Origin of the sequence: Brevundimonas sp. (genome assembly GCF_046293315.1) — a bacterium.
Lineage (GTDB): Bacteria > Pseudomonadota > Alphaproteobacteria > Caulobacterales > Caulobacteraceae > Brevundimonas.
Genome location: NZ_JBKBPF010000006.1, coordinates 1 through 196,297 on the forward strand (window position 1 = coordinate 1; position 196,297 = coordinate 196,297).

Annotated in this window: 193 protein-coding genes, 6 tRNA genes and 1 riboswitch; of the genes, 83 read left to right on the forward strand and 116 right to left on the reverse strand. The window is 67.5% G+C overall.

The features are described 5' to 3' along the window. The 3 genes from ACK4SE_RS06790 to ACK4SE_RS06800 all read left to right on the forward strand — a co-directional run. On the forward strand, window positions 1–1,365 hold a 1,365-nt coding region (locus ACK4SE_RS06790), incomplete at its 5' end, for an OB-fold nucleic acid binding domain-containing protein (protein ID WP_409690317.1). Window positions 1,366–1,544: 179 nt separating this feature from the next. Further along, window positions 1,545–2,099 carry a methyltransferase domain-containing protein gene (locus ACK4SE_RS06795; protein WP_409690772.1) on the forward strand — a complete coding sequence of 185 codons (555 nt, stop codon included), beginning with the start codon at window positions 1,545–1,547 and terminating at the stop codon, window positions 2,097–2,099. 123 nt (window positions 2,100–2,222) lie between these two features. Next, window positions 2,223–2,429 carry a hypothetical protein gene (locus ACK4SE_RS06800; RefSeq protein WP_409690320.1) on the forward strand — a complete coding sequence of 69 codons (207 nt, stop codon included), beginning with the start codon at window positions 2,223–2,225 and terminating at the stop codon, window positions 2,427–2,429. 7 nt (window positions 2,430–2,436) lie between these two features. On the opposite strand, the gene ACK4SE_RS06805 is transcribed toward ACK4SE_RS06800, so the two are convergent. The 3 genes from ACK4SE_RS06805 to lipA all read right to left on the reverse strand — a co-directional run bounded on the left by ACK4SE_RS06805 (window position 2,437) and on the right by lipA (window position 4,611). Beyond that, complete coding sequence (locus ACK4SE_RS06805) at window positions 2,437–3,111, reverse strand: glutathione peroxidase (RefSeq protein ID WP_409690322.1); 675 nt, start codon at window positions 3,109–3,111, stop codon at window positions 2,437–2,439. Between the two features lie 74 nt (window positions 3,112–3,185). Then, window positions 3,186–3,635 (reverse strand): type II toxin-antitoxin system RatA family toxin, encoded by a 450-nt coding sequence (locus tag ACK4SE_RS06810; RefSeq protein ID WP_409690325.1) that lies wholly within the window; start codon window positions 3,633–3,635, stop codon window positions 3,186–3,188. Window positions 3,636–3,648: 13 nt separating this feature from the next. Next, window positions 3,649–4,611 (reverse strand): lipoyl synthase, encoded by a 963-nt coding sequence (gene lipA / locus ACK4SE_RS06815; protein ID WP_409690327.1) that lies wholly within the window; start codon window positions 4,609–4,611, stop codon window positions 3,649–3,651. Between the two features lie 227 nt (window positions 4,612–4,838). Between lipA and ACK4SE_RS06820 the strand changes: the two genes are divergently transcribed. Next, window positions 4,839–6,356, forward strand: a complete 1,518-nt coding sequence (locus tag ACK4SE_RS06820; protein WP_409690775.1) for an AMP-binding protein — start codon at window positions 4,839–4,841, stop codon at window positions 6,354–6,356. Window positions 6,357–6,424: 68 nt separating this feature from the next. After that, window positions 6,425–6,820: a DoxX family protein gene (locus tag ACK4SE_RS06825; protein ID WP_409690329.1), complete on the forward strand. Its 396-nt coding sequence runs from the start codon at window positions 6,425–6,427 to the stop codon at window positions 6,818–6,820. Here ACK4SE_RS06825 and ygiD read toward each other — a convergent pair. From ygiD to ACK4SE_RS06845, 4 genes are all read right to left on the reverse strand, one after another. After that, window positions 6,817–7,590 carry a 4,5-DOPA dioxygenase extradiol gene (gene ygiD / locus ACK4SE_RS06830; protein WP_409690332.1) on the reverse strand — a complete coding sequence of 258 codons (774 nt, stop codon included), beginning with the start codon at window positions 7,588–7,590 and terminating at the stop codon, window positions 6,817–6,819. The genes ACK4SE_RS06825 and ygiD overlap by 4 nt on opposite strands. A 5-nt stretch (window positions 7,591–7,595) precedes the next feature. Next, entirely contained in the window at window positions 7,596–8,198 is a 603-nt protein-coding gene (wrbA, locus tag ACK4SE_RS06835; protein ID WP_409690335.1) for an NAD(P)H:quinone oxidoreductase, read from the reverse strand. Window positions 8,199–8,304: 106 nt separating this feature from the next. Then, window positions 8,305–8,733, reverse strand: coding sequence for a hypothetical protein (locus tag ACK4SE_RS06840; protein ID WP_409690338.1), 429 nt, complete (start codon window positions 8,731–8,733; stop codon window positions 8,305–8,307). A gap of 217 nt (window positions 8,734–8,950) precedes the next feature. Next, on the reverse strand, window positions 8,951–9,847 hold the full coding sequence (locus tag ACK4SE_RS06845; protein ID WP_409690341.1) for a D-alanyl-D-alanine carboxypeptidase family protein: 897 nt from the start codon (window positions 9,845–9,847) through the stop codon (window positions 8,951–8,953). A 54-nt stretch (window positions 9,848–9,901) separates the two neighbouring features. Here ACK4SE_RS06845 and ACK4SE_RS06850 point away from each other — a divergent pair, with 54 nt between their 5' ends. Further along, a complete protein-coding gene (locus ACK4SE_RS06850; protein ID WP_409690343.1) occupies window positions 9,902–11,308 on the forward strand; it encodes an MFS transporter in 1,407 nt (468 codons plus the stop codon). Between the two features lie 9 nt (window positions 11,309–11,317). After that, entirely contained in the window at window positions 11,318–12,115 is a 798-nt protein-coding gene (gene mazG / locus ACK4SE_RS06855; RefSeq protein WP_409690346.1) for a nucleoside triphosphate pyrophosphohydrolase, read from the forward strand. Window positions 12,116–12,254: 139 nt separating this feature from the next. Here the strand turns inward: mazG and tpiA are convergent, their stop codons facing one another. Next, window positions 12,255–13,004: a triose-phosphate isomerase gene (tpiA, locus tag ACK4SE_RS06860; protein ID WP_409690349.1), complete on the reverse strand. Its 750-nt coding sequence runs from the start codon at window positions 13,002–13,004 to the stop codon at window positions 12,255–12,257. Window positions 13,005–13,125: 121 nt separating this feature from the next. Here tpiA and ACK4SE_RS06865 point away from each other — a divergent pair, with 121 nt between their 5' ends. Next, entirely contained in the window at window positions 13,126–15,054 is a 1,929-nt protein-coding gene (locus ACK4SE_RS06865; RefSeq protein ID WP_409690351.1) for a SurA N-terminal domain-containing protein, read from the forward strand. Next, on the forward strand, window positions 15,051–16,547 hold the full coding sequence (gene trpE / locus ACK4SE_RS06870) for an anthranilate synthase component I (RefSeq protein WP_409690354.1): 1,497 nt from the start codon (window positions 15,051–15,053) through the stop codon (window positions 16,545–16,547). The genes ACK4SE_RS06865 and trpE overlap by 4 nt, the downstream gene beginning before the upstream one ends. Here trpE and ACK4SE_RS06875 read toward each other — a convergent pair whose 3' ends face one another. Then, window positions 16,548–17,243, reverse strand: a complete 696-nt coding sequence (locus tag ACK4SE_RS06875) for a hypothetical protein (protein WP_409690357.1) — start codon at window positions 17,241–17,243, stop codon at window positions 16,548–16,550. A gap of 31 nt (window positions 17,244–17,274) precedes the next feature. After that, window positions 17,275–17,469, reverse strand: a complete 195-nt coding sequence (locus tag ACK4SE_RS06880) for a hypothetical protein (RefSeq protein ID WP_409690360.1) — start codon at window positions 17,467–17,469, stop codon at window positions 17,275–17,277. A gap of 115 nt (window positions 17,470–17,584) precedes the next feature. Between ACK4SE_RS06880 and ACK4SE_RS06885 the strand changes: the two genes are divergently transcribed. From ACK4SE_RS06885 to lexA, 4 genes are all read left to right on the forward strand, one after another. Further along, window positions 17,585–18,175, forward strand: a complete 591-nt coding sequence (locus ACK4SE_RS06885; RefSeq protein WP_409690362.1) for an anthranilate synthase component II — start codon at window positions 17,585–17,587, stop codon at window positions 18,173–18,175. A 3-nt stretch (window positions 18,176–18,178) separates the two neighbouring features. Further along, entirely contained in the window at window positions 18,179–19,207 is a 1,029-nt protein-coding gene (trpD, locus tag ACK4SE_RS06890; RefSeq protein WP_409690365.1) for an anthranilate phosphoribosyltransferase, read from the forward strand. Further along, complete coding sequence (trpC, locus tag ACK4SE_RS06895) at window positions 19,204–19,998, forward strand: indole-3-glycerol phosphate synthase TrpC (RefSeq protein ID WP_409690367.1); 795 nt, start codon at window positions 19,204–19,206, stop codon at window positions 19,996–19,998. Before trpD ends, trpC begins: the two co-directional genes overlap by 4 nt. Window positions 19,999–20,089: 91 nt before the next feature. Further along, a complete protein-coding gene (gene lexA, locus ACK4SE_RS06900) occupies window positions 20,090–20,785 on the forward strand; it encodes a transcriptional repressor LexA (protein WP_409690370.1) in 696 nt (231 codons plus the stop codon). A 179-nt stretch (window positions 20,786–20,964) separates the two neighbouring features. On the opposite strand, the gene dnaE is transcribed toward lexA, so the two are convergent. Beyond that, window positions 20,965–24,420 (reverse strand): DNA polymerase III subunit alpha, encoded by a 3,456-nt coding sequence (gene dnaE, locus ACK4SE_RS06905; RefSeq protein ID WP_409690372.1) that lies wholly within the window; start codon window positions 24,418–24,420, stop codon window positions 20,965–20,967. 282 nt (window positions 24,421–24,702) lie between these two features. On the opposite strand from dnaE, the gene ACK4SE_RS06910 reads away from it, so the two are divergent. After that, window positions 24,703–24,819 carry a hypothetical protein gene (locus ACK4SE_RS06910; protein WP_409690375.1) on the forward strand — a complete coding sequence of 39 codons (117 nt, stop codon included), beginning with the start codon at window positions 24,703–24,705 and terminating at the stop codon, window positions 24,817–24,819. A 4-nt stretch (window positions 24,820–24,823) separates the two neighbouring features. Here the strand turns inward: ACK4SE_RS06910 and ACK4SE_RS06915 are convergent, their stop codons facing one another. The 28 genes from ACK4SE_RS06915 to ACK4SE_RS07050 all read right to left on the reverse strand — a co-directional run bounded on the left by ACK4SE_RS06915 (window position 24,824) and on the right by ACK4SE_RS07050 (window position 49,664). Next, window positions 24,824–25,525, reverse strand: coding sequence for an ABC transporter ATP-binding protein (locus ACK4SE_RS06915; RefSeq protein ID WP_409690378.1), 702 nt, complete (start codon window positions 25,523–25,525; stop codon window positions 24,824–24,826). Then, window positions 25,518–26,816, reverse strand: coding sequence for a lipoprotein-releasing ABC transporter permease subunit (locus ACK4SE_RS06920; RefSeq protein ID WP_409690381.1), 1,299 nt, complete (start codon window positions 26,814–26,816; stop codon window positions 25,518–25,520). Before ACK4SE_RS06920 ends, ACK4SE_RS06915 begins: the two co-directional genes overlap by 8 nt. Further along, complete coding sequence (gene proS, locus ACK4SE_RS06925; protein WP_409690384.1) at window positions 26,813–28,129, reverse strand: proline--tRNA ligase; 1,317 nt, start codon at window positions 28,127–28,129, stop codon at window positions 26,813–26,815. The genes ACK4SE_RS06920 and proS overlap by 4 nt, the downstream gene beginning before the upstream one ends. A gap of 92 nt (window positions 28,130–28,221) precedes the next feature. Beyond that, window positions 28,222–28,479, reverse strand: coding sequence for a DUF1467 family protein (locus ACK4SE_RS06930; protein ID WP_409690386.1), 258 nt, complete (start codon window positions 28,477–28,479; stop codon window positions 28,222–28,224). Then, the gene (gene mce, locus ACK4SE_RS06935) at window positions 28,476–28,901 is read right to left on the reverse strand and encodes a methylmalonyl-CoA epimerase (protein ID WP_409690389.1); all 426 of its coding nucleotides are present in this window, start codon (window positions 28,899–28,901) and stop codon (window positions 28,476–28,478) included. The genes ACK4SE_RS06930 and mce overlap by 4 nt, the downstream gene beginning before the upstream one ends. Window positions 28,902–28,939: 38 nt before the next feature. Then, the gene (locus tag ACK4SE_RS06940; protein WP_409690391.1) at window positions 28,940–29,458 is read right to left on the reverse strand and encodes a hypothetical protein; all 519 of its coding nucleotides are present in this window, start codon (window positions 29,456–29,458) and stop codon (window positions 28,940–28,942) included. A 54-nt stretch (window positions 29,459–29,512) separates the two neighbouring features. Further along, window positions 29,513–30,439 carry a hypothetical protein gene (locus tag ACK4SE_RS06945; RefSeq protein WP_409690394.1) on the reverse strand — a complete coding sequence of 309 codons (927 nt, stop codon included), beginning with the start codon at window positions 30,437–30,439 and terminating at the stop codon, window positions 29,513–29,515. A gap of 28 nt (window positions 30,440–30,467) precedes the next feature. Beyond that, the gene (locus ACK4SE_RS06950; RefSeq protein ID WP_409690397.1) at window positions 30,468–32,141 is read right to left on the reverse strand and encodes a ribonuclease J; all 1,674 of its coding nucleotides are present in this window, start codon (window positions 32,139–32,141) and stop codon (window positions 30,468–30,470) included. Next, on the reverse strand, window positions 32,138–32,920 hold the full coding sequence (locus ACK4SE_RS06955; protein ID WP_409690777.1) for a type III pantothenate kinase: 783 nt from the start codon (window positions 32,918–32,920) through the stop codon (window positions 32,138–32,140). The genes ACK4SE_RS06950 and ACK4SE_RS06955 overlap by 4 nt, the downstream gene beginning before the upstream one ends. Continuing rightward, entirely contained in the window at window positions 32,917–33,669 is a 753-nt protein-coding gene (locus tag ACK4SE_RS06960; RefSeq protein WP_409690399.1) for a biotin--[acetyl-CoA-carboxylase] ligase, read from the reverse strand. Before ACK4SE_RS06960 ends, ACK4SE_RS06955 begins: the two co-directional genes overlap by 4 nt. Continuing rightward, window positions 33,670–35,115: an NADH-quinone oxidoreductase subunit NuoN gene (gene nuoN / locus ACK4SE_RS06965; protein WP_409690401.1), complete on the reverse strand. Its 1,446-nt coding sequence runs from the start codon at window positions 35,113–35,115 to the stop codon at window positions 33,670–33,672. It abuts the gene before it with no gap. A gap of 7 nt (window positions 35,116–35,122) precedes the next feature. Further along, window positions 35,123–36,607: an NADH-quinone oxidoreductase subunit M gene (locus ACK4SE_RS06970; RefSeq protein WP_409690404.1), complete on the reverse strand. Its 1,485-nt coding sequence runs from the start codon at window positions 36,605–36,607 to the stop codon at window positions 35,123–35,125. Window positions 36,608–36,611: 4 nt separating this feature from the next. After that, window positions 36,612–38,720 carry an NADH-quinone oxidoreductase subunit L gene (nuoL, locus tag ACK4SE_RS06975; protein WP_409690779.1) on the reverse strand — a complete coding sequence of 703 codons (2,109 nt, stop codon included), beginning with the start codon at window positions 38,718–38,720 and terminating at the stop codon, window positions 36,612–36,614. A 10-nt stretch (window positions 38,721–38,730) separates the two neighbouring features. Further along, window positions 38,731–39,036, reverse strand: coding sequence for an NADH-quinone oxidoreductase subunit NuoK (gene nuoK / locus ACK4SE_RS06980; protein WP_292103229.1), 306 nt, complete (start codon window positions 39,034–39,036; stop codon window positions 38,731–38,733). Then, window positions 39,033–39,653: an NADH-quinone oxidoreductase subunit J gene (locus ACK4SE_RS06985; protein ID WP_409690407.1), complete on the reverse strand. Its 621-nt coding sequence runs from the start codon at window positions 39,651–39,653 to the stop codon at window positions 39,033–39,035. The genes nuoK and ACK4SE_RS06985 overlap by 4 nt, the downstream gene beginning before the upstream one ends. A 123-nt stretch (window positions 39,654–39,776) precedes the next feature. After that, window positions 39,777–40,268, reverse strand: coding sequence for an NADH-quinone oxidoreductase subunit NuoI (gene nuoI / locus ACK4SE_RS06990; RefSeq protein WP_409690410.1), 492 nt, complete (start codon window positions 40,266–40,268; stop codon window positions 39,777–39,779). Beyond that, entirely contained in the window at window positions 40,268–40,480 is a 213-nt protein-coding gene (locus ACK4SE_RS06995) for a hypothetical protein (RefSeq protein WP_409690412.1), read from the reverse strand. The genes nuoI and ACK4SE_RS06995 overlap by 1 nt, the downstream gene beginning before the upstream one ends. Then, entirely contained in the window at window positions 40,477–40,704 is a 228-nt protein-coding gene (locus tag ACK4SE_RS07000; protein WP_409690415.1) for a hypothetical protein, read from the reverse strand. Before ACK4SE_RS07000 ends, ACK4SE_RS06995 begins: the two co-directional genes overlap by 4 nt. Further along, a complete protein-coding gene (gene nuoH, locus ACK4SE_RS07005; protein ID WP_409690418.1) occupies window positions 40,704–41,783 on the reverse strand; it encodes an NADH-quinone oxidoreductase subunit NuoH in 1,080 nt (359 codons plus the stop codon). The genes ACK4SE_RS07000 and nuoH overlap by 1 nt, the downstream gene beginning before the upstream one ends. 3 nt (window positions 41,784–41,786) lie before the next feature. Continuing rightward, window positions 41,787–43,832 (reverse strand): NADH-quinone oxidoreductase subunit NuoG, encoded by a 2,046-nt coding sequence (gene nuoG / locus ACK4SE_RS07010; RefSeq protein ID WP_409690421.1) that lies wholly within the window; start codon window positions 43,830–43,832, stop codon window positions 41,787–41,789. Next, a complete protein-coding gene (locus tag ACK4SE_RS07015; RefSeq protein ID WP_409690424.1) occupies window positions 43,832–44,224 on the reverse strand; it encodes a hypothetical protein in 393 nt (130 codons plus the stop codon). Before ACK4SE_RS07015 ends, nuoG begins: the two co-directional genes overlap by 1 nt. 300 nt (window positions 44,225–44,524) lie before the next feature. After that, window positions 44,525–45,838 (reverse strand): NADH-quinone oxidoreductase subunit NuoF, encoded by a 1,314-nt coding sequence (nuoF, locus tag ACK4SE_RS07020; protein ID WP_409690427.1) that lies wholly within the window; start codon window positions 45,836–45,838, stop codon window positions 44,525–44,527. A gap of 3 nt (window positions 45,839–45,841) precedes the next feature. Continuing rightward, window positions 45,842–46,111, reverse strand: coding sequence for a hypothetical protein (locus ACK4SE_RS07025; protein WP_409690782.1), 270 nt, complete (start codon window positions 46,109–46,111; stop codon window positions 45,842–45,844). After that, window positions 46,111–46,779, reverse strand: coding sequence for an NADH-quinone oxidoreductase subunit NuoE (nuoE, locus tag ACK4SE_RS07030; RefSeq protein ID WP_409690430.1), 669 nt, complete (start codon window positions 46,777–46,779; stop codon window positions 46,111–46,113). Before nuoE ends, ACK4SE_RS07025 begins: the two co-directional genes overlap by 1 nt. Then, window positions 46,776–47,951 (reverse strand): NADH-quinone oxidoreductase subunit D, encoded by a 1,176-nt coding sequence (locus tag ACK4SE_RS07035; protein ID WP_409690784.1) that lies wholly within the window; start codon window positions 47,949–47,951, stop codon window positions 46,776–46,778. The genes nuoE and ACK4SE_RS07035 overlap by 4 nt, the downstream gene beginning before the upstream one ends. Before the next feature lie 101 nt (window positions 47,952–48,052). Beyond that, window positions 48,053–48,709, reverse strand: a complete 657-nt coding sequence (locus ACK4SE_RS07040; RefSeq protein WP_409690432.1) for an NADH-quinone oxidoreductase subunit C — start codon at window positions 48,707–48,709, stop codon at window positions 48,053–48,055. Then, the gene (locus tag ACK4SE_RS07045; protein WP_409690434.1) at window positions 48,706–49,317 is read right to left on the reverse strand and encodes a NuoB/complex I 20 kDa subunit family protein; all 612 of its coding nucleotides are present in this window, start codon (window positions 49,315–49,317) and stop codon (window positions 48,706–48,708) included. Before ACK4SE_RS07045 ends, ACK4SE_RS07040 begins: the two co-directional genes overlap by 4 nt. Beyond that, entirely contained in the window at window positions 49,287–49,664 is a 378-nt protein-coding gene (locus ACK4SE_RS07050; RefSeq protein ID WP_409690437.1) for an NADH-quinone oxidoreductase subunit A, read from the reverse strand. The genes ACK4SE_RS07045 and ACK4SE_RS07050 overlap by 31 nt, the downstream gene beginning before the upstream one ends. Window positions 49,665–49,861: 197 nt before the next feature. On the opposite strand from ACK4SE_RS07050, the gene ACK4SE_RS07055 reads away from it, so the two are divergent. Further along, window positions 49,862–51,454, forward strand: a complete 1,593-nt coding sequence (locus tag ACK4SE_RS07055) for an AbgT family transporter (RefSeq protein ID WP_409690440.1) — start codon at window positions 49,862–49,864, stop codon at window positions 51,452–51,454. A gap of 89 nt (window positions 51,455–51,543) precedes the next feature. Continuing rightward, a tRNA-Asp gene (locus ACK4SE_RS07060) sits at window positions 51,544–51,620 on the forward strand. Window positions 51,621–51,765: 145 nt separating this feature from the next. Here ACK4SE_RS07060 and ACK4SE_RS07065 read toward each other — a convergent pair. Next, the gene (locus tag ACK4SE_RS07065) at window positions 51,766–53,001 is read right to left on the reverse strand and encodes a glycosyltransferase (protein ID WP_409690442.1); all 1,236 of its coding nucleotides are present in this window, start codon (window positions 52,999–53,001) and stop codon (window positions 51,766–51,768) included. 250 nt (window positions 53,002–53,251) lie between these two features. On the opposite strand from ACK4SE_RS07065, the gene ACK4SE_RS07070 reads away from it, so the two are divergent. Then, the gene (locus tag ACK4SE_RS07070) at window positions 53,252–56,440 is read left to right on the forward strand and encodes an autotransporter domain-containing protein (RefSeq protein ID WP_409690445.1); all 3,189 of its coding nucleotides are present in this window, start codon (window positions 53,252–53,254) and stop codon (window positions 56,438–56,440) included. A 52-nt stretch (window positions 56,441–56,492) separates the two neighbouring features. Here ACK4SE_RS07070 and thiS read toward each other — a convergent pair whose 3' ends face one another. Further along, window positions 56,493–56,690: a sulfur carrier protein ThiS gene (gene thiS, locus ACK4SE_RS07075; protein WP_409690447.1), complete on the reverse strand. Its 198-nt coding sequence runs from the start codon at window positions 56,688–56,690 to the stop codon at window positions 56,493–56,495. 89 nt (window positions 56,691–56,779) lie between these two features. Between thiS and aroQ the strand changes: the two genes are divergently transcribed. From aroQ to aat, 4 genes are read left to right on the forward strand one after another with little or no spacing between them, the layout of a single operon-like run. Then, entirely contained in the window at window positions 56,780–57,244 is a 465-nt protein-coding gene (gene aroQ / locus ACK4SE_RS07080) for a type II 3-dehydroquinate dehydratase (protein ID WP_409690450.1), read from the forward strand. Window positions 57,245–57,271: 27 nt separating this feature from the next. Beyond that, a complete protein-coding gene (gene accB / locus ACK4SE_RS07085) occupies window positions 57,272–57,781 on the forward strand; it encodes an acetyl-CoA carboxylase biotin carboxyl carrier protein (protein ID WP_409690453.1) in 510 nt (169 codons plus the stop codon). A gap of 3 nt (window positions 57,782–57,784) precedes the next feature. Continuing rightward, window positions 57,785–59,137, forward strand: coding sequence for an acetyl-CoA carboxylase biotin carboxylase subunit (accC, locus tag ACK4SE_RS07090; protein ID WP_409690455.1), 1,353 nt, complete (start codon window positions 57,785–57,787; stop codon window positions 59,135–59,137). Window positions 59,138–59,145: 8 nt separating this feature from the next. After that, window positions 59,146–59,808: a leucyl/phenylalanyl-tRNA--protein transferase gene (gene aat, locus ACK4SE_RS07095; RefSeq protein ID WP_409690458.1), complete on the forward strand. Its 663-nt coding sequence runs from the start codon at window positions 59,146–59,148 to the stop codon at window positions 59,806–59,808. Here aat and ACK4SE_RS07100 read toward each other — a convergent pair. Both ACK4SE_RS07100 and ACK4SE_RS07105 read right to left on the reverse strand, forming a co-directional pair. Further along, entirely contained in the window at window positions 59,775–60,467 is a 693-nt protein-coding gene (locus tag ACK4SE_RS07100) for a DUF2155 domain-containing protein (RefSeq protein WP_409690461.1), read from the reverse strand. The genes aat and ACK4SE_RS07100 overlap by 34 nt on opposite strands. After that, window positions 60,464–60,859, reverse strand: a complete 396-nt coding sequence (locus tag ACK4SE_RS07105; RefSeq protein WP_409690786.1) for an NADH:ubiquinone oxidoreductase subunit NDUFA12 — start codon at window positions 60,857–60,859, stop codon at window positions 60,464–60,466. Before ACK4SE_RS07105 ends, ACK4SE_RS07100 begins: the two co-directional genes overlap by 4 nt. A 213-nt stretch (window positions 60,860–61,072) precedes the next feature. Between ACK4SE_RS07105 and ACK4SE_RS07110 the strand changes: the two genes are divergently transcribed. From ACK4SE_RS07110 to ACK4SE_RS07120, 3 genes are all read left to right on the forward strand, one after another. Then, entirely contained in the window at window positions 61,073–63,865 is a 2,793-nt protein-coding gene (locus ACK4SE_RS07110; RefSeq protein WP_409690463.1) for a TSCPD domain-containing protein, read from the forward strand. Between the two features lie 45 nt (window positions 63,866–63,910). After that, complete coding sequence (locus ACK4SE_RS07115; RefSeq protein ID WP_409690466.1) at window positions 63,911–64,393, forward strand: pentapeptide repeat-containing protein; 483 nt, start codon at window positions 63,911–63,913, stop codon at window positions 64,391–64,393. A gap of 75 nt (window positions 64,394–64,468) precedes the next feature. Then, window positions 64,469–65,356, forward strand: a complete 888-nt coding sequence (locus ACK4SE_RS07120; RefSeq protein WP_409690788.1) for a pentapeptide repeat-containing protein — start codon at window positions 64,469–64,471, stop codon at window positions 65,354–65,356. Window positions 65,357–65,358: 2 nt separating this feature from the next. On the opposite strand, the gene aspS is transcribed toward ACK4SE_RS07120, so the two are convergent. After that, window positions 65,359–67,140 (reverse strand): aspartate--tRNA ligase, encoded by a 1,782-nt coding sequence (gene aspS / locus ACK4SE_RS07125; RefSeq protein ID WP_409690469.1) that lies wholly within the window; start codon window positions 67,138–67,140, stop codon window positions 65,359–65,361. 207 nt (window positions 67,141–67,347) lie between these two features. On the opposite strand from aspS, the gene ACK4SE_RS07130 reads away from it, so the two are divergent. Both ACK4SE_RS07130 and ACK4SE_RS07135 read left to right on the forward strand, forming a co-directional pair. Beyond that, window positions 67,348–68,016: a chromosomal replication initiator DnaA gene (locus ACK4SE_RS07130; RefSeq protein WP_409690472.1), complete on the forward strand. Its 669-nt coding sequence runs from the start codon at window positions 67,348–67,350 to the stop codon at window positions 68,014–68,016. Window positions 68,017–68,119: 103 nt separating this feature from the next. After that, entirely contained in the window at window positions 68,120–68,404 is a 285-nt protein-coding gene (locus ACK4SE_RS07135; protein WP_409690474.1) for a hypothetical protein, read from the forward strand. Between the two features lie 79 nt (window positions 68,405–68,483). Here the strand turns inward: ACK4SE_RS07135 and clpX are convergent, their stop codons facing one another. Continuing rightward, window positions 68,484–69,752 (reverse strand): ATP-dependent Clp protease ATP-binding subunit ClpX, encoded by a 1,269-nt coding sequence (gene clpX, locus ACK4SE_RS07140; protein WP_409690476.1) that lies wholly within the window; start codon window positions 69,750–69,752, stop codon window positions 68,484–68,486. A gap of 197 nt (window positions 69,753–69,949) precedes the next feature. Here clpX and ACK4SE_RS07145 point away from each other — a divergent pair, with 197 nt between their 5' ends. After that, window positions 69,950–70,600, forward strand: a complete 651-nt coding sequence (locus ACK4SE_RS07145; RefSeq protein WP_409690479.1) for an HAD-IB family hydrolase — start codon at window positions 69,950–69,952, stop codon at window positions 70,598–70,600. On the opposite strand, the gene ACK4SE_RS07150 is transcribed toward ACK4SE_RS07145, so the two are convergent. Next, window positions 70,597–71,238 carry an ATP-dependent Clp protease proteolytic subunit gene (locus ACK4SE_RS07150; protein WP_292104510.1) on the reverse strand — a complete coding sequence of 214 codons (642 nt, stop codon included), beginning with the start codon at window positions 71,236–71,238 and terminating at the stop codon, window positions 70,597–70,599. The genes ACK4SE_RS07145 and ACK4SE_RS07150 overlap by 4 nt on opposite strands. A 177-nt stretch (window positions 71,239–71,415) precedes the next feature. Next, window positions 71,416–72,756 (reverse strand): trigger factor, encoded by a 1,341-nt coding sequence (tig, locus tag ACK4SE_RS07155; RefSeq protein WP_409690481.1) that lies wholly within the window; start codon window positions 72,754–72,756, stop codon window positions 71,416–71,418. A gap of 175 nt (window positions 72,757–72,931) precedes the next feature. Here tig and ACK4SE_RS07160 point away from each other — a divergent pair, with 175 nt between their 5' ends. After that, window positions 72,932–73,624 (forward strand): MBL fold metallo-hydrolase, encoded by a 693-nt coding sequence (locus ACK4SE_RS07160; RefSeq protein ID WP_409690484.1) that lies wholly within the window; start codon window positions 72,932–72,934, stop codon window positions 73,622–73,624. On the opposite strand, the gene ACK4SE_RS07165 is transcribed toward ACK4SE_RS07160, so the two are convergent. Continuing rightward, on the reverse strand, window positions 73,621–73,890 hold the full coding sequence (locus ACK4SE_RS07165) for a hypothetical protein (RefSeq protein WP_409690487.1): 270 nt from the start codon (window positions 73,888–73,890) through the stop codon (window positions 73,621–73,623). The two genes, ACK4SE_RS07160 and ACK4SE_RS07165, sit on opposite strands and share 4 nt — an antisense overlap. Window positions 73,891–74,011: 121 nt before the next feature. On the opposite strand from ACK4SE_RS07165, the gene ACK4SE_RS07170 reads away from it, so the two are divergent. Continuing rightward, the gene (locus ACK4SE_RS07170) at window positions 74,012–74,170 is read left to right on the forward strand and encodes a hypothetical protein (protein ID WP_409690490.1); all 159 of its coding nucleotides are present in this window, start codon (window positions 74,012–74,014) and stop codon (window positions 74,168–74,170) included. Between the two features lie 104 nt (window positions 74,171–74,274). After that, window positions 74,275–74,496, forward strand: coding sequence for a general stress protein (locus ACK4SE_RS07175; RefSeq protein WP_409690493.1), 222 nt, complete (start codon window positions 74,275–74,277; stop codon window positions 74,494–74,496). Between the two features lie 20 nt (window positions 74,497–74,516). On the opposite strand, the gene egtB is transcribed toward ACK4SE_RS07175, so the two are convergent. Next, window positions 74,517–76,664 (reverse strand): ergothioneine biosynthesis protein EgtB, encoded by a 2,148-nt coding sequence (gene egtB, locus ACK4SE_RS07180; RefSeq protein ID WP_409690496.1) that lies wholly within the window; start codon window positions 76,662–76,664, stop codon window positions 74,517–74,519. 178 nt (window positions 76,665–76,842) lie between these two features. Between egtB and ACK4SE_RS07185 the strand changes: the two genes are divergently transcribed. Next, entirely contained in the window at window positions 76,843–77,415 is a 573-nt protein-coding gene (locus tag ACK4SE_RS07185) for a sigma-70 family RNA polymerase sigma factor (RefSeq protein ID WP_409690499.1), read from the forward strand. A 10-nt stretch (window positions 77,416–77,425) separates the two neighbouring features. On the opposite strand, the gene ACK4SE_RS07190 is transcribed toward ACK4SE_RS07185, so the two are convergent. The 5 genes from ACK4SE_RS07190 to ACK4SE_RS07210 form a co-directional block, all read right to left on the reverse strand. Further along, window positions 77,426–77,554, reverse strand: a complete 129-nt coding sequence (locus ACK4SE_RS07190) for a hypothetical protein (RefSeq protein WP_409690502.1) — start codon at window positions 77,552–77,554, stop codon at window positions 77,426–77,428. A 122-nt stretch (window positions 77,555–77,676) separates the two neighbouring features. After that, the gene (locus ACK4SE_RS07195; RefSeq protein WP_409690505.1) at window positions 77,677–78,879 is read right to left on the reverse strand and encodes an acyl-CoA dehydrogenase family protein; all 1,203 of its coding nucleotides are present in this window, start codon (window positions 78,877–78,879) and stop codon (window positions 77,677–77,679) included. A 177-nt stretch (window positions 78,880–79,056) separates the two neighbouring features. Further along, complete coding sequence (locus ACK4SE_RS07200) at window positions 79,057–79,362, reverse strand: SCP2 sterol-binding domain-containing protein (protein WP_409690507.1); 306 nt, start codon at window positions 79,360–79,362, stop codon at window positions 79,057–79,059. 100 nt (window positions 79,363–79,462) lie between these two features. Further along, window positions 79,463–80,851, reverse strand: a complete 1,389-nt coding sequence (locus ACK4SE_RS07205; protein ID WP_409690510.1) for a UdgX family uracil-DNA binding protein — start codon at window positions 80,849–80,851, stop codon at window positions 79,463–79,465. After that, window positions 80,851–82,062 (reverse strand): putative DNA modification/repair radical SAM protein, encoded by a 1,212-nt coding sequence (locus ACK4SE_RS07210; protein ID WP_409690513.1) that lies wholly within the window; start codon window positions 82,060–82,062, stop codon window positions 80,851–80,853. The genes ACK4SE_RS07205 and ACK4SE_RS07210 overlap by 1 nt, the downstream gene beginning before the upstream one ends. Before the next feature lie 214 nt (window positions 82,063–82,276). Here ACK4SE_RS07210 and ACK4SE_RS07215 point away from each other — a divergent pair, with 214 nt between their 5' ends. Next, window positions 82,277–83,569 carry a dicarboxylate/amino acid:cation symporter gene (locus ACK4SE_RS07215; protein WP_409690516.1) on the forward strand — a complete coding sequence of 431 codons (1,293 nt, stop codon included), beginning with the start codon at window positions 82,277–82,279 and terminating at the stop codon, window positions 83,567–83,569. A gap of 16 nt (window positions 83,570–83,585) precedes the next feature. On the opposite strand, the gene ACK4SE_RS07220 is transcribed toward ACK4SE_RS07215, so the two are convergent. Both ACK4SE_RS07220 and ACK4SE_RS07225 read right to left on the reverse strand, forming a co-directional pair. Further along, window positions 83,586–84,062: a hypothetical protein gene (locus ACK4SE_RS07220; protein ID WP_409690519.1), complete on the reverse strand. Its 477-nt coding sequence runs from the start codon at window positions 84,060–84,062 to the stop codon at window positions 83,586–83,588. A 93-nt stretch (window positions 84,063–84,155) separates the two neighbouring features. Then, window positions 84,156–84,247: transfer RNA gene (locus ACK4SE_RS07225), tRNA-Ser, on the reverse strand. 100 nt (window positions 84,248–84,347) lie between these two features. Between ACK4SE_RS07225 and ACK4SE_RS07230 the strand changes: the two genes are divergently transcribed. Genes ACK4SE_RS07230 through ACK4SE_RS07250 form a run of 5 tightly spaced genes read left to right on the forward strand, consistent with a single transcriptional unit; the run spans window position 84,348 to window position 89,989 of the window. Further along, window positions 84,348–85,925: an exopolysaccharide biosynthesis polyprenyl glycosylphosphotransferase gene (locus ACK4SE_RS07230; RefSeq protein ID WP_409690521.1), complete on the forward strand. Its 1,578-nt coding sequence runs from the start codon at window positions 84,348–84,350 to the stop codon at window positions 85,923–85,925. Beyond that, the gene (locus ACK4SE_RS07235; RefSeq protein ID WP_409690524.1) at window positions 85,925–87,376 is read left to right on the forward strand and encodes a polysaccharide biosynthesis C-terminal domain-containing protein; all 1,452 of its coding nucleotides are present in this window, start codon (window positions 85,925–85,927) and stop codon (window positions 87,374–87,376) included. Before ACK4SE_RS07230 ends, ACK4SE_RS07235 begins: the two co-directional genes overlap by 1 nt. Then, the gene (locus ACK4SE_RS07240; protein WP_409690527.1) at window positions 87,373–88,302 is read left to right on the forward strand and encodes a glycosyltransferase family 2 protein; all 930 of its coding nucleotides are present in this window, start codon (window positions 87,373–87,375) and stop codon (window positions 88,300–88,302) included. The genes ACK4SE_RS07235 and ACK4SE_RS07240 overlap by 4 nt, the downstream gene beginning before the upstream one ends. Then, window positions 88,302–89,054, forward strand: coding sequence for a polysaccharide deacetylase family protein (locus ACK4SE_RS07245; RefSeq protein WP_409690530.1), 753 nt, complete (start codon window positions 88,302–88,304; stop codon window positions 89,052–89,054). The genes ACK4SE_RS07240 and ACK4SE_RS07245 overlap by 1 nt, the downstream gene beginning before the upstream one ends. Further along, window positions 89,051–89,989, forward strand: coding sequence for a glycosyltransferase (locus tag ACK4SE_RS07250; protein WP_409690533.1), 939 nt, complete (start codon window positions 89,051–89,053; stop codon window positions 89,987–89,989). The genes ACK4SE_RS07245 and ACK4SE_RS07250 overlap by 4 nt, the downstream gene beginning before the upstream one ends. A 731-nt stretch (window positions 89,990–90,720) precedes the next feature. On the opposite strand, the gene ACK4SE_RS07255 is transcribed toward ACK4SE_RS07250, so the two are convergent. Both ACK4SE_RS07255 and ACK4SE_RS07260 read right to left on the reverse strand, forming a co-directional pair. Continuing rightward, entirely contained in the window at window positions 90,721–91,422 is a 702-nt protein-coding gene (locus ACK4SE_RS07255; RefSeq protein WP_409690536.1) for a hfsB, read from the reverse strand. Window positions 91,423–91,609: 187 nt separating this feature from the next. Further along, window positions 91,610–93,067 (reverse strand): GumC family protein, encoded by a 1,458-nt coding sequence (locus ACK4SE_RS07260; RefSeq protein WP_409690538.1) that lies wholly within the window; start codon window positions 93,065–93,067, stop codon window positions 91,610–91,612. A gap of 115 nt (window positions 93,068–93,182) precedes the next feature. Here ACK4SE_RS07260 and ACK4SE_RS07265 point away from each other — a divergent pair, with 115 nt between their 5' ends. Then, the gene (locus tag ACK4SE_RS07265; protein ID WP_409690541.1) at window positions 93,183–93,899 is read left to right on the forward strand and encodes a polysaccharide biosynthesis/export family protein; all 717 of its coding nucleotides are present in this window, start codon (window positions 93,183–93,185) and stop codon (window positions 93,897–93,899) included. Window positions 93,900–93,923: 24 nt separating this feature from the next. On the opposite strand, the gene ACK4SE_RS07270 is transcribed toward ACK4SE_RS07265, so the two are convergent. Both ACK4SE_RS07270 and ACK4SE_RS07275 read right to left on the reverse strand, forming a co-directional pair. Beyond that, entirely contained in the window at window positions 93,924–94,232 is a 309-nt protein-coding gene (locus ACK4SE_RS07270) for an SEL1-like repeat protein (RefSeq protein ID WP_409690542.1), read from the reverse strand. Between the two features lie 172 nt (window positions 94,233–94,404). Then, complete coding sequence (locus tag ACK4SE_RS07275) at window positions 94,405–95,124, reverse strand: glutathione S-transferase family protein (RefSeq protein ID WP_409690544.1); 720 nt, start codon at window positions 95,122–95,124, stop codon at window positions 94,405–94,407. A gap of 179 nt (window positions 95,125–95,303) precedes the next feature. Here ACK4SE_RS07275 and ACK4SE_RS07280 point away from each other — a divergent pair, with 179 nt between their 5' ends. The 3 genes from ACK4SE_RS07280 to ACK4SE_RS07290 all read left to right on the forward strand — a co-directional run bounded on the left by ACK4SE_RS07280 (window position 95,304) and on the right by ACK4SE_RS07290 (window position 97,607). Further along, a complete protein-coding gene (locus ACK4SE_RS07280; protein ID WP_409690546.1) occupies window positions 95,304–95,870 on the forward strand; it encodes an RcnB family protein in 567 nt (188 codons plus the stop codon). Between the two features lie 161 nt (window positions 95,871–96,031). Continuing rightward, window positions 96,032–96,994, forward strand: a complete 963-nt coding sequence (locus ACK4SE_RS07285) for an RcnB family protein (protein WP_409690548.1) — start codon at window positions 96,032–96,034, stop codon at window positions 96,992–96,994. Window positions 96,995–97,358: 364 nt separating this feature from the next. Continuing rightward, window positions 97,359–97,607: a hypothetical protein gene (locus tag ACK4SE_RS07290; RefSeq protein WP_409690551.1), complete on the forward strand. Its 249-nt coding sequence runs from the start codon at window positions 97,359–97,361 to the stop codon at window positions 97,605–97,607. A 91-nt stretch (window positions 97,608–97,698) separates the two neighbouring features. Here the strand turns inward: ACK4SE_RS07290 and recO are convergent, their stop codons facing one another. The 6 genes from recO to ACK4SE_RS07320 form a co-directional block, all read right to left on the reverse strand. Further along, window positions 97,699–98,430 (reverse strand): DNA repair protein RecO, encoded by a 732-nt coding sequence (gene recO, locus ACK4SE_RS07295; protein WP_409690554.1) that lies wholly within the window; start codon window positions 98,428–98,430, stop codon window positions 97,699–97,701. Between the two features lie 15 nt (window positions 98,431–98,445). After that, on the reverse strand, window positions 98,446–98,799 hold the full coding sequence (locus ACK4SE_RS07300; protein WP_409690556.1) for a GFA family protein: 354 nt from the start codon (window positions 98,797–98,799) through the stop codon (window positions 98,446–98,448). A 144-nt stretch (window positions 98,800–98,943) separates the two neighbouring features. Next, window positions 98,944–99,879, reverse strand: coding sequence for an N-acetyl-gamma-glutamyl-phosphate reductase (gene argC / locus ACK4SE_RS07305; RefSeq protein ID WP_409690558.1), 936 nt, complete (start codon window positions 99,877–99,879; stop codon window positions 98,944–98,946). 73 nt (window positions 99,880–99,952) lie between these two features. Continuing rightward, window positions 99,953–100,447 (reverse strand): 30S ribosomal protein S9, encoded by a 495-nt coding sequence (rpsI, locus tag ACK4SE_RS07310; protein WP_409690562.1) that lies wholly within the window; start codon window positions 100,445–100,447, stop codon window positions 99,953–99,955. After that, a complete protein-coding gene (gene rplM, locus ACK4SE_RS07315; protein WP_409690790.1) occupies window positions 100,447–100,920 on the reverse strand; it encodes a 50S ribosomal protein L13 in 474 nt (157 codons plus the stop codon). Before rplM ends, rpsI begins: the two co-directional genes overlap by 1 nt. Window positions 100,921–101,102: 182 nt before the next feature. Next, complete coding sequence (locus ACK4SE_RS07320; protein ID WP_409690564.1) at window positions 101,103–102,146, reverse strand: COX15/CtaA family protein; 1,044 nt, start codon at window positions 102,144–102,146, stop codon at window positions 101,103–101,105. A 137-nt stretch (window positions 102,147–102,283) separates the two neighbouring features. Between ACK4SE_RS07320 and ACK4SE_RS07325 the strand changes: the two genes are divergently transcribed. Both ACK4SE_RS07325 and ACK4SE_RS07330 read left to right on the forward strand, forming a co-directional pair. Continuing rightward, window positions 102,284–102,535, forward strand: a complete 252-nt coding sequence (locus ACK4SE_RS07325; RefSeq protein ID WP_409690567.1) for a transglycosylase — start codon at window positions 102,284–102,286, stop codon at window positions 102,533–102,535. Continuing rightward, a complete protein-coding gene (locus ACK4SE_RS07330) occupies window positions 102,532–102,735 on the forward strand; it encodes a DUF2842 domain-containing protein (protein WP_409690569.1) in 204 nt (67 codons plus the stop codon). The genes ACK4SE_RS07325 and ACK4SE_RS07330 overlap by 4 nt, the downstream gene beginning before the upstream one ends. A gap of 106 nt (window positions 102,736–102,841) precedes the next feature. Here ACK4SE_RS07330 and ACK4SE_RS07335 read toward each other — a convergent pair whose 3' ends face one another. Beyond that, window positions 102,842–103,051: a hypothetical protein gene (locus ACK4SE_RS07335; RefSeq protein ID WP_409690572.1), complete on the reverse strand. Its 210-nt coding sequence runs from the start codon at window positions 103,049–103,051 to the stop codon at window positions 102,842–102,844. A 337-nt stretch (window positions 103,052–103,388) separates the two neighbouring features. Between ACK4SE_RS07335 and ACK4SE_RS07340 the strand changes: the two genes are divergently transcribed. Continuing rightward, window positions 103,389–103,910 (forward strand): ferritin-like domain-containing protein, encoded by a 522-nt coding sequence (locus ACK4SE_RS07340; protein ID WP_409690573.1) that lies wholly within the window; start codon window positions 103,389–103,391, stop codon window positions 103,908–103,910. A 64-nt stretch (window positions 103,911–103,974) separates the two neighbouring features. Here the strand turns inward: ACK4SE_RS07340 and ACK4SE_RS07345 are convergent, their stop codons facing one another. Then, the gene (locus tag ACK4SE_RS07345) at window positions 103,975–104,187 is read right to left on the reverse strand and encodes a hypothetical protein (RefSeq protein WP_409690576.1); all 213 of its coding nucleotides are present in this window, start codon (window positions 104,185–104,187) and stop codon (window positions 103,975–103,977) included. Window positions 104,188–104,435: 248 nt separating this feature from the next. Here ACK4SE_RS07345 and ACK4SE_RS07350 point away from each other — a divergent pair, with 248 nt between their 5' ends. Then, window positions 104,436–104,603: a hypothetical protein gene (locus ACK4SE_RS07350; RefSeq protein WP_409690578.1), complete on the forward strand. Its 168-nt coding sequence runs from the start codon at window positions 104,436–104,438 to the stop codon at window positions 104,601–104,603. After that, complete coding sequence (locus ACK4SE_RS07355) at window positions 104,600–105,007, forward strand: hypothetical protein (RefSeq protein WP_409690580.1); 408 nt, start codon at window positions 104,600–104,602, stop codon at window positions 105,005–105,007. The genes ACK4SE_RS07350 and ACK4SE_RS07355 overlap by 4 nt, the downstream gene beginning before the upstream one ends. A 225-nt stretch (window positions 105,008–105,232) precedes the next feature. Here ACK4SE_RS07355 and ACK4SE_RS07360 read toward each other — a convergent pair whose 3' ends face one another. Continuing rightward, window positions 105,233–105,994: a Crp/Fnr family transcriptional regulator gene (locus ACK4SE_RS07360; RefSeq protein ID WP_409690583.1), complete on the reverse strand. Its 762-nt coding sequence runs from the start codon at window positions 105,992–105,994 to the stop codon at window positions 105,233–105,235. A 212-nt stretch (window positions 105,995–106,206) separates the two neighbouring features. Between ACK4SE_RS07360 and galE the strand changes: the two genes are divergently transcribed. The 4 genes from galE to glf all read left to right on the forward strand — a co-directional run bounded on the left by galE (window position 106,207) and on the right by glf (window position 110,952). After that, window positions 106,207–107,238 (forward strand): UDP-glucose 4-epimerase GalE, encoded by a 1,032-nt coding sequence (galE, locus tag ACK4SE_RS07365; protein ID WP_409690586.1) that lies wholly within the window; start codon window positions 106,207–106,209, stop codon window positions 107,236–107,238. Next, window positions 107,235–108,539: a family 1 glycosylhydrolase gene (locus ACK4SE_RS07370; RefSeq protein ID WP_409690589.1), complete on the forward strand. Its 1,305-nt coding sequence runs from the start codon at window positions 107,235–107,237 to the stop codon at window positions 108,537–108,539. Before galE ends, ACK4SE_RS07370 begins: the two co-directional genes overlap by 4 nt. Window positions 108,540–108,629: 90 nt before the next feature. Continuing rightward, window positions 108,630–109,298 carry a hypothetical protein gene (locus tag ACK4SE_RS07375; protein ID WP_409690592.1) on the forward strand — a complete coding sequence of 223 codons (669 nt, stop codon included), beginning with the start codon at window positions 108,630–108,632 and terminating at the stop codon, window positions 109,296–109,298. A gap of 82 nt (window positions 109,299–109,380) precedes the next feature. After that, window positions 109,381–110,952, forward strand: coding sequence for a UDP-galactopyranose mutase (glf, locus tag ACK4SE_RS07380; RefSeq protein ID WP_409690792.1), 1,572 nt, complete (start codon window positions 109,381–109,383; stop codon window positions 110,950–110,952). 6 nt (window positions 110,953–110,958) lie between these two features. On the opposite strand, the gene ACK4SE_RS07385 is transcribed toward glf, so the two are convergent. The 9 genes from ACK4SE_RS07385 to fabG form a co-directional block, all read right to left on the reverse strand. Then, window positions 110,959–111,034, reverse strand: a tRNA-Val gene (locus ACK4SE_RS07385). Window positions 111,035–111,095: 61 nt separating this feature from the next. After that, the gene (locus tag ACK4SE_RS07390; protein ID WP_409690595.1) at window positions 111,096–111,371 is read right to left on the reverse strand and encodes an HU family DNA-binding protein; all 276 of its coding nucleotides are present in this window, start codon (window positions 111,369–111,371) and stop codon (window positions 111,096–111,098) included. 171 nt (window positions 111,372–111,542) lie between these two features. Further along, complete coding sequence (lon, locus tag ACK4SE_RS07395; protein ID WP_409690598.1) at window positions 111,543–113,939, reverse strand: endopeptidase La; 2,397 nt, start codon at window positions 113,937–113,939, stop codon at window positions 111,543–111,545. Window positions 113,940–114,114: 175 nt separating this feature from the next. Then, entirely contained in the window at window positions 114,115–114,756 is a 642-nt protein-coding gene (gene gmk, locus ACK4SE_RS07400) for a guanylate kinase (protein WP_409690600.1), read from the reverse strand. Further along, on the reverse strand, window positions 114,746–115,609 hold the full coding sequence (locus tag ACK4SE_RS07405; protein WP_409690795.1) for a YicC/YloC family endoribonuclease: 864 nt from the start codon (window positions 115,607–115,609) through the stop codon (window positions 114,746–114,748). Before ACK4SE_RS07405 ends, gmk begins: the two co-directional genes overlap by 11 nt. Window positions 115,610–115,623: 14 nt before the next feature. After that, entirely contained in the window at window positions 115,624–116,739 is a 1,116-nt protein-coding gene (gene mltG, locus ACK4SE_RS07410; RefSeq protein ID WP_409690603.1) for an endolytic transglycosylase MltG, read from the reverse strand. 1 nt (window position 116,740) lies between these two features. Then, a complete protein-coding gene (fabF, locus tag ACK4SE_RS07415; RefSeq protein WP_409690606.1) occupies window positions 116,741–118,021 on the reverse strand; it encodes a beta-ketoacyl-ACP synthase II in 1,281 nt (426 codons plus the stop codon). A 122-nt stretch (window positions 118,022–118,143) separates the two neighbouring features. Further along, window positions 118,144–118,383 (reverse strand): acyl carrier protein, encoded by a 240-nt coding sequence (locus ACK4SE_RS07420; protein ID WP_021697838.1) that lies wholly within the window; start codon window positions 118,381–118,383, stop codon window positions 118,144–118,146. A gap of 191 nt (window positions 118,384–118,574) precedes the next feature. Further along, entirely contained in the window at window positions 118,575–119,315 is a 741-nt protein-coding gene (gene fabG / locus ACK4SE_RS07425; RefSeq protein ID WP_409690609.1) for a 3-oxoacyl-[acyl-carrier-protein] reductase, read from the reverse strand. A 105-nt stretch (window positions 119,316–119,420) separates the two neighbouring features. Here fabG and ACK4SE_RS07430 point away from each other — a divergent pair, with 105 nt between their 5' ends. Beyond that, a complete protein-coding gene (locus ACK4SE_RS07430; protein ID WP_409690612.1) occupies window positions 119,421–120,686 on the forward strand; it encodes a serine hydrolase domain-containing protein in 1,266 nt (421 codons plus the stop codon). Here the strand turns inward: ACK4SE_RS07430 and fabD are convergent, their stop codons facing one another. From fabD to ACK4SE_RS07445, 3 genes are all read right to left on the reverse strand, one after another. Beyond that, complete coding sequence (gene fabD, locus ACK4SE_RS07435) at window positions 120,687–121,631, reverse strand: ACP S-malonyltransferase (protein WP_409690614.1); 945 nt, start codon at window positions 121,629–121,631, stop codon at window positions 120,687–120,689. A 131-nt stretch (window positions 121,632–121,762) separates the two neighbouring features. Next, window positions 121,763–125,209, reverse strand: a complete 3,447-nt coding sequence (mfd, locus tag ACK4SE_RS07440; protein WP_409690617.1) for a transcription-repair coupling factor — start codon at window positions 125,207–125,209, stop codon at window positions 121,763–121,765. Continuing rightward, window positions 125,209–125,520, reverse strand: a complete 312-nt coding sequence (locus ACK4SE_RS07445; protein ID WP_409690620.1) for a succinate dehydrogenase assembly factor 2 — start codon at window positions 125,518–125,520, stop codon at window positions 125,209–125,211. The genes mfd and ACK4SE_RS07445 overlap by 1 nt, the downstream gene beginning before the upstream one ends. Window positions 125,521–125,601: 81 nt before the next feature. Between ACK4SE_RS07445 and recG the strand changes: the two genes are divergently transcribed. Beyond that, window positions 125,602–127,665, forward strand: coding sequence for an ATP-dependent DNA helicase RecG (recG, locus tag ACK4SE_RS07450; protein ID WP_409690622.1), 2,064 nt, complete (start codon window positions 125,602–125,604; stop codon window positions 127,663–127,665). On the opposite strand, the gene ACK4SE_RS07455 is transcribed toward recG, so the two are convergent. Both ACK4SE_RS07455 and kdsA read right to left on the reverse strand, forming a co-directional pair. Continuing rightward, complete coding sequence (locus ACK4SE_RS07455; RefSeq protein ID WP_409690625.1) at window positions 127,611–128,735, reverse strand: DUF3089 domain-containing protein; 1,125 nt, start codon at window positions 128,733–128,735, stop codon at window positions 127,611–127,613. The two genes, recG and ACK4SE_RS07455, sit on opposite strands and share 55 nt — an antisense overlap. A gap of 30 nt (window positions 128,736–128,765) precedes the next feature. Beyond that, complete coding sequence (gene kdsA, locus ACK4SE_RS07460; RefSeq protein WP_409690628.1) at window positions 128,766–129,629, reverse strand: 3-deoxy-8-phosphooctulonate synthase; 864 nt, start codon at window positions 129,627–129,629, stop codon at window positions 128,766–128,768. 171 nt (window positions 129,630–129,800) lie between these two features. On the opposite strand from kdsA, the gene ACK4SE_RS07465 reads away from it, so the two are divergent. From ACK4SE_RS07465 to ACK4SE_RS07480, 4 genes are read left to right on the forward strand one after another with little or no spacing between them, the layout of a single operon-like run. Continuing rightward, entirely contained in the window at window positions 129,801–130,796 is a 996-nt protein-coding gene (locus tag ACK4SE_RS07465; RefSeq protein ID WP_409690630.1) for an SIS domain-containing protein, read from the forward strand. Window positions 130,797–130,817: 21 nt separating this feature from the next. After that, window positions 130,818–131,531 (forward strand): TylF/MycF/NovP-related O-methyltransferase, encoded by a 714-nt coding sequence (locus tag ACK4SE_RS07470; RefSeq protein WP_409690632.1) that lies wholly within the window; start codon window positions 130,818–130,820, stop codon window positions 131,529–131,531. Between the two features lie 12 nt (window positions 131,532–131,543). Further along, a complete protein-coding gene (locus ACK4SE_RS07475) occupies window positions 131,544–132,857 on the forward strand; it encodes a cytidylyltransferase domain-containing protein (RefSeq protein ID WP_409690635.1) in 1,314 nt (437 codons plus the stop codon). A 28-nt stretch (window positions 132,858–132,885) separates the two neighbouring features. Continuing rightward, a complete protein-coding gene (locus ACK4SE_RS07480) occupies window positions 132,886–134,340 on the forward strand; it encodes a glycosyltransferase 61 family protein (RefSeq protein WP_409690639.1) in 1,455 nt (484 codons plus the stop codon). Window positions 134,341–134,420: 80 nt separating this feature from the next. Here ACK4SE_RS07480 and ACK4SE_RS07485 read toward each other — a convergent pair whose 3' ends face one another. The 6 genes from ACK4SE_RS07485 to cysE form a co-directional block, all read right to left on the reverse strand. Then, on the reverse strand, window positions 134,421–135,422 hold the full coding sequence (locus ACK4SE_RS07485; RefSeq protein ID WP_409690641.1) for a DUF2272 domain-containing protein: 1,002 nt from the start codon (window positions 135,420–135,422) through the stop codon (window positions 134,421–134,423). Next, complete coding sequence (locus tag ACK4SE_RS07490; RefSeq protein ID WP_409690644.1) at window positions 135,407–137,212, reverse strand: aminopeptidase P family protein; 1,806 nt, start codon at window positions 137,210–137,212, stop codon at window positions 135,407–135,409. Before ACK4SE_RS07490 ends, ACK4SE_RS07485 begins: the two co-directional genes overlap by 16 nt. A gap of 34 nt (window positions 137,213–137,246) precedes the next feature. Continuing rightward, a complete protein-coding gene (locus tag ACK4SE_RS07495) occupies window positions 137,247–138,116 on the reverse strand; it encodes a 50S ribosomal protein L11 methyltransferase (RefSeq protein ID WP_409690646.1) in 870 nt (289 codons plus the stop codon). A gap of 60 nt (window positions 138,117–138,176) precedes the next feature. Then, on the reverse strand, window positions 138,177–138,746 hold the full coding sequence (locus ACK4SE_RS07500; RefSeq protein ID WP_409690649.1) for a hypothetical protein: 570 nt from the start codon (window positions 138,744–138,746) through the stop codon (window positions 138,177–138,179). Window positions 138,747–138,824: 78 nt separating this feature from the next. Then, window positions 138,825–139,037, reverse strand: a complete 213-nt coding sequence (locus tag ACK4SE_RS07505) for a DUF3126 family protein (RefSeq protein ID WP_021697123.1) — start codon at window positions 139,035–139,037, stop codon at window positions 138,825–138,827. Between the two features lie 77 nt (window positions 139,038–139,114). Then, entirely contained in the window at window positions 139,115–139,939 is an 825-nt protein-coding gene (gene cysE, locus ACK4SE_RS07510) for a serine O-acetyltransferase (RefSeq protein ID WP_409690651.1), read from the reverse strand. Between the two features lie 137 nt (window positions 139,940–140,076). On the opposite strand from cysE, the gene ACK4SE_RS07515 reads away from it, so the two are divergent. Then, a complete protein-coding gene (locus tag ACK4SE_RS07515; RefSeq protein WP_409690654.1) occupies window positions 140,077–140,670 on the forward strand; it encodes a nitroreductase in 594 nt (197 codons plus the stop codon). Here the strand turns inward: ACK4SE_RS07515 and ACK4SE_RS07520 are convergent. Continuing rightward, the gene (locus ACK4SE_RS07520) at window positions 140,654–141,064 is read right to left on the reverse strand and encodes an NUDIX hydrolase (protein ID WP_409690656.1); all 411 of its coding nucleotides are present in this window, start codon (window positions 141,062–141,064) and stop codon (window positions 140,654–140,656) included. The two genes, ACK4SE_RS07515 and ACK4SE_RS07520, sit on opposite strands and share 17 nt — an antisense overlap. Before the next feature lie 72 nt (window positions 141,065–141,136). Here ACK4SE_RS07520 and ACK4SE_RS07525 point away from each other — a divergent pair, with 72 nt between their 5' ends. From ACK4SE_RS07525 to ACK4SE_RS07540, 4 genes are all read left to right on the forward strand, one after another. Next, window positions 141,137–142,543, forward strand: a complete 1,407-nt coding sequence (locus ACK4SE_RS07525) for an FAD-binding oxidoreductase (RefSeq protein WP_409690659.1) — start codon at window positions 141,137–141,139, stop codon at window positions 142,541–142,543. Between the two features lie 64 nt (window positions 142,544–142,607). Continuing rightward, complete coding sequence (yaaA, locus tag ACK4SE_RS07530; RefSeq protein WP_409690798.1) at window positions 142,608–143,381, forward strand: peroxide stress protein YaaA; 774 nt, start codon at window positions 142,608–142,610, stop codon at window positions 143,379–143,381. A gap of 84 nt (window positions 143,382–143,465) precedes the next feature. Continuing rightward, on the forward strand, window positions 143,466–144,326 hold the full coding sequence (locus tag ACK4SE_RS07535; RefSeq protein ID WP_409690661.1) for a 3-hydroxybutyrate dehydrogenase: 861 nt from the start codon (window positions 143,466–143,468) through the stop codon (window positions 144,324–144,326). A 19-nt stretch (window positions 144,327–144,345) separates the two neighbouring features. Continuing rightward, on the forward strand, window positions 144,346–145,407 hold the full coding sequence (locus ACK4SE_RS07540) for a patatin-like phospholipase family protein (protein WP_409690663.1): 1,062 nt from the start codon (window positions 144,346–144,348) through the stop codon (window positions 145,405–145,407). Here the strand turns inward: ACK4SE_RS07540 and tatC are convergent. The 3 genes from tatC to tatA are packed head-to-tail and all read right to left on the reverse strand — an operon-like array spanning window position 145,404 to window position 147,120. Then, window positions 145,404–146,279: a twin-arginine translocase subunit TatC gene (gene tatC, locus ACK4SE_RS07545; RefSeq protein ID WP_409690665.1), complete on the reverse strand. Its 876-nt coding sequence runs from the start codon at window positions 146,277–146,279 to the stop codon at window positions 145,404–145,406. The genes ACK4SE_RS07540 and tatC overlap by 4 nt on opposite strands. Then, window positions 146,276–146,875, reverse strand: a complete 600-nt coding sequence (gene tatB, locus ACK4SE_RS07550) for a Sec-independent protein translocase protein TatB (protein ID WP_409690668.1) — start codon at window positions 146,873–146,875, stop codon at window positions 146,276–146,278. Before tatB ends, tatC begins: the two co-directional genes overlap by 4 nt. A gap of 26 nt (window positions 146,876–146,901) precedes the next feature. Continuing rightward, on the reverse strand, window positions 146,902–147,120 hold the full coding sequence (gene tatA, locus ACK4SE_RS07555) for a twin-arginine translocase TatA/TatE family subunit (protein ID WP_409690671.1): 219 nt from the start codon (window positions 147,118–147,120) through the stop codon (window positions 146,902–146,904). A 192-nt stretch (window positions 147,121–147,312) separates the two neighbouring features. Here tatA and ACK4SE_RS07560 point away from each other — a divergent pair, with 192 nt between their 5' ends. After that, a complete protein-coding gene (locus ACK4SE_RS07560) occupies window positions 147,313–148,596 on the forward strand; it encodes an NAD(P)/FAD-dependent oxidoreductase (RefSeq protein WP_409690674.1) in 1,284 nt (427 codons plus the stop codon). A 3-nt stretch (window positions 148,597–148,599) separates the two neighbouring features. Here ACK4SE_RS07560 and ACK4SE_RS07565 read toward each other — a convergent pair whose 3' ends face one another. Both ACK4SE_RS07565 and ACK4SE_RS07570 read right to left on the reverse strand, forming a co-directional pair. Continuing rightward, window positions 148,600–149,802 carry an exo-beta-N-acetylmuramidase NamZ domain-containing protein gene (locus ACK4SE_RS07565; RefSeq protein WP_409690676.1) on the reverse strand — a complete coding sequence of 401 codons (1,203 nt, stop codon included), beginning with the start codon at window positions 149,800–149,802 and terminating at the stop codon, window positions 148,600–148,602. Then, window positions 149,799–150,371 carry a DOMON-like domain-containing protein gene (locus ACK4SE_RS07570; protein ID WP_409690679.1) on the reverse strand — a complete coding sequence of 191 codons (573 nt, stop codon included), beginning with the start codon at window positions 150,369–150,371 and terminating at the stop codon, window positions 149,799–149,801. Before ACK4SE_RS07570 ends, ACK4SE_RS07565 begins: the two co-directional genes overlap by 4 nt. 154 nt (window positions 150,372–150,525) lie before the next feature. Here ACK4SE_RS07570 and tyrS point away from each other — a divergent pair, with 154 nt between their 5' ends. The 5 genes from tyrS to ACK4SE_RS07595 all read left to right on the forward strand — a co-directional run bounded on the left by tyrS (window position 150,526) and on the right by ACK4SE_RS07595 (window position 154,650). Beyond that, a complete protein-coding gene (gene tyrS / locus ACK4SE_RS07575; RefSeq protein ID WP_409690681.1) occupies window positions 150,526–151,821 on the forward strand; it encodes a tyrosine--tRNA ligase in 1,296 nt (431 codons plus the stop codon). A gap of 51 nt (window positions 151,822–151,872) precedes the next feature. Next, window positions 151,873–152,229: a GIY-YIG nuclease family protein gene (locus ACK4SE_RS07580; protein WP_409690684.1), complete on the forward strand. Its 357-nt coding sequence runs from the start codon at window positions 151,873–151,875 to the stop codon at window positions 152,227–152,229. Further along, the gene (bcp, locus tag ACK4SE_RS07585) at window positions 152,219–152,686 is read left to right on the forward strand and encodes a thioredoxin-dependent thiol peroxidase (RefSeq protein WP_409690686.1); all 468 of its coding nucleotides are present in this window, start codon (window positions 152,219–152,221) and stop codon (window positions 152,684–152,686) included. The genes ACK4SE_RS07580 and bcp overlap by 11 nt, the downstream gene beginning before the upstream one ends. Window positions 152,687–152,909: 223 nt before the next feature. Further along, the gene (locus ACK4SE_RS07590; protein ID WP_409690689.1) at window positions 152,910–154,064 is read left to right on the forward strand and encodes a peptidoglycan DD-metalloendopeptidase family protein; all 1,155 of its coding nucleotides are present in this window, start codon (window positions 152,910–152,912) and stop codon (window positions 154,062–154,064) included. Beyond that, window positions 154,048–154,650 (forward strand): polymer-forming cytoskeletal protein, encoded by a 603-nt coding sequence (locus tag ACK4SE_RS07595; RefSeq protein ID WP_409690691.1) that lies wholly within the window; start codon window positions 154,048–154,050, stop codon window positions 154,648–154,650. Before ACK4SE_RS07590 ends, ACK4SE_RS07595 begins: the two co-directional genes overlap by 17 nt. Window positions 154,651–154,841: 191 nt before the next feature. On the opposite strand, the gene prfB is transcribed toward ACK4SE_RS07595, so the two are convergent. The 3 genes from prfB to ACK4SE_RS07610 all read right to left on the reverse strand — a co-directional run bounded on the left by prfB (window position 154,842) and on the right by ACK4SE_RS07610 (window position 159,795). Then, window positions 154,842–155,967 (reverse strand): peptide chain release factor 2 gene (gene prfB / locus ACK4SE_RS07600; RefSeq protein WP_409690694.1). Its coding sequence is split into 2 segments (ribosomal slippage): window positions 154,842–155,897 and window positions 155,899–155,967, totalling 1,125 coding nucleotides; the frame shifts between segments, so codons are not numbered across the junction. Between the two features lie 74 nt (window positions 155,968–156,041). Continuing rightward, window positions 156,042–158,483, reverse strand: a complete 2,442-nt coding sequence (locus ACK4SE_RS07605; protein ID WP_409690697.1) for a penicillin-binding protein 1A — start codon at window positions 158,481–158,483, stop codon at window positions 156,042–156,044. A gap of 73 nt (window positions 158,484–158,556) precedes the next feature. Continuing rightward, window positions 158,557–159,795: an N-acetylmuramoyl-L-alanine amidase gene (locus ACK4SE_RS07610; protein WP_409690700.1), complete on the reverse strand. Its 1,239-nt coding sequence runs from the start codon at window positions 159,793–159,795 to the stop codon at window positions 158,557–158,559. Between the two features lie 443 nt (window positions 159,796–160,238). Here ACK4SE_RS07610 and ACK4SE_RS07615 point away from each other — a divergent pair, with 443 nt between their 5' ends. Genes ACK4SE_RS07615 through ACK4SE_RS07625 form a run of 3 tightly spaced genes read left to right on the forward strand, consistent with a single transcriptional unit; the run spans window position 160,239 to window position 165,121 of the window. Then, entirely contained in the window at window positions 160,239–162,803 is a 2,565-nt protein-coding gene (locus ACK4SE_RS07615) for an Rne/Rng family ribonuclease (RefSeq protein ID WP_409690701.1), read from the forward strand. 55 nt (window positions 162,804–162,858) lie between these two features. After that, window positions 162,859–164,304, forward strand: a complete 1,446-nt coding sequence (locus ACK4SE_RS07620) for a M48 family metalloprotease (protein WP_409690703.1) — start codon at window positions 162,859–162,861, stop codon at window positions 164,302–164,304. A gap of 16 nt (window positions 164,305–164,320) precedes the next feature. Continuing rightward, window positions 164,321–165,121 (forward strand): DsbA family protein, encoded by an 801-nt coding sequence (locus tag ACK4SE_RS07625; protein ID WP_409690706.1) that lies wholly within the window; start codon window positions 164,321–164,323, stop codon window positions 165,119–165,121. Between the two features lie 46 nt (window positions 165,122–165,167). On the opposite strand, the gene ACK4SE_RS07630 is transcribed toward ACK4SE_RS07625, so the two are convergent. The 4 genes from ACK4SE_RS07630 to petA all read right to left on the reverse strand — a co-directional run bounded on the left by ACK4SE_RS07630 (window position 165,168) and on the right by petA (window position 168,713). Continuing rightward, complete coding sequence (locus tag ACK4SE_RS07630; protein ID WP_409690708.1) at window positions 165,168–165,881, reverse strand: TMEM175 family protein; 714 nt, start codon at window positions 165,879–165,881, stop codon at window positions 165,168–165,170. An 80-nt stretch (window positions 165,882–165,961) separates the two neighbouring features. Beyond that, window positions 165,962–166,813, reverse strand: a complete 852-nt coding sequence (locus ACK4SE_RS07635; protein WP_409690801.1) for a cytochrome c1 — start codon at window positions 166,811–166,813, stop codon at window positions 165,962–165,964. 35 nt (window positions 166,814–166,848) lie between these two features. Next, on the reverse strand, window positions 166,849–168,150 hold the full coding sequence (locus ACK4SE_RS07640; protein ID WP_409690710.1) for a cytochrome b: 1,302 nt from the start codon (window positions 168,148–168,150) through the stop codon (window positions 166,849–166,851). Between the two features lie 20 nt (window positions 168,151–168,170). Then, a complete protein-coding gene (petA, locus tag ACK4SE_RS07645) occupies window positions 168,171–168,713 on the reverse strand; it encodes a ubiquinol-cytochrome c reductase iron-sulfur subunit (RefSeq protein ID WP_409690713.1) in 543 nt (180 codons plus the stop codon). 193 nt (window positions 168,714–168,906) lie between these two features. On the opposite strand from petA, the gene ACK4SE_RS07650 reads away from it, so the two are divergent. From ACK4SE_RS07650 to ACK4SE_RS07660, 3 genes are all read left to right on the forward strand, one after another. Further along, a complete protein-coding gene (locus ACK4SE_RS07650) occupies window positions 168,907–169,371 on the forward strand; it encodes a tRNA (cytidine(34)-2'-O)-methyltransferase (protein ID WP_409690716.1) in 465 nt (154 codons plus the stop codon). Between the two features lie 156 nt (window positions 169,372–169,527). Beyond that, entirely contained in the window at window positions 169,528–170,982 is a 1,455-nt protein-coding gene (locus ACK4SE_RS07655) for a cryptochrome/photolyase family protein (RefSeq protein WP_409690719.1), read from the forward strand. A 12-nt stretch (window positions 170,983–170,994) separates the two neighbouring features. Further along, window positions 170,995–172,212, forward strand: coding sequence for a class I SAM-dependent methyltransferase (locus ACK4SE_RS07660; RefSeq protein WP_409690722.1), 1,218 nt, complete (start codon window positions 170,995–170,997; stop codon window positions 172,210–172,212). Window positions 172,213–172,216: 4 nt separating this feature from the next. Here the strand turns inward: ACK4SE_RS07660 and ACK4SE_RS07665 are convergent, their stop codons facing one another. Then, entirely contained in the window at window positions 172,217–173,788 is a 1,572-nt protein-coding gene (locus ACK4SE_RS07665) for a cryptochrome/photolyase family protein (protein ID WP_409690725.1), read from the reverse strand. Between ACK4SE_RS07665 and sseA the strand changes: the two genes are divergently transcribed. Beyond that, window positions 173,787–174,614 carry a 3-mercaptopyruvate sulfurtransferase gene (gene sseA, locus ACK4SE_RS07670; RefSeq protein ID WP_409690728.1) on the forward strand — a complete coding sequence of 276 codons (828 nt, stop codon included), beginning with the start codon at window positions 173,787–173,789 and terminating at the stop codon, window positions 174,612–174,614. The two genes, ACK4SE_RS07665 and sseA, sit on opposite strands and share 2 nt — an antisense overlap. A 6-nt stretch (window positions 174,615–174,620) precedes the next feature. Here sseA and ACK4SE_RS07675 read toward each other — a convergent pair whose 3' ends face one another. Continuing rightward, window positions 174,621–175,718, reverse strand: coding sequence for an amino acid ABC transporter substrate-binding protein (locus ACK4SE_RS07675; RefSeq protein ID WP_409690731.1), 1,098 nt, complete (start codon window positions 175,716–175,718; stop codon window positions 174,621–174,623). A gap of 98 nt (window positions 175,719–175,816) precedes the next feature. Between ACK4SE_RS07675 and metC the strand changes: the two genes are divergently transcribed. After that, complete coding sequence (metC, locus tag ACK4SE_RS07680; RefSeq protein WP_409690733.1) at window positions 175,817–176,986, forward strand: cystathionine beta-lyase; 1,170 nt, start codon at window positions 175,817–175,819, stop codon at window positions 176,984–176,986. Window positions 176,987–177,058: 72 nt separating this feature from the next. Next, window positions 177,059–177,835: a hypothetical protein gene (locus ACK4SE_RS07685; protein ID WP_409690735.1), complete on the forward strand. Its 777-nt coding sequence runs from the start codon at window positions 177,059–177,061 to the stop codon at window positions 177,833–177,835. 18 nt (window positions 177,836–177,853) lie between these two features. On the opposite strand, the gene ACK4SE_RS07690 is transcribed toward ACK4SE_RS07685, so the two are convergent. After that, a complete protein-coding gene (locus ACK4SE_RS07690; protein WP_409690737.1) occupies window positions 177,854–178,972 on the reverse strand; it encodes a hypothetical protein in 1,119 nt (372 codons plus the stop codon). A 201-nt stretch (window positions 178,973–179,173) separates the two neighbouring features. Here ACK4SE_RS07690 and ACK4SE_RS07695 point away from each other — a divergent pair, with 201 nt between their 5' ends. After that, window positions 179,174–180,196 carry a GSCFA domain-containing protein gene (locus tag ACK4SE_RS07695; RefSeq protein WP_409690740.1) on the forward strand — a complete coding sequence of 341 codons (1,023 nt, stop codon included), beginning with the start codon at window positions 179,174–179,176 and terminating at the stop codon, window positions 180,194–180,196. Between the two features lie 26 nt (window positions 180,197–180,222). Here the strand turns inward: ACK4SE_RS07695 and ACK4SE_RS07700 are convergent. The 3 genes from ACK4SE_RS07700 to ACK4SE_RS07710 form a co-directional block, all read right to left on the reverse strand. Then, window positions 180,223–180,299 (reverse strand) — tRNA-Arg (locus tag ACK4SE_RS07700). 82 nt (window positions 180,300–180,381) lie between these two features. Then, window positions 180,382–180,687, reverse strand: a complete 306-nt coding sequence (locus tag ACK4SE_RS07705; protein WP_409690742.1) for an ETC complex I subunit — start codon at window positions 180,685–180,687, stop codon at window positions 180,382–180,384. A 71-nt stretch (window positions 180,688–180,758) separates the two neighbouring features. Then, the gene (locus tag ACK4SE_RS07710) at window positions 180,759–181,964 is read right to left on the reverse strand and encodes a potassium/proton antiporter (protein WP_409690745.1); all 1,206 of its coding nucleotides are present in this window, start codon (window positions 181,962–181,964) and stop codon (window positions 180,759–180,761) included. 95 nt (window positions 181,965–182,059) lie between these two features. Next, a riboswitch (yybP-ykoY riboswitch) is annotated at window positions 182,060–182,220 on the forward strand. A 4-nt stretch (window positions 182,221–182,224) separates the two neighbouring features. Here ACK4SE_RS07710 and ACK4SE_RS07715 point away from each other — a divergent pair. Further along, complete coding sequence (locus ACK4SE_RS07715; protein WP_409690748.1) at window positions 182,225–182,788, forward strand: manganese efflux pump MntP family protein; 564 nt, start codon at window positions 182,225–182,227, stop codon at window positions 182,786–182,788. Here ACK4SE_RS07715 and ACK4SE_RS07720 read toward each other — a convergent pair. Further along, entirely contained in the window at window positions 182,754–184,829 is a 2,076-nt protein-coding gene (locus ACK4SE_RS07720) for an ATP-binding protein (protein ID WP_409690750.1), read from the reverse strand. The two genes, ACK4SE_RS07715 and ACK4SE_RS07720, sit on opposite strands and share 35 nt — an antisense overlap. A 516-nt stretch (window positions 184,830–185,345) precedes the next feature. On the opposite strand from ACK4SE_RS07720, the gene ACK4SE_RS07725 reads away from it, so the two are divergent. Continuing rightward, complete coding sequence (locus ACK4SE_RS07725) at window positions 185,346–185,729, forward strand: hypothetical protein (protein ID WP_409690753.1); 384 nt, start codon at window positions 185,346–185,348, stop codon at window positions 185,727–185,729. A 41-nt stretch (window positions 185,730–185,770) separates the two neighbouring features. Here the strand turns inward: ACK4SE_RS07725 and ACK4SE_RS07730 are convergent. The 6 genes from ACK4SE_RS07730 to ACK4SE_RS07755 all read right to left on the reverse strand — a co-directional run bounded on the left by ACK4SE_RS07730 (window position 185,771) and on the right by ACK4SE_RS07755 (window position 189,696). Then, a tRNA-Pro gene (locus tag ACK4SE_RS07730) sits at window positions 185,771–185,847 on the reverse strand. 69 nt (window positions 185,848–185,916) lie between these two features. Beyond that, window positions 185,917–186,393: a DUF192 domain-containing protein gene (locus ACK4SE_RS07735; RefSeq protein ID WP_409690756.1), complete on the reverse strand. Its 477-nt coding sequence runs from the start codon at window positions 186,391–186,393 to the stop codon at window positions 185,917–185,919. 76 nt (window positions 186,394–186,469) lie between these two features. Next, window positions 186,470–187,048 (reverse strand): cold-shock protein, encoded by a 579-nt coding sequence (locus tag ACK4SE_RS07740; RefSeq protein ID WP_409690759.1) that lies wholly within the window; start codon window positions 187,046–187,048, stop codon window positions 186,470–186,472. 171 nt (window positions 187,049–187,219) lie between these two features. Then, window positions 187,220–187,294, reverse strand: a tRNA-Glu gene (locus ACK4SE_RS07745). A 57-nt stretch (window positions 187,295–187,351) separates the two neighbouring features. Further along, window positions 187,352–189,175 (reverse strand): single-stranded-DNA-specific exonuclease RecJ, encoded by a 1,824-nt coding sequence (recJ, locus tag ACK4SE_RS07750; protein ID WP_409690804.1) that lies wholly within the window; start codon window positions 189,173–189,175, stop codon window positions 187,352–187,354. Window positions 189,176–189,252: 77 nt separating this feature from the next. After that, window positions 189,253–189,696 carry a hypothetical protein gene (locus ACK4SE_RS07755; RefSeq protein WP_409690762.1) on the reverse strand — a complete coding sequence of 148 codons (444 nt, stop codon included), beginning with the start codon at window positions 189,694–189,696 and terminating at the stop codon, window positions 189,253–189,255. Window positions 189,697–189,759: 63 nt separating this feature from the next. Between ACK4SE_RS07755 and phaC the strand changes: the two genes are divergently transcribed. Then, window positions 189,760–191,709 (forward strand): class I poly(R)-hydroxyalkanoic acid synthase, encoded by a 1,950-nt coding sequence (gene phaC / locus ACK4SE_RS07760; RefSeq protein ID WP_409690806.1) that lies wholly within the window; start codon window positions 189,760–189,762, stop codon window positions 191,707–191,709. Beyond that, the gene (locus ACK4SE_RS07765; RefSeq protein WP_409690764.1) at window positions 191,706–192,083 is read left to right on the forward strand and encodes a hypothetical protein; all 378 of its coding nucleotides are present in this window, start codon (window positions 191,706–191,708) and stop codon (window positions 192,081–192,083) included. Before phaC ends, ACK4SE_RS07765 begins: the two co-directional genes overlap by 4 nt. 16 nt (window positions 192,084–192,099) lie before the next feature. Here ACK4SE_RS07765 and ACK4SE_RS07770 read toward each other — a convergent pair whose 3' ends face one another. Further along, complete coding sequence (locus ACK4SE_RS07770; RefSeq protein ID WP_409690765.1) at window positions 192,100–194,238, reverse strand: ComEC/Rec2 family competence protein; 2,139 nt, start codon at window positions 194,236–194,238, stop codon at window positions 192,100–192,102. Between ACK4SE_RS07770 and gltX the strand changes: the two genes are divergently transcribed. Further along, window positions 194,237–195,649 carry a glutamate--tRNA ligase gene (gltX, locus tag ACK4SE_RS07775; RefSeq protein WP_409690767.1) on the forward strand — a complete coding sequence of 471 codons (1,413 nt, stop codon included), beginning with the start codon at window positions 194,237–194,239 and terminating at the stop codon, window positions 195,647–195,649. The genes ACK4SE_RS07770 and gltX overlap by 2 nt on opposite strands. A gap of 67 nt (window positions 195,650–195,716) precedes the next feature. Then, a partial coding sequence (locus ACK4SE_RS07780) for a citrate/2-methylcitrate synthase (RefSeq protein ID WP_409690769.1) occupies window positions 195,717–196,297 on the forward strand: 581 nt, incomplete at its 3' end.

The window sequence follows — 196,297 nt, forward strand, 5'->3', positions numbered from 1 at the left end:
ATGGTCCATCCCTATCTGCGCCGCCGCAAGGGTCAGGAAGACGTGGTCTACGCCAGCCCGGCGCCGCCCCATGACCCGGACGAGCTGAAGACCATTTTGCACCGGACCCTGGGCGTGCCCCTGTTTCAGGAACAGGCCATGAAGGTGGCCATGGTCGCCGCCGAGTTCAGCGACCGCGAGGCCAACGGCCTGCGAAAGGCCATGGGCACCTTCCGGGGCGACGGGACCCTGCACACCTATGAGGACCGCATGGTCGGGCGGATGATCGCGCGCGGCTATGATCCCGACTTCGCCCGGCGCTGCTTCGAACAGATCAAGGGTTTCGGCTCATACGGCTTTCCGGAAAGCCACGCCGCCAGCTTCGCCCGGCTGGTCTATGTGTCCAGCTACATCAAGTGCCGGCACCCCGCCGCCTTTGCCGCCGCCCTGCTGAACAGCCAGCCCATGGGCTTCTACGCCCCGGCCCAGATCGTGCGCGACGCCCGCGAGCACGGGGTCGAGGTGCGGGTGATCGATGTGAACCATTCGCTGTGGGACAATACCCTGGAGGGCCCGGCCGAGGCCCTGTGCCTGCGTCTGGGCCTGCGCCAGATCGACGGCTTCCGGAAGGAGTGGGCCCAAGCCCTGGCCACCGCACGCACCCGCCCGTTCGACGGCGTCGAGGGCCTGATGCGCCGCGCCCGGCTGCCCGTGGCGGCGCTGCGCAAGCTGGCCGACGCCGACGCCTTCCGCTCCATGGGTCTGGACCGGCGCGAGGCCCTGTGGGCGGTGCGCCGCCTGCCCGACGACGACGCCCTGCCTCTGTTCGCCGCCGCCGGCGCAAGGGAGCTGGGCGAGGAGCCGGGCGCCGCCCTGCCCGTGATGGCCCTCAGCGAACACGTGGCCGCCGACTACCAGACCACGCGTCTGTCCCTGAAGGCCCACCCCATGGCCGTCCTGCGCCCGGTGTTCGCGGAGGAAGGGTTCCTCACCTGCGCCCAGGTGGAGGCGAAGCGGTCCGGCTCGCGGGTGCGCACCGCCGGCATCGTGCTGGTGCGTCAGAGGCCCGGCAACGGCAAGGCCATCTTCATCACCCTGGAGGACGAGACCGGCGTCACCAATCTGGTCCTGTGGGTGCGCACCTTCGAGACCTATCGCCGCGTGGTCATGGGCGCGCGCCTGCTGGGCGTGGAGGGCGTGGTGGAAAAGAGCGTCGAGGGCGTGGTCCACCTGATGGCCGATCGCCTCTACGACCGCTCCGCCGACCTCAACCGTCTGTCGCCGGACCATGAGCCGGTGCTGCAGCTCTCCGGCGCGGACGAGTTCGTCCATCCCCAGCACCCTCGCGACCTGCGCATGCTGCCCGGCTCAAGGGATTTCCACTGACGCCGCCCTGCCCGCTCCTGCCCTGCCCGGCTATTGTCCCGGCGAGGATCAGGGCCCACCATTCGTCCGTCTGTCCAAGGGAGGCCGCAATCCTGTTCGCTGACCCCGAAAAGCCGCAGGGCCGCGTCGCCCCGTCCAGCCTGCATGAGGGCCGCATCCAGGCTGTCGTCGACGCCCTGATTCGATGTAGCGCACGGCGGGTCGCCGATCTGGGCTGCGGGCCCGGGCCGCTGTTCGAGCGGCTGATTCAGGAGGACCGGTTCGAGGCCCTTACGGGGGTTGAGTTGCGCCTCGGCGATCTGGACACCCTGAAGACGAGGGTTGCACCCATCGACACCCGGACCGAGCTGCGTTTTGTTCACGGGTCTTTCCTGGACTCCGCTCTGGACCTCACGGGGCACGACACCTTCGTCATGCTCGAGACGCTGGAGCATATCGAGCCCGACGCCCTGTCGCAGGTGGAGCGCGCCTTTTTCGTGCTCCGACAGCCGCGCACGGTGATCATCACAACGCCCAACGCCGACTACAATCCCGTGCTGGGTCTGAAGCCGGGACGTCGGCGGCATTGGGATCACCGGTTCGAGTGGGGCCGTGAACGCTTCCGGCACTGGGCGACCGGAGTGGCCGGCCGCAACGACTGTACGGTCCGTTTCGATGACGTCGGGCCGTGCGCGTCCGGGCTGGGTGCGCCGACGCAGATGGCGACCTTCGAGCGTCGCGCGCCCGGGCGCTGACTCTGCCTCATCAAGCGCACCCAAGGCGGGCTCTCCGTTGACACCGCCGCCACCTTGCTCGAAGCACAGTCGTGATCGGCGAAGCCAGCAACACTTCGCCGGGACTGGAAACGAGGAGACGTCATGGCCGTGAAGTGGTTCTACACCCCGGCCGGCGACCCGGCCTTCTACCAGTCGGATGAGTACGTCTGGGACACACAGGCCAAAACCTGCCTGTACTGGGAGGCCAACGGCTGGTGGTTCCGCATGGAGGACAGCGCGCCCGCCTACTTCCTGAAGGGACCGTGGGTCTACAACCTCATGGGCGAGCAGGCCTTCTACACCGGCTAGCTCCGCCTCAGGCCGACAGGGCCCCCTCCACCGCCTGACGAATCTCGTCGGCTGTGGGTGTGGTGGTCGACGGGAAGGTCGCGATCAGACGGCCCTGACGGTCGATCAGCAGCTTGTGGAAATTCCACGCGGGCACGGCCGACCGGCCCATCTCGGCCCGCGCCCACTGATAGAACGGGTGGGCGTCATCGCCGGTCACGCGGGTGCGGCCCGCCATGGGGAAGGTGACACCGAAGTTCAGGGTGCAGAACTCGCGGATCTCCTCGGCGTCCTCCAGCTCCTGATTCAGGAAGTCGCCCGACGGCACCCCGACCACGACAAAGCCTTGCGACCCATATTCCTCGTAAAGGGTCTGAAGCCCCTCGTACTGGGGCGTGAAGCCGCATTTTGAGGCGGTGTTGACCACCAGCACCACGTCACCCTGGAACGCCGTCATGGGCAGGCTGGGCGTCGACAGGCCGTCGAAGGCGAAGCGGTACGCCGTGCCCTCGGGGGCCTGTTCCACCGGCGACGCGGCGGCGAACAGGGCCTGATGCTCGGCGACAGCGGCGTTGACGGCCTCGGTCGGGGCCAGGTTCTGCTCTTCCGTCTGGGCGGTTTCGGCGCCGGCGGCGGGTTCGGCCCGGTCACAGGCGGCCAGAACAGCGATCAGGGCGATACCCGTCAGTGAGATGCGCGACATGTTGGACCCTCCATCCTCAAGCGTGAGGATAAGCCCAAATACGCGCCGCGCCCAGAGCTGGACGCCTGACGGGATCAGCCGCCGTACAGGGTCCGCGCTCGCGCCTCGAAGCAGCGGATCAGGGCGTTCACCGCCCGGTCGAAATTGGCGCTCAGCATCATGTCCAGCATGCGCGACTTGAAGGCGAAGTCGATCATGAACTCCAGCCGCGCGCCGTCGGGGTGCGGATGGAACTCCCACCGGTTCTTAAGGTGTTTGAAAGGCCCGCGGATCAGGCCCACCTCGACCACATTGCGGTTGGCGTCGCGCCGGACCCAGGTGGAGAATTTCTCGCGCAGCACGGCGAAGCCCACCCCCGCCTCGGCGTCCAGCAGGGTCACGCCGGGCCCCTCCTCCCGCTCGTTCCACACGCGCATGGCGGTGACCCACGGCACGAACGCGGGATAGGCGCGCACGTCGGCGACCAGATCCAGCAACTGGTCGGGCGTGTAGGGCAGGATGCGGGTGACGCGGTGAACAGCCAAGCGGAACGGCGCCTCAGCGGCCCAGTTGGGCCATGCGCGCGGCCCTCAGCCGGGCGAAGTCGTCGCCGGCGTGGTGCGAGCTGCGGGTCAGGGGCGAGGACGACACCATCAGGAAGCCCTTGGCCCGGGCAATGGCCTCATAGGCCTTGAACTCGTCCGGCGTGACGAAGCGATCGATGGGGGCGTGCTTGCGGGTCGGCTGCAGATACTGGCCGATGGTGATGAAGTCGACGCCGGCCGAGCGCATGTCGTCCATCACCTGCATGACCTCTTCGCGGGTCTCGCCCAGGCCGACCATGATGCCGGACTTGGTGAACTGGTTGGGGTCGCGCTCCTTGACCATCTGCAGCAGGCGCAGGGAGTGGAAGTAGCGGGCTCCGGGCCGGATCTTCAGATACAGCCGCGGCACGGTCTCGAGGTTGTGGTTGAAGACGTCGGGCGTGGCATCGATCATCACCTCGGCCGCCCCGTCCTTGCGCAGGAAATCGGGCGTCAGGATCTCGATGGTGGTGTTCGGCGCCTGCAGGCGGATCTGGCGCACCACCTCGGCGAAATGGGCCGCGCCGCCGTCGGCCACGTCATCGCGGTCCACCGACGTGATGACCACATGGTTCAGGCCCAGTTGGGCCACGGCCAGACCGACCTTGCCCGGCTCTTCCGGATCCAGCGGCTGCGGCAGGCCCGTCTTGACGTTGCAGAAGGCGCAGGCCCGCGTGCAGGTGTCGCCCATGATCATGAGGGTGGCGTGCTTCTGGCTCCAGCACTCGCCGATGTTCGGGCAGGCCGCCTCCTCACACACGGTGACGAGGCCCTTGTCCTTCACGATGGCCCTGGTCGCATTGTACTGGCCCGAGCCGGGCGCCTTGACGCGCAGCCAGTCGGGCTTGCGCAGCACAGGGCTTTCCGGCCGGTTCTGCTTTTCCGGGTGGCGAAGCTCGGACGGCTTCCGGGCCAGGGTGTCGATCAGCGTCACCATCGGCGTGACGGAACTCCTTGCAACGAAGGCGCTATGTCGGGCTTTCGGCCCTTAAAGGCAAGGCCCGCCCCGGTCACGAAGCCTTTCACGTCCCCGGATGTTACAGACCTTTTCAACGGTGTGACCCGCCTCTAGTTTACGCTGCGAAAAGACAGAGGGCCGCCACAGGCCTCCAGGGAGACGCACGCTTGCCGGTACTGTTTGATGAGAAGGCTGTTCGCCAGTCCATGTTCGACGCCCTGATCGGGGCGCGCGAGCAGTTCGGCGACAAGGAGATCATCGAGGATCAGGACAGGAAGCCCCTGACCTACACCGGCCTGATCCGGGCGGCCTTCGTGCTGGGCCGCAAGATCGCGGCCATCACCGGGCCCGGCGAGCGGGTGGCGATCATGCTGCCGTCCAGCATGGGCATGGTGGTGACCTTCTTCGGTCTGCACGCCTTTGGCCGGACCCCGGTGATGCTGAACTTCACCTCCGGGGTGAGCAATCTGAAGGCCGCCTGCGCCACCGCCGGCGTCAAGAAGATCCTGACCGCCCGTCGCTTCATCGAACAGGCCAAGCTGGACAGCCTGGTCACGGCGCTGGAACCGGTGGCCGAGATCGTCTGGCTGGACGACATCCGCCAGACCGTGGGACTTCAGGACAAACTGTTCGGCCTGATGGCCGGCCTCTTCCCCCGCCGCTTCCGCGCCGAGACCAGCCCCGACGATCCGGGCGTGATCCTGTTCACCTCGGGCAGCTTCGGCGCGCCCAAGGGCGTGGTGCTGACCCAGGCCAATCTGGTGGCCAACGCCCTGCAGATCGCCTCGCACATCCAGCTCGACCCGGATTGGGTGTTCTTCAACCCCCTGCCCACCTTCCACTGCTTCGGCCTGACCGGCGGGGTGATCCTGCCCATGTTGCAGGGCCTGAAGTCCTTCCAGTACCCCTCCCCGCTTCACGCCAAGCAGATCACCGACCTGCTGCCCCAGGTGAACGCCTCGGTGCTGATGACCACCGACACCTTCCTGAACCAGTATGCGCGGGTGGCCGGACCGGACGACTTCTCGACGGTCCAGTTCGTGGTCGCCGGCGCCGAGCGGGTGCGCGACGAGACCCGGGAGATGTTCAACCAGCGCTTCGGCGGGCTGGAGTTGCTGGAGGGCTACGGCGCCACCGAGGCTGCACCCGTCGTCGCTGTGAACCGGCCCGGGACCAACCGTTTCGGCACCGTGGGCCAGATCCTGCCCGGGATGGAATGGCGGCTCGAGCCCGTCGAGGGCATCGATCAGGGCGGCCGGCTGTTCCTGCGCGGACCCAATGTTATGGCCGGCTATCTGTCGCCCAACGATCCGGAGGGCCTGGAGGCGCTGCCCGACGGCTGGCACGACACCGGTGACATCGTGGATCTCGACGCCGAGGGCTTTGTCACCATCCTCGGCCGGGTCAAGCGCTTCGCCAAGATCGGCGGCGAGATGGTCAGCCTGACCGCCGTCGAGGGCATCGCCGACGCCGTCTGGCCCGAGGGTCGCCACGCGGTTGTCTCGATCCCCGACAGCCGCAAGGGCGAGCGTCTGGTTCTGGTCACTGACCGCGAGGACGCCGAGGTGGCGCCCCTGGCCGAATGGGCGCGCAGTAACGGCGCGCCCGAGCTGGCGGTGCCCAAGCGCATCGTCAAGGTCGTCGAGCTTCCGGTGCTGGGCACCGGCAAGACCGACTATGTGGCCATCCAGAAGATGGCGGAGGCTCAGCCGAAGGCGGCCTGAACCTTCCAGTTGATCTGAAACCGGCTTGGGCCCAGGCTCCCCCTATCGATCAAGCTTGGGAGGGTTTCATGTTCGACAGATTTTCCGCGTTTCGACCGCAGTTGCTCAGCGTTCTTCGCATCATGTCGGGCCTGCTGCTGCTGCAGCACGGCACGGCCAAGGTGCTCGGGTTCCCCGTTGTCGAAGGCGTGCCCCCGCCGGGCTTCAGTCTCGCGGGCCTGTCCGGTCCGCTGGAGCTGATCTTCGGCGTTCTGCTGGTGCTGGGCCTGTTCACCCGCCCCGTCGCCTTCCTCGCCGCCGGCTTCTGCGCCGTGGGCTACTGGGTGGTGCACGGAACGGGCAATGTCTTCCCGATCCTGAACGGCGGCGAGACCATCGCGCTGTATTGCTTCGTGTTCCTGTATCTCGCGGCGGCGGGCGCCGGTCCCTGGAGCGTCGATGCGGTCATGAGCAGGCGCGCCTAGACCGAAATCAGGCTCTGGCCGATCCGGACACCCGTCATCGAGATCGAGCCGCCCTCGATCCGGTCGTTGAAGAAGGCGACCGGATCGTCGGGCCGCGCCTGGGCCGCCACATAGAGCAGCGGCAGGAAATGCTCGTCCGTGGGCACGCTCAACTGTGCGTCTTCCGCCAGGTTCACCCAGTCGACCAGACGGTCGTGGTCGCCCGCGACCAGAGCCGCCTTGACCGCTTCGTTGAAGTTGACAGCCCAGTCGTAGGGTTCCCCGCCGTCGCGCTTCCAGGTCCTCAGATTGTGCACAAAGTCGCCCGAGCCCGCGATGATGACGCCCTCGTCCCGCAGGGGATTGAGGCGCCTGGCCAGCTCCAGATGACCGCGCGCGTCCAGATCCCGGTTCAGGGACAGTTGCACGATCGGCACGTCCGCGTCGGGCCAGACGTGGGCCAGCACGGACCAGGTCCCGTGATCCAGTCCCCACTCGTGCGTCTGCGCCGCTCCGGTCAGGGCCGACACCCGCGCCGCCAGTGCGGGCGACCCCGGGGCGGGATACTGCATCTCATGCAGCGCGCGCGGGAAGGCGCCGAAATCATGAATGGTTTTCGGTCGCTCCTGCGCCGTGACCGCCAGCCCGCGCGTCTCCCAGTGAGCGGACACCATCACGACGCCGCGCGGCTTGCCGACAGCGCGGCCCACGTCGCCCCAGGCGTCCGCGAAGGGACCGCCGAGGGCGTTCATGGGAGAACCATGTCCAAAGAAGACGGCGGGCTGGGTCATGATCGTCAGCCGTGCAGCTTCTTCGCCGTCTCGGCCACATAGCGGCCCTGCCAGCGGGCGCCTTCCAGCTCGTTGTCGCTGGGCATGCGCGAGCCGTCGCCGCCGGTGATGGTGGTGGCCCCATAGGGGCTCCCGCCGGTCACTTCGTCGATACGCAGCTGGCCCTGCCAGGCGTAGGGCAGACCCGCCACCACCATGCCATGGTGCAGCAGCGTCTGGATCATGCCGATCAGGGTGGTTTCCTGGCCGCCGTGCTGCGAGGCGGTCGAGGTGAAGGCCGAGCCGACCTTGCCCGCGAACGCGCCGCTGGCCCACAGGCCGCCGGTCTGGTCGAGGAAATTGCGCAGCTGCGACGCGGCCGTGCCGAAGCGGGTGCCGGCGCCGATGATGATGGCGTCATAGCCGCTCAGCTCGTCGATGGTGGCGATGGGTGCGGCCTGGTCCAGCTTGTAGCCGGACTTCTTCGCCAGCTCTTCGGGCACCAGTTCCGGAACCCGCTTGATGTCGACCTGGGCGCCCTCGACCTGGCGCGCCCCTTCGGCGACGGCCTCGGCCATCTTCTCGATGTGGCCGTAGGTGGAGTGGTAGAGGACGAGAATCTTGGGCATGGGAAGCTCCGTGACTGAATGACCGCGGCCCGGTACTGCAACCGGTCCAGTTGCTGATCTGGGCGCCCGTCCCGCGGGTTTCAAGCTGCTCCGTCAGAAAAGATGGTCAGGCGCCGGTCAGGCCGCAGGGAAACGGCGCGACCGCCCGATAGAACGCCGCGTCCCCCGGAACCACCCCGCCCCGGCTGAGGCGAAAGGCGTGCTCCACCGCCGAGGCCTGCTGCTCGATGTTCAGCCCGCCCCACGTGCAGGCTTCCAGCGGATAGGTGTAGGCGGCCCGGTCGTCGCCCGCCTTCAGCTTCGCCAGCAGCAGGTTCACGCACTGTTGCGCCTGCCACACGTGCACCAGTTCATGAATGAAGGTGGCCTGGATCGTCACCGGTGCGGCCGCCATGTCGTGGGGCAGCACCCGGCGCGGCCAGACGATCCAGTCGCGCCCGAACCATCCGCCCGCCACGAAGGCGCGCGGAAACGGCGAGGCCAGGATGCGGACCGGGTCGAGCGCCAGGGCGTCGCCGAATACTTCAACGGCCAAATCCCTTTCGCCCGCAGTGAGAGGCCGGGTCACCATCGTCCCTCTCCCATTGGGAGAGGGCTGCGCGCACGGGTGCGCCAGCATCCGTGCCTCGCGCGCAGGGTGAGGGTCGGCTCTCTACTGACTGGCCGGACGGCCCTCATCCCCCGCGCGAGGATCGTCGCGCTACGCACGCCGATGCGCGGGTTCCCCCTTCTCCCAATGGGAGAAGGACGGATCATGGCCCGACCCATTCCCAGTGCCACGGCTCATACACATAGGGCACGAAGCCGAACCGGCGGGCGTTGGCCACCAGCCAGCGATAGGTGGCCCCCCGGGTCTGGTGCAGCCGATTGTAGGCGTCGGTGGAATCCACGCCGTAGCCATGGGCGTGGCCCACATACAGGTCGATCGCTGTGCCCGTCCGGTGCGGCGAACAGACCGCGCGGCGCAGCCCGTCGCAGTTGCGCTCGGCGGCGCAGCGCGCCGCGTCGGCGGCGGGGTCGCGCAGGCCCGAGAAGATCTGCAGCAGCTCGGGATCAGCCGCGATCTCCGGAACCTCGGCCCGGGCGGCGGCGGCCATGCGGCGGTAGGCCTCCAGCACGTCCCGGCGCAGCATGCGGGTGATGCGGTCGGCGTGCTCTTCCTCGGGCAGCAGATAGGCCCAGGTGTTGATGGGCGGCGGCTCGGGGCATTCGCCGGCGACCCGCGCCATGACGAACGGCCGCCGCTCCTGCCACACGCCGCGAAACACCTGAAACGTGGCCGCGTCGAACACCCCGGTGGGCGCCAGGGCGTAGCGGGTCTGGAACGCCGCCAGGGCCGAGGCGAAGCCGGGCGAACCGGGCGAACACGGGGTCGCCAGCTCCTGCTGGAGCAGCGGCGCATAGGTCTCCCACCCTGTCTCAACGGCCGCGAACGGCGCCCATTCCAGGCCCAGCACCGACTGACCGTTGGCCACGGCCGCGTCGCTGAACGCGTCCAGCTCGACCCAGCAGGGATCGTCCGGCGACTGCGCGCGGGCGGTCGTCGCCAGCCCGAAGGCGATCAGCAGGGTCACGATCAGGCGCAAGGAAATCATGACCGCACATTCGATCAGCCCGCGCGCGCCCGCAAGCCGCTTGCCGAGGATCATCCGCAGCGCTCAGATGCCGGAGACCGCGACTCAGCGGCCGTCTCAGGCTCGTCCATGACCCAGCCCGCCGCCTCGTCTGCTGCCTCATCGCCCACGCCCACGCCCGCGCCGCGCCGCAGCAACGGCGTGCTCGCCGCCTTCTCGGCCGCCTGCCTGCCCTACGCGGCGCTGGGCCTGCCGGTCTATGTGACCCTGCCGGAGTTCTACGCCAGCCATGTGGGCGTCGATCTGGGTCTGGTGGGCATCATCTTCCTCGTCATCCGCATGGCCGACATCTTTGTCGACCCGGCGCTGGGCATGGTCATCGACCGCACCCACAGTCGCTTCGGGCGCTACCGCCTGTGGATGGGGCTGGCCGCGCCGGTGCTGATGCTGGCGGTGGCCATGCTGTTCATGGTGCGGCCGGGCGCCGGCGCCGGCCATTTGGCCCTGTGGCTGATCGTCATGTCGCTGGGCTTTTCGGTCAGCATCCTGTCGCAGATCAGCTGGGCCTCGGCCCTGTCGTCCGACTACGACCAGCGCTCGCGCATCTACGGCTGGTGGCAGACCGCCAACATCGTCGGCGTTCTGACCGTGCTGCTGATCCCGGTGCTGGTCCAGTCCATGGGCTGGGGCGACTACGCCGCCGCCGTGCGCTGGCAGGGGTGGTTCATCGTCATCGCCCTGCCCGTAACCCTGGCCATCACCTTCGCCTTCACCCCCGAGCCGCCCCCCGGCCCGCCCGCCGACAAGGCCTCGCGCTTCGCCTATCTCAGCCTGTTCAAGCTGCCCGTGATGCAACGCCTGCTGGGCGCCGACCTGATGCTGGGCATTGCGCGCGGCGTCGTGGGGGCGCTGTTCTTCTACTTTTTCGAAGCGGTGCAAGGGTTCGAGCGGGCCCAGACCTCGATCCTGCTGCTGGTCTATTTCGTGGCCGGCCTGATCGGCGCCCCGGTCTGGAGCGCGCTGGCGGTGCGGCTGGGCAAGCACGCCGCCCTGATCCTGGCCTGCGTCTATTTCGCCGTGACCCTGCTGCTGGCCAGCTTTGGTGCGCCGGTTCTGGCCACGGCGCTCGGCGTCGCGCCCCTGATCATGGCGGCGATCATGGTGGCGCTGGTGGGCCTCGCCTTCGCCTCCGGCGACCTCCTGCTGCGGGCCATGATGGCCGACGTGGCTGATCAGGTGCAACTGGAGCAGGGCGCGGACCGCACCGGCCTGCTGTTCTCGATCCTTACAGCCACCTCCAAGCTCGGCTATGCGGTGTCGGTGCTGACCTTCACCGGCCTGCAGTTCGCCGGCTTCAACCCTGCGCTGGTTGAGAACAACAGTCCCGCGGCCCTGATGTGGCTTCAGGTCATGTTCGCGGGTCTGCCGGCCCTGTGCCTGATCCTCGGCGCCTGGGCGCTCTACCGCTATCCCCTCACCCAGGCCCGCCACGCCGAAATCCGCGCCGCTCTGGATGCGGCCAGCGCAGCCCGATAAGCCCCCGCCATGACCGCACCCCGCCCCATCGACCGCCTGATCCAGATCATGGAGCGCCTGCGCGATCCCGACGGCGGCTGTCCGTGGGATGTGGCCCAGACCTTCGCCACCATCGCCCCCTACACCATCGAGGAAGCCTATGAGGTGGCCGACGCCATCGAGCGCGGCGACCTGGACGAGTTGAAGGGCGAGCTGGGCGACCTGCTGTTCCAGGTGGTGTTCCACGCCCGCATGGCCGAGGAACAGGGTCTGTTCGCCTTCGACGATGTGGCCGTCGCCATGGCCGACAAGCTGGAGCGTCGCCATCCCCACGTCTTCGGCGACGAGGCGGCCAGAACGGATGCCGTTTCCCAGAAGGCGCGCTGGGAAGACATCAAGGCCGGGGAACGGGTGGCCAAGGCCCAGCACGGGGTGCTGGACGACGTGCCGGTGGGCCTGCCCGCCCTCGCCCGCGCCGCCAAACTGACGAAGCGCGCGGGCCGCGTCGGCTTCGACTGGCCCTCCACCGACGAGGTTTTCGACAAGCTGCACGAGGAAGTGGCCGAGCTGCGCGCCGAGATCGCAGCGGGCGATCTCGACAAGGCCCGCGAGGAGATGGGCGACCTGCTGTTCGTGGTGGCCAATCTGGCGCGCAAGCTGGAGGTGGAGCCCGAGGACGCCCTGCGCGGCGCCAACGCCAAATTCATCCGCCGCTTCGCCTTCATCGAGGCCGAACTGGCGAAGGACGGCCGCACGCCGGACCAGTCGAATCTGGCGGAAATGGACGCCCTGTGGAACGCGGCCAAGGCGGCGGAAAAGGCGGGCTAAGGTCTATTTGCGCCCACGCCCTTCCGGCGGCCCTATAATGAGGCCGATATCAGGAAACCTCGGAGCCCATTTCGGACAATTCGGACAATTCGGACACTGTTTTTTCGGCCCGGATGTCTGAAATCCTCGGCCGATCCGATCAGGCCGCCCGGATGATTCCCAGGAAATCCGGGGCCTTCAGGGAGGCCCCGCCCACCAGCGCCCCGCCCACCTCGGGGGTGCGCAGGATTTCGGCGGCGTTCGACGGCTTCACCGAGCCTCCGTACAGGATCGGCGCCGCGCGGGCTGTTTCGCCCAGTTGCGCGACCATCGCCGTCCGCACGGCCCGGTGGACCGCCTCGATCTGCTCAAGCGTGGGGGTCAGGCCGGTCCCGATGGCCCAGACCGGCTCATAGGCGACAGCAAAAGTTTTATTAATCAATGACTTGGGAAGCGATCCGGCAACCTGCGCCTGAACCACCGCCACGGCCTGTCCGGCCTCGCGCTGTTCCAGGGTCTCGCCGACGCAGATGATCGGCTCCAGCCCGGCCGCCAGCGCCGCCTCCACCTTGGCCGCCACGTCTGCGTCGGTCTCGCCGTGCTGGGCGCGCCGCTCCGAATGGCCCAGAATCGCCAGTCCCGCCCCGGCATCCGCCAGCATCCCGGCCGAGACGTCCCCGGTGAAGGCGCCCGATGCCTCGCCATGGCAGTTCTGCCCGCCCACCTCGACGACCGAGCCCTCCACAGTCCGCGCCAGCCGCTCGATCAGGGTCGCGGGCGGGCACAGGGCCACGCGCACGGCGGCGGGTTCGCTCGTCAGAGCCTCGGCCAGCGCCTTGGCCTCATCCAGGGACGCGCCGGTCCCGTTCATCTTCCAGTTTCCGGCGATCAGCCGTCGCATTTCGGTCATGAGGGCTGTTTAGGCGGGCCATAAGGCCAAGCCAAGGGGCTGCCCGCTTGCGGGACCGCCGCCCCCTCCCCTATACGGCCAGTCTGCGCACTCCTGCGCTTCGCGATCCAGGGCCCGCCGCATGATCTCCTCGTTCCGCAAGCTCTCGAAGTCGTGGGTCGCTCCCATCATCGTGGGCCTGATCGCCCTCAGCTTCGTGATCGTCGGCACGACCGACTTCCTGGGCGGGGGCGCCCGGACGGGTCCTGTGATCAAGGCCGGATCGCGCGAGGTGAGCCAGGCGGACTACCGCCGCATCGTTGATCAACAGTTGCAGAACTATCGCGAGCAGTCGGGCCAGTCCCTGACCATGGAGGATCTGGTCGCCCAAGGCGGCCACATCCAGATTCTGGACGGCCTCGCCGAAACCGAAGGCTTCTTCGCCTGGACCTGGCGCGCGGGCCTGCGCCCCGGCGCCGAGCTGATTGCCGAACAGATCCGCGAGTTCCCCGTGTTCTTCAACCAGATTACCGGCGCGTTCGATCGGACCCAGTACGCCCAGGCCCTGGCCGAACAGAACCTGACCGAGGCCCAGTTCGAGCAGGAGATCCGCGACCAGCTGGCCGCCAACCACTACGGCGCAGCCCTCTACGCCGGCATGCGTCTGCCGCGCATCTACGGCGCGGCACTGGCGGCCCAGGCTCTGCACACCCGGGATGGCAGCTGGTTCGTGGTCACTTCCGCCATGGCCGGCGAGACGCCCGCTCCTACCGAAGAACAGCTTCAGGCCTTCCTGACCGAAAACGCTGACCGGCTGCGCCAGCCGGAGTTCCGCAGCATCTCGCTGGTCGTCTTCGGCCCCGCCCCGGACGCCGCCCCGCCCGCCGTAACCGATGCGCAGATCCAGGAGCGCTTCGAGTTCCGTCGTGAGTCCCTGTCGCAGGCTGAGACCCGCACCTTCACCACCCTGACCGCCCGCGACGCCGAAACTGCGGCTTCGGTCGCTGCCGCCCTGCGCGCCGGACAGAGCGTGGCCCAGGTGGCCGGGGCCAACGACATCCAGCCGGTGGAGTACGACAACCGCCCCCGCTCGGCCGTCACCGACGCGGCCGTCGCCGCCGCCGCCTTCGGCCTGCAGGCCGGGCAGGTTTCCGACCCCGTCGCCAGCGGCCTGGGGCAGACCGTCATCCAGGTCCGGTCGGTGACGCCCGGCCAGGCGGCCACCCTGGAAAACAGCCGCGAGGCCATCGTCGCCGAGCTGCGCGAGGAAGCCGTGCGCGGCGCCACCTACAACTCGGTGGAGCGCTTCGAACAGTCCCGTCAGGACGGCGGCTCGCTGGCCGAGGCGGTGGAAGCCGCCGGCGCCCGCATCATCGATCTGCCGCCCTTCACCGAAGACGGCAGGCTGCCCAACGGCCAGCCGCTGAACGCCCCACAACCGGTTCTTCGCAACGCCTTCACCCTTGAGGAAGGCGGCGAGAGCGATGTCATCGACGCCGGCCAGGGCCAGTATTTCGTGGTTCGCGTCAACGATGTCCGCCCGGCTGCCATGCCCGAGCTCGATGATGTGCGCGACATGCTGACCCAGGGCTGGATGCAGCGGGAAACCAGCCGCCGGCTGGCCGCCCTCACCGATCAGCTGGCGGGTCGGATCCGCGGCGGTGAAGCCATCGCCGATGTGGCTGCTTCGGTGAACGCCCCGATGACCACGCGCACCGGTCTGCAACAGACCGAAGAGGTGCAGACGCAGGTCGGCCAGGGCGTGCTGAGGGGCCTGTTCAGCCAGGGCGTCGATCAGGTCTTCTCCGGTCAGCAGGACGCGCAGAGCTTTGTCATCGGCCGCGTGGACCGGGTCCGCGCCCCGGTCGCGACCCTGGCCGCGCCGATCGCCGAGCAGGCCCGCCCCCGCCTGACCATGCAGCTGGCCGAGGCGCTGGGGCAAGACTCTCGCGCCGCCGCGGGTCGTACTGTCGAGGCCCGCACCTGGCCTGAGCGCGCCTTGAACGCCCTGGGCATCAATCCGTCGCAGGCGCCCGCAGCGCCTGCCGAGCCCGCCGCCGGGGAAGAATGAGTCAGGGCGCCGCTTCGCCCTCGCCCGAGGACTTCGCACAAGGCTGGGGCGAAGGCCGGGCGCAGGTGGTGGTCCGCCGCCTGATCGACGATCTGGAGACCCCCGTCTCGGCCTGCCTCAAGCTGGGCCGGGGCGAGCCTTACGCCTTCCTGTTCGAGTCGGTGGAGGGCGGCGCCTGGCGCGGCCGCTATTCCATCCTGGCCCTGGCGCCCGATCTGGTCTGGCGTTGTCGCGGCGACAAGGCCGAGGTCGCCCGCGGCGACGATATCGCGGCGGACCGCTTCACGGCCGAACCGGACGGCGCCGTGGCCTCCATGAAGCGTCTGGTGGACGAGGCGCGCATCCCTCTGCCCGAAGGCTTGCCGCCCATGGCCGCGGGCGTGTTCGGGGTCTTCGGCTATGATCTGGTGCGCCTGTTCGAGCCCATCGGCGAGGCCAATCCCGACCCGCTGGACCTGCCCGACGCCGTCCTGACCCGCCCCTCCATCGTGGCCATCTTCGACGGCGTGGCCCAGGAGATCATCCTCGCCACCCCCGCCTGGCAGGATGGCGGCGACGCCGGGACCGCCTACACCGCCGCCGTGGCCCGACTGGACGCCGTGGTCGAGCGCCTTAACCAGCCCACCCCGCGTCCCGCCCCCGGCGCGCCCGATCCTGTGGTCTTTGAGGCCTCCGAGACCGAAGCCGGCTTCGCCGCCATCGTCGGCCGGGCCAAGGACTACATCGCCGCGGGCGACATCTTCCAGGTGGTGCCCAGCCAGCGGTTAAGCGCGCCGTTCGCCCGGGAGTCCTTCGCCTTCTACCGCTCCCTGCGCCGCACCAACCCGTCGCCCTTCCTGTTTCACATGAACTTTGGCGACTTCCAGCTGGCGGGTTCCAGCCCCGAGATCCTGGTGCGCCTGCGCGACGGCGAACTGACCATCCGCCCGTTGGCCGGCACACGCCCGCGCGGCAAGACGCCGGAAGAGGATCAGGCGCTGGAGGCCGAACTGCTGGCCGATCCCAAGGAGCGGGCCGAGCATCTGATGCTTGTGGATCTGGGCCGCAATGACGTGGGCCGTGTGGCCGAGCCTGCCTCGGTCAAGGTGACGAAGAGCTTCTTCGTGGAGCGCTACAGCCACGTCATGCATCTGGTCTCCAACGTCACGGGCAAGGCCCGGCCGGACCTGCATCCGGTGGACATCCTGCTGGCCGCCCTGCCCGCCGGCACCCTGTCCGGCGCGCCCAAGGTGCGGGCCATGGAGATCATCGATGAGCTGGAGCCGGTCAAGCGCGGTGTCGGCTATGCGGGGGCGGCGGGCTATATCTCGTCAGGCGGAGAGATCGACGCCTGCATCGTCCTGCGCACCGCTCTGTTCAAGGACGGCATGATGCACGTTCAGGCCGGCGCCGGCGTGGTCGCCGACAGCGACCCGAAGGCCGAGTACCAGGAGACCCTGCACAAGTCCCGCGCCCTCAAGGCCGCAGCTGAGGAAGCCTGGCGCTTTGGCTGATCAGTAGAACGGCTCGGGGCCTGCGTCGGGATAGGGCGGCCGGGGCTGCGGCGACGGGACAGGCGGCGGTCCGGCGCGCGGCGCCTCGAACGGCGGCGGCTCGAACCGCGGCGATTCGGCGTAGGGCCCGGGGTAGGACGGGTATCCCGATGTGTCCGGATACGGAGCGGACCGGTGCGGCGCGCGCGGCGCCTCGCGCTCTACGATCACGCCGCCAGTGATGTAGGTCTCCTCGGTCATCATCTCGCGGCTCTCGTAGCTGGAGCCGCCGCGGACCGAATGGCGCCGATCGCCCCATGAATAGCCGTCCGGGTACCCCTGGACGCGCGCTCCCTGGCCATAGGCCTCATACTCGTAGCCGTACCGGTCATCGTAACCCGGCGGCGGGCCTTGGGGCGCAGGGCCTCGATAGTCCTGCCCGGATCCGTGATCGCCGGGACCGGGGCCATAGGAGCCATACGCCGGTCCGGATCCGTGATCGCCGGGACCGGGGCCATAGGAGCCATACGCCGGTCCGGGCGCATAGACCGGTCCGGTACGGCCGAAGCCCTGCGGACCGCTGCGATAGCGGTAATCCGTCCCCGGAGCCGGCACGTGCAGCAGATAGGGTGCCTCGGCGACCGGATAGGCGTGCGGACGCGGCGCGCAGGCGGCGGCCAGAACGACGACGGCTGAGAGTGTCAGAATGGTGCGCATGGATGCCGCTCCAGCAAGCGCCGGGCCAGACTCAGTCAAAGCCGCGCATCACGCCCGGCGAGGACGGATCCACTTCAAACCCTGGCCCCACGATCACCGCCCCGGCCATCATCAGGGCGGACACGGCCGCCAGCAGGGCCGCGCCCAGCGCGCCGATGGCCGGATCGCGGACCGGAGGCGGTCCCAGCAGGTCACGCGCACGTTCGATGGCGTCGGCCTCGGTCATGGCCCTTCTCCGCTTGTTGCCCGCAGAGACTAGGACGCACCCGTTAGCTTTCCCTTTCCGGGACAGGAGCATTCTCCTTGGCGAGGCGACGCACCCGGCCTAGAACAGCCGGATCATGATCCTGGTCGTCGATAACTACGACAGCTTCACCTACAACCTGGTCCACTATCTGGCGGAACTGGGCGCGCCCACGCACGTCATCCGCAATGACGACATGAGCGCCGACGAGGCGCTGGCGCTGAACCCTGACGCTGTACTGCTGTCCCCCGGCCCCTGCGCGCCGGATCAGGCAGGCATCTGCCTGGACGTGCTGACTCGCGCCCCTGAAAGCCTTCCCATCTTCGGCGTCTGTCTCGGCCATCAGGCCATGGGCCAGGCGTTCGGCGGCAAGGTGATCCGGGCCAAGACGCTGATGCACGGCAAGACCTCGCCCATCCGCCATGAGGGCGCGAGCGTGTTCCGGGGCCTTCCCGATCCCTTCACCGCCACCCGCTATCACAGCCTGGCGGTTGAGCGCGAAAGTCTGCCCGACGTGCTGGAGGTCACCGCCTGGACCGCCGACGGCGAGATCATGGGGCTGGCGCACCGCACCCGCCCGATCCACGGGGTCCAGTTTCACCCTGAATCCATCGCCACCGAGCGCGGGCACGACCTGCTGGCCAACTTCCTCGACATCGCCGGCGTGCGCCGTCTGGCCGCCGCCTGAGCCATGTCGGACGCCTTCAAGCCCATCCTGTCCAAACTGGCTGACGGCCGCGCCCTGACGGCGGAAGAGGCCCGGGCATTCTTCGCCGCCTGCCTGCGCGGCGAGCCCACCCCCGCCCAGATGGCCGCCGCCGTCACCGCCCTGCGCCTGCGCGGCGAGACGGTGGAGGAGATCGCCGCCTTCGCCACGGAAATGCGCGCCGCCGCCCTGAAGCTGGACCTGCCCTATGAGGTGATCGACACCTGCGGCACCGGCGGATCGGGCCTGCACACCTTCAACATCTCCACTGCCTCGGCCCTCGTGCTGGCCGGTGCGGGGCTGAAGGTGGCCAAGCACGGCAATCGGGCGGTCAGCTCCAAATCCGGCTCATCCGACGTGCTGGCAGCGCTGGGCGTCAACCTCGCCGCTTCGCCTACCCAGCAGCGCCGCGCTCTGGATGAAGCGGGCATCGCCTTCCTGTTCGCCCCAGCCCACCACAGCGCCATGAAGCACGTGGCGCCGGTGCGCGCCGACATCGGCTTCCGCACGGTTTTCAACCTCTTGGGCCCGCTTTCGAACCCAGCGACGGCAAGGCGGCAGGTCATGGGCGTCTATGATCCGCGCCTGCTGGAGCCGCTGGCCGAGGTGCTGGGCCGTCTGGGCGCGGTGCGCGCCTGGACCGTGCATGGGCAGGGTCTGGACGAACTGACCACCACGGGGCCCACCGAGATCGCCGAATGGCGGGACGGGACCGTGCGCCGCTTCACCGTCACCGCCGCCGACGCCGGCCTGCCCGAAGCCGACATGAGCGACCTGATGGGCGGCGACGGCCCCCACAACGCTCGCGCCCTGACCTCCTTGCTGGAGGGCGCTGCCGGTCCCTACCGCGACATCGTGCTGCTGAACGCCGCCGCAGCCCTTGTCGTCAGCGACCGGGCCGAGGACCTGGCGCAGGGCGCAGCCCTGGCCGCCGCCGCCATCTACGACGGACGCGCCCGCGCCGCCCTCGACGCTCTGGTGCGCATCACCAACGAGGAAGAGGCCGCCGCGTGACCGACGTTCTGAACCGCATCGCCGCCTACAAGCGCGAGGACGTGGCGGCGCGCAAGGCCGCCCGTTCCCAGGCCGGCATCGAGGCGCTGGCCGCGGCCGCCTCGCCCCCGCGCGGCTTTCGTCAGGCGCTGGAGGACAAGGCTGCGCCCGACCGTCCGGCCCTGATCGCCGAGATCAAGAAGGCCAGCCCGTCAAAAGGCCTGATCCGTCCGGACTTCGACCCGCCAGCGCTGGCGAAAGCGTACGAAGCCGGCGGCGCGGCCTGCCTGTCGGTGCTGACCGACGGCCCCAGTTTTCAGGGAGACGACGCCTATCTGGGCGCCGCCCGCGAGGCCACCCCCCTTCCCTGTCTGCGCAAGGACTTTCTGGTCGACCCGTGGCAGGTGGCCGAGAGTCGGGCGCTCGGCGCCGATTGTATCCTCGTCATCCTGGCCATGATCGACGACACCCTTGCCGCCGAACTCATGGCCGAGGCGACGCGCTTCGGCATGGACGTCCTGGTCGAAACCCACGACGAAGCCGAAATGGCGAGAGCCTGCGGGCTGAAGGCCGATCTGGTGGGGATCAACAACCGCTCGCTGCGGACCTTCGAGGTCGATCTGGAAACGACCGAGCGGCTGGCCTTGCTGCGCCCGTCCAACGCCCTGCTGGTGGCCGAAAGCGGCATCTTCACGTCTGCCGACGTGGCCCGCGTGGCCAACGCCCGGGCCCGCGCCATTCTCGTGGGCGAGAGCCTGATGCGTCAGGACGACGTCACGGCCGCGACGAAAGCGTTGCTGTCGGTAAGTTGACATTAACGAAGAACACTTACAGAACATCGGCATCAGTTCACGGCTTGTTCCCGGAGTGATTCCCGGAGCCGGCCTGCGGGGAAAGTCGCCGATGCTCACGCGCAAGCAGCACGAACTCCTGATGTTCATTCATGAACGCATCAAGGAGACGGGCGTCTCGCCCTCGTTCGACGAGATGAAGGAGGCGCTGGATCTGGCGTCCAAGTCCGGCATTCACCGGCTGATCACGGCGCTGGAGGAGCGTGGCTTCATCCGCCGTCTCGCGCACCGCGCGAGGGCGCTGGAAGTGCTCAAGATGCCGGAACAGGCCACCGCCTCGGCCCCGTCACGCGGCCGCGCCGCCTTCACGCCACAGGTGATCGAAGGCGCCGGCCGCCCCGCGGCCATCCAGCCCGCCAATGACACCCGCGAACTGCCCTTGCTGGGCAAGATCGCCGCCGGCACGCCCATCGCCGCCATCCAGCACGAGCGCGACCGCCTGATGGTGCCCGAAAGCATGCTCGGCGCCGGGGAGCACTATGTGCTGGAGATCGAGGGCGACTCCATGATCGAGGCCGGCATCCTCGACGGCGACCTGGTGGTCATCAAGCGCGTCGACACGGCCAGCTCCGGCGAGATCGTCGTGGCTCTGGTGGAAGGCGAGGAAGCCACCCTCAAGCGCCTGAGAAAGAAGGGCGCCTCCATCGCCCTGGAGCCCGCCAACCGCGCCTACGAAACCCGTATCTTCGGCCCCGACCAGGTCGAGGTCCAGGGCAAGCTGGTCGGCCTCATGCGCCGGTATCACTAATCCTCCCCCATCGGGGGAGGGGGACCATCCGAAGGATGGTGGAGGGGGTGCTTCCGCATCCCCTTTTTTGTTGGTTGATGAACGGATCGGCTGGCGCGTGCCGCCGTCAGGACTGGTGAAGCGGAACGACCCCCTCCACCGCTTCGCGGTCCCCCTCCCCCATGGGGGGAGGATTGGCCTTACGCATCCTCCAGCATCACCACGCCCGGCGCCGACTTCAGCGCCCCGCGCAGCGAGGCGTCCAGCCGGTAACGGCCGGGCAGCTTCATATCCACCTCGGTGCGGCCTTCCAGCGAGGCGACCAGAACCACCTCCCCGCCCCGGTCGCTGACCGCGCGGTCCAGCCGCGAGCGCAGGGCCTCCAGCTCGGAGGCGCGCGGCGACACATGGATGCGCAGGCCCACGACCGCCTGTTCCATGGCCGTGTCGATCGGGCTGGCGGAATCGCCGAAGAAGCGCACCTCCCCGTCCGCCGCCTTGGCCCGCACCCGCACCAGCACTGCGGCGCCGGGCTCCAGCACCTCGCGGCAGTTGCGCAGCTGTTCGGGCGGGAACAGGCATTCGAACTCGCCGGTGGGGTCCGAGAAGGTGACGAAGGCGAACTTTTCCCCCGTCCGGGCGCTGGCGCGCTCCTGACGGCGGCGCACCACTCCGGCCATGTTGAACGCCTCGTGCCCCGCCTCGGCCAGACCCAGGGCCTCGGCTACGAAGGTCACGCGCTTGCGGCGCTTCAGCACCTCGGCCATGTCCTCCAGCGGGTGGCCGGACAGGTAGAAGCCGACGGCCGACAACTCCTCGTCCAGCTTCTCCGGACCCACCCACGGCTCCACCGCCGCCAGACGCGGCCGCGCGGCGCCCGCCTGATCCCCGCCGAACAGGCTGACCTGCGACGAGGCGCGCTCGGCGGCGACGCTCTGGCAATATGCCATCAGCTTGTCGGCCTGATCAAACAGCTGCCGCCGGTTCGGGTGGATGGTGTCGAAGGCGCCCGACCGCGCAAGGTTCTCCAAGGCCCGCTTGTTGACGCTGCGCGGATCGACTCGCTCGAGGAAGTCGAAGATGTCGGCGAACGGCCCGCCTTCGTCCCGCACGGCCTGCACGTGGCGCATGGCCTCCAGCCCCACATTGCGGATGGCGCCCAGGGCATAGAGCACCGCGCCCTTGCCCTCGTCGTCGAAGGCCACGTCGAAATCGGCCGACGAGGCGTTGATATCCGGCGAGCGGATCGGCACCTCGAAGCGGCGCGCGTCCTGATAGAACACCGCCAGCTTGTCGGTGTTGGAGATATCCAGGCTCATGGAGGCGGCGAAGAACTCCACCGGATGGTTGGCCTTCAGCCAGCCGGTCTGGAACGAGATCATGGCGTAGGCGGCGGCGTGCGACTTGTTGAAGCCATAGCCGGCGAACTTGGCCACCAGATCGAAGATGCCGCCTGACTGCTCCTCCGGGACTCCCTTTTCCGACGCGCCCTTGGCGAAGCGCGCCCGCTGGAAGTCCATCTCCTCCTTCTTCTTCTTGCCCATAGCCCGACGCAGCAGGTCGGCCTCGCCCAGGCTGTATCCGGCCAGAATCTGGGCGATCTTCATCACCTGCTCCTGGTAGATGATGACGCCGTAGGTCTCGGTCAGCACCTCGGTCAGGCTGGGGTGCAGATAATCCACCTCGGCCCGCCCGAATTTGCGGTCGATATAGGTGTCGATCATCTCCATCGGGCCCGGCCGATACAGGGAGATCAGGGCGGTGATCTCCTCGATGGAGCCGCAGCGCATCTTGCGCAGGGTGTCGCGCATGCCTTGGGATTCCAGCTGGAACACCCCCACCGTCTGACCCGAGGCCATCAGCTCATAGGTGCGGGCGTCGTCCAGCGGCAGGCGGCTCCAGTCCTGCGCCGCGCCCCGCCGCTCCAGATATCCCCGCGCCCGGTCCAGCACGGTCAGGGTCTTCAGGCCGAGGAAGTCGAACTTCACCAGACCCGCAGGCTCGACCCACTTCATGTTGAACTGGGTGGCGGGAATGTCCGACCGCGGATCCTGATACAGCGGCACCAGCTGGGTCAGCGGCCGGTCGGCGATGACCACGCCCGCCGCGTGGGTCGAGGCGTTGCGGTACAAGCCTTCCAGCTCCAGCGCCGTGTCCAGCAGGTGGCGCACCGACGCCTCGGCGGCGCGCGCCTCCTTCAGGCGCGGCTCGATCTCGATGGCCTGGGCCAGGGTCACCGGGTTGGCGGGGTTGGCCGGCACCATCTTGGCCAGCCGATCCACCTGCCCCAGCGGCATCTGCAGCACCCGGCCCACGTCGCGCAGCACGGCCCGCGCCTGCAGGGTGCCGAAGGTGATGATCTGGGCCACCCGGTCGGCGCCGTAGTGCTGCTGGACGTAGGTGATGACCTCTTCGCGCCGCTCCTGACAGAAGTCGATGTCGAAGTCGGGCATGGACACCCGCTCGGGGTTCAGGAACCGCTCGAACAGCAGGCCGAAGCGGATAGGGTCAAGGTCGGTGATGGTCAGCGACCAGGCCACCAGCGACCCGGCGCCCGAACCCCGGCCCGGCCCCACGGGGATGCCGTGGGCCTTGGCCCATTTGATGAAGTCCGACACGATCAGGAAGTAGCCGGGGAAGCCCATCTGCTGGATGATGGACACTTCCCACTCCAGCCGCGTCCAGTATTCCTCTTCCGGCGCCGCCAGCGTCAGGCCGTCCAGCCGCGCCTTCAGCCCCTCGCGCGCCTGGTAGGCCAGTTCATCAGCCTCGTTGCGCCCCGCGCCGGTGTCGAACCGGGGAAGGATCGGTGCGCGGGTCGACACCAGAAACGCACAGCGCCGCGCGATCTCGATGGTGTTGTCGCAGGCCTCCGGCAGATCGGCGAACAGGGCCCGCATGTCGGCGGCGGGCTTGAACCAGTGCTGGCCGGTGACGCGGCGGCGGTCGTCCTGACCAACGAAGGCGCCGTCGGCGATGCACATCAGGGCGTCGTGGGACTTCGCCTGCCGCGCCTCTGCGTAATGGACGTCGTTGGTGGCCACCAGCGGCACGTCGCTGTCATAGGCCCAGCGCACCAGCCCCGGCTCGGCGGCCTTTTCGGCGTCCATGCCGTGGCGCTGAAGCTCCACATAGAAGCGGTCGCCGAAGGTCGCCTTCATGGCGTCGAGCGCGGCGCGCGCCTCGGCTGTCCTGCCCCCCGCGAACAGGCAGTCCACCGGTCCGTCCGGCCCGCCGGACAGAAGGATCAGACCCTCGGCGTGCTGCTCAACCAGCGACCACGGCACACCCGGCTCGGCCAGCTCCATGGAGCCCAGATACGCCGCCGACGAAAGGGCGCACAGGTTCAGCCAGCCGGCCTCGTTCTGGGCGATGAGGACGACTGTGGGCGTCTTGGCCCAGCGCTGGCTCATCCGCCCGCCGATCTCCAGCACCGGCAGCGCGCAGGCGATGATCGGCTGAACTCCGGCGTCGCGCGCCGCCTGGCTGAACTCCAGCGCCCCGAACAGGTTGGCTCGGTCCGCAACGCCCACGGCGGGCATGCCCTGCCCGGCCGCCAGCTGGCCCACCTTGCCAGCCTTGATCGCGCCTTCCAGCAGCGAATAGGCCGACTTGACCCGAAGATGAATGAACCCGTTACCGGCCTCGTGCGCCACGCCTTGCTCCGAAACTCATGGGCCGGGGCGGCGTCACGTCACCAGAAAAGCGACCTGCCAGACCACCCAGACGACCCCGGCGCACGATGCCAGAGACAGCGATTCCCGAACCAGACGCGTCATGCCTTATCCCCAGAAGTGATGTTCTGGCTATGTTCTATGTTCTGTTTTTGTTTCGGTCAATCACGGATTTTCCCCGGGCAGCCCCACCGACCTGATGTATAATGCCGCCAACGCCCTTCCCCGCCCTTCCGGCGGTCCCCGGCGCACGGAGAGCCCGCCATGGCCAAGGGTCAGAAACGCAGCACCAAGGAAATCCGCAAACCCAAGGCGGAGAAGACCAAGCCCCCGATCACCGTCGGCGCCTCGCCCTTCACCACGCCCCCCGGCAAGAAGTAGCGCTTCAGTAGGCCTGGCTCTGCGCCGGGCGCTCTTCCAGATGCCCGTCGCGCAGGGCGAAGACCCGGTCCATGTGGCCGGCCAGCTCCATGTTGTGGGTGGCGATCAGGGCGGCGACGCCCGTGGTCTTGGCCAGTTCGCGCAGGGATTCGAACACCGCCTGGCTGGTGGCCGGGTCCAGGTTGCCGGTGGGCTCGTCGGCCAGCAGCAGGCGCGGCTGGTTGGCCAGCGCCCGGGCCACGGCGACCCGCTGCTGCTCGCCGCCCGACAGCTGGGCCGGCTGGTGGGTCAGTCGTTCGCCCAGACCCAGGGCCGTCAGCAGCTCTGAGGCCCGCACCCGCGCGGCGGCGTGCGACACCCCGTTGATGCGCATGGGCAGGGCCACGTTGTCGCCCGCGTCGAACTCGGGCAGCAGGTGGTGGAACTGGTAGACGAAACCCACCTTGGCCAGGCGAATGCGGGTGCGCGCCCGCTCCGGCAAGGCGCCCACGTCCTGACCGTCGATCATCACCTGGCCATCGGTGGGCCGCTCCAGCAGGCCGGCGGCGTGCAGCAGCGACGACTTGCCCGAGCCCGAGGGCCCGATCAGGCCGACCACCTCGCCCGGAAACACGTCCAGATCGACGCCTTTCAACACCTGCAGCCCGCCTTGCGCGGTGTCATAGGTGCGGGTCACGCCCCGCAGGGACAGCACGGGGCTACTCATAGCGAAGGGCCTCAACAGGATCGATGCGCGAGGCGTTCCACGACGGCGGCAGGCTGGCCACGCAGGACATCAGCAGCGACCACACCGTGACCCAGAACACGTCCGTCGGATCCACCAGCGCCGGAACCCCGTCCAGCATATAGACGTCGGCCGGGAACAGCTGGACCCCCAGAATCCACTCGAGGAAGCTCTGGATGGCCCCGATGTTCCAGCAGAACAGCAGCCCCAGGACGAGGCCCGCCAGCGTCCCCGCGACGCCGATGGTGGCTCCGGCCATGAAGAAGATGCGCAGGATCGACGAGGGGCTGGCGCCGATGGTGCGCAGGATGGCGATGTCGCGGCCCTTGTTCTTCACCAGCATGACGATGCCGGAAATGATGTTCATGGCGGCAATCGCCACCACGAGGCCCAGGATGATGCCCATCGCCACACGCTCGATCTTCAGGGCGCTCCAGAAGGCCGCCATGGTGTTGCGCCAGTCGCTGACCATCGCACCCTGCCCCGCCGCCTCGGCCACCGGCTGGACATAGCGGGCCACCTGATCAGGCTGATCCACCTTGAGTTCGATAACGTCCCACAGGCCTTCCTTGCCGAAGAACAGCTGCGCCTGCTCCAGGGGCATGAACACGAAGGCGCGATCATAGTCGGCCGCGCCAGACTGGAAGATACCCCCCACCACATAGGTCTTGGACGTCCCCAGATCGCCGAAGGCGGTGGCCCCGCCCTGCGGCGAAATCAGGGTCATCAGGTCGCCGATGCGCAGGCCCATCTGGTCCGCCAGCGCTTGGCCGATCAGGATGTTGTCGCCGCCGTACGCGCCTTGACCGAAGCGGGCGCGGGCCTCCTCGTCCAGGCTCTGATAGACGAAGCTCATGGAGTCGAGATTGTCGGCCGAGATGCCCCGCACCACCCCGCCGGTCGTGCGGCCGTGGGCGGTGAACATGGCCGGGGACTCGGTCAGGGGCGTGACGCTGACCACCCCGGGCACGGCGCGGATGCGGTCGATGGCCTCATTGCGATCCGGCGCCTGCAGCACCTGGCCATGCACATACATATGCCCGTTGAACGACAGCATCCGGTTCAACAGCTCTGTGCGGAAGCCGGACATGATGCTCATGACGCTGATCAGCACCGCCACGGCCAGCATGATGCCGATGAAGCTGATCACGGCGATCAGCGCCACCCCGCCCTCCTTGCGCTTGGCGCGCAGGTAGCGAAGGGCCAGACCGATCTCCCAGGCGCTGAACGCCCCGGCGGGCTTGGCGGGCTTCCCGGCGGTCGCGTCGGTCATGCGGTCAGCTTCTGAAGAGCCGCATCCAGCGACAGGGTCTCGCGTTCGCCCGTGGCGCGGCGCTTCAGCTCCACCACCCCGTCGGCCAGGCCCTTGGGCCCGATGATCAGCTGCCACGGCAGACCGATCAGATCGGCGGTGGCGAATTTGCCCCCCGGCCGGTCGTCGCGGTCATCGTACAGCACCGTCTTGCCGGCCGCCTTCAGCTTCGCCCAGGCGTCCTCGCAGGCAGCCGAAACCGCCTCGTCATTGGGCCGCAGGTTAATGACGCCAACGTCGAACGGGGCCACGGCCTCGGGCCAGATGATGCCGGCCTCGTCGTGGCTGGCCTCGATGATGGCGCCGATCAGGCGCGAGACGCCGACGCCGTAGCTGCCCATGTGCACGGGCAGGTCCTTGCCGTCCGGCCCGGCCACGATGGCCTTCATGGGCTTGGAATACTTGGTCCCGAAATAGAAGATGTGGCCCACCTCGATGCCGCGCGCGGTGAGGCGATCGCCCTCGCCCACCTCGGCATCGAAACGGTCCGCCTCGTGCATCTCGTCGGTGGCGGCATAAAGCGCAGTTCGCTGATCAACGATTGACTGAAGGTCGTCCCAGTCCACGTCCGGGCCGGGCGCCGGCATGTCCACCAGACGGCGGTCGCAGAACACCTGGCTTTCGCCCGTGTCGGCCAGGATGATGAACTCGTGGCTCAGGTCGCCGCCGATGGGCCCCGTGTCGGCGCGCATGGGAACGGCCTTCAGGCCCAGCCGCGCGAAGGTGTTCAGATAGGCCACGAACATGCGGTTGTAGGAGCGCCGCGCCGCCGCCTCGTCCACGTCGAAGGAATAGGCATCCTTCATCAGGAACTCGCGCCCGCGCATAACGCCGAACCGGGGCCGCTGCTCGTCGCGGAACTTCCACTGGATGTTGAACAGGTTCAGCGGCAGGTCGCGATAGCTCTTCACGAACCCGCGGAAGATGTCGGTGACCACCTCCTCGGCCGTGGGCCCGTACAGCATGTCGCGCTTGTGCCGGTCGACGATGCGCAGCATCTCGGGGCCATAGGCGTCATAACGGCCGGACTCGCGCCACAGGTCGGCCAGCTGGATCGTCGGCATCAGGATCTCGACGGCGCCCGCCCGCTCCTGCTCCTCGCGCACGATCTGCTCGATCTTCTTGAGCACCCGCAGGCCCAGCGGCAGCCAGGCGTAGATTCCAGCCGCCTCCTGCCGGATCAGTCCGGCGCGCAGCATCAGCCGGTGCGAGACGATCTGGGCCTCGGAGGGCGTCTCCTTGAGGGTGGGCAGGAAGTAGCGCGAAAGACGCATCGGGAATCCGTTTGAAACTGAGCCTTACGCCTTTAGCCGGGGCGCCGGGGGATAGGCAATCAAAGTCGACTCGGTTCCGTCCCTGGGGACAATCAACGCGGGCCCGGTATCTCCGGAAGGGGCAGAATGCCCGTGAAGATGATCACCATGATCACAACCCAGACGATGGCCGAAATCCAGGTCGTTGTGATGAACTTCTTCTTCAGGTTCGGATTGACCGGCGCCCCCCAGTCGCCGCCGTCGGTCTGACGTTCGCGAGGCCCCTGGCTCATGCCCAGCGGCAGAACGGCGAACAGCACGGTCCACCAGACTACGAAATAGATGGCGATGGCCGTGGTTGGTCCGATCATCGGTGCGGCTCCTTCGAGGTTTCCATCAGCTCCACCAGCACCCCGCCCATGTCTTTCGGATGCACGAAGATGATGGGCGTGCCATGGGCGCCGATGCGCGGTTCACCGGTGCCCAGAATGGTCGCCCCCCTGGCGCGCAGGGCGTCGCGGGCGGCGATGATGTCCTCGACCTCGTAGCAGACGTGGTGCTGGCCGCCCCTGGGGGTCTTCGCCAGAAAGCCGTGGATCGGCGACTCATCGCCCAGCGGCTCGATCAGTTCGATCTGGCTGTTGGGCAGGTCGATGAAGCAGACCCGCACCCCCTGCGCTGGCAGGTCGAACGGTTCCCCCGCACGCGTGGCCCCCAGCACGTCCCGATACATGGCCACTGAGGATTCGATAGAGGGCGTGGCCACCCCCACATGGTTCAGTCGTCCGATCATGGCCTTGGCTTAGCCGGTTTGGCGGGCCGGGGCGAGGCTCAGCACGCGGGCTGCGACGACGCATCCTCGCCCGCATCCGCACCTGCGAGATCCAGCAGGTTCCAGTCGTTCTGGACGCTGCGCACGTCTGTGATCCGCCATTCGCCATTCTCGCGGCGACACAGGTCATAGGCCATGGAAACCGGCCGCCCGGCGCGGTTAAAGCGCGCCACGATGGCCGACCCCTCGGGGCCGGATGCGGTCTCCTCGACCACCAGATCCGTGATGACCCCGTCCTGGGCGTCGAGGCGATAGTCGAAGCCGATCCCCTCCTCGCCCGACAGCCCGTCCACCAGCGCTTCGGCGAAGTACAGCCGCACGTGGGGGCCGGCGGTGGGGATGGTCGGCTCCATGTACAGGGCCCGCACCAGCCCCTCGGGCGTCAGGGCCTCTGGCGCGGCCGCCGGCACTGGATCGGCCGCGGGGACGGCCTCATTGGCCTCGATCCGTTCGGGCCGGTCACAGGCGGCGACGGCCAGAAACCCGGCAAGAAGCGCGATGCGAACCCTGGCGCTCATGATAATCTCCCTCTGGAGGTTCAGGCTGGGCGCAAAGCCCGCCCCTGTCCACCGTCAAACGCAGTCCGCACCGAGCCCGGGCGCCCGTAGGGCCAGAAGCGCGCCAGACCGTTCCGCGCGGGTCATAACGTCCGCGTCCTCCAGCAGACACCCTATGACCGTGTTGGAGTTCGGCGCCAGCACACCATAGGTGACCTGAGCCTCCTCAAGCCGCTCCACTGCCGTCTCCAGACGCTCCAGAGCATCACTCGCCACCTCATCGGAGATGCGAATCATCAGATGGATGGCCTGCCCTGAAGCCGGGAAATCATAGGCGTCCATATCGTAGGCCTGAAGCGTCGCGCGCAGGTGATCGGGATTGTCGACGTCGTCTCCCAGCTTGTCGTTGACGCTGGCCGAAAAGGCCCTGGCCTCACCGTGCTCGGGCACCACCAGAATGTAGGCGTGCCTGGGAAAGAACATGAAGTGCGCGAGATGCCGGGTGACATAGACCATGGGCGCCTCGTCCGGTCCTATGGCGCGCAGTCCAACGTAGACTCCGGTCGGAAACACCCTCGCGTCCAGCCCGCCGTTGACGGTCAGCATGCGCTGAACCATCACGTGCTCCAGCACGAACTGCTCGCGCCGAACCTGAGCTTCAAAGTAGGTGCGAATAGCGGTCGCGTCGGGATCGGCGCCCAGGACGTCGCCGTACAGGGCGGTGAAGGCGTGATCCGGCGCCTGGTCGCCGTCCAGCGGACTGTAGAACAGCGCCTCCGCCTCCCACAGCGCCTGACGGACCGGGCCACCGGGGCGATCTATGGAAAACCACAAGGCCAGGTTCACCAGGGCGAAGAGCAGCAACAGCCCGACCGCCGCCTGAATGGCGATAACCGCCCAGCGCCGCCAGCCATGCAGCGGATGGCGGGCATGCCGCACCCGCTCCAGCGCGCGCTGGCCCTGCTCACGACAGCGAACAGGGATCTGGCGAAAGTCCGGCATGGGGCGCTCCGCGCAGGCTCAGCGAAGCCTACAGCCGCAGGACGATGGTTTCCACGATGGGGCGGCGGTCCCAGATCTGCTGACTGGCCTTCTTCAGCGCGCGGGCCACGGCCTGTTCGACCACCAGCTCGTCCTGAAGCGCCTCGCCCTTGAGGCCGCGCACCACGTCCTCGACCCGTTCGGCCAGGCCATCCAGCGCATCGCCCAGCGGCGTGCCCTCATCGCCCGGCAAGCCGATGCCGCGCACGTCGATGTCGCTGACGATGCGGCCGCCCTTGTCCAGCACGAAGCTGACCACCAGCACGCCGTTGCCTGCGGCGTGGCGGCGTTCGCGGATCGCTTCGCCCGCCTCGGTCACCAGCATGCCGCCGTCCACATAAAGGCGGCCGGAGGGGACCTCGTCGATAATCGCGGCCGGACCGGGGGCCAGACGCACCAGATCGCCGTTGCGGGGCGTCACTGCCTCGGGGACCCCCATGTCCTTGGCCAGGTTGGCGTGTTCCATCAGATGGCGGCGCATGCCGTGGGTGGGCACCGCGATGCGCGGGCGTACCCAGTCGTACATCTGTCTCAGCTCATCGCGGCACGGGTGGCCGGACACGTGGATGCCGGGGTGGTCCTTCTCGGTGTAGAGCCGCACGCCCCGGTCCGCGAGACGGTCCTGCAGATCGCCGATGGCCAGTTCGTTGCCGGGGATGACCCGTGACGAGAAGATGCAGTGGTCGCCCGACCCCAGCTTGATCAGGGGGTGGGTGCCGTCCGCGACGCGCGACAGGGCCGCGCGCGCCTCGCCCTGGCTGCCGGTGCACAGGTACAGGATTTCCTCGGCCGGCCAGACGCGGGCCTCGTCGTCCGTCAGAAAGGGCGGCAGGTCGCCCAGCAGGCCCACGTGCTTGGCCGCTGCGGTGATGCGGTGCATCGACCGCCCGGCCAGCACCACGCGCCGGCCCGCCGCCTTGGCGGCCATCGCGACGCTGTGGACCCGCGCCACATTGGAGGCGAAACAGCCCACGGCCACGCGTCCGCGCAGGGGCTTGATCAGCTCGGCCAGCGCCCCGGCCACATCCCCTTCCGAACCCGCCACGCCGTCGACGAAGACATTGGTGGAATCGCCCACCATGGCCAGCACGCCTGCGTCACCCAGACGGTTCAGGGCCGTGCCGTCCGTGCGTGCGCCGACGACGGGGGTGTCATCAATCTTCCAGTCGCCGGTGTGCAGCACCGTGCCCAGCGGGGTCTTGATGGCGATGCCGTTCGGCTCGGCGATGGAGTGCGTCATGGTGACGAATTCGCACTCGAACGGCCCCAGATTGATCGTACCGCCCAGCGGCACCTCGTGCAGCTTGGCTTCCTGCAACAGGTTCTGCTCGCGCAGCTTGTCGCGGATCAGATAGGCCGTGAACGGCGTGGCGTAGAGCGGCGCCTGGATGCGCGGCCACAGCCAGCCCAGGGCGCCGATGTGGTCCTCATGGGCATGGGTCAGCAGGATGCCGAGAATCTTCTCGCCCTTCAGGGCTTCGGGATCGGGCACGATGATGTCGACGCCGGGCGTCGACAGGTCGCCGAAGGTCACGCCCACATCGACGATGATCCACTTGCGGTCATGCGCCGGGCCGAAGCCGTAGGCGTTGAGGTTCATGCCGATCTCTCCGGAACCGCCGAGCGGCAGGAAGACCAGTTCGTCTTGATTTGATTTTTTCATGTCGTTTTCAGATGGGCGTTGCGACGCCAGATTTCCAGAAGGCCGCGGATGGTCAGATCCGCGTCGAAGTGATCGATGCTGTCGGTTGCGCCTTCGAACAGGCTGGCTACGCCGCCGGTTCCGATGACGGTCATGGGTTTCGCCCATTCGGCCTTCATGCGCGCCACCATGCCCTCGATCAGCGAGACATAGCCCCAGAACACGCCGGACTGCATGTTGGACACGGTGTCCTTGCCGATGACCCGGTCAGGCTTCTGGATGGCGATGCGCGGCAGCATGGCCGCCGCCTCGTGCAGGGCCTGAAGGCTGAGGTTGATGCCCGGCGCGATCACCCCGCCCTCGAACGCGCCGTCGGCGGCGATGACGTCGAAGGTGGTGGCGGTGCCGGAGTCGATGACGATCAGGTCGCCGGAATATTTCAAATGGGCCCCGATGGCGTTGACCAGCCGGTCGGCCCCCGCCTCGCTGGGCTTGGTGATGCGCACCGGAATGCCCAGCTCCACATTGTCCCCGATCACCAGCGGCTCGACGCCCAGATAGCGGCGCGACAGGTTCTTCAGGTTGAAGATCGACTGGGGCACCACGCTGGAGATGATGCAGCCGTCCAGCACCGCGATCTTCAGGTCGCGCATGGACAGCAGCTGGCTCAGCCAGACAGCGTATTCGTCGGCGGTGCGGGTGGACTCGGTGGCCGTGCGCCACTGGGCGATCCATTCGGTCCCGTCATGCACCGCGAACAGGGTGTTGGTGTTGCCTTGCTCGATGGCCAGAAGCATCAGGCCGCCTCCCCGAAGAACACGTCGCCCGCCGAAATGCGCCGCAGTTCGCCCGAGGGCAAGCGCAGGCGCAGCGCCCCGTCCGGCTCGACGCCCTCGGCCCGGCCGCTGACCGTCTCATGGCCCAGTCGCGCGGTGCAGGGCCCATCCAGCCCCGGCGTCCGCGCCGCCCAGGCGTCCAGCACCGGCTGGAAGCCCATGCTCGTCCAGCGCTCCATCCACACGGCGAAGGCGTCCGCCAGATGCTCCGCGGCCCGTTCGATGGACGGCGGCGCCGCCACGTCCCCGCGCAGGTGGTCGGCCAGCGCCGTGGCGGGCCGCTCGGTGTCGCCCGGTGCATGGACCAGATTGACCCCGATGCCGACCGCCAGCCACAGGCCGCCGCTGTCGTGAGCGCCGGATTCCAGCAGGATGCCGCTGGCTTTCTTTCCGTCCAGCATCACGTCATTGGGCCATTTGATGCTAACCAGGGCCGGCGGCGCATAAACGTCCAGCAGGTCCGCCGCGGCCAGGGCCGCCACGAAGGTCAGTTGCGCCGCCTCGGCGGGCGGGCGGTGAACCACGGTCAGCAGGGTCGCAGCCAGATTGCCGGTCTCGCTGGACCAGACCCGGCCGCGCCGTCCCCGGCCCGCCGACTGGCGCCGCGCCACGATCCACAGCGGCCCGGTCTCGCCGCGCTCGGCCATGCGCCGGGCCTCGGCGTTGGTGGAGTCCGCTTCGTCGAGGATCAGGCGCGGGGCGGCCTCGGCCAATCAGCCGGCCCCGAAGCTGGTGGCGGCGTTGCGGGCCAGCGGCTCGAGCCAGGTCAGGGCAATCAGCACCAGCGGGAACGAGAAGGCCGCAGCGGCCCAGCCGATCCACTGGGCGTCCCTTGGCGACGGATCCACCGCCCCCTCGCCTTCCGGCGGCGCGTCGAACCACATCACCTTGATGATGCGCAGGTAGTAGAAGGCCGCCACGACCGAGGCCACAAGACCCAGCGCCGCCACGATCCAGTAACCCGCCTGCAGCGCCGCGCCGAACACATAGAACTTGCCCCAGAACCCGGCGAAGGGCGGCATGCCCAGCACCGACAGGGACAGCACCGTGATGGCGATGGTGGTGACCGGCTTGTCCTTGCGCAGGCCCGCCAGGTCGGCGATGCGGCGGATCGGACGACCGCTGCGCGACAGGGCCATCAGCAGGGCGAAGAAGCCCAGGGTGTCGACCATGTAGAAGGTCATGAACAGCAGCAGGGCCTGCAGCCCCGCCTGCGTCCCCGCCGTGATGGCCAGCAGCGCATAGCCGATGTTGGCGATGGACGAATAGGCCAGCAGCCGCGGGATGTCCCGCTGGGCCAGACCGCCGAAGGCGCCCACGGCGAACGAGATCAGCGAGATGATCACCAGCACCTGGGCCCACTGGTCGTGGGCGCCGCCGAAGCCTTCGGACAGGGCGCGGGCGAACAGCACCATGGCCGCGAACTTGGGCGCCGTGGCGAAGAAGGCCACGACCGGGGTGGGCGCGCCCTCATAGACGTCGGGCGTCCACATGTGGAACGGTGCGGCCGACACCTTGAAGGCCAGGCCGCAGATCAGGAACACAAGGCCGAAGATCAGGCCGGGCCCGGCGCCGCCCGCAGCCACCGCCGCGATCTCGTCGAAGCGCATGGAGCCGGTGAAGCCGTAGATCAGGCTGGAGCCATACAGCAGCAGGCCCGACGACAGGGCGCCCAGCACGAAATACTTCAGGCCCGCCTCCGACGCCCGGCCGTCGTCCCGGTGGAAGGCGGCCAGCACGTACAGGGCCAGCGATTGCAGCTCGACGCCCACGTACAGCGACATCAGGTCGCCCGCCGACACCATCATGCCCATGCCCACCGCCGACAGCACGATCAGCACCGGGTACTCGAACCGGGCGATGCCGTTGCGGCGCGTCCAGCCGTCGCCCAGCACCACGGCCAGGGCGCTGGCCAGATAGATGGCCACCTTGGCGTAGACCGACATGGTGTCCGAGACGAACGCCCCGTTGAAGACCATGCCCAGCGGCGCATTGGCGGCGACGCCGGCAGCGCCGATCAGCAGGGCGACGGCCAGCAGACTGACCACCCGGCCCAGCTTCTCGCCGCCATAGGCGCCGAGCATCAGCAGGACCATCGACCCGACGGCCAGAATGGCTTCGGGAGCGGCGATGTGAAGGGCGAGATTGATGTCGAACATGGTCGTCTTATCCGCCGATCGAGGTCTGATAGGCGGTCGTCACCGCGCTGACCGAAGCCTGGGTGATGTCCAGCACGGCGGCGGGATACACGCCCAGCCAGATCGTGCCGATGATGAGGGGCACAAAGACCAGCAACTCGCGCCGGTCGATGTCGGTGATGGCCTTCAGGGCCGGATTGGTGATCTCGCCGAACATGACGTTGCGGTACAGCGTCAGCGCATAGACCGCCGACAGGATCACGCCCGAGGCCGCGGCGAACACCGCCCAGGTGGAGACCTGATAGGCGCCGACCATGGTCAGCACCTCACCGATGAAGCCCGAGGTGCCGGGCAGGCCCACATTGGCCATAGTGAACATCAGGAAGATGGCCGCGAACCACGGCATGCGCGATGTCAGGCCGCCGTAGAAGGCGATCTCGCGGGTGTGCATCCGGTCATAGACCACGCCCACGCACAGGAAGAGGGCCGAGGAGATCAGCCCGTGGCTGATCATCTGGAACACCGCACCCTGCACTCCCTGATCGTTGCCGGCGAAGATGCCCATGGTCACGAAGCCCATGTGGGCCACAGACGAATAGGCGATCAGCTTCTTGATGTCCGTCTGACGGAAAGCCACCAGCGAGGTGTAGATGATGGCGATCACGGATAGCACCATCACCAGCGGGGTGAAGTACTCGGACGCATCCGGGAACATGGGCAGATTGAAGCGGATGAAGCCGTAGCCGCCCAGCTTAAGCAGGATGCCCGCAAGGATCACAGACCCCGCCGTCGGCGCCTGCACGTGGGCGTCGGGCAACCAGGTGTGCACCGGCCACATGGGCATCTTCACCGCGAACGAGGCGAAGAAGGCCAGCCACAGGAAGGTCTGCACCCCGACCGGCCAGTCATAGGCGGTCAGCTCGGGAATGCTGGAGGTGCCGGCCGTGGTCGCCATGTACAGCATGGCCGCCAGCATCAGCACCGATCCCAGCAGGGTGTAGAGGAACAGCTTGTAGGCCGCATAGATGCGGTTCGCCCCACCCCACACCCCGATGATGATGAACATCGGCACCAGGGTGCCTTCGAAGAAGATGTAGAACAGGAACAGATCCAGCGCCGTGAACACGCCGATCAGCAGCGTCTCCAGGATAAGGAAGGCGATCATGTACTCCGCCACCCGCTCCTTGATGGAGGACCAGCTGGCGATGATGCAGATGGGCAGCAGGAACGCGCTCAGCAGCACGAACAGGATCGAGATCCCGTCCACACCCAGGTGATAGCTGGCCCCGGCGAACCAGGGGACCATCTCCACGAACTGATAGGCGGGGTTCGACGGATCGAACCCGGCCACCAGCACGACCGAGACGGCCAGCACGGCCAGGCTGGCGATCAGGGCGATCCAGCGGGCCGGACCGGCGGCGGCTTCCTCGGACCTGGCCATGACGCGCGCGATCAGCACGGCCAGGGCGCCGACCAACGGCAGGAAGGTGACGATGCTCAGGATGTAGGGCACGGGCTCAGGCTCCCCACGTCGCGATGGCGAAGGCGAGAAGACCCGCCACACCCAGCAGCATCACGAACGCATAGTGATAGACATAGCCGGACTGGACCCTGGCCAGCCGGGCGGCCGATTTCAGCGAGGCCCATGCCGCGCCGTTCGGGCCGAGGCCGTCGATGATCTTCACGTCCCCCACCTTCCAGAAGAAGTCCCCGATGGCCCGGGCGCTCTTGACGAAGATCACGTCGTACAGCTCGTCGAAGAACCACTTGTTGTAGAAGAAGGTGTGCAGGATGTTGCCCCGCTCGGCCATGCGTCGGGCCATGCCTTCCTTCATCACATAGACCCAGAACGCCACGAAGGTGCCCAGCAGGGTCAGCACCACGGGGGCCCACAGCACCCAGCGCGGCACATAGTGACTGTCGTGCAGCACGTGGTTGGCTTCGGCGGTGAAGATCGCCCCACGCCAGAACTCGGCCTCGTGGTGGCCCACGAAGTTGTCGTAGAACACAAAGCCAGCCGCCACCGCGCCGATCGACAGCAGGATCAGCGGGATCAGCATGGTCCACGGGCTCTCGTGCGGCTTCAACGGGCCATGGTGGCCGTGGTCGTCGTGATGAGCGTCATGGTGCGCATCCGTATGCGCGGCCACGGCGTCGTCCATCAGCGGCTCGGTGTGGGTTTCCTTCTGGGCGTCCGTCGCGTGGTCGTCATGATGATGCTCGACCGGCGCGTGCGCGTCCTTCCACACAGGCTTGTTGTGGAAGGTCATGAAGATCAGACGCCACGAATAGTAGGCCGTCAGCCCGGCCGCGAACAGGCCGATGAAGAAGACGAACAGGCCCGCGGGACTGTAGTCCGCCGAGGCGAAGGCGCTCTCAAGGATCGAGTCCTTGGAATAGAAGCCGGCGAAGCCCCACTTCAGCTCGGGAATGCCGAGGCCGGTGATGGCGATGGTGCCGATCATCATCGCGCCGTAGGTGATGGGCAGCAGCCTGGCCAGCCCGCCCATGTTCCGCATGTCCTGCTCGTGGTGCATGCCATGGATCACCGAGCCCGCGCCCAGGAACAGCAGCGCCTTGAAGAAGGCGTGGGTGAACAGGTGGAACATGGCGGCCTGATAGGCGCCGACGCCCGCCGCGAAGAACATGTAACCCAGCTGCGAACAGGTCGAATAGGCGATGACCCGCTTGATGTCGTTCTGCGCCAGACCGACGGTGGCGGCGAACAGGGCGGTGATGCCGCCGATGATGGCCACGATCAGCGACGCGGTCGGCGCGTACTCATAGATCGGCGACAGCAGGCAGACCATGTAGACGCCGGCCGTCACCATGGTGGCGGCGTGGATCAGCGCCGACACGGGCGTCGGGCCCTCCATGGCGTCGGGCAGCCAGGTGTGCAGGAAGAACTGGGCCGACTTGCCCATGGCGCCGATGAACAGCAGGAACGCCGCCAGATCCAGCGCCGACCAGCGCTGGCCGATGAAGTCCCAGCCCGCGCCCGACTGGGCCGCGATCAGCGGGAACAGCTCGGCGAACTTGATGGTGCCGAACATCCAGAACACGGTGATGATGCCCAGCACGAAGCCGAAGTCGCCCACCCGGTTGACGACGAAGGCCTTGATGGCGGCGGCGCTGGCGGTCGGCTTCTTGTACCAGAACCCGATCAGCAGATAGGACGCCAGCCCCACGCCTTCCCAGCCGAAGAACAGCTGCATGAAGTCGGCGGCCGTCACCAGCGCCAGCATCATGAAGGTGAACAGGGACAGATAGGCGAAGAAGCGCGGCCGGGAGTCGTCCTCGGCCATGTAACCCCAGGAATACAGGTGCACCAGCGACGATACCGAGGTCACCACCACCAGCATCACCGCCGACAGGGCGTCCACCCGCACCGACCAGGTCGACTGGAAATCGCCCACATTGATGAAGGGGAACAGCTCAACCGTGAAGGCCTCCATGTGCCCCCAGGTGTGCTGGCCGAACACCACCCAGGCGATGATGCACGACACGAATAGCAGGCCTGTGGTCACCGCCTGTGAGGCGATGTTGCCGATGCGGCGGCCGAAGAAGCCGGCGATGACTGCGCCCAGCAGCGGGGCGAAGACGCCGATTGTGACGAGGGTCTCGATGGTCACGCGGTCAGCCCTTCATCATGGACGCGTCATCCACGGCGATATCGCCGCGGTTGCGGAAGAAGGTCACCAGGATGGCTAGGCCGATGGCCGCCTCAGCGGCGGCGACGGTCAGGATGAACATGGCCATGATCTGCCCTGAGATGTCGTTCAGATAGGCCGAGAAGGCGACGAAATTGATGTTCACCGACAGCAGGATCAGCTCGATCGACATCAGGATGATGATGATGTTCTTGCGGTTCACGAAGATGCCGAACACCCCGATGGTGAACAGGATCGCGGCGACCGCCAGATAGTGCGGCAGACCGATCATTTCAGATCCTCCAGGGTGACGCCCTTGCCGCTCTCGACCTGGACGTTGGCGTAGGCGTCGGACTGGCGCCGGTTGACCTGGCGACCGATGTCCTGACGCTTGATGTTGGGCTTGTAGCGCAGGGTCAGGACGATGGCGCCGATCATGGCCACCAGCAGCACCAGACCCGCCGCCTGGAAGATGTAGACGTACTCGGTGTAGAGCACCCGCCCGATGGCCTCGACGTTCGACACGTCCGTGGCCGGGATCAACTCGGCGCCGCGCGCCGCGCCGCCCTGGGCCGCCGCCACCGCCACCACGATCATCTCGGCCAGCAGGATCAGGCCCACGATGGCCGCCAGCGGGAAGTATTTCGCATAGCCCTCGCGCAGCTGCACGAAGTCCACGTCCAGCATCATGACGACGAACAGGAACAGCACCGCCACGGCGCCGACGTAGACGACCACCAGCAGCATGGCCAGGAACTCGGCCCCCAGCATCACGAACAACCCGGCGGCCGAGAAGAAGGTGGTGATCAGCCACAGCACCGAATGCACGGGATTCCTGGCCGTAACGACCAGCAACGCCGACACCACGCTTACCGTAGCCAGCAGATAGAAGGCGATCGCCTGTATCATCGGCGGGACCAAGCCCCTCTCAAAAACCGTACGGAGTCCGGGACGCCCCGAAGTCCTTGTGAAATCCCCTGCCCGCCCCCGAAGGCGACGCGGCAGACCTGATGCCTGGAATCGGCGCCCCTCTTATCGGTAGGGGGCGTCCAGTTCCAGATTCTTCGCGATCACCCGCTCCCAACGATCCCCGTTGGCCAGCAGGCGGTCCTTGTCGAAATACAGCTCCTCGCGCGTCTCTGTGGCGTATTCGCTGTTCGGCCCCTCCACGATGGCGTCCACCGGGCAGGCCTCCTGGCACAGGCCGCAGTAGATGCACTTCACCATGTCGATGTCATAGCGCGTGGTGCGGCGGCTGCCGTCCGAGCGCGGCTCGGACTCGATGGTGATAGCCTGGGCCGGGCAGATGGCCTCGCACAGCTTGCACGCGATGCAGCGTTCCTCGCCGCTGGGATAGCGGCGCAGGGCGTGCTCGCCCCGGAAGCGCGGCGACTGCGGCCCGCGCTCGAACGGATAGTTCACCGTCGCCTTGGGCCTCATCATGTACTTGAGCGACAGGCCGACGGCGCCGATCACGTCGATCAGCAGCGCGCCCTTCACCGCCTGTCCGATACGGTTCAACATCACTCGGTCTCTCTCAGGTCGGCGCACTCGCGGGCGAAGCGCTCGCTGTCGGGGTTCATGGTGCGGCAGCGCTCCACGCGCTGGGCATGGGCGCGCTCGATGCCGTCCTGGCGGCGCTCCCACTGATAGACGGACGTAGGCTCCGCCTCATAGGGCGCGCACGAGGCCAGCAGGCCCGCCGCGATCAGTCCCGTGACGATCCGCATGCTCATCTGGGCACCCCGTCACGACATTGGCGGTCGTCGCGCTTCACGCCCGTCTCGCCCATCTGACAGCGGCGCAGGCGTTCGGCCTCGGCGCCCGCGCGGGCTTCCTGGCGTTCCAGCGCCACCTCGGCCGGAATAGGCGCGGGCGTCAACAGGGGCCCGAACACCACGGGCCCGCAGCCGGTCAGCAGCACCGCACAGACGACAGTCACGGGCAGACCGGTGCGCATCAGATCGCGCCCCCGAACACCCGCCACGCGGCCACCAGCACCACGGCTGCCAGCGAATAGGGCAGGAACACCTTCCAGCCCAGGCGCATCAGCTGGTCGTAGCGGTAGCGGGGCACGAAGGCCTTCACCATGGCGATCATGGCGAACCAGAACACCGTCTTGAAGAGGAAGACCCCGAAGTAGAACAGGTTCGCCAGGAACTGCGGCGCGCCGTCCAGGAAGGGCGTCGGGAAGCCCGGGTTCCACCCGCCGAAGAACAGCAGGGTGATCATGGCGCACATCAGCACGATGTTGGCGTACTCGCCGATCATGAACAGCAGGTACGGCGTGGACGAGTATTCCACCTGATACCCGGCCACCAGTTCGGACTCCGCCTCGGGCAGGTCGAAGGGCGGGCGGTTGGTCTCGGCCAGCGCCGAGATGAAGAACACGATCGACATGGGGAACATGAGGATCAGCAGCGGCAGGTTGGCGAGGCCGCCGCCGAAGGCGTGCCAGTTCCAGATCCAGCCGGCCTGATTGTCCACGATGGTGGTCAGGTTCATGCTGCCGGCCAGCAGGATCACCGTGACGATGATCAGGCCCAGCGACACTTCATAGCTGACCATCTGGGCCGCCGAGCGCAGCGAGCCCAGGAACGGGTACTTCGAGTTGGAGGCCCAGCCGCCCATGATGATGCCGTAGACGCCCAGCGACGACACGGCGAACAGGTAAAGCACGCCCACGTTCAGGTCCGACACCACCCATCCGGGGGCGAACGGGATCACGGCCCAGGCGATGAAGGCCAGGACGAAAGTCAGCAGCGGCGCCAGCAGGAACACGATCTTGTCCGCGCCCGCCGGAACCACGATCTCCTTCAGCACGAACTTGAAGAAGTCGGCGAAGGACTGCAGCAAGCCGAACGGCCCCACCACATTGGGCCCCTTGCGCATCTGCACGCCCGCCCAGATCTTGCGGTCGGCCAGCAGCAGGAACGCCAGCGAGATCAGGATCCCGACGGTGACCAGCAGGATCCCGCCCGCGGTCATCAGGGTCCAGCCAACCGGCGTGCTCCAGAACGATGTCGTGGTCGCTTCCATCACTTACTCCGCCGCCATCAGCTGGGGCGCCGAACGCTGGGCCGACAGTTCGGCCATGGTCTCGGACGCGCGCGCGATCGGGTTGGTCAGATACGGGTCCTTCAGGGCCGGGGCGAACACCATGTCGCCCAGCTCGCCCCTGGCGCCCAGCTTGTCGACGGCGAACACCCGCGCCGGGGCCAGATAGTCCACCCGGCCGAAGGTCGGATGATCGGCCATCAGCACGGCCCGCAGCTGGTTCAGGCTGTCATACGGCAGGGTCTGGCCCAAGCGCTCCGACAGGGCCCGCAGGATGGCCCAGTCTTCCTTGGCCTCGCCCTTGGGGAACACGACCCGCTCGGTCATCTGCACCCGGCCCTCGGTATTCACATAAAGGCCCGACTTCTCGGTATAGGCCGCGCCCGGCAGGATCACGTCCGCCCCGTGGGCGCCCGCGTCGCCGTGGCTGCCCAGATAGATCTTGAAGGCCCTGGACTGCGACGCGTCGATCTCGTCGGCGCCCAGCAGGAACAGCACGTCCACCGCGCCCTTCTGCACCATCTCCACCGCCGACAGGCCGCCTTGGCCGGGCGTGAAGCCCATATCCAGACCGCCCACCCGCGCCGCCGCATTATGCAGCACGTTGAAGCCGTTCCAGCCGTCCGCAACCACACCAACCTTGGCCGCCAACTTGCCCAGCGCGCCCAGAACCGCCGGACCCGTCTCGCCGGTCAGGGCGGCGGAGCCGACGATGATCGCCGGACGCTCGGCCCTGGTCAGAAGGTCCATGGCCGCCTTGGGCAGCTTGCCGACCGTCTTGGTCCCGGCGCCCAGATACTGATAGCCGTAGGTCAGCTCGGCCTGCTCGCCGATCACCATCACCTCGGTGCGGCCCGCCAGCCAGCCCTTGCGGATGCGGGCGTTCAGCAGGGGCGCCTCGACGCGCGGATTGACGCCCACCATCAGGATGGCGTCGGCGTTCTCGATGCCCGCCAGACCGCTGTTGAACAGCCAGCCCTCGCGCTCGGTCCCGCCCAGCGCCGCGCCGTCCTGGCGGCAGTCGGTGTTGGCCGACCCCAGCGCCCGGAACAGGTCCAGCGTCGCCTTCATCGACTCCGCGTCCTGCAGGTCACCGGCGATGGCGCCGATCTTCTCGGGCTTGGCCGCCTTCAGCTTGCCGGCCACGACGCCCAGCGCCTCGTCCCAGGTGGCGGGGCGCAGCTTGCCGCCCTCACGCACCCACGGGCGGTCCAGACGGCGCTTCGTCAGCCCGTCCACCACATAGCGGCTGCGGTCAGACAGCCATTCCTCGTTGATGCCCTCGTGCACCCGCGGCAGCACGCGCATGACCTCGGAGCCCCGGCTGTCGGCGCGGATGTTGGAGCCCAGGGCGTCCATGACGTCGATGGTTTCGGTCTTCTTCAACTCCCACGGGCGGTAGTGGTACTGCCACGGCCGGTGCGTCAGGGCGCCCACGGGGCACAGGTCGTTGACGTTGCCCGACAGTTCGGAGTCCACCGACTTTTCCAGATAGGTGGTGATCTCGGCGCTCTCGCCGCGAGAGATCATGCCGATGTCCGGCACGCCCGCCACCTCGGTGATGAATCGCACACAGCGCGTGCACTGGATGCAGCGCGTCATGAAGGTCTTGATGGTCGGACCCATGTGCTTTTCTTCGACCGCGCGCTTGTTCTCGGCATAGCGCGAGGCGTCCCGGCCGAAATACATCGACTGGTCCTGCAGGTCGCATTCCCCGCCCTGGTCGCAGATCGGGCAATCCAGCGGGTGGTTGATCAGCAGGAACTCCATCACCCCCTTGCGGGCCTTCTCGACCATGGGGGTGTTGGTGAAGATCTCCTGCCCGTCGGCAGCCGGCAGGGCGCACGAGGCCTGCGGCTTGGGCGGCCCCGGCTTCACCTCGACCAGACACATGCGGCAGTTGCCGGCGATGGACAGCCGCTCATGATAGCAGAAGCGCGGAATCTCCTGCCCCGCCTTCTCGGCGACCTGGAGCACGGTCATGCCGGGCTCGAACTCGACTTCTACGCCGTTGACCTTGGCGACGGGCATCAGCGGGCCTCTTCTTCAACATTCACAGACACCTGGGTCTGCGAACTCGTCCCATCCGGGAGGGTCTGGATGATCGTGATCCGGTCGGTCTCGCGCACATAGCGGACGATCGGATCGGCAAGTCCGGTGCGCCAAACCTGAGCCGCGGGGTCCGGCAGTCCTGTCAGGCGCCACACCACCACATCCCCCTCGACGCGGCACTGGGCCTGGGCGCGGCCCCCGTCCACCGGCGCGCGCCAGGACAGGTTCACGGCCTCGCCTTCGTCCAGCGTCTCGACGCCGTCCACATCGATCAGAGCCACCGGCAGTTCGTTCACCGTGGCGATGGCCGCGCGGCACACGTCGCGCAGCCCCGCCTGATCCAGGGGCTCGGGCGAGGCCTGGGTCACCACGGTCGGCTCGGCCGCCGTCTCCGGAGCCGAAGCAGGCTCCTCAGCCTGACCGCAGGCGGCGAGCGTCAGGGCGGCGGCGACAACCGCGATCCTTCTCCCGATGGGAGAAGGGGGAACCCGCGCACTGGACCGCGCAGCGGGCGGGTCCTGGCGCGGGGGATGAGGGTCGGATGCTTCAGAAGCAACCACCGGACCCTCACCCTGCGCGCGAAGAAGCGAGCCGCTGTCGCAGCTCCCTGCGCGCAGCCCTCTCCCATCGGGAGAGGGACGCCTTGATCTGGAAACGCGAAGTCCCATCCCCTACTCCGCCGCGATCGAATGGCCGGCGTAGGCGCCGCGCGCGTTGCGATAGCTGCTGATGCGGTCCTCGATCTCGTGGCGGAAGTGCCGGATCAGGCCCTGCACCGGCCATGCCGCGGCGTCGCCCAGGGCGCAGATGGTGTGCCCTTCCACCTGACCGGCCACGTCCAGCAGCAGGTCGATTTCCGACGGATCGGCATCGCCCACGGACATGCGCTCCAGCACCCGCCACATCCAGCCGGTGCCCTCGCGGCAAGGCGTGCACTGGCCGCAGCTCTCGTGCTTGTAGAAATAGGCGATGCGGGCGATGGCCTTCACCAGATCGGTGGACTGGTCCATCACGATCACCGCCGCCGTGCCCAGACCCGAGCGCATGTCGCGCAGGCTGTCGAAGTCCATCAGGGCCGATTCCGCCATCTCGCGGGTGATCATCGGCACAGACGACCCGCCGGGGATGATGGCCTTAAGGTTGTCCCAGCCGCCCCGCACGCCGCCGCAGTGATCCTCGATCAGCTGGCGCAGCGGAATGGACATGGCCTCTTCCACATTGCATGGGCGGTTCACGTGGCCCGAGATCGACATGATCTTGGTGCCGGTGTTGTTCGGACGGCCGAAGCCCGCGAACCATTCGGCCCCGCGGCGCAGGATCGTGCCCACGACCGCAATGGACTCCACATTGTTCACCGTGGTGGGACAGCCATAAAGGCCCGCACCCGCCGGGAACGGCGGCTTCAGCCGCGGCTGGCCCTTCTTGCCCTCGAGCGACTCCAGCAGAGCCGTCTCCTCGCCGCAGATATAGGCGCCGGCGCCGTGGTGGATATAGACGTCGAAATCCCAGCCGTGGACGTTGTTCTTGCCGATCAGGCGGGCGTCATAGGCCTGCTTGACCGCCGCCTCCATGCGCTCGCGCTCCAGCACATATTCGCCGCGCAGATAGATGTAGCAGGCGTGCGCCTGCATGGCGAAGCTGGCGATCAGGCACCCTTCGATCAGCAGGTGCGGATCGTGGCGCATGATCTCCCGGTCCTTGCAGGTGCCCGGTTCGGATTCGTCGGCGTTGACCACCAGATAGTGCGGCCGGTCCTTCACTTCCTTGGGCATGAAGGACCACTTCAGCCCGGTCGGGAAACCGGCGCCGCCCCGGCCGCGCAGGCCCGAGTTCTTGACGTTGGTGATGACCCAGTCGCGGCCCAGCGCCAGCATGTCCGCCGTCGCGTTCCACGCACCGCGCGTCTTCGCCCCATCCAGCGTCCAGTCATGGAAGCCGTACAGGTTGGTGAAGATGCGGTCCTTGTCTTCGAGAATGCCGACCATGTCTTACAGTCCCTGCGCCATGCGGCGCTTGTGGTGGCGCGTCCGAAGGAACGTCGCGGTCAGAAACAGAACCCAGCCGATGGCCAGGGCGCCGTAGCCCCAGACCTGGGCGCTCTCGGTCAGGCCGGCCCAACCGCGGGTGGAGCCCCACAGCACGAAGGCGCCGATCACGATGAACACCAGCCCGCCCCAACGGTACGGCCGCGCCACGCCATTCAGCTCGTCGCGATAGGCCTTGCGGCCCTGGGCGCTGTCCAGATCCACCCTGTCCATCACGCCGGCTCCTTCGCCGGCTCGCTGTTGGGCACCTTCTTGATGGGTCTGGCCGCCGACCCGTCGTACAGCTTGGGATCGTTCAGGGTCGTGGCCCCGCCCTCGGGCTCCGACGAGGTGCGGCCCACATAGGAGCCGGCCTTGGGCGCCTTGCCCGCGGCGAAGTCGTCGATGATCTGGGCCAAAATCTCCGGCGTCAGGTCTTCGAAATAGTAGTCGTTGATCTGGGCCATGGGCGCGTTGGCGCAGGCGCCCAGGCACTCCACTTCCTGCCAGGTGAAGCGGCCGTCGGCCGACAGATGGTCCTTGGCCCCGATCTTCTCGCGGCAGGTGGCCATCAGCTCATTGGCCCCGCGCAGCATGCACGGCGTGGTGCCGCACACCTGGATCAGGGCGGTCCGGCCCACCGGTTCCAGCTGGAACATGGTGTAGAAGGTCGCCACCTCCAGCACCCGGATGTAGGGCATGGCCAGCAGCTCGGCGATGGCGCGCAGGGCGGGCTCGGAGACCCAGCCTTCCTGCTTCTGCACCAGCCACAGGATCGGGATCACCGCCGAAGCCTTCCGCTCCGCCGGATATTTGCTCATCCACCAATCGGCCTTCTTCTTCGTGTCCTTCGAAAAGGCGAACGAGGCCGGTTGTTCTTTTGCCAGACGTCGGACGCTCATCGGTCCACCTCTCCGAACACGATGTCGAGCGAACCCAGAATGGCGGACACGTCGGCCAGCATGTGGCCGCGGTTCATCCAGTCCATGGCCTGCAGGTGCTTGAAGCCGGGCGCCACGATCTTGCAGCGGTACGGCTTGTTGGTGCCGTCGGACACCAGATAGACGGCGAACTCGCCCTTGGGGGCCTCGACCGCCGCATAGACCTCGCCGGCCGGCGTATGGAAGCCCTCGGTGTACAGCTTGAAGTGATGGATCAGCGCTTCCATCGAGCGCTTCATCTCACCCCGGCGCGGCGGCACGACCTTGTTGTTCTCGGTCATCACCGGGCCGCGGAAATTGCGCAGCTTGTGGATGCACTGCTCCATGATCCGCACCGACTGCTTCATCTCCTCGATGCGGCAGAGGTATCGATCCCAGCAGTCGCCGTTCTTGCCCACGACGATGTCGAATTCCATCTCGGCGTAGCATTCGTACGGCTGGGACTTGCGCAGGTCCCACGGAATGTCCGAGCCGCGCAGCAGCACGCCCGAGAAGCCCCACGCCAGGGCCTCATCCTTGGACACCACGCCGATGTCCACGTTGCGCTGCTTGAAGATGCGGTTCTCGGTGACCAGGCTCTCGATGTCCTTCAGGGCCGCCGGGAAGGCCTCGCACCACTTCGAGATGTCGTTGATCAGGTCGTCGGGCAGGTCCTGGTGAACGCCGCCGGGACGAAAATAGTTGGCGTGCAGGCGCGAGCCCGAGGCGCGCTCATAGAACACCATCAGCTGTTCGCGCTGCTCGAAGCCCCACAGCGGCGGGGTCAGGGCGCCCACGTCCATGGCCTGGGTGGTGATGTTCAGCAGGTGGCTGAGGATCCGGCCGATTTCCGAGTACAGCACCCGGATCAGCTGGGCCCGGTATGGCACCTCGATGTCCACCAGCTTCTCGATGGCCAGGCAGAACGCGTGCTCCTGGTTCATCGGCGCCACATAGTCGAGGCGGTCGAAGTACGGGATGTTCTGAAGGTAGGTCCGCGCCTCCATCAGCTTTTCCGTGCCCCGGTGCAGCAGGCCGATGTGCGGGTCCACCCGCGTCACCACCTCCCCGTCCAGATCCAGCACCAGACGCAGCACCCCGTGCGCGGCCGGGTGCTGAGGCCCGAAATTGATGGTGAACTTGCGGTCGTCCATGTCCTTCACCGGCGCGGCGAAGGCGACAGCGCCGGTTTCCAGCGCCGTCTCGTCTCGCGCGTCCAGGTCGGCCTTGCGCACCGTGTCGTGACCGTCAGCCATTACGCCTTGCCTCCGCTGGGCTTGCCGGCCGAGCCGATCGCCTTCTCGTCGCCCGGCAGCACCGGCGCGGCATACTCGGCGCCTTCCCACGGCGACAGGAAGTCGAAATTCCGGAACTCCTGCTGCAGACGCACGGGTTCATAGACCACCCGCTTCTGCGCCTCGTCGTAGCGGACCTCCACATAGCCGGTCATGGGGAAGTCCTTGCGCAGGGGATAGCCCTGGAAACCGTAGTCGGTCAGCAGCCGGCGCAGGTCCGGGTGGCCCGAGAACAGCATGCCGTACATGTCGAACGCCTCGCGCTCGAACCAGTCCGCCACCGGATAGACGCCGGTGATGCTGGGCACGGGCGCGCGCTCGTCGGTCATGACCCGCACGCGCACCCGCAGGTTCTTCGTCAGCGACAGCAGGTGATAGACCACGTCGAAGCGCTCGACCCGCTCGGGATAGTCCACCCCGGCCAGATCGGTCATCTGCTGGAACTCGAACTGGTCGCGCAGCGTCGTCATCACCGCCACGATGTCGTCGCGGCGCGCCTCAATGGTCAGTTCGCCGAACGCCACGCTCCAGCCGGTCACGGCCTTGCCGCTCGCCTTCTGAATGGCGCGGCCCAGTGTGCCGAGCGCCTTGTCCGCCTTGCTCATCACATCGGTCATCGGTCGATCGTCCCGGTGCGGCGAATTTTCTTCTGCAGCTGCAGCAGCCCGTACAGCAGCGCCTCCGCCGTCGGCGGGCACCCCGGCACATAGACGTCCACAGGTACAACGCGGTCACAACCGCGAACAACACTGTAACTATAGTGGTAGTACCCGCCGCCGTTGGCGCACGAACCCATCGAAAGCACGTAACGCGGATCCGGCATCTGGTCGTAAACCTTGCGCAAAGCCGGAGCCATCTTGTTGGTCAGGGTGCCGGCCACGATCATCAGGTCCGACTGACGCGGGCTGGCGCGCGGAGCCATGCCGAAGCGCTCCATGTCATAGCGCGGCATGGACGCCTGCATCATCTCCACGGCGCAGCACGCCAGGCCGAAGGTCATCCACATCAGGCTGCCGGTGCGAGCCCAGGTGATGACGTCGTCCAGCGGCGCGGTGATGAAGCCGCGCTGGTCCAGCTCATCGCTGACCTGCTCGAAGAAGCGATCATGTTTCTTGGGATCGTATCCCTCGACCGTCGAGCGGGCGCCGTCGCCGTATGCGGGCGGCAACACCAGGCCCGAGGCCGTCTTTGCGGTCACTGCCATTCCAGGGCCCCCTTCTTCCATTCGTAAAGGAACCCGATGGCCAGCACGCCCAGGAACACAATCATCGACCAGAAGGCGAACACCATGTGCTCGCCGGGCATGCCCATCATCGCCACCGCCCAGGGGAACAGGAAGGCGATTTCGAGATCAAAGATGATGAACAGGATCGACACCAGATAGAACCGCACGTCGAACTTCATCCGCGCATCGTCGAAGGCGTTGAAGCCGCACTCATAGGCGGACAGCTTTTCCGTGTCGGGATTCTTGGGCGCCAGCACCCAGGCGGCGAGCATGAACCCGAGCCCAAGCACCGTCGCGATCCCGAAGAAGACCACGATCGGCAGATATTCCAGAAGAAATTCGTTCATCGAGACCACGCCTGGTTCGCCGGGGGAGGCGGCGGATTCGGGCGTCTTCTAGACCCAAGACGCCAGCGGTTCAAACCCATGTCGCATAAGGATTTTATTGAGAACGGTTCGCAACCTTGAGGGTTGATTTTTCACCTTAACGCCTCTCCCTTTGGGTCGAACAGGCCTGACAGGCTGAAGATCGGGAAAATGGGCGCATGGGCATCGGCAACTGGCTGCTGAACGGCATCGAGAAAGCGGGCAACAAGCTGCCCGACCCGGTGTTCATCTTTGTGTGGCTCATCGCCATCCTGATGGGCGTCAGCGTGTTTGCCGCCTATTCGGGCTGGGCTGCGGTCAATCCCATCACCGCCGAACCCATCATCGCGGAAAATCTGCTGTCATCGGACAACCTCCGCCGACTGCTGGTGGAGATGCCGCGAACCCTGACCGGCTTCGCCCCCCTGGGCTATGTGCTGGTGGTCATGCTGGGCGCAGGGGTGGCCGAACGTACGGGCCTCTTCTCCGCCGCCATGCGCGCGGGCGTGCGTCGGGCGCCGACCGCGCTCCTGACCCCCATCGTCATCTTCATCGCCATCCTGAGCAGCCACGCAGTGGATGCGGGCTATGTGGTCCTGGTGCCCCTGGCCGGCGTGCTCTACGCGGCGGCGGGCCGTCACCCCATCGTCGGTATTTCCGCCGCCTTCGCGGGGGTTTCCGCCGCCTTCTCGTCCAACATCGTGCCGGGCCAGCTGGACGTGCTGCTGCTGGGCATCACCGAGACGGCCGCCCATCTGATTGATCCCTCCTGGCAGATGAACCCGGCCGGCAACTGGTTCTTCATCATCGCCATGACCTTCATGTTCGTGCCGCTGGGCTGGTGGGTGACGGACAAGATCATCGAACCCCGTCTGGGCAAGTGGACGCCCTCCGCCGATTCACCGATCAAGCTGGAAGAAGGCGAACTGGGCCCGCGCGAGCGCAAGGGCCTGATCTGGGCTGGCCTCGTGCTGCTGCTGGTCATCGCCGCCTGGGCGGCCATGCTGCTGGCCCCCGGCGCGCCGCTCTATGATCCTGAAGGTGCGGACCCCGCCGCGCGCATGGCGCCCTTCTTCAACTCTCTTGTGGCGGCCTTCTTCACCCTCTTCATCGCCACCGGCGCCGCCTACGGCGTCGCTGCGGGCACGGTGACGACGCACCGCGACATCGTGCGGATGACTTCCCAGGCCATGGCCGACATGGCGCCCTATGTGGTGCTGGCCTTCGTGGCGGCCCACTTCGTGGCCATGTTCAACTGGTCGAACCTCGGGGCGATCATGGCCATCGGCGGCGCCGAGGTCATCAGCCAGTCCGGCCTGAACACCTTCGGCCTGCTGGTCGCCCTGGTCCTGGTGAGCGGCTTCATCAATTTGTTCGTGGGATCCGCTGCCGCCAAGTGGGCCATGCTGGCCCCGGTGCTGGTGCCCATGCTGATGCTGCTGGGAATCAGCCCCGAAATGACGACGGCCGCCTACCGCATGGGCGATTCGGTCACCAACATCATCACGCCCCTGATGGTCTATTTCCCGCTTGTGCTGGCCTTCTGCCAACGGTGGGACAAGGACTTCGGTCTGGGCAGCCTGATGGCGCTCATGGTGCCCTACTCTCTCGTCTTCATGATCTTCGGCACCCTGATGACCGGCGCCTGGGCGGCCATGGCCCTGCCGCTGGGCCCGGGCGTGGGTGTCCACTACGACATCCCGACCCCGGCCGAGGCGTCGCAGGTCGTCAATCCGATGGGTCCGGCGGCGCCGGAATCCGACGCACGGTAATTTCGTGACTCATGCCGCTTGACGGCGCGAGGGGCGCCGCCTAAACGACGCCCCTCGCCGCGACGCACTGCTTCGCGCCGAGGGAATACGCGGGTGTAGCTCAGTTGGTTAGAGTGCCGGCCTGTCACGCCGGAGGTCGCGGGTTCGAGCCCCGTCACTCGCGCCATTCCTTCTCTCGAGGGAATGGCGCTTTTCGTTTCCCCCACAGTCAGCCGTAAATCACGCCTTTCTCCGCGCCAGGCCGGCGCGTGGCAAGGCGTGGCGAGGGCTTTCTCGCGTTCTGCGAATTCCTGCGTTTGAGTCTGACCGTCCTAGTGGACCGGATAGGCCTGCTTCGGCTGCACGAAGGCCGGCTGGCCGCTGACGTCGCCATAGACCATGCACAGGTCCTCGAAGACCCGCCCCCAGGAAAACCGTTCGACCGCCCGCAGCCGCGCCGCCTGGCCGATGGCCTCGACGTCGCGCGCGAAAAGGGCCTCTACGGCGGCTGCAAAAGCGACCGGCTCGGCGGCCTCGGCCAGTTCGCCGACTTCGCGGTCCACCGTCTCCGCCACGCCGCCGGCGTTCACCCCCACCACAGGGCGGCCACAGGCCATGGCCTCCAGCACGATCAGGCCGAATGGCTCGCGGTCGTTGGCGTGAACGAAGGCGTCGCAGCTGGCCACGATCCGCGCCACGGCTCGGGGATCTGTTTCGTAGGGCAGCGAGATCACTCGATCCTCGCGGGGCAGGCCCATGCCCGCGCCCACCAGCACCAGATGATACGGCGCGCCCAGCTTCTGGACCGCCCGGATCAGGACATCGATGTTCTTCTCCCGTGCCGGCCGCCCGGCGAACACCAGCAGCCGCGCGTCGGAATTAAGGCCCAACTGCTTCAGCAGGCCGGCCCGGTCGGCGCGCTCCGGTCGGAAGGTATCGATCTCGACCCCCAGGGGCTGGACCACGATATTGGCCACCCTCGCCTCTTCGAGCCGCCGGGCGATGTAGCGACTGGGCGAAACGACCCGGTCAAACTGGCAGAACAGCTTCGACCAGCGCTTCTCCACGGGCTTCTTCGCCCATTCGCCGAAATGCAGTGCCGCCAGGGCGGCGGGGTCCGAGTGACAGAATCCGATCACCGGACAGCCGGCCCGCTGCCCGGCCTCCAGCGCCGCCTGTCCCGGGGTATAGGGGTCGCCCGCCTCGATCAGGTGGGGGTTGGTGGCCGCCACCCATGCGCTCCAGCGCTTGATGGATGTGGGCCAGCGATAGCCGTCGCCGAACGGCAGCTTGGGCGCCTGCAGGGTCACCAGACCCGCCCTGGCGTGATAACGCGCGCCTGGCACGACAAGCGTGTGCGCCACTTCTGGCCGATTGGCCTCAAGCCAGCCCTTCTTGGCCAGCAGGTAACGCTTCACCCCGCCGGAACGGGGCGCATAGAGCATGGTCGTGTCGACCATCCGGATCCTGGAATCAGACGAAGAGCCCTTCACGGTGCTGAAGGTGTTCGCGACCTTCTCGTCCCGGCCGGGAATCAGCTGAACTTCGCTTTCCTGGACGTCGATCATTTCCTGCTCCGCCTTGACGACGAGGCTTAACGCCAAGCGTGAATGATGGATGCGTGCGCCTGGCTGTGACGATGGTCAAGCTTTCTTGGGGCCATTAATGCGTCGCATGGCTTTGCACGTCGGCCCCATCACCTCTATGAGGGATCGGCCTTGCAATCGCCTCAAATTCGAGAAATTTGAGGCGTGTCGTTCCGTCCCGACCTCGGGGCCAGATGTATTTGGGCGCGCGCCGCCAAGGGGTTCCTGATCCATGCGTAAATTGCTCGCGACCGCCGTCGCGCTCGCCCCTCTGGCCATCGCCGCCGGAGCCGTCCAGGCCGACACCACGATCTCGAACTCGCGCACCACGCCGATTCTGACCGCCAACGCCAATAATGGTGCGGCAGATAATGTGATCATCGCAAACGGTGGATCGATCCGCGTTACGTCCGGCGTCGCGGCGACGTTGAACTCTGACCACGACATCACGATCAACCAGGGCGGTTCGATCGTGATGGAAAACGCCGCCAATGGCGCGACGGCCATCCTGGCCCAGGGTGGAAGGGCGGGATCCATCGTCGTGGGCGGCAGTATCTCGATAACCGAGGACTACGAGGCCAAAGACACCGACAATGATGGGGACCTCGACGGACCATTCGCCACAGGCGAGAATCGCTATGGCATTCGCGTCACAGGCGCGCAGGCGCTTGATGGCGATCTGACCCTTAGCCGCCAGGGCTCGATCCGGGTCGAGGGCAACAACTCTTATGGCATTTCCAATGAAGGCGGCCTCACCGGCGATCTGGTTTCGCGCGGCTCAATCTCCATCCTTGGAGATGACTCCTATGCCGTGCGCAGCACCGGCGACGTTGCCGGCGACGTCTGGGTTGGGGGCAGCATCAGTGTCCAGGGCGAGAACTCTGTCGGCCTTTCTCTGGAAGGCGACATCGACGGGGCTGTCCGGATCGACGGAACGATCGTAGCGACGGGCTTCCGTTACACGGCCCGACCGACCAACCAGGAGGCTCTGGAGGGGCTGGACCCCGATGACTTGCTGGCTGGCGGACCCGCCGTACGTATCGCCAGCGACGTCAGCGGCGGCGTGCTCCTGGCCACTGTCGCCCCGCCGGTGGAAGACGACGACGACGACGACGAGGAAAACCCGGATACCGACGGCGACGGCGTGCCCGACGCCGAGCAGACAACCGCCAGCATAACCGTTTTTGGCTCTGCGCCCGCGCTGGAGATCGGTTCCGCGACCCGGGATGTAACGCTCGGCGTGGTCGGCGACGGTGACATGGCCTACGGCTTTATCAACCGTGGAGGAATAACCGCCAACGGGCTTTATGACGGGTTTGAGGCCACCGGCATCCTCATTGGGGTGGACGGCGGCCAGGCGGTTACGATCGACGGCGGCTTCCGCAATGAAGGCGGGGTCAGTGCGCAGTCCCGTGAAGCCAGCGCGACCGCGGTACGCTTCGCCGACGGATCTGGAACGCCGACGGTCTATAACTCTGGCACGCTCAGCGCCGTAGCTGTCAGCGAGGGCGCCGATGAGGCGACAGCCCTGCTCGTTGAATCGGGAGCTACCCTGCCGTCACTTTATAACGCCGGTCGGATTCAGGCCGGGTTCACCGGCCTGACGGGAGACGCTGTTGCGATCCGGGACCTCAGCGGTTCTCTCACCTCGATCGACAACATTGGCATCATCCAGGCCGTGACAGCCGGGGTCGCCGATGATGATGGCGTATTGCAGAACCCGGGCGGCGACCAGATAGCCATCGACGTCAGCGCGAATACGACGGGCTTCACCCTCAGGCAGCTCGTGCTTGACACCGATCCTGACGATCCACCCGCCAGCGGCATCACCGAGCCGATCATCGCCGGAAATATCCTGCTCGGGTCGGGCGCCGACACGCTGGACATCCGCGACGGATTTGTTTTCGGCGACATCGATTTCGGAGCTGGAGCGGACACCCTTCTGATCAGCGGCGACGCGGAGGTCCGCGGAGCCCTGTCGGGAACCGGCGGGCTGCTGTCGATCAATGTGGCCAGCGGGTTGCTGGATGCTCGACAGGCTTCGATGCTGGATATCAGCAACCTGTCGGTCGGCGCCGAAGGCGACCTGATCGTCACTATCGATCCCACGGCGGGCACCTCGGGTGGTTTCAATGTCTCGGGGACCGCAACGCTCGCCGATGGTGCAGGCCTTGGTGCACGGTTCACCTCGCTTGTGGATGATCCATCGCGCTATGTGGTGATCGAAGCCGGTGTCCTGGACATCGGCAACCTCGACGAAACCTCGCTTGAAGAGAACTCTCCATTCCTTTTTGTCGTCGAGGCTGGCGCTGACCAGGCCGCCGGGCAGGTCTATCTGGATGTCCGCCGTCGTACGGCGGATGAGATCGGCATGATCGCCTCCGAAACCGCTGCCTATGACGCGGTGTATGACGCGCTTCGGGACGACGAAGAGCTGCGCGAAGCCTTCCTGAACCAGAACAGCCGCGAAACCCTGCTGGGGCTGTACGAGCAGATGCTGCCCGATCACTCGGGCGGCGCCCTGATCTCCCTGGCCACCGGCGTCGATGCGGTGACCCGCGCCCTCTCCGGCCGCAACAACAGCGCGGCTCGCGGAGAAACCAGCGCCTGGCTCCAGGAGATTAATTTCTACGCCGACAAGGAAACAGGCGACGCCTACGGCTTCAAGTCCGAGGGCTTCGGCTTTGCCGGCGGCGTCGAGCGGGGAACAAGCTTCGGCGCTATCGGGGTCTCCACTGCCTTCACCTCGTCTGACCTCGAGGATCCGGCGGCTGCAGCCGAGGAGCGCCTGTCCGCCAGCCTGATCGAGTTGGGCCTGTACTGGCGCGCGCAAGGCGGCAACTGGACCACCTGGGCCCGCGCGGCCGGCGGCTACGCCTCGTTCGAGTCGGTGCGCCAGTTCGTCGGCGAGGGCATCCTTCGCCGTGCCGACGCCGACTGGAATGGCTACACGGTCACGGCTGCGGCCGGCGCGTCCTACGAGCGCAATTTCGGCCGTTACAGCCTGCGCCCCGAAGTGATTGTCGAGTACTTCGGCCTCAATGAGGACGGCTTCGAGGAAACGGGGGGCGGCGACGGCTTCGACCTCGCCGTCGAGGACCGCGAAGGCCACATCTTCTCCTCCACCGCGGCCCTGAACTTCGGCATGGGCTTTGGCGAGAACCAGTGGCTCCGCCCGGAGATTCGCGTCGGATGGCGCCAGATCATCTCTCACGACGGCGGCATCACCACGGCCCGATTCCTGAGCGGCGGCTCGCCGTTCGACCTGGCGGCCGACAGCCTGGAAGGCGGGGGCCCCATCGTCGGCCTGCGACTGAACGTTGGCAACGATCTTGGCATGCTGGCCATCGAGGCGGATGCGGAGTTCCTGGACGATTACGTCCGCTACGCCCTGTTGCTGCGGGCGAGCTTCCGGTTCTGATCAGGCCCGAAGGCCGACGGCGGCCGAGTTCGGAATCCCGGCAGGCGGGGGGTCAGCCCCCGCCCACCAGCTGGACGATCTCGATCCGGTCGCCGTCCGCCAGCGCCGTTTCGGGGTGCAGGGACCGGGGCACGATCTCCAGGTTTCGCTCGACGGCCACGTTTTTCGGGTTCAGGCCGAGCATCTCGACCAAATCCAGAATGGTCCCCGCCTCAACCTCGCGGGGTTCGCCGTTGACTTCGATACGCATGACGTCAGGTCAGCCTCTTCTGCGGCGGCACTTTGCCCCAGCCGCGCGTTCGGTTAAAAGGCCGCCCGGAATCGCGAGCGGCGGAGCCCATGGCCCGATCTGACATCATCTACGTGCTGAACGGGCCCAACCTCAACCTGCTGGGGCAGCGCGAGCCGGAAATCTATGGACGTCAGACTCTGTCCGACATCGAGGCCCTGTGCCGGGCCGCCGCGCCGGACGCTGAAATCGTCTTTCACCAGTCCAACCATGAGGGCGAACTGGTGGACTGGATTCACCAGGCGCGCGGCAAGGCCTCGGCGCTCGTGATCAACCCGGCCGCCTTTACCCACACTTCGGTGGCCCTGCTGGATGCCCTCAAGACCTTGGACATTCCGGTCATTGAGTGCCATTTGAGCAATCCTGCGGCGCGGGAGGAGTTCCGGCGCCATTCCTATGTTTCGCTGGCCGCGACCGGCGTCATTTCGGGCCTTGGCCCGCACGGCTACGAGCTGGCGGTCAGGTCCGCCTTGCGGCTGGCGCAGGAACGCGCCGGCGGTTCGGCTCGTTCTTAAAGACTCACACGAAGGCTTATCGACCTCATGGCTGACAGCAAGACCGACAAGAAATTGCCGAACGACCCGGCGGGCGAGATCGACACGGCGCTGGTGCGCCAGCTGGCCGACATCCTCAACGACACCGAGCTGACCGAGATCGAGGTGGAGCGCGGCGATCTGAAGATTCGCGTGGCCCGCGAGCTGACCGTGGCCGCCGCCCCGGTCCAGTACGCCGCTGCCCCGGTTCACGCGGCTCCGGCCCCGGCCGCCGCCCCCGTCTCCATGCCGTCGGACCCGGCCACCATCGTCGCGCGCAAGGGCGAAGAGGTGAAGTCGCCCATGGTCGGCACCGCCTATCTGAAGCCCTCTCCGGAGGCCCCGCCCTTCGTGCAGGCGGGCGACAAGGTCAAGAAGGGCCAGACCCTGCTGATCGTCGAGGCCATGAAGACCATGAACCCGATCTCCGCGCCCCGCGACGGGGTGGTGGTCGACATCATGGTCGGCGACGCCCAGCCGGTGGAATTCGGCGAAGCCCTCGTCCTGCTCGAGGAGTAGGGCATGTTCACCAAGGTCCTGATCGCGAACCGGGGCGAAATCGCCCTGCGGATCCATCGTGCCTGCAAGGAGATGGGAATCTCCACCGTGGCGGTGCACTCCGAGGCGGACCGGGGCGCCATGTGGGTGCGTCTGGCCGACGAGAGCGTCTGTATCGGCCCGGCCCCAGCGGCCAGGTCCTATCTGAATATCCCCTCGATCATCGCCGCGGCCGAGATCACCGGCGCCCAGGCCATCCACCCCGGCTATGGCTTCCTGTCGGAGAACGCCCGCTTCGCCGAGATCGTCGAAGCCCACGGCATGACCTTCATCGGGCCGCGCCCCGATCACATCCGCATCATGGGCGACAAGATCACCGCCAAGCAGACGGTGCTGGAGGCGGGTATCCCCTGCGTGCCCGGCTCGGACGGTGAAGTGGAAACCGTCGAGGCGGCCATCGAGGCGTCAAAGGCCATCGGCTTCCCGCTTATCGTCAAGGCGGCTGCGGGCGGCGGCGGACGCGGCATGAAGGTGGCACTGACTGCCGACGACCTGGTCGAGGCCGTCCAGACCGCCCAATCGGAGGCCCTGGCCGCCTTCGGCAACGGCGCGGTCTACATGGAGCGCTACCTCCAGAAGCCCCGCCACATCGAGATCCAGGTCATCGCCGACAGCCACGGCAACGTGGTCCATCTGGGCGAGCGCGACTGCTCCCTGCAGCGACGTCACCAGAAGGTGCTGGAGGAGGCGCCCTCCCCGGCCCTGACGGCGAAGGAGCGCGCCGCCATCGGCGAGACGGTCAACAAGGCCATCGGCAAGATCGGCTATCTGGGCGTCGGCACCATCGAGTTCCTGTGGGAGGACGGCGAGTTCTTCTTCATCGAGATGAACACCCGCCTGCAAGTTGAGCATCCGGTTACGGAAATGATCACCGGGGTCGACCTGGTGCGCGAGCAGATCCGCATCGCCGCCGGCTTGCCGCTCAGCTTCACCCAGGACGAGGTCACCTTCGACGGCCACGCCATCGAGGTGCGCATCAACGCCGAGAATTCCGAGACCTTCACCCCGTCGCCGGGTCTGGTGAAAGATTTCCACGCCCCGGGCGGCCTGGGTGTGCGGCTGGATAGCGCCCTCTACGCCGGCTATACGATCCCGCCCTACTATGACAGCCTGATCGGCAAGCTGATCGTGCACGGCCGCGACCGCGCCGAATGCGTGGCCCGTCTGAAGCGCAGCCTCAATGAGATGGTCGTTGGCGGCATCGACACCACCATTCCCCTGTTCCAGAAGCTGTTGAACGAGCCCGACATCCTGTCTGGCGACTACGACATCCACTGGCTGGAGAACTGGGCCAGGCGCCAGAAGGGCGAGGGCTGATCGGGGCCATGCCCCCTTTCGGACCGGACGAGCTTCTGGCCGCCTATGCCGCCGGCGTTTTTCCCATGGCGGACAGCCGCAACGACCCGGAAATCTATCTGGTCGAGCCGCAACTGCGGGCCGTCCTGCCGCCGGACTGTTTCCGCCTGTCGGCGCGGATGGCGCGCACCGTGCGGAATGATCGTTTCGCCGTCACCGTCAGCACCGACTTCGAGGCGGTGCTCGACGCTTGCGCGGCGCCCGGGCCGGGCCGCGAGGACACCTGGATCAACGCCGCAATCCGCCAGCTCTACCTGACCCTGCACGCGCGTGGCGCGGCGCACAGCGTAGAGTGCCGCATCGACGGTGAACTGGTCGGCGGCCTCTACGGCGTGACCCTGGGCGGCGCCTTTTTCGGCGAAAGCATGTTCAGCCGGGTGACCGACGCGTCAAAGGTCGCGCTCGTCCATCTGGTGGCGCGGATGAAAAAGGGCGGATGGCGGCTGCTGGACGCCCAGTTCATGACCGACCACCTGTCGCAGTTCGGTTTCGTGGAAACGCCGCAGGCCGCCTATCTGCGGGCGCTCAGGGACATTCTGGATGTGACGCCCGATCTCGCCGCCCTCATGGCGCCGTTGACCGGCGCGCAAGCCGTCGACTACGCCCGGCAGCCCACGACCCAGGCGTCATAATTGGGGTGCTGCAACGGATTGACCGCCGGAGCCGAGGCGAACATCCAGCCCCTGAACACCTGTCGCGCCTGCGTCGGCTGGTTGGTGCCGCTGGGCTGGGAGCGGATCTCCAGGTAGGCAGCGGCCTCGACCTGCGGGTCGTCGTCGGCATTTACCTCGCAGGCCCGCGCCGTGAAGATCAGGCTATTGCGAAAGCGGACGGGCGGTCCCCCCACACGCACCTCGAAGCGCATGGTCTCGGCCGTGGTCTTGTCCAGCGCCTGGATAATGGCCACGGGGCGACGCTCCCGGGCGGGCGGCTCCCCCGGTTCTTCCAGCGTCTCCGGACCGCCGGTGTCGGCTTCGGCGAGTTCCGTATCCGGCGTTTCGTCTTCCTCGACCGCCTCGGCCTGTTCCACAGGTGCGGCGGGACGGGGCTGGGCCTGGATCAAGGCGCCCGGCGGCGCCCGATTCAGGGCCTCGGTGGCGCGACGGGCGGCGTCCTGCTCCTGCTGCTGCCGGATCAGGATATCCGCCACGGGATCGGACGATGCCGGTTGCTCAGACTGGGGAGCCGGCTGGGCGTCCTGCGGCTGCTGTTCGGTCTGGGCCACGCCGATTCCGGCGGCCGCCAGTCCGATGGCCACGACGCCCGCCAGAAGTCTGCCGCGACGGGTCATCCCTCGGGCGTCCAGGGCTGGTAGTCGCCCGTGGCCGCGGGGCGGCGGCCCTCCGACGCCAGCGAGCCCTTGGGACGCCAGGCCATGGGCGTTCCGGTCAGGTTGGGCAGGTGCGGGCGCTCCCACGACCGGCGCGGCAAGCCGCCCTCGGCCGGCGGCTCGTCGAAGGTGTAGCGCAGCCACCCGTGCCAGTCGGGCGCGACCTTGGTCGCCTCGGCGTAGCCGTCGTAGATCACCCAGCGGCGCTTGCGGCCGTCGTAGCTGGTGGTGTCCCGGGACTGGTAATAGCGGTTGCCGAACTCGTCCGTGCCCACCAGCTCTCCGCGCTTGGCGACGGTGAACAGGGTGCCGATGGTGGCCCCGTTCCACCAGGTGAAGGTCTTGGCCAGCAGGTTCAGCACTTGGGACGCTTTCGTGATGGGAGACGGGGCGGCGACGCACCCCTTGAACGGCCGCGAATATAGAAACCGCGCCGCCCCGCGTCCAGCATTCCGATCGTGGCCGGTATTCGCAATATGTTGTGGGTAAGCGGCCGCGAGTAACCACATTTATTGTCGTGCCCACGGTGATGGCCGTAATCTCCGGCCATGGCCGCGGAGACATCAATGCGCTTTTCATCCCGGTTCGCTGATTCCGCCGCCGCCGTAGCTTTGGAGCCGCGCACCGTGGAGCGGCCAGACCGCGTCCAGACCGTCGTGGCGCCCGCCGGCTGGTCCTCCGCCCGCGTCGAGGCCTGGCTGGACTGGGCCGAGACATTGCCCGGGGACCTGCCCAATCTCGCCCCCGAAGCCCTGACCGCGCCCCTGCATCCTGGACTGCTGGATGGCGGACCCGGCCGCTGGGCGGTTCGCCTGGCCGCCTGGGGCCACGCCCTGGGCCTGTTCGAGAGCGTCGGCGTCGCGCGAGGCTTCGCTGAGGAACTGATCGGCGCCGTGCAGATGGGGCTCGCCGCCCCGGGCGCCACAGCACCCGGCGGTCACCGCATCCATCCGGTCGCCGACGACGAAGGCCTGGTGACGGCGGACCGCTACGTGATCGACCTGGCCGATCCCGCCGCCGCCGCACGACTGAGCCGCCATGCCGGCGAGGCTCAGACCCGGCGGCTCAGCCAGGACGCGATGGACGCCCTGCGCCGCAAGCTTGGCGCGGTCGCCGACGCCGTGGACCGCTGCGAGGGCCCCGACCTGGATTGCGCCGACCCCCGACACAATCCCGCTCTGGCCCGGGCCGCGCACGCAGCCCGCGCGGCCGGCGCACGGGACGCCGACATCCTTCTGGCGGCGCGCGGACGCCTGCCGGAGATCGGCCTCATCGAAGCGCCCGCCCCTCGCCCGGTCGTCGCCCTTTCCGACCGCGCCCTCGCCGCGTCCGGGGCCCCCGAGACCCGTCCCGCCGTCGAGGCGGCGCTGGTTTCCGGTCGCGTCACGCTGGCGTTCGACCCCCGTGACGCCGCCGCGCTCGACGGCGCCCTTGCGGCGCCCACGGCCGCCATCAACCTCGCGGCCGCATACGATCCTGTGGCCCTAGAGCCCCTGGCGCGCCTCATGACCACGGCGCTGGAGATCGAGGCGGCCTGCGGCTTCACCGGCGCAGCCGACGACGCCGCGTGGCGCTTCGGCGTCCGTCAGATCACCCTGGGGCTTGCGGGTGTGGGCGAAGCCCTCATGGCTCAGGGGCTGGCGACCGGCGGCGAACCCGGTCACGCCTGGATCGCCGGTCGTGCGGCTCTTGTCCATGCCTCGGCCATGGCCGCCTCAGCGGACATGGCGGCCCGGATCCGCGCCTGCCCCGACTGGCCCGATCACGCCGAGGAGACGCTTGCCCTCACGACGGCGCGCGCGGAGGCGGCCGCGGCACTCGGCGTCGACGGCGAGCCGGCCGCCAGGCTGTACGATCACGCCCTGAAAATCGCGCGCAAGCACGGCCTTCGCCACGCGCTCATTGGTCTGGTCTGCGACGACCCCGAACTGGCGCTCCGGCTCGGCGCGCATCTGGAGCACGCGGCGCCCCACCGTATCCTCATCGAGACCGCCGAGGGCGAAACCTCCCACGCGCTGTCGCCCCATGCGGCCACGGCCATAGCGAGGCTGGGTGGCGACGTCGAGGCTGCCGAGCGTCAACTGCTGGGGCGGCGCGCCCTGGTGGAGGCGCCGGGCCTGGACCATGCTGCCCTGCGGGCGTTCGGCTTCACGGATCTTGAGCTTCAGGCTGTAGAGACCGCCCTCGCGACGGTTCACCGGCTCGAGGACGCCTTCCTTCCTGTGCTGGACGCGGGCTTCCTGCATGACGTGCTTGGGATCACCGCCCAGGACCGCGAAAACCCGGGCTTCGACCTCCTTGCCCATCTGGGCGTCAGCGACGAGGACCGGGCCTGCGCCGCCGCCTACGCCTTCGGCCATTCCGACCTGACGGACTGGAACGAAGCGTCGCCTGACCTGCGCGCCGTTCTCGGTGTCGACCCGGCGGCCGTCGCCGCCGCCGTCTCGCCGTTCAGCGACCTGCCGGACCTGACGCCGGAGCGTCTGGACTGGGACGCGACCAGCGAACAGGCCATGCGGGCCGTGTCGCGCCGGGCCTTGGCCGGGGCGCGCGCCATCCGCCTCGTCGCGGACCCCGCCCCGCCCGGCGATCTCCTCGACCTGCCTCCAGCTGACACGCCCGGGCTCCGCCCGCCCCAGTCTGACAACGTCGAGCGCCATGTTTCGGAGCGGGTCGTCGAGAAGGTGGTCGAACGCGACCGCACCCGCCGCAAGCTGCCCGACCGCCGCAAGGGTTACATCCAGAAAGCCGCCGTAGGCGGCCACAAGGTCTACATCCACACCGGGGAATACGACGACGGGGAGCTGGGCGAGATCTTCATCGACATGCACAAGGAAGGCGCCGCCTTCCGCAGCCTGATGAACAATTTCGCCATCGCCATCTCTATCGGCCTGCAATACGGCGTCCCACTGGACGAGTTCGTGGACGCCTTCGTCTTCACCCGTTTCGAGCCTGCGGGCCGCGTCACCGGCAACGACTCCATCAAGTCGGCGACCTCCATTCTGGACTACATTTTCCGCGAACTGGCGGTGAGCTATCTGGACCGCTCCGAGCTGGCTAACGCTGACCCGGACGCCCTGAACGCCGATGGCCTCGGCGGGGGCGAAGGCGGCGACGCGGAAGCCGTCCCCGCCGCCCGATTCATCTCCAAGGGCTTTGCCCGGGGCGCCGCGCCTGACAATCTGGTGGTCCTGCCATTCGGGCAGAAGAAGGACGCGACTCAGGCGCCCTCCGCCCCTGCCGAGCCCTTGGCCGCAGCCTGCCCGTCGTGCGGGGATTTCGCCCTCCAGCGCAAGGGGCCGGGCTATGAATGCGATTCCTGCGGGGCCGCGCCACAGCTGAATGAAACGGGGCGTTAGGCCCTGATCTTGCATGATGGCAGCCGTCATTCGCGGAGTCCCGTCATGAGAATTGTCATCGCCGCCCTCGCTGTCCTGGCGCTCGCCTCGCCGGCTGCGGCGCAAAACGCCGGCCAGGTCGGCCGTGCGGTGTCCGGCTCCAGCTGCCCGGGGTGCAATCTGTTCCAGGCGGACTTCAACGGACTGGAGCGATCCGGACTGGATTTCAGCCGGGCGCGCCTGCGTCAGGCCGACCTCAGCCTGACCATCCTGAACGGCGCGCGATTTTCCAACGCGGACCTCCGGGACATCGAAGCCTACGGCGGGGTGTTCGCCTCGGCCAGCTTCGCGGGTGCTGATCTGACCAACGCCAGCCTCGTCGGCACGCACCTGCGCGGCGCCAATTTCGCGGGCGCGACCCTGACCGGCGCGAATCTGTCAGGGGCCGACCTGGGCGGCGCGCGCGGTCTGACCCAGACCCAGCTGGACCGCGCGTGTGGCGACGCCACGACCGCTCTTCCCGCCGGCCTTCACATTCCGCCTTGCTGAGGACGCGCGCAGGGCGCGGACGTTACCGCGATTTAAGTGGTTCCTCATGCACTTAAGCGGCATGGATTAGGCGTGATGAAACCCGCCGCCCGCACTTTTCGCCGTTTCGCCGTCGCCTTCGCGGGCGTCGCTGCGGCCATGGCTGCAACCGGCGCCGCCGCCGAGATAACCCTTCAGGATCGCGACGTGGCCCGCCTGGTCTCGCTGGGCGGGGCTTGCCGGGGCTGCGAGCTGTCGGGTCGCGACCTGGGCGGCGCCAGCTTCACCGGCGCGAATTTTTCCGGCTCGGCCCTGGTGGGCGCCAATCTGCGCGGCGCCCAGCTCGTGGGCTCCAATTTCAGCGGCGCAGACTTCACTCGCGCCGACCTGCGCGGCGTGACTATCGTCGGCGCCAACTTCACGGGCGCGGCGTTCGACAACGCTAACCTGGCCGGCGCCACCGCCCAGGGGGCCCTGTTCACCGGCGCCAGTCTCAACAACGCGAGTCTGACCGATGGGGAACTGGTGGGCGTGAATTTCCGGGGCGCGGAACTGGCCGGCGCGCGGCTACGCGGCAGCGAGCTGTTCGGCGCGGACTTCAGCCACGCCGAGGCCCCCCGCGCCGATTTCAGCAACACCCAGTTGACCGCCGCCAATTTCCGCGGCGGCGATTTCCGCAACGCCAGCTTCCGGGACGCCAACCTCAGCGCCGCACAGCTGGGCGACGGCGATTTCGCGGGCGCGGACTTTTCCGGCGCCGACCTGTCCCGCGCCGATATCCGGGGATCGGACCTGTCCCGCGTTCGCAACCTGACACAGGGTCAGGTGAACGACGCATGCGCCGACACCTCCACCAGATTGCCGTCGCGCCTGAGCAACGCCGCCGGCTGCTCGGGGACCCGGCGCCATGTCCGCATGCCCGTGCCGCCGCGCCCGCCCGTGGCTCCGGCGCCCCGACACATCATCGGTTACGGCGCCGACTAGCGTCAGACCTTGATGGGCGGAGCCCGGCGGATGTGCAGCTCCTTGAGCTGACGCTCCTCGACCTCGGACGGCGCGTTCATCAGCAGATCCTGCCCCTGCTGGTTCAGCGGGAAGGCGATGACCTCGCGGATGGCGCTCTCGCCCGCCAGCAGCATGACGATGCGGTCGATGCCCGGCGCCAGACCGCCATGCGGGGGCGCGCCGTAGCGGAAGGCGTTCAGCATGCCGCCGAACTCCGCCTCGACCACCTCGGGGCCATAGCCCGCGATCTCGAAGGCCTTCAGCATGATCTCCGGCTTGTGGTTCCGGATTGCGCCCGAGCACAGCTCATAGCCGTTGCAGACGATATCGTACTGGTAGGCCAGGATATCCAGCGGGTCCTTGCTCTCCAGCGCCTCCAGCTCGCCCTGCGGCATGGAGAAGGGGTTGTGGCTGAAGTCGACCTTCTTCTCTTCCTCGGACCACTCGAACATGGGGAAGTCCACGATCCAGCAGAAGCGGAACGCGTCGTCCTTGACCAGGTTCAGGTCCAGACCCAGCTTGATCCGGGCATTGCCTGCGAACTTGTGGAAGGCGGCGGGATCGCCGGCGGCGAAGAACACCGCATCGCCCTGCCCCAGACCCAGCGCTGTCATCAGGACGTCGGTGGCGTCGCCGCCCAGGTTCTTGGCGATGGGACCGCCCCAGGCGCCCTGATCCTCGGACCAGAACACATAGCCCAGCCCCGGCTGGCCCTCGCCCTGCGCCCACGAGTTCATGCGGTCGCAGAAGGCGCGCGAGCCGCCGCCGGGCGCCGGGATGGCCCAGACCGCGTTCTTGGCGTCGGCCGCGAGGATCTTGTTGAACAGGCCGAACCCGCCGTCGCGGAAGTGATCGGACACGTCCTGCATCTCGATGGGGTTGCGCAGGTCCGGCTTGTCGGTGCCGTACTTGGCGATGGACTCGCGATAGGGGATGCGCACGAACGGATAGGGATCGACCTCCTTGCCGTTGGAAAACTCCTCGAACACGCCATGCATGACGGGCTCGATCGTCGCGAAAACATCCTCTTGCGTGACGAAGCTCATCTCCACGTCGAGCTGGTAGAACTCCAGCGACCGGTCGGCCCGCAGGTCCTCGTCCCGGAAGCAGGGCGCGATCTGGAAATAGCGATCGAAGCCCGACACCATCAGCAACTGCTTGAACTGCTGCGGCGCCTGCGGCAGCGCATAGAACTTCGACGGATGCAGCCGGCTGGGCACCAGGAAGTCCCGCGCGCCCTCGGGCGACGAAGCGGTCAGGATCGGCGTCTGGAACTCCAGGAAGCCCTGCCCCACCATGCGCTGACGGATCGAATGGATCACCTTCGACCGCAGCACGATGTTGCGGTGAAGGGTCTCGCGGCGCAGGTCCAGATAGCGGTGCTTCAGCCGGATTTCCTCGGGATACTCGGGCTCTCCGAACACCGGCAGAGGCAGCTCGGCGGCCTCGGACAGCACCTGCACCGCCTTGACCTGCACCTCGATCTCGCCGGTAGGCAGGTTGGCGTTCGCGGTTTCCGGTGTGCGGTTCACCACCTCCCCGTCGACGGAGATGACGCTCTCGGCCCGCAGCCGCTCCACCGCCTCGAAGCCCGGCGTGGCGGGGTGCAGCACCAGCTGCGTCAGGCCATAATGGTCGCGCAGGTCGATGAACAGCAGGCCGCCGTGGTCGCGCTTTCTGTGCACCCAGCCGGACAGACGGACGGTGGAGCCCGCGTCAGTCGCGCGAAGGGCGCCGCAGGTGTGGGAGCGATAGGCGTGCATGGTGGTATCCGGGGCCGAAAATCAGCAGAAAAGGAAGGCGCGGAAGGGCGCATTATCCCCCCGGAAAGTCAAGGTGGGCCCATGTTCCGCCACGGCATTTCAAGGGACTGGGGCTATGAAATCATCCACAGACCGCTGACGATCCTCCACCACCCCGTCGGGTTGTGTTCTGGCGCGGCGGCGGGGCCGTTCTGATATAGGGCGGGGATGACCGCCGACCGGACCGATCAGCTGAAACTGGAACTGGAGCGCGACACGCCGTTCCGGGCGGATGATTTCGTCGTGTCCGACTGCAACCGCGCGGCCGCCCTGACCCTGGCAGGGTGGCCCGACGCGGCTGCCGGACTAGGCGGGGGCGTGCTGTCCCTGTGCGGACCGGCCGGATCGGGCAAGAGCCATCTGGCCGCCGTGTGGGCCGAACGGGTGGGCGCGGTGCCCCTGCACGGCGCCGAGGCCGCCCTCGTCGATCCCATGGAGCTGGAAGGCCGCCCTGTCCTGCTGGACCGCGCACCCGAGGCCGATGACGAGACCCTGTTCCACCTGCTGAACCTGGCGCAATCGCGCGGCGGGGCCTTGCTTCTGGTGTCGCGGAAGTCGCCCGCCCTCTGGCCGGTCACGCTGCCGGATCTGCACTCCCGCCTGAACGCCATCCGCAACGTGGCGCTTGAGGAGCCCGACGAGGCCGTGCTGGCCGCCATGCTGGAGCGTGCCTTTGATCGCCGCAGCATCCGTCCCCATCCGGACGTGATCCCCTATCTGGTGCGCCGCATCGAGCGCTCGGCCCAGTCGGCCGAGACCGTCGTGGATCGCCTCGACGCCCTGCACCGGCCGGTCACCCGCCGCCTCGCAGCCCAGATCGTCGACACGCTGACCTGAGCCGGGAAGCCCGTCGGCGCCCGGGAACCCGGAGGAGCGCCGCGCCACGGTGCAACTGAACCTCAGCTTGACCGTTGACGAGGCTCAATCGAGGAGGATTGCCATGCGTTTGATGATCGTCGCCGCGAGCGTCGCGGTTCTGGGCCTTGCGGCCTGCAATCAGCAAGAAGAAGCCCCGGCCATGGACGAGACCGTCGCGGCCGAGGATGTGGCGGTGGACACCGCTGCGACCGAGCCTGCGCCGCAAGGCGCGCCGGTCGTGGACTCCGCCATGCAGGACACCGCCGTTCCCGCCCCGGCCAGCGGGCCCGGTCCGGTGACCGACGACGTCCGCGCGGACGCCCAGACCGAGGCGGAATCCACCAATCTTCACCCGCGCACCGAATAGGCGCACCATTCTGGCAGGCACAAAAAAGGGCGGGTCTCGCGAGAGGCCCGCCCTTTGATTGTCTGTGGTCGAGCCGCGATCAGGCGGCGCCGTCCTGCTGCTTCTTTGGCTTTTCGGCGTAGATCAGCAGCGGCTGAGCGCGGCCCTCGACCACCTCGGCGTTGACCACCACCTCTTCCACACCCTCATAGGTGGGCAGTTCGAACATGGTCTCGAGCAGGATGCCCTCCATGATCGAGCGCAGGCCCCGGGCGCCGGTCTTGCGCGTAATGGCTTTCTTGGCGATCGCCGTCAGGGCGTCGTCGGTGAAGGTCAGGCCCACATTCTCCATCTCGAACAGACGGCCGTACTGCTTGATCAGGGCGTTCTTGGGCTCGGTCAGGATGGTGACCAGCGCCGTTTCGTCCAGATCTTCCAGCGTCGCCAGCACCGGCAGACGGCCGATGAACTCGGGGATCAGGCCGAAGCGCATCAGATCGTCGGGCTCGACCTCCTTGAGGATGTCGCCCATGCGGCGCTCGTCGATTTCCTTGACCTTGGCGCCGAAGCCGATGGAGGCCCCCACGCCGCGCGCCGAAATGACCTTCTCAAGGCCCGCGAAAGCGCCGCCGACGATGAACAGGATGTTGGCCGTGTCCACCTGCAGGAACTCCTGCTGCGGGTGCTTGCGGCCGCCCTGGGGCGGCACGGAGGCCACGGTGCCCTCCATGATCTTCAGCAGGGCCTGCTGCACGCCCTCCCCGCTTACGTCGCGGGTGATGGAAGGGTTGTCGGACTTGCGGCTGATCTTGTCGATTTCGTCGATGTAGACGATGCCGCGCTGGGCCCGCTCGACGTTGTAGTCGGACGCCTGCAGCAGCTTCAGGATGATGTTCTCCACGTCCTCGCCCACATAACCGGCTTCGGTCAGGGTGGTGGCGTCGGCCATGGTGAAGGGCACGTCGATGATGCGCGCCAGCGTCTGGGCCAGCAGCGTCTTGCCCGAGCCCGTAGGCCCGATCAGCATGATGTTGGACTTGGCCAGTTCCACGTCGTTGTTCTTCGTGGCGTGGTTCAGGCGCTTGTAGTGGTTGTGGACGGCGACGCTCAGCACCTTCTTGGCGTGGCTCTGGCCGATCACGTAATCGTCAAGGACTTCGCGGATTTCCTTGGGCGTGGGCACGCCGTCCTTGGACTTCACGAAGGCGATCTTGTGCTCTTCACGGATGATATCCATGCAGAGCTCGACGCACTCATCGCAGATGAACACGGTCGGTCCGGCGATGAGTTTACGCACCTCATGCTGGCTCTTCCCGCAGAAGGAGCAGTAAAGGGTGCTCTTGGCGTCGCCACTGGCGGCTTTGGTCATCGGCCTTCTCACTCTCGCGTCCCGAAACGGTCCGGGCGCGCCTCCTTCCGTCACGATTCGCAAATCCTGCGCCGGAAGGTCTTCAAAAAATGACAATCACCCATCCGAAGGCCCATCACAACCCCGACGAGGCGAACCGGCGCCGGGTTTTCACGGGATGGACGAAGCGGGGGAAAGGTCGTTACGGTCATTCCCAGATGGGAAATCTCGCACCACTTCGCCAGCCCCTGATCACGGGTCCCGCGCCGGGCCAGCCTGTTGTCGCCTTCGATTTCGACGGGACCATGACCGTGAAGGACAGTTTCACCGATTTCCTGCGCTGGCGCGTGGGCACGGTCGGCTATCTGTTCGGCATGGTCCGACTGGCCCCGGCCGCCCTGTCCTATCTGCGTACGAAGGACCGGGGCGCCATCAAGGCCGCAGCGGTTGCGGAATTCCTCGACGGCGTGGATCGAAAGACCCTGAAGGGCCTGGCCGAGACCTTCGCCGGGCAGGCCTGGGGCCGGCTGATGCGTCCCGACGCCCTGGCTTGCTGGAACGACTGGGGCGCAAAGGGCGCGCACCGGGTCATCGTCACCGCCTCGCCCGAGATCACTGTGGCCCCCTTCGCCCACCGCCTGGGCGCCGAGGCCCTGCTGGGCACCCGGCTGGCCTTCGATCACGACGACCGCATCACCGGCGCCTTCGTCGGCGAAAACTGCCGGGGCCCCGAGAAGGTCACACGGCTCAAGGCCGCCTATGGCGAAGAGGTCCGTCTGACCGCCGCCTACGGCGACACCTCGGGCGATACCGAAATGCTGGCCATCGCTGACCAGCCCGGCTTTCAGGTGTTCACGGCCAAGCCCTAGCTCTTCTTGGGTTCTTCGGCCGCCGCTTCCTCGCGCTGCTCATAGACGTGGTCCACCAGACCCCAGTCCTTGGCTTCCTGGGCGCTCATGAAGTGGTCGCGGTCCAGGGTGCGTTCGACTTCTTCATAGGTCCGGCCGGTGTGCTGAACGTAGATTTCGTTCAGGCGGCGCTTGGTCTTGATGATGTCCTCGGCGTGGCGCTCGATGTCCGAGGCCTGGCCGCGGAAGCCGCCAGAGGGCTGGTGCACCATGATGCGGGCGTTGGGCAGCGACACCCGCTGGCCCGCCGCACCCGCCGTAAGGATCAGCGAACCGGCCGAGGCCGCCATGCCCATGCACACCGTCGAAACCGGCGACTTGATGTACTGCATGGTGTCGTAGATCGCGAGCGCCGACGTGACGATGCCGCCGGGGCTGTTGATGTACATGGAGATTTCCTTCTTGGGGTTCTCGGACTCCAGGAAGAGAAGCTGGGCGCAGATCAAACTGGCCATGCCGTCATCGAACGGACCGGTCAGGAAGATGATGCGCTCGCGCAGCAGGCGCGAGAAAATGTCGAAGGCCCGTTCACCCCGGCTGGATTGCTCCACCACCATGGGGACGAGGTTGCTCTGGATGTAGTCGATCGGATCGCGCATGAAGGCCTTCTCGAAGCTGCGTGCGTGCGCGACTCGGGCGCCGCGCATCGTTGCATCCTGATATCGCGTTCCGGGGCGGCCGTTGCAAGGTGGGCGTCGCCCGTCACGGCGCCTGCGACGAAAAAGGCCCCGAACCGATCCGGTCCGGGGCCTCAGAAAGCGGGTTTCAGCCCGGTCCTATTCCTCGTCGTCCTTCAGCAGCTCTTCCTTGCTGATGGGCTCATCCTTGACCTCGGCCTGGTCGAAGATCAGGTCGCAGACCTTTTCCTCATAGATTGGGGCGCGCATGCCCGCCGCGGCGTTGGGGTTCTGGCGATAGAAGTTCAGCACCGCCTGCTCCTGGCCCGGATAGTTGCGGGCCTCGGCGAGGATGGCGTTGTTCAGTTCCTGGTCCGTCACGGTGACGTTATTCTCGCGGCCGATCTCGGCCAGAACCAGGCCCAGACGCACGCGGCGCTCGGCGATCTTGCGGTACTCTTCCTTGAGCTTCTTGTCCGACTTCTTGGCGTCCGCCTCGGTCAGACGACCGGCTTCCTTGTCGGCCTCCACCTGTTGCCAGATGCCGTCGAACTCGGCCTCGACCATCTTGGGCGGCAGGTCGAAGGAGTGCTTCTCGTCCAGCTGGTCCAGAAGGGCGCGCTTCAGCTTGAAGCGGGCGGCGCCCTTGTATTGCTGGTTCAGGTTGTCGCGCAGCAGCTCCTTGAGCTTGTCCAGCGATTCCAGGCCCAGACGCTTGGCGAAGTCGTCATCGACCTTGCTGTCCTTGGGGGCCTTCAGCGCCTTGACCGTGACGTCGAAGGTCGCGGCCTTGCCGGCCAGATGGGCGGCTTGATACTGCTCGGGGAAGGTGACCTCGATGGTCTTCTCCTCGCCGACCTTGGCGCCGGTCAGCTGCTCCTCGAAGCCGGGGATGAAACGGTTGGAGCCGATGATCAGGTCGGCGTCCTCGGCCGAACCGCCCTCGAACGCCTCGCCGTCGATCTTGCCGACGAAATCGATGGTCAGCTGGTCGCCTTCGGCGGCCTTGGGAGCCTTGCCGCCCTTGTCCTCATAGGTCTTGGCCTGGCCGGCCAGTTCCTTCAGCGCCTCGTCCAGATCGGAATCGGCCGCCTCATAGACCGGGCGGGTCAGCTTCAGCGACTTGGGATCTACCGGCTTGAACTCCGGCATGACTTCCAGCGCCATCTCGTAGGAAAGATCTTCCTGGCCCGCGACCACCTTGTCCATGTCGGACACCAGCTTCATCTCGGCAGGAGCGGCCGGACGCAGCTTGGCGTCGTCCAAGGCCTTCTGGCTGGACTGGTTCAGGGCGTCATTGACGATCTCGCCCATCAGGTCGCGGCCGTAGGTCTTGCGCACGTGCGACACCGGCACCTTGCCGGGACGGAAGCCCTTCAGCTTCATCTGCGGGGCGACTTCGGCCGCCTTGGCGTCCAGCTTGGCGTTCAGCTCGGAAGCGGGGATGGTCACCGCGATCACGCGGCTGAGACCTTCGGCGGACTTTTCGACAACTTGCATGGACGTGTCTGACGCTCTGTGGCGGCGCTGTGAAAACGAGCGCGCGCGGATGGAAAATGCGAAAAGGGCCGCCCCGTGCGGAAGCGGCTCCTCGAAGCCCGCCCTTATGTCGGCAAGGGCGGTTCAGGTCAACGACCGGGTTTCGTTTGGCGCCGTGCGTGGCTATCTGAAAGTCATGACCCAGCCCGCTTCTCCCCCCACGTCGCCAATCGGCGTCTTCATCGCCCCCGTCACCCCGCTGCAGCAGAACTGCACCGTCGTCTGGTGCACCGCCACCAGCAAGGCGGCGGTGATCGATCCGGGCGGCGGCGTGGACATCATCCTGGCCGAGGTCAAACAGCGCGGCCTGATCCTGGATCAGATCTGGATCACCCACGGCCACATCGACCATGCGGGCGGGGCGGCGGAGATGAAGGAGAAATCCGGCGTCTGCATCGAGGGCCCCCACCCCGAGGATCTGTTCCTGATCGAGGGCCTCGCCGCCCAGGGTCAGATGTACGGCATGCCCGAGGCCCGGTCCTTCGAGACGGACCGCTGGCTGGACGAGGGTGATGTGATGACGCTCGGTGAAACCACGTGGGAGGTCCGCCACTGCCCCGGGCACACGCCGGGCCATGTGATCTTCTTCAACCGGGCGGCGCGGTTTGCCCAGGTGGGCGATGTATTATTCAAGGGCTCTATCGGCCGCACGGACTTCCCGCGCGGCGACCACCAGACCCTGCTGAATTCGGTGGTGACCAAGCTATGGCCGCTGGGAGACGATGTCACCTTCGCCCCCGGCCACGGGCCGGTCTCGACGCTCGGAGAGGAGCGTCGGACCAACCCGTTTGTCTCGGACGCGGCGCTGCAACGCGCCGGACGCGCTTAGCGGCGCAGAAGCATTCCCAGCACGACGCCGACGCCGACGGCGCCGAGGCTGCTGCGCACGGGATGGGCGCGAATGGTTTCGCCTGCGCGCTGCGTGCGGTCTTCCGCCCAGCTGCGGCCTTCACGAAGGCGACGCTCTACCCGCGCCGTCATGGGCGCACGACCTTCAACGGTGTCCGGCTGCGCCGACGTCAGGTCGGGGCGCGGCGCAAGGTCGGTGTCATAGGCGTTGGTGGTGGTGTCGTTCTGGTTGAACGTATCGGTCATGGAAATCTCCTGGAGGTCGGGATGGGACGCCCCATCAACCCGAAGCCGGCGCCGCCGGTTCCAGCTTGGCGGTGAACATGCACGATCGCGGCGCGTTGCTCTCCGGACAAAGGAGATCATCATGACCTACATCGAACCCACGCCTCCGGGCGGACCGTCCCCCGAGATCGAACCCGGCAATGTTCCCGGCCCGGAGATTGATCCCGCAGATACGCCCACCGAAATGCCCCCGCTCGAGCCGGGCGGCGGCGAGGATGGGGACTCCCGGCCTCACGACTGACGACCCGCGAATTACGATCCGCAAGCGGAACCATGGCGGGGGCCCGGGGTTCAGTTTTCAACAGCAAAGCACGCCTGACAGGCGAACCGAAAGGAGCCCCCGACATGGCTGAAGGACAGACCCCGCGCGCGTCCGGCGTATCCAAGCGCGGCTTCGCGTCCATGGATCCCGAACGTCAGCGCGAAATCGCCCGCAAGGGCGGCGCCAGCGTCCCCAGCGAGAAGCGCAGCTTCTCCCAGGACCGCAGCCTGGCCGCACAGGCCGGCCGCAAGGGCGGTGAGGCGTCTCACGGCGCCCGCAAGCCCGAGAAGAACGCCCAGGGCTGATCCGGCTCTGCCGCTGACGATCAGGCCCCGAGCAGCACCAGCGCAACGCTGGGCTCGGGGCCGACGTACAGATCCCGCACCCTCCATCCTGCAGACTCCGCCAGCGCCGTCACCCGGTCCGGCGTGAATTTGCGCGAGTTCTCGGTGTGAATGGTTTCGCCCTCGCGGAACCGGAACTTGCACCCCGCTGCCGTCACGACCTGATCGCGGCGTGCACGCAGATGCATCTCGATACGCGACTCGTCTTCATTCCAGAGCGCCAGATGCTCAAAGGCCGACAGATCGAAGCCCGCGTCCGCCTCGGTGTTCGCCCGCTCCAGAAGATTGAGATTGAACGCCGCCGTCACCCCGGCTGAATCGTCATAGGCGGCGATCAGCACCGCAGGGTCCTTGACCAGATCCACGCCCAGGATGAACAAGGCGCCCTCCCCCAGCATGGCGCGCGCGTCCGTCAGGAACGCTCGCGCCTCCTCCGGGTCCAGATTGCCGATGGTCGAGCCCGGGAAGAAGCCGACGCGACACCCCCCCGGCAGGCCGTCCGGCAGCGCCGCCGGATGCAGGAAGTCGCCCTCCACGGGTCGGACATCCAGCCTGGGATAACGCGCCCGGATCCGGACGGCCGCCGCCTCCAGCGCCGTCTGGCTGATGTCGATGGGCACATAGGCGGCCACGCCGGAAGCGGCGTCCAGCAGCACCTCGGTCTTCTCGCTGGCCCCGCTGCCGAATTCTACCAGCACCGCGTCCTCGCCGATGGCCTCGGCCAGCCGTGGTGAGACCTCTTCCAGCAGGGCCGCTTCCTGCCGGGTCGGATAGTATTCCGGCAGGCGGGTGATGTCCTCGAACAGGCGCGAACCGGCCGCGTCATAGAACCACTTCGGCGACATGGCCTTGGGCGAGGCGGACAGCCCCTCGATCAAGGCCCGGGCGAACGGCTCCAGATCATCGGTCCCTTGCGAGCGTCGCGCGGGCGCGTCCTCGGCCAGTCTCAGTCCCATAAGTTGCCACCTCTGGTGCGGATAGAAAAAGTTGCGGTAGGTCGCCCGCGAATGCTCCGCCGCCGTGGCCCAGGAGCCGCCGCGCGCCACCATCTGGTTGGCCATGAACTTGCCGTTGTACTCGGCCGCCGTGCCCCCCGTGGCGCGAAAGCCGGGATAGGGCAGGTAGGCGCTGCCGGTCCATTGCCAGACCTGATCGAAGGCGTTGTCCAGCGCCCCCTGCCCCGCCGCGTGCTCCCACTCGAACTCGGTGGGCAGACGCTTGCCGGACCAGCGGGCGAAGGCGTCGGCCTCGTAGAAGCTGACGTGGCGCACCGGGGCGTGGGAATCAATGGCCTGAGGGCCCGCCAGGGTGAAGACCCGCCAGTCGTCCCCCTCGCCGCGCCAGTAATCGGGCGCGGTCCAGCCGTGGGCCTGAACCGCCACCCACCCGTCGGCCAGCCAAAGCTCGGGCCGGCGATAACCGCCGTCGGCCATGAAGCCCAGCCAGTCGCCATTGGTCACCAGCGACCGGGCGATCCGGTACGGCGCCAGCATGACCGGGTGCGCCGGCCCCTCATTGTCGAAGGCGAAGCCCGCACCGTCGTGGCCCGCGCTGACGAGCCCGCCGTCGAAATCCGTCCATCCCCGATCCGCGCTTGCCGCCTGCGGTCCGTCCGGCTCGGCAGCGTAGGCCGCCGGCTCCAGCGGCGAGCAGGACATCAGATGCAGCAGGTCGGTCAGGAACAGCTCCTGATGTTGCTGGTCGTGATTCAGGCCCAGGTCGAACAGATAACGCTCGTGCGGATCCGCCAGCCCCTCGCCCAGAAAGGCGATCATGCGACGGTCGATCTCGCGGCGATAGGCCAGCACCTCGTCCAGCGACGGGCGCGTCATCAGGCCCCGGCTCGGCCGCGCCACCCTCGCCCCCAGCGCCTCATAGTAGGAGTTGAACAGCCGCCCGAAACGCTCGTCCACCGGCTGATAACCGGGCCGTCGGGCCAGCAGCATCACCTCGAAGAACCAGCTGGTGTGGGCCAGGTGCCACTTGCCCGGGCTGGCGTCGGCCATGGACTGGGCGCCCAGGTCCTCGGCGGACAATCCGGCGGCCAGATCGGTCATGCGCGAACGCACGGCGCGGTAGCGATCCGTGTCCTGACGGGATGCGCCGTCGATCCTGCTGGCGATGGTCATGGCGTGACGCCCCCCATGTGCTGAACGTCCATTCGCCCTTCCGCCTGAAGTCTAACTCCCCGGCTTCAGGCGCGTTCCCCAAATGTGCCGAGCGGCCGGAACACTCTGTTTGGCCTCGCGTTCTCAGCATCGTCCGCCGGATGTGGCGGTCCTCGTTCCTGTCCGCAAGGTTGCGCCCATGTCCGCTCGCGCGTCTGTTGTTGATTCGCGCCCTGAAGAGGACGCTGAGACTGACACCGGCATCGCTGAGCCCGCGGCGTGGCGCGAACAGGTCATCGCCTTGATCCCGTCCCTGCGCGCCTTCGCCTGGTCCCTGTCACGCGACCCGTCCGACGCCGACGACATGGTGCAGGAGACCCTGACCAAGGCGTGGACCCATCGCGACAAGTTCCAGCCCGGCACCAATCTGCGCGCCTGGCTTTTCACCATCCTGCGCAACAGCTGGTACACCGCACTCTCCAAGCACCGTCGCGAGACGGCGGACGAGGACGGCAAGATGGCCGCCACCCTGACCAGCCAGCCGTCCCAGGAATGGTCCGTGGAGTTGCACCAGCTTCAGGCCGCCCTGAACCGTTTGCCGCCGGAGCACCGCGAGGCGCTGATCATGGTCGGCGCGGCAGGCCTGTCCTACGAAGAGGCCGCCGAGATCGCGGGCTGCGCCCTGGGCACCATCAAGAGCAGGGTCAACCGGGCGCGCAACCGTCTGGCGCAGATCATGGGCATAGACCGCGAGATGGAAGACGCCGCCTAGCTGCGCCCGCCTAGTTTCTTTTGTCGCCCTTTGCCGACGGCGCGCCGCTGAGCCGCCGGGCATGGTCTTCCAGAAACACGGGCGTCCCCTCGGCTTCGATTCGGCGGACAGCCGCCTTCAGCACCGCGTCGGCGCGCATGGGCGCGGTTTTCCCGCGCTTTTCCGAGTCTTTGGCCAAACCGTCCCCCGACGCGCTGCAATGGCCAAGCCTGACACGATCCGCCGCCCGTGTCGCGGACAGATGAGGGAACGACGGTCCGCCTATTTCACAGCGTGCCTGGCGTATTCCAGCCGCGCGATGGTGCGGTTGTGGACCTCGTCCGGGCCGTCGGCGATGCGCAGGGTGCGGACCATGGCGTACATGGCCGCCAGATCGGTGTCGCCCGACACGCCCGCCCCGCCGAACGCCTGTATGGCGTCATCGATGACCTGCAGCGCCATCTTCGGCGCCGCCACCTTGATCTGGGCGATTTCGGATCGGGCGTTCTTGACCCCTACCTCGTCCATCATCCAGGCGGCCTTCATAACCAGCAGGCGGCACATCTCGATATTGGTGCGCGCCTCGCCCACCCGTTGCTCCCACACCGAATGCTCGGCGATGGTCTTGCGGAAGGCGGTGCGGGTCAGAAGCCGGCCGACCATCAGCTCCAGCGCCGCCTCCGCACAGCCGATGGTCCGCATGCAGTGGTGGATGCGGCCCGGCCCCAGCCGCCCCTGGGCGATCTCGAAGCCCCGGCCCTCGCCCGCGATCAGGTTCTCGGCCGGAACGCGCACGTTCTCCAGCACCACCTCGGCGTGGCCGATGGGAACCTCGTCATAGCCGAACACCGTCAGCATCCGCTCCACCCGGAAACCGGGCGTGTCCGCCGGTACGATGACCATGGACTGCTGGGCGTGGGTGGAGGCGTCCGGATCCGTCTTGCCCATGACGATGGTCACGGCCAGATTCGGGTGCGCCATGTTGGTGGACCACCACTTGCGCCCGTTGACCACATAGTGATCGCCGTCCCGCTCGATGCGGGTCTGGATGTTGGTGGCGTCCGACGAGGCCACTTCCGGCTCGGTCATCAGGAAGGCCGAGCGGATCTCGCCGGCCAGCAGGGGCTTCAGCCAGCGATCCTGCTGGGCCGCGTCCCCGAACATGTGCAGCACTTCCATGTTGCCGGTGTCGGGGGCGTTGCAGTTGAACACCTCCGCCGACCACAGCGCCCGGCCCATGATCTCGGCCAGCGGCGCATACTCCATATTGGTCAGGCCCGCGCCGTCCTCGCCGGGCAGGAACAGGTTCCACAACCCCTCCGCCCTCGCCTCGGCCTTGAGCCGCTCCATGGTGTGCGGCTGGGTCTTGGGCTCGGCCCGCACCTCGGCCCAGTAGTCGGCGGCGGCGGGCAGGACGCGCGCGTCCATGAAGCGCTTCAGGCGATCCTGCCAGTCAAGCGCGCGGTCGGAATGCTGGAAATGCATGAGGTCAGGCTCCGTTATCTCCCTCCCCCTGCGGGGGAGGGTCGTCAGCGCGGAGCGATGACGGGGTGGGGACGCCTCAAGCGAAAAAGCGCGGGCCTTTCGCCGAGCCCTCCCCACCCGGTCGCTTCGCGACCGCCCTCCCCGTACGGGGAGGGAGAATGTTCTGGCGCTTAAGCCTTAGCGCTTCAGCAGCGGGGCCAGCTTCTGGGCGATCATCATGTCGCCGGCGATCTTCAGCTTGCCCTGCATGAAGGCCATCATGGGATCCAGCTTGCCTTCCGACAGGGCCATGAAGTCATCCCAGCTGATGGTCACGACGGCGTCGGCGGGCTTGTCCTCATTGGTCACGGTGTTCGGGACCGAGGCGCCGTCGATGTAGATCTGGCCGGTGTCGCCCAGGTCGATCTTGACGGTCTTGCCCAGACCCGAGTTCTCGCCGACGGCGCTGCGGATATGTTCGGTAACGGAAGCCAGATCGGCCATGGTCGTCTCCCTTGTTCTAGGTTTGATGCGATGGGTAGCCCCCGGCGCGGCGGGCCACAAGATCACCTAGCGTCAAGACCGCAACAGTTTCGTGAGGCGCTCACCCCGCCAGCGTCCGGGCCAGACGCAGGTCGTCGACGAACTGAGCGTGGGCCGCCGCCTTCACTGCGGGGTCCGGGACCCGCAGCAGATAGGACGGGTGGTAGGTGATCACCCCGCGGCGATTGTCGAAGCGGGCCTCTCCCCGGCATCGGATGATCGGCTGCGGCTTCCCGGTCAGGGCCAGGGCCGCCGTGGCGCCCAGGGCCACGATCACGCGGGGCCGCACCAGCTCCAGTTCCTTGTCCAGCCACCATCGATAGTGCTTCACCTCCCCCGCCGTGGGCGACTTGTGCAGCCGCCGCTTGCCGTCCTGCACGAACTTGAAATGCTTGACCGCATTGGTGACGTACAGGTCCGCCCGATCCAGTCCGGCCTCGGCCAGCGCCCGGTCCAGCAACTGCCCCGCCGGCCCCACGAAGGGCCGTCCCTGCACATCCTCCTGATCCCCCGGCTGCTCGCCCACCAGAGCGATGGCGGGGGTCAGCGGCCCCTCCCCCCGCACCGCCCGCACGCCCCCGCTGACAAACGGGTCCGCCGCCGCGATGATGCGGTTCAGCGCCTCCAGCGTCGTCGGCTTCTGGTCCGCCATGGCGGCCACCGCCTTCTCGGGGTTGCGCTTGAGAGGCGTCGACGCCTCCCGCTCGATCATCTCGCGCACCCGCGCCGGCGCGCCCCGGATCAGCTCGGGGATCGACGCGGCCTCGGGCAGGTTGCGCCAGTATCGGCGCGGCATCTCCGACGCCATCATGCGCGGATTGACCCGCGCCGGATTGAAGGTGCTCTCGTAATAGGCGCGCCAGCCGTCCTCGAACGGGTCGCCGTCGGGCGCATCCTCCCGCCGCGCGGGCGGACCGAAGCTCAGCGCCGCCCCGTCCCAGCAAACCGACCCCAGCGGCGTCAGGATCGACCAGCGCATGGAGCGAAACCGGTCCACGAAGAACGGCGCCGCCGACTCCAGCACGAAATGCTCCGGCTCGAACCAGGCGGCGAACCGCTCGCCCCCCTCCCCCTCAATGCGGCGAAAGCGGACAAAGGCGTGCATCTTGTGGATCTCGCGCCGCACCGCCTTGTCCATCTGCTCCAGCCGGTGGACCAGCGGATCGCTGGCGATCTCGGCCAGCGCCCGCTCACCCCGGTGGATGCGCCAGACCAGCTGGTACAACAGGGCGAACCGCTGCGGGTCCGCGTGGCGCACGCACGACTGGATCAGCGCCCCGGCCCGGCGCGGCAGGATCAGCGGCGGGCCGTCCGGCGGCGCCTGGCCGAACAGGGCGCTCCCGCTCCAGTCCACCGCCTCTGGCTTCGCCTCCGCCGCCACCAGCCCGCGCGCCGCCCGGCGAAATCCGTCCAGATCAGCGCCCGGCGCCAGGGCCACCGCCCAGTCCATCAGAACAGGCTCAGCTGCCGCGCCGGCGGCGTCAGCATCTCGCGCAGGTCCGCCCGGTCGGTCAGCTTCAGGGGGCTGTGGTCCGAGGCGATCAGGAAGGGCCGCGCCCGCTTCAGCGCCGGCGACAGCCGCGCCAGATCCGCCATGCCCAGCCGCGTGTGCCGCCGCGCCTTCAGAATGCGGTCCACCGCCCGAACCCCCAGCCCCGGCACCCGCAATAGCAACTCCCGATCCGCCGTGTTCACATCGGCGGGAAAGCGGTCCCGGTTCTTCAGCGCCCAGGCCAGCTTGGGATCGATCTCCAGATCCAGCATGCCGCCGTCCCCGCCCTCGGCTACTTCGAGCGGCGTGAAGCCATAGAACCGCAGCAGCCAGTCCGCCTGATACAGCCGGTTCTCCCGCTGCAGCGGCGGCGCCTTGATGGGCAGGGCGGCGCTGGCCTCCGGAATGGGACTGAAGGCCGAATAATAGACCCGCTTGAGCCCGTAATCCCCGTACATGCGCGCCGAGGACTGCAGCACGTCCGCATCCGTCGCCGCATCGGCGCCCACGATCACCTGGGTGCTTTGTCCGGCGGGCGAGAACCGCCGCCGCTCCGCCTTCGCCTCCGTGATCCGCTCGCGCATCTGGCCCATGGCCTGGCGGATGGTCCCGCTGTCCTTTTCCGGCGCAAACGCCTTCAGCCCCGCATCGGTGGGCAGCTCCACATTGATGGACAGCCGGTCCGCCCACAGCCCCGCCTGTTCGATCAGCCAGGGACTGGCCTCCGGTATGGTCTTCAGATGGATGTAGCCGGCGAATCCGTGGTCCTGACGCAGCGATTTGGCCACCCGCACCAGTTCCTCCATGGTGTGGTCCGGCGAGCGGATAATGCCCGACGACAGGAACAGCCCCTCGATGTAGTTCCGGCGATAGAACTCGACCGTCAGCCGCACCACCTCCTCCACCGTGAACCGCGCGCGGGGCGTGTTGGAGGAGCGCCGGTTGATGCAATAGGCGCAGTCGAACAGGCAGTAGTTGGTCAGCAGCACCTTGAGCAGCGAGACGCAGCGCCCGTCCGGCGTATAGGCGTGGCAGATGCCGGCCCCTGTGGTGGACCCCAGCCCGCCGGGCGGCGCCTTGCGCTTCTTCGCCCCCGACGACGCGCACGAGGCGTCGTACTTGGCGGCGTCAGCCAGAATTCTGAGTTTTTTCGAGAGCTTCTCGTCCATGCGGGGACAATGGCACGCGTTCTTCCTTTGTTCCAGTCGCCACACAGTCCGTCTTGCGTTCGGGCGGTCACATCTGCTTCATGACCGCATTGGATGCGTTCGGGGGCCGTCGTCCTTGCTGACGCCGGTGCATCCGTGAAGGCCGCGCAGCCGCCGGAGGGCTGAGGCGCGCCGCCCTTCTCCTCACCATGGTTTCAAGACTCAGGACGACTGCATGACCCTGGACAGCGACTCCGTTGACGAACGTCCGCGCAGCCTTGCACACCGCTACTGGTTCGGGGTCGTGCTGTGGAAGCGCATCCTGCTGGCGCTGGTCCTGGGCGTCATCGTCGGCCTGATCTGGGGCGAAGGCGCCGGCCAGATCCGCTGGCTGGGCGACCTGTTCGTGCGTCTGATCCAGATGGTCGTGGCGCCGCTGGTGTTTGTCACCATCGTCTCCGGCGTGATCAGCCTCAGCGACCCCAAACGTCTAGGCTCCATCGGGGTGAAGGCGGTGTCGCTTTACGTGCTCACCAGCCTGACGGCCATCACGGTCGGCATAACCCTGGCGCTCCTCATCCAGCCCGGCGCCGGTGTGGACTTCTCGGACGCGATTCCCCGCGAAGGTCTTGAGGCGGCCCAGCCGTTCGCGGGCATGATCGAGATGATCGTGCCGACCAATCCCATCGCGGCCCTGGCCTCGGGCCAGATTCTGGCGGTGATCTTCTTCGCCCTGCTTCTGGGCGCGGCCATTCTGGTTTCCGGCGAGGCGGGCAAGCCGCTGGCCGACGTGTTCAACTCCGCGTCCGAAGCCATGCTCAAGCTGGTCGGCTTCATCATGGAAGTGGCGCCCTTCGGCGTCTTCGCCCTGATCGCCTGGGTCATGGGCACCACGGGCCTGTCCGCCTTCGTCAATGTGGCCCTGCTGGCCCTGTGCGTCGTGGTCGGCTGTATGGTCCAGATCCTTGTTTTCCATGGGGGGATCATCAAGCTGTTCGCCCGGCTTCCGGCCTGGCCGTTCTTCCGCGACGTGACCGACGCGGGGCTGGTGGCCTTCTCCACCTCCTCGTCCTCGGCCACCCTGCCGGTGACCATGGCGGTGGCCGAGCAGAATCTGGGCATCAAGAAGCCGGTCTTCTCCACCGTCCTGCCGCTGGGCATGACCGTGTCCATGGACGGCACCGCCCTGTACATCGGCATCCTCGCCGTCTTCGCCGCCCAGGCCTTCGGCATCACCCTCAGCGCGTCCGACTACGCCCTGATCGTGATCACGACCCTGCTGGTGTCCATCGGCACCGCCCCCGTCCCCTCGGCCTCGCTGTTCATGCTGGCGGCGGTGCTTCAGGGGATCGGCGTCGATCCGATGCAGACCGCCCTGCTGGTGGGCTTCGTCCTGCCGTTCGACCGCATCCTCGACATGACCCGCACCGTGACCAACGTCATCAGCGACCTGGCCGTCGCCACCGTCGTCGGCAAGTGGGAGAACGAGATCGACGTCGAGGCCTACATCGCCCCGCCGGTGAAGTAGCGGCGCGGCGGCGGGTCTACGCTCGTCGCCCGCCCCGCACCGCCAGCGCCACCACGGCCACGCCGGCCGCAACGATCAGCGCGTCCTCGATCAGGCCGCTGCGGGTCTGCCCGATCCGCCGGATGCCCGCCTTGCGCCCCGCCAGGGTGGCGTAGGCCAGCGGCACGGCTGTCCCGACCGCCAGCCCGGCCCCCAGCCGCTCATGGCCGCGCGGCGCCAGGGCCGCCCCGGCGATGCCGGCGCTCATCACCCGCGCCAGCAGGCCCAGAAACACCGTCCGGTCCGGCGCCGAGCGCATCTTGTCGCCCAGCAGCTCGCCAACGCCCATGAACAGGGCCCCGCCCTTGAACAGCGGATGATCCAGCAACAACAGCCGCCCCGGCGTCCTGCGCCGCATCAGCCGCGCGCCGGCGATGGCGGCCATGGGCGTCATGGACCGCGCACTGGCGACCGCGCCGATGAGGACGGAGGGGAGCAGGTTGAGAGGGTTCATGCTGCGTCAACAGCGAAGGGCGAAGGAAGTTCACCGGAATCGCTGGCGGGGCCCGGAGGGCCCGTCCTGCGCAGCGTGCAGCGCGAAGCAGGATGGCGGAGACGGAGGGATTCGAACCCTCGGTACCCCTTACAGGGTACGACGATTTAGCAAACCGTTGCCTTCAGCCACTCGGCCACGTCTCCGGTTCGGCTCCGATAGCGGCTCGTGCGCGCCGACGCAATCCGGGTTTGCGACGTTAACGCGAAATCCACGGCGGAATGGTTTTCTGACGGCCTGACCAGAATGGCCGCCATGCTCTCGACCCAGACCAGACCCGACGACGCGCCCGCTGCGGACGCGCCCGCAACCCTCGACGCCGCCGGTCTTCAGGCCCTGGCCTCCGGGGCCGTGGCGCGTGGCGCGGGCAAGGCGTCAGACGCCCGCGCCCGGCGCGGCCCCTTCCGGCCCGAGGTCTGGCTGAACGCGCGCCAGCGCCACGCCTCGCGCCTCGCCGCCCACTGGTTCCGCGCCATCGACGGTCTCGCGGTGATCGCCCTGACCCTGTTATGCGCTGCGGTGGTCAGCCCCTCCGGCCTGCTGGGCGCACCTCTGTCAGCCATCATGCCCTTCGTCATCGGCGCCGTCGTCCTGCTGGCGGCGTTGAAGGGGTCCGGCGTCTATGGCTTCTCCCGCAACCGGCGGCTGGTGGTGCACATGGGGCTGGTCAGCGCCTCGGCGGCCGGCGCCGGGCTGGTCGCCGTGCTGCTCGCGGTCCTCCTCGCGCCCGCCCTCACCGGGGCCGTTCTGGTGTGGAGCGGCCTCAATCTCATCGTCCTGTACGGCCTGCACATGGTCTGGTGCGAGCGGGTCCGGGGCTGGCGCGCCGACGGGACCCTGACCCCCAATGTGGTGGTGGTCGGCGCCACCAAACACGCCGAAAAGCTGATCCGCGAGGCCCTGCAACGCCGCGACCTGAACGTGCTGGGGGTGTTCGATGACCGGCTGGCCCGCTCGCCCGACAGCGTCGAGGGCGTGCCGGTGCTGGGCGACACCGAGGCCCTGCTGACCCACCGCATGACCCCCTATGTGGATCACATCGTGCTGGCCGTGGATCCCGCCGCCCGCGAGCGGGTGCGCGACCTGATGCGCCGCCTCGGCGGTCTGCCCAACGAGGTCACCCTGCTGGTGGACCCGAAGGCGGCCGAAGACCGCAACGCCGCGCTGGAGAAGCTGGCCCGCGCGCCCCTGGCCTCGCTCAGCAACCCCGACCCGGACCGCGCCGCCTTCAACAAGCGGTTGCAGGACCTGATCATCGGCGGGCTGATGCTGATCGGCCTGATGCCGGTGTTCGCCGTCGTCGCCCTGATGGTGCGGCTGGACAGCCCCGGCCCGATCCTGTTCCGCCAGCGCCGCCACGGCTTCAACAACGAAGAGATCGTGGTGTGGAAATTCCGCAGCATGCGCCACGAGGCCGCCGACGCCACCGCCTCGCGCCAGGTCACCGCCGACGACGACCGCATCACCCGCGTGGGCCGGTTCCTGCGCGCCACCAGCCTCGATGAGCTGCCCCAGCTCATCAATGTGCTGAAGGGCGAGATGTCGCTGGTCGGCCCCCGCCCCCACGCCATCGGCATGAAGACCGGCCAGATCGAATCCGCCCGCCTCGTGGCCGAATACGCCCACCGCCACCGCATCAAGCCCGGCATGACCGGCTGGGCCGCCATCAAGGGCTCGCGCGGCCCCCTGCACACCGCCGCCGAGGTGCGCCGTCGGGTGCAGCTGGACGTGGACTATGTGGAGCGCCAGTCGTTCTGGCTGGACCTGTGGATCATGGCCGTCACCGTGCCCGTGCTGCTGGGCGACCGGGTCGCGGTGCGCTGATGTTCTGGCGCGGCGTCTGGGGCTATCTGCCCGCCAACATCGTGCAGGGCGTGGTGGGCTTTCTGGCCATCGTGGTCTTCACCCGCCTGCTCAGCCCAGAGGATTTCGGCCGCTACGCCCTGGCCTATTCGGTGTTCACCCTGGCCCATGTGGCGGTGTTCACCTGGCTTGAGGCGGCCATGGCCCGCTACTGGGCCGCCGAGACCCCCGAAACCGGCCTCGCCGACCATTTCGCCAGCCTGTACCGCGCCGCCTTCTGGCTGTCCGCCGCCTTCATTCCGCTGGTCATCCTCGGCGTCATGCTGTGGCCGGTGGAGCCCGCCTTCCGCCTGGCCCTCGGCGTCGCCCTGATCGGCGTGCCGGTCCGCTGTTTCGCCAAGCTGGCGCAGGAGCGGTTCCGCGCCTCGGGCGAGGTGTCAAAGGCCGCCGGCCTCGACATGGCCACCGTCATCGGCGGCTTCCTGATCGGCGTCATCTTCGCCCTTGCCGGTCTCGGCGGCGCGGCGCCCCTGCTGGGCCTGCTCCTCGCCCCCCTGTTCGCCCTGCCCTTCATCCTGCCCGGCGAGCTGAAGCACGCCCGGGGCGGACGGCCCGACCCGGCCCGGCTCAGGCGCTACGCCACATTCGGCTATCCCATCGCCGCGTCGCTGATCCTGTCGCTGGTGCTGGCCTCCACCGACCGCTTCCTGCTGGCCGTGTTCATGGACGCAGCGGCGGTGGGCGCCTATCACGCCGGCTATTCCATCGCCAACCGCACCCTCGACGTCATGTTCATCTGGCTCGGCGCCGCCGGCGCGCCCGCCATGGTCATGGCGCTGGAGCGGGGCGGTCGCGAGGCCCTTCAGACCGCCGCGCGGGAGCAGGCGGGCCTGTTCGTCCTGATGGGCCTGCCCGCCGCCGTCGGCGTCATGCTGGTGGCCCAGCCGCTGGCCGAGGTGCTGATCGGCCAGGACCTGCGCTCCGCCGCCGCCCTCATCACCCCCTGGATCGCCCTCGGCGCGGCCCTCTCAGGCGTGACGGTCTATTATTTCAATCAGGTCTTCACCCTCGGCCACCGCACCGACCGCATGCTGCTGACCATGGCGGTCCCCGCCCTCGCCAACGTCATCCTCAACCTGATGCTGATCCCCCGCTTCGGCGTGCTGGGCGCGGCCTGGGCCACGGCGGCCAGCTTCGCCCTGGGCCTTGCCGCCTCCATCCTCATCGGCCGCACGGTCATGCGCCTGCCCATCCCGTGGGAGGCCCTGATCCGCTGCGGCGTGGCCTGCGCCGTCATGGCCGGCGTGGTGTCCCTGATCCCGGCCGTGGGCGGCCCGGTGGAGCTGATCGCCAAGGCGGCCATCGGCGGCGCGGTCTACGCCGTCGTCGCCCTGACCCTCAACGCCGCCGGGGTGCGTGACACCGGCCGCCGCCTCCTCACCGCCTGGAGAACCCGGGGAGCCGAAGCATGAGCCGCACCGTCGCCAACGCCCGCTGGCGGGGCAAGCGCCCGGCCCTGTCGGTGCTGATCCCGTTCTACCGGGACGACCCCTGCGACCTGCTGCGCGACCTCAACGATGAGGCCGGCCAGCTCGGCCGCTCGGTGGAGGTCATTGTCCTGTCCGACGGCGGCGGCGACGCCGATCTGGTCGCCCGGATCGAGGCCGTCATCAAGACCATGGCCCTGCCCGCCCGCCTGATCGATCTGAAAAGGAACGAGGGCCGTTCCAAAGGCCGCAACCGTCTTGCCGCCGCCGCCCGGGGCGGCAGTTTCCTCTTTCTGGACAGCGACATGCGGCCGGATCATCGCCGCTTTCTTCAGGTCTGGGCCGATCTGGCGGCCAGCGAGGATCCGCCCGTCGCCTTCGGCGGCTTCTCCCTGCTGCAGGCCCCGGACGAGCCGCGCTTCGCCGTCCACCGTGCCCTCGCGGCCCGGTCCGAATGCGTCCCGTATCAGGAGCGCGCCCGCCAGCCCGAGAAGTACGTCTACACCTCCAACCTGCTGGTCCGCCGCGACGTGTTTGCGGCCGAGGCCTTCGACAGCGCCTTCACCGGCTGGGGCTGGGAGGACGTGGAGTGGGCCATGCGCGTGTCGCGCCGCTTCCGCGTGGTCCATCTGGACAACCCGGCCACCCACATGGGTCTGGACACCGCCGGGGCCCTGGCCGCCAAATACGAACAGTCCGCGCCCAATTTCGCCCGCGTGGTCGCCCGCCACCCTGACATCGTCTCCACCTATCCCAGCTACAAGGCCGCCCGCCTGCTCAAGCGCGCCCCGGGCATGGGCCTGGCCCGGCCCTTGCTGAAGACCGTGGCGATGACCGACTGGCTGCCCGCCGGCCCGCGCGCCTTCTCGCTGCGGCTCTACCGGGCCGCCCTCTATGCGGAGGCCGTCTGATGCAGCAAACCCAGGCCCAGCCCTACAACGCCGACTCCAGCCTGTTTGGCAAGGTGCGCCGCCGCGTCGTGCGCCTCATGCACCGTCGCCCAGCCCGCCTGTCCCACACTGGCTCCGTGGTCAGCTTCACCTTCGACGATGTGCCGATTTCGGGCGCCGAGACGGGCGCAGCCATTCTCGAGAAAGCCGGAGCGCACGGCACCTACTATGTCTGCGCCGGCCTGTTCGATCAGCCGGGCGACATGGGCCGCTACGCCAATACCGCAGAGATCGCCCGTCTGGCCGACGCCGGCCACGAGATCGCCTGCCACACCTGGTCCCATCTGGACTGCGGCCTGTCGGGTGAAGCCGCCATCGGCGCCGACGCCGACCGCAACGCCGAAGCCCTGACCGCCTTCGGCGCACCGCCCCGCCATTTCGCCTATCCCTATGGCGAGGTCTCGCCCCAGGCCAAGGCGGCGCTGAAAGGCCGCTACGGCTCCCTGCGCGCCGTCCACTCGGGCATCGTCAGGAACGGCTCCGACCTGAACCAGCTGCCCGCCGTGGGCATCGAGGGTCCGGACGGCGAGGCCGAGGCCATGCGCTGGATCGACCGCGCGGTGGATCAGGGCGCCTGGGTCATCCTCTACACCCACGATGTGCGCGACAATCCGTCGAAATACGGCTGCACCCCCGCCGCGCTGGCGCGCATCGTAGCCCACGCCCGGGCGCGCGGCGCGGCCATCCGGACGGTGGGCGAGGTGCTGTCATGACCCACGACGTGGCCGTCATCGTCCCCACCCTGCGCCGCCCCGACAGTCTGGAGCGCGCGCTGCGCTCCCTGTTCGCGCAAGCGCGGGTGGCCGACCGGGTGTGCGAGATCGTCATCGCCGACAACGACCCCGAGGGCTCCGCCCGCGACCGGGTCGAGGCCCTGCGCGCCCACAGCCCCTGGCCTTTGGTCTATATCCACGTGCCCACGCCCGGCGTGGCCACCGCGCGCAACGCCGCCCTGCGCGCGACCGACGCCTCCCTGATCGCCTTCCTCGACGACGACGAGGCCGCGGCCCCCGACTGGCTCGCGCGCATCATCGTGGCCCACGAGGCCTCCGGCGCCGACGTCACCTTCAGCCCCATCCACGGCCGCGCCGAGGGCGCGCCGGTCTGGCTCAAGCCCTATCTGGAGCGGTTCTTCGGCCGCGAGGGCCCGGCCAGAAGCGGCCTGATCGATCACGCCTACGGCTGCGGGGCCTCCCTGATGACCCGCGCCACGGCCCTGCCCGGCGCCGCGCCCTTCGACGTTTCGGCGGATCAGTCCGGCGGCGAGGACGACGCCCTGTTCGCGGGTCTGGCCGCGCGCGGCGGCCGCTTCGGCTGGGCCGCCGACGCCTGTGTCGAGGAGTTCGCCCCGCCCCACCGCGCCACCCTGCGCTACGCCCTGACCCGCGCCTTCGCCTACGGCCAGGGGCCGTCCCAGACCGCGGCCAGGGAGAAGAACTGGCCCGCCGTCGCCCGCTGGATGATCGTCGGCGCCGCCCAGGCCGCCGTGTTCGGCGCCACCGCCCTGGTCATGACCCTGATCGGCCACTCCCGCCGCGCCTTCTGGATGGACCGCGCCGCCCGCGGCCTCGGCAAGCTCGCCTGGATGCCCGGCCTCGAGCCCCGGTTCTACGGCGCCAGCGAACTCAAACGCCTCAACCGGGCCTGACCACTTTCCTTCTCCCAATGGGAGAAGGGGGGAACCCGCGCACGGATGCGCCAGCATCCGTCCTTGCGCGGGAGGATGAGGGGCGAGCGGATCAGAAGGCCACCACCCAACCCTCACCCTGCGCGCAAAGAAGCGGTCTGCTCCGCATCCCGCTGCTCGCAGGCCTCTCCCAACGGGAGAGGGGCCGATAATCCCGCATTTCCCGCGCCCACTCCCTTGCTGCACAAGGGACCAGCGCGCCAAACACCCTTATTTCGCCAGCCTGCTTTCCGGTGCCCCTACAATGCCTCTCCATCGGCCCCGAGCCGCGACAAGGAAGGGAGACGCCACATTGCACTCGAAATTCGACGACCACTGTTTTCGCTGAACAATTCCGCCCGAATGAGACTCTCATTGCACTCTTTTTTTCGTCCCGGAGTCTCACGCGGGCCCCGACAACGGCCCTCCTTGTCATCCCGGAAGCGCCGCAGGCGCTATCCGGGACGGGACGGCCAATCGTCCTCCAGGAGGCCCGGACGGCGCAACGCGACGATCCGGACCAAGGGCTGGAAAACCACCACCAGTCGCCCGGCCCAGCCCTGCGGGTGTCCGGGCGGGAGATCATGGACTGCGGCCCGTCCCGGCTCTCCGCTTCGCTTCGGCCGGGATGACAAGTGCAAGGTCACGACTGTTTTTCTTGAATAATTCCGCCGCCGTTGCACTCCAATTGCACTCTTTTTCGGCTCGGCAGTCTAACCCAGCACCTTCTTCAGGAACCCGGGCGGCTGGTAGGTGGAGCGGTTCATGACCACCCCGGCGATGCGGCCGCCGACCGCCTCGATCTCGTCGCGCAGGGCGATGGGCTCCGACGCCCGGGTGGTCTCGGCGGCGACCACCAGAACGGTGGCGTCCACATAGGGGGCGAGGTTCACGGCCATGTCCGAGCGGTCGGCGGACGGGGCGTCCACCACCACGGTCTCGGCGTGCTTGCGCAGGGCGTCCCAGTAGGCGGCGTCATGCAGGGCCTCGACCCGCTGGCCGGACTTCAGCACCTCGCCCCGGAACCGGGTGATCCACAGCCGGCCGCCCAGACACGGCTGGGCGATCAGCAGCCGGGCCGGCGCCACCGGGCGTCCGTCCTTGGCCGTCAGCCGCGGGGACACGGTGAAGAAGCACGACCCGTCGGGCGAGGCGTAGGCGGTCTTGCCCAGCTTGCCGAAGCGGTCCGGCTGGGCGCCCACGGCCTCCAGTTGCTGCTGGGCGTTGAGGTCGGCGTCAACCAGCCAGACCGGGCGGCGGGCCCGCACGGCGGCCAGGCGGGCGAACTCGCGCGCCACGGTGGAGGTCCCCTCCCCGTGGTTGGCGGCCACGAACTGGATGACGCGGCCGCGATGGCCCGACGCCGGACCCAGCGCCGCCCAAAGTCCCGCCATTTCCGCAGTGAGGTCGACCATCGAATCGTTACGCGCACCTGTTTGGCCGAAGCTATCACAACCCCCGACCGAAATCGGCCTGGTTGGACGCAGTCCAACCAGGCTCAGATTTCGGTCCAATTTAAACTGGGAGCCTGATTCACGGCATCGGCGGAATCGCGAAGCGATTCCACCTCAACCGATCAGGCTCTCAGGGGAACGGATGAACTCAGCGGGCCTTCATGGGGGCCACCGCCAGCACCGGCAGCTCCAGCGTCCGCCCCGCCGACGCCGGCGTGGTGAAGCCGGGCCTCAGGAAGATGCGGATCAGCCCGACGCACAGGGCCGTGAAGCCGGCGAACAGGATCACCAGCAGCATGCCGGGCATGCGCAGGCTGGTCCCGCGCGTGGGCGGCGAGGCGCGCTCCACGATGCGGATGTTGTCGGCCCCGCTCTGGGCCAGCGAGGTGGCCGCGCGGCTCTGGCTTTCGCGCAGGGCGAACTCGCGGATGTTGCTGGTCAGCACCTCCCGGTCCGCCGACAGGGTGGCGTTGCGGGATTCCAGCTCGGTCAGGCGGGACTGGCGGTTGCGCAGGTCGTTCAGCTGGGCCTCCAGCACCGAGCGGCGCCCGATCAGCGAGTCGCGCTCGGCGGTTAGCTGGATCCGCTCGGTGTCCAGCGACACCCAGATGGGGTTCGGCCCGGTCTGCACCTCGCGCGGCCCCACGGCGGTGCCGGTGTTCACGAAGGCCTGCATCTGGGCGATGCGCTCCTCGATGTCGCGCACCGGCTGGGCGTCGGGCTGATAGCGGGCCAGCAGGTTTTCCCGTTCGGTCCGCAGCAGCAGCACCTGATCCTGGGCCGCCACGTTCAGCTGCTGGTTCAGCACGATCTCGGCCGGCACCGAGCCCAGCTCCAGCCTCAGCCGGGCCAGCCGGTTCGACACCTGGGCCAGTTGGGCGTCCACCCCCAGCCGCTCGGCGAAGACGGTCTGGTAGGACGCGCCCAGGCTCGCGCGCGCCGTGTTGAAGTCGCCGATGGCATTGGTGCGCAGGAAGGCTTCATAGGCGCTGTCGGCGTCCATCAGCTCGTCCTCGAACACCTCCCGCTGCTCCTGCAGAGCCGGCGTCATGCGGTCCTGGAACACCTCGCGGCGATAGATCAGGTACTGGTCCAGCATGCCGTTGAGCACCGCCGCCGCCGTGTCCGCGTCGCGCGCCTCATAGCTCAGCTGGATGACTCCGCTGAGCGGCGCCGTGGAGACGTTCAGGTCGCGGATCATGGTGCGCAGCGCGCTCCGCTCCGCCGCCTCGGCGCTGGCCGCCCGGGACGCCGCCCGCTCGCCCAGCACGGTCTCCACGCCGACAGCCTGAATGACCCGGCGTTTCAGCTCGCTGCTGTTCAGGATCGCCGCCTCGGCCTGGGCGATCTCGTTGACCTGGGGCACATTGGTGCTGTTGCGCTCGGTCCCCACGGTCGGCTGATAGACGTACTCCTGCCCCACCGTGGCGACGATCCCGGCCCGGGCCGTGTAGGTCTTGTTGACCGTGGTCAGGATCAGGATCAGGCCCAGGATGCAGATCGCCAGAAACACGGCGACCATGATCCAAAGCTCGCGGAACAGCAGGGCCGCCAGGTCCAGCAACCCATAGCGCGGGCGGGTCGACAGATAGGCGGACGTGCGCATGAACGGCGAATCCCAGCAAACAGGGTTAACAGGTCCACAGTTCGCCGTTCCGCGTTAACCATCGGTTACGATTGGGGGGCCAGCCTGACGCCCGAAGCCGCCGCACGAGTCGTTGATGTCCATGGATCGCCGCCATCTTCTGATCGCCCTGGCCTCCACCGGCGCCCTGGCGGGCTGTTCCGGCGGCGCGGGTCTGGGTCGCTCTGCGCAGACGCCCGACTTCCCCGACATCGCCTTTGCCGACTGGACCGACGCCGAGCCGGAGTATCTGATCTATCCCGGCGATGAACTGGACATCCAGACGCCCACGGCGCCCGAGCTGAACCGCGCGGTGCGCGTGGGCCCCGACGGTCGCATCTCCATGCCGCTGGTGGGGCAGGTGATGGCGGCCGACCGCTCCCTGCCCGAACTGGAGTCGGCGCTGGCCACGGCCTACGCCAGCCAGCTGCGTCATCCGATGGTGGAGGTCACCCTCACCCAGGCCGGGCCGCTCAAGGTGTGGGTGGACGGCGAGGTCCGGACCCCCGGCGTCTATGACATGCCCGGCGACATCGAGGCCTGGCAGGCCGTGATCATGGCCGGCGGCTTCCTGCCTACGGCGCGGCGGTCACAGGTGGCGCTGATCCGGCGGGGACCGGGCAATGTGCGCATGATGCGGGTGGTGGACCTCAGCGGACCGCGCACCACGGCCGTGGCCCTGCGGCGGTCCGACATCCTGTACGTGCCCCGCACCACCCTCGCGGAGCTCGCGGTGTTCTTCAGCCAGATCCGCGACAGCCTGCCGGTCAGCTTCAGCTATTCGATCAACAATCGCGCCTACACGCAGTTCTGATCGACCCAAGCCTCAGGCGCAGCCTCAAGCGGCCAGGCTGACCACGCCCTGATCGATCCAGCGCCGGGCGGCGCGCTGGGCCTCCGCCAGATCCTCGCGCTCCATCTCCGCCGACAGCTCCTTGCGGTAGATGCGGGCTTCCTGAGAGCCCTTCATGGCGGCGAGGTTGAAGATCATGTGGGCGCTGACCAGATCGACGGGCGCGCCGCCCTGCCCGGTCGAATACATCACACCCAGCCGGAACAGGGCGTCGCCGTCCATGTCCGGAGTGGGCAGCGGCAGACCGCCGTCCACGTGGGCTTCACAGTCGTGCGCGAGTTCTTGCGCGATCATCACCGTATCTCCTTGCGGGAGCCGTTCTGGCTCCGTGCTGTGACACGATCAAAGACCGACGCTATTGAAGTTAAAGTTAACGCCGAAAAGGCCCGCAAACTCTTTTCAGTAAAGGAGTTCTGAATACTGCCGGGCCGATTCAGACCTCATCAATCCGGTTGAAAGGTCTCGTTTACCGGGCCCGCTGGCCGAACAGCATCTTGCGGGCCTGCTCGGCCTGTTTTCCGGACGCGCCCAGGTCGCCGCGCAGCTCGTTTCCGACCGCCCTGCCCGCCTGGACCGCAGGCCGCGCGCCGACACGCTCCATCCAGGCCTTCAGGTGCGGAAAGGCCTCCAGATCCTGTCCCTGTGGCCCGGGCAGGATCCACGGCCAGATAGCCATGTCGGCGATGGAATAGTCCCCGGCCACATAGTCCCGATCAGCCAGCCGCTTGTTCAGCACGCCATACAGGCGGTTGGTCTCGTCGGTGTAGCGACGGACCCCGTAGGCGATCTGGCGCTGGTCCTTGATCAACGCCGGGGCGTACTGGCGGAAATGATGGGTCTGGCCCGCCATGGGCCCCAGCCCGCCCACCTGCCAGAACAGCCACTGATCCACATCGGCCCGGGCCCTGATGTCCGTCGGATAGAACTGGCCGCTCTTGTTCGCCAGATACTGCAGGATCGCCCCGGACTCGAAGATCGACAGCGGCTTGCCGTCCGGCCCTGCGGGATCGACCAGGGCCGGCATCCGGTTGTTGGGGCTGATCGCGAGGAACTCGGGCGTGAACTGCTCGCCCGCGCCGATGTTCACCGGCTTGACCTCATAGGGCAGGCCCATCTCCTCAAGAGCGATGGAGACCTTCCAGCCGTTGGGCGTGGGCCAGTACCAGAGTTCCAGGGGCTTGGTCATGATGATCCTTTCCAGCGTCACGGTTCGATCTGGGAAGGGTGAGGCGGCCTCGCAACAGGCGCGCGGAATTAACCTGAACCGTCCGTTCAGGGTGAATTCATGTGGATGGCGAGACCTTGGCGACACAGTTCAACGGCCGCTCACGCGAATTCCGTCGCGGCCCCTTCGAGAGGATCGCCATGAAAACCCTCGCCAAGGCCGCCGCCGTCGCCATCGGCCTGATCACCGTTTCCGCCCCCCTCGCCGCCGAGGCCCAGTCCCGACAGGACCGCCGGGAGTGGCGTCAGGACCATCGGGAGGATCGACGGGATAACCGCCGTGACAATCGTCAGGACCGCCGCGAGTGGCGCGACGACCGTCGCGATGATCGCCGCGACTGGCGTCAGGACAACCGCCATGACCGCCGGGACTTCCGTCAGGACCGCCGCGCCGATCGCTGGGACCGGGGCAATCCCAACTGGTGGCGCGGCCGCCCCGAGTTCCGCAGCTACAGCGGCCCCCGTCGCGGCTACTATTTCGCCCCCAGCTATGGCTACTACCGGGTCGAGCCGCGCTACTACGGCTACCGCTGGCAGCGAGGCCATTCCCTGCCCTACGCCTACCGCAGCTACCATGTGCGGGATCCCTATTTCTACGGACTGAGGCCCGCGCCGCGCGGCTATCGCTGGGTGCACGCCAACAACGACATCGTCCTGATCGCCCTCGCCACCGGCCTGATCGCCGACATCGTGCTTAACGTTTACTGATCATCCCACCTCATCGAGAGGAGCCCCGCCACCCGGCGGGGCTTTTTCGTTTCGAAACAGGCACAAGGGCGATAACTGACAACCACGTTCAGTTAAGGTTCATGGCGAACGGCCCAGTCTTCAGTCAAAGCCGCCACCCTGGCGGATCGAGGATGAACAGCATGAAACGCTTCATCGTGGCCACGGCGATCGCGTCGCTCGTCGTGCCGATCATGGCCAGCGCTAGCGAAGCTTTCGCCCAGGAGCGCCGCACTCGGGGTGCGGACGCCAGTCAGGACCAGAGACGGAGTGTCAACCCCGAGCGGCGCGAGACGCGACAGGAACGCCGAAACGATCGCCAGGATCGCACGGAGACACCCGCGCGCCCGGATCGCAGCGAACGGCCGTCCCGGCCTGATCGCCCTCAGACCGACAGCAGACCGACACCGCCCCACACCGGCGGCGCCCGACCGGACAGTCCTCAAGATCGCCCGGATCGGCGGGGTGACCGTCCGGATCGCCCGGACCGTCCCCGGACCGATAGCCGACCGACGCCCCCCCAGACCAGCGGCCCGCGTCCTGATCGGCGCGAGGATCGCGGTGACCGGCGGCAGGATCGCCGCCCCAACCCCAACGCACGCCCCGACGTCCGCCCGGACCGTCGCGACGATCGGCCGGACGGGCGCCGGGACCGGCGCGACGACAACCGTGACAATCGCTGGGACCGTCGTGACGATCGCCGGGATGACCGGCGTGAAGCCCGTCGCGACCGCAACGACTACCGCGAGTTCCGCCAACGCTGGAACCGCGATCAGTGGCGGCGGGACTGGCAGCGTCGCCAACACCACAATTGGTGGCGCGACCACACCTGGTTCCGCGGCTACTCGGGCCTGAGGGTCGGCTTCTATTATGCGCCCGCCTACGGCTACTATCAGGTGCCGCGCCAGCACTGGGGCCGCCGCTGGTCCGAGGGCGACTATCTGCCCAGCGTGTTCTGGCGCTACCAGGTGAACGACTATCGCTTCTACGGGCTCGGCTATCCGCCGGTCGGCACCCGGTGGGTCCACGTGGACAACCACATCTATCTGATCGACCAGATCGACGGCTACATTATCGAGGTGATCTACGACGCCTGGAACTGGTAGGTCAGGGCAGACAAAAAGAGCCCCGGTGAATCCCTCCGCCGGGGCTCTTTCGCGCGGGCTTACCAACTTAACGCTGTAAATATGAAAATTGGGCGGTTTCTGGGCGGGCCGAGCCAGCGGCCTTTTTTGCTTCACACTTGCGTTTTCGACCCGCGACAATCAATCACGGCAGCGTTACCGAATGTAACCTTCGCGTGATAACCAAAGTAGATTCCTGAGTATTCGCTGAAACCGTCATAGTTAGGCCTGACCCATATTTCGCCGGATTCAGCTTTGATCGTGGGCGGGTCAAAGGGCTGAAACGGCGACGTCGAGACTCTTGCTCATCGACTGTCGTCGGCCTGCAAACCTGAAGGACCTCGACATGAAGACCATTCTGCTGACCTCCGCCGCCTCCCTGCTGATCGCCGGCGCCGCCCTCGCCCAGGATGCGGATACGACCCAGGCGCCGCCCCCTGCCGAGGAGCAAGCCGTCGAAGAAGCCGCCCCGGATGCCGAAGCTTCGGCCGAAGAGAGCAGCGACGCCGCAGACGATCTGCTGAACGAGGACGCCGGGGACGAAACCGCCGAGGCCGACAGCGAGCCCGAGGAAGACGCAGAACCCGAGGCCTGATCCCGACACCAGACATGACGAGGCCCCGACGGAGCGATCCGCCGGGGCCTCGCAAATTCTGCGGCCGTGACGTCGGCGTCACAACGGCGCGCTACAGCCGCCCCGCCTCGGCCAGCTTGTCCAGCATCCACACCCGGGCGGGCGGCAGGGGCTTGTTGAAGGGGTGAAACACGAAGGTCTCCAGAAAGCGGCCGGTCAGGTCCAGCCCGGCCTTCACGTCCCCCTCGCTGAGGCCCGCCTGCGCCCCCAGCATGAAGGGCGGGAGACGCAATAGCTTGTCCGCATAGGGCGCACCGGCCGCGCGGCTGACCGCCCGGCCCGTGCGCGGGCTGACCCAGATCAGGTCGTCGGCCGAGCCGGTCGAGGCGCACTTTGACAGGTCCAGGCCGAAGCCCAGCTCCTCCAGCAGCCCGGCCTCGAAGCGCACGAACACGGCGGGCCAGATGTCGGGAAAGGCGAAGGACGCCATCAGGGCCTCTAAGGCCAGGAACGCCCCCGGATGGGGCTCGCGCTCGGGCAGCGAGCCCTGCGCCACCGCCGCCGCCGCGTTCAGCCCGGTCAGCGCCAGCGGATCGTCAAACAGGGACGCCGGTCCCTCGCCCACCGGCTCAAGCTTCGCCGACCCCAGATGCTCGGAGGTCCGCGCCCGGTAGTCGGCGACCACCCGGGCCCCCGGCTGGAGGAACGGCTTCATGCGCCGCGACGCCCCGCCCGCCACATAGGCCGCATGGCGCCCGTGCAGCTCGGTCAGCAGCTCGACCACCACGCCGGTGTCCCCGTGCGCGCGGGCCGACAGCACAAAGGCGTCGTCCTGGAATTCCATGTCAGATCAATGGGCTCAGAAGTTGCGCCCGTCCACCCGCTCGGCGGTCCATGACCAGGGTTCGATGTCGGTCAGGGTCCGTACATTGACCGCCGCCGTCTCGCTCCCGTCCGGCCCCGTCCCGAACCCGAACGGCTGCACCCCGCAGGTCTTGCAGAACATGTGCGCGATGTTGTGCCGGTTGAAGCGGTACTCCCCCAGCTGGTCCTCACCGCTCTTCAGGGTGAAGGCCGCCTTCGGCGCGAACGCCAGCACGAAGCCCTTTCGGTAGCAGTACGAGCAGTTGCATTCGATCAGCCCGTCCAGCGACGTCTCGACCGCATAGGTCACCGCGCCGCAATGGCACGAGCCCTCGTGAACCTCAGCCATATGAACCTCCGTCATCCTCGGGCTTGTCCCGCGGGCCCACTCCAGAAACAAGCACGAACGGCGGGAGGTTAGCAAGCCAGGCGACCGCCCCTTCATGCAGACGCGGACAATTGGGTCCTCGGGACAAGCCCGAGGATGACGGGGTCATTGAAGGCCCGCCGCCTCGTCCAGCCCCAGCATCAGGTTCAGGTTCTGCACCGCCGCCCCCGAGGCGCCCTTGCCGAGATTGTCCAGCAGGGCGACCAGCCGCGCCTGGGCGCCGCTCCGGTCGCCGAACACGTGCAGCCGCAGGCGGTTGGTGCCGTTCAGGCCCTCCGGCTCGATGCCGATCATGGCCTCGGTCGTCTCCAGGTCCGCCACCTCCACGAACCGGGCCCCGGCATAGGCCTCCAGCAGCGCCCCGTGCAGGCGCTCGATGGACGGCGTCTCGGGCAGGGCCGAGAGGTGCAACGGCACCTCCACCAGCATGCCCTGGCGATAGTTCCCCACCGCCGGCGCGAACAGCACCGGCCGGCTCAGCCCCGCATGCCGCGTCATCTCCGGCACATGCTTGTGGGTCAGGGTCAGGCCGTAGGCGCGGTGGGCCGTGGCCGCCCCCTCCCCTTCGAACTCGGCGATCATGGCCTTGCCGCCGCCGGAATAGCCGCTGACCGCATTGACGCTGACGGGATGATCCACCGGGACCAGCCCGGCCCTCACCAGCGGCCGCATCAGGGCGATGAAGCCGGTGGGATAGCAGCCGGGGTTCGACACCCGCGTGGATCCCGCCACCGCCGCCCGCTGCTCCGCGTCCATCTCCGGAAAGCCATAGGTCCAGCCCAACGCCGTCCGGTGCGCCGTGGAGGCGTCGATCACCTTCACCGCCGGATTGTCGATCATGGCCACGGCTTCCTTAGCCGCATCATCGGGCAGGCATAGGATTACCGCGTCGGCCCCGTTCAGCGCCTCGCGCCGCGCCGCCACGTCCCGCCGACGCTCGCCCAGCAGCAGCAGCTCAAGATCCGCGCGCGCCTCCAGCCGCTCCCGGATCTCCAGCCCCGTGGTCCCGGCCTCGCCGTCGATGAAGATGGTGTGGGTCATGATTGATCCAGCAAAGAAAAAGGGCGCCCCGGGTCTCCCCGAAGCGCCCCAAAATCCAAACCGCGTGAACGGCTTAGCGCTTCGAGAACTGGAAGCTGCGGCGGGCCTTGGCGCGGCCGTACTTCTTGCGCTCGACCACGCGGCTGTCGCGGGTCAGCAGGCCGTGGGGCTTCAGCACCTTGCGCAGGTCGGGCTCGTAATAGGTCAGAGCCTTGGAGATGGCGTGGCGGATGGCGCCGGCCTGGCCGGACAGGCCCGAGCCCTCGACCGTGGCGATCACGTCGAACTGGCCTTCACGGTCGGTCAGCTGCATGGGCTGGACGATCATCATGCGCAGCACGGGGCGGGCGAAGTACACTTCCTGCTCGCGGCCGTTGATGGTGATCTTGCCCGAGCCGGGCTTGATCCACACGCGGGCGATGGCGTTCTTGCGCTTGCCGGTGGCGTAGGCGCGGCCCTGGGCGTCGATCTGGGGCTCGCGGATGATGGCCTCTTCCGCGGCGGTTCCCATGCCCTTCAGGGCGTCAAAGCCGGTGGCGGCCGTCGTTTCGTTGGTCACGTCGGTCATTACTGGCTCCGGGTGTTCTTGGGCGAGGCCGACTTGAAGTCGATCGTCGCGGGCGACTGGGCCTGATGGGTGTGCTCGGCGCCGGCGAACAGGCGAAGGTGCGTCATCTGCTTGCGGGCAAGGGGGCTTTCCTTGGGCAGCATGCGCTCGACGGCCTTTTCCAGCACGCGCTCGGGGAAGCGTCCGCCCAGGACCTTTTCGGGGGTCGTGGACTTGATGCCGCCGGGGTGGCCGGTGTGGCGATAGTAGACCTTGTCGGTCGACTTCTTGCCGGTGAACACCACCTTGTCGACGTTGGTCACGACGACATAGTCGCCGCAGTCAACGTGCGGGGTGTAGTCCGGGCGGTGCTTGCCGCGCAGGCGGTTGGCGATGAAGGTCGCGAGACGGCCCACAACGACGCCCTCGGCGTCGATATGGATCCACTTCTTCTCGACCTCGGCCGGCTTCAGGGAAGCCGTGGTGGTCTTCAACATGATCAGGTGTCCTGAGGCGAAATCGGGTCGCGGACGCAGATCGTGGGACCGACGCCGCTCGGAAGCGGGGTCAATAGAGGGGTGCGTGACATCCGTCAACGGCGTTATTCGACGCCAATTCGATCTATGCTTCTGATTTAGCAGCACTTTTCAAATACGGTATTAAAATACCCAGTCGATCAACCGAACATTCGCGGCTGGGAGCGCCGAACCAGCCACAGATTGACCGTCGCCGCGCCCAACGCCAGCGCGGCGCCCGCCTGGTGCAGCACGCCCAGGGACAGCGGCACGGCATGCACCAGGGTGGCGATCCCCAGCACCGCCTGGGCCCATACCAGCGCCAGCAGCACCCAGGCCGAGGCCCCGGCCCCCTGCGCCAGCTTCGCCCGGATCACTTGCACCGCATAGACCGTGGTCAGCGCCAGCAGCGCATAGGCCATGATCCGGTGATTGAACTGGACCAGCGCCTGGTCGTGCAGGAAGGCCAGCGCCCCCTGCCCCCAGTTCACCGGCGCGATGACCATGCCGTTCATCAGCGGCCAGTCCGTATAGACCATGCCCGCCTTGGACCCGGCCACCAGCCCGCCCAGCAGGCTCTGGAGGAACACCACGCCCAGCACCGCGGCGGCGAACCGGCTCCACCCGGCGGGCGAGCGCGTGCGGTCCTCGCCGAACCAGGCCTCCAGCCCCGTCCAGATCAGGCCCATGAAGATGACGAAGGCCAGACCGAGGTGAACCGTGAGACGCTCGGGCGCCACATCGACCCGCTCACTGAGCCCGGAGGACACCATCCACCAGCCGATCAGCCCCTGCAGCCCGCCCAGCCCAAGCAGCACCACGCAGCGCAGCACCAGACGGCCGGGAACCATCTTGAGGGCGAGAAACACGAGGAACGGCAGGGCGAAGGCCACGCCGATCAGGCGGCCAAGCTGGCGGTGGATCCACTCCCACCAGAAGATGCCCTTGAACTCGCCCAGGGTCATGCCGGCGTTGACCTGCTGGTATTGAGGGATTTCCCGATACAGCGCGAAGGCCTCGTTCCAGTCCGCCTCGTTGAGCGGCGGGACCGCGCCCATGATGGGCTTCCATTCCGTGATCGACAGGCCCGAGCCCGTCAGGCGGGTGATCCCGCCCACGACGACCATGGCGAACACCAAGGCGGCCACGCAGAACAGCCAGAGCGCCACCGGACGCGAGCGATCCCATGCGGAAAAACGGTTCATTGGACGGCCGTCGTTCACTAAAAGAGCCAAAGACCGGACCGAGCGGCCCGATGTTTCCCCTATGCCCATGGAATGGCGTAAGGACCAGTCGCAAATCGGCACAGCGACAAGCGGTCGCCGCCACCACGGAGCGAGACGTGCAGTATCTGGACATCATCCTGGCCGTCGCGGGCGCCCTGGCCCTTGGCTGGGTCGCCGACCTGCTGACCGGCGGACGCGGCATCGCCCGCTGCCTGCTCGCGTCCGTGACCGGCGCGGCATGCGGCTGGTTCCTGGCGGTGCGGGTGTTCGGCGTCCACGCCATGGGCGAGCTGGGCTGGACCCTCTGGGCCATGGCGGGATCGGTGATCGTGCTGCTGGTGTATTTTCTGACCCGGAACAAGCGATGACCGCCCTGCCTGCCCGCACCCGCCGGATCATCGCCGCCTTCGCGACCCTTGCGTTCCTGGCCTTCTACATCTGGCTGGCGACCGTGGTGGCTGACGCGCTGCCGGACAGCTTCTGGATCGACCTGATCTTCTATCCCGTGGCCGGCACCCTGTGGGGCGTGCCCCTGATCCCGCTGCTGAGGTGGGCCGAGCGCGGATAAACCATCCATAGGCCGCCTGCTCCCGGACAGGTCCCTGCTCGCCGTCCGGGCGGCGCCAACGCAGCCGCGACCAGATCACGTCTGCATCGGGGTCACCTTCAGCCGGTCACTCCGCGTTGTTCGACACGGGCCGCTCGTCGGGTGGCGGCGCCTCGTCAGCGGGCGTGCCGCCCGTCTGTCCCGTGGGATTGGTGGTCGGCGGCAGCACCTCCGGCGGCGCCGTCGGGGGCGCATTGTCTTCCTCCACCGTCGCTTCCATGCCGTCCTGCCGGATCCCGTCGCCGATGCGGTCCCAAGCCAGCCACATCACGATCATGAGCCCACCGCCAGGAGCAGGATGATGATGGCGGCGCGACCCGTGCGGTCTGACCGGGCCATCAGGCGGCGGCCTCCGGAGCCGGAACCGCACGCGAGGGCCCCGTGCCGGTCGCGTTCATTTCACCGGGATCACGCGAGCCGTTGTCCCAAGACATCCAGAGAAGCATGGCCGCAGCGAGAGGCGTCCGCTCTCGGGCCCTCCCCCCTCAGCCATGATCCCCGGGCAAGGCGGCCGACGGCCCTGTGGTCGCTGAGGGCTGCTGCGTCGGATATCGGACACAGGAGCCTTGGCCGCGCTGGGAGGTTGCATCGACACCCCCAACGAGGAGAACCCCATGACCAAGACGACTGACGATGTCCTGCGCGCCGTGTTCATTACAGGACTGAAGAACGCCCACGCCGTGGAGCATCAGGCGCTTGCGCTGATGGATCGCCAACTGGACCGACTGAAGCACTATGAAGATGTCGAGGCCCGGCTTCGCGAGCATCGCGGCGAAACCGAGACCCAGATCGAACGCCTGGAAGCCATCCTGGGTCAGTTCGACGAAGATCCCTCGGGCCTCAAGGACGCGGCCATGAGCCTGTCCGGCAATCTGGCGGCCTTGGGTCACGCCTTCGCCGATGACGAGATTCTCAAGAACGCCTTCGCCAATTTCGCTTTCGAGAACTTCGAGGTGGCCAGCTACAAGTCCCTCATCGTGCTGGCCAGGAACGGCGGCTTCTCATCCGCCCTGGACCCGCTGGCCGAAACCCTCGGCGAGGAAGAAGCCATGGCGGCGTGGGTCGATGACAACCTCACGAGCCTCACCGAAAAATACGTGGCGCTGAAGGCCGCCGGCGAGAACGCGAGCCGATAGGAGAGCCGGATTGCGACCCGGGGCCAACTGGCTCGGGGTTGCGGCGCCCCGCAGTCTCGACCTGTCAGGCTCCGAACCATGACGCCGCCCCGGCGATAACCAGCGCTACGACCACGAGCAGGGCGGCCAGATACCAGACGCGGGGCGTAAGCCGCAGGCCGGGTCCGCTGCGGTCCGGCGTCATCCGCGTGGGCGGCTGAGGCGCGACCTGGGGCGATGCCGGCTCCCCGCCGGCCTCGGAGTCCGTGGAGCCCGAGGTCAACGCCGGGTCGAACACGGGGGTCGCTCCGTTCCGGCCTGACCGGCGGCTTTCGACATCACGAGATTGGGGATAGGGCATCTGGGTCAGTCCTGGACAGGGAGGGTGGGCGCCGCTGCGCCGCTACCCCCCAATCCCTGGCGCACAGGCCGGGTTCGTTTGGCGCCCCTATGTTAAGTTCCCGACACCGCGGCTTCCAGGCCGCGATCAGCGGCCGTGCGGAACACCCGCTCTCCCAGCCCGGTTACCCGGGAAAGGAGACCACCATGACCGACACCGCAGACGAACATCCCATCGCGCTGGCCCCCACGGACCCGGCGCCCGATCCGCAGACAGACGACGACACGGAAGCCGAGATCGCAGCGGACGACGCCGGGGCCTCGGCCATGGCCGAGCGAGCCGGCAAGGCGCAACAGGAGGGGGCAGACTCATGACGCCTCGCACCCCGGCGCCGACGCAACCCTATACGGCCGGCGAACAGATGGACCGTCCTGTGGATCCGTCCGCCCGGGCTGCGATGGATCGCGACGCGGCCGACATCGCGATGCGGTCCCGTCGTCACGCCTTTGCGGGCTCGGCTGCAGGCGTGGGGAGCGTCGCCTTTGACGATCCCGGGGCCTACGACGTGACTGATCCGGGGGCGTGCCCCGAACGTCGACTGAACCCCGATCCCGCCGCCCATCCCCATGCCGAAGCTCATCCCGACGCCGAAGCCGCTCGGATACGCGCCGGCGGGCTGGCGCCCGGGGAAGATGCTCCGGGCGAGGACGATCCCGGAGCGAGGATGGCTGAGACGGACTCCTTCAAGCGCCCGGGCAAGGCTCAGGAGCCTGTCTGAACTCGTACAGAAAAATGGGCTGGCCCGGCCTCTGGGAGAGCCAGAGTGCGCCGGAAAGAAGAATGGCCCCGCCGGAACGAGCCAGCGGGGCCTGACGAACCTCAAGGCCCGTCAGTTTGATCCACCGGACTGAAACAACCGGATCGCCAGTGTGTTTCCGCGGGTCCAGACGACAGACTGGAACCGACCGACCCACCGCCGCTGGCAACCACCGAAGGAGTCGGATCAGGCCGCGCCTGCGACGCGCGACGCTGGCGACGCTTCAGGCCCCGCGGGCGCAAGGCAGGCGCACGCACTCCTCTGCAGGATTTCTGGACGCAGGATACGGACGCGACCCCGCACAAAGCGCACCGCCCCCTGATCCTGCAGCGCCTTTCCGGCGGCGTTCACGCTCGTCCGCTGAATGCCGAGCATGGCCGCCAGCTCGGCCTGGGTGATCTGGATGTCGGCGCCCGTCGCCGCCTCGTGCAGTTGCAGCAACCAACGGGCCAGGCGCGCCGGGGCCAGGTGCAGCGCATTGCAGGCGATGTCTCCATCTTGCAGGCTCTGTTCGGCCAGCATCTGATCGATCAGCAGTCGATCGGCCCGGGCCCGACCGATGATCTCCACCAGGTCAGGTCCGCGCAGCGATAGCACAGCCCCCGGAACGAGGACGCGTCGGTCCCTGCGCGCACCGCCGTCGGCCAAGGCCTCGGCGTTGACGATGGAGCCGGGCCCCGCCAGCCTGAGGCAGACCCCGCTGCCATCTCTCCGGAAAAGTCCGACAGCGCCGGTCAGGACGAACTGGACGCCGCACCCCTCGCTCAGCCGCTCCCCGGCGCGAACCTCCTGCAGATGGCCTCGGCGATAGACCGCCAGCCGGACCTCCAGCGGCAGGCTGGCCAGAACAGGGTGACGACCTTGCTCAACCGCCGTCGGCACGATGCGGGGCTCCGGCGTCGGCGCTTCGCGGGCCGGTCGACCGAACTGCTCACGGGCCCATGACATGTATTGGGGTTCATCAACGCTGCTCATGGAGCCTCCAGCGTCCATTCTGGGGTTCCCGAGCGGCGGCGCACTCACATAGGTTAAGAACCGGCCTGGTCAGACCCGACGGACGCCGGGGGGCCGGGGGGCCGGGCCGCGCCGCTACGTCCAGTACCTGACACAGGAACGCGCCGCCTCCGCACCGGTTGGCCCCGGTTGGTCAGGAGAAGCTCATGAGTGGTACACGACGTGTCCTGGTGACGGGCGGCGCGGGATACATCGGATCCCACACGGCCAAGGCTCTCGCTCGTGCGGGGCATATTCCCATCGTCCTGGATGATCTCAGCAACGGGCACGCCGAAGCTGTGCGCTGGGGGCCGCTGGTGATTGGAGACGTCAGGGATGTCGAGGCCGTACGGCGGTGCATCCACGACCATGCCGTCGACAGTGTGATCCATTTCGCCGGTCTCATTGAGGTCGGCCGCTCGGTCCGCGAGCCCGACGCTTTCTGGGACTACAATCTGAACGGTGTGGCGGCGGTGCTGCAGGCGATGCGCGCCTCGGGCGTGAGCCGGCTGGTCTTCTCCTCGACCGCAGCTGTGTACGGCCAGCCCGAAAACGGATCGCTGGAGCCGCTGGGAGAAACCCTCCCCCTGCTGCCGATCAACCCCTATGGAGACACGAAGCTGGCGGCCGAAAGGCTGATCGCCGCCTACGCGCGGGCCTACGGCATCCAGGCTACCGCGCTGCGCTATTTCAATGCCTGCGGAGCTGATCCGGAGGGCGACCTCGGCGAAGCCCATGATCCCGAAAGCCATCTGATCCCGCTGGCGATCGAGGCGGCCCTGGGCCTGGGTCCCGCCCTGACGGTGTTCGGCGGCGACTTCCCCACCCCCGACGGATCCTGCGTCCGCGACTATGTGCACGTCTCCGATCTGGCGCGCGCTCACGTGCTGGCGCTTGAAGCGGATCCCGGCCCTGACGGGTTCGCCGCCATGAACCTGGGAACAGGGCGCGGCTATTCCGTGCTTGAGGTCATCGCTGCGGTCAGTCGAACCGTCGGCCGCGCGACGCCGCATGCGATGGGCGCTCGCCGGTCCGGCGATCCCGCCAGTCTGGTGGCGGATCCGGGACGCGCGCAGCGCGGGCTGCGTTGGCGGCCCCGCTACACGGATCTCGATGAGATTGTGGCCACCGCCGCTGCATGGCGACGCCGCCCCGCCTTCGGGCCGGGTCTGGCCGACGTCCTGAGCGAGGTGGCGTGAACGCACTGGAACTCTGGGGCGGTCACGAATGCACGGTCAATCGTGTGGGCGACGTCTGGCGCGACCAGACGGTCTTGTCCGGCCATCAGGACCGGCTGGACGACCTGGACCTCTTCGCCGATCTGGGCCTCAAGGCGATCCGCTTTCCGGTGCTGTGGGAGCGGACCGAAACCGCGCCGGGGCGCTTCGACTGGGGCTGGGCTGACCAGCGACTTCAACGGTTGAAAGACCTGGGCCTGCGCCCGGTCCTCGGCCTGCTGCACCATGGGGCGGGTCCGTCCTGGACGAACCTGCTGGACCCCGCCTTCGCCGAAGGACTGGCGCGCTTCGCGGCCGCCGTCGCCACCCGCTATCCGTGGGTGGACGACTGGACGCCCGTCAATGAGCCTTTGACGACCGCGCGGTTCAGCGCCCTCTACGGCCACTGGCATCCCCACGCCCGCGACGAAGGCGCGTTCTGGCTGGCGCTGATCAATCAGGTGGACGCCACCCGGCTGGCCATGGAGGCCATCCGCGCGGTCAATCCGGCGGCGCGATTGATCCAGACCGAGGATTTCGGCCACACGTGGAGCACACCGCCCTGTGAGGGCCAGGCCCGCCACGAGAACGAGCGACGCCTCGCCACATGGGACCTTCTGATCGGCCGGGTCGTACCCGGACATCCACTCTGGCCGGATCTGGAGCGGTCCGGTCTCGCCGACCGGGCGAAGGCGATCGCCGACGCCCCCTGCCCGCCCGACGTTCTGGGGCTCAATCACTACGTGACCAGCGACCGTCTGCTCGATCATCGGCTCCATCGTTACCCGGCCGGGACCCGGGGTGGCAACGGCAGGATCGCCTACGCCGACGTGGAGGCCGTGCGGGTGGTGGACGACTATCCTTGCGGGTGGGCGCGCAGTCTGGAGACGCTCTGGAAGCGATACGAACTACCCATCGCCATCACCGAATGCCACCTGGGCTGCGACACGGATTCGCAGCGGCGCTGGCTGTCCATGTGCTGGGAGGCCGCCTCACGGGCGCGCAGCCGCGGGGTCGATGTGCGCGCGGTCACCGTCTGGGCCCTGCTGGGCAGTCACGATTGGGACAGTCTCGTGACGGAGCCGAAAAACCACTACGAAGCCGGCGCCTTCGATGTGTCCTCCGGCGCCCCCCGGCCAACAGCCCTGGCTGATCTCGTGCGCACCCTCGCGGACGGCGACCCGGCTCCTCGACACCGCTCGTCCGGGTGGTGGGAGGAGCCCCGACGGATCCTGTATCCGCCGTTCCCGAAGCCCCGCGCAATGTCCGAAGTCCAACTTTAGGCCTTGTAGAAACCCTTGGCTTTCAGGCCGGAGAAACCATCGCTTGTTCCGTAGGTTGGCCATACCCGCCCCTCGCTCAAGGACCCCACCATGGATCGGCGACCACCCCACCCCATCTGCGCAGATGTGATCGCGCTTCCACACGGACGGGAGGAGGCGATCGTATGCCTTTCGCATCTGCGATGGGATTTCGTGTTCCAGCGACCCCAGCACCTGATGGGCCGGTTCGCCCAGACCCGGACGGTGCTCTATTTCGAGGAGCCCCTGCCCTCCGAGCCCGGAGCGCCGTCCTCCGTCGATGTCAGCGTCTGCGGCAAAAGCGGAGTCATTGTTGCGACGCCGCGCCTCGCGCTCGACCTGGACGACCACGTCAAGACCGCCGCGCTCGCACAGATGCTCGTGGACACGCTGGCCGCCCAGCACATCCAGCGGCCCGTGCTCTGGTTCTATACGCCGATGATGCTGCCCCTCACGCGGGGGCTCGACGCCGCCGCCGTGGTCTATGACTGCATGGACGAGCTGGCGAACTTCAAATTTGCGCCCCCTGAACTCAGAGCGCTGGAAAAAGACCTGTTCCGCGCTGCGGATGTGGTTTTCACCGGGGGCTACAGCCTGTTCGAGGCCAAACAGGACCAGCACAGCGACATTCACCCGTTTCCCTCCAGCGTGGACCGCCCGCACTTCGCCGCGGGGCGGCCCCCGGGCGCGGGGCGCGGGCCCCCGGCGCGCGAGACTTGGCTTTTATGGCGTCATAGATGAACGGCTGGACCTCGACCTGATCGCGTTTCTGGCCGATCAGCGCCCTGACTGGGACATCGAGATCGTCGGCCCGGTCGCGAAGATCACGCCTGAGAGCCTGCCCCGTCGTGCCAACCTGTCGTGGCCCGGCCCCCGCACCTATGACGAGTTGCCTGAGTGTCTGGCCGGGTGGGACGTGGCGCTGATGCCGTTCGCCATAAATGACTCCACGCAATTCATCAGCCCCACCAAGACGCCGGAGTACCTCTGCGCAGGGCGGCCGGTGGTTTCGACGCCAATCCGGGACGTCATTCGCCATTACGGAGACCTGGAGGCGGTGCGCGTCGCCGCGACCCCGGAGGCCTTCGTCGAGGCCTGCGACGCCGCTTTGGCGCTGGCCAGGGGCGACGATGACGGATGGCTGGCCGAAGCCGACCAAAGCCTCGCGTCCCTGTCCTGGGACCAGACCCATCTGCGCATGTCCGCCCTGCTGGACACGGCGGTGCGCCGCCGCCTCTCGCCCCCCAAACCCGCGGCGCCTCCGGCGCGCCGTGTCCAGTATGACGCGCTTGTGGTCGGCGCCGGGTTCGCGGGATCCGTTATGGCCGAGCGGCTGGCGTCACAGGGCAAGACGGTGCTGCTGATCGACCGCCGCCGGCACATCGCCGGCAATGCCTTTGACCGACTGGACGACGCCGGCGTGCTGATCCACCAGTACGGACCGCACATCTTTCACACCAATTCCGCAGACATCTTTGACTACCTGTCGCGGTTCACCGCGTGGCGCCCCTACGAGCATCGCGTGCTCGCGCAGGTCGGCGACAAGCTCGTCCCCATGCCCATCAATCGCACCACGCTGAACGCACTCTACGACCTGGACCTGCGGTCGGACGAAGCCGCCGAGGCCTATCTGGCTTCCCGCGCCGAACCTGTGGAGCGGATCCGAACTTCGAAGGATGTGGTGGTCAACGCCATCGGGCGAGAGCTCTATGAAACCTTCTTCCAAGGCTACACGCGCAAGCAGTGGGGGCTGGATCCCTCAGAACTGGACAAGTCGGTGACGGCCCGCGTACCGACCCGGGTCAACACGGACGATCGCTATTTCACCGACGCCTTCCAGGCGATGCCGCTGGATGGCTACACGCGAATGTTCGAGAACATGCTCGATCACAAGAACATCCAGATCGAGACAGGCGTGGAGTATCGCGACGTGGTCGAGGATGTGGCCCACCGGCGACTGGTCTTCACCGGTCCTATCGATGAGTTCTTCGACCACCGCTACGGCCGGCTTCCCTACCGGTCGCTGCGGTTCCAGCATGAGACGCTGGATCAGGAGTGGTTTCAGTCGGTCGCCACCGTCAATCACCCCGCGGAAAGCACGCCCTACACGCGGGTCACCGAGTACAAGCACCTCACCGGCCAGCAACACGCGCGCACGAGCATCACCTACGAGCACCCCACTGCGGAGGGTGACCCCTATTACCCCATCCCCCGGGCGGAAAACCAAACGCTGTTCAAGCGGTACGAGGCGCTGGCGACCAGCCGGCCGGAGGTCTCGTTCGTGGGTCGGCTGGCGACCTACCGCTACTACAACATGGATCAGGTAACCGGGCAGGCCCTGGCCGCGTGGCGGCGCCTCGGCGCGGACAGCAAGCCCGCGGCGCTGTCCGTCTGACGGGGTTGGTGGGCGGCGACGGGTTCGAACCGCCGACCCTCTCGGTGTAAACGAGATGCTCTTCCAGCTGAGCTAGCCGCCCTCAATTGAACAGGGCGCGAACCACACGGCCCGCGCCCTGATCGAACAACGCATGAACCGGATTAGCCGTTCAGGGCGCTCTTCAGACCTTCGCCGACGCGGAAGCGCGCGGTCTTGGAAGCGGCGCGTTGAACGGTCTCGCCGGTGCGCGGGTTGCGCGCCAGGCCGGCCTTGCGCTCGGTCGCCACAAAGCTGCCGAAACCGACCAGACGCACGTCTTCGCCGGACTTCAGCGAGTTGGTCACGCTCTCGGTGAACACGTCCAGGGCCTTCTTGGCCTGGTCGCGCGTGATCCCGGCGCCATCGGAAATGGCGGCGATGAGTTCAGCTTTCGTCATTACAGTTTTCTCCAGCCCTATATGGGGCGCAGCTGCCGTCCAGAAGACGACTCGGCCTCGGCCCTACCCTTCCGACTAAAGGCCAGCTTTTCCCTCGCGTCAAAAGGGAAACCGTCCGGAGTCCCTTTAAATTGGGGGTTTATGTCCCATTTCGACAGGAATCCGCACTGATCAGTGGGCGATCGCAGTCTCCGCGCCGGTCCCCGCAGGCGGCGCAGGCGGGAGGGGCTCGGTTTCCTCGTCCCACTCCACCGGCGTCAGGCTGCCCGTCAGGGCCCATTTCAGCGCCTCGTCGGCCGTGGAGACCGGCACGATCTCCAACGCCTGTTTGACGTTTTCCGGCACGTCGGCGAGGTCCTTTTCGTTCTCCTGCGGGATCAGCACGGTCTTCACGCCGGAACGCAGAGCGGCCAGCAGCTTCTCCTTCAGGCCGCCGATGGCGGTGACCCGCCCGCGCAGGGTGATCTCGCCGGTCATGGCGATGTCCTTGCGGATCGGAATACCGGTCAGGACCGAGACCATGGCCACGGTCATAGCCACGCCCGCCGAGGGGCCGTCCTTGGGCGTAGCGCCGTCCGGCACGTGCACGTGGATGTCGGTCTTCTCGAACACCGGCGGCTTGACCCCGAAGGCCAAGGCCCTGGCGCGCACATAGCTGGCGGCGGCCGAGATGGATTCCTTCATCACGTCCTTCAGGTTGCCGGTCACGGTCATGCGGCCGCGGCCCGGCATCTTGATGGCCTCGATGGTCAGGATGTCCCCGCCGAACTCGGTCCAGGCCAGACCCGTAACGATGCCGACCTGGTCTTCCTCGTCCGTCTCGCCGTGACGATATCTGCGGACGCCGGCGTACTCGGCCAGCTTGGCGTCATCCACGGTGATGGAAAGGACATCGCCGCGCGCCATCTCGCGCACGGCCTTGCGGGCCAGCCCGCCGAGGGCCCGCTCCAGCGAGCGCACGCCCGCCTCGCGGGTGTAGTAGCGGATGGTGTCGCGGATGGTGTCTTCCGGCACGATCCACTCGCCGTCCTTCAGGCCGTGGTCCTTGGCCAGCTTGGGCAGCAGGTGGCGCTTGGCGATCTCGACCTTCTCGTCCTCGGTATAGCCGGCGACGCGGATGATCTCCATCCGGTCCATCAGCGGCTGGGGCATGTTGAGGCTGTTGGCCGTGGTCACGAACATGACATTCGACAGGTCGTAGTCCACCTCCAGATAGTGGTCACCGAAGGTCGAATTCTGCGCCGGGTCCAGCACCTCCAGCAGGGCCGAGGACGGATCCCCGCGCCAGTCGGCGCCCAGCTTGTCGATCTCGTCCAGCAGTACGAAGGCGTTGGTGGTCTTGGCCTTCTTCATGGACTGGATGATCTTGCCGGGCATGGAGCCGATGTAGGTGCGGCGGTGACCGCGGATTTCGGCCTCGTCCCGCACGCCGCCCAGCGACATGCGCACATACTCACGCCCCGTCGCCTTGGCGATGGAGGCGGCCAGCGAGGTCTTGCCCACGCCGGGAGGGCCCACCAGGCAAAGAATCGGGCCCTTCAGGCTGTTGGTGCGGGCCTGGACGGCCAGGTACTCGATGATCCGTTCCTTGACCTTTTCCAGACCGTAGTGGTCCTCCTCAAGAATGGTCTCGGCCTTGGCAAGGTCGATGGGCTTGGTGCGGGCCTTGCCCCACGGGATCGACAGCAGCCAGTCCAGATAGTTGCGAACCACGGTGGATTCCGCCGACATGGGCGACATGTTGCGCAGCTTCTTGACCTCAGCCTCGGCCTTGGCGCGCGCCTCCTTGGTCAGCTTGGTCTTGCGGATGCGCGTCTCGATCTCGAGGATCTCGTCGCGCTGATCGTCGGTTTCGCCCAGCTCGCGCTGGATCGCCTTCATCTGCTCGTTCAGATAGTACTCGCGCTGGGTCTTCTCCATCTGGCGCTTGACGCGCGAGCGGATTTTCTTCTCCACCTGCAGGACGCTGATCTCGCCCTCCATGAGGCCGTAGACCTTCTCCAGCCGGCGCGGGACGCTGATGGTCTCCAGCAGGCTCTGCTTGTCGGAAATCTTCACCGACAGGTGCGCGGCCACGGAGTCCGCCAGTTTGGACGGCTCGGTGATCTGGGGAATGGAGCTGAGCGCCTCGGGCGGGATCTTCTTGTTCAGCTTCACGTAGTTGTCGAACTGCTCGACCACGGCGCGGATCAGGGCCTCGGCCTCATCGGCGTCGCCGTCCTCATCGTCGATCTCGACGGCGCTGGCCTCGTAGAACTCCTCACGCTCGGTGAAGGACGTGAGGCGGGCGCGAGACTTGCCCTCCACCAGCACCTTCACGGTGCCGTCGGGCAGCTTCAGCAGTTGCAAGACGGTGGCCAGGACCCCGATGGGATAGATGGCGTCGGCCGCCGGATCGTCGTCCACCGAGTTCTTCTGGGTGGCAAGCAGGATCTGTTTCTCGCCCTTCATGATCTCGTCGAGCGCACGAACGGATTTCTCGCGGCCCACGAACAGGGGCACGACCATGTGCGGAAAGACGACGATGTCCCGAAGCGGCAGAACGGGGAGAATCTTGGACTCGGACATGATGCTCACTGCTTTCAGGGCCCTCGATCATCTCGGACCCACGACCCGGACATTCGGGCCGCCCGCCGATTCCGACGGTGTTCGGATGAGTATGTGGCGTCAAACGCGGCCGGTTCAAGCGTGACGGCCATCCGGCCACAGGACCGTAAGCGCGATCGAACGCTTGATCAGCCCTTCAGACCACTTCGCGCAGCAGGGCGGACTTGTAGTCTGTAACCCAAAGGTTGCGGAAACGGCGGCTGCGTTCGGCGTGATAGATGTGGGCCAGCTCGGCGTAGGAGCGGTCGAAATCATCGTTGACGAAGACGTAGTCGAAGACGTCGCAGTGCTCGATCTCCCCCTTCGCATTCTTGATGCGCCGTTCGATGACCTCGGGCGCGTCCTGAGACCGGGTGATCAGGCGACGACGCAGCTCCTCGAGGCTCGGCGGCAGGATGAAGACTCGCACTGCGTCCTCGGGGCATTTCCGGGCCACTTGTTCCGCACCCTGCCAGTCGATGTCGAACAGGACGTCCCGGCCCTCGGCGAGAGCCCGGTCGATAGGCGCCCGGGGCGAGCCATAGCGCTGGCCGTGCACATCGGCCCATTCCAGAAACGCGTCCTGATCCACCAGCCGCTGGAATTCGTCGTGGCTGACGAAATTGTAGTCGCGGCCGTCCACCTCACCGGGGCGGATGGGCCGGGTGGTCATGGAGATGGACAGCTCCAGCCCGCCGTGGTCGGCCATCAGGCGACGGCACAGCGACGTCTTGCCGGCCCCCGAGGGGCTGGCGACGATCAGCAGGACGCCGCGGCGAGGGGTTTGATTATTCGACATTCTGGACCTGCTCACGCAACTGTTCGATGGCGGCCTTGAGGTCAAGGCCCACGGCGGTCAGCCGCGTGGTGGCGGACTTGGAGCACAGGGTGTTCGCCTCGCGCATGAACTCCTGCATCAGGAAGTCCAGCTTGCGGCCCACCGCCCCGCCTTTCGACAGGGTGCGGGCCGAATCGAGGTGAGCGGTCAGGCGGTCCAGTTCCTCGCGCACGTCGGCCCGGGCGGCCAGGGCGGCAACTTCCAGCACGATACGGTCAGCCATATCCGGCGCGTCGGGCGCCAGATCGTTCATGCGACGGGTGAAGCGCTCGCGGATGGCGTCGGTCTGGGCCGCGGCCTCGGATTCGGCCTGACCGACCAGACCCTCGATGCGTTCGATCAGGCCGGTGACGACCGGGGACAGGCGCTCGCCCTCCGCGGCGCGAGAGGCGGACAGGGCGTCCAGCGCCTGATCGATGCTGACGACCATGGCCGCCTCGAGGGCGGCGCGGGTCTCGGGGTCGGCGTCCTCCTGCGGCGCCTCCATGACCCCGCGCAGGGCCAGCAGGCCGTCGGCCGAGGCCGGGGCGAAGCCGCGTCCGGCCAGACGTTCCGCCATGGCCGTGTACTGCTCCAGCACCGCCTCGTTCAACACCAGGGACTGATCGCTCTCGGCCCGGCGGGCCTGCACCCCCAGGGTAATCTGGCCGCGCTGGAACCGGGCCTGCGCCGCCTCGCGCGTGGCCCTTTCGAGACCGTCGAAGCCCGGCGGGCCGCGAAAGCGAACTTCCAGATTGCGCCCGTTGACCGAGCGCGCCTCGACCGCCCAAGTCCAGCCCTGGTGAGCGCCCTCGGCCCGGCCGAAGCCGGTCATGCTGGCCAAGGCGGTCACGGCGCCGTCTCCGGCAGACGAATGGGCGCGCCCTGCCCCGCCACGGCGTCCGGCGCTTCCTCAGGCGACACCACCTCGGCGGGTTCAGCGGCGCGCTGGGCCTCGATGGCGCGCCAGCGGGCAACGTTGCGCAGATGCTCATCATAGGTGCGGGCGAAGGCGTGGCCGCCCGTGCCGTCCGCGACGAAGAACAGATACTCGGTCTCCGGCGGGTTCATGACCGCCGCCAGGGCCTCGCGACCCGGATTGGCGATGGGCGTCGGCGGCAGCCCGTCGATCCGGTAGGTGTTGTAGGGCGTCACCCGATCCAGCTCGGAACGACGAATCCCGCGGCCCAGCGGACGGCCGCCGTTGACGCCGTAGACGATAGTGGGGTCGCTCTCCAGCCGCATGCCGCGGCGCAGGCGGCTGATGAACACCGCCGCCACCTGCGGCCGCTCCTCGGCCAGACCGGTCTCCTTCTCGACGATGGAGGCGAGGATCACGGCTTCTTCGGGCGTGTTGATGGGCAGGTTCGGCGCGCGTCCGGCCCACAGTTCGGCCAGCACCTCGTCGTGGGCCTGCTGCATGCGGCGCACGACCTCGGCGCGGGTTTCGCCGCGGGTGACTTCATAGGTCTCGGGCAACAACGAGCCTTCGGGAGGAATGGCGATCTCGCCGGTCAGCACCTCCTCGGCGTTGAGGATGTCCCAGGCCTGGGCGGAGGATCGGCCTTCGGGAAGGGTCACGAAATGGCGCACCACCTCGCCGGACACCAGCTTGTCGATGACGCCCGACAGGGACAGACGCGATTCGATCTCGTACTCGCCCGCGCGCAGCCGACGGTCGGCTCCGCTCAGGCTGGCGGCGGCGCGGAACATGTCTGGCGAGCGGATCACCCCGGCCTCGTGCAGGGCCTCGCCGATTTCCGAGACCCCGGCGCCGGAGCGCAGAACCACGGTGGTGGTCTCGCCGCCCTCCGCACGCGGGCCTGGGCCCCAGTAGACGCTCCAGACCCACACCAGACCGGCGATGGCCACCAGACTGAGCGTGGCCGTGGCGCCGATCAGGCCGGCGACGAGGCCGCCCTTCTTCTGTTCCGGCGTTTCCCCCCGCCGACGGAACAGGGCCATCTCAGGACACCGACTTGAGGATCAGACAGGCGTTGGTGCCGCCGAAGCCGAAGCTGTTGGACACGGCCACGTCGATCTTTCGCGCCTTGGCCTTGTCCTTGACCATGTCGATGGCCGTCTCGTGCTCGGGATCGTCCAGATTGATGGTGGGCGGCGCAATCTGGTCACGGATGGCGAGGGCGCAGAACGCCGCCTCTACCGCCCCGGCGGCGCCCAGCAGGTGGCCGATCATGGACTTGGTGGAGGACAGGGACACGTTCCTGGCATGGTCGCCCAGCAGCCGCTCGATAGCCTTCAGTTCGATCCAGTCGGCCATGGTCGAGGTGCCGTGGGTGTTGACGTAGTCGATGTCCGACGGCTGCATCCCGGCGCGCTTCAGCGCCATCTTCATGGCCCGCTGACCGCCCTCCCCGTCCTCGGACGGGGCGGTGATATGATAGGCGTCGCCGCTCATGCCGTAGCCGGCCACCTCGGCGTAGATCTTCGCGCCGCGCGCCTTGGCGTGCTCGTACTCTTCCAGCACCAGAACGCCCGCGCCCTCGCCCATGACGAAGCCGTCGTGATCGCGGTCGTAGGGTCGGCTGCCCTTTTCGGGCGTTTCGTTGAAGCTGGTGGTCAGGGCGCGGCAGGCCAGGAAGCCGGCGATGCCAACCGGCACGATGGCGCTTTCCGCGCCGCCGGCAACCATCACGTCTGCATCGCCCAGGGCGATCATGCGCGCCGCGTCGCCGATGGCGTGGGCGCCGGTGGCGCAGGCGGTGACGACGGAGTGGTTCGGCCCTTTCAGGCCGTGGCGGATCGACACCTGGCCGGACGCCAGATTGATCAGGGCCGAGGGGATGAAGAACGGGCTGACCCGACGGGGGCCCTGTTCCTTCAGCACCAGGGCGGTGTCGGCGATGGGTTTCAGCCCGCCGATGCCCGAGCCGATCATGACGCCGGTGGCTTCCTGATCCTCGGCCGATTCGGGCTTCCAGTTCGCGTCAGCCAGGGCCTCGTCGGCGGCGGCGATGGCGAACAGGATGAAGTCGTCGACCCGTTTGCGGTCCTTGGCCGACATGATCTGGTCGGCGTCGAAGCTGCCGGCAACGCCGGGTCCGCCGCCGCCGCGTCCGTCCACGCCCGGCACTTCGCAGGCGATGGTGCAGCCGTAGCCCTCGGTGTCGAACAGCGTGATCTGTCCGGCTCCGGACTTGCCGTCCAGGATGTTTTTCCAGCTGTGCTCGACGCCCCAGCCGAGGGGGGTGACGAGGCCGATGCCCGTGATCACGACGCGGCGCATGGTCAGCTCCTTAAACTCAAATCAGGCCGTGGCCCCGAACGGAGCCTGAAACAGTAACGGCCGCCGGCGGTCCCGCAAGAGGACAGGCCGGCGGCCGCGAAACCGTCAGAACGGGGCCGAAATCAGCCCGCGGTCTTCTCGTCGATGAACTTCACCGCGTCGCCGACCGTCTGGATGTGCTCGGCGGCGTCGTCGGGGATCTCGATGTCGAATTCTTCTTCAAAGGCCATCACCAGCTCGACGTTGTCGAGCGAGTCGGCGCCCAGGTCGTCGATGAAGCTGGCCTTTTCGGTCACCTTGTCCGGATCGGCGTCCAGGTGGTCGATGACGATCTTGCGGACGCGTTCGAGAGTGTCGGACATGAATCTGATGCCTTCCTAGATACGCCTGTGTGGCGGTCTTTATGGTCGCGCTCCGTTGTCACGAAGCCGCTGGTTTCGCAAGTCCCATAGCCCACGGAACCGCTGGCTGGTAGCGCGAATTGATGTTTAGCACGCCGGTAACGGGAGGAAACAGCCCGTCATGACATGAATGTGAGCCGAGGCGTCCCGCCTCAGATCATGGCCATGCCGCCGTTCACGTTCAGGGTCTGGCCGGTGACATAGGCGCCTTCGTCCGAGGCCAGATAGACGGCCGCCGCCGCGATCTCGTCGCCCGTGCCCAGCCGACCGGCGGGGATGCGGGTCAGGATGGCGTCGCGCTGCTGTTCGGTCAGGTCGTCGGTCATGGGGCTGGCGATGAAGCCCGGCGCGATGCAGTTCACGGTGATGCCGCGCGAGCCCACTTCCTGGGCCAGGGCCTTGGAGAAGCCGATCATGCCCGCCTTGGACGCGGCGTAGTTGGTCTGGCCGGGATTGCCTGTCACCCCGACCACCGAGGCCATGCCGATGATGCGGCCCGAGCGACGCTTCATCATGCCCTTCACGGCCGCGCGCGCCAACCGGAAATAGCTTTCCAGATTGACCTTGATGACCGCGTCCCAGTCCTCGTCCTTCATGCGCATGAGAAGGCCGTCTTTCGTGATGCCCGCATTGGCCACCAGAATGTCCAGCGGCGCGCCGGCCGCCGCTTCCGCCCGCGCCACCAGGCCGTCCACAGAATCGGGATCCGACAGGTTGGCGGCGGCGGCGAAGGCGCGCTCACCCAGCTCGCCAGCCAGCTCGGCCAGCACCGACTCGCGCGTGCCCGACAGCACCACGCTGGCGCCCTGCGCATGCAGCGCCCGGGCCACCGCCCCGCCGATGCCGCCCGTCGCGCCCGTGACCAGCGCCGTCTTGCCCGAAAGATTGAACATGAGTGTCTCCTGGGAATCCTGTGGCCGCCGTCCTAGCCCGATGCGCTCGACATCGCCAGTTTTCCAGTGGAAGCTCTGGCGGATAGAGATAGCGGGAGGCTCGCCATGACCATCCATCTGAACCGGCGTCATCTGATGCTGTCCGGCGCGGGTCTGGCGCTGGCGGGGTGCGCGGGCGGGATCACGCCGGCTGAGGCGGCGCGGCTTCTTCCCTCCACCCAGGCGGCCATGGACCGCCATGTGGCGGCCGGGCACGTCCCGGGCATCAGCGTCGGCGTGCGCCTGCCCGAGGGACAGAACGTGTTCCTCGAGGCCGGCTCGCTGGACTTCGACGGCGCGACGCCGGCAGACGAAGACACCCTGTGGCGCATCTATTCCATGACCAAGCCGATCACGGGGGCGGCCGCCGCCCTGCTGATCGAGGACGGCTTGCTGACCCTGGACACACCGGTGACCTGGCTCATTCCCGAGTTCGCCAATCTGACCGTCCTGACCAACAGGACTCTCAGTCCGGAGTTTCCTCCTCCCGTCACGCGCACCATGACCGTCCGTCACCTGCTGACCCACACGGCGGGCTTCACCTATCACTTCATCGGCGACCACCCGGTAGCCACAGCTTACAGTCGGGCCGGAATTTTTCCTTTCACGGGCTACAATCTGTCGCCGCGCGACATCGACGGACCCAAGGTGCGCGATCTTGATGATCTGGCCCGGGCCCTGGCGCCCATTCCGCTGACGTATGAACCCGGGACGGAATACCGCTATTCCATCTCACTAGACGTGCTGGGGTTGGTCATTCAGCGGGCTTCGGGCAGGAGCTTCCCCGACTTCGTCCAGCGCCGCCTGTTCGATCCCATTGGCATGGACGATACGGTCTGGCGGTTGCGCGGCGCAGCCGACCGTCGCCGGTTTGCGGCGCTCTACAACTACGCAGACGGCGGACGAGAGGTGGTCGACCCGGTCGCCACGACCGCCTACGCCGAACCCGTCACCCTGTTCGCTGGCGGCGCGGGGCTGGTGTCGTCAACGCGCGATTATCTGGCCTTCCTGACCACCATCCTCGACGACGGGCGCGCCGGCCGGGTGCGCGTCATGGCGCCCGAAACCGCACGGATGATCCGCACCGACATCCTGCCCGAGGGCGTGAACCCCGAAAACGGCGCCTTCCGCGTCGGCTTCGGCGGGGGCGTGGGCTTGCCGGACAGCGACACGGCGGGCGAGTTCGGCTGGGGCGGCGCGGCGGGCACGCAGGGCTGGCTGGACCCCATGCGCCGCACCGCCGGGACCATCATGCTGCAGCAGTTCGGCCAGTCGGCCCCGGTGGCAGGCGACATCCGCGCGGCGATTGCGACAGACATCGCGGCGGCCTGATCACAGCGACCGGGCGAACGCTTCCAGCTCTTCCGGCCCGGTCAGGGCGACGCTCTCGGCGTCCGGCGCGATGCGTTTGGCCATGCCGGTCAGGACCTTGCCAGATCCGACCTCGGCGAACCGCAGAACGCCGCCTTCGGTGGCCATCCACTCCATGGATTCGCGCCAGCGCACGCGGCCGGTGACTTGCTCCACCAGCAGACGGCGGATGACTTCCGGGTCTGTCTCAGGGCTGGCGGTGACGTTGGCCACCACCGGAACCGAGGGCGCGATGATCTTCGCGTCGGCCAGAGCGTCGGCCATGGCTTCTGCGGCCGGCTGCATCAGTGGGCAGTGGAACGGCGCCGAGACGTTCAGCGGAATGGCGCGCGCGCCCAGCTCCTTGGCCTTTTCGATAGCCCGGTCCACGGCCGCCTTCTCGCCGGAGATCACCACATTGCCGTTGTTGTTGTCGTTTGCCACGACGCAAACGCCCAGCGCGGAGCCGGCCTTCGCCGCCTCTTCCGCCAGGGCCAGGTCGGACTTGGGTCCGATCAGCGAGGCCATGGCCCCCTTGCCCACCGGCACGGCCTTCTGCATCGACTGGCCGCGCAGCTTCAGCAGACGCGCGGTGTCCGCCACCGACAGGGCGCCGGCCGCCGCCAGAGCCGAATACTCGCCCAGCGAATGGCCCGCGACAAAGGCGGCGCGCGACACGTCCACCCCGAACTCCACCTTCAGCACCCGGATCACCGCCAGCGACACGGCCATCAGGGCCGGCTGGGCGTTTTCGGTCAGGGTCAGCTGATCCTCGGGGCCCTCGCGCATGATCATGCTGAGCTTCTGGCCCAGCGCGTCGTCCACTTCCTGAAACACCTCGCGGGCGGCGGGAAAGGCGTCGGCCAGTTGCGCGCCCATGCCCACGCTCTGGCTGCCCTGACCGGGGAAAAGAAGGGCCAGATTCATGATCGTCTCCTCGTGATTTCGGCGCGAGGGTTAGGTCATGGTCGCCGTGCGGGCAAGCGGTGACATGCAGAGTCAGTTGAAGCCCATATGGTCCTGAGCGGGGCGCCGGACAGCGGGGCCGCGCGAAGATCCTAACCCGCCGCGACCTTGGCCAGGGCCGCCGTCATGCGTTCGGCGGCCTTCAGGCGTTCTTCCGCTGTGGGCCAATCGCCCTTGACGACGATCTTCTGGTCGGGACGGATCCTCCACGCGGCGGGGTTCTTCTGGATGATCCCGACAAGGCCGCCCGGGTTGGGGAAGGTGTCGTTCCTCAGGGTCAGCACGGCGCCCATGGGGCCCATGTCGATCTTGGCGATGTTGGCCGTGCGGCAGTTGGCCTTGATCTCCACGATGCGCAGCAGCTGCGCCGCCTCGTCCGGCAGCGGGCCGAAGCGGTCGATCAGTTCGGCGGCCAGGGCTTCGCGGTCGGTGGATTGCTCGGCGTCTGACAGACGGCGATACAGGCTGAGACGGACATTCAGGTCCGGCACATAACTCTCTGGAATCAGGACGGCGGCGCCCACGTTGATCTGGGGCGACCAACCGCGGTCGGGGGCCTGTTCGCCCTTCTCGCGCAGTTCGGCGACCGCGTCCTCCAGCATCTGCTGGTACAGCTCGACGCCCACCTCACGGATATGGCCCGACTGTTCGTCGCCCAGCAGATTGCCGCCGCCGCGCTGGTCCAGATCGTGGCTGGCCAGCTGGAAGCCCGCCCCCAGATTGTCCAGCGACTGAAGCACCTGCAGCCGTCGCTCGGCCGACAGGGTCATGGGCTTCTTCGGGTCCGTGGTCAGATAGGCGAAGGCCCGCGCCTTGGACCGGCCGACCCGGCCCCGGATCTGATACAGCTGGGCCAGGCCGAACATGTCGGCGCGGTGCACGATCAGGGTGTTGGCCGTGGGGATGTCGAGGCCTGATTCCACGATGGTGGTGGACACCAGCACGTCATAGGACCCGTCGTAGAAGGCGCCCATGACCTCCTCCAGCTGGGTCGGCGCCAGCTGACCGTGGCCCACCACGAACTTCACCTCGGGAACGTGCTCACGCAGGAATTTCTCGATGTCGGGCAGGTCCGACAGGCGCGGCGCGATGTAATAAGCCTGACCGCCGCGATATTTCTCGCGCAGCAGGGCCTCGCGCACCATCACCGGGTCCCACGGCGCCACATAGGTGCGCACCGCCAGACGGTCGACCGGCGGGGTGGCGATGATCGACATCTCGCGGATGCCGGTCAGGGCCATCTGCAGGGTGCGCGGGATAGGCGTCGCGGTCAGGGTCAGCAGGTGCACGTCCGCGCGCAGGTTCTTGAGCTTCTCCTTGTGCTTGACGCCGAAGTGCTGCTCCTCGTCGACGATCACCAGGCCCAGGTTCTTGAAACCGACCTGTTCGGACAGCACCGCGTGGGTGCCCACGATGATCTCCACCGAGCCGTCCTTCAGGCCCGCGCGCGTCTCGTTGGCCTCCTTGCCCGGGACCATGCGCGACAGCTGGCGCACCGTGACCGGCCAGCCGGCGAAGCGGTCGGTGAAGGTCTTGTAGTGCTGGCGCGACAGCAGGGTCGTGGGGCAGACCACGGCCACCTGCATCCCGCTCATGGCCGCCACGAAGGCGGCGCGCAGGGCCACTTCGGTCTTGCCGAAGCCCACGTCTCCGCAGATCAGCCGGTCCATGGGCTGGCCCTTGCCCAGATCCTCCAGCACGTCGCCGATGGCGTTCAGCTGATCGTCCGTCTCCTCGTAGGGGAAGCGGGCGCAGAACTCGTCGAACAGGCCCGAAGGCGGGGTCACGGCATCGGTGGTGCGCAGGGCGCGCTTGGCCGCCAGGGCGATCAGACCCTCGGCCATGTCGCGCAGCCGCTCCTTGGCCTTGGCCTTGCGACCCTGCCATGCGGCTCCGCCCAGTCGGTCCAACTGGACCCCGTCGGAATCGGTCCCGTAGCGGGTCAGCAGATCGATGTTCTCGACCGGCAGATACAGCTTGGACTCGCCCGCATAGAGCAGTTCCAGACAGTCGTGGGGCGCTTCCTGAATTTCGAGGGTCTTCAGGCCCTCATAGCGGCCGATGCCGTGATCCAGGTGCACCACCAGATCGCCGGTGGTCAGGGCCGAGGCCTCGGCCAGGAAATTTGACGCACGGCGCTTGCGGCGCGGCCGCGCCAGACGGTCGCCCAGGATGTCGGTCTCGGAAATCACCGCCAGGTCGTCGGTGATGAAGCCGGTGTCCACCGGCAACACCGCGCGCAGGTACAGCCCCTCGGGCGCCGCCTTCACATCGCGCCAGTCGCGTACGGCGACGATGTGATCCAGCCCGTGGTCGGTCAGCATGGAGGACAACCGGTCCGACGACCCCTCGGTCCACGAGGCGAACAGGACGCGCTGGCCCTGCCCTTTCAGGCGTTTGGCGTGGTCGGCCACGGCGGCGAACAGATTGACGCTGTCCTGCGCCCGCTCGGCGGCGAAGTTGCGTCCCAGGCGGCCGCCCGCTTCCTCGCCGTCGCGCTGGAACGGGCTGAACCGCCGCACCGGCCGGGGGGCCAGGGCCCCGCGCCAGTCCTCGTCGTCCAGATACAGCCGGTCCAGCGGCAGGGCCCGATAAGCCGAGCCGCCTCTGCCCTGCGACGCCTCGCGCCGGGACTCATAAGCGTCGCGCGCCAGGGTCAGGCGCTCGCCCCTGGCATCCTCCACATGGTGGTCAAGGAAGACAGGTGAACCCTCTGGCAGATAATCAAAAAAGGTCTCCATCCGCTCGTAGAACAGCGGCAGGAAATGCTCGGCGCCCTGACGCCGCGCGCCCGCGCTGACGGCGGCGTAGAGCGGGTCGTCACCCGCTGCTCCGAACATGTTCAGATAGCCCTGGCGGAACCGCGACACGGAATCGGCGTCCAGCAGCACCTCGGACACCGGCGACAGCTCCACCGTCGTCAGTTGCTGGGTGGAGCGCTGGGTGCCCGGATCGAAGGACCGGATCGACTCCAGCTCTTGCCCGAACATGTCCAGACGCACCGGCTCGTCGAAGCCGGGCGGGAACACGTCGATGACGCCGCCCCGGATGGCGAACTCGCCGCGCTCCGACACCGTGGAAGCACGCACATAGCCGTTGACGGCGAAATAGGCTTCCAGCGCCGTCGTATCCAGTTCCCGGCCCACGCGGGTCTCGAAGGCGGCGGCCGTGGTGGCCTCGCGCGGCGGGGTGCGCTGGGTCACCGCCCCGACCGTGGCGACGATCAGCAGCGGGGTCCGGTCCCCGGGGTCGCGCCGCGCCAGCCGGGTCAGGGCAGCCATCCGCTGGGCCGACACCGCCGGCGTCGGGCTCATCCGGTCATAGGGCAGGCAGTCCCAGGCCGGATACTCAAGCACATCAACGTCATGGGCGAAGAACCGGAATGCCTGAACAAAGGCGCCCGCCCGCGCATAGTCCCGCGCCACGAACAGGGCCGCGCCGCCGGTCTCCGCCAGATGCTCGGCCAGCAGGCGGGCGTCCAGCCCCTCGGGCGTGCCCGAAAGCTCGCGATCGTCGACGGCGATGATCGAACCGTCCATCAGCCGATGCCCTTCTGGACCGCGACGGCCACATGCTCGGTCATGAAGGCGCGGATGTCAGCCAGAACCGGTGTGTCGAACTCGTCCGGGGCCGGTTCGCGCTCGATGATCCAGCCGTAGAGCGGCTGATCCTCATTGGCCATCAGGGCCTCAAGCACATCCAGCTGCGCGTCCGAATAGTCGACAGCGATGCGGTCCACGAACGGGCCCAGCACCATGTCCGCCTCACGGAAGCCCCGCCGCCAGGCGCGGAAGCTCAGGCGTCTCAGGCGCTCTTCACGCGGTAGCGGACGTGCGAATTCCTCGGCCACGGTGCATTCCGTTCCGTCAAATTAATCGGGAAGTTCACATAGCGTTCCACACGGCCCGACGCCACCAGCTATGCTGCAGAAATGCGGCCCGAGATTCTCTTTCCCCTGTTCGCCGAGGTCACCACCCTGAAGGGCGTGGGCGCCAAGGTCGCGCCCCAGATCGGCAAGGTGGCCGGTCCGCTGGTGCGCGATCTGCTGTTCCTGGCCCCCACCGGCCTCGTGCATCGCCGCGCCATCACGGCGGATCAGGCCCTCGAGGGCGAGGTGGCGATTCTGGACGTGGTCATCGACCGCCACATCCGCCCCCACAAAATCGGCGCCCCGTGGAAGGTCCGGGCCTCGGACTCCACCGGCTTCGTGCACCTGATCTGGTTCCGCGGCGGCCCGCATCTGGAGCGGCTCGTCCCGCCGGGCGAGCGGCGCGTCATCAGCGGCAAGGTCGAGATCTTCAACAACGAGATCCAGATCGCCCACCCCGACGTCGTCAAGGTCGAAGCCGCAGGCGACATTCCGCTGGCCGAGACGGTCTATCCCTCCACCGAGGGCCTGGCGCGCCGCATCGTTCGCCGTCTCGCGCTGGAGGCGCTCAACACCGCGCCCGAACTGCCCGAATGGCAGGACCCGGCCTGGATTGAGCGCAAACGCTGGCCCGGCTGGCGCGCGGCGCTGGAGACCCTGCACAACCCCCGGACCGAGGCCGACCTGTCGCCGGACGCCGCCCCGCGCCTTCGCCTGGCCTATGACGAACTGCTGGCGCATCAGCTGGCCCTGGCCCGTAGACGCCAGTCGCGTCAGACGGTGGGGGCCCCGGTCATTGCGCCCGGTCCGGCGTCTGAACAGGTGCTTGCCGCCCTGCCCTTCGAGCTGACCGGCGCCCAGAAACAGGCGGTGGTCGAGATCCGCGCCGATCTGGCCTCGGGCGAACAGATGGGGCGGCTGCTGCAGGGCGACGTGGGCTCGGGCAAGACGGCCGTGGCCGCCATCGCCATGGCCGACGCGGCGGCCAGCGGCCGGCAATCCGCCCTGATGGCGCCCACGGAAATCCTGGCCCGACAGCATCACCAGCGGCTGGCCCCCATGCTGGACAACGCCGGGGTGCGCGCCGTCCTGCTGACCGGGCGCGACACGGCGGCGGAGCGACGGCCCAAGCTGGCGGCCCTGGCCTCGGGCGAGGCCCAGGTCGCCATCGGCACCCACGCCCTTTTCCAGGACGCCGTGGCGTTCCACGACCTGGCCCTGGCCGTCATCGACGAACAGCACCGCTTCGGCGTCAATGAGCGCCAGCGGTTGCAGGCCAAGGGCCGCGACGGCGTGCACCTGCTGACCATGTCTGCCACCCCCATCCCCCGCACGCTGGAACTGACCCAGTACGGCGATCTGGACGTGTCGCGCCTGCGCGAGAAGCCGCCCGGCCGCACGCCGGTGACCACCGCGGTCCTGCCGCTGGCGCGCATTGACGAGGTGGCGAACCGGCTCAAGGCCGCTGTGGCCGAGGGGGCGCAGGCCTACTGGATCTGTCCGCTGGTGGCCGAATCCGAGGCCATTGACCTGGCGGCAGCCGAGGCGCGGGCCGTGGAGTTGCGCGCCCATCTGGGCCTGAACGTGGGCCTGGCCCACGGCCAGATGAACGGCGCCGACCGCGAAAGCGTCATGACCGCCTTTTCCGAGGGCCACGTGCCGGTGCTGGTGGCCACCACGGTGGTGGAGGTGGGCGTCGATGTACCCAACGCCACCATCATGGTCATCGAACACGCGGACCGCTTCGGTCTGGCCCAGTTGCACCAGCTGCGCGGTCGCGTGGGCCGCGGTTCGAAGCAAAGCGCCTGCATCCTGCTGTACGGCGATCTGGGCGTGGTGGCGCGCGAGCGGCTGGACGTGCTGCGCCGCTCGGAGGACGGCTTCGAGATCGCGGAGGAGGATTTCCGCCTGCGCGGCGGTGGCGACCCGCTGGGCCTGAAACAGAGTGGCTTTCCCGCCTACCGCTTCGCCGATCCCATGCGGCACCGCGAACTGATCCTGGCGGCGTACGACGACGCCCGCCTGATCCTGAACCGAGACCCAGACTTGGCCAGCGAACGCGGTTATGCGGTTCAGGTGCTGGAGGCGCTGTTCGACTGGCGGGCCGACCGACCGGCTGCGGACTGATCCCACGCCTGCAGACGACGCTCCACGTCGGCTTCAAGATCGGCATAGAAAAGGTTGTATGACGGCGCTTTTCTGCGATCAGCCCAGGATCCTGTCGGGCCGAAAACGTCGGATGCCGGACGGGAGTAACGCAGCACGCCATCCTGGCATTGGGCCGAGACCTGCCGGTTCAGGAAGGCGGGCCGAACCCCCCATTCGAGATCCGTGGCGTTGGCGCCGCCCAGATGCTCGCGCTGTTCTGCCCGGCGGTCCGTGCGCACCCCGAGAACCGGATTGACGCACAGGTAGGGCCGGTCTCCCAGCAGCTCGAGCGTACCCTGATCGGTCCAGCCCATGGCCCGTCGATCCAGCCGCCTAAGCGTCTCATCGTCCATCTCGCGGACCTGCACCCAGGCAAAGACGCAGCCCGTTTCCGCCCGATCGCGGCACGCCGGCAAAGCGGCGCCCGTGCCGTACTCATCGGCGGGAACGGTCGCGTCCATGAGGTAGGCGGCCACCAGACGCCCGTGCAGCGCGGTGTCCGGAGCAACTCGCTCGCGCAGCAGTCGCGCAGCCAGTTCGCCCCCCTGCTCCACCCCCGCGACAATGATGGGCCCTTCGGGATTGCGGGCCAGCCAGGCGTCGAATGCGGCCAGAATGTCCTGATAGGCAAAGACCCTCGCTTCGCGCGCATCCTCGCGGATGGTCAGACGAGTATAGAGGCTGGCCTGCCGGTAGCGGGGCGCGCTGACAAGGCCCGACCGCGAGAAGAGGGCTGCGTGATTGGGCAGAACCGATCGCCACAGCCACCTCTCGGACTCGGGCTGATCGATGGGCGCGTTCCAGTGATCTCCGCCATCGTAGGTGGTGGAATGAATGAAGAAAATCGCCGCGCCGCCTTCGTTCCCCGCATCTCTGAGCGCCCAGGCGGACACGTCGGCGTAGTCCGTCGCCGGCGGAGGATCGTAAGTCTGGAACGGCACCTCGGGGTCCAGGCCGGACCGCAGGATGTCGCCACGCCACACCAGAATGGCGATGACAACCAGCGCCACCAGCGCGATCAGCGTCCCGCCGATAATGCGGCGGATCACCAAGCCGGAGGCCTTCGCGCCCAAGACGACCTACGCCGCCTTGCGCGCCGCCTGGCGCTTGGCCAGGTCGTCGAAGGCGATCAGATCAGCGGCGAGCGCCTCGAACTGGTCCAGCGGCACCATGTTGGGGCCGTCCGAGGGCGCGTTGTCGGGGTCCTGGTGCGTCTCCATGAATACGGCGTCCACGCCCACCGCGACGGCGGCGCGGGCCAGAACCGGCACGAATTCGCGCTGGCCGCCCGAGGACGTGCCCTGACCGCCCGGCTGCTGCACGCTGTGGGTGGCGTCGAACACCACGGGACAGCCAATCTCGCGCAGGATCGGCAGGGCGCGCATGTCCGACACCAGCGTGTTGTAACCGAAGCTGGCGCCGCGCTCGCAGGCCATGACGTTGGGATTACCCGCGCCCGTCACCTTGGCGATGACGTTCTTCATGTCCCAGGGGGCGAGGAACTGACCCTTCTTGATGTTGATGGCCTTGCCGGTCTGGGCCGCGGCGATCAGCAGGTCGGTCTGGCGCGACAGGAAGGCCGGGATCTGCAGCACATCAACGACCTCACCCGCGATGCGGCAGTGCTCTTCGGTGTGCACGTCGGTCAGCACCGGCAGGCCCAGGGTCTCGCGGATCTCGGCGAAGATGGGCAGCGAGCCTTCCAGTCCAAACCCGCGCGCCGCGTTGGCCGAGGTACGGTTCGCCTTGTCGAAGCTGGTCTTGTAGATGATCCCCACATCCAGCCGCTCGCCAATCTCCTTGAGCGCGGCTGCCATCTCCAGGGCGTGCTGCCGGCTTTCCAACTGGCACGGTCCAGCGATGAACACGATGCGTCCGCCACCGCCGATGCGCACGGGACGCGACAGCCCCTCGGAGAGTTCGATCACGGCGTTGGGGTTCATGGTGTTCCTCGAGATGGGGGCGGTGCGCCGACGTACGGCGGGCCCCACTTGGTATCATGCGACCCATTTTGCAACAGACGGCGGCGCGCGCCAATGCCCTGCGGGCTTTCGCCTTGCGGCATCGTGGACAGCTATTTAATGTTCCTCCCCGTTCGAGGGCAGCGGTTCGCAATGGCCGCTGCCCTTTTCATGTTGAAGAAACGCGGTTCAGACAGGCGCCTTGTGATCAGCCAATATTTTTCGTCCGTGATCAGAGCCGAGGGAGAAGCGCTGTCTGCGCTTTCTATCGATCCGGTTCAGGTGGAACGGGCGGTCAACCTGCTCCTGAACACCGATTATCCGATCATCCTGACGGGCGTCGGCAAATCAGGACTGGTCGCGCGAAAAATCGCCGCGACCATGTCCAGCCTGGATACGCCATCGATCTTCCTTGACCCCACGAGCGCCGCTCATGGCGATCTTGGACTTGTCCGAGCCGGCGCGGTGGTCGTCGCGCTATCCAACGGGGGCGGGTCCCAGGAGCTTGTTTCTCTTCTGCCCGCCCTCAAGGCGCGCGACGCCAGGATCATAGCCGTTATCGGAAACGCCGACTCGCCCTTGGGCCGTTCTGCTGCCGCCGTGCTCTGTTACGGAAAGGTGGGCGAGGCGGATAACCTCGGTCTGGCCCCAACGACGAGCACGACCTTGCAGATTGCCATCGGCGACGCCCTCGCCGTGGCCACATCGGCGTCCCGGGGTGTCACGGCCGAGGGCTTCTCCGAAAACCACCCCGCGGGCCTTCTTGGGCGCCGGCTGGCAAAGGTAGCCCATGTGATGCGCAAGGGAGACGATCTTCCGACCATTTCTCTCGATTCGGATTTCGCCGAGGTCGTGGATGTCATTACCGCCAAGCGTATCGGCCTGGCGTGTGTCGTCGATAGCGAGGGTCGTCTTCTGGGTATCGTTTCCGATGGCGACATCCGCAACGCCCTTCGACGTTCGGAAGACCCTCGGGCGACCAAGGCGAGAGGCCTGATGCAGCGCAGCCCGGAAACGGTGGCCCCGGGGATGCGGGTCGGTGATGTGCTTGAGGGGGATCGCGGCCTCGCGAGGCACCTGTCGCTTCCCGTTGTCTCGGATGGCAATCGCCTTGAGGGCGTGCTTGTTGCTATCGATCTGCTCGGATAGGCCGACACTGGCGGAGACAACATGGCGAACTACAAGATCAATGACACCCTCGACATCTACGAGGCCGAGAACACCTACTTCCTGAAGGCGCCCCATCACCGCATCGGCAAATTTCTTGCGCATTACGAGCTGTACAAGAGAATCCTGACGCTTCCGGGCGATGTTCTGGAGTTGGGTGTCTACAAGGGCGCCTCGCTGATGCGCTTCCTGGCTTTCCGGGAGACGCTGGAGAACCAGCACTCCCGAAAGGTGCTGGGTTTTGATGCGTTCGGAAAATTTCCGGTCGCCGAGGGCGAAAACCAGGCGGACCAGCAGTTCATCGAGAAATTCGAGGGTGCGGGCGGACAGGGCATCTCGCGCGAAGATCTGGATGGAGCCATTCAGGCCAAAACCACCGGCAATGTCGAACTGATCCCCGGTGATGTTTTCGAGACTCTTCCGGCCTATCTGGCGCGACGACCCGAACTCCGGATCGCGATCCTCCATCTCGACATGGACGTCTACAAACCGACGCAGTTCGCCCTCTCGCTTCTGGCGGAGCGCGTGGTGCCCGGTGGTCTGATCGTGTTTGACGACTACAACGCCGTCGGCGGCGCCACGATCGCTGCTGACGAATTCGCCAGACAGACCGGATTGGCCCTGGAGAAGCTGCCGCACTATAGCGTGCCAGCCTTTTTCACCATCCCCAGTGGGGGTTTTCAAGCTCGGGGTGAACGCGCCTCCGGGGCTGAGTGATTTGAGCGTGTCATGAAAATCGCCGCTTTCGTCCCCGCCAAGGGCACCAGTTCCAGGGTGCCGAGCAAGAACATGGCGATCCTGGACGGGGAACACCTGTTCAAGCGCAAATTGCGCCAACTCCTTCGGTCTGAACGCATCACCGACGTTTATCTGGACACCGAGTCGTCCGACATCCGGGCGGCGGCGGCGGACCTGCCGATCAAGCTCATCGACAGGGACGAAAGCTTCGCAACCAATGCGACTGACGGCCACGAATTATTCCAGCACTCGGTCAGAAAGATCGGCCCCGCTGACTTCTACGTCCAGGCTCTGTGCACCGCGCCGTTCATTGATCACCGCACCGTCGACCGGGCGCTCCAGGCCCTGATCGACAGCCCCGAGCACGACAGTCTCATAGCGGTGCGCAGCCACAAGATGTATGAATGGATCGAGGGTCAGCCCGCATACGGACGAGGCCGCGTCCCAAACAGCGTTGATCTGCCGGACCGCACGCTTGAAGCCATGTCGCTCTATATCGTTCGCGGGGAGGCCGCCGGGGGTGATAGAATCCTGCGGTTTGGCGAGCGCCCCCTGATGTTCGAAGTTACGCCGGAAGAAGACATCGACATCAACTACCCGGCCGACATGGAACTGGCGGAGTTGATCTGCGCCGGTTACCGCGAGCGAATGAATCAGCGCCTGCGCGCCTTGCTGCATAACGCCTCGTCGCCGGCTTTCGCAGACACTTGCAAGGATTTGGGAATCCGCGCCGTGCTGCCGCCGAATATTCGCCAGATCACCGGCGGAGCCATCCTGGGCCGCGCCAAGACCCTGAAACTCAAGCCGGTCAGCGAGGGCGCAGCCACGTCGGACGAATGGAAAGGCATTTATCGGGCGCTGGATTCGTATCAGTTCGTGCGGCGGGGGGACATCATCGTGGTGTCCAACGACGTGCCCGACAAAGCCTATTTCGGTGATCTGAACGCGATGATCGCGACGCGAGCCGGCGCCGCGGGTGCGATCATCGACGGCTATACCCGGGACGTGAAAGCCGTGTCCAAGCTGGGCCTGTCTGTGTTCGCCCGAAGCGCGTACTGCGACGATATCAAGTACGAAGGCACCACGGAAAGCATGAACATGCCCGTCGAAATCGGCGGCGTGGCCGTGCGCAACAACGACTACATCTTTGCTGACGGCGATGGTGTCGTGGTTATTCCCCAGGAGCGCTGGGACGAAGTGGAGACCATCGTCTGGAATACGATCGAAAACGAGGCGCGGATCCGGGTCTCGGTCGCGCGTGGTCTGGACCTGAACGATGTGCTGAACCGCTACGGCGCGTTCTGAGCCTTGGACAATTACAGAGGTTAAGAGCTTGTCGCTGCTACTCGCTAAAGGGCTGCACAAGGCGTTTCAGGCGCTTGTGAAGGACATGGAAGCAGGGGTTCGTGACTGGACCGCTTTATCCATCGTCCCGGGAACGACAAACCACGCCGCGACCCTGCAGATGCTGGGGGAGCAGCGCCTTGCGGAAGTGGTCCGCCAGTTCGCACGCTTCCCGGGCCACAACCTCAGTGTTCTGAAAATCCTGACCCGAAAAAAGGTCGAGTTTCTGGACCCATTATCCGGAAAGATCACGATTTCGACCAAGTCTCTGATTTTCCGAAAATACAGTTATCTGTTCTTTACTGGGCCGTCGGGTCCCGGCTTCATCATGTGCATCGGGTCGAAACCCTATGCCCTGTTCTACCTAGCCAAGAAAATTTGGGTCGATATCAGAAATCACAACGAGGACCACTATGCGGTCCTGTCCCGCTGCCACACCACCGCCGCCAAGCTTGAGCGTGGGTTTTATCGCTACCTGTCGGAACCCGGCGCTCGTGAGGTTGGCTGCATCGTGGGCGACGAACGGCCCACGCACTTCATCCGCGAATCGATGGGAGGTCTTCAGCACTACATCGAAAAGGGAAAGATGGATGCGTTCTGGGAGGCGCTGGACTATCTCATCGTGCCGATCGATAACTCATTCATCCTGACCGATGAGTTGTTCGATCCGCCACCTCACGTGAAGGTCATCTACACCAACATGAGCGACCTGAATCGGGTCGTGATGGCCAAGAACCTGTTCGTTTACAGGCTGATGCGGTCCGGCAGCCACATGACTGATTCCCTCCGAACCCGACTGGTCAGCTACGCCGAAAAAGCGTCACCAGCAGAAGATTGGCCGGAGGTCTCAAAACTGACCGGTCGAGAGGGCTACAGGACCGTCTGGTTCAGCGTCGAAATCGAAAAGGGACGGCTTAAGAACCAGGAGGCGGTATTTTCCGAGCTTCTGCTCGCTCTTCAGGACCATTTCGGATCGCGGGTTCAGTTGATTATCGACGGCTGGTCACCTTCTCCGATAGCGCTAAACACAAAAGACTATAGAATTATTTCAACCATACGCGCATTCTACAGAAGAGCGATGAAGAAGTGTGGCGTTCAGTTCAGCGTAATAGAATCGTTCAGCATGAGCTACCGCGAAAAGATCAAACTGGCGGCCAAGATTGATTTTTTCGTTACGATGCATGGATCGGCAGCAATTGTGCCGAGTCTGATCAAGCAAAAGCCGGGCATCACCTATCACAGCGCCTGGGGCATGACGATCGATCACGAAGTCTGGGTACCCACACTTTATAGAACCAGGACACACGATCAAGCAGGCCATCCAGCAGTGGGCCACTGGGCGCCATTTGACGTTGATATCCCCGCTTTCCGTGACACCCTGGATCGATTGATTGGCGACCTCTCCCTGGCCCAAACGCCAGTGCTCGCCCCTCCCGGCGACTGAGTTCGCGACGTCAACGAACCCGCGGCGGCTTCCAGGCCATTAGCAGGTCAGATCCGACTCGTTGTCTCGATTTTCCGCCCTTAAGGCGCATGGGCGCTGAGAGCGCGGATGGTCGGCGTCACGTCCAGCGCGTCCGTGGCGATGGCAGGCGCCCGCAGCTTCAGGTGGGCGAACATGGTGCGCGCGCCGTCCAGATCGTCCTCGGCCAGCGGGCGCAGGTAATCGCCATCCCGCACGCCGGGAAGGATGGTCAGGGTGACGCTGTTCATGACGTTGCCGCCGATCATGTGGAACAGAGCGGCTTCCACATCGACCCGCACAACGATATCGCAGTGAAGCGGGGCGTACTCGCCGCTCTCGCGACGTCGGTCAGCCAGCGACCGATAGCTCGCTGAACCGCGAGCGTTGCAAAGCAGGTCGCCGGGCTGGATTTCAGCCTCGCCCGCGTCGTGCGCCACAAAGGCGGCGTCCGGCGCCTGACCGTCCCGCGCCTGTATGGCCTGATCGATATAGACCCGGTGCGAGATGTCGCGCGCGAACTGACTCATATCGCCCAGCCCGCCTTCGCACATGACCCAGCTGATGAAGGCGGCGGACCACGGCTGGACCCAGTCGATGGGGCGGTCGGTCCGGCGCCATTCCCGGTTCTGATCGCCGATGACCTCGGCGCCGTCGGGGGTGGCCGACCAGTAGCCGGCGACCGTGGCGGTGACCCGGTCACGGTCCTCCCAGTCGCCGAAACGCAGCATATGGCGCACCTGTCTCGGCGCCGGGCGGCGAGGGTTGAGGGCATCCGGCACAACGCCGTCCGGCAAGCGCCCCGCTTCCACCGGACGCGCGTCCAGGGTCTGGAAGCCGAAGAAGGCCCACTCCTGCACCGCCACATCGACGATGCGGCGCCGGGCCCAGTCGGTGGGGCCGACGCGGCAGCCGGACTGTATGACGCGCATGGCGCCCGGCTCGCCCGATACGCGCTCAGGCGGCGGGATAACGTCGAGGACGTCGCGGGACAGGCGGGCGGTCTGGGCCTGAACCGGCGCGACCAGTCCGAGTGCGACCAGCGCGATTACAGCGGCGCGCACGCGGCCTCCAGCCAGGCGCGGACATCTCCGCCCACCTGCGGGCCGATCTTGTCGAGCACCTCGGCGTGATAGGCGTCCATGTAGGTGCGCTCGTCCGGCGTCAGCAGACCCACCTCGATCAGGCGCCGGTCGATGGGCGCGAAGGTCAGGACCTCGAAGCCGTGCATGGGCCGCTCACCGCCCTCGATGGGCGTGGCGGGCGTGACCACCTGCAGGTTCTCGATGCGGATGCCCCAGTGGCCGGGCTTGTAGTAGCCGGGCTCGTTGGAAACGATCATGCCCTCCAGAAGCGGCTGGGTGTTCGCCGCCTTGGCGATGCGCTGAGGCCCCTCGTGGACACCCAGATAGCTGCCGACGCCGTGACCCGTGCCATGGTCATAGTCGAGGCCCGCCATCCACATGGGCAGACGCGCAAGGGCGTCCAGTTGATGACCCGTGGTTCCTGCGGGGAAACGCACGACGGTCATGGCGATGTGGCCCTTCAGGACGCGGGTGAAGCGGTCCTTCTGCTCGGCGGTGGGGTTGCCGATGGCCATGGTGCGGGTGATGTCGGTGGTGCCGTCCAGATATTGGCCGCCGCCATCCACCAGCAGCAAGCTGCCCGTCTCGATGCGGCGGATGGTGCTGGTCACCGGCTTGTAATGCGGCAGGGCGCCGTTGGGGCCCGCGCCGGCGATGGTGTCGAAGCTGAGGTCTTTCAGCGCGCCGGTGGCCTCGCGGAAGCTTTCCAGCTTTTCGACGATGGCCCGTTCGTCGGGCAACGTCTGCTGCGCCTCGGTGTCGACCCAGTGCAGGAAGTTGGCGATGGCGGCGCCGTCGCGGATGTGGGCCTGACGCGAGCCCTCGATCTCCACCGCGTTCTTGGCTGCGCGCGGCAGGGCGCAGGGATCGGCGGCGCGGACCACGGTCGCGCCTGCGGCCTCCAGTTGGTCGAAATACCAGGCCGACGATTGCGCCGGATCGATCAGGACGCGCCTGCCCTTCAGATCGGCGACGGCGGCGGGCAGGTCATCGGGCTTCTCGAGAGAGACCTGATTGCCAAGCCACGACGGCAAATCGCCGGTGACCTTGGCCGGGTCGAGGAACAGGCGCGCGCTTCCGTCGGCGCTGAGGATCGCCTGGGCCAGCGGCAGGGGCGTGCGGATCACGTCGCCGCCGCGGATGTTGAACAGCCAGGCGATGGACGACGGCGCGGTCAGGACAGCGGCGTCAGCGCCCGCGTCATCCAGCCCCTGCCCCACCCGCGCACGTTTCGAGGCGCTGGTCTCGCCGGCGTAGGCTTCGGGATGCGGGACCACGGGCGCCTGAGGCTGGGCGGGGCGCTCGGCCCACGCGACGTCAACAGGATTGATCGGGACTGGCTTCAGTTCGGCGCCGGCCTTGTTTACGGCGCGTCTGAGAACGGCCAAAGCGTCGGGGCTGTGCAGGCGCGGATCATAGCCAATCACGGCGCCCTTGGGCGCCCTGGCGAGATAGGTCGGGACGTCGTCGGGATAGGACAGGATGTCGAACTGGTCGGCGTCCACCTGGGCGCGGACCTGAACCGTGTAGCGGCCGTCGGCGAACACCGCCGCGCGGTCGGTCATGACCACGCCTGCCCCGGCCGAGCCGGTGAAGCCGGACACCCAGGCCAGCCGGTCGTTGGCGGCAGGGAGATATTCGTTCTGATGCTCGTCCTCATGCGGAACGAGGAAGCCGTCGAGTCCCTGGGCCTTCAATTGTTCGCGGACCAGCGGCAGGTGTCTGGCGCCGAAGGACGGCTCGGTGGTTTCGTCGAATGTCTGTCTCATGGGCGAATGACTTACGCCCATCATTCCGTCGCTTCTACCCCACCCGCCTCAACACCAGCGCGCTCCAGGCGTCGCGATGGATGCGCCGCTCCAGGCGAAAGCCGCGCGACAGATAGGCGGCGGAGACGCGCCGCTCCTGGGTGCGCAGCAGTCCCGACAGGATGGCCACGCCGCCCAGCTTCAGCGACGTCTTGATGTCCTGCGACAAGGACACCAGCGGCGGGGCGAGGATGTTGGCGAACACCAGATCATAGGGACCATGGCCGCGCACGGTTTGGTCGTTCAGACCCGAGGCATGGACGAAGCGAGCCGGGGCGGCGTTCAGTTTGGCGTTCTCGTTGGCGATCCGTACGGACGGCTTGTCGATGTCGGTGCCCAGCGCGACGGTGCTGCCGGTCTTCGCCGCTGCGATGGCCAGCACCCCGGTGCCGGCGCCCACGTCCAGCACCCGCTCGAACCGCTCGCGTTTGAGCAGTTCGTCGAAGGCGACCAGACAGCCGACCGTGGTGCCGTGGTGGCCGGTGCCGAATGCGGCGCCCGCGTCGATCATCAGATTGACGGTGTTGACCGGCACCCGGCCCTGATCGTGGGCGCCGTAGACGAAGAAGCGCCCCGCCCGCACCGGCGGCAAGCCCGACAGTGACATGGCCAGCCAGTCGGCGTCGGCCAGCTTCTCGATCGCCACGCGCAGCTCCCCCTGCGCCCGCAGACGCGCGGCGATTCCGGCCGCTTCCTCGGTGGACGTCGGAAAGGCGTCGATGCGCCATATGCCCTTGTCCTCGTCCTCTTCGAGGATCGAGTAGGTCGCCCCCTCCAGCAACGGATCGGCGTCGATGGCGGCGGCGGCGGCCTCGGCGGCTTTTCGCGCGCCACGCGCAATTATTTGAACGGCGGACTCGGACATTTCTCAAACATCGGTATGGTGTGGAATCGTAGACAGGAGCACGCCCCCTGCGTGCTCGTATCACCGAGGGGTCGGGGAATACATGGCCAAGAGTCCAACCACGTCGAAAACCACCGCCGCGAAAAAACCCGCGACGGCCAAGTCAACGACGGCGAAATCCACCGCAGCGAAACCCGCTGCAAAGGCTGCGGCGCCCAAGGCCGCCGTCAAGCCGAAGACCACGGCCGCCAAGGCTCCGGTGAAGGCCACGGCGACCAAGGCGACCGCCGCGCCGAAGACCGCCGCCAGGAAGCCGGCCGTCAAGACGACGGCACCGAAGACAGCCGCTCCCAGGACGGGGGCTGTGAAGACGCCGGTTACGGCGGCGAAGAAGCCCGCCGCCCGCACGTCGGCCGCCAAGCCCAAGACCACCGCTGCGACTCGCGCGACAGCGAACCGGTCCACGGCGCCGCGTCGCACGACCACAACCGCCACACGTCCAGTGGCCGCGGCTGCGCCCAAGGCCGCTCCGGCGCCCGCAGCCGCGCCCGCTCCGGCCGCTTCCGCGCCCGCCGCTTCGACTTCGTCGTCGCGCAGCGCTCCGGCCAAAAAGGGCATTCTCGCCCGCATCGGCGACGCGATCTTCGGCAAGAAGTAGGTCGCGCCTGAAACGACAAAGCCCCGGACGGTCTGACCGTCCGGGGCTTTTTCGTGCCTTGCCTGCGGCGGTTACGCCGGGGGCAGATCCTCGGCCAGGATGGCCATCTCGAACATGAACGAGCCGTCGTCGTCCTCGTCCTTGAAGACCACGCCGATGAACTCGTCATCCACATAGACCTCGGCGGAGTCGTTCTGCTTGGGGCGGGCCTTCAGGTTGATGCCGCCGGTGTTGAAGGTGCGCTTCAGATGGGTCTCGATGCGCTTGATGTCGGTGTCGTTCACGGTGGAGCGGCCTCTATGATTTGAAGGCGCGGACCCTATTGAAGCCTGCGCCGCTTTTCAAACGCACTGAACAGAAATCAGATCACGAAGTCATAGGCGATGTCGGCCAGGGTGTGGTCCATGGTGCGCGCGGGCTGTTCGCCGGTGGGGCAATTGACCAGACGCGCGGGCACCCCGGCGGCGGTGCAGTGCGCGGGCACCGGCTTCAGAACCACCGAGCCCGAGGCGATCTTGGCGTACTCGCCGATGGCGATGTTGCCCAGCACCTTGGCCCCGGCGCCCAGCAGGACGCCGCGTCCGATCTTGGGGTGGCGGTCGCCGCGCTCAGCGCCCGTCCCCCCAAGGGTCACGGCGTGCAGCATGGAGACCTCGTCGCCGACAACCGCCGTCTCGCCGATGACGATTCCGGTGCCATGGTCGAAGAACAGACCGGCCCCCAATTGCGCCGCCGGATGGATGTCCACCTGGAACAGCTCGGACATGCGGCTCTGGAAATGAAAGGCCAGGGTCTCGCGGCCCTGGGTCCACAGCCAGTGCGAGACGCGGTGCGCCTGAATGGCCTGGAAGCCCTTGAAGTAGAGGAACGGCTGCAGCAGCGACTTGATGGCGGGATCGCGCTCCTCCACCGCCTGCAGGTCGGCGCCGGCAGCCGCGACGATGGCGGGATCGGCGGCGAACGCCTGGGCGCAGACCTCCCGCACGCTCATGGGACCCAGCTCGGCATCGCCCAGCTTGCGCGCGATCTGATAGCTGAGGGCGCCGGCCAGATCGTCGTGGGACAGGACCGTGGCGTTCATCAGGGACGACAGGCGCGGTTCGTCGCGCGCCGCCTGTTCGGCCGCCTCGCGCAGTTGCCGCCACCGAGACGGCGTATCGCTGACCAATTCCAGTGGCTGCGCCATGAGGATTCCTTTCGCGCGGGCCCGAGCTGCTGGAACTTAGGCCTGCGATGCAGCCGGCAAAAGCCCGGCCCTGCAAATTGAGACCGGCTCGCAGATAGGGTCTGGCGCGACGGGGCCGGCAGGCCTAGCTATCGATCATGAGCCCTTACGCCCCCGTCGGCGCGCCCCTGCCCGCCCCCGAACCGTCCGAAGCCTATCTGAAGCGCCTGTCGAACCGGCGTTCGACTCCCGCCCAGACCATCGGCGCGCCGGGACCGAGCGAGGACCAGCTCGCGCGAATCATCTCGGTGGCGGCGCGCACGCCGGACCATGGCAAGCTGGCCCCTTGGCGGTTCGTGATCCTGGGCGGGGCGGCCAAGGCGCGGATCGCGGCCGAACTGGAGCCGATGGCGCCGGACCCCAAGAGCGTCGCCGTGCTCGCCAAGCTGCGGGCCTCGCCGGTCTGCGTCATGGTGGTGGCCACGCCGGTGCAGGGCCACAAGATTCCGACATGGGAACAGGAACTGTCGGCGGGCGCCGTGTGCATGAACCTGCTGCACGCCGCCGATGCGCTCGGTTTCGGCGCCAACTGGATCACCGACTGGTACGGCTATGAGGCCGCCGCCACAGCCCTGTTCGGCGTGCAGTCGGGCGAGCGCATCGCCGGCTTCATCCATCTGGGGACGCCCGCCGCCCCGCCGTTGGAACGTGACAGGCCTGACCTGTCGGCCCTGGTCAGCCGCCTGGACTGAGGGACTCGCGCGCGGCCGTGTGGATGACGCGCCGCGTCTCCTCCCACGCCACCAGGTCATCCACCGCCGACAGTGGATGAAACGCCGCCTCGGCTGCGTCGTCGCCGGCCACCGGATGGCCGCCCGTCCATTCGGCGCGGTAGTCGATCATCACATAGTGCCGGTCGTGATCAGGGAAGACGCCGTCCACCACCGCCAGCAGGCCGGTGATGACCGCATCGACACCGGTCTCTTCCTTCAGTTCGCGCAGGGCCGCGTCCAGAACCCGCTCGCCGGGCTCGATCCGGCCGCCGGGCAGGCTCCATTCCCCCAGACGGGGCTCGGTGCCACGCCGGATCAGCAGCACCTGGTCGCCCTTGAGGCACACGACGCCGACGACGGGCACAGGGGTCATTCAGCAATCCTCACGCGGTCGATCACGCATTCTGGCTTTCCTGATCCATGCGGGTTTGAGACAAGCGTGTCCATGCCCGCACCCTCCCCCGCCGTCCTCGACGAACTGAAAGCGATCCTCGGCCCCAAAGGCTGGACCCAGGATGCAGACCTGATCGCACCGCGCGTGGTCGAGTGGCGCGGCGCCTGGGAGGGCAACACCCCGATCCTGCTGACCCCCACCTCCACCGAAGAGGTGGCCCGGGCCGTGGCGGTCTGTGCGCGCGCGGGCGTGGCCATCACGCCCCAGGGCGGCAACACCGGGCTGGTGGGCGGCCAGATCCCGTATGGCGAGGTGCTGATCTCCCTGAACCGCATGCGGTCGGTGCGTCAGGTGCTGCCGCTGGAAGATGTGATGGTGGTGGAGGCCGGACTGACGCTGAAGGAGGCGCAGGACGCGGCGACGGGAGCCGACCGCTTTTTTCCGCTGAGCCTTGCGGCCGAAGGCACGGCGACGGTGGGCGGGGTCATCTCCACCAACGCCGGCGGCACGGCGGTGCTGCGCTACGGCGTGGCGCGCGATCTGGTGCTGGGGCTGGAGGCGGTGCTGCCCAACGGCGAAATCTTCCACGGGCTCAAGCGGCTGCGCAAGGACAACACCGGCTATGACCTCAAGCACCTGCTGATCGGGGCCGAGGGGACGCTGGGCATCGTGACGGCGGCGGCGCTGAAGCTGTTTCCCGTCATGCGGTCCCGGGCCACGGCGGTGGTGGGGCTGAAGGCGCCCGCCGCCGCGCTGGAACTTCTGGCCGTGGCCAAAGCCGAGACCGGCGGGGGCGTCGAGGCCTTCGAACTGATGAACCGGCAGGGCGTCGAGATCTGCCTCGCCCACATCCCCGACACCCGCGATCCTCTGGATACGCCGAGCCCGTGGGCGGTGCTGATCGAACTGGCAGCGGGCGAACCGGGCGCCGCCGAGCGGGGCATGGAGCGCATACTGGAGGACGCCTTCGAGCGGGGCCTGATCTCGGACGCGGCCATGGCCCAGAACGCGGCGCAGGCGGCGCAGTTCTGGCGGCTGCGCGAGGAGATGTCGGCAGCCCAGAAGGCGGCGGGCGGCGGGTGGAAGCATGACGTCTCCCTGCCCCTGACCGCCCTGCCGGAATTCGTCGAGCGCGCCCACGCGGCCCTGAACGCCCAGTTCGCGGGCATCCGGCTGGTGACCTTCGGGCATCTGGGCGACGGCAACCTGCACTACAACGTGGTGCCGCCGGTGGGCGAAGACCCGAAAGCCTTCGCCGCGCGCAAGGACGAGGGTGCGCGAATCGTCCATGACATCGTCGGCGAACTCGAGGGCTCCATCTCCGCCGAACATGGGCTGGGGCGGCTGAAGACCGACGAGGCGCTGCGCTACAAGGACCCCGTTCAGGTGGCCGCCATGCAAGCGGTTCGCGCCGCCCTCGATCCACAGCGGATCATGAATCCGTCGGTGCTTTTCTGAGCGTCAAGGTTTCAATCGTCACCCGCACCGCCTATCTGCCCCGAAACCTCCGGAGGCCGTGCTTTTGCTTTTTGTCCTGTCGCCCGCCAAGCGTCTGAACTATTCCGAAGCCCCGACGGCGATCCAGCCGACCCGACCGCGCTTCGACACCGACATCGCCGAACTGGCCAAGGTCACGCGCAAGCTGACGCGCGCGGACCTGCGCCGCCTGATGGATATTTCCAAGCCTCTGGCCGACCTCAACCACGAACGCTTCCAGGCCTTTGACCAGGACAGCGACGAAGGCGCCTTGCCTGCCGCGTTCGCCTTCGCCGGGGATGTCTATGAGGGGCTGAAGGCCCGCGAACTGGACGACAAGGCCCTGGCCTGGACGCAGGAACACCTGCGTATCCTGTCGGGTCTGTACGGCCTGCTGCGGCCGCTGGACGCCATCCAGCCCTATCGTCTGGAGATGGGCACGCGGCTGGGCACCAGGCGCGGCGCGAACCTGTACGACTTCTGGGGTGATCGCATCGCCAAACGCCTGAACGCTGACGCCGAGGGCCAGAGCGACCCCTCGCTGGTGAACCTGGCCAGTCAGGAGTATTTCGGCGCGGTGGACGCGCGGGCCCTGAAGCTGCCCGTCGTGACGCCCCAGTTCCGGGAACTGCGCGACGGCGAGAGCCGGATCATATCGTTCTTCGCCAAGAAGGCGCGGGGCCTGATGGCGCGCTGGGCCATCGACAACCGGGTCGAACGGGCAGCCGACCTGAAGGGCTTCGACCTTGACGGCTATGGATTCGACAAGGCGGCCTCGAGCGAAAACGAGTGGATATTCATCAGATCGGGAAAATCCTGACGCCCTGTCGCCACCGGCGCAGACTGCCGCTAGATTGATCTCAAGAACCGGCGGGCGACTCGCCGGGAGGATGGAAGACCCCGCATGTTCCAGTGGCTGAAAGGCATCTCCGGCTCCGACACGGCGAAGGATGCCCCGCGTCCGTTCAACGCCGACGTCAACGACCTGAAGGGTCAGGCAGCGGTGATCTCAGGCTCCACGTCCGGCATCGGCCTGGCGCTGGCCCGTGCGGTGGCGTCGCGGGGCGGCGATGTCGTGCTGAATGGTTTGGGCGACCCGGCCGAGATCGAGCGCACCCGCTCGGGCATGGAAGCCGCCTACGGTGTCAAGGTCCGCTACCACGCCGCCGACATGCGCAACGGCAGCGAGGTGGCCGACATGGTCGCCTTCGCCAGGCACGACCTGGGCCGGCTGGATATTCTGGTGAACAACGCCGGCGTCCAGCACGTGGAGGCCATCGACAAATTCCCCGCCGACAAGTGGGAGCAGATCATCGCCATCAACCTGTCGTCGGCTTTCTATGCGACCCGGGCGGCGGTGCCGATCATGAAGGCGCAGGGGCGTGGGCGGATCATCAATGTGGCCTCGGCCCACGGTCTGGTGGCCAGCCCCTACAAGTCCGCCTATGTGGCCGCCAAGCACGGCGTCATCGGTCTGACCAAGACCGTGGCGCTGGAGCTGGCCGAACAGAACATCACCTGCAACGCCATCTGCCCGGGCTTCGTGGAAACCCCGATCGTCGAAAAGCAGATCGCCGATCAGGCCCGCACCCGGGGTATTCCCCGGGAAAAGGTGCTGGCCGAGGTGATCCTGAAGTCCCAGCCGACGCGGCGGTTCGTGACCACCGACGAGCTGGCGGGCATCTTCCTGTATCTGGTCAGCGATCTGGGCGCCTCGGCCAACGGGGCCAGCTTCTCCATCGACGGCGGCTGGACCGCCCAGTGACCCCATCGGAGGGACAGGCTTGCTGAAGCGGAAGAAACCCTCCGATCCGAACCGGCTCCGGCCCGTCTGTCTGGCGCTTCAGGGCGGCGGCTCCCACGGCGCGTTCCAGTGGGGCGTGCTGGACAGGTTGCTGGAGGACGGGCGGCTGGAGATCAAGGCGGTGACCGCCGCCTCGGCCGGGGCCATGAACGGGGCGGCGCTGATTTCGGGCATGGCGGCGAACGGCCGTGACGGCGCCCGCGAGGCCCTGGACAAGCTCTGGCGCGAGATGAACCAGTCCGGCGGCCGCAACGTCTTCGGCGACAGCGGCGTGTGGAACGCCATGACCAACCCCGGCTGGCTGAAGGAGACGCCCTTCTGGCGCTCGTTCAAGGCCATGGCCATGTCGTCCAGCCCCTATGAGTTCAATCCCTTCAACCTGAACCCGCTGAAGCGCGTCATCGACGCCTCGATCGATTTCGACGCCGTGCGGGCCTCGCCGATCAAGCTGTTCGTGTCGGCAACGGCGGTGAAGCACGGGCGGGCGCGCATCTTCACCTCGGCCGAGATGAGCGACGCGGTCCTGATGGCCACGGCCTGCCTGCCCCACCTGTTCCAGGCGGTGACCATCGACGACGAGCCCTATTGGGACGGCGGCTATCTGGCCAATCCGGCGCTGTGGCCGCTGTTCTATGACGACACCCCCGACGACATCCTGCTCCTGCCCCTCAACCCGTTCGAGCGGGACGATACGCCCAAGGCGCCCGGCGAGATCATGGACCGCATGAACGAGATCGCCTTCAACGCGCCCCTCACCGCCGAACTGCGGGCCGTGGCCTTCGTGCAGGAACTGATTGAGGAAGGTCAGCTGACCGAGACGGCGCGGGGTCGCTATCGCCACATGCTGCTGCACGCCGTGTCGGCGGACGGACATCTGGACGACCTGTCGCTGGGGTCCAAGTTCAACACCGAATGGACCTTCCTGCTGGACCTGAAGGCGCGGGGGCGCGAGGCGGCCGACCATTGGCTCGAGAACTGCCTGCCCTCCGTCGGCGAGCGGTCCAGCATGGACATGAAGCGGTTTCTCTCGCTCCAGGCCTAGGCTGCTGCGGCCTCGTCCTCGCGGCGGCGGCGCGTCTCGATCAGGCGCACGCACCAGATCGAGATTTCGTAGAGAATGATCAGCGGGATCGCCAGCATGCTCTGGCTGACGGGATCCGGCGGCGTCACGAAGGCGGCCACCACGAAGATGGCGACCACGGCGTATTTCCGCCCCTTGGACAGCGCCTCGGCGCTGACGATCCCGGCCAGACCCAGCAGGGTCATGACCACCGGCAACTGGAAGCACAGGCCGAAGGCCAGCAGCAGGGCCGTGACCAGGTTCAGATAGTCCGACACCCGCGTCATCAGAGCCACTGACACCTCGGCCGTGGCGATCTGCTGGCTCAGCGAGAACCACATGACGAAGGGCAGCATGATGAAATAGACCATCCCGGTCCCGATCAGGAACAGGACGGGCGCGGCCAGCAGGAACGGCAGAAACGCCTTGCGCTCGTTGCGGTACAGCCCCGGCGCCACGAAGCCGTAGACCTGCCAGGCCAGGATCGGGAAGGTGATGACGATAGCGCCGAAGGCCGCCAGCTTGATCTTGGTGATCAGGAACTCGAGCGGCGCGGTGGAGATCAGGCCCACGGCCGATCCACCCTCGGGCAAGGGCATGATCCCGGCTGTGGCAAGGATCAGGTCAATCGGCGACACGCCGTCCCCGCCCGACGCTTCGTAAAGGGCGGACGCGGCCGCGAACGGCTTGACCAGAAACACATACAGCGGCCCGGCAAAGGCGAAGCACAGGATGAAGCCGAGGATGAAGGCGGCGACGCACACCAGCAGGCGGCTGCGCAGCTCGGTCAGGTGCTCCAGCAACGGCGCGCGCGAGGATTCGATGTCGGCTTCGTCGTCCTCGGGGCGGCTCACGATCCGGCCCCCGGGGTCTTCCTGGCGGCCGGCTTGCGGCGCGGGGTGGTCTTGGCGGGAGCCGCAGCGGCGGCCTTTTCGGGCGTAGCTTTAGCAGTCGTCGTTTTCGGTCTGGCCTTCGTCGCTGCCTTGGCTTTCGGCTTCGCGGCGGGTGGCTTGGCGGCGCTGGACGTCTTCGGCTTGGCAGTCGTGGCCTTGGGCGCGGGCTTGGCGGGCTCAGCCGCAACCGGCGCCGGAATGGCCGGGGGCGCAGGCTGGGCCGGGGGATCGGAGGCGCCGTAGCTGGTGGGCACCACCGGCTTGTTCAGGTCGTCGGTGATCTGGCGGAAGGTGGCTTCGGTCTCGGCGCCGAGGGGCTTGGCCAGTTGCCCGGTGCGCAGGGCCTCGACCTCCTTGCGCAGGTCGTCCAGCTCGGACTGGCGCGCCATCTCGTCAAAGCTGGCGCGGAAATCGGCGGCCATGCCGCGCGCCTTGCCCATGAACTGACCCACCCGCCGCATCAGGAGCGGCAGGTCTTTCGGCCCCACCACGATGAGCGCGATGATGCCGATCAGCAGGAGTTCGGTGGCGCCGATGCCGGGGCCCAAGCCGCCCATGAATCAAGCCCTCTGCGCGGACGCGGTCAGCGTTGGGCTTCGTCTTTTTCGGCCTCGGTGCGCGGCAAGGCGCCGGCCGGGGTCTCGTTGGTCTTCTTGTCATCGTCGCCACCGGACAGACCGTCCTTGAAGGCGCGAATGCCCTTGGCGGCGTCGCCCATCAGGCCCGACAATTTGCCACGGCCGCCGAAGAGCAGCAGCGCGATGACCGCGATAATGAGGATTTGCCAGATGCCGGGCTGCATGAGGTCTCGTCTCTGATTCGAAAGCGGAGGCGGTATGCCGACGCGAACTACAGGCGACCATATAGGGCATCGCCCGGGTGCAAGCCAAGAAGTCCGTGATCCGGGCGCGGCATATTATCCCGGCCCGGCTCGCACGAAGCGGGACGCCGTGCGTTAAAGGAGCTGGAGACGAGCAGGACAGCGGGGACCGGCATGCATGTGGATTTCGTAATCGTCGGGGGCGGCGCCGGAGGGCTTCTTCTCGCCTCGCGGCTGGGCCGCGGGCTGGGGCGCAGGGAGGGACGGCGGCGGGTGCTGCTGATCGACCGGACGCCGCTGCATATCTGGAAACCCAGTCTGCACGAGATCGCCGCCGGGACCCTGGACGCCCATCAGGAGGGGCTGTCGTACCCCATGCTGGCCCGGCGTAACTCCTTCAAGTTCAGCCTGGGCGACATGACGGGGCTGGATGTGGAGGGCAAGCGCCTGACGCTGGCGGAGATGCGCGACCCGGATGGCAAGGTGATCGTGCCTGAGCGGGTCGTGGGATTCGAGCGGCTGGTGCTGGCCACCGGCAGCGGCTCGAACCTGTTCGGCACGCCGGGCGCGGCCGAGCATGCCCGTCTGCTGGAGGACACCGACGATGCGCGCGACTTCCAGAAGCGGTTGACCACGGCGTTCATGGCCACGGCCTTTTCCGACGAGCGGGTGCTGAGGGTCGCCATCGTCGGCGCCGGCGCGACGGGGGTGGAGCTGTCGGCCGAGCTGCTGGAGGCCCACGAAGCCTTTCAAGAGGCCCTGGCCCACGACCAGCAGTTCCGGCTCGAGGTCACGATTGTCGAAATGGCGCCGCGCATCCTGGGGGGGCTGCCCGAGCGCGTCGCCAGCCAGGCCATGGCCGCCCTTGCGGGCAAGGGCGTGCGGGTCATGATCGACACCAAGGTGGAGCGGGTGCGCGCCGATGGGCTGGACACCTCACAGGGCGAGGTTCCGGCTGACCTGATCGTGTGGGCCGCCGGGGTCAAGGCGGACGAGCGGAACGCCACCTTCGGCCTGAAGACCGGCAAGCTGAACCAGTTCGTCACCGACGATCGCCTGCGCACCTCGGCGCCCGGGATCTGGGCCATGGGCGACTGCGCCGAGACGCCGGGCGCGAACGGCCGCCCTATCCCCGCCCGCGCCCAGGCGGCGGCCCAGCAGGCGGACTATCTGAGCGAAGCGCTGCTGGCGGATGCGCAGGGACGATCCGAGGGCAAAGGCTTCGTCTATCGCGACCGCGGCTCGCTGGTGGCGCTGGGCGACGACGAGGCGGCGGGGTCGCTGATGGGCGGGCTGCTGGGGGACCGGTTCTTCGTCGAGGGACTGACGGCGCGCTGGGCCTATATGTCGCTGCATCTGGACCATCACCGCCGCATTCTGGGACCGGTGCGGACAGCCGTATTGGCGCTGGCCCGGCTGATGCACAACCGCATTTCGGGCCGGCTCAAGCTGCACTGAGGCTCAGTACAAAAGGAAAGGCTGTCTTTCCTCAATCCACGCCGCTTCGTCCGGCAGGGTCAGGGCGTCCAGATCGGCGGGTGTGGCGGCGGCGTCATCGACCCATTCGCGCAGGGCGGGTCCACCGTTGATGACGTCGATGGGCAGCTTGCCGAAGGCGTACTCATACGGGAAGTCGCGCCACAGGTCGTAGTCGGGATACAGCCGCCGGATGGCCTTGAAGCCCAGCGCCTGAACCCGCCAGGGCCGGAAGGCGGCGTGGTCGTAGTGCGGTCCGTCCACGTGGATCTGGACGCCGCTGCACAGCTTGCCCACGTGCTTGTGGAAAGTGGGTTCGAACCACATGTCGCGCAGCACACAACCGCCCAGCCACTGCGGGGCCAGGGCCTGCATCTCGGCGATCACGGCGCGGGCGTCGATGTCGGGGGCGCCGAAAAGCTCCAGCGGGCGCGTGGTGCCCCGACCTTCGGACAGGGTCGCGCCTTCCAGCATCACCGTGCCGGCATAGGCGCGCGCCATGGACAGGTTGGGCGCATTGGGACTGGGGTTGACCCAGGCGCGCTCCAACAGCGGCCAACCGTGACCGGGCGCCTGATCCGGAGACCAGATTTCCATCTCGATAACATGGTAATCCACGTCGATCTTGAAGTGATGGATGAACCATTGGCCCAGCTCGCCCATGGTCAGGCCGTGGCGCATGGGTATGGGACCAGCGCCGACGAAGCTCTCCCAGCCGGGACGGAGCGTCAGCCCCTCCACCGGCCGGCCCGCCGGATTGGGGCGGTCCAGAACCCACACGGACTTGCCATGTTTCTGCGCCGCTTCAAGCACATAGAGCAATGTGGTGACGTAGGTATAGATGCGGCAACCCAGATCCTGAAGGTCGATCAGGATGACGTCGAAGGTCTCCATCCACTCGTCCTTCGGACGACGGACCTCGCCATAGAGGCTGAACACCGGCACGCCGTGGACCGGGTCGCGGTAATCCGGGCTCTCCATCATGTTGTCCTGAAGGTCGCCCTTCATGCCGTGCTGCGGCCCGAACAGGGCGGTCAGGGTGACGTCGTCACAGGCCGCCAGGGCGTCCACCGCATGGGTCAGGTCCGCCGTCACCGAGGCCGGGTGCGCCAGCAGCGCCACGCGCCGCCCCTTCAGGTCGAGGCGCAGCTCAGGATCGGACAGCAGACGGTCGAGGCCGAATGTCATGCGGAAGTCTCGGGCAGGGTCAGGACGAATGAGTCGGGATGATGAAAGTCGGGCTTTTCCGCCGGATGCGCCAGCGCCCAGTAGCTGATCGCCCCGTCCAGGGTCTCGAGCACGGCCGCCAGACCGATCCGGCCGTCCGCATCGGCCGGCAGAACCACATCGGCGGTGAGAACGACAGTCTCGGCCGTCTGACGCGTCACGATCAGCGGCGCCGGCTGCTCAAGCGACGCCATGCCTGCGCGATAGCCATCGAACCCGTAGGCCGCCCAGGCGCCGGAGGGCGACAGATTGTACTCCGCATAGCCGGCGCCCCGCCCCGCGAATGCCTCGAAGCAGGTTGTGCGCCACAGGCCGTCGGTCCGCTCCCGTGCCGTGGGATCGGGCAGCCGGAGGGCGGCGACCGGACCCGTCACCCGATACTCAAGGCTGACGACGCCGTCCCTGCGGCGCGCCTGGACGTGAATCTGCAGTCCGGCGGACGGCGTCGACGGATGCGGGATCAGCGCGATCACGGTTTCGGACTCCGCGCCGGAAAAAACAGTGTCCGAATTGTCCGAAATCCGGCGCATGATCCGCTCCCCCACGACCCGGGCCGCACACGGCGCGGGCCCAGACTGCGCACTTTAACACGCCCCGAAAACCGGCGGTGAAAGTCATGACCTTCAACGATGCGCACGCGTCGTGCTACAGCCCCTGCTCCCATACGCTCAAGCCGCTTTGACCATGACCGATCACGTCTTCAAGTCCGACTTTCTCCGCACCATGCAGGCGCGGGGCTACATCCATCAGGTCACCCATCCGGCCGAGCTGGATGCGGCCGCGGCCTCGGGCGTGGTTACGGGTTACATCGGCTTTGACGCCACGGCCCCCAGCCTGCACGTGGGGCACCTGATCCAGATCATGCTGCTGCGCCGTCTGCAGCAGGCCGGCCACAAGCCCATCGTGCTGATGGGCGGCGGGACCACCAAGGTGGGCGACCCCAGTTTCAAGGACACCCAGCGCCCCCTGCTGACCGACGAGCGGATCGCCGAGAACATCGCCGGCATCCGGGGCGTGTTCGAGAAATTCCTGACCTTCGGCGACGGCCCGACCGATGCGATCATGCTGGACAACGATGAGTGGCTGTCGAAGCTGGGCTATCTGGAGTTCCTGCGCGAATACGGCACGCACTTCACCGTCAACCGCATGCTGAGCTTCGATTCCGTCAAGCTGCGGCTGGAGCGGGAGCAGCCGCTGACGTTCCTCGAGTTCAACTACATGCTGATGCAGGCGACGGACTTCCTGGAGCTGAACCGGCGGGCGAAGTGCGTGCTGCAGATGGGCGGCTCGGACCAGTGGGGCAACATCGTCAACGGGGTCGAACTGATCCGGCGGGTGGACCAGAAGCCGGCCTTCGGCCTGACCACCCCCCTGCTTTCTACCGCCTCGGGCCAGAAGATGGGCAAGACCGTGGGCGGCGCCGTGTGGCTGAACGCCGACCAGCTCAGCCCCTATGACTACTGGCAGTACTGGCGCAACACCGAGGACGGCGACGTGGGCCGCTTCATGCGCCTGTTCACCGACCTGTCCGACGACGAGATCGCCGGCTGGGAATCGCTGGAGGGCGCCGAGATCAATGAGGCGAAGAAGGCCCTGGCCGACGCCGCGACCACCATGCTGCATGGCGCCGAGGCGGCGCTGAAAGCACGCAGCACGTCAGAAGAGGCCTTCGAGAGGGGTCACGCGACAACAGACCTGCCGACCCAGGAATTCGTCTGGGCTGGAACGCCGGAGGAACAGGAACGGAATGGTGGTCCCTTCCAGAAGCGACAGGCGGAAGCCCTTCTCAAGGCTTCCGAGCTGTCCCCTTCGATTGGACAGGCTCGGAAGAAAATTCAAAATGAGGGTGTGTGGATCAATGACAGCCTCATCAAGGACCCCGGCCAGTTTTTCGACCTTAATGACGTTGATTCCGGCGTGGGGGCATTCAAGGTGAAGCTTGGCAAGCGTGGACAGATCGTACTCGTGAAACCCATCTAACTTCCGCTCATCCCCGCGCACGCGGGGACCCAGATCGGAGCAGGCTGGATCGTGGCCTTCTACACCTGCATCTTGGCCAGCCGCAGAAACGGCACCCTCTACACCGGCTCGACCGACGGTCTCATCGCTCGCGTCAGCCAACACAAGGCGAAGACGTTCCAGGGGTTCACGGCGCAGTACGGCGTGGATCAGCTGGTCTGGTTCGAGGTTCATGACTCCCGCGACGGCGCTTTCCGCCGTGAGCGGCAAATCAAGAAATGGAAGCGGCGCTGGAAGGTGCAGATGATAGAAGAGAACAATCCTGACTGGCGTGACCTGTATGATGAGGTGCGCCTCGGCGATCTCAAGGATGCGTCGGACTGGGTCCCCGCGTGCGCGGGGATGAGCGGAGTAAAAAATGACGGATAACCTCGAAGGTTCAGAAGCCCCCGAATTCGATATGGCCACGGACGGCGGCGGCCGGGTCAGCCTGGAGGGGCTGAGGGGCCAGTGGGCGGTGCTGTACTTCTATCCCAAGGCGGACACGCCCGGCTGCACCAACCAAAGCAAGGACTTCTCGGCCATGAAGACCGCCTTCGGGCGCGTCAACGCGGTGGTGGTCGGGATATCAAAGGATCCCGTCAAGAAGCTGGACCGGTTCAAGGACAAGCACGAGTTGAACGTCACCCTGGCCTCGGATGAGGGCGGCGACGTGTGCGAGCGCTACGGCGTCTGGGGCGAAAAGACCCTGTACGGCCGCAAGTTCATGGGCATCGAGCGCACCACCTTCCTGATTGACCCGGAAGGCCAGGTGCGGCGTGTCTGGCGCAAGGTGAAAGTCCCGGGCCACGCCCAGGCCGTCCTCGACGCGGTGAACGCAACTTAATCCCGTTCTTTCACAGCGACGTTACGTTGTCCGTTCATAATGGTTGACAGATCGTTGTTTGGCGAATGTCTTCCGCTCAATACACGCGGCAGGCGAAGTTAACCTCGGTCAGCATCGCCGAAGGTGAATCCCGACGCCCCGAGGCGGTCTATGACGTGAACTCCCTTGCGTGGGGTCAAGTGTTCACCGATAACCACGGCCTGACGTTGGGGGACGTTAACCGATGATTAAGACTTTCGCTTCTCGCCTTTCCGAGCTTGTCGAGCGAATCTTCCCGGAACGGCACCTTTATCTCAGGTGCGATGGGGAGACCCGGGGCTATGTGCTGACCACGGGTCGGCAGATGCTGATGGCCGGCGCAGTGACGGTGCTGGGCGGCTGGATGGTGGTCTCCACGGGCGGCTTCATGATCGGCGCCCTGGCCGAGAGCCGGGCCGAGGCAGAGATCGCCCGCACGCGCGCCGCCTCCGAACGGGTCAACGCCGATCTTCAGGCGCGGCTGGAAAGCGCCGTCATGCGCATGTCCGCCACCACGGGTTCCCTGGAAGAAACTGCCCAGATGGTCGAGCGGCGTCACGCCGCCCTGACCCAGGTCATGGGCATGTTCAACGGCATCGCCGGGGCCGAGGAAGTTCTGGCCCCTGCCCGTCCGCTGGATCCCGACGCCAATTCGCCGATCCGGCGCATCGCTTCCGTCCAGACGGACCAGGAGCGCCTGATCGCCCGCGCCGAGGACTTCGCCCAGAACAGAGCCGAACGGCTGCGTCTGGCGTTCCGGCTGGCGGGTCTGAACCCCTCGGCCTACGCCGCCACGAACACGGCCCTCGGCGGGCCGCTGGTTGAGGCGCGAGACCCTCGCGCCCTGGCCGCCGTGCTGGACGTGGACGAGGCCTTCGCCGTCCGTATCCGCAACGCCGCGACGGGACTGTCGGACATGCGCAGTCTGGCGGACTCCGCCGAACGCCTGCCCTTCAACCGCCCGGTCGGCGCGGCGCGCACCTCGTCCGGTTTCGGCGTGCGCTTTGACCCCTTCAACGGCCGCCCCGCCCTGCATCAGGGGCAGGACTTCGCCGCGCCCGCCAATACGCCCATTCTGGCCACCGCACCGGGCGTCGTCTCGTTCGCGGGCGTGCGCGGCGGCTACGGCCGCACGGTCGAGATCGACCATGGCGGCGGGTTCAAGACCCGCTACGCCCATCTCAACACCATCGCCGTCCAGTCGGGTCAACGGGTCGCCGTCGGAAACCGGATCGGCGGCATGGGCACCACCGGGCGCTCCACGGGCGTGCATCTGCATTACGAAGTGTGGATGGACGGCCGACCCCAGAATCCCGCCCGCTTCATGAGAGCCGGAGAGCAAATTGTTCAACAAGACTAAGCCCGACGCCAAGCCCCTGCGTTCCGCGGAGCCGATCCCGCCGCTGCCGGATCTGCCCTCTAAGCGACCGACGCAGGCCGCGCCCCAACCGTCCGCGTCGATGCCGTCGCAGGTGCCCACGGGCAAGGGTCTGTCCACCCTGTCCGCCGACCTGACCTTCGAAGGCAATGTCTCCGGCGCCGGCGACCTGCAGGTGGATGGCACGGTCAAGGGCGACCTGCGCGTCGGCCGCCTCATCGTCGGCGAAACCGGCGCCGTCGAGGGCAATGTCTCGGCGGACTATGTAGAGGTGCGCGGCCGCATCGTCGGCGGCTTGAACGGCAAGCAGATCAAGCTGCTGGGCACGGCCTATGTGGACGGCGACATCACCCACGAGCAACTGTCCATCGACGTGGGGGCCTATTTCCAGGGCCGCTGCATCCAGGGCCGGCGCGACGCTGCGCCTGCCGCCGCGCCGGCGCCCGCTGCATCGTCGTCCACCACGCCCTCGGCGCCGGCTGTCGCGTCAGCACCGCTCCAGAACCCGGCCCCCGCCGCTTCGGGCGACGCCACCATCCAGCCGTTCCAGGCCAAGACCCCGGCCTGAGTCGGGAACTCTTCTCCCGTCGGGAGAAGGGGGAACACGGGCGCCGGAGCGCTTCAGCGCTCCGGTCCTCGCGCGGGAGATGAGGGTCGTGCGTTCAAGAATGCCCGCCATGCGACCCTCACCCTGCGCGCGCAGACGCGGTCTGTTTCGCATCCCGCTGCGCGCAGCCCTCTCCCACAGGAAGAGGCTTATCAGTCCTCGGCCGCCTCGCCCCGCTTGTCGCCCACGCGCGCGGCCAGCGCCGCGCCCATGAAGGCGTCCAGATCACCGTTCAGCACCCCGTCGGTGTCGGACGTCTCGACGTTGGTGCGCAGATCCTTGACCATCTGATAGGGCTGCAGGACGTAGCTGCGGATCTGGTGACCCCAGCCGATGTCGGTCCGGGCGTCGGCAAGGGCCTGGGCGGCGGCCTCGCGCTTCTGCAGCTCCAGCTCGTACAGACGCGCGCGCAGCATCTTCCAAGCCTGCTCGCGGTTCTGGTGCTGTGAGCGCCCGGCCTGGCACGCCACCACGGTGTTGGTGGGAACGTGGGTCAGGCGCACGGCGGAATCCGTCTTGTTGATGTGCTGCCCGCCGGCGCCGGAGGCCCGGTAGGTGTCGGTGCGCACGTCGGACGGGTTGATGTCGATCTCGATGGTGTCGTCCACCACCGGCGAGACGCCGATGGACGCGAAGGACGTGTGCCGCTTGGCCGCCGAGTCGAAGGGGCTGATGCGCACCAGACGGTGCACGCCGGACTCCGACTTCAGCCAGCCATAGGCGTTGGGGCCGGAGATATGGATGGTGGCCGATTTGACGCCCGCCTGTTCCCCGTCGGTCTCTTCCTGGATCTCGACGTCATAGCCGCGCGCTTTCGCCCAGCGGCTGTACATGCGCAGCAGCATGCCGGCCCAGTCATTGGACTCGGTGCCCCCGGCCCCGGAGTTGACCTCCAGATAGGCGTCGTTGCCGTCGGCCTCCCCGGACAGCAGCGCCTCCAGCTCGGCGCGGGCGGCGCGGTCCTTGATGGTCTTGAGGCTGGCGCGGGCGTCCTCGAGCGTGGCTTCGTCGCCCTCCTCGTCCGCCATCTCGGACAGCATCACGGCCTCTTCCAGACCGGTCTCCATCTCGCGCACGGCATTGATCTGGGCTTCCAGCCGCGAGCGGTCGCGGCTGAGGGCCTGGGCCTGATCAGGGTTGTCCCACAGGGTGGGGTCCTCGACGCGGGCGTTCAGCTCATCGAGTTTTCGAAGGGCAGGTTCCCAGTCAAAGACGCCTCCTGAGCAGAGCCAGGCTCTGCTCGATGTCGGCCTTGGCGGCCTCAACATCCGGTCTCATCGCAACACTCCCGAAGCGAAAACAGGTGCGCCGCCCGAGGATTTCGGGCGGCGGCGGAAAGGTCATCTAGTCGGTCAATAGAGGCCGCTCAAGTCCTCAGCCGGTTGGCGCGGCGCCGACGGGGCCTGTTCAGGCGGAGCGGCCTGTTGCTGCTGCTGGGCCTCGCGCTGGGCCTCGGCCTCGCGGCGCAGCACGTCGGTATAGGCTTGCGGGCCCTCCCACGTCTGCTGAACGGGCGCCGGCGCGACGCGGCGCTCGGTGCCCGGGCGGAACGCTTCCTCAATTCCGTTCACGGTGCGGAAGATCGCATTGCGCGGACGCACGAACGGGCGCGCAGGCCGTTCCTTGAGCGCCTCGGTCATGAAGTTGATGAACACAGGCACGGCCGTGGCCGCGCCCGCCTCGCCGGAGCCCAGCGGACGGTTGTCGTCGAAGCCGATGAAGACGCCGACGACGATATCGGTGGTGAAGCCCACGAACCAGGCGCTGCGGTACTCGTTGGTGGTGCCGGTCTTGCCCGCCACCCAGCGGCCCAGACCGCGCGCGCGCACGCCCGTTCCGCGCTGGATCACGCCTTCCAGCATGGAGCTGATCTGATAGGCGGTGATGGGGTCGATGACCTGTTCGCCGCGCGGGGTCAGGCGCGGCGAAGCGGCGCCGTCAAAGCCGCGACCGCAGTTGCGGCAGTCCCGCTGGTCGGCGCGATAGATGGTGCGGCCGTTCCGGTCCTGGACCATTTCGATCAGATACGGGTCCACGCGCCGCCCGCCGTTGGCGAAGGCGGCGTAGGCGGCGGTGAGACGGTAGGGTGTGGTTTCCCCCGCCCCCAGCGACAGAGACAGATTGGGCTGCATGTCGTCGCCGGCGCCCATGTCCTCGGCCAGCTGGACGACGTTGTCCATGCCCACCGCCTGGGCGAGACGCACGGTCATGACGTTGCGCGACAGCTCCAGACCGCGGCGCAGGCTTTGCGGGCCATAGTACTGACGGCTGTAGTTTTCGGGGGTCCACGGACGCCCGCCCGCGCCGCCGGGGAAGGAGATGGGGGCATCCAGCACGATGCTGGCCGGGGTAAAATCGCCCTCGAGGGCCGCGGCGTAGACGATGGGCTTGAACGCCGAGCCCGGCTGGCGCTCGGCCTGGGTGGCGCGGTTGAAGCTGGACAGGGCGTAGGAATAGCCCCCCACCATCGCCAGCACACGGCCGGACTGGGGCTCGATGGCCACCAGGGCGCCGTTGACGGCGGGCACCTGCTTCAGGGCGAACTCGCCGCCGTCACGCGGCTCGACGAAAATCAGATCACCCTCGTCCAGCCCGTCGCCAGCGCGCGCCCAGGCGACGTCGGCAGACAGAAGGGTGCCCGTCTCGTCGTCCTGGGCCGTGCGGATGCGCACCGTGTTACCGTTGACGCTCTCCACCACGGCGGCGCGCCATTCGCGGCGTTCGGGCGGGGCCGACCGTTCCTGGGCCTGGTCCTGCCAGCCCTCCGCGATGTCCACGCTGCCCCAGGCGCCGCGCCAGCCGTGGCGGCGGTCGTAGTCCTCGAGGCCCTGCATCAGGGCCGTGCGGGCGGCGGATTGCAGTGAGGGGTCCAGCGTCGTGCGCATGTAGTAGCCGCCGGCGTTGATGTCCTCGCCGAACATGCGGAGGGCCCGGCGGCGCGCTTCCTCGACGAAGAAGTCGGCGTCCTGGTACTGGGCGCGGCGGGGCGCATCCTGGGTCACCAGGGGACGCGCGCGGGCGGCCTGGTGCTGCTCTTCGGTGATGAACCGGTTGGAGCGCATGGCCCCCAGCACCCAGTTGCGGCGGTCCAGGGCCGCCTCCGGGCGACGCAGGGGGTGATAGTTGTTGGGGCCCTTGGGCAGGGCGGCCAGGAAGGCGGCTTCATCCACCGTCAACTGGTCCAGCGACTTGCCGAAGTAGTTGAACGCCGCCGAGGCCACGCCGTACGAGCGATAGCCCAGGAAAATCTCGTTCAGATAGAGCTCGAGAATCTGCTCCTTGGACAGGGTCGCCTCGAGGCGACTGGCCAGGATCGCTTCACGCAGCTTGCGGCCGATGGTGCTCTCGTTGGTCAGCAGGACGTTCTTGGCGACCTGCTGGGTGATGGTCGAGCCGCCTTCCAGCCTGCGTCCCTGCACCGCGTTCAGCACGTTCTTGAACATGGCGCGGCTGACGCCGCCCACATCGATGCCGCCATGCTGGAAGAAATTGGAATCTTCGGCAGCGAGGAAGGCCTGGACCACCGGGGCCGGAATCTGGTCGTAGGTCACATAGATCCGGCGTTCCTGGGAGAACTCCCCGATCAGGGTGCCGTCGCCCGCATAGACGCGCGTGGCCGTCGCCGGACGATATTCCGCAAGGTCGCCCGCGTCGGGCAAGTCATGGAAAAGCCAGGCGGCGTATATGGCCAGCAGGACACCCGCCAAGGCGATGGCGCCCAGCAGGCCGATGCCTGCCAGAACGAACCAGCGTTCGCCGATCGTCTTCACGCGGAACTCCGATAATCGCCCCATGCGGCCGGTATTAGCCCGCGTCCGGCGAGGGCGCCAGTCCGTAAGAGAAGGTCAGCCGCACAACGTGGGTGGGTCAGCGCCTGCCGCCGGCCGGGCCGGCTCCGGCGACCATCACACCCTCGTCCGGTTGGGAGAAATAGCGATCGATGCCCTGGGCCGTGGCGCGCATCAGGCGGACGCGGCCCCGTTCGTCGGTCAGGAGTTGCTCGTCGTCCGGATTGGTCATGAAACCCATCTCCAGAAGCAGGGCGGGCACGTCGGGCGCCAGAAGCACCTCGAAATTGGCGTCGCGGTGGCTGCGGTTCAGCATGGGATGTCCCGAGCCTTCGAGATGGGTCAGCAGGACCCGGGCGGCCTGGGCCGAGCGATTCTGGGTCGCGCGCTGGGTCATGTCCAGCAGGATGCGGTCGACGGTGGGGTCGCGACCGGGCAGTTGCAATTCGGCGTGCCAGCCGTCGCGATTGGTGACCTGGCGCACGGCGCGCACGGCGCCCTGTTCGGACAGGGTGTAGACGCTGGCCCCCCGGGTGTTGCGGTCGTGCCCGGCGTCGGCGTGCAGGGAGATGAACAGGTCCGCGCCGGCCTCTCGGGCCATGGCGACCCGGCGCGATCGGGTCACATAGACGTCGGACGTGCGGGTCAGCATGACCCGGTACCCGCCGATGCGCTCAAGTTCGGTCTTCAGGTCGCGGGCGGCCTGGAGGGTCACGGCGCTCTCATTGGCGCGCCCGCCCAGGGTGCCGGGATCGTGCCCGCCGTGACCGGCGTCGATGACGATCAGGGGCGGCTCGCGGCGCTGGGGCGCGGACACCGTCTGCGGCGGGTTGCGCTCGGGCCGGACGGCTGCGGTCCCGTCGGTAGCCTTCAGGTCGATGACATAGCGGTAGTAGGAGACGCCGTCCCCGGGCGGCAGCAGAAAGCGGCGCTCGACCTCGGCCCCGCCCGCCAGCTCGAGCCGAAGCTCGGCGTCGCCGCCGGAGCCCTGCATTTCATAACCCCGGACCAGGCCCAGGCCGCGACCGCTGGCGCCCTGCCCTGCCGAGACGCCCGACAGGCTGAGCACCACGCGCCCCGCCTCGCCCGATTCGCGCACCGTTCCACGTGCCGTGCGCTCCATGTCGACCACGATGCGGGTCCGCTCGGCGTCGCCGCCGAAGCGCACGCGCAGCACATCGCCCTGGGCGTTCAGGGCCAGGCCCGCCCCGGCCGCGAGAACGGCGACCGCGAAAACGATGACCGCAGCCAGAATCAGCAGGCCGCGCGGCGTCGCGCGGCGTTTGCCGACCTCAGGAAGCTGAACCGACCGCGACATGCGCGAAACACCCACCAGAACTGAACTTTCCTCACATAGTGCCACATCGTGGTGATCAACGGGTTAAGCACCCGACGCTTTTCATTCCGGTCGCCAGTCACTATGCTGTGTCGTGATCATCGGCCGCGAAGGCGCGCGGATGGTCGCCAATCCGCCTTATCCGACGGGTTTTCCGGACCAATCCGGCGACTCGCTCACCAGAGGCCCTCACGCGCAGATGATGCGCGTCATGGCCTCAGGAACCGATAACACCATGGGCTCAACGCCTTGCGCCTCCATCCAGCCTGAAGCCGCCGTCGACGCCTTGTGCGTCCACGTTCGCTCGGCCCTCGCCACCGGCGAGCGGATGGGGTTCGGCGTGGAGCCTCTCACACCATACCGGCGAGCCGCTCGCGTCTTCCTGATCGAAGGCAGAGGTCCGGCGCGCCCTGGAGATACCCTTAATGTCGAAAACAATGCTGATCGATGCGGCGCACGCGGAAGAAACGCGCGTCGCCATCGTGGATGGCCGCCAGGTCGAGGAATTTGATTTTGAATCCAAGGCGCGGCGACAGCTGCGCGGCAACATCTATCTGGCCAAGGTCACCCGCGTAGAGCCCAGCCTGCAGGCGGCCTTCGTGGAATATGGCGGCAACCGCCACGGCTTCCTGGCCTTCAACGAAATCCACCCGGACTACTACCAGATCCCGGTCGCCGACCGCGAAGCCATCATGGCCGAGGTGGACGACGAGGGCGATGAGCATCTCGAACGTGAAAGCGCCGACGATGAGTCCGAAGGCGGCCCCGCCGAGGAAGAGCGCCTGAAGCGTCGCCTGATGCGCCGCTACAAGATCCAGGACGTCATCAAGCGCCGGCAGGTCATGCTGGTCCAGGTTGTCAAGGACGAGCGCGGCGGCAAGGGCGCGGCCCTGACCACCTGGCTGTCGCTGGCGGGCCGCTACTGCGTGCTGATGCCCAATACGGGCAAGGGCGGCGGTATCTCGCGCAAGATCACCCAGGCCACGGACCGCAAGCGCCTGAAGGCGGCGGCGGCGGCCCTGGAAGTGCCCAAGGGCATGGGTCTGATCATCCGCACGGCCGGCGCCAAGCGCACCAAGGCCGAGATCAAGCGCGACTACGAATATCTGCTGCGCCTGTGGGAGACGATCCGCGAAACGACGCTGAGCTCCAACGCCCCGTCGCTGATCTATGAGGAAGAGAACCTTGTCCGGCGCGCGGTGCGCGACATGTTCGACAAGGACTTCGACGGCATCCAGGTCGAGGGCGAGGAAGGCTGGCGCGAGGCGCGGGACTTCATGCGCGTGCTGATGCCGTCCCAGGCCAGGAAGGTGCATCTGTACAAGGGCTCGCGACCGCTGTTCGCCGCCCACGGCATCGAGGATATCCTGCACCAGATCCACCAGCCGGTGGTGCCGCTGAAGTCCGGCGGCTATCTGGTCATCAACCAGACCGAGGCCCTGGTGGCCGTCGACGTCAACTCCGGGCGCGCCACCAAGGAGCGCAACGTCGAGCAGACGGCGTACAAGACCAACATGGAAGCGGCCGTCGAGACGGCTCGCCAGCTGCGTCTGCGCGACCTGGCCGGGCTGGTGGTCATCGACTTCATCGACATGGATGAGGCCAAGAACAACCGCTCGGTCGAGAAGGTGCTGAAAGACGCCCTGTCCACGGATCGGGCGCGCGTCCAGATGGGCAAGATTTCCGGCTTCGGCCTGATGGAGATCAGCCGCCAGCGTCGCCGCATCGGCGTGCTGGAAGGCGCCACGGAGGTTTGTCCCCACTGTCAGGGCGCAGGCCGCATCCGCTCGGTTGAGTCGGCCGCGCTGATGGCGCTGCGTCTGGTGGACATCGAGGCGGGCAAGGGCGGCGCCGGCGCGGTGAACCTGCGCCTGTGCACAGCGGTGGCCCTGTACGTTCTGAACCACAAGCGCGCCTATCTGAGCCGGCTGGAGGAACAGCGCGGCCTGTTCGTCAACGTGATCGTCGACGACAGCCTGGCCCAGAGCGAACACGTCATCGAGCGCACGGAGACCAACGAGGACTTCGAGCCGCCGTTCCAGGACACGGCCCTGCCCGCGCCCCTGCATGACGACTTCGACGATTCGGCCTTCGACGACGAGGATGCCGACGACGATGAGGACGAAGGCGAGGACGGCGACGAACAGGCGCAGCAGCCGCGCGACAGGTCCGAGCACGAAGACGGCGAAACTTCCGAAGCGTCGGAAGGCGATGGCCGTGGCCGCCGCCGCCGCCGCCGTCGTCGTGGCGGCCGCGGGGACCAGGACGAGGTCCGCGATGAGGCTCGCGACGAGGTTCGCGTCGAGGACGCCGAGGACCCGAACAGCCAGGAAGACGAAGGGAGCCGCCGCCGCCGCCGGGGCCGTCGCGGCGGTCGACGCGCCCGCGAGGAAGGCGAACGGGATTCCTACACCTGGGTGCGCGGCCGCACGCCGTCGCTGCAGGACCCCTATGTCTGGTTCAACCCGCTGGACCTGATGGACGGCGGGCGTCCCGAACGCGCCGAACGACCCGACCGGGCCGAACGCAGGCCCCTGCCGGATCAGGGCGACCTGACCCACGAGGTGAAGGTGCAGACCCGCGCCACGTCCGAGGGCATGACGCCGCCCGAGGTTGCGCTGGACACGCCGGTCACGCGCTCTCTGGCCGATGCGGCCACGCCCGGCGAGCAGCCCAAGCGTCGCCGTGTGCGTCGCAAGCCCGCTGCAGACGTCGCTGCGGAGCCGGTCGCTGAACAGCCTGCGGTTCTGTCTGAGCCCGCCCCGGTTGAGCCCGAGCCGCAGCCCGAGCCCGCGCTTGAACCCGAGGCCGTGTCCGAGCCCGCGCCCCCGCTTGAACGGATCGTCGAAACGGATACGCCTCAGCCCGCACTGGTGGCGGCCAAGCCGGCGCCCAGGCCCGAAGTGGACATCGCCGCGGTGATCGAGGCGGATCCGGCCCAGATCGTCACACCCCCGGCAAAGCCGAAACGTGGGTGGTGGCGCCGATGAGCATCCGACGCTAGATTGAAGGGACGGGGGTAGGCGTCTGTCGAGGAGTTCGAACATGGCCTGGCCCCGTCGCTTTCTTTCCGGCGTCGTCGCCGCATCCGCTTTGGCGGCGGCAATGGTCGCTGCGGCGCCCGCGTCCGCCCAGTCGATCATTCGCGACACCGAGGTCGAGGCGATCATCCGCGAGTGGTCCGATCCCGTGCTGGACGCCATGGGTCTGCAGCCGGACGACGTCACCATCCTGCTGATCAATGATCCGACCCTGAACGCCTTCGCCACGCGCGGGCAGATCATGGGCTTTCATACCGGCCTGATCCTGGAGACCGACAATCCAGGCCAGCTTCTGGGCGTGATCGCCCACGAGGCCGGGCACATCAAGAATCGCCACACCCTGCGCGACGGGGCGTCCGATGCGGGCATGCAGCCGTTCCTGGTGTCCATGGCGCTGGGCGCCCTGGCCATCGCGGCGGGTGCGCCGGACGCCGGCGCGGCGCTGCTGGGCAGCTCCGGTTATTTCGGCACCATCGGCGCGCTGCAGTACATGCAGAGCCAGGAAGGCGAAGCCGATCTGACCGGCGCCCAGGCGCTGGATCGCGCCGGGCTGTCGGCCCGGGGACTGGTGGAGTTCTTCGAGGAGTTCCGGGCGCAGGAAGTGTTCTCCGACGCCCGCCGCTATCCCTATTTCCGCAGCCACCCGCTGTCGTCGCGCCGCATCGAGAACCTGCGCCGGCCGGTGGAACGTCTGCCGAACCACGGCGCACCGGATCCCGAACACTGGGCCGACCAGCACGCCCTGATGCTGGCCAAGATCGACGCCTTCCTGAATCCTCCGACCCAGACCTTCCGCACCTACCGGGAGAGCGACACCTCCCTGCCCGCCCGCTACGCCAGGGCCATCGCCTGGTATCGCCAGGGCGAAACCCAGCACGCGGTGAACTCGGTGGACGCCCTGATCGCGGAAGACCCTGAGAACCCCTATTACTGGGAGCTCAAGGGCCAGATCCTGTTCGAGGCCGGCTCGCCCGCCGACGCCGTGCCGGCTCATGCCCGCGCAGTCGAACTGATGCCGGAAAACGCGCCGCTGCTGCGCATCAACCTCGCCCACGCCCTGATCGAGACCAACGATGAGACGGTGCTGGAGCGGGCGATCGTGGAACTGCGCCGGGCCACCGTCGACGAGCCCAACAATCCCATGGCCTGGCGGCTGATGTCGCAGGCCTATGCAAGCCTGGGCATGGAGGGCGAGGCGCGACTGGCCTCGGCGGAGTTCCACTTCTCGGTCGGCCAGCAGCGTCAGGCGACCCAGTTCGCCCTGCGCGCCCGCGATATGCTGGACCCCGGGTCGATGGAATGGCGCCGGGCGGTGGACATCGTGCTGGCCTCCGGCGCTACGCCCGAGGACATCGAAGACCTCGACCGACGCCAGAGCGAGCGGCCACGCTCTCTCTTTCAAGACGTGACCGAGGGACGCCTGTCGCACGCCCCGACGCAACAGCACTGAGCCTCCAGGAGACTTCATGACCGACGACGCCGACCGCCCGGCCGGGCGACCCGCTGACCGTTCCGCCGGCTGGCTTCGCGATCCGCGCCTGGGCGCCGCCGCGCTGGGGGTGTCGGTTCTGGCGCTGGCCGTGGCGATGACGCCCCTGCTGACCGGCAGCGACTTCGACGGGCGCGTGCGGGCCTATCTGCTCAGCCACCCGGAAGTACTGGAAGAGATGCTGCAGGCTCGTCAGATGCAGCAGCAGAGCGCCGGCACCGAAGCCATCAATGAGGCCATCGCAGCGGATCCTTCGCTGGTGGCGCACGATCCCCGCGACCCGGCGTTCGGGCCCGCGGCTGACCAGGCCACGGCGACCGTGATCCAGTATTTCGATTACCGCTGTCCCGGCTGCAAGTCGGTGGCGCCCGGATTCCTGGCTGTGATGGAAGCCAATCAGGACGTGCGCTTCGTCTTCAAGGAATGGCCCATTCTGGATCGGCCGGGCGACGAGACTTCAAACTACGCCGCGCGGGCCGCCCTGGCCGCCCACGCCCAGGGCCGCTACCTGGAGGTCCACCAGGCCCTCATGGCCGAGCCGGCGCTGGACCAGCCGGGCGTTGACGCCGTTCTGGAAGGTCTGGGTCTCGACATGACCGTCGCGCGGGCGGCGATCGCTGCAGGCCCGACGGCCCAGCATGTGGCCGACATCCACGAGGCGGCGCGGCGCATGAACCTTCAGGGCACCCCCACCTTCATCGTCAACGGGCGCGCCACCGACGGGATTGATCCGCAGGTGGTGGCTGAGGCCATTGAGGCGGTGCGGGGCGGAGCATGACCGATTGGTCGGAAACGCGGCGCGTGTCCCTTCAATGGATCAGGGGCTAGGTCACGGTCCCCGCCGTCGGGACTCGCCGGCTCACAAGGGCGAGCAAGCGATGGCGCAGGGCGATGAGGATCGGGATCAACAGGTAGATCACGCCCGGCGCCCAGACGGCGACCGGCGCCGGCGCCAGCAGCGCCAGCAGGATCGACAGCACCGCCACCGCCACCATGATGAGCCAGCAGACCATCCAGTCCCGGGCTTCCTCCCTGGCGACCGGGGACATGCCGTGGTCGCCGCCGAGCCGGATGTGATGGCCGTACAGGGTCGCGTATGCGCCGGACAGCAGGACGAAACCCGCGCCATAGGCCGTGAACAGGAAGCGGAAATCCCCGACGTCCGTAGCCAGGTCACGGCCCGGCAACAGCCGTCCCGACATCAGGTGGAACGCCGACTCGAACATGAGTCGTAGCGGAAAGACGTAGATCAGCACCAGAAGAACGATGGCCAGGCTCAGCACCGTGGACAAGGCGTCCCTCCGGGGGGCCAGACGACCCACGTCCCGATATCCCAGCCAGAAGATGCAGATGATGGCGAAACTGGCGATCACGCTGGGCGCCCGGCCCAGAGCGGCGCCCAATTCGTCCAGGGTCGACGGCGGCGAGCCGGCGACGACCAGCAAGGTCACGGCGAAGGCGAAGGCAGCGTCGACGAAGCCGTCGAGCCTGCGCGCCCCCTGGTCACGATCGAGCAGGGCGGGACTTGCAGCGGCCATGAACGCGTGCTCCCAGACATGACGATGCCCGCAGGATGTATCATCCGGCGGGCATCGTCACCGTCAAATCACGACGAGGTTCAGTGCGCGACGCCGCGCCAGATGCGGCGGTAGCTCGCGTAGGTCAGACCCGCAAACAACAGCAGGTAGATCATCACCGCCAGGCCGGTGCGCTTGCGCTCCACCGCGCGGGGGTCTGACGCCCAGGCGATGAAGGCGGACACGTCGCGCGACATCTGGTCGACCGTCGCCTCGACACCGTCGTCATAGGTCACCTGACCCGCGCGTAGCGGGTTGGGCATGGCGATGAAGCCGCCGTAGGGCACATGGTCCGGATCACCGTCCCAGAAGGGCGTCATGTCCCCGGCCATATACGGGTTGTAGTACTGGCCCGAGGCGATGCGCAGACCCGCAGGGGCCTCCTCATAGCCGGACAGCAGCGAATAGATGTAGTTGGCCCCGTCGTGGCGGGCCTTGGCCATGACCGACAGGTCAGGCGGGAAGGCGCCGCCGTTGGCTGCGGCCGCAGCCGTGGCGTTGGGGTAAGGGTTCGGGAAGGCGTCAGCCGGCGTGCCGGGACGGAAGAGCGCCTCGCCAGTTTCGGAGTCGATGTCGGCGATCTCGAACTCGGCGGCCAGGGCGCGCACGAAGCGGTTGTTGTTGGGATTGCTCTCGTGCGGATCCCAGAACGGTCCACCCTCCTCCGCCAGGTTGCGGAAGGACAGCAGATCCATGCCGTGACAGGCGGCGCAGACTTCGCGGTAGACCTTGTAGCCCCGCTGCAGCTGGCCCTGATCGAAGGTGCCGAACGGTCCCTCGAAGCTGAAGTTGCCCGAGCGCGGATGCTTGGCCTCACCCGCGGCGAACGCGGGCGAAGCGGCGGTCAGACCCAGGGCCGCGACGGCGGCGACAAGGGCGGCCTTCACGGCCATGCGGGGGGCTTTGGCGACAGGACGCGTCATCGCGCTCAACCCTTCTTCTCGATGGCGGCCTCGGGGGCCAGGACGGGTTCGGAAATGGAGCTCGGAACCGGCAGCGGCTTCTCCTTCAGGGCCACGAACGGCATGACCAGGAAGAAGCCGAAGTAGAACAGGGTCGCGAAACGGCCCAGCCACAGGAAGCTGTTCAGGTCGCCGTCATAGACGGTGAAGGTGGAGAAGTTGCCGATCACATGGGCGTCGGGCAGCTCCGCGCCGCACCAGCCCAGGATGAAGCCGTTCAGCACGAACAGGACGAACAGCACCTTCATGATCGGGCGGTAGCGCATGGAACGGATGCGCGACCGATCCAGCCACGGCAGCACGAACAGGATGCCGATGGAGCCGAACATGGCCACCACGCCGCCGAACTTGTCGGGGATGGCGCGCAGGATGGCGTAGAACGGCAGCAGGTACCATTCGGGCACGATGTGCGCCGGCGTCACCAGCGGGTTGGCGGGAATGAAGTTGTCGGCGTGGCCCAGGGCGTTCGGGTTGAAGAACACGAAATACGAGAACAGCAGCAGGAACAGGATCACCGCGAAGCCGTCCTTGACCGTGTAGTACGGGTGGAAAGGCAGGGTGTCCTTGGCCTGGCGGTCCTTGGGGATCAGGATGCCGACGGGGTTGTTCTGGCCGGCGTGGTGCAGGGCCCACAGGTGCAGCACCACGCAGCCGGCGATCAGGAACGGCAGCAGATAGTGCAGCGAGAAGAAGCGGTTCAGGGTCGCGTTGTCGATGGCCGGGCCGCCTTGCAGCCATGTCAGGATCGGGCCGCCCACGATCGGAATCGAGCCGATCAGATTGGTGATCACCACCGCGCCGTGGAACGACATCTGACCCCAGGGCAGGACGTAGCCCAGGAAGGCCGTGCCGATCAGCAGGAAGAAGATCAGGCAGCCGACGATCCAGATCATCTCGCGCGGCGCCTTGTACGAGCCGTAGTACAGGCCGCGCAGCATGTGGATATAGGCCGCGATGAAGAACATCGAGGCGCCGTTGGCGTGGACGTAGCGGATCAGCCAGCCCCCGTTCACGTCGCGCATGATGCGCTCGACGGACTCGAAGGCCATCTCTGTGTTGGGCACATAGTGCATGGCCAGCAGGATGCCGGTCACGATCTGGATGCCCAGGCACAGCATCAGGATGCCGCCGAAGGTCCACCAGTAGTTGAGGTTCCTCGGGGTCGGCAGGCTCATGTAGTCCGCGCCGAAACGAATGATCGGCAGGCGGCTGTCCATCCACCGCTCGAAAGCGGTCTTGGGGACGTAGGTGGATTCGTGGTCGCTCATGATCTCTCTTACGTCCGCGCTCAGCCGATCCGGATCCGGGTGTCGTTCAGATACTCATAGGTCGGCACCACCAGGTTCGTGGGCGCCGGACCCCGGCGGATACGGCCCGAGGTGTCGTAGTGCGACCCGTGGCACGGGCAGAACCAGCCGCCGAAATCACCGGTGCCGAAGGTGGGCACGCAGCCCAGGTGCGTGCAGGACCCCACCAGCACCAGATACTGCTCACGCCCCTCGATCACACGCTCGGCGTCGGTCTGGGGATCCGGCAGGCCGGCGGTGTCATCGGCGCGGGCGCGCTCGATCTCGGCCGGGGTGCGGTAGCGCACGAACACCGGCTTGCCCTGCCACTTGATCACCACCTGCTGGCCTTCCTGAACCTTGGTCAGGTCGAACTCGATGGACGCCAGGGCCAGGGTGTCGGCCGCCGGGTTCATGGAATTGATCAGCGGCCAGACCGCAGCCACGCCGGCGCCGGCCGCAGCGGCCCCCGCGGCGATGTGGATGAAGTCTCGGCGGGTGGCGTCTTGCCCCTCACCCTCAGGATGCACGACCGATTCGGCCAATGTCTCACCTCTGCAGAACCCAGCGCCGGTCCGGAACGGACCGTCGATGTGGTGCGTAAACCCTGCGGGGCTGTTCAGTCCATGCCTCGGCCTGGCTTTGCGGCGGTTCGCCGCAAGTCACTGGCGCTTCGATGCGAAGCGTTCGCAAACAGACCGCGACAAGGCCCCGCCCCGCGCGTATGAGGGCCTTAGAATGCGTCTGACCCTTTTTCAACCTGACATTCCCCAGAACGTGGGCGCCTGCATCCGATTGTCGGCCTGTTTCGGGGTTCCGCTGGACGTGATCCGGCCCACGGGCTTCGCCCTGGACGACCGCGCCATGAAGCGTGCGGCGCTGGATTACGGCCCCCTGTCGCACATGACCCTGCATGATGACTGGGCCGCCTATGGCGACGCTGGACCGCCGGGACGATTGATTCTGTTCACGACGAAGGCGGCGCAGGTCATGACCGACTTCGCCTTTCGCCCGGACGACCGTCTGCTGTTCGGACGTGAAACCGCCGGCGCGCCGGATTTCGTTCACGATGCCGCAGACGCGCGGCTGTTCATTCCGATTCGCCCCGAAGCCCGCTCCCTGAACCTGGCCACATCAGCGGCTATCGCCCTGTTCGAGGCCCTGCGGCAGACGCAAGGCTTGTCAAAGCCGCCGACAGCCTGAACCGTCGCCGCCCCCGCGGTCATCCGGGAACGCGGCCCGGCCCCGGTGAAGCCGCCACCGCCGCTTTGTGCGACAACGCACACCCGACGGTTGCGTCCGTGAGCACGCAGCCGCGTATCTGTCCGGTCTGCCCCCTTGGAAGCCGCCAGCTCGATCATGACCTCCACCCCGCCGCCGCCCGTCATCGTCTGGTTCCGGCGTGATCTCAGGATCGCGGACAATCCGGCCCTGACCGAGGCGGCGGCGACCGGCGCCCCTGTGGTTCCGCTGTACATCCATGATGAGCGGCTGGACGGACGCCCCATGGGCGCGGCGTCGAAATGGTGGCTGGACAAGTCCCTGCGCGCCCTCGCCGCCGACCTGCAGCATCGCGGCGCGCCGCTCGTGCTGCGGTCCGGCGACGCAGAGGCGGCGCTGCGGGCGATTATCGATGAGACCGGCGCGCGGACCGTGCTGATGAACCGCATGTTCGAGCCCGCAGCCTGGGAGCGGGACGCGGAGATCGCCCAGGGGCTGAAATCCGACGGCGTGGCGTGCCGGGGCTTCAACGGCACGATGCTGGCCCGGCCTGGCTCGGTGCGCACCGGTCAGGACGCCCCCTACAAGGTGTTCACCCCGTTCCTGAAGGCGCTGCTTGAGGTCGCCGAAGAGCCCGCGCCGCGCGAGGGGCCACGCGCCCTCGACGGCGTCGAAGGCCTGAAGAGCGAAGCGGTCGACGACTGGGGTCTGCACCCGACCCGGCCAGACTGGTCCGGCGGCTTTGACTGGACCCCCGGCGAGGCGGGTGCGCGCGAAGCCGTGGCGCGCTTTCTGGCCGGCCCGCTCAAGGCCTACGGCGACGGCCGCGACGTGCCGGGCAAGACCGGCACCAGCCGCCTGTCCCCTCACCTGCATTTCGGCGAAATCAGCCCATGGCGGGCGGTGCGCGCCGCGCGTCAGGCAACTGAGGAAGGCCGCGTTCCGGCCAAACAGGCCGAGAAGTTCGTCAGCGAAGTGGGCTGGCGCGAGTTCTCCACCCACCTGCTGCACCAGTTCCCCTATATGGCCGAACGCGCCTTCCGGTCCGAGTTCGACGCCATGGCCTGGCGCGACGACGCCGAGGGTCTGGAGGCGTGGAAGCGCGGCATGACCGGCTATCCCATCGTTGATGCGGGTATGCGCCAACTCTGGGCCACCGGCTGGATGCACAACCGGGTGCGGATGATCGTGGCGTCCTTCCTGATCAAGGACCTGCTGATCGACTGGCGCGAGGGCGAGGCCTGGTTCTGGGACACCCTTGTGGACGCCGACATGGGAAACAACATTCAGAACTGGCAATGGGTCGCCGGATCGGGCGCGGACGCCGCGCCCTATTTCCGCATCTTCAATCCCGTGACCCAGGGCGAGAAATTCGACGGGGACGGAACGTATGTACGACGCTGGATTCCTGAACTGGCCGGGCTGTCAGATCGCTGGGTCCACGCGCCCTGGACCGCGCCGAAAGAGGTTCTGGGGGCCGCGGGGATCCGGCTCGGGCGTGACTATCCGGCCCCGATGGTGGATCATGCCATGGCGCGAAAACGCGCCCTGGACGCTCTGGAGGCCATCAAGCCCGCACGGGACAAGGACTGAGGGGAGGTTCTCATGACCGCTGTGACACCGGACATCGCCGAGACCGCCGCGCGGACGCCCACCGGGTTCGGCTTTCTTCTGAAGTTTCTGGCCGCGAACTGGGCCATCGGGCGGTTGACCGTGCGCCTGCCGAACGGCGCCGTGCATGAGCTCAAGGGCAAGGAGCCCGGACCGTCCGCCACCCTTGTGGTCAAGGACTACGGTTTCGCCAGGCGCGTGCTGGCCTCGGGCGACATCGGATTCGCCGAGGGCTACATGGCCGACGAGTGGGACACCCCGCATCTGGCCGGACTGCTCGAGGTTCTGGTGCGCAACTATGAGAGCATCCAGCGGCTGTTCGACGGCAATGTGGTCATGCAGGCCCTGCACTGGGCCCGGCACCGGCTGAACCGCAACAGTCGCGAGGGCGCGCGCAAGAACATCCACGCCCACTATGACCTCGGCAACGCCTTCTACGAGACCTGGCTGGACCGGACCATGACCTACTCCTCGGCGGTCTTCGAGACGCCGGGTGAGGCCCTGGAGGCCGCCCAGACCCGCAAATACGCCCGCCTGGCGCAGGCCATGGACCTGAAGGCGGGCCACAAGGTGCTGGAGATCGGCTGCGGCTGGGGCGGGTTCGCGGAGTACGCGGCAAAGGAAGTCGGCGCCCACGTCACCGCCATCACCATCTCCACCGAACAGCACGCCTACGCCACGCGCCGTCTGGCCGAGGCCGGGCTGTCCGAACGGACCGACATCCAGCTGATCGACTACCGCGACGTCCGGGGCCGGTTCGACCGGGTCGCCTCCATCGAGATGTTCGAGGCGGTGGGACAGGAATACTGGCCGACCTATTTCGACAAGATCCACGAGGTGCTGACGCCCGGTGGACGCGCCGCGTTGCAGATCATCACCATGGATGACGCCCTGTTCGCGGACTATCACAAGCGCACGGATTTCATCCAGAAGTACGTCTTCCCCGGCGGCATGCTGCCCAGCGAGGCGGTGCTGCAGCCGATCGTGGAGCGCTCCGGTCTGGCGTGGAGCGGCATCGAGCGGTTCGGCCATTCCTACGCCGACACCCTGAAACGCTGGGACGAGCGGTTCATGAGCGCGTGGGACCAGATCCAGCGCATGGGCTTCGACGAGCGGTTCCGGCGGCTGTGGCGCTTCTACCTGGCCTATTGCGAGGCCGGCTTCCGCGCCGACCGGATCAATGTGGTGCAACTGTCGCTGACCCGAAACTGAGGGCTCAGCCCGGCTTCACCGCCCCCAGTGCGGTGCGCGCATCCTCGGCTTCGCGCACCAGCGCCGCGCGCTGATCCTCTGACCAACGCTCCAGCGTCCGGTAAGGCATGGCCAGCCGGGGATTGTCGCGCAGACGCCCCCGGTTGCGCTCCAGAAAGCCCCAGTACAGCCGGTTGAACGGACAGGCGCCGGGCCCGGACTTCGCCTTCACGTCAAAGGCGCAGCCGCTGCAGTAGTCGCTCATGCGGTCGATGTAGGCCCCCGAGGCCGCATAGGGTTTCGACCCCACGATGCCGCCGTCGGCGAAGGTGGCCATGCCGCGCGTGTTGGGCATCTCGACCCACTCATAGGCGTCGGCGAAGACCACCATGTACCACTCGTCCACCGCGTCCGGGTGCACCCCCAGCAGCATGGCCAGATTGCCCGTGACCATCAGGCGCTGGATGTGGTGAGCATAGGCGTGGCGCCGCGCCTGTTTCACCGCGTCGGCCACGCAGGCCATGTCGGTCTCGCCCGACCAGAAGAACCACGGCAGCGCCCGGTCGGCGTCCAGATGGTTGCGGCGCAGATACTCCGGCGCCTTCAACCAGTAGACGCCCCGCACGAACTCCCGCCAGCCCAGAATCTGGCGGATGAAGCCTTCAACCGCGTTCAGAGGCGCGCGCCCGGCGCGGTATTCCGCCTCGGCCCGACGGCAGACGTCCAGCGGGTCCAGCAGGCCCATGTTCAGGGCCGTGGAGATCAGCCCGTGCCACAGGAACGGCGCGCCCTCGGCCATGGCGTCCTGCCAGTCCCCGAAGCCGGGCAGGATGCGCGTCAGGAAATCCGCCAGCACCGCTTCGGCCTGATCGTGGGTGACGGGCCAGCCGAAGGCGTCCAGATCGCCGAAGTGATCCCCGAACCGCGCCTCGACCATGGCGATCACCGCGCGCGTGGCGTCGTCCGGCGGACAGCGCAGCCGCGACGGCGGGGCGATGGAGGCGGGCAGCCGCTTGCGGTTCTCGGCGTCGAAATTCCAGCGGCCGCCCTCGGGCTCGTCGCCGTCCATCAGCAAGCCGGTCCGCCGCCGCATCTCGCGGTAGAAGAACTCCATCCGCAACTGTCGACGCCCCTCGGCCCAGCGCTGGAACACCACGTGGCCGCAGAGGAAGCGGTCGTCCTCCCGCATCTCGACCGGCGCGGCGCAGTCGGCGACGAAGGCGCGAAACGCCTCGGCCAGTCGCCATTCCCCCGCCTCGGTCAGGACGATCCGCTCCGGCTTCAGGTCCTCGACGGCCCGCGACAGTTCACCGACGATGGACTGGCGGTTGTCCGGATCGTCCAGCCGCACATAGCGGACCGTCACGCCCCGCTCGGCCAGCCGCCCGGCGAAGGCGCGCATCCCGGCCAGCACCAGGGCGATCTTCTGCTTGTGATGGCGCACATAGCCGGTCTCGCCCTCGACCTCGGCAATCAGCACCACGTCGCGGGCGGGGTCCAGATCGCGCAGGCCCGCCAGACCGTCGCTGAGTTGATCGCCCAGCACCAGACGCAAGGCCCCCGTCCCAACCGCCGCCGTCATGCTAGTCTGCCCCATGATCCATCCCCTGCTCTCTACAGACGAACTTTCCGCCCTTCTGGATGCGCCTGATGTCCGCATCATCGACGCCAGCTGGCGCATGGACGGAAGCCGTCCGGGCGACGACGACCCGCGCATCCCCGGCGCCGTGCGCTTCGACATCGACGCGGTGGCGGACCGCGCCAGTCCCCTGCCCCACATGCTGCCGTCGCCCCAGGCGTTCGCGGCGGCGGCGGGCGCCATGGGCGTCGATCAGGACGACCACATCGTCGTCTACGACGAACGCGGCCTGTTTTCAGCGGCGCGGGTCTGGTGGACCTTCCGCACCATGGGCGCGCGGCGAGTGCGGGTGCTGGATGGCGGCCTGCCAAAATGGATCGCCGAAGGGCGCCCGGTCGAGACGGGGCCGGCGACCTCGCTCCCGCCCGCCACGTTCCAGGCCGACTTAAACCCCGACAGCGTCGCCGACCTGATCCAGGTCCGGCGTGCTCTGGAAGATCCCGCCGCTCTGGTGATCGACGCCCGCCCCGCGGCGCGCTTTCTTGGAGTGGCGGCCGAACCCCGCGCCGGCCTGCGCAGCGGCCACATGCCGGGGGCGATCAACGCGCCCTTCGGCGATGTGCTGAACCCGGATGGCACGCTGCGGACGCGCGAGGACCTCGCCGGAATCTTCGACGGCGCGGGGCTCAGACCCGACCAGTCAGTCATCACCACATGCGGCTCGGGCGTCACGGCGGCCATTCTGAGCCTTGCTCTTGCCGTGCTGGATCGCGACAGCGCGGTCTATGACGGGTCGTGGGCCGAATGGGGCGCCCGGCCGGACGTTCCGGTTCAGACAGGCTAGAGCCGCCTAGCGTATGGGCAGGCCGTACATCAGACCGCGCGGATTGGCGTTCCACCCCGCGTTCAGGCCCCGGGCCAGATTCAACGACGACCGCTCACCCAGATTGCGATCGAAGATCTCGCCGTAGTTTCCGACGCCCGCGATGGCGTCGTGGGCCCAGGCGTCGGACAGACCCATCATGGAGCCGAACCCGTCCTGGGCTCCCAGCAGCCGCTGGATCCGCGGGTCGGGCGAGTTCTCGGCCAGGTTGTCCACATTCGCCTGGGTCACGCCCAGTTCCTCCGCCAGGATCAGGGCGTTCAGGGTCCAGCGCACGATGTCGGCCCACTGGTCGTCGCCGCGCCGGACCACCGGCCCCAGCGGCTCCTTGGAGATCACCTCCGGCAGAATGGCGTGGGCCTGGGCGTTGCTCATCATGGTCCGCGCCGCCGCCAGGGCCGACACGTCGCCGGTGAAGGCGTCGCAGTCCTCGGCGGCGTAGGCCTCGCGAGCCTCCTCCTCGCTGGCGGTCATGACCGGCTCGTAGCGCAGGTTCCTGACCGAGAAGTAGTCCTGCAGGTTCAGGGCGGTAGTCGAGTTTGACTGGACGCAGATGCGCGCGCCGTCCAGCTCCGCGGCGCTGGTCAGGGCCAGCGAGCGACGCACCAGAAAGCCCTGCCCGTCGTAATAGTTGACCCCCGCGAACTCCATCCGCTCGCCCGCATCGCGCGCCATGGTCCAGGAGGTGTTGCGCCACAGCACGTCGATGCGCCCGTCCGACAAGGCTTCGAAACGGTCCCCGATGGACAGCGGCACGAAGCGCACCGCATCGGGATCGCCCAGGACAGCGGCGGCCGTGGCGCGGCAGAAGTCCACGTCGAACCCGCGCCACTGTCCGCGATTGTCGGTGTAGGCGAAGCCCACCAGCCCCTCATGCACGCCGCAATTCAGCCGCCCGCGGGCGCGCACCGCAGCCAGGGTCTCGCTCGCCTCGGCCGCCTCCTCCGCGGCCAGCGGGGCGTCGGGCGCCTGATCGGCCGCCTCACGCCCGGACTCGCCGTCGCCGCAGGCCGCCAGCATCAGCAACCCCGTCACCAGCCCCGCCCGAAATGCGTGCACGATCATCATCCTCGCCTTCGTATGAACCGTGCTTGCGGTGTTAGAAGTCTTTGGCATGCCTCCGCAACCCGCGAGGCGCCTTTCACCGCCACACGGGCCCATTCATGAGCCGATCCCCTTCCGACCGCACCCGCCTGATCCGTTCGGCGACCCGCAAGCCGACGCAGGGCCGCCGTCCGGTCAACCCGCCCATCGAGCGCGCCTCGACCCTGCTGAACCCCAGCGCCTCGACCCTGCGGGATGCCTCGCTGGGGCCCGTCTACGGCATCGACGGCATGACGGTTCAGCACGAACTGCGCGCCCTGATCGCCGAGATGGAGGGCGGGATCGACGCCTGGCTGACGCCCACGGGCCTGGCCGCCGTCACCATCCCGATCGTCGCCCTGACCCGGCCCGGCGACACCGTGGTCGCCACCGACGCCGTCTACGGCCCCAGCCGTCGTTTTCTGGACCGCCACATGGCCGCGCGCGGCGTCACCACGCGCTATCACCCTGCCGACGCCTCGACGGACCAGATCATCGCCGCACTGGACGGCGCGAAACTGCTTCTGATCGAATCCCCCGCTTCCCTGACCTTCGAGATGATCGACGTCGCGGCCATCGCCGCCGCAGCGCGGGCCAGGGGCGTGCTGACGGTGATGGACAACACCTGGGCCGCCGGTCTGGCGTTCCGGCCTCTGGCTCACGGGGTGGACGTCAGCGTGCAGGCGGTCAGCAAATATGCGGCGGGCCACTCCGACCTGCTGATGGGCGCCGTGTCCGTGGCCGACGCGCGCATCGGCAGGGCGGTCTTCAACACCATCGAGGATCTGGGCTGGCACACCGCCCCGGACGAGGCCTGGCTGGCCCTGCGCGGCCTGCGCACCCTGCCGCTGCGCATGACAGAACACGCGCGATCCGCCTTGCAGGTGGCGCAATGGCTCCAGGAAAGACCCGAGGTGGCCCGCGTGCTCTACCCGCCCCGGCCCGGCTCGGTCAGCCACGACCTCTGGGCGCGCGACTATGCCGGCGCGGCGGGCCTGATGGGCGTCGTTTTGAACCGCGGAACGGAGACGGAGGCCGAAGCCCTGCTGGACGCCCTGACCCTGTTCGGCCTCGGCTATTCCTGGGGCGGCTTCGAGAGCCTGGCGACCCACGAGACCGGGCAGATGACCCTGCGCCGCCATCCGGCAGCCCTGGAGGGGCCGCTGATCCGCCTGCACATCGGCCTGGAGGACCCCGACGACCTGATCGCCGATCTGGATCAGGCCCTGACGGGGTGGCCCTGGCCCTGACGCGGCGTCGATTGCGACGTCGTGGCCGCATGCTAGCCTGATCGGTGAAAACAGACCGCTTGGGAGACGAAGATGATCGGGATTGCATTTCTGGCCGCCTCGCTGTGCAGCGCTCTGGATGGCGCGGCCGCGATCTGGGATCGGGAAGCCCGCTACATCGTCGTCGGCGAAATGCACGGAACGAGAGAGGCGCCTGCCGCCTTCGCAGGGCTGGTTTGCGAGGCGGCGTCACAAGGCCCGGTCACCGTCGCGCTCGAGTTCAGCGCGGGGATACAACCGCAACTCGACGCCTTCCTCGACGCGCCCGACGACGCATCGGCGACTGCGATCCTGCGTGAGACATCGTTCTGGAATCTGGAACGGGCGGACGGCCGCTCCAGCCTTGCGATGCTTGAGATGATGCTGTCGATCAGGCGCCTGAAAGCCGAAGGCCGCGACATTGCGCTGGCCGCTTTTCTGCCGGACACCCAGCGCCCACCCGGCTTCGATCAGAACTACCACGAGCTGGAAATGGCGGCATTGCTCGCACAGGCCGCCATGGGGCGCCCGGAGTCCCGTGTGCTGGTGCTGGTCGGCAACGTTCACGCCGCCAGAATCCGGCTTGAGGACTTCGACCTGTTGCCCGCCGCGGCGCATCTTCCCGCTGCCGAAACACTGTCCCTCGCTATCATCCAGCAGGGGGGCAGTTCCTGGAGTTGCAGCGCCGAGGCCTGTGGGCCCCAGGACCGGACGCCCCTGCATGATCAGAACCGGCGAGGAATCGATCTCACACCGATCCGGGACGGGGCCTACGATGGATCGCTGGCGATCGGGCCGACGACCCCATCACCGCCTGCCGCCGAACAGTGATCCGGCGTTCGCGCCGTCTCAGATCATCCCCTGCATGAACCGCACGCCGACCTTTTCGGCATAGGTCTTGACCAGGTCGGCGGCGGCGATGACGTCAGGGTCATCGGACTTGCGCGCAGCGGTGAACGGCCGTCCGGCGTCGGCGATCGGATGGCCGTACAGCGAATTGGCGTACTGCACCTGGGCGAGAACGCGATAGTTCTCTTCCGGGTGCACGCCCTTGTGCAGGGCGCTGGTGTCCACCAGGAACAGCGTCCCCGCCGGGCCGGTGATGCGCTCCTCCTGATCCAGCAGGCCATGCTGGGCCACCCTTTCATCGGTGTGCCGGCCGTCGGCCCACAGGGCGTCCGGGCGTTCGCGGTGGGTGCCGGAGATCATGGCGTGCGGGCCGTCCTTGGGTCCCACGTCGGTCAGATACATGAACAGCTTCACGAACCCGAGCCGGTACATGTCGTGGTGATAGAGCTGCGCCGTATCGGACAGGTCCTTGGCGTTGACCGGCACGTTGGAGTTCACGAAGGCCACAGGCACGTCGAAGATCGGCGGCACGCCCATGTACTGGTGCACGATGGTCAGCAGCAGCGGATCAGCGGCCACCTCGTACATCTCGCCGAAGCTGGTGACCCAGGAGAAGTTGGACTTGATCTGGGGCGGCGCCTCGGGTGAGCCGCTCAGGATGTTGGTCAGGCGCTCGCCGTGGATAGCCTCCATGCGACCCAACACCTTGTCGCGCAGGCTCTCCACAATGGCCGGCGGAATCGAGAATTTCGCCTTCCACATGCCGGTCTTCTGCAGCGACCGGACCGCGCCGCGAATGGTGTTCGGCTGGTCCGCCACATCGAACATGCTGCGCGCCAGATTGTATTTCTCGGACGGCACGTGGTCGGCGATGACCGAGCTGAACACCTGATGGCTCTTGGACCGGGTCTCGGTGAAGGTCTGGCGCAGCAACAGGTACTCGTCGTTGGTGTTGGTGCGCTTGCGGGTATAGCCGCCATAAGCCTCGGCCATCTTTCGCGTGGCGTAATTGGGCGGGAGGTAATCACTCAGGTTGCGGTTCAGCTCCGCCGCCGCCAGCCCCTCGACCTGAACAGAATAGTTGCGCGCCTGAACCAGAATCCTGTCGCCGAACGCCATGGGCTTTCCCTTCGAAAGTCTGCAGAACCTGTATTCTCCCGGAGCAATGTCAGCAAGCGGGCCTGGGCCACAGCGAGGGCCAAGCCGCGTTTCGACGACAGCCGGCCCGCCATCCAATACCCGAATAGCTGCATACGACTGCAACCAGAGTCATCGCATCGAATTAAAGCACTAAGAGCGACATAGATTTGGGACTTCAAAATGGCTGACATCAAACCGAAAAAGGCGCCACTCGGTGCGGTGGAGCCCAAACTGCCGCCCTACATCGAGAAGCTGGAGGCCTGGCCCGAGCCCAATGCGAAATGGGAAGTCCATCACCGCGAGAAGCTGCTTACGCTGGAGCACGAAAAAGCCTTCAACCAGAACGACCGCTTCTATGTGATCGGAAGCTGCTTCGCCGAGCGGATTCGCATGGGTCTCGAGGCGGAAGGCATCAAGGTCGGCCCGAACTACAAGGCTGTTCCCATGGCCGACGACCGGTACAAGATCGACACCCTGCCGGGCCGTCCTCACATGAACTATTACAACAGCTTCGCCATCCGGCAGGAGATGGACCGGCACATCGGCGCGTGGACCCAGGACCCGGACGACTACTGGACCCTGCCCAAGGACTTCATCTGGGGCAGCGACCAGCCGATCTATCAGGATCCGTACCGCCGTCTCGTCTTCGGCCGCACCCCCGACGACCTTCGGGAAGCCATCTCACACGTCAATGCGATCATGGACGAGGGCATCCGCAACGCGGACGTGTTCTTCATGACCATGGGACTGACCGAAACCTTCGTGAACAAGAAGACGGGGCTCGTGGCCTGTCAGCGCCCCGCCTATGGCGGCGGCGGCGGGTCGGACGAGACCGAGTTCCGCATGTCCACCTACGAAGAAAACTACGCGAACATGAAGCGCACCGTGGAAGTCATGCGGCAGGTGCGTCCGCATGCGCGCATCTTCGCGACCGTATCGCCCGTGGGGATCGCCCGGACCTTCATCGGCAAGGACGTCTATGTCGCGACGACCGAGAACAAGGCCATCCTGCGCGCGGTGCTGGGGGCGCTTGATCGGGAAATGGACTACGTCCGCTACTTCCCTTCGTACGAAATCACCATGGCGAACGGCCCCAACGCCTTTTACGAGAGCGACGGCCGGCATGTGAACCCATGGCTTGTGAAGCGGCTGGTTCGCGCCTTCCTCGACGCACACTACGACGAGACGCCGACGACGGCTTGACGTCCCGCCGTCATCGCCGCTGTGCATGGCGCGCCCGGCAGGACTCGAACCTGCAACCGTCCGCTTAGAAGGCGGGTGCTCTATCCGGTTGAGCTACGGGCGCCGTCAGGCATGCGGTGAAGTAGCGCAAAGCGCGGCAGCCGCAACGAAAAACCACGCACGAAGCGCGGTGGCCGCAAACAGGATCAGTGGGTCCAGGGCTGCTTGCGGCCGGGGGCGAAATTGTCGGCGTAGGCTTTCAGGATCACCGGCGCGGCCTGGGGCTCGTGCAGTCGGAACGGAATGCCGTGCCGCTCGGCGTAGGCCACCGCCTCTTCAGCCGTATCGAAGGTCAGGCGCACCTGGCCGTTCATGTCGGTCGACGAGGTCCAGCCCATCAGCGGGTCGTTGTTGCGCGCCGTGTTCGGCTCGAACTCCAGAATCCAGTCGCGGGTCTTGGCGCGGCCGGACTGCATGGCGGTCTTGGCGGGACGATAGATGCGCGCGAGCATGGCGGACCCTGAAGAATCTGGATGTCAGAAGCGGCCCAGATAGCGCGCGCCGACGCGGGGGTCCAGCATGCTCACGCCGGGACGGCCCGCGCCGCGTTCACGCCCAGCTTGCGCGCCACCCAGCCCAGGGTCGGCCCCTGCACGAGGCTGGACACGATCACCACGAAGAACACGATGTTGAAAATGGTCTGCGACCCCGGCACGCCCGCCACGATGGGAAAGGTCGCCAGCACGATGGGCACCGCGCCGCGCAGGCCCGCCCACGACACGAACAGCTTGGCTCGCCAGTCGAACCGCTTGAACGGCGCCAGGCAGATGAACACGCTGATCGGCCGCGCCACCAGCATCAGCACCGCCGTAATGGCCAGGCCTGGCGCAGCGACCCCGCCCAGCTGGCTCGGGAACACCAGCAGCCCCAGCGTCAGGAACATCACCACCTGGGCCAGCCAGGCCAGACCGTCCTGGAACAGGCCGATCGTGCGGCGGGCCTGATACTCGCGGTTGCCCGCCACGATGCCCGCGATGTAGGCCGCCAGAAACCCGTTGCCGCCCAGCACGGCGGTCAGGCCGTAGCTCAGCAGCGCCGCCCCGATGGACACCACCAGCGACATGCCGCTGGTGCGCAGGCGCATGCGCTTGATCAGCGACGGCAGGGCATAGCCGATCGCCACGCCCAGCACCGCGCCCAGCCCCATCTGCGTCATGAACTGGGGCACGAAGGGCAACAGCGACGCGTCGGGCGTCACCACCAGGATCAGGGCCGCCCCCATCAGAAAGATCGCCATGGGGTCGTTGGAGCCGGACTCCAGTTCGATCAACCCGGTCAGGTCCTCGCGCAGGTCGCCGCCCCCCTGCCCCCGCATGATGGCGAACACCGCCGCCGCGTCGGTCGACGCCACGACCGCCCCCAGAAGGAACCCCTGGGTCACCGTGAACCCCAGCAGCAACACCGCTGCCAGACTGACGACGCCCGCGCTGATCATGACCCCGACGGTGGATAGCATCAGCGCCGGCCCCGCCGACGGCCGGACCAGCTTCCAGTCCGTGTCCAGCCCGCCGGAGAACAGGATGAACACCAGGCACGCCACCCCGATCACCTGGGCGAAGGCATAGTCGGTGAACACGATGCCGAACGGCCCGTCCGAGCCCGCGATCATTCCCAGCGCCAGAAATCCGATCATGGCCGGAAGGCCGAACCGGCTGGACAGGCTGCCCGCCAGCACCGTGGACAACAGCAGCACCGCGACCGCAAGAAAGGCGTAGTCGATGGGGTTCATGGGTGTCTTAGGACCGGACGAATCGCCCGAAGGCAACCCATGCGGCGTCCCGCCGCTTGAATGGGAAAGACTCAGGCGCTAGTCAGGCGCTCCCGTTGGGGAGTAGCCGCCGGCCGCCTTGAGTGCCGGGACCACGTCAACACATTCGCGCCCCGGCGCGTGGCGTGGTCAGCGGAGTCATCCGCCTGGCGAGACCAGCGCGTCCCACCGTCTCACCGGCGGCGTGGGATGCGCGTCTCGTCGTCCGGTGGAGTGAGCCCATGACCCCCGGCGCCATCGCCATCCTGTCGCTCAGCATGTCGGCCGACGCCTTCGCCGCATCGGTAGGACGCGGCGCCGCCCACCGGCCGTCGCTGGCCCAGGCGCTACGGGCCGGTCTGATCTTCGGGTCTGTCGAGGCGGTCACCCCGGTGATCGGCTGGAGCCTGGGCCTGATCGCCGCCGGCGTGGTGCAGCAGGTCGACCACTGGATCGCCTTCGTGCTTCTGGCGGGCGTCGGGGCGCACATGGTCTGGCACGGCGTGCGGCCCCGGCGCGAGGATCAGCCCCCTGCCCGCCGCGGCCTGATGCCCCTGATCGCCACGGCGGTGGGCACCAGCATCGACGCCGCCGCCGTGGGCGTGGGCCTGGCCTTCATCGGGGTGAACATCTGGATCATCGCCCTCAGCATCGGCCTGACCACCTTCGCCCTGACGACCCTGGGTATGCTGATCGGCGCCCGCGTCGGCGCCCGCATCGGCAAACACGCCGAGCTTCTGGGCGGCCTCGCCCTCATCGGCATCGGCACGTTCATCCTGGCCGAGCACATGGGGTGGATGGTTTAGGGGGCGGCGCCTGGGCGGATTTCACGGCGTCGGCAGGCTCAACCGGTTCCGTCTGCGTCCTGGCGATGGCTTCCATCAGCGACCCCACCGTGATGGGCTTGGCCAGATGCAGGTCAGCGCCGGCCGCCAGGCTCTCGGCGATGTGCTCGGGGAAACTGTTGGCCGTCAGCATCAGCACCGGCGTTCGCGGCCGTCCCTCCAGCGCCTCCACGGCGCGAAGGGCGCGGACCGCCGTCAGCCCGTCCATCACCGGCATCATCATGTCCATCAGGACGATGTCGAAGGTCTGGGCCTCGAAGGCCGCCACGGCCTGAGCGCCGTCCTCCACCGTGACGCACCGGGCGTCCAGCGCGCCCAGAATCAGCTCCACCACCCGCCGATTGGTGGCGTTGTCATCGGCCAGCAGCACCCGCATCGGCCCCAGGGCCGCTCCTGACGCCGGCGAGTCGGCGGTCTCTGCAGCCATCGCCGAGGCCAGGCTGAGTTCGAACCAGAAGGTCGCCCCTTCTCCCGGCAGTCCGCGACACTGGATTTCGCCGCCCATGGCCTTCACCAGATCGCTGGAGATGGCCAGCCCCAGACCGGTGCCGCCGAAGCGCCGCGTGATCGTGCCGTCCGCCTGCTGGAAGGGCTTGAAGATCTCGGCGGCCTGTTCGGGCCGGAACCCGATTCCGGTGTCAGAGATTTCGAACCGATATCGGCCGCCCGACGCCGTGACGCCCAGACGGACCGAGCCCACCTCGGTGAACTTGACCGCATTGGACACCAGATTGGTCAGCACCTGCCGCAGGCGGATCGCATCCACCATCACCCGCTCGTGCAGGTCGGGTGTGATATCGGCGCTGAGATGCACGCCCTTTTCGGCCGCCCGAAGCCCGCACAGGTCGACCACCGACTGGATCAGGGCCGCGAGACATGTGGGCTCCTCGACCAGCGAGAGCTCGCCGCATTCAATGCGCGCCAGATCCAGAATGTCGCCGATCAGACCCTTCAGTTGCTGCGAGGACGCCACGATGATGTCGTTGATCTCTTGCTGTCGCGACGTCAGTTCGGTGGTGGCCAGCAGATCGGCCATGCTGGTGACGCCGTTCAGGGGCGTGCGCAACTCGTGGCTCATATTGGCGAGGAAGGTCGATTTGGCGAGGCTGGCGGCCTCCGCCTCGGCCTTGGCCTGCAACAGCGCAGTGCGTTGGGCCTTGCGCTCGGAGATATCGCGGATGTTGGCGTGGATGCGGGCCCCGTCCTGCTGGTGCGAGACCGACATCCACAGTTCGATCTCGATGGGTCGCCCGTCATGGCCAATGGCCGTCAGCTCAAGGCGACGGCCCAGGCGGGCGCCCCCCTGTTGCCGCCACCGGGCCATGCCCGCACCGTGCGCCGATCGCATGTCTTCGGGGATGATGATCTCGACGTTCTCACCCAGCGCTTCGGCGCGGCTCCGGCCGAACAGTGTTTCGGCGCCGCCCGACCAGCCGACGATCCTGCCGTCCTGGTCGCAGTCGACCAGGGCGTCGGCGGACGCATTGAGGGCCGATCGGACCGCCGTCATGCGATGGCGTTGATCCAGCTCTGCGGCGGCGATTGCAGCCAGGCGTCTGAGGTGGCTGGACAGGGCGGGATCGAAGACCCTGGGCTCAGGCCCCAGCGCGCACAGGGTGCCCACCGCGCAGCCGTTCACCAACAGGGGCACACCGGCGTAGAAGCGGATATAGGGCTCACCCGTCACGAACGGATTGTGCGCGAACCGTGGGTCCTGATGCGCGTCCTCCACCCACATGAGCTCCTGCGGCTGCTCTATGGCGTGGGTGCAGAAGGAATCCGCGCGGCACGTCTCGAAGATGTCGAGGCCGGTGCTGCCCGCGAACCACTGGCGTTGTTCGGCCAGCAGGGTCACCAGCGCGATCGGCGCGCCCGAGATTTCAGCCGTCAGCCGCGTCAATTCCTGAAAAATGGGCTCCTGCGGCGCGTTCATCAGGCACAGGGAGGCGAGCATCTCCAGACGCTGGCGTTCGCTTTTCGGCTTCGGCTCGGCGATCAACATGGACGCTCGCACAAAAGGACAAGGACCGCTGCATCACCGATCGCGCCTGCGAATGTCGTCGCCGCTCCCGGTGATAGTCGCGCTCTATGATATCCATCAATATAATTGATCAGGGCATGAATTGTTTTCAGACGCCCTCCTGCTGGGGCCCAGATTGGGTTTTCCTGCGTCAGACGAAGACCCCGACCAATCTGATCGGGTTCATCCACAGCCATCCGGGCCACGAGACCGGTCGACCTTCGGCAGCAGACTGGGATTTGTTTAACGACTACTATAATTGGCTAGGCGAGACTGGTGGGCACCCTGATCGTCTAACCATGTATATCGTCGAGTTGGACACCCGCTACTCTCCGCCGCGATATTCCGTATTCGCTTACGGCAAGGACGACAAGCTGGGCACAGACCGCGGACCGGAGGTGAATCCCGATGCAGAACCTTGTTCGAGCTAGTTTGATATCCGCCACGATGCTTCTCACATCGTGCGCGGCCGCCGCCCAGACGGCGGCCCCATGGGCTGTGAGCGACCATCACGGGCAGCAGATTAGCCGGGTCGAGTTCGATATCGCCGTGCGTGAGATCGACGGGACCCGCGAGCCCTACCGCATCGTCCGGCTGATCGAGACGAATCGGCAAGTGGAGACGACCTCGCTCGATTGTCCCGCCGCCCTGACCGTCCTGGAGCAAATGGCCGAATTGCCGCCGGTGACGCTCGCGGTCAGCAGATATACGCGTCCCCCGCTGGCGATTGCCGACGGTCGCTTCACCACCATTACCGGAACGAGTCAGGCGCCCTCCGGGGCTATGGTCCGGTTTTCCTTCCAGGTCATCGGCGGGGAAATGGACCAGTGGGCGAGAGCCTCTCTGGAGGCGCTGGAGCCTTGCTGGGACAGTGTGTCCTGAGTCACGCCCCGAAAGGGCGAACTTGACTCATGAGACGCAACTGGTCGGAGCGGCAGGATTCGAACCTGCGACCCTCTGCTCCCAAAGCAGATGCGCTACCAGGCTGCGCTACGCTCCGATCAGGCGGGGCTTATAGGCACGGCGGGGCGCGGCCCGCAATCGCCCGTCTGCAATCGCCCGCGATCCGTCAGTCGGCGTTGTTGAAGAAGGGATGGCGCACAACATCCCCCGGTTCGGCGCCGATCTCCTCGGTGCGGCCGGCGCGAACCTCCAGCACCCCCTTGGCGGCCCCGTAGGACGGGATCAGCGCGGGCGAGAACGGTGTGGTGTGGCGCGCGATGGAGACGATGCGGCCCTGATCGTCGACATAGATGATGTCCAGCGAGCTGGGCGTGTTCGCCATGTAGAAATTGCGTTCGGCCATGTCGGGAAACTGGAACAGCATGCCCCGGTCGTCGGCCAGCGGCTCGCGGAACATCAGCCCGCGGGCGCGCTTTTCGTCCGTATCCGCGATCTCGACCCAGAAGGCGTGCTCGCCGCTGTCGGTGACGACGGTCAGGGCCTCGAGCGGATTGCCCGCCTCGTCGCGCGGCACAGCCTGGGCGCAGGCCGTCGCAGACAGGGCCAGCGCCACAACAGCGGTCAGAAACAGGCGGCGATGCATGGGCGGTATCCGGGCTGGCGAGATCAACGGCGGCATTACGCCCCAGCCGCGCCCGGAAATAAACCGGAAATGCGGCCTATTCCCCCGGTTCGATCTCGGCGACGACCAGACCCTTGGGGCCACGGGCGAAGCGCACCCGCACCGTGTGGCCCGGCAACAGGTCATCCAGGCCGCAACGGCGCAGGGTCTCGATATGGATGAAGATGTCATCCTGATCGCCGTCACGGACCACGAAACCGTAGCCCTTGGCCCGGTTGAACCACTTGACCGTCGCCGGCTCCATGGGGCCGTCGGCCTGGATCGCCGGGCGAGCGGGGCGCCGCGTCATGGCGTCCAGATTGCTGGTGGATCGGCGCAGGGCTTCATAGCCCGGCGTCTGACCCGGCTCCGGGTCGGCGAGATTGAAAATCTGGGTCGCTTGCCAGCCCTTGGCGCGGCGCACGGCGTCACAGGTGATGGGCGCGCCCTCGGCCGCATCGTCACAGCCATGGTCGCGCAGGCTGGAGACATGCAGCAGCACATCCTTCATGCCCGTAAGCGAAGGGTCATCAGGCACGATGAAGCCGTACCCCTTGGCGGGGTCGAACCATTTGACATGACCGGACATGCGGACCGTTTCGGCCGTCACGTCCTCCTCCACTTCGTACGCTGACATGCTCCCCCCGCCTGCGACCCTCGTGTGCAGACAAAACATGTTTAACACGGTTCGATGAACGTGGGAGGGGCAGAAACGACAATTTCGCGCGTGACGCGAAATCCGTCCCGGATACGCGCGCCGATTCGGCTCAAAGCGTGCGCTTGTGCAACAATTTGGGGGAGCCCCGCGTGGCAGTCCCTAGGGGAATCGAACCCCTCTTTCCAGGTTGAAAACCTAGCGTCCTAACCGATAGACGAAGGGACCGCTGCGCGAGAGCCGGCGATATAGCGGCCCCTCCCGGACGTTGCAAGCAGGGTTTGACTAAAAATCGTCTGTCGTTTCGCGCCGCGGGTCGTGGGCGTCCTCGATCTCGAACTGGACGCCGCGGCGGCCGTTCCAGTCATCCGCCTTCAGACGGCCCACCACGCTGAGGCCCGTTGCGCCCGACAACAAGGTCCGCCCCAGCGGCAGGTCCGCGCAGCGCCACGCGATGGCCTTGACCGAGGCGCCGTCCGCCGCCGTCAGCCGGCACCGCACATGCCCGCCGTTCATGGCCACCGGCTCGCGCGCCGTCACCCGGTCCAGCGCAAACAGCGGCTCCGGGTTGGACGGGCCATAGGGCGCCAGGCGCTCGAAGTCCTCGAACAGGGCCCGGCTGGCGGCGCGGCAGTCCAGCAGCGCGTCCACGTCCACCACGTCCAGAACCTCCGCCGCCGCCTGCTGGTCCGCCAGGGCCGCCTCCAGAAAGGCGCGCACGGCCTCGATGCGGTCGCCTGCCACGGTCAGGCCCGCCGCCATGGCGTGACCGCCGCCCGCCATCAGATGGCCTGCCTCCCACGCCGCCTGTACGGCGCGGCCCAGATTAACCCCCGGCTGGGACCGGCCCGAGCCCTTGCCCACGCCCGTCGCCGGGTCCACGCCGATGACGACCACCGGCTTGCGCCAGCGTTCGCGCAACCGCCCGGCCACGATTCCCACCACGCCGGGGTGCCAGTCATCGCCTTCCACCACGATGATGGGGCGGTCCAGCGCGTCAGGGCCCTGGCTCTCCACCTTGCGCACCGCCGCCTCGGTCACCTCGCGCTCCACCTCGCGGCGGGACTGGTTCAGGGCGTCCAGCTCAGCGGCGATGCTCGCCGCCTCGGCCGGGTCGTCGGTGGACAGCAGGCGCGCGCCCAGATCGGCCCGGCCGATGCGCCCGCCGGCATTGATCCGCGGCCCAAGGATGAAGCCTGCATGGCTGGCCTTGGCCGGGCCCGGCTCCATACCCGCCACCGCCAGCAGCGCCGCCAGCCCCGGATTGCGCCAGTCCGACATCACCTTCAGTCCCAGCGCCGCCAGCGCCCGGTTGAACCCGGTCAGCGCGGTCACGTCGCAGATGGCCCCCAGCGCCGCCAGATCCAGCCATTGCCGAAGGTCCGGCTCGGCCCGCTCCGCGAACAGGCCCCGCGCCCGCGCCGCCCGGTTCAGCGCGGCCAGCAGCACGAACACCACCCCCGCCGCCGCCAGATTGCCCTGCCCCGAATTGCAGCCCGGCCGGTTCGGATTGACCACCGCCTCGCAGGCGGGCGGCTGGTCGCGCATCAGGTGGTGATCCACCACCACCACCTTCAGCCCGATGGCCGCCGCATGGGCCACCGCCTCCACCGCCGCCGCGCCGCAGTCCACGGTGATGACCAGATCCGTCCCGCTCGCCTTCAGCGTCTCGAACGCCCTGGGGCTGGGGCCATACCCCTCGGTCAGGCGGTCCGGCACATAGATGGGCAGGTCCGCCCCCATGGCCCGGAACCACCGCACCAGCAGCGCCGCGCTGGAGGCCCCGTCCACGTCATAGTCGGCGAACACATGGATGCTCCGGCCCGCGGTCAGGGCGTCCAGAATGACGCCGGCGGCCTTGTCCATGTCGAGAAAGCTGGACGGATCGGGAAACAGCGCCCGCAGGGTCGGGCTCAGATAATCCTCGCCCTGATCCGCCGTTACGCCGCGGGCCGCCAGCGCCCGGGCCAGCGGCTCCGCCAGCCCCAAACCCTGCATGTGGGCGCGCACAGTCTCTTCCCCGGCCGGGCGCTGACGCCAGGCGCGGCCCGACAGGGAGCTCGACACGTCCAGGAAATTCACCGCGATTGCTCCGCCGCCGTCCGCCATGTGCCGTCGCACCTCATCATCCAGGTCAGTCTGGCCCGCAGGGTCGTCGGATTCGGTCGCAGGCGCGAAATCTAGATCTAGCGGATCGGCGGCGGCGGTTCGGCGCGATCCCGCAGGGACTGGGCGAAGGCCTCCACTTCGGCGGCCGTCCGGGCGGTTCCGACGCTCATGCGCGCGCCCTCGGTCCGGGCGCGCACCGAAGCGCTCCAGACGTCCGGATCCTCCAGCAGGGTCCAGTCGATCGCGGCGACGCTGCGGTCCAGGGTGTCACCGGTCTGATCCAGCCCGGCCACACGCCCGGCGATCACGCTGGCGCCCGGCACATTCGTGGGCGCGGCCGGGAAATCAGCCCAGCGGGGGTAGGTGCGGTTGGCGTCCACCAGTTCCTGAACCCGCCCCGACAGCGGCGATGACGGGTCCGTCGGCGCGGCGAAACGCGCCCCGCAAGCCCCCAACAGCGCGCAAACCGCCGAAATCGCCAGAATTTTCGTCGCCGATGCGTTCATCTTGGACCCGGTCATATGCCATCATGGGGCGGCGAGGAAGGGCGACGCCGCCTGACATCGATCCAGCAGGAGCCGTTCATGGCCACGCCGCCGAAAAAGCCCGCGACCCGCACGCCAAAAAAGGCCGCCCCGAAAAAGCCCGCCCCTCGCTCGGCGGCCAGCCCCAAGCCGCCCGAACCCGCGCAAAAGCCGCCTCCGGAACCCGAGGCAGCCCCCGCCCCACCCCCGTCGCAGCCGGGCGCCTTCGACCCGTTCGCCATCGGCGCCGACCAGCGGCGCATGCTCGAGACCCTGTCCCTGAACATCGCCAGGGCGGCCATGACGGCCCAGTCGGCCCTGACCGAGGCGGCGCTGGGCAAGGCGGACCGCCCCGCCGCCATGTCGCCGGACCCCTTCAACGTCGGCCCGGCCATGACCACGGTCATGACCAGCCTCGCGTCCCGCCCCGACCGCCTGTTCCAGGCCCAGGCCGACCTGTTCAGCCGCTACATGACCCTGTGGACCGACACGGCCCGACGCGCGGCGGGCGAGGACGTGCCGGTCACCGACGCCCCCGACAAGCGGTTCAAGGATCCCGCCTGGGCCGAGAATCCCATGTTCGACGTGATGCGCCAGTCCTATCTGGTCACCGCCGACTGGATGAACGCCCTGATCTCCAGCGCCGAGGACGTGGAGCCCCGCACCAAGCGCCGCGCCGAGTTCTTCACCAAACTGCTGACGGACGCCTTCTCCCCCTCCAACTTCCTGGCCTCCAATCCCGCGGCGCTGAAAGCCATGGCCGAGACCAGCGGCGAGAGTCTGGTCAAGGGCATGCAGAATTTCGCCGCCGACATGGAACGTGGGCGCGGCAAGCTGGCCATCAGCCAGGCCGACTACGGCAAGTTCCGCGTCGGCGAGAACGTGGCCACCAGCCCCGGTCAGGTGGTCTGGCGCGACGAACTGTTCGAGCTGATCCAGTACGACGCGGCGACCGACAAACAGCGCGCCATCCCGCTGCTGATCTTCCCGCCGTGGATCAACAAATTCTACATTCTGGACCTGCAGCCCGCCAACTCCATGATCCGCTGGCTGTCGGAACAGGGCTTTACCGTCTTCGTCTGTTCCTGGGTCAATCCGGACGTGGACAAGGCCGGCTTCGGCTTCGACGACTATCTGGAAAAGGGCATTTACCGCGCCACCTCGAAGGTGATGGAGCAGTGCGGCACGGATCGGCTCAACACCGTCGGCTACTGCATCGGCGGCACCCTGATGGGCGCGGCCATGGCGCACATGGCGGACAAGGGCGACGATCGCATCAACGCCTGCACCTTCTTCGCCGCCCAGCATGATTTCGAGGAAGCCGGCGACCTCCTCCTGTTCACCGACGACCACTGGCTGAACGAGATCGAGACCATGATGGACGAGGCCGGCGGCGTCCTGCCCGGCGCGTCCATGGCCGATACCTTCAATGCCCTGCGCGCCAACGACCTGATCTGGTCGTTCTTCGTCAGCAACTATCTGATGGGCAAGGATCCGCCGTCGTTCGACCTGCTGTTCTGGAACGCCGACCAGACCCGCATGCCCAAGGCCCTGCACATGGCCTATCTGCGCCAGATGTACGGCGCCAATGCCTTGGCCAGCGGCGAGTTCGAGATCGGCGGCGTCCGCGTGGACCTGTCGACGGTCAAGACGCCCATCTACGCCCAGGCCAGTCGCGAGGACCACATCGCGCCCATGAACTCGGTCTATCGCTCGACCAAGCTGTTCGGCGGCCCGGTGACCTATACCCTCGCGGGCTCCGGCCACATCGCGGGCGTGGTCAACCACCCGGCGGCGGTGAAGTACCAGCACTGGACCAATCCGGACCTGCCCGACACCCTTGCGGAATGGCAGGCGGGCGCCGAGCAACACCCCGGCTCCTGGTGGCCGCACTGGGCGGCATGGCTGCATGAACGGGCGGGCGACTGGGTCGACGCCCGTGATCCGAAGAAGGGCGCGCTGACGCCCGTCGAGCCGGCGCCCGGCGCCTATGTGAAGGTGAAGTCTTGAAGCGTATCGATCCCAACGTCCTGCTGGCCGTGACCACCCTGTTCGCCGTGGCCCTGCTGGTCATGAGCGCGACAATCTTCGGCCCCGCCGATCCCCCCTGGCGCTATGTGGCCACAGCGGCGGTGGTGACAGTGGCCTTTCTGGCGCTCCAGCCGTTCGTGCCGCGCTTCATGAAACTGAAGAAGGGACCTCTGGTGATCGCCGAGGCGCCCAGCTCGGCGGTCTGGGCCGCCATCTATCCCGGCCTGATCATCCTCGCCGCCGCCCTCCCCCCGCTGTTTCCGGGCGTCAGCTTCGGTCTGGCGGTGGTGATCGCGGCGGTGTTCCTCGGCTCCACCATCGAATCCGCCATCATGAGCCTGCGTCAGGCCTAGCGGGAAGGGAGAGGGATCAGGCTCGGGGCGACCACGGCCGGTCGCCGCGCACATCCAGCGTCCAGACCCCGCGCCAGCCCCCGTCCTCGCGCCACAGCTCCACCGCCCCGCCGCGCCGGAAGTCCTGACCGTCCAGAACCAGCCGGTCGTCGCAGGCGTCCGGCAGCGCGACCACCTCGGCCCGCACCGCCACCACCTCGGCCGACGCACACAGCGCCGACATCTGCTCCGCATCCGGCGTCCGCGTTCCCCACCACAGGGCCAGCGGTCCCGCCCCGGCCGGGCGGCGCGAGAACCGGTCGGCGGTCCAGTCCTCATCCGGCGCCACAAGAGCCAGCCCCCGCCGCTGCGACCACAGATCGATGGGAAACTGCCGCACGCCGGGCCGCAGCTGGATCGCCTCGCGCTCCACCCGCACGCCCGCGGTCGTGGCCCCGTCACCGATCCACAGATCCGGCGCCGGCGGGCGCGGCCAGAGCAACACCGCAAGGGCGAACGGAAGCCCCACCCAGCGCCCTCGCCCCTTCCACAGACACAGCCACAGCACCCCCAGAAAAGCGATCGGCAGGGCGATATCCGGCGCGCTGGGGATGGTCCGCACCGCCCCGGGCAGGTCCGCGGTCCAGTGGCCGATGGCCAGCATCAGGTCGACACCCCACCCCGCCACCGCCAGAAACGGTCCGCCCAGCCCCAGCGGCTCCAGCGCCGCACCCAGCGCCAGGGCCGGCATCATGATGAAGCTGGAGATCGGCGCGGTGGCGACATTAGCGATCAGGCCGAACACGGCGGTTCGGTTGAAGTGCTGCATGGCGAACGGCCCCGTGGCCATGCCCGCCACCAGACTGGCCGCGCAGGCGGCGAACAGCCAGGCCCCGAACCGCTGCGTCGTGACGATGATCCACGGGGCCGAGATCTCCCGCGTCCGCACCGGCCAGGTCTCGGCCAGCGCCACCAGCGCCGCCGTGGCCGCGAACGACATCTGGAACCCGGGCTGGACGATGGACTCGGGCCGGAAGATCAGCACCACGAAGGCGGCAACCGCCAGGGCGTTCATGCTGATGGCCCGCCGGTCCAGCAACACGGCCAGAAAGGCGATGGCGGCCGTGGTGGCCGCCCGCTCGGCCGGGGGCGGTCCGCCCGAGATCAGCAGATAGGCCCCCACCGCCACCAGCCCGGCCCAGGCCGCCACCTTCTTGCCGGACGCCCGCAGCGCCAGCCACGGCCATGCCGCCACCAGCAGCCGCACCCCGAAGAACACAAACCCGCCCACGATGGCCATGTGCAGGCCCGAGATGGACAGGATGTGGAACAGCCCCGAATCCCGCATCGCGTCCATGTCTTCCTGGATCAGCCAGGACTCATGGCCCGTGGTCATGGCCGCCGCGATGCCGCCCGTCCGCTCGCCCAGTCGGTCCGCGATGCGCGACGCCAGATCGAACCGCACCCCGTTCAGCCACATGATCCGCTGCAGGCCCTCGGGCGGCTCCGGCAGGCTCGCCGCCCGCGTCTCGCCCAGCCCGAACGCCACCCCGCCCATCCCGAGGAAGAAGGCGTTGCGGCCGAAATCATAGCTGCCCGGACTGGCGGGCGGCGGCGGCGGATTGAGGATGGCGAACACCCGCACCGGCGTCCCCGGCGCGGGCGCGTCCCCCTGCAAGGTCGCGCGCAGCCGAACCGGCGTCTCCTCCGGCGCCAGCCCCCGGATCCGCACCGGCGCCAGCACCACCCGCGATCCCCGCGCGCCGGGGCTGTCCACGTCCACCACCCAGCCCTCGATCACCGTCGGCTCGGCCATGGCGGGGGCGATGGGCGCCTCGACCCGCCCGGTCCGCGCCTTGGCCGCCGCCAGCCCCAGCGCCAGGCAGGCGATCAGCATCAGCGGCACGGTCAGGCCCCTGCCCGCCCCCCGGCGCCGCGCAATGATCCACGCCGCCGACGCCAGCACCGCGAACAGCGCCGGCGGCCACAGGGGCGGTTCGTTTGGCAGCCCGAAATAGACCGCGCATCCCCCGCCGAAGGCCACCGGCGCCCACAGCCGCCAGCGATCCCGCTGGGCCCAAACGCTCCCCGCCAGCCAATCGATTATGCGCGCGCGTATGGGCTTGGCCGCTTCCGGCGTTATAAGGGCGGCCCCATCGGACACCGCCCCGGACATGACTGAACCCTCACCCGTCGTCACCCGCTTCGCCCCCTCGCCCACAGGCTACCTGCATATCGGCGGGGCGAGAACAGCGTTATTCAACTGGCTGTTCGCTCGTCGTCACGGCGGCAAATTCCTGGTGCGCGTGGAAGACACCGACCGCGAGCGCTCCACCGACGACGCCGTGAAGGCCATCTTCGACGGCCTGGCCTGGCTGGAGCTGTTCGCCGATGAAGAGCCGGTGTTCCAGCACGCCCGCGCCGACCGTCACCGCGCGGTCGTGGACCAGTTGCTGGAAAGCGGCCATGCCTACCGCGACTACCTGACCGCCGAGGAGACCGGCGCCCTGCGCGATCAGGCCAAGGCCGAGGGCCGCACCTTCGAATCCCCCTGGCGCGACCGTGAACCCACCGTGGATGATCTGGCCAAGCCCCACACCGTGCGTTTCCGCCGCCCCGCCGATACGGCGGTGTTCGTGGAGGATGCGGTTCAGGGCCGCGTGCGCTGGGAATCGGCCTCGCTGGACGATCTGGTGCTGCTGCGCTCGGACGGCGCGCCCACCTACAACCTGGCCGTGGTGGCCGACGATCACGACATGGGCGTCACCCACGTCATCCGCGGCGACGACCACCTCAACAACGCCGCTCGTCAATCATTGATATATGACGCCCTCGGCTGGACCCGCCCGGTGTTCGCCCACATCTCCCTGATCCACGGCCCCGACGGCGCCAAACTCAGCAAGCGCCACGGCGCCCAGGCGGTGCACGAGTACGCCGACATGGGCTATCTGCCCGAGGCCATGCGCAACTATCTGGCCCGGCTGGGCTGGAGCCACGGCGACGACGAACTGTTCAGCGACGAGCAGGCCATCGCCTGGTTCGACCTGGACGCGGTCAACAAGGCGCCCGCCCGTTTGGACTTCGACAAGCTGGCCCACGTCAACGCCCACTGGATCCGTCTGGCCGACGACGAACGGCTGGCCAAGCTGGTGCTGGACCAGCACCTGAAGGACGGCCACGTGCTCGCCGAGGGCGACGAACAGCGGCTCGTTCAGGCCATGCCCTTCGTCAAGGACCGGGCCAAAACCGTCATCGAACTGGCCGCCCAGAGCGCCTTCGTCCTCCAGCGCCGCCCGCTGGCGCTGAACGACAAGGCGAAGGCCATGCTGGAAGGCGAAACCGGCGAGCGCATGGCCCGCCTGCTGGACCGCCTGCGCCTGTTCCAGAGCTGGGACGTGTTCGCTCTCGAGGCCGAGCTCCAGGCCTTCGCCGAGGACGAGGGTGTAGGCTTCGGCAAGATCGGCCCGCCCCTGCGCGGCGCCCTTACCGCCGGGTCAAGTTCGCCCGATCTGGCCAGAACTTTGTCTTCACTTGGGCGAGAAGAAAGCCTCGGACGCTTGGAGGATGCGCTTTCAGGCCTTAAGTGAACGCGCACAACAAACGACCCGCGCCGTCGCCTCCCCGCGAGGGCGTCCAGAAAAACAAGGGGTGCTTATGACCGAACAAGCCAAACCCGCCGGCACGGCGACTGTGACCATCGGCGACAAATCCGTCGAACTGCCGGTTCTGGGCGGCTCCACCGGGCCGGACGTGGTGGATATCAGGAAGCTGTACGGCGCCACCGGCGCCTTCACCTACGACCCGGGCTTCACCTCGACCGCGTCGTGTGAATCCAGCCTGACCTACATCGACGGCGACGAAGGCGTGCTGCTGCACCGCGGCTACCCCATCGACCAGCTGGCGGAAAAGTCCAACTTCGTCGAGGTCTGCCACCTGCTGCTGCACGGCGAGCTCCCCACGGCGGCGCAGTACGAGTCGTTCGAAAACAGCGTCACCATGCACACGATGCTGCATTCGCAGTTCGACCGCTTCTTCGAAGGCTTCCGCCGCGACGCGCACCCCATGGCCATCATGGTCGGCACCGTCGGCGCCCTGTCGGCCTTCTATCACGACTCGCTGGACATCAATAACCCGCATCACCGCGAAGTCTCGGCCATGCGCCTGGTGGCCAAGATGCCAACCATCGCCGCCATGACCTACAAGTACTCCATGGGCCAGCCCATGATGTACCCGCG

Excerpts from the sequence above, each read along its gene's own strand:
- ACK4SE_RS06800 (WP_409690320.1), top strand. The coding sequence starts at position 2,223 with ATGGCCGTGAAGTGGTTCTACACCCCGGCCGGCGACCCGGCCTTCTAC.
- ACK4SE_RS06805 (WP_409690322.1), bottom strand. The coding sequence starts at position 3,111 with ATGTCGCGCATCTCACTGACGGGTATCGCCCTGATCGCTGTTCTGGCC.
- lipA (WP_409690327.1), bottom strand. The coding sequence starts at position 4,611 with ATGGTGACGCTGATCGACACCCTGGCCCGGAAGCCGTCCGAGCTTCGC.
- ACK4SE_RS06820 (WP_409690775.1), top strand. The coding sequence starts at position 4,839 with ATGTTCGACGCCCTGATCGGGGCGCGCGAGCAGTTCGGCGACAAGGAG.
- ACK4SE_RS06825 (WP_409690329.1), top strand. The coding sequence starts at position 6,425 with ATGTTCGACAGATTTTCCGCGTTTCGACCGCAGTTGCTCAGCGTTCTT.
- ygiD (WP_409690332.1), bottom strand. The coding sequence starts at position 7,590 with ATGACCCAGCCCGCCGTCTTCTTTGGACATGGTTCTCCCATGAACGCC.
- wrbA (WP_409690335.1), bottom strand. The coding sequence starts at position 8,198 with ATGCCCAAGATTCTCGTCCTCTACCACTCCACCTACGGCCACATCGAG.
- ACK4SE_RS06845 (WP_409690341.1), bottom strand. The coding sequence starts at position 9,847 with ATGATCCTCGGCAAGCGGCTTGCGGGCGCGCGCGGGCTGATCGAATGT.
- ACK4SE_RS06850 (WP_409690343.1), top strand. The coding sequence starts at position 9,902 with ATGACCCAGCCCGCCGCCTCGTCTGCTGCCTCATCGCCCACGCCCACG.
- mazG (WP_409690346.1), top strand. The coding sequence starts at position 11,318 with ATGACCGCACCCCGCCCCATCGACCGCCTGATCCAGATCATGGAGCGC.
- tpiA (WP_409690349.1), bottom strand. The coding sequence starts at position 13,004 with ATGACCGAAATGCGACGGCTGATCGCCGGAAACTGGAAGATGAACGGG.
- ACK4SE_RS06865 (WP_409690351.1), top strand. The coding sequence starts at position 13,126 with ATGATCTCCTCGTTCCGCAAGCTCTCGAAGTCGTGGGTCGCTCCCATC.
- trpE (WP_409690354.1), top strand. The coding sequence starts at position 15,051 with ATGAGTCAGGGCGCCGCTTCGCCCTCGCCCGAGGACTTCGCACAAGGC.
- ACK4SE_RS06875 (WP_409690357.1), bottom strand. The coding sequence starts at position 17,243 with ATGCGCACCATTCTGACACTCTCAGCCGTCGTCGTTCTGGCCGCCGCC.
- ACK4SE_RS06880 (WP_409690360.1), bottom strand. The coding sequence starts at position 17,469 with ATGACCGAGGCCGACGCCATCGAACGTGCGCGTGACCTGCTGGGACCG.
- ACK4SE_RS06885 (WP_409690362.1), top strand. The coding sequence starts at position 17,585 with ATGATCCTGGTCGTCGATAACTACGACAGCTTCACCTACAACCTGGTC.
- trpD (WP_409690365.1), top strand. The coding sequence starts at position 18,179 with ATGTCGGACGCCTTCAAGCCCATCCTGTCCAAACTGGCTGACGGCCGC.
- lexA (WP_409690370.1), top strand. The coding sequence starts at position 20,090 with ATGCTCACGCGCAAGCAGCACGAACTCCTGATGTTCATTCATGAACGC.
- ACK4SE_RS06910 (WP_409690375.1), top strand. The coding sequence starts at position 24,703 with ATGGCCAAGGGTCAGAAACGCAGCACCAAGGAAATCCGCAAACCCAAG.
- ACK4SE_RS06915 (WP_409690378.1), bottom strand. The coding sequence starts at position 25,525 with ATGAGTAGCCCCGTGCTGTCCCTGCGGGGCGTGACCCGCACCTATGAC.
- ACK4SE_RS06920 (WP_409690381.1), bottom strand. The coding sequence starts at position 26,816 with ATGACCGACGCGACCGCCGGGAAGCCCGCCAAGCCCGCCGGGGCGTTC.
- proS (WP_409690384.1), bottom strand. The coding sequence starts at position 28,129 with ATGCGTCTTTCGCGCTACTTCCTGCCCACCCTCAAGGAGACGCCCTCC.
- ACK4SE_RS06930 (WP_409690386.1), bottom strand. The coding sequence starts at position 28,479 with ATGATCGGACCAACCACGGCCATCGCCATCTATTTCGTAGTCTGGTGG.
- mce (WP_409690389.1), bottom strand. The coding sequence starts at position 28,901 with ATGATCGGACGACTGAACCATGTGGGGGTGGCCACGCCCTCTATCGAA.
- ACK4SE_RS06940 (WP_409690391.1), bottom strand. The coding sequence starts at position 29,458 with ATGAGCGCCAGGGTTCGCATCGCGCTTCTTGCCGGGTTTCTGGCCGTC.
- ACK4SE_RS06945 (WP_409690394.1), bottom strand. The coding sequence starts at position 30,439 with ATGCCGGACTTTCGCCAGATCCCTGTTCGCTGTCGTGAGCAGGGCCAG.
- ACK4SE_RS06950 (WP_409690397.1), bottom strand. The coding sequence starts at position 32,141 with ATGAAAAAATCAAATCAAGACGAACTGGTCTTCCTGCCGCTCGGCGGT.
- nuoN (WP_409690401.1), bottom strand. The coding sequence starts at position 35,115 with ATGTTCGACATCAATCTCGCCCTTCACATCGCCGCTCCCGAAGCCATT.
- nuoK (WP_292103229.1), bottom strand. The coding sequence starts at position 39,036 with ATGATCGGTCTGCCGCACTATCTGGCGGTCGCCGCGATCCTGTTCACC.
- ACK4SE_RS06985 (WP_409690407.1), bottom strand. The coding sequence starts at position 39,653 with ATGATACAGGCGATCGCCTTCTATCTGCTGGCTACGGTAAGCGTGGTG.
- nuoI (WP_409690410.1), bottom strand. The coding sequence starts at position 40,268 with ATGTTGAACCGTATCGGACAGGCGGTGAAGGGCGCGCTGCTGATCGAC.
- ACK4SE_RS06995 (WP_409690412.1), bottom strand. The coding sequence starts at position 40,480 with ATGAGCATGCGGATCGTCACGGGACTGATCGCGGCGGGCCTGCTGGCC.
- ACK4SE_RS07000 (WP_409690415.1), bottom strand. The coding sequence starts at position 40,704 with ATGCGCACCGGTCTGCCCGTGACTGTCGTCTGTGCGGTGCTGCTGACC.
- nuoH (WP_409690418.1), bottom strand. The coding sequence starts at position 41,783 with ATGGAAGCGACCACGACATCGTTCTGGAGCACGCCGGTTGGCTGGACC.
- nuoG (WP_409690421.1), bottom strand. The coding sequence starts at position 43,832 with ATGCCCGTCGCCAAGGTCAACGGCGTAGAAGTCGAGTTCGAGCCCGGC.
- nuoF (WP_409690427.1), bottom strand. The coding sequence starts at position 45,838 with ATGGTCGGCATTCTCGAAGACAAGGACCGCATCTTCACCAACCTGTAC.
- ACK4SE_RS07025 (WP_409690782.1), bottom strand. The coding sequence starts at position 46,111 with ATGGACAGGGTGGATCTGGACAGCGCCCAGGGCCGCAAGGCCTATCGC.
- nuoE (WP_409690430.1), bottom strand. The coding sequence starts at position 46,779 with ATGAGCGTCCGACGTCTGGCAAAAGAACAACCGGCCTCGTTCGCCTTT.
- ACK4SE_RS07035 (WP_409690784.1), bottom strand. The coding sequence starts at position 47,951 with ATGGACGACCGCAAGTTCACCATCAATTTCGGGCCTCAGCACCCGGCC.
- ACK4SE_RS07040 (WP_409690432.1), bottom strand. The coding sequence starts at position 48,709 with ATGACCGATGTGATGAGCAAGGCGGACAAGGCGCTCGGCACACTGGGC.
- ACK4SE_RS07045 (WP_409690434.1), bottom strand. The coding sequence starts at position 49,317 with ATGGAAGAAGGGGGCCCTGGAATGGCAGTGACCGCAAAGACGGCCTCG.
- ACK4SE_RS07050 (WP_409690437.1), bottom strand. The coding sequence starts at position 49,664 with ATGAACGAATTTCTTCTGGAATATCTGCCGATCGTGGTCTTCTTCGGG.
- ACK4SE_RS07055 (WP_409690440.1), top strand. The coding sequence starts at position 49,862 with ATGGGCATCGGCAACTGGCTGCTGAACGGCATCGAGAAAGCGGGCAAC.
- ACK4SE_RS07065 (WP_409690442.1), bottom strand. The coding sequence starts at position 53,001 with ATGATCGACGTCCAGGAAAGCGAAGTTCAGCTGATTCCCGGCCGGGAC.
- ACK4SE_RS07070 (WP_409690445.1), top strand. The coding sequence starts at position 53,252 with ATGCGTAAATTGCTCGCGACCGCCGTCGCGCTCGCCCCTCTGGCCATC.
- thiS (WP_409690447.1), bottom strand. The coding sequence starts at position 56,690 with ATGCGTATCGAAGTCAACGGCGAACCCCGCGAGGTTGAGGCGGGGACC.
- aroQ (WP_409690450.1), top strand. The coding sequence starts at position 56,780 with ATGGCCCGATCTGACATCATCTACGTGCTGAACGGGCCCAACCTCAAC.
- accB (WP_409690453.1), top strand. The coding sequence starts at position 57,272 with ATGGCTGACAGCAAGACCGACAAGAAATTGCCGAACGACCCGGCGGGC.
- accC (WP_409690455.1), top strand. The coding sequence starts at position 57,785 with ATGTTCACCAAGGTCCTGATCGCGAACCGGGGCGAAATCGCCCTGCGG.
- aat (WP_409690458.1), top strand. The coding sequence starts at position 59,146 with ATGCCCCCTTTCGGACCGGACGAGCTTCTGGCCGCCTATGCCGCCGGC.
- ACK4SE_RS07100 (WP_409690461.1), bottom strand. The coding sequence starts at position 60,467 with ATGACCCGTCGCGGCAGACTTCTGGCGGGCGTCGTGGCCATCGGACTG.
- ACK4SE_RS07110 (WP_409690463.1), top strand. The coding sequence starts at position 61,073 with ATGCGCTTTTCATCCCGGTTCGCTGATTCCGCCGCCGCCGTAGCTTTG.
- ACK4SE_RS07115 (WP_409690466.1), top strand. The coding sequence starts at position 63,911 with ATGAGAATTGTCATCGCCGCCCTCGCTGTCCTGGCGCTCGCCTCGCCG.
- ACK4SE_RS07120 (WP_409690788.1), top strand. The coding sequence starts at position 64,469 with ATGAAACCCGCCGCCCGCACTTTTCGCCGTTTCGCCGTCGCCTTCGCG.
- aspS (WP_409690469.1), bottom strand. The coding sequence starts at position 67,140 with ATGCACGCCTATCGCTCCCACACCTGCGGCGCCCTTCGCGCGACTGAC.
- ACK4SE_RS07130 (WP_409690472.1), top strand. The coding sequence starts at position 67,348 with ATGACCGCCGACCGGACCGATCAGCTGAAACTGGAACTGGAGCGCGAC.
- ACK4SE_RS07135 (WP_409690474.1), top strand. The coding sequence starts at position 68,120 with ATGCGTTTGATGATCGTCGCCGCGAGCGTCGCGGTTCTGGGCCTTGCG.
- clpX (WP_409690476.1), bottom strand. The coding sequence starts at position 69,752 with ATGACCAAAGCCGCCAGTGGCGACGCCAAGAGCACCCTTTACTGCTCC.
- ACK4SE_RS07145 (WP_409690479.1), top strand. The coding sequence starts at position 69,950 with ATGGGAAATCTCGCACCACTTCGCCAGCCCCTGATCACGGGTCCCGCG.
- ACK4SE_RS07150 (WP_292104510.1), bottom strand. The coding sequence starts at position 71,238 with ATGCGCGATCCGATCGACTACATCCAGAGCAACCTCGTCCCCATGGTG.
- tig (WP_409690481.1), bottom strand. The coding sequence starts at position 72,756 with ATGCAAGTTGTCGAAAAGTCCGCCGAAGGTCTCAGCCGCGTGATCGCG.
- ACK4SE_RS07160 (WP_409690484.1), top strand. The coding sequence starts at position 72,932 with ATGACCCAGCCCGCTTCTCCCCCCACGTCGCCAATCGGCGTCTTCATC.
- ACK4SE_RS07165 (WP_409690487.1), bottom strand. The coding sequence starts at position 73,890 with ATGACCGATACGTTCAACCAGAACGACACCACCACCAACGCCTATGAC.
- ACK4SE_RS07170 (WP_409690490.1), top strand. The coding sequence starts at position 74,012 with ATGACCTACATCGAACCCACGCCTCCGGGCGGACCGTCCCCCGAGATC.
- ACK4SE_RS07175 (WP_409690493.1), top strand. The coding sequence starts at position 74,275 with ATGGCTGAAGGACAGACCCCGCGCGCGTCCGGCGTATCCAAGCGCGGC.
- egtB (WP_409690496.1), bottom strand. The coding sequence starts at position 76,664 with ATGACCATCGCCAGCAGGATCGACGGCGCATCCCGTCAGGACACGGAT.
- ACK4SE_RS07185 (WP_409690499.1), top strand. The coding sequence starts at position 76,843 with ATGTCCGCTCGCGCGTCTGTTGTTGATTCGCGCCCTGAAGAGGACGCT.
- ACK4SE_RS07190 (WP_409690502.1), bottom strand. The coding sequence starts at position 77,554 with ATGCGCGCCGACGCGGTGCTGAAGGCGGCTGTCCGCCGAATCGAAGCC.
- ACK4SE_RS07195 (WP_409690505.1), bottom strand. The coding sequence starts at position 78,879 with ATGCATTTCCAGCATTCCGACCGCGCGCTTGACTGGCAGGATCGCCTG.
- ACK4SE_RS07200 (WP_409690507.1), bottom strand. The coding sequence starts at position 79,362 with ATGGCCGATCTGGCTTCCGTTACCGAACATATCCGCAGCGCCGTCGGC.
- ACK4SE_RS07205 (WP_409690510.1), bottom strand. The coding sequence starts at position 80,851 with ATGGACTGGGCGGTGGCCCTGGCGCCGGGCGCTGATCTGGACGGATTT.
- ACK4SE_RS07210 (WP_409690513.1), bottom strand. The coding sequence starts at position 82,062 with ATGGACGAGAAGCTCTCGAAAAAACTCAGAATTCTGGCTGACGCCGCC.
- ACK4SE_RS07215 (WP_409690516.1), top strand. The coding sequence starts at position 82,277 with ATGACCCTGGACAGCGACTCCGTTGACGAACGTCCGCGCAGCCTTGCA.
- ACK4SE_RS07220 (WP_409690519.1), bottom strand. The coding sequence starts at position 84,062 with ATGAACCCTCTCAACCTGCTCCCCTCCGTCCTCATCGGCGCGGTCGCC.
- ACK4SE_RS07230 (WP_409690521.1), top strand. The coding sequence starts at position 84,348 with ATGGCCGCCATGCTCTCGACCCAGACCAGACCCGACGACGCGCCCGCT.
- ACK4SE_RS07235 (WP_409690524.1), top strand. The coding sequence starts at position 85,925 with ATGTTCTGGCGCGGCGTCTGGGGCTATCTGCCCGCCAACATCGTGCAG.
- ACK4SE_RS07240 (WP_409690527.1), top strand. The coding sequence starts at position 87,373 with ATGAGCCGCACCGTCGCCAACGCCCGCTGGCGGGGCAAGCGCCCGGCC.
- ACK4SE_RS07245 (WP_409690530.1), top strand. The coding sequence starts at position 88,302 with ATGCAGCAAACCCAGGCCCAGCCCTACAACGCCGACTCCAGCCTGTTT.
- ACK4SE_RS07250 (WP_409690533.1), top strand. The coding sequence starts at position 89,051 with ATGACCCACGACGTGGCCGTCATCGTCCCCACCCTGCGCCGCCCCGAC.
- ACK4SE_RS07255 (WP_409690536.1), bottom strand. The coding sequence starts at position 91,422 with ATGGTCGACCTCACTGCGGAAATGGCGGGACTTTGGGCGGCGCTGGGT.
- ACK4SE_RS07260 (WP_409690538.1), bottom strand. The coding sequence starts at position 93,067 with ATGCGCACGTCCGCCTATCTGTCGACCCGCCCGCGCTATGGGTTGCTG.
- ACK4SE_RS07265 (WP_409690541.1), top strand. The coding sequence starts at position 93,183 with ATGTCCATGGATCGCCGCCATCTTCTGATCGCCCTGGCCTCCACCGGC.
- ACK4SE_RS07270 (WP_409690542.1), bottom strand. The coding sequence starts at position 94,232 with ATGATCGCGCAAGAACTCGCGCACGACTGTGAAGCCCACGTGGACGGC.
- ACK4SE_RS07275 (WP_409690544.1), bottom strand. The coding sequence starts at position 95,124 with ATGACCAAGCCCCTGGAACTCTGGTACTGGCCCACGCCCAACGGCTGG.
- ACK4SE_RS07280 (WP_409690546.1), top strand. The coding sequence starts at position 95,304 with ATGAAAACCCTCGCCAAGGCCGCCGCCGTCGCCATCGGCCTGATCACC.
- ACK4SE_RS07285 (WP_409690548.1), top strand. The coding sequence starts at position 96,032 with ATGAAACGCTTCATCGTGGCCACGGCGATCGCGTCGCTCGTCGTGCCG.
- ACK4SE_RS07290 (WP_409690551.1), top strand. The coding sequence starts at position 97,359 with ATGAAGACCATTCTGCTGACCTCCGCCGCCTCCCTGCTGATCGCCGGC.
- recO (WP_409690554.1), bottom strand. The coding sequence starts at position 98,430 with ATGGAATTCCAGGACGACGCCTTTGTGCTGTCGGCCCGCGCGCACGGG.
- ACK4SE_RS07300 (WP_409690556.1), bottom strand. The coding sequence starts at position 98,799 with ATGGCTGAGGTTCACGAGGGCTCGTGCCATTGCGGCGCGGTGACCTAT.
- argC (WP_409690558.1), bottom strand. The coding sequence starts at position 99,879 with ATGACCCACACCATCTTCATCGACGGCGAGGCCGGGACCACGGGGCTG.
- rpsI (WP_409690562.1), bottom strand. The coding sequence starts at position 100,447 with ATGACCGACGTGACCAACGAAACGACGGCCGCCACCGGCTTTGACGCC.
- ACK4SE_RS07320 (WP_409690564.1), bottom strand. The coding sequence starts at position 102,146 with ATGAACCGTTTTTCCGCATGGGATCGCTCGCGTCCGGTGGCGCTCTGG.
- ACK4SE_RS07330 (WP_409690569.1), top strand. The coding sequence starts at position 102,532 with ATGACCGCCCTGCCTGCCCGCACCCGCCGGATCATCGCCGCCTTCGCG.
- ACK4SE_RS07335 (WP_409690572.1), bottom strand. The coding sequence starts at position 103,051 with ATGATCGTGATGTGGCTGGCTTGGGACCGCATCGGCGACGGGATCCGG.
- ACK4SE_RS07340 (WP_409690573.1), top strand. The coding sequence starts at position 103,389 with ATGACCAAGACGACTGACGATGTCCTGCGCGCCGTGTTCATTACAGGA.
- ACK4SE_RS07350 (WP_409690578.1), top strand. The coding sequence starts at position 104,436 with ATGACCGACACCGCAGACGAACATCCCATCGCGCTGGCCCCCACGGAC.
- ACK4SE_RS07355 (WP_409690580.1), top strand. The coding sequence starts at position 104,600 with ATGACGCCTCGCACCCCGGCGCCGACGCAACCCTATACGGCCGGCGAA.
- ACK4SE_RS07360 (WP_409690583.1), bottom strand. The coding sequence starts at position 105,994 with ATGTCATGGGCCCGTGAGCAGTTCGGTCGACCGGCCCGCGAAGCGCCG.
- galE (WP_409690586.1), top strand. The coding sequence starts at position 106,207 with ATGAGTGGTACACGACGTGTCCTGGTGACGGGCGGCGCGGGATACATC.
- ACK4SE_RS07375 (WP_409690592.1), top strand. The coding sequence starts at position 108,630 with ATGGATCGGCGACCACCCCACCCCATCTGCGCAGATGTGATCGCGCTT.
- ACK4SE_RS07390 (WP_409690595.1), bottom strand. The coding sequence starts at position 111,371 with ATGACGAAAGCTGAACTCATCGCCGCCATTTCCGATGGCGCCGGGATC.
- lon (WP_409690598.1), bottom strand. The coding sequence starts at position 113,939 with ATGTCCGAGTCCAAGATTCTCCCCGTTCTGCCGCTTCGGGACATCGTC.
- gmk (WP_409690600.1), bottom strand. The coding sequence starts at position 114,756 with ATGTCGAATAATCAAACCCCTCGCCGCGGCGTCCTGCTGATCGTCGCC.
- ACK4SE_RS07405 (WP_409690795.1), bottom strand. The coding sequence starts at position 115,609 with ATGACCGGCTTCGGCCGGGCCGAGGGCGCTCACCAGGGCTGGACTTGG.
- mltG (WP_409690603.1), bottom strand. The coding sequence starts at position 116,739 with ATGGCCCTGTTCCGTCGGCGGGGGGAAACGCCGGAACAGAAGAAGGGC.
- fabF (WP_409690606.1), bottom strand. The coding sequence starts at position 118,021 with ATGCGCCGCGTCGTGATCACGGGCATCGGCCTCGTCACCCCCCTCGGC.
- ACK4SE_RS07420 (WP_021697838.1), bottom strand. The coding sequence starts at position 118,383 with ATGTCCGACACTCTCGAACGCGTCCGCAAGATCGTCATCGACCACCTG.
- fabG (WP_409690609.1), bottom strand. The coding sequence starts at position 119,315 with ATGTTCAATCTTTCGGGCAAGACGGCGCTGGTCACGGGCGCGACGGGC.
- ACK4SE_RS07430 (WP_409690612.1), top strand. The coding sequence starts at position 119,421 with ATGACCATCCATCTGAACCGGCGTCATCTGATGCTGTCCGGCGCGGGT.
- fabD (WP_409690614.1), bottom strand. The coding sequence starts at position 121,631 with ATGAATCTGGCCCTTCTTTTCCCCGGTCAGGGCAGCCAGAGCGTGGGC.
- mfd (WP_409690617.1), bottom strand. The coding sequence starts at position 125,209 with ATGGACGGTTCGATCATCGCCGTCGACGATCGCGAGCTTTCGGGCACG.
- recG (WP_409690622.1), top strand. The coding sequence starts at position 125,602 with ATGCGGCCCGAGATTCTCTTTCCCCTGTTCGCCGAGGTCACCACCCTG.
- kdsA (WP_409690628.1), bottom strand. The coding sequence starts at position 129,629 with ATGAACCCCAACGCCGTGATCGAACTCTCCGAGGGGCTGTCGCGTCCC.
- ACK4SE_RS07465 (WP_409690630.1), top strand. The coding sequence starts at position 129,801 with ATGGCCGCTGCCCTTTTCATGTTGAAGAAACGCGGTTCAGACAGGCGC.
- ACK4SE_RS07470 (WP_409690632.1), top strand. The coding sequence starts at position 130,818 with ATGGCGAACTACAAGATCAATGACACCCTCGACATCTACGAGGCCGAG.
- ACK4SE_RS07475 (WP_409690635.1), top strand. The coding sequence starts at position 131,544 with ATGAAAATCGCCGCTTTCGTCCCCGCCAAGGGCACCAGTTCCAGGGTG.
- ACK4SE_RS07490 (WP_409690644.1), bottom strand. The coding sequence starts at position 137,212 with ATGAGACAGACATTCGACGAAACCACCGAGCCGTCCTTCGGCGCCAGA.
- ACK4SE_RS07495 (WP_409690646.1), bottom strand. The coding sequence starts at position 138,116 with ATGTCCGAGTCCGCCGTTCAAATAATTGCGCGTGGCGCGCGAAAAGCC.
- cysE (WP_409690651.1), bottom strand. The coding sequence starts at position 139,939 with ATGGCGCAGCCACTGGAATTGGTCAGCGATACGCCGTCTCGGTGGCGG.
- ACK4SE_RS07515 (WP_409690654.1), top strand. The coding sequence starts at position 140,077 with ATGAGCCCTTACGCCCCCGTCGGCGCGCCCCTGCCCGCCCCCGAACCG.
- ACK4SE_RS07520 (WP_409690656.1), bottom strand. The coding sequence starts at position 141,064 with ATGACCCCTGTGCCCGTCGTCGGCGTCGTGTGCCTCAAGGGCGACCAG.
- ACK4SE_RS07525 (WP_409690659.1), top strand. The coding sequence starts at position 141,137 with ATGCCCGCACCCTCCCCCGCCGTCCTCGACGAACTGAAAGCGATCCTC.
- ACK4SE_RS07535 (WP_409690661.1), top strand. The coding sequence starts at position 143,466 with ATGTTCCAGTGGCTGAAAGGCATCTCCGGCTCCGACACGGCGAAGGAT.
- tatB (WP_409690668.1), bottom strand. The coding sequence starts at position 146,875 with ATGGGCGGCTTGGGCCCCGGCATCGGCGCCACCGAACTCCTGCTGATC.
- tatA (WP_409690671.1), bottom strand. The coding sequence starts at position 147,120 with ATGCAGCCCGGCATCTGGCAAATCCTCATTATCGCGGTCATCGCGCTG.
- ACK4SE_RS07560 (WP_409690674.1), top strand. The coding sequence starts at position 147,313 with ATGCATGTGGATTTCGTAATCGTCGGGGGCGGCGCCGGAGGGCTTCTT.
- ACK4SE_RS07565 (WP_409690676.1), bottom strand. The coding sequence starts at position 149,802 with ATGACATTCGGCCTCGACCGTCTGCTGTCCGATCCTGAGCTGCGCCTC.
- ACK4SE_RS07570 (WP_409690679.1), bottom strand. The coding sequence starts at position 150,371 with ATGCGCCGGATTTCGGACAATTCGGACACTGTTTTTTCCGGCGCGGAG.
- tyrS (WP_409690681.1), top strand. The coding sequence starts at position 150,526 with ATGACCGATCACGTCTTCAAGTCCGACTTTCTCCGCACCATGCAGGCG.
- bcp (WP_409690686.1), top strand. The coding sequence starts at position 152,219 with ATGACGGATAACCTCGAAGGTTCAGAAGCCCCCGAATTCGATATGGCC.
- ACK4SE_RS07590 (WP_409690689.1), top strand. The coding sequence starts at position 152,910 with ATGATTAAGACTTTCGCTTCTCGCCTTTCCGAGCTTGTCGAGCGAATC.
- ACK4SE_RS07605 (WP_409690697.1), bottom strand. The coding sequence starts at position 158,483 with ATGGGGCGATTATCGGAGTTCCGCGTGAAGACGATCGGCGAACGCTGG.
- ACK4SE_RS07610 (WP_409690700.1), bottom strand. The coding sequence starts at position 159,795 with ATGTCGCGGTCGGTTCAGCTTCCTGAGGTCGGCAAACGCCGCGCGACG.
- ACK4SE_RS07615 (WP_409690701.1), top strand. The coding sequence starts at position 160,239 with ATGTCGAAAACAATGCTGATCGATGCGGCGCACGCGGAAGAAACGCGC.
- ACK4SE_RS07620 (WP_409690703.1), top strand. The coding sequence starts at position 162,859 with ATGGCCTGGCCCCGTCGCTTTCTTTCCGGCGTCGTCGCCGCATCCGCT.
- ACK4SE_RS07625 (WP_409690706.1), top strand. The coding sequence starts at position 164,321 with ATGACCGACGACGCCGACCGCCCGGCCGGGCGACCCGCTGACCGTTCC.
- ACK4SE_RS07630 (WP_409690708.1), bottom strand. The coding sequence starts at position 165,881 with ATGGCCGCTGCAAGTCCCGCCCTGCTCGATCGTGACCAGGGGGCGCGC.
- ACK4SE_RS07635 (WP_409690801.1), bottom strand. The coding sequence starts at position 166,813 with ATGGCCGTGAAGGCCGCCCTTGTCGCCGCCGTCGCGGCCCTGGGTCTG.
- ACK4SE_RS07640 (WP_409690710.1), bottom strand. The coding sequence starts at position 168,150 with ATGAGCGACCACGAATCCACCTACGTCCCCAAGACCGCTTTCGAGCGG.
- ACK4SE_RS07650 (WP_409690716.1), top strand. The coding sequence starts at position 168,907 with ATGCGTCTGACCCTTTTTCAACCTGACATTCCCCAGAACGTGGGCGCC.
- ACK4SE_RS07655 (WP_409690719.1), top strand. The coding sequence starts at position 169,528 with ATGACCTCCACCCCGCCGCCGCCCGTCATCGTCTGGTTCCGGCGTGAT.
- ACK4SE_RS07660 (WP_409690722.1), top strand. The coding sequence starts at position 170,995 with ATGACCGCTGTGACACCGGACATCGCCGAGACCGCCGCGCGGACGCCC.
- sseA (WP_409690728.1), top strand. The coding sequence starts at position 173,787 with ATGATCCATCCCCTGCTCTCTACAGACGAACTTTCCGCCCTTCTGGAT.
- ACK4SE_RS07665 (WP_409690725.1), bottom strand. The coding sequence starts at position 173,788 with ATGGGGCAGACTAGCATGACGGCGGCGGTTGGGACGGGGGCCTTGCGT.
- ACK4SE_RS07675 (WP_409690731.1), bottom strand. The coding sequence starts at position 175,718 with ATGATCGTGCACGCATTTCGGGCGGGGCTGGTGACGGGGTTGCTGATG.
- metC (WP_409690733.1), top strand. The coding sequence starts at position 175,817 with ATGAGCCGATCCCCTTCCGACCGCACCCGCCTGATCCGTTCGGCGACC.
- ACK4SE_RS07685 (WP_409690735.1), top strand. The coding sequence starts at position 177,059 with ATGATCGGGATTGCATTTCTGGCCGCCTCGCTGTGCAGCGCTCTGGAT.
- ACK4SE_RS07690 (WP_409690737.1), bottom strand. The coding sequence starts at position 178,972 with ATGGCGTTCGGCGACAGGATTCTGGTTCAGGCGCGCAACTATTCTGTT.
- ACK4SE_RS07695 (WP_409690740.1), top strand. The coding sequence starts at position 179,174 with ATGGCTGACATCAAACCGAAAAAGGCGCCACTCGGTGCGGTGGAGCCC.
- ACK4SE_RS07705 (WP_409690742.1), bottom strand. The coding sequence starts at position 180,687 with ATGCTCGCGCGCATCTATCGTCCCGCCAAGACCGCCATGCAGTCCGGC.
- ACK4SE_RS07710 (WP_409690745.1), bottom strand. The coding sequence starts at position 181,964 with ATGAACCCCATCGACTACGCCTTTCTTGCGGTCGCGGTGCTGCTGTTG.
- ACK4SE_RS07715 (WP_409690748.1), top strand. The coding sequence starts at position 182,225 with ATGACCCCCGGCGCCATCGCCATCCTGTCGCTCAGCATGTCGGCCGAC.
- ACK4SE_RS07720 (WP_409690750.1), bottom strand. The coding sequence starts at position 184,829 with ATGTTGATCGCCGAGCCGAAGCCGAAAAGCGAACGCCAGCGTCTGGAG.
- ACK4SE_RS07735 (WP_409690756.1), bottom strand. The coding sequence starts at position 186,393 with ATGCATCGCCGCCTGTTTCTGACCGCTGTTGTGGCGCTGGCCCTGTCT.
- ACK4SE_RS07740 (WP_409690759.1), bottom strand. The coding sequence starts at position 187,048 with ATGTCAGCGTACGAAGTGGAGGAGGACGTGACGGCCGAAACGGTCCGC.
- recJ (WP_409690804.1), bottom strand. The coding sequence starts at position 189,175 with ATGGCGGACGGCGGCGGAGCAATCGCGGTGAATTTCCTGGACGTGTCG.
- ACK4SE_RS07755 (WP_409690762.1), bottom strand. The coding sequence starts at position 189,696 with ATGACCGGGTCCAAGATGAACGCATCGGCGACGAAAATTCTGGCGATT.
- phaC (WP_409690806.1), top strand. The coding sequence starts at position 189,760 with ATGGCCACGCCGCCGAAAAAGCCCGCGACCCGCACGCCAAAAAAGGCC.
- gltX (WP_409690767.1), top strand. The coding sequence starts at position 194,237 with ATGACTGAACCCTCACCCGTCGTCACCCGCTTCGCCCCCTCGCCCACA.
- ACK4SE_RS07770 (WP_409690765.1), bottom strand. The coding sequence starts at position 194,238 with ATGTCCGGGGCGGTGTCCGATGGGGCCGCCCTTATAACGCCGGAAGCG.